Source organism: Methylophilus sp. 42 (assembly GCF_000384155.1).
In the GTDB taxonomy this organism is placed as follows: domain Bacteria; phylum Pseudomonadota; class Gammaproteobacteria; order Burkholderiales; family Methylophilaceae; genus Methylophilus.
This window is the reverse complement of sequence record NZ_KB913031.1, coordinates 461372-690508: the sequence shown is the minus strand read 5'-3', so window position 1 is coordinate 690508 and position 229137 is coordinate 461372. Positions and strand designations below refer to the sequence as shown.

The window sequence follows — 229137 nt, the reverse complement described above, 5'->3', positions numbered from 1 at the left end:
ATGTCTTCGTAAGTGGTTTTTTGTTGCAACTCCACGGTTAAATCGACCACAGACACATCGGCCGATGGAATCCGCATGGACATGCCAGTGAGTTTCTTATTGAGCGCCGGAATCACTTTACCCACCGCTTTGGCAGCCCCGGTGCTTGAAGGAATAATGTTTTCAAATACGCCGCGTCCGCCGCGCCAGTCTTTGTTGGAGGTACCATCCACCGTTTTCTGCGTAGCGGTCGCCGCATGGATGGTCGTCATCAAGCCACGCTTGACACCAAAATGGTCATGCAACACCTTGACGATAGGCGCCAGCCCATTGGTCGTACAAGAAGCCGCCGAGACGATATCTTCGCCATGATAATGATAGTGATTGACGCCGTAGACATACATGGGCGTATCGTCTTTGCCGGGGGCTGACTGCACCACAATGCGCGCGCCACCGGCAATATGTGCCGCGCAAGTTTCTTGGGTCAGGAAAACGCCAGTGCATTCGATCACCACATCGACCGCTTCTGCTCCCCAATCGATATCTGCCGGTTTGGTATGCGCGGTGAGGCGTATTTTCTTGCCATTAATGACCAGAAAGTCGCCCTCTAAATGTGCATCCTGTGCCAGCCTGCCGTGCACGGAGTCATATTTGAGCATATACAACATATGGTCGGGTTCTTCGATACCATTAATGGCCACGACCTCCATATCCTTGAACTCTGCCTGATTTAATGCGGCGCGCAGCACCATACGACCGATGCGACCAAAACCATTAATTCCCACCCTAATGCCCATTTTTGACTCCTTCGTCACTGGATAGGGGGAAATAAGCAATTTTGATGCTAATTTTCAACAATTAGCATTAGACAGGCGCGAAAGCCTTGAATAGAATAGAGTTGAATCTTTTGAATGTTGCAAGCAACTGGCCATCGGATATTTTGTGAACATCGCAGAACAATTACTGAGTGGTATCCTGGACACATTACCCCTGCAAATCGCAGTGATTGATGAGACCAGCAGCATTATTTACGTGAATCAGGCCTGGCGAAAATTCGGGCTACTCTACGGCCTGGACCTGGAAACTGACTGGTTTGGCATTGCTTACCTGGATCTATGTCGCGCCAATGAAGATACTAACCAGCCCTTGTTACTAGACGGTATCGAGCGCGTACTCAGCGGCTCAATCGAGCACTTCACGACTGACTATTTGTGTCACACGCCGACCCAGGAACCTACCTGGTTGACACTCAACCTGCAACCCATGCAAACCACGCTGGCGGACGGCAAGTTATTTTTACTGTCACTGACCAACATCACCCACCACAAGCAGACTGAAGACCGCATCTCAGCCCTCACCTTAACTGACCCGCTTACCGGGCTGGCCAATCGCCGTCGCCTGGAACAATTCATGCGTGACGAATGGTCGCGCGCCATCCGCCATCAGTCCAGCCTCAGTGTAATGATGGTCGATGCCGACCACTTCAAACAACTCAATGACAGCATGGGACATGGCGCGGGGGATGATTGCCTGCGCCAATTGGCGGGCATATTGAAACGTTACAGTAACCGCCCGGGGGACTTGGCCGCGCGTTACGGCGGGGAAGAGTTTGTCTTGGTGCTGGGGCAAACCACACAGCAGGAAGCCGCTAAAATTGCCGAGCGCATCCGGCAGAAAGTCATGGCGCTAGATATCCGCTTCGCCGGTCATCGCCTGATGACCGTGAGCATCGGCGTTGCCTCACTGGGCCTTCAGCAATCGCAGTCACACAAAGAGCAGCATGCGCGCAACCAGTGGCTTAACTTCAGCGAAGACGGCAACTTGCTCATTGAGCAGGCCGACAAGGCTTTATATGTGGCCAAAAAACAGGGCCGCAACCGCGTTGAAGTCTACGATAAACACCATAGACTGACGGTCCCGCTCTCCGTTTAACCAACAACGTAGCGCGCAGACCGTCACCAGGCTTGAAGATTAAGCTGCGCGTTCTTCGAGGATAGCCACCGCTGGCAAGGTTTTACCCTCCAGAAACTCCAGAAATGCGCCACCAGCCGTAGAAATATAAGACACTTTGTCATAAATATCATACTTCTGGATCGCAGCAATGGTGTCGCCACCACCCGCCAGCGTAAAGGCCTTGGTTTCGGCAATCGCCTTGGCAATCGTTTTGGTGCCTTCACCAAACTGGTCAAACTCAAATACACCCACCGGGCCGTTCCAAACCACGGTACCCGCTTTCATGATGATATCGACCAGTTCAGCCGCAGATTGCGCGCCAATATCAAAAATCATTTCGTCGGCAGCCACGTCGGTTGCTGGCTTTTTCACAGCGGGTTCATTGGCATCAAATTGCTTGCCCACCACTACATCTTTGGCAATCGGCACACAGGCGCCGCGCGCTTCCATTTTGCCCATCAGGCATTTCGCGGTTTCAATCAGGTCATTCTCGCATAACGATTTGCCCACTTCCTGGCCTGAGGCCTTAAGAAAGGTATTGGCGATACCGCCACCAACCACCAACTGATCTACCTTATCAGACAAGCTTTCGAGCACGGTCAACTTGGTCGAGACTTTGGAGCCGCCGACAATTGCCACCAGTGGACGTGCAGGCGCTAGCAAGGCTTTGCTCAACGCATCCAGTTCTTGTGTCAATAAAATACCGGCACAAGCCACTGGTGCAAACTTGGCGATACCATGCGTAGAAGCTTCGGCACGGTGTGCAGTGCCAAAGGCATCCATCACAAACACATCGCACAACGCGGCGTATTTCTTGGCCAGTTCATCGTTGTTTTTCTTTTCACCCACATTGAAGCGACAGTTTTCCAGCAAAATCAGCTGGCCATCTTGCGTGGTGAGACTGTCTTCAGGCGCGTTTGGCGCCAGCCAGTTTTTGACCAGGCGCACCGGCTGCCCCAATAACTTACTCATCACATCGGCTACCGGCTGCAATGAATTCTCTTCACTGTACACACCTTCTTCCGGGCGACCCAAATGCGAAGTCACCATCACTTTGGCGCCTGCCTTTAAGGCAAACTCAATGGTAGGCATGCTGGCCACAATTCTGGCATCACTGGTCACCACGCCGTCTTTTACCGGCACATTGAGGTCGGCACGGATAAACACACGCTTGCCACGCAAGTCGAGGTCGGTCATTTTGATGAATTTCATGAAGGTCTCCCTTGAGCGGTCGCCGCCGCTTGAATATAAACTGGTAAGGATAAAAATATCAGTGACAAAAGCAAACGGGGCATAAAGCCCCGTGCATGATTAAGCAATGTGTTGAACCAGGCGCAGCAGGTTACAGGTATAACCGTATTCGTTGTCGTACCAGCCAACGACCTTGACAAAAGTCGGGTCCAGCATAATACCTGCATCGGCATCAAACACGCTGGCGGCTGCACTGCTGCGGAAGTCACTGGAAACCACTTTTTCGTTGGTAAATTCCAGCACACCTTTTAACTCACCGTCGGCCGCTTTTTGCATGGCCGCGCAAATCGCTTCATAGGTTGTTTCGTTATTCAGTTCTACGGTCAAATCCACCACAGACACATCGGCTGAAGGGACGCGCATGGCCATACCGGTCAGTTTTTTGTTGAGGGAAGGAATCACTTTACCCACCGCCTTGGCAGCGCCAGTACTGGAAGGAATAATGTTTTCAAACACGCTGCGGCCACCGCGCCAATCTTTTTTGGAGGTGCCATCTACCGTCAATTGTGAGGCTGTCGCGGCATGAATAGTGGTCATCAAGCCACGTTTGATACCAAAGGTGTCATGCAATACTTTTGCCAATGGTGCCAGGCCATTGGTGGTACAAGACGCGGCAGAAATAATCGCCTGGCCTGCATATTCGTTATGGTTTACGCCAAACACAAACATAGGCGTGTCATCTTTACCTGGCGCTGATTGCACCACTTTTTTCGCACCGCCACTAATGTGCGGATGGCAGTTGTCCTGTGTCAGGAACGCGCCGGTAGATTCGATGATGATATCTGCACCACCAATACGCCAGTCAATCTTGCTAGGGTCACGTTCTGCGGTCAAATGAATGCGTTTGCCATTTACCACCAGTGCACCATTATCAGTTTCTACCTTGGCATTAAAACGGCCATGGACCGAGTCATACTTGAGCAAATACATCATGTATTCAACATCATATGAACTATTAATCGCTACCACTTCGATGTTGCTGAACTCTTGCTGCTCAATTGCCGCGCGTAACGCCATACGGCCAATTCGTCCAAACCCGTTAATGCCTACCTTGACTGACATATGCTCCCCAACATTGCTTAGAACTAAAACTCAGTATTTTAACCTAAACCACCTATACTGGACAGATTGTAAGTATTTGATTTGATACACGACAAAGCATAAAAATCATTCAAACACGGCTTCATGTCTGCATGAAGCATCCAACTGATAGAAAGAGAACCTGATGCAAGACACCATTATTCTCGCTGGCGGCTGTTTTTGGGGCATGCAAGACCTGTTCCGACGCCTGCCCGGCGTCATTTCCACACACGTTGGCTATACTGGCGGCGACATTGCCCATGCCACCTACCGCAATCATGGCAACCATGCAGAGGCCATAGAGGTGGAGTTTGATGCATCACTGATCAGCCTGCGGCAGTTACTGGCATTCTTTTTCCAGATTCACGACCCGACCACCTTGAACCGCCAGGGCAATGATTTGGGACCGTCTTACCGCTCGGCCATTTATTATGCCAATGCGGCACAAAAAGCCGAGGCAGAACAACTGATCGCCGACATGAATGCCACGCAGATCTGGCCCGGGAAGGTCGTCACAGAAGTCACACCTGCCAGCGACTTTTGGCTGGCCGAGCCTGAGCACCAGGATTATTTAGTCAAATATCCCACCGGCTATACCTGCCATGGTTTGCGGCCGGAGTGGATTTTGCCACAAGACCGCACAGCGGCCGTGTGGCTATAGATTATTCAGGGGTGACGGTGGGTGGCAACTTGTTTGCCGCGGCAGGCTTGCGTGGCTTGCCGCCGGGACGTCGGCCATAATGGTGCAAAAAGGTCGCCAGTTCGTTAAGCGCTAATTGATAAACCTCGCGCTTGAACTCAATCACATCTTCAAGTGGCACCCAGTATTCACTCCAGCGCCAGGCATCAAACTCGGGGTGCTCAGTCGCACGTAACGAAACATCAGAGTCGCGGCCGGTCAGGCGTAATAAAAACCAGATTTGTTTTTGACCTTTATAACTGCCGCGCCACTCACGTTTTATCCAGCTGGTCGGTACTTCATAGCGCAGCCAGTCACGGGTACGGCCCAGAATTTTGACGTGCTCAGGCTTGAGGCCTACCTCTTCCATCAGCTCACGATACATCGCTTGTTCCGGCGTTTCACCATATTTGATGCCGCCTTGCGGAAACTGCCACGCATGCTCTCTGATACGCTTGCCCCAAAACACCTGGTTATGTGCATTGCAAAGCACAATCCCAACGTTCGGACGGTATCCATCACGATCTAACATAAAAAACTGCCTTCAATATTTCCTGCAATTTTTTCACACTTTGCCCTTTAATGAAAGGACAACCATCATGCGCCTGCCATAAAACCATGCCTGCTTTACGCAAAAAAAAAGCTCACAGGCTGTGAGCTTTTTTACTTCAATCCTGAAATACTCAGGATTTCATACGGCGCGCAGCCAAACCACCCACGACCAACAGGCCAGCAAACATCATGGCAGACTTATCTGCTTCTGGCACTGGAATCACGGTCATGTTTACAAAAGTGTAATCAGACTGGTTATCACATTGTTTGCAATGTGAATCAGGATAGCCTTTGACTGCAGTGAACACAATGCTGTCTACAGAGCGGAAACCAAACGGATTATTCAACTGCCAGGCACCTGTACCGCCATCAACAGCACCACTACCAATGGACACGACTGAGCCTTCGCCAGTCCAGGCGGCAGTGTGTACACCAGTGGCTGTCAAATAATAAACGCCAGTGCCGCCATCAGCAAAACTGACCAGCATTTTTGCCACTTCTTTCACATCGTTATACTCTGGACCATCAAACAACAATGCCAGGTTAATAGAGGACACAATCACTTCTTTAGAGAATGTACCCGTCAATGTTTCACCGATATCAATTTCACCATCTGTTCTACCGCCGGCAATGCCAACACCGGTAATGCCAGCTTGCGATTTTTGCTTGAATGCACTGCTACCAGCAAAAGTCGCAGTGGTACCATCAGCAAATGTAGTGACATAGCTAGATTGCCCGTTCACGAAATTGGAACCTACCACGGTGCCCGTAGTCAAGGCAGAGGCAGATTGCGCGGTTGCCAGTAGCGACATCGACAGCAGCAACTTAAGGCCAGCATAAAATATTTTTTTCATTGTGACTTCCTTATAGATTAAACAATTTAGGATTAAAAAATTCTTTGCTATTTTAAGTCAGCGGACTGAATGTATAAAATAGTCCGTTAGGGTCAAAGGCGAATATTTTGTTTATTTTCATACATTTACAAATAAAATGCCAAATTCCCACAATGTATTTATGGTCATATAATTAATACGTCTGTCAACCCGATACACTCACAACCGTTTTATCTTTATGCACCTGCCAATGACACACACCTCTCACGCACCCAAACAACATCGGCTGCACCAACAGTGCAGTAGCCTGCTCTTGCTATTCGTGTGGAGCGCACTCAGTCACGCAGGTAATTTAGCCTACATCACCAACCAGGGCAGTGACACAGTATCGGTAGTCGACACGCAAAAAAAACAGGTCATACAGACGATAGACGTTGGTAAAGCGCCAGTGGGCGTGGCGATTGCGGCAAAGCAGCAGCGCGTTTACATCAGCAATGCCAATAGCCAAAGCGTCTCCATCATTAATAGCCATACCCAGCAAAAGGTGCAAGACATCCCGGTGCCAGTACAAGCCGTTGGCATCACACTCAGCCGAGATGAACGCACCTTATATGTGGCCGACTGGGGTGGCGAACAGGTGATTGCCATGGACACCGCGCATCCTGAAAAACAAAAAGCCTTCAAGGCGGGCAAGACACCTTCAGGCATGCTGGTCAGCGCAGACAACAAAAAATTGTTTATTGCCAACCGCGATAGCAACGACATTACCGTTGTCGACACCAATACGCTGAAAACGCTGGCGCAAATCCCGGTCGGCTTGCACCCGTTCGCTTTAACGCTCAGTCCTGATGGACGCACACTGTTCGTCGTCAATGTGGTCAGCAACACACTCACCTTGCTGAATGTGGATACCTATCAATCAAGCACAGTCAAAACCGGGCAACACCCTTATGGCGTGGCCATTAGCCCGGACAGTCGCTGGGCCTATGTCAGCAACAATCATGCAGAAAGCGTTTCGGTGATTGATTTAAACACAGGCAAAACCGTGAAAACGGTTACCGTCGGCGAGTTCCCGGAAGGGATTGAGTATGACAAAGCGACCAATCAAATCGTCGTTGCCAATTGGGGATCAGACACCGTTTCAATGATTGACGCTCAGACAAATACCGTCACGCACACCATTGCCAGCCCCAAACTATGCCGGTCATTTGGACAATTTATACTTCAGGCCAAATAAAATTTGTTTTTTTCACAGGATGCCCCATGAATTAGTCGCAAAGAAGCTTTTTTTTAGGTAAAGTCACGGGTTGTTTTTGAAACTCCAAGACTGCCTACTTTTATCAAGTACCGCTTACTTTTAGTTTTGAAAGTCTGTAAATATCAGGAGAAATGTAATGAAAAAAATTCTAGGCATTATTGCTGTTTCTTTATTGCCGCTGATCCCTCTGACTGCTGGCGCACACGGTGCGGCTGCGTTACGTTTTGAAAAAACCGTCACCATCAAAGCAGCACCGGCAAAAGTCTGGGCATTGTTCAAAGACTTTGGCAATGTACAAGCTTGGCACGCAGGCGTTGAATCAACCACCGTAGAGCAGAAAAAAGATGAAAACGGTGATGACGCCACTTATCGCACCGTTAAACTGAAAAACGGCGGCGTGATGTACGAAAAACTGCGCTCTGCCGACGACGCTGGCATGCGCTTGAAGTATGAATACGTGATTGAAAAAAGCACCTTGCAAGTGTCTAACTTTTACCCAAGCATCACTGTGACCGGCAGCGGCAACGAAGCAGTGGTAACGGTTAAAGGCAGCTACACACGTGCCGACTCTTCAAACATCCCAAAACCTGAACAAAATGACGACGCTGCAACCAAAGCAGTTAACGATTATTTTGATGCTGGTCTGGAAAGCCTGAAAAAGGTCGCCGAATCGGGAAAGTAATTAGCCAGGGTTCTGGTAAGCGCACGCAAGGCAACAGTAAACCCTGGTGGAAGTTCTGGTAAGTCTTACGTTGTAAACAACAGTTTTTGCAAATGCAGTGTTTGGTCAAAAGCTAAACACTGACACCAAATAAAGGGATTGTGTACCACACAATCCCTTTTTTGCATCTAAGCCCCCCCCCACTTTCCTCCTGACCAAAAACATCACTTGTATTGCCAAAGATTGGCGATAGCTGCCACTTTACGTCATCTTTTATTTTGCCCGCCTAGCCAAAAGATCTTGAATTCAATTCGAAAAAATAAAGCATAAAAACCCTTTAATTCATATTTTTCAATATGTTACAGACCAAAGTAAAGAGCTGGCACAGCTGTTGCTTTAGGGTTTAGCGAACACTGTTGGAAAAGCAGTGAATGAAACAGTAGATGTTCACTTTAAACTTGACTCAAAAGGAAAACATGATGAAAAAACACGTACAACAAGGTTTTACCCTGATTGAATTGATGATCGTTGTGGCCATTATCGGTATTTTGGCTTCTGTAGCGATTCCGGCTTATCAAGATTACACACGCGAAGCTGCAGACTCGGCATGTTTGGCCGAAGCAAGTGCATATGCAAAAAGTTCGCTGGCTGCCCTCACTGTTGGTCGCACAGTAAATGACCACAGACCATCAGCATGCAATGCGATTACGACGCCAACAGCTGCAACCACAACATTCACCCCTGTTCCAGCTAGAAATGCTGGTACAGGCAGAGTAATTACATGTGATATGTCTCAAGGTGCAACATGCACCAGAGCTGCGTCTTAACAAATCCAAAGAAATAAACGAAAGCCCGTAAATCGGTGCTTTCGTTTATTCAGACTCAGCAAGAATCGAGCGTAAGCTCAAAATATACCTTCAAAACAGTTCGCGTTTATTCTGGCTTATTTAAGCTAGCAATTCTTGCGCGTTAATTCCTAATCGCTGAGCAAAGTCGAACTTAAACTCTCAGCGTTTGCCAGCCCCCTAATATCGACATCACCATCTGTACTCCTGTAATGTTAATTGAGTAGAGGCTTAAGTAACGTTATAAAAACTTGCAGGCATAGCTAAGTTAATTCTTAAATATTAATTAAAATAAGCACTTTATTATTCGATTGAAAATTTAAGCCCAAGCCATGTTAAGTAACGTTGTTATTAATTCAGAAAGCCATAACAAGGCATGCATCATCTGGCTCCACGGCCTAGGCGCTGACGGCCATGACTTTGAGCCCGTGGTTCAAATGCTCAACCTGCCATATATCAAATTTATCCTGCCGCATGCGCCTTATCGTCCGGTGACATTGAACAACGGTTACGAGATGCGTGCCTGGTATGACATTTTTGGGTTGCAGTCAGAAAGCACTCAAGATGAAGTTGGCATCAACAATATGCAGGCGACAATTAATGCCATGATTGAAGCAGAGATTGCACGTGGCATCCCTTCGCAACGTATTTTACTGGCGGGGTTTTCACAGGGTGGCGCAATGGCTTTGCACACAGCAACGCGCTTCGATCAACCCCTAGCTGGCGTATTAGCGCTATCTACTTATTTGCCCTTAAAAAATCAGCTTAAAGAAAAACAGCATCTCGCCAACAAGCCGTTGCCGATCTGGATGGCACATGGACGACAAGACAGTGTCATTACACTGGCGACTGCGCAATCGTCGCGGCAAACGCTAGAGGCTGCGGGTTATGCGGTGGAATGGCACGAATACGACATGCCGCACAGTGTATGTGAAGAAGAAATCAACGATATTCGCCAATTTCTGCTGCGCGTTTTACCTGCCTGATCTATCCTTCGTACACATGAGAATAATCCCGCAAGCTTGGGGAGTTTTGTTAAAATAGCTGGCGTTTTCACAGGCTAATTTTCATGAGTGCTTCCAAAAAGTCACCGTCTACGGTGAATGATCAACAAACTTTTGCTGAGCGACTGGCAGCATTGGAGTCCATCGTTAAAAGTATGGAGTCTGGCGAACTGCCACTGGAAGCCGCATTAACGGCTTACACTGAGGGCATGCAATTATTGCAAGTGTGCCAGGAATCACTGCAGCAAGCCGAACAAACCGTGCTGATCTTGAACCAGCAGCAACAGCTGACTCCTTTTGAGGCCAATTAACGCGCCTGCTTTCTTTTGTCTTTAGTCATGACTCAGCCTCCATTTGTTTTTGATCATTGGGCCAGCGCACATCAGCAACGTGTTGAAGAGGTATTGTCACGCACGTTACCCAGTGAGAGCACGTTACCTGGCCGCCTGCATGAGGCCATGCGTTATGCGGTGCTGGGCGGGGGCAAGCGTGTGCGCGCCTTGTTAAGTTATGCTGCGGCAGAACTGGCTGGGGCGACACCCAACGCGGCAGATGCCGCCGCCGCCGCAGTGGAACTGATCCACGCCTTTTCTCTAGTGCATGATGATATGCCGTGCATGGACGATGACGACCTGCGCCGCGGCAAGCCCAGCTGCCACAAACAATATGACGATGCGACCGCCTTACTGGTGGGCGATGCGTTACAAAGCCAGGCCTTTGAATGCCTGGCCAGCACCAGTGCGCCGCAAGCTTTAAAACAAGTGCAGGTATTGGCAACAGCGACCGGTTCACGCGGCATGTGTGGCGGCCAAAGCATAGACTTGCAGAGCACAGGCAAATTGCTGTCACGTGAGGCATTGCAAACAATGCACCAGTACAAAACGGGCGCCCTGATTGAAGCGGCAGCATTACTGGGTGCTTATGCAGCGGACCACACGCATCAGCAACTCATCACGGCCTTAGAGCAATATAGTCAGCATATGGGGCTGGCATTCCAGGTGGTCGATGATATTCTCGACGCCACCGCAGATACACAGACACTGGGCAAAACCGCAGGCAAAGATGCTTTACAGGAAAAATCGACCTACGTCAGCCTGCTTGGTTTGGAAGAGGCGAAAGCGCTGGTAAACACCCTGTACGCGCAAACATTGCAGTTACTGGCGAGCTTCGGCCCGCAGGCAGACCCGCTACGCGGCATTGCCAAATTTATTTGTGAGCGCCCATTTTAATCATGACTTCGCTGCTGTCCCGCATTGACTCCCCTACCGACCTCCGCACGCTGGAGCGCTCGCAGCTCAAAGTGCTGGCGGCAGAACTACGCGCATTCCTGATTCAAAGCGTATCGCAAACGGGCGGCCATCTGGCCTCTAACCTGGGTGTGGTTGAACTCACCATCGCATTACATTACATCTACAACACGCCTGATGATCGCCTGGTGTGGGATGTCGGCCACCAAACCTACCCGCACAAAATTCTAACTGGCCGCCGCGAAGCCATGGCTAATTTGCGCAAAGCGGGAGGCATTGCCGGCTTCCCCAAGCGCGATGAGAGCGAATACGACACGTTTGGCACCGGCCATTCCAGCACCTCGATTTCAGCCGCGTTAGGCATGGCTGTTGCTGCCAAAGCACAAGGCTCGAATCGCCGCAGCGTGGCGATCATTGGCGATGGCGCCATGACGGCGGGCATGGCATTTGAAGCTTTGAATAATGCTGGCGACATGGATACCAATACTCTGGTAATCCTCAATGATAACGACATGAGCATCTCCAACAACGTCGGCGCGCTTAACAATTACCTTGCTCGCTTAATGTCCGGCAAACTGTATGACAGCGTGCGCCGCAGCGGCAAAAAAGTGCTGGATATCATGCCGCCGGTGAAGGAATTCGCGCGACGTGCCGAAGAACATGCCAAAGGCATGGTGACGCCAGGAACGCTATTTGAAGAATTCGGTTTCAACTATATTGGCCCGATTGACGGCCACGATATCGACACCCTGATCGATACGCTGGGTAATATCCGCCAGCTGCAAGGCCCCCAATTTTTGCATGTCGTGACACAAAAAGGCAAAGGCTACAGCCCGGCCGAAGCGAATCCGAACAAATACCATGGTGTGAGCAAGTTTGACCCGCAAAACGGGCATAGCCTAAGCCATAGTGAGCGACCAAGTTATACGCAAATATTCGGCGACTGGCTGGTCGACATGGCCGCAGCAGATGACAAACTGGTCGGCATCACGCCTGCCATGTGTGATGGTTCCGGCCTCAACCGCTTTGCTGACGCCTATCCACAACGCTATTTTGATGTGGGCATTGCCGAGCAGCATGCGCTGACATTTGCTGCGGGCATGGCCTGTGACGGCCTGAAGCCAGTGGTGGCGATTTACTCGACCTTTTTGCAACGCGCGTATGACCAATTGATTCATGATATCGCCTTGCAAGACCTGGACGTATTACTGGCAATTGACCGTGCTGGCCTGGTTGGCGCCGATGGCCCGACACATGCCGGCAGCTTTGATTTAAGCTTTTTACGCTGTATCCCCAATATCGTCATCATGGCGCCTAGCGATGAAAACGAGTGCCGCCAAATGCTGACGACTGGTTACCAGTATTCGGGCACCGCCGCCGTACGCTATCCACGCGGCAGTGGCATAGGCGCGAGTATTTCGCCAGCCTTAGAATCACTGCCTATCGGCAAAGCACACTTGGTGCGCCACGGTAAAAAAATCGCCATTCTGGCTTTTGGCAGCATGCTGCAACCAGTGCTACAAGCAGCAGAAGCTTTTGATGCCAGCGTAGTCAATATGCGTTTTATCAAACCGCTCGATGAAGCCATGGTGCTGGACATGGCGCGCACGCACGATTACCTGCTCACTGTGGAAGAAAATGCCGTGATGGGTGGCGCTGGCGCGGCCGTGATGGAATGTTTGCAAGCGCATGGCATAGCCAAACCGATACGCTGCCTCGGCTTGCCAGACCAATTCATCGAGCATGGCAGCCACGAAACTATGCTGGCCGAATGTGGTCTAGACAACAACGGTATCAAGTCTGCTATTGAGAAATTAATTTCCGAGTAGTAAACTCAACTATTAATTAACTGGCGGGAATGCCCGCGATGGAACCCTGATGAATCAACCCGTGATCCCCACAACGATCGAAGATGTACAGAATACGCCAGACGTGCGTAGACTGGATATCAACAAAGTCGGTATCAAATCTATTCGCCACCCGGTGATTGTCAAAGATAAATCTGGTGGTGAGCAACATACTGTGGCCCTGTTTGATATGTATGTGCATTTGCCACATAACTTCAAAGGCACGCATATGTCTCGCTTTGTCGAGATTTTGAACATGAATGAGCACGCCATTTCGATCGACTCATTCGAAACCATTTTGCGTCAAATGGTAGAACGACTGGAAGCTGAATCCGGTTATGTGGAAATGCGTTTCCCTTATTTCATCAACAAAGCCGCGCCGGTTTCCGGCGTCAAAAGCTTGCTGGATTATGATGTGACCTTTATTGGTGAGATCAAACAAGGTAATTTTGAAATCACCGTCAAAGTCATGGTGCCAGTCACCAGCCTGTGTCCATGCAGTAAAAAAATCTCCGACTATGGTGCACACAATCAGCGCTCGCATGTCACAGTGACGGCCCTCTTGAATGACTTTATGTGGCTGGAAGACCTGGTGACACTGATTGAAGATCAGGCCTCTTGCCAGCTGTATGGTTTGCTCAAACGCCCAGATGAAAAGTTTGTGACCGAGCGTGCTTATGACAATCCAAAATTCGTTGAAGATATGGTGCGCGACGTCGCGGCACAGCTTAATGATGAAAAACGCATTGTGAAATACGTGGTCGAATCAGAGAACTTTGAATCTATCCACAACCACAGCGCGTACGCTCTGATTGAGCGCGATAAACGCGTGAATTAATCGTCGCAGTAGAAATAAAAACAGCCCGCATGCGGGCTGTTTTACTTTGATCGGCTGTCATTGCATCAATGGCTAAACATGCCTTTACGGGCATAGGGTTGTGATAGATGCAAGCCAAGTGCCACAATAATGGCACCGAGTAGCGGAAACAAAGCCGCCAGTGTAAACGTCAGTTGTCCACCAAGGTACTGCAAGGCAAATCCTCCCAGCAAACCACCCAGCGCCCCGCCGATGCCATATGCCACACTGTTATAAATGGCCTGCCCTTTGGCCTGATGGCGGCCATTAAAATATTGCGTCACGACTTCTACCGATGCCGCGTGAAAACTGCCAAAAGTGAAGGCATGCATGGTTTGCGCCAGCAACAACAACCATAAGTTATCCGGCACCAGGCCCATCATGGTGAAACGCACCACACCGATGAGCAAGCTGGTCAGCAAAATGGTTTTGAGTTTAAAGTGTGTCATGATCCAAGGCATCTTGATAAAAATGCCAATTTCGCAAATTACACCCAGTCCCCATAACCAGCCTATCATGCCTTTGCTGTAGCCATGCTCAGCCAGATAGATAGAGTAAAAGTTGTACATCAGGCCATGCGCGGTCACCATCATGGCGCAACCCACCAGCAACGAAATCACGGCAGGCTGCTTCAATATTTGCCACACGGAGAAATCGTCATGCGCATGCGGCGGCACATGCGCTTCAGGCAACTTCCACGTCAGGCCGAACAAGGTGCATTGCACCAGTAAAATAAACCAGAGCAGGCTGCCAATACCAAACCAGTCAGTCAGATAGCCTAGCAACACCGAGGCAAAAATAAAGCCCCACGAGCCCCACAAGCGGATTTTGCTGTAATGGCCGTTAGTGCTGGCCAAATGCGCCAGTACCAGTGACTCTGACAATGGCAAGGTCGAGCTGGTAAACAAACTGAGGGCGATCATCACCACAAACATGGTGGTGAAATCATGTGCCCAGAAAATGGCGATAAATCCGAGCAAGCCAAGAAAGGCAGTAGTGCGTATCCAGCGCACACGCTGTCGCGTGTGATCCGCCAGCCAGCCCCACAAATTAGGCGCCACAATACGGCTCAGCTGGAACAAGGACATCAGAATGCCAATATCGGCCGGGGAAAAGGATTCTGCGGTCAGGTACAAGCCCCAGTAAGGGACAAACGCACCGACAAAGAAGTAATAGATAAAATAGAAACGCGAGAGATTAAAGTGTAAGGCGTGACTCATAACATACTCGCGCGTTGGTAAATATCGCCCAAGACTGTGCCTGGGCGTTGAAAGACATTACAGCGTCGGCACCTTGGAATGCACGTCTGCATTCTGACCACGGTTGCGCAAGGCATGATCCATCAGCACCAGCGCCAGCATAGCTTCCACGATAGGCGTCGCACGGATGCCGACACATGGGTCGTGGCGACCAGTAGTTTGCATCATCACCGCCTCACCTGCCTGGTTGATAGAATGACGCTGTTGCGGGATGCTGGACGTTGGCTTGAACGCGACATTGACGACAATGTCCTGACCACTGGAGATGCCACCCAAAATGCCACCGGCATGATTGGTAGCAAAGCCTTGCGGTGTCAGTTCATCGCTGTGCACGCTACCACGCTGGGCAACTGAAGCAAAACCAGCACCGATTTCTACACCTTTCACAGCGTTAATGCCCATCATGGCGTGTGCAATATCAGCATCCAGACGGTCAAATACAGGCTCGCCCAAGCCGACCGGCACTTTCTCGGCCACCACGGTAATCTGTGCACCCACTGAATCGCGCTCACTGCGGACCTGGTCCATATAGGCTTCCAGTTGCGGCAATATCTCGACATTGGGTGAAAAGAAGGCATTGCCTTCTTGCGCCAGTGCATCCCAGCTCACAAACGGAATCTTGATTTCGCCAATCTGGCTTAAGTAGCCACGAATCTCTACCCCGTATTGTTGCTTGAGCCATTTTTTGGCAATCGCACCAGCCGCCACGCGCACAGCAGTTTCACGCGCACTGGAGCGGCCACCACCACGGTAATCGCGGATGCCGTATTTTTGCGTGTAGGTATAATCCGCATGGCCGGGACGGAAGGTATCCATGATTTTGCTGTAATCTTGCGAACGCTGGTCAGTATTGCGGATCAACAAGCCAATTGGTGTGCCAGTCGTTTTACCTTCAAACACACCAGACAAAATTTCCACTTCGTCAGCTTCGGCGCGCTGGGTCACATGGCGCGACGTCCCCGGTTTGCGGCGGTCCAGGTCCACTTGCAAATCTGCCGCACTCAGCTCCAGCCCAGGTGGGCAACCATCGACAATGCCGCCAATGCCAGGGCCATGTGACTCGCCAAACGAGGTCAAGGTAAACAAGGTGCCGATGGTATTGCCAGACATGCGATTTTCCCACTGAATAATTTTCTTTATTTTAGCATAGACTGGCCAGCCACCTGTTCGCGGGTTGATTTCCAGCCGGTGAACGCTTATGCTGGAACGGCAATTTTACCTGGGATGACAATGGCAAAACGTAAACATACGCACCGCAAGCACAGACTGCTGGGCGCCGATAACCCGGCACTCATCGAGAATCCTGCAGGTCCGCCCTTACCTGCTGCCTGTATCCATAAAATTTGCTACAACGCGCAAGATATCCTGTCAGCCCAGCTCACCATGCAGGAGATCGTCAATTGGCAGCCACCCGCCGGGCATGTCGCCTGGATCAATGTGCATGGCGTACTTGATATTCCATTGTTACAAGCGGTCGCCCGCCGGTTCAAATTGCACCCGCTGGTACTGGATGATATTTTAAATACCGAGCAGCGGCCTAAACTCGACACCTATCCGGACTACCTGTTTCTGGAAACACGCCTGTTTTACTACGATGCAGAAAGCATGAGCGTCAGCTCCGAGCAAATCAGCATGGCTTTGGGACGTGAGTGGCTGCTCACTTTCCAGGAAAGACCTTCCGGCAGTTTTGAACCGGTGCGCGAACGCTTGCGCCAGGGCCAGGCATTATTGCGCCAGAGCGGCCCTGACTATTTATGCTACGCCCTGCTGGATAGCCTGATGGAACGTTACTTTCAGGTGCTGGAAGCCATTAATGAGGATGCCGAGCAACTTGAAAACCAATTACTGGATCGCCCCAGCCCAGAAGACTTGCAAAATATCCACCGTCTCAAACATGTCACGATACAGCTGCGGCGCGCGGTGTGGCCATTGCGTGAAGTACTGAATAGCCTGATTCGTAATGAACACGGATTTTTTAGTCCGCAAACGGTGCCTTATTTGCGTGACCTGTATGACCATACCGTGCATTTCACAGAATCACTGGAAGCGATTCGCGACACCTTAAGTGGCCTGATGGATATATACATGACCAGCCTCAGCCAGCGCGTGAATCTGGAGGTGCGTGCGCTGACCGTCGTCGCCATGCTGTTTATGCCTGCCACCCTGATTGCGGGAATTTTTGGCATGAACTTTAACGAAATGCCGTGGTTAAAAGACCCAGATGGCTTTTGGTGGGCAATATTGATGATGTTACTGATTGCGGTAGCGATGTTGCTGGTGTTCTGGCGACGGCAATGGCTGAGTAGCCGCCGGGATTCTTAGTCGCTTAAGCGGCCAGCAGCTCAGGGCGCGGCAATTGTTTGATCACATCCTGCAACTCGTAATACAACGCCATGTAATCTTGCGCGGCAGCACTATCGGCATCATACTCAAACACGTGTTGCCCCATGCGCGCACTCTCGGCCAATGCAGCATGCTCATGTATCTTGCTGATCAGCACCTCGCTGCCAAACAGGCGGCGCATTTCCTGCTCTACCTCAGTGGCCATCGCCTTGTGTTTATCGGCACGCGTGAGTAAATAGCGGCGCTGTACTTTGCGTTTTAATACCGGTTGTAAGGCATTCAGCGCCTTATCCATTTTGACGGCAGAATTGATAGACAGATAGTCAGTGGATACCGGCACCAGCACCAGGTCACTGGCAAACACCGCGCTCAGTGAAATCACGCCCACACACGGGCAACAATCCATGAACACTTCCAGCGCCGGTTGTGCGCCTTCGAGAACGCGCAAGCCTTGGCCCAGCCTGCCTAATGTCGCCGGGCCGCGACCAAACTGTGAATCGACCTTCATTAATTCAGAATTGGCCGGAATCAATTGCAGGCCATTACGTAAAGGCTGGCACAAGGTATCCAGCGGTGTCGCATCCTGATAAAACCTGAACAAGTGCTGCTGCAGATCGAGGCCAGTGTGCTTATACATCTCGGTGAGCCTGGCTTGCGGGTCCATATCCAGCAAGGCGACCTGACGCTTTTTACGATAACTGGCTGCGGCTAGATTAAGTGCAGTGGTGGTCGCACCCACTCCTGCTTTCTGATTAAAAATAGCAATTTTCAACATGATCAAGTTTGCTCGGCACGGTGTTAAACATCAAAATGTTGCAAGCGATGCATGTCATCATAAACGATGTTGACAGCAGAGACCACCCCGCTCGCGGCGAGCTTGTGCATGGAGAATGTGCAGGTAGAAAAAAAGAAACCCGCTAATGCGGGTTAAAAGGGGGTTTGGATCAGGAGGAAATCAATGCTAGTCGTTGAAGATCAACTAAACCAGCCATCAAACAAAACATTTTGTGTTTCGTTTAAAGATGAGTCCAGTATAGGGAGGAGTTATTGCAGTAATTTGACCAAGCTGTAACTGAATTGTAAAAGGCAAAATTCAATTGTTATTAAATTGTAACTTTAATAAAAACAACAACTTGCAGACACCGTTTAACGCAAAACGGTAAAAAAGAAGTGGCCGATAGTTTAGCAGGGTTTTACCCGCCAGACTATCGGCCACCCTGTGACAAATTGATTAACTGAAAAAGTCGCGCGCTTTATCTACCCAGCTTTTATTCTTGGGGCTGTGTTTGCCCGCATCAGCCTGGGTGCTGCTTTCAAATTCACGCAGCAGGTCTTTCTGTTTTTCTGTCAGACGCACCGGGGTTTCAACCACTACATGTACCATCAGGTCACCATGCTCACTGGAGCGCAATGGCTTGATACCTTTGCCGCGTAAACGGAACACGCTACCGGTTTGCGTTTCAGCCGGGATTTTCATCTTGGCTGCGCCATCCAGCGTCGGCACTTCAATTTCACCACCCAACGCTGCGGTGCTAAAACTGATCGGCATTTCGCAATGCAGGTTTGCGCCTTCGCGCTGGAAAATCGGATGTTCTTTGAGATGCACAACAACGTACAAATCACCGGTTGGTCCACCATTGACACCCGCCTCGCCTTCGCCACTGAGGCGGATACGATCGCCTTCATCGACACCGGCCGGGATTTTAACGTTCAAGGTTTTGTTTTGTTTCACACGGCCGCCGCCATGACAGGTTGGGCAAGGCTCTTTCACCATTTTGCCGGTGCCATGACATTTAGGGCAAGTTTGCTGCACAGAGAAGAAACCCTGCTGCATGCGCACCTGGCCATGACCATTACACGTGGTACACGTAACAGGTGACGTACCAGGACGCGCACCCGAGCCATGACAGGTTTCGCAGCTGGTTTGCACCGGGATACGAATCTTGGTTTCGGTGCCTTTGGCGGCATCTTCGAGTGAAATTTCCAGGTTGTAACGCAAGTCAGCGCCACGATACACGTTAGAACGCTGATTACGCGCACCGCCGAAAATATCACCAAAAATATCGCCGAATGCGTCACTGAAATTGCCGGAGTTAAAGCCTCCAAAACCACCACCCATACTAGGGTCAACCCCGGCGTGGCCATACTGGTCATAGGCGGCACGCTTCTGGTCGTCGCTCAGAACCTCATAAGCTTCTTTGGCTTCTTTAAAGCTTTCTTCGGCTTTCGGGTTATCCGGGTTGCGGTCAGGGTGAAACTTCATGGCCAGCTTCTTAAAGGCTTTTTTAATTTCCTCTTCGCTGGCGTCACGGTTTACACCTAACACTTCGTAATAATCTTTTTTTGCGGCTGCCATAGTTTTTCCGTTTAATGCGCTTGCGCCATAAAGACAAACACACCCGCGATCAGCGTAGTGTGTTTGCCGGCATCATTGAAAAAAGGACGAGCATTTTCATACCCGCCACTTTCAAGCTTAGTCTTTCTTCACTTCTTCAAACTCGGCATCCACCACATCGCCTTCAACCGTTTTTTCGCCTTCCGCTTGCTGTGCACTCTCGGTGTTAGCCTGTGCCTGTTGTTCAGCGTAGACTTTCTCACCCAGTTTTTGCGAAGCTTCCATCAAGGCATTGGTTTTGGCTTCGATCACTTCTTTATCATCGCCATCCTTGGCCACGGCTTCCAGCTCTTTAATCGCGTCCTCGATCTTGGCTTTTTCATCGGCTTCAATCTTGTCGCCATGTTCAGCCAGCGATTTTTTCACGCTGTGCAATACACTGTCAGCCTGGTTACGGGCATCGACCAGTTCACGCAGTTTTTTGTCTTCATCGGCATATTTAGCCGCATCTTCTTCCATGCGCTGAATTTCTTCTTCGGACAATCCAGAGTTGGCCTTGATAGTGATTTTGTTCTCTTTGCCAGTCGCTTTGTCTTTGGCAGACACATGCAGAATACCGTTGGCATCGATGTCAAACGTCACTTCAATTTGCGGCATGCCGCGTGGTGACGGTGGAATGTCACTCAGGTTAAACTGACCGAGGCTCTTATTGCCGGACGCCATTTCGCGCTCACCTTGCAGCACATGAATGGTCACGGCGTTCTGGTTGTCTTCAGCAGTTGAAAACACTTGAGACGCCTTGGTAGGAATCGTGGTGTTTTTCTTGATCAGCTTGGTCATCACGCTGCCCAGCGTTTCAATCCCCAGTGACAATGGAGACACGTCCAGCAACAACACGTCTTTAACGTCACCTTTCAATACGCCACCCTGAATCGCAGCACCGACGGCCACGGCTTCGTCCGGGTTCACGTCTTTACGTGGTTCCTTGCCAAAAATCTCTTTCACTTTTTCTTGCACTTTTGGCATACGGCTTTGACCGCCCACCAAAATCACGTCAGAAATATCAGAAGGAGACACGCCCGCATCTTTCAATGCGGTTTTGCACGGTGCAATGGTGCGCTCGATCAACTCTTCAACCAGGGACTCCAGTTTGGCACGGGTAATTTTCACCACCAAGTGCTTAGGGCCGCTGGCATCTGCCGTGATGTAAGGCAGGTTGACTTCAGTTTGCTGCGCGCCAGACAATTCGATCTTGGCTTTTTCAGCAGCCTCTTTCAGGCGCTGTTTGGCCAGCAAGTCGTTGCGCAGATCCAAACCGTTTTCTTTCTTGAACTCGTCGGCCAGAAAATCGATGATGCGGTTATCGAAGTCTTCACCACCCAAGAAGGTGTCACCGTTGGTAGACAACACTTCAAACTGGTGTTCGCCATCGATTTCAGTAATTTCGATAATCGAAATATCAAATGTACCGCCACCCAGGTCGTAGACAGCAATCTTGCGGTCGCCTTCCTGTTTGTCCATACCGAATGCCAAAGCCGCTGCGGTTGGTTCGTTGATGATACGTTTCACATCCAGGCCAGCAATACGGCCTGCATCCTTGGTCGCCTGACGCTGACTGTCGTTAAAGTAAGCCGGTACGGTAATCACGGCTTCAGTCACTTCTTCGCCCAGGTAATCTTCGGCGGTTTTTTTCATTTTGCGCAAGACTTCAGCAGAGATTTGCGGTGGCGCCTGTTTGTTGCCACGCACTTCTACCCATGCATCACCGTTGTCAGCTTTAGCAATGGTGTAAGGCATCAGGTCGATGTCTTTTTGCACTTCTTTTTCGTCAAAACGGCGGCCGATCAAACGCTTGACTGCAAACAGGGTATTTTTAGGGTTGGTCACTGCCTGGCGTTTTGCCGGGGCGCCGACCAGAATCTCGCCATCTTCCTGATAAGCAATAATAGAAGGCGTTGTACGTGCACCTTCCGCATTCTCAATCACGCGTGGCTTGCCACCTTCCATCACGGCGACGCAGGAGTTGGTTGTCCCCAAGTCGATACCGATAATTTTTGCCATATTATATGTTCCTTAAATTCGTTAATCTTTAATCTGCTGATGCAGTGAACATTGGGATGCTGTGAAAGATTTCAAGCCCCTGTTCTTTAAATGGTTTTTAGTTTTACTTGGCCTGAATCACCGTGACCAAGGCTGGACGCAATACACGCTCATTCAAGCTGTAGCCTTTTTGCAATACGCTCAACACGGTATTCGGCTCGCCTTCGGCAGGCACCATGCTGATGGCCTGATGCTTGTTCGGGTCAAACTTTTCGCCCAGCGGGTTAATTTCAGCAATATTGAATTTCTCGAACACGCTGAGCAGTTGCTTGGCTGTCAGCTCGACGCCGTTTTTATAACTGGCCACTTCTTCGCTTTCAACCGCCAAGGCTGCATCCAGGCTATCTTTCACTGCCAGCAGTTCACCACTGAATTTTTCCAGCGCAAACTTGCGTGCCTTATCAATATCATCCGCCGCACGGCGACGAATATTTTCACCTTCGGCTTTGACATACAGCACTTGCGCTTTGGCTTCTTCCAACGCGGCTTCCAGGGCCACAATGCGTGCTTCGTGTGCATCAGCCACGCTGGCTTGCACCTCTTCATGCACGGCGGATTCGTTTGCGGGCACCTCGGAAGGTGTATTTGGTTCTTGCATGGGGCTCCCCTTCTTATTCAACACTATTCACTGTGAGAGATGTCAATAGAAACATTTTTCTCTCAATATCTTTCCAAGGTTGGGGATGCCCCTACTGATTTCAAGGGTAAAGCGTGAATTTGTGTGTGATTTTTTAAATGTGACCAGGATCTAGCGCACCATGGCCGAGACTTCAGCAATCACCGTTGCCACAGCAGGCACTTGCCCTTTGCCACCCAAATTGACTGCAGTTGCCACACGCCCGCCCGCCACGCCGGTAAACGCAGGCTCGGTATCGGTATAGATAGCAACGATGGGGATATCCAGCGCGGCTGCCAGGTGTGATAAACCGGTATCCACCCCCACAGCGAAGCGCACTTGCGGCATCTGGCTGGCGAGTTGTTGCAGACTGAGCTTAGGCAGCACCAGCGCTTGTGGTACTTGGGCTTGCGAGACCAGCGCCGCAACTCTTTCAGCACGCGCTTTTTCGCTATCACTGGCCCAAGGCAACCACATATGCAAACCTTGCCTGGCATAGTGCTGTCCCAAAGCCACCCAGTGCTCTTCAGGCCATAACTTGCTATCACGGCTAGTCGCATGCAGCGCCAGAAAAGCCTCGGCTGGCGCGTGCTGACCCAAGCCTGCCAGCCCATATGCAGGTTTGTTTTGCGGCACGGCATAGCCGAGCGCCCGCGCTGCCAGCGTGCGCATACGCACGACAGCATGCTGGCGATAGCTAATGGCATACCGATACTGGTAAAACCGGCTGGCCAAGGGCTCACGAATGGAGTGTTTGTCGTAACCATGGCGCGGCCCACGGGCCCAAGTCGCCATCACGGCGCTTTTCACCAGCCCCTGTAAATCCAGCACCAGATCATAAGGCTGAGCAGCGACGGCCTGTTTCACCGCTGCAATTTCACGCCAGGTCTGGCGACGCCACCACTGTTTGCGCCAGCGACGCACGGCGACGGTAAACACTTGCGCTACACGTGGATGCAGGCGCGGAATATCGGCAAAGCTGGCCTCTACCAGCCAGTCAATATGCGCATCAGGAAAGTGTTGCAGTATATCCTCAACAACAGGCAGGGCGTGGATCACGTCGCCCATAGAGGTGGTTTTGACAATCAGGATGCGTTTCATGGCCGCTATTTTCGCATACAATGCCATCGCATGAAGTTTGCGTTTCTTATATTCAAATACTTTCCTTACGGCGGTGTGCAGCGCGATATGTTGCGCATTGCCAGAGACTGCGTCGCCCTCGGCCATGAAGTCACAATCTTCACCGGCGAATGGCGTGGCGATTTGCCGTCAGATATCACCGTCCACTTATTAAAAGCCAAGGGCTGGCTGAACCACCATAGACACCAGTCGTTAATCAGGCAAATGCAACACGCCGTGCAACAACACGGTTTTGACCGTGTAGTGGGCTTTAACCGCATGCCCGGCCTGGATGTCTATTTTGCCGCCGACCCCTGCTATGCCGAGCGCATGTACCACGAGCCCTGGTACAAAAAACTGTCTGGCCGCTATCGGTTTTTCTCGGCCATGGAAAATGCCGTGTTTGGCAAACAGGCTTCTACCCATATTTTGTTACTTAACCAGCATGACCAGGCTATGTTCCAGCGCTGGTATGGCACCGATAATGCGCGTTTTCACCTGATCCCACCCAATATTCCACTGCAGCGTTTCAGCAGCCTGGCGGGCCAGGATCACCGCACCTATGTACGCAACACGTTTAACCTGCCTGACGATGCGATTGTGTTGCTGACAGTCGGGTCGGCGTTTGTACGCAAAGGGGTAGACCGCGCGATTGATGCCTTGAGTAGCCTGCCAGATGCGCTGAAACAACGCTGCTGGTTATTGGCCGTCGGTGAATTTGAGTCCAGCAGCAATATGCAAGCTTACACTGCGCAACGCGGTGTGGCCGAACGCTGCATAGAAGCAGGCGGCCGGCCAGATATTCCAGCCCTGATGCTGGGTTGTGACTTGCTGATCCATGCTGCGCGCTCTGAGCTGGCCGGGATCGTGTTGATTGAAGCGATGACGGCAGGCCTGCCATTACTGGTGACCGAAGTCTGTGGTTATGCCAGCTATATCAAGGCAGCACAGGCGGGCAAGGTATTAGCTTCACCATTCAGCCAAGACAGCATGAACCACGCCCTGCGAGAGATGCTGGAAAACCTGACGACACAGCCCTGGGCAGCCAATGCCAAAGCCTTCGTGCAGCAAATGGCGGCCACACAAGTCAGCTACCCTGAAGCCAGGCTGATTGCAGCCACACCGTCTGGCGGCTCACGCGCTTAGGGCGTCGCAGACTTACCCGGCATAAACGGCACATTGCGTAACTTGTCTGCGGCCGCTTTGCTGGCTTCACTGCGTTGCAAGGCATAGGCTTTAGCCTGCTCTAACAACGCCGCAGACGGCAAATTAGGATCTTCCGGTAACGCTGATAGCTTTTCAAAGCTTTCTTCATAAGGCGTGGCGACCTGTGCGTCAATCTGCGCCGCCATGTCATCAAAGCTGACACTACCCTCACGGCCTTCCAGTATGATCTGCCGCCATTTCTGCTGCGCTTTCTGGTCCACCTGATTGAGCTTTTGCACCTGCTTTTGTATCGCGACTTCTTGTTGCCAGCGATATTTGGGCGTAGGCAAATGGGTCACCAAGACAAACAGCGCTACCACCCATGATACGGCCGCCAACCATTGCGTCAGTGTTAATTGTTTACTGGGAACGATGGTGACCGGTAGCAAAAGCGTTGCCATCACCATGCCAGTGACAAAGCCACCAATATGCGCCGAATTATCAATGCCTGGAATGATGTAGCCCATGGCAATGGTCAGGGCAGAAAACAGTAACGCACCCCAGAACAACCAACGGAATTCCTGTGCCTGCATTTGCTTTCTGCCAAACCAGACATACGCCAGCAGCGCGCCATAAATCCCGAAAATAGCCCCGGAAGCGCCACCCGATACAGCATCATTGCCTTGGATGACCAGCGACAGCAGGTTGCCACCGACGCCACTGACCAGGTAAATCACCACAAAACGGACGGCACCAAACATGCGCTCGACCAGTTTGCCGCCATCCCACAAGGCCAGCATATTCATGCCCAGATGCAAGGCGCCAAAGTGCAAAAACATGGCACTGGCCAAGCGCCACCATTGACCATCCGCCGTGGCAGGGGCAAAGTTGGCGCCCCAGGTCAGTTGTACGGTATTCGGAGAATGCCAGAAGCCAGCGCCGCCAAACAGCATAACGACGAACACCAGCACATTCAACATAATCAGCCATCGCGTCATCGGCGGGACTGGTGCGCGTAACTCAATACGGGTGAGCAATGACTGATCCATTTAGTGAAGTGACTCCTGAAAAGGGACTTCTAACAAAGGCGGTTGTTGCAACCCCTCTATCAGGGTTTGCAAGTTCTGCTGTGGTCGTGACATCTGCGGGTCTATGCTGTTCGCTACCCAGCCACAGAAATCAATATTTCGTTGTTTGAGCACTTGCGCCGTGAGTAAGGCATGGTTAATACAGCCCAGCCGCATGCCCACTACCAGCAATGCTGGTAGATTCAATGCCTGAATTAAATCGGCAATGGTTTGGCTGGCATTAAGCGGCACCAATAAACCACCCGCGCCTTCAACAATCACCACATCTGCCATAGTGGCCAGTTGTGTATAGGCCGTTTGAATGACGTTAAAATCGATCTCAACCCCCGCCTGGGCGGCGGCGATATGTGGGGCAATGGCTGGCTCGAAACAATAGGGATTAATCAACTCAGGCGGCGCGCTGACATTGGAGGCCGCCGTTAATTGCAATACATCGTCATTTTGCCAGCGGCCATCTCGCCACTCGCAACCGGAAGCCACCGGTTTCATGCCGATCACGGTCAGGCCTTGCGCCACCAGTTGCTGCATCAAGCACACGGTGACTGTCGTTTTACCTACACTGGTATCGGTGCCGGTGACAAAAAAATGGCGTGGCAAATTGCGCATGCTTAATCCGGATGCGCTGCTTTACGCGGCATAAACTGTACCGTGCTGGTGCCCGGCTCCGTGTAAGGCTGGCTGCCAGTCCAGGCATGGACAAATACCACTTCATAAGTGGCAGGCAATTTACCGTCGCGGCGGAACGCTTCATAGCCTTGCCGCAATTGCTGTAAAAATCCTTTTCCGCTCAAACCTTTGGCACGCCCTGCCGTGGCATTATGGGCACCGATGGCCTTGAGGTCACGCATCAAGGATTCCACCGTATCGTAGGTCAAGGTGTAATGCATCACATCCAGCACCGGTGCGCTAAAGCCAGCGCGTGTGAGCGCGTCGCCGATATCATGCATATCAATAAACCGGCTGACGTGGGTATGGTCAGCGCCTGAGGCGGCACGTAACTCTTTAAGCGTATCCGGCCCCAGCGTGGCGAACATCAGCAGACCGTTCGGGCGCAATACTCTGCGCCACTCTTGCAACGCTGCATCCAGATCATTACACCATTGCACCGCCAGGTTGGACCACACCATATCCACACTGGCGTTAGCCAAGGGCAGCGATTCAATATCGGCACAGACGAAACGTGGCTTGGCCCGCCAGAATTGATACCAGGGAAATAATGTGCGGCTACGCGCCAGCATGCCTTCGGCAATATCCAGCGCAATGCCCTGTGCTTTTTTAAACTGCCCGAGCAAGGCCTGCAAGCCATGGCCGGTACCACACCCGGCATCCAGGATGACTTCAGGCTCGAGTTTGACCACGTCCAGGCGGCTCAGCATTTCTTCACGCACCTGGCGCTGCAAAATAGCAGCCGCATCATACTGTTTGGCGGCACGGTGAAACGACTGCCGCATGCGCGACTTGTCGATCTGGTAAACGTCCTGCATTTAGCTACTCATTTGTGGTGATGTCAGGTCGTCAGCCATAAATGCTTCTACAGACTCGCAGAAAGCATCCGCATGCGACAGGAACGGTGCATGCGCGGCGCCGGCAATCACGCGTAACTGGGCGCGCTGCATATGCATGGCCAGCCAGTGGGCCGCTGAGAGAGGCGCCAAAGTATCACGGTCACCATGGATCAGTAAGGTCGGCTGGAACAAACGGCCAACTTCTTCACGCAAATCCGTTTGCAACAAAATATCCAGCGCCTGGTTCAGGTTGTCTTGCGTCGGCGTGGGTTTGGCCGCAAAAGCTGTGCGTAATTGGCGCACAGTGCTACGCGCGTCTTTGGCATGCATGCATTGCAAGGTCAGGAAGTTCAGCAAGGTGGCATTAAAATCCTGCTCGAAGCGCTCATTGAACTGTTCAAAATGTCTGGCCGCAATGCCGTTTGGCCAATCAGGCTTGCTGACAAAACAAGGATTCGTGCCCACCAGGATGAGTTTTTCAACACGGTCCGGCTGGTTAAGTGCAATCTGCTGGGCCACCAGGCCGCCCAGTGACCAGCCCAGGATGGTAGACACGCCCGGAATCTCTTCGGCCACCGCTTCAGCCAGGCTGTGCAAATGGTAAGGATAAACGGGGCGGCTTTGGCCCATGCCGGGCAGGTCAACCAGGAACAAACGGTAGTTGGCAGACAGGCGCTTGACCACGCGCTCCCAGACCGCACTATTCATACCCCAGCCATGTAACAAAACCAATGGCTTGCCCTGGCCCATGATTTCGATAAAACAACTCATGGCTGCGTCCCGGCCGGAATCTCACGCTCTGCGGCATGCAATGCAGCAATCAGTGCCCGCACATTCGCCTCACTATGCGCAGCCGACAATGAAATGCGTAAACGCGAGGTATGCGCAGGCACGGTTGGCGGACGAATGGCAGGCACCAGAATACCGCGCGCCTGTAAATATTGACTCAGTGCCAGCGCCTCGTGGGTATCACCCACCACCAGTGGCTGAATCGCCGTCTCCGACGGCAGCAGGTGCCAGCGTGAAAGTGACAGCTCACTTTTGAGCAAGGCAATCATGTCAAACAATTGCTTTCTGCGCGCATCCCCGTGTTCGATTTCCTTGACCGAAGCCAGCAATGCGGCTGACAGCGGCGGCGGTGCCGGGGTGGTATAGATATAGCTATTCGCATACTGGATCAGGTAATCGATGACAATTTTTTCACCGGCGACAAACGCACCAGCGACGCCAGCGGCCTTGCCCAGTGTGCCCATCATGATTAATCGTGGTGACTGCAACCCTAAATGTTTGAGCGAACCGCGGCCTTGTGGGCCCAGCACACCAAAACCATGCGCATCATCTACGTAGAGATAGGCATCGTAGCGCTCACAGAGTGCCAGGTAAGCAGCCAGTGGCGCAATATCGCCATCCATGCTGAACACCGCATCGGCGGTCACCAGCTTGTGGCGTGCTGTGCTGGCTTGCAGTAGTTTTTCCAGCGCAGCCACATCGTTGTGCGGAAAGCGGTGATGCGTGGCACGTGATAAAAACGCGCCGTCATTGAGGCAAGCATGGTTAAGCTTATCGGAAAACACCGCATCTTCACGGCCCATCAAGGCACTGACAACACCGATATTGGCCATATAGCCAGTCGAGAACAGCAAAGCGGCCGGTTGGCCGACAAACGCCGCCAGTGCCTGCTCCAACTGGTCATGATAACGGTGATGGCCGGTAATCAGGTTGGAAGCCCCGCTGCCCACACCCGCCTCTGCCGCGGCGTCTTGCAGCGCAGTCACCAGCGCAGCATCATTGGCCAGACCAAGGTAGTCATTGCTGCAAAACGACAGAAATGGCTGGCCATTGGCGGTAATATGCTCGGCCTGCGGCGAATCCAGCAAACGGCGCTGACGCATCAGGCCCAGTGTTTGCCGCTTATCCAGATCCGCGCGTAAAGACTCCAGCAAATCGCTCATTAGATCTTCTTCAGGCCAAGTTTGCTGAATAAAGCGTTATCCGACTCCACTTCCGGGTTACCTGTCGTGAGCAATTTTTCACCGTAGAAAATGCTGTTGGCACCCGCGTGGAAGCACAAAGTCTGTACGGCTTCACCCATGCTCTGGCGGCCTGCTGACAAGCGCACAAAACTGGTGGGCATGGTGATACGCGCAATCGCGATGGTACGTACAAACTCCAGCGGATCCAATGGATCTGTACCATGCAACGGTGTGCCTTCGACTTGGGTCAGCAAGTTAATTGGCACGCTTTCTGGTGGCTGTTCCATATTGGCTAATTGTGCGACCAGGCCTGCACGTTGCGCGCGGCTTTCGCCCATGCCGATGATGCCGCCACTACAGACATTGATATTCATGCTGCGCACGCGATCCAGCGTATCCAGGCGGTCCTGGTAAGTTCGGGTGGTAATCACATCACCATAAAACTCTGGCGCAGTATCCAGGTTGTGGTTGTAGTAGTCCAGCCCGGCCTCTTTTAACTGCTCGGCCTGGCCGTCTTTAAGCATGCCCAGGGTGGCGCAGGTTTGCAGGCCCATGGCTTTCACTTCAGAAATCATTTTTAACACCGGATCCAGGTCACGCTGTTTGGGGCCACGCCAGGCAGCACCCATGCAGAAGCGGCTGGCACCACTGTCTTTAGCGGCTTTGGCGGCAGCCAGCACGTCGTCCAGCTTCATCAATGGCTCATTTTCCACCTCGGTATGGTAACGCGCGGCTTGCGGGCAATAGCCGCAATCCTCAGAGCAACCACCGGTTTTAATCGATAGCAAAGTACTCACTTGCACCGCATTCGGGTCAAAGTGTTCTCTGTGTACCGTCTGGGCTCTGTGCAGCAAGTCATTGAATGGCAGTTCAAACAGTGCCATGATGTCTTCTACGCGCCAGCGCTCAACCGTCGGGTGGCACGCAGCCGAAGGTTTCAAGCCATCCAGGTTGATGATAGAGGTTTGTATTTCGCTGCCACAAGCGGCAGCAGAGGTTTGTTGTTCCATAAATACCACGCAATAAAATTGTATGAATAATCCGGGCGAATTATATGTTGTTTAAAATATGACGTGAAAAAATTTTACAATAGATTAAAATTTAATCACATCCAACTTTACCAGCAACTACAGCAATGGCTTGGTTCAAGCTTGCCCTGTGTACTGTGTGATGCACCAGCCACCGCAGATCGCGCTCGCAAGTCAGCACTTTGCAGTCACTGCTTTGACTTGCTGCCCTGGTATACCTCGCCACGCTGTCCGCAATGCGCACTCCCCACCTCATCAGGCGCACTGTGCGGCATCTGCCTGCAGCATGCGCCAGCCTTTGATCATACGCTGACGCCATTCCGGTACGCCTACCCGTTGAATCGCCTGCTGCATCAATTCAAATACCATCAACAATTGTCTTTGGGCAATGTGCTGGCAAACAGCCTGCTCACACAAGTGTCGATTTTCGCAGAGACCGCACAACCACAGGTGGTGATGGCCATGCCCATGCACATCAACCGCGTTAAACAGCGCGGATTTAATCATGCGCTGGAATTAGCCAAACAGGTGCATCATCACTGTGGCATCGTTTTAGATCTTGAAGGCTGTGTACGTGTGATTGATACGCCGACACAAGCAGGCATGGATATGAAAACCAGAACACGCAATTTGCGCGGCGCATTTGCCACGCACCGCTCTTGGCAAGGTCAGCATGTGATGATTGTGGATGATGTGATGACCACGGGTGCCAGCATGCACGCGGTGGCCAAAGTATTAAAGCAGGCTGGGGCAACGCAGGTGACGGCGCTGGTGCTGGCCCGCACCTTGAAAAACGAAGCGTGACTGATATTACTCGCTACGCACGACTGCAACGCCACCCAACTGGCGGATACGTTGCCCGACAAACTCTGACAAACGATCACTTAACGGCAAGTTATAAGCTTGTTGCAACTGCTGCAAGGCCTGTGCAGGCTGACCCGCCGCTTGCAAAGAAATAGCATAAGCCACAATCCACTGTGCATGCCCGGGCCGCAACACGTTGGCGCGATCAAAGTGCGGTAAAGCGGCGGCATGTTGCCCGGTCTGCTGATAGGCCATGGCCAGCATCCATTGCGACTCTGCATCCTGTATCAACAGGTTGGCAACCGGCTTCAGCGCTTGCAATACGGCTTCAGGCTGGGCGTGCGACAGCTGCCATTTGGCCAGTGACTTGGATAAGCCAATTTGCCCGGGAAACTGCTTGATTCCGGCTTGCAGTACAGCCACCGCTTCCGGCTCCTGCTTGGACTCGAACAAATAAGTTGCCAGCAACTGTCGCGCATCCTCTGACTGCGGATAAGTCGTTAACGCCTGGCGCAAGATGACCAGTGCTTCATTCAAACGCCCTTTTTGCTCTTGGTCTACAGCGCGTTGAATCAGCAAGTTCACTTCTTGCTCGGGACGTATCTGCTTGTTCACCACACCGCGAGGACCTGACTCTTCCTCACTATTTTTAGCGAGTTTGACGGCATTGCCTGGCTCAATGGCAGTCACTACAGGGTTGGCTGCCGTACCTTCAGCGGGGTTAATCGTAAACTCACCCTCCACTTGCGGCGGTATGGTTTTAGCGCTGACCGGTTTAGTCACCGCCGGCTTAAGGGATGGCTGTGCAATGTCTTTCACTGGCGCTTGCCACGCGCTAAATAATGCTTTGGTGAACTGCGGATGCGACCAGGCTGGACTGTCGGCAGTGGCAGGCGTGGCCGCTTCCGCCGTGCTGATCTCTGCCCCGGCGGCCGGCACCACAGGGATTGCTACCGTTGACGGCACTGGCTGTACAGCCACAGGCTTTGGATAAAAGCGCGCCACCAGCATTGGCCAATTGACCAGCAATGCGCCGACCAACGCCAAGAGCAACAGCCCCCATACCAGTTTACCGATCCAGGCCGTGGCAACTGATCCTGAATGGGATAACACTGGCTTGACCTGCCCAGCCCAGGCATTGCCAGCGCTGGCATCAAGCGTTGCCCCGCCTTGACGGGCCTCAACATTTTGCAATACCTGATTAATTAAGCTCAAGTGCTTCCCCAATAGTTAACTAACGACCCAGACCTGCCATGGCCGTATGCAATGTCACCCACCACTTAAAGCCATGCCCTAACCAGCGATGCTGCGCCTTGACGCTTGCCTGGGTATCCATAATGGCAGCCCTGACATCCTCTGCAGAGACGCCTTGCTGACCACGCCCAAATGCTGATAGCAAAGATTTATGCGCCAGAATATTCAGCAGCCTGGGAATACCATTGGCATAGCGGTAGAGCAAACGCAGGCTGGCAGGCGTAAACACCATGCCTCCCTGATACCCAGCAATATGCATACGATGATTCAGGTAAAACCCCAATTCTGACCACTGCAGGCCTTTGAGGTGATACTCGAAGCCAATACGCTGACGTAACTGGCGAATGGAGGGATGATTAATGCGCTCTTCCAACTCCGGCTGGCCAAAAATCACTACTTGTATCAATTTGCGCTTCTCGGTTTCGAGGTTGCTCAGCAGGCGCAAAGCTTCCAGTGTTTCCAGCGGCATGGCTTGTACTTCGTCCAGGCACACCACCACGTGGCGGCCTTCATCAGCAAATGTGAGTAGCTTGCGGTTAAGCGCATCAATCATGTCATGATGGGTAAAATCAGGCTTGAACGCCACGCCAAACTCAGTCGCCAGCGTCATCAGCAAGGCATGTGGATCAAGGTAAGGGTTGGGGATAAATGCCACCTTGCAACTGGGCGCCAACGCCTTGAGCAGGCGGCGGCACAACAAGGTTTTACCGGTGCCCACTTCGCCGGTAATTTTGACAAAGCCTTCGCCGGACTGAATCGCAATCAATAGCGTATTCAGCGCCTCTTGCAGGCTACGCGTTGCATAATAAAAACTGGTATCCGGGGTGATGGTAAACGGATATTCCTTCAACCCAAAATGCTGCAGGTACATGCCCGCTCCTAAAAACTGATATCACTCTTCAGTTTATCAACCCGGTCCTGACTATCAAGCATATCTTGCGCCCAGCTTTCGCCACTACGCACCACGGTCGATTTCAGCAAAATAACCAGTTCAGTTTTGGTGCTGGCGAGATCTTTCTGACGGAATAAGTTACCCAGGAACTTCACATCCCCCAGGCCAGGCACTTTGGTACGGGTATTGTCGACAGTTTCAGACATCAGGCCACCAATGGCAATCACGCTGCCATCTCTGGTACGCACAATGCTGTCTGTTTCGTTAATGTTAGACGACGCCGTTGGGATGGTATAAGTGCCGCCGTTGGCACTGGACAAGGTCACAGTACGGTTCACTTGTGTCACATCACTGATAAATGGATGCACGTGCAGAATAATATTGTCATCCCTATCAATCTGCGGTGTCACGTCCAGTGAAATACCAGAGAAGTATGGTTGCAGCTGAATATCTGGTGTCACAATCGCGCCACCTGTTGTTGTTGTCACATTGGTTTTCACGTTAGTGACATAAAAAGCGTCATTACCCACCTTGAGCACGGCTTTCTGGTTATTAATGGTCGCAATACGCGGACTGGAAAGCACTTCTACATTCCCTTGTGTTTCGAGGAAGTTCAGTAAAGCCGAAAAGCCTTTGCCCTGCACCGCCAGCGCGAACATTGAGCCACCAAGGGAAGTGACAGCGTTATTACTTAATGCACCAGGCTCAGTCGTCGTCACGGTGCCATTGGTTAAATCGCCAGTTTCACTCAATGAGGCATTGCCATTGATGTTACCAAAGGTCACATCGCGGCCACGGGTATGTCTGGCGGCTGCCCAGTTAATCCCTTGTTGCGAGTTTCTGTTTAACTGCACCTTGATGATTTTGGCTTCCAGAATCACCTGGCGGTCTACGGTCACCTGCATCAGGCTCAAAAACTTCTCAACCTGGCGGATTTCTTTAGGCATAGCTTTCACCATGATCAGGCCAGACTGCGCATTAATCACGACTTTACGGCCGTTTTCTTCACCAATCAGGCTGCTCAGGGAACCGGCAACTTCGTCCCAGAAGTCATTATTGGTACGCATACTCACATCGGAGGCATACACTTGCAGATTAGACGCGCCAGAAGTCCCACTGCCTGCTGCGGTGCCAGTACCCGTACCGCTACCTGTCCCTGATCCGGTCATGGCTGCCGCCTGACCAGCTACGCCTGCCGCGCCACCGGCACCAGAGCCACTGGCAGTACCAGAGGTCACGCGCGTTGCGGAAGTGCCTCTACGCGCACCCGTAATGTAATTCACCTGGAACACACGAGTCTGCAAGGTTTGCGGCTCGACAAAAATCTGCTTGCCACTCATTTTGTATTCATAGCCATACAAATCACGCAAGGCATTGAGTGCTTCAAATAAAGTCACGTCGCGCAAGTTGATTGAAATCTCGCCTTTAAGCTCCGGGCTCAATGCAATGCTGTAAGGGCTGCCAGACACAATGCCCATCAATACCTGAGCGGCAGGTGCTTTGTTCACTACCAGGTCAAACCTGGGTTCAACGCGTTTGGCTAATGCCTTGGGCGGCTCAATCTTGAGAGGTTCGAATAATTCATCTGTGACCTCTTTCGGCGGTGGCGTCACCTGCGCTTGAGCCTTGGCCGCTGATGTCGCCAATTCGTTCTGAATTTTAGGGTTAATTGATGTATTTGGAGGCGCAAACGGATTGCTGGTACATCCAGCCAACCCGGCACCTATCATCATCAAACCCAAGGTATTCACAAATGTTTTCATAGCAGTCTCTCTATTGATGTTCCCTTGCTTATCCCGTTAAGCGGGACCTGCAAGTGTTTGTCACTTTATTTCTCAATCTTTGTTCTTTTAATCTTTTTGGCCGTTTTCTTGATGCCTGCCGGTGGCTGCACTGGTTCCATAAAACTGGACAAGCCCATCCTGAGTACTTTCTTCTCGCCCAGCTTGCTGATAAACACAGCTTGCTGATTTTTTACCGACGACAATTTAAAGCCCTCGTAACTATTACCCACTTGTACCATCTGGCCATTCACCACAGCAAAACCATTTTTACCGTTGTCTTGCAAGGCAGTGAGCTCCCATGGTCGCTCTATCTGCGCCTGTGTATTCGGCAAATACGCCATGACTGAAGCTGGTGGTTTGGTTGGATCAACCATGCCATCAGCGGCAGCAACACTTGCCTGCACCAGACTCATCATTAAAACTATTGTCATCAACAAGCGCATGCTAAATCCCCAACCATGCATTTTCACCACTCAGGGTATACACCTGAACCGTCAATTCGCTGTCTGGATACTCAGCCTTGAGCTCAGCACTTTCCCAGGCCAGCTTTTGCCCAATGGCTTTTAAAGATTGTGCATAAGCCATCAATGCAAAATACTTACCTTTCAGGCGCACTTTCACGGCATGCTGATACACATGCGGCACATTCTTCCACACTTCTTCAGCATTGGCTGGTGCCGCACCACCTGACGCAGTGTCGGCTTGTGTCTGTAATTGTTTTCTCTGCTTCTCGATAAAGTCGACCACAGGCAGTGACTGCATTTCCACCACTTGCACATCGGCATGCTGTTGCAATAATTTTTTCAGCAATGCCACCATGTCTTGTGGCGGCACCATATAAGAAGACACCTTGACCAGATCAGCAGACTGACTGTTAATGTGCTGCGTGGCCTCATTAATATCATGTTGCAAGGCATTCGTGGCTGGTGGCGGCGCAGCCTGCGTGGCTATCGTCGTCATTTGCTCAGTCAAGGTCGTTGTATCGTTCTGGATCTTAATCACTTCCTGCTGCGTACTCGCCAGTTGCACACGCTGTGGCTCCAGCAAAAACGTATCCATCAGGCCCACCACGGCAAACAAGCCGGCGCCAAAAATCATCCAGCGCTCCCGTTGGGAAAGCGCCAGCCATTTGTTACTCACTGTCTGAAATTGCTCAAATCGCATCGGTCATTTCCCTGGCGTCGGCTGAGCTTGGGTGGTTTGACGCACAAAGTCATCCCAACTCACGCTGTTCTCGCGTTTTGCCTGGCTTTGCAAATCGCGTCCTTTTACTTCGAAGGCATATACCTGCAGCTTAGCTTCTTCCTCATGCGCGGCTTGGCTCGCGGTTGCTGGCGGCGCTACCGATGCCGGGGCGGCATTACTAGCCGCATCAGGTGCGCCTTTACCAGCAGGCATTGATTCAGGCACCGCAGCAGGGGGCGGTGCGGCAACAGCAGGCGCCGTTGCTGGCGATTGCGGCCGCTGTAACTCCACTTGCTTGAACTGGATGCCGGAGAATTGCGTGCCTTCAAAAATGCGTTGTGCAGACAGCAAATCCAGATACTGCGGAATAGCTTCAGACTGCAATGCCTGCCCGGTCAGTGAAATATGCTGAGTACCAGGCTCAATCCTGAAGCCAGTCAACCATAACCCTGCTTGTTGCTGTGCGGTAAAGGCACGCATGTAATCAACCAGGTGATTTGATGCATCAGAGATGGATTGCTGGAAAATCGCCAGAATCTGCGACTGCATATCAAAGCGGCCTTTGAGGGTTTTTAACTCGACTTCAAGTTTGCTGTTATCAATTGGCGTCACGCGCTGCGCAAACTGATCCACCTTCTTCTGCATGGTTTCATATTGCGTCACGGCTTGATTGCGCTGCGTTTGCAAGGCAGCATTTTCTGCTTCAAGGCCAGTAGACAGGTAAAACATCACGCCAGCTGCCAGCACATAAATGACGAAGACAAAAGGTAAATTGAACCAGTCTTTGGATTTAACCAGCCCACCTTCAAACAGGTTAATCTGCTGACTCATGCCGCCGTCTCCTGACGCAAGGCAGCGCCTAAAGCGGGTAACAGCATGGCTTGTTTTTCCAGGCTGGAGAAGTCCTGGTCGGCAGGCAACTCGACAATATCTTCCAGATTAAAGACATTCACCGGCACATAAAGACTGGAACTCAAGCCGCTGACCAGGTAGTCGCGATTCGCCACGGGGGCGACCACCAGGCGATTCAGGCTCAGGTAAGGGAACTGACGGTCGAAACTGTCCAGCGAACGCTGTAATTCCAGCACCAGTTTGTCAAAGTTACTCTTGAACAGCTCGCCGCGGTCATTCAGAAAATCACGATCGAGCTCAATCAGGCGCGCATGATACAACTCGCCTTTGGCCGTAAACGTCAGCAAACATCCGCGTGGCAAAATGCTGAGCGTCACCAGCGCACGGTCTTCGTGTTCGAGCAAATGGGCAATATTGCGTTGCACCAGCGCATGCACATCGACTGACTTCACGTTAAAGCCCGCCTCGGATAGTTGATTACCCACCGCAGAAACGATGGCTTTTTTAGCACAAATTGCCAACATCAATGGCTGGCGATTTGCGTAAGAAGGGTCTACCGGCACATCAATACCATCGACGACCGCTTGCTCGACCGAATAGTCCAGCAAACCTTTCAATTTCCAGCGCAACGCAGGTTTCACTTCGTTGTCCGGCATATTCGGTTTATCAATCTGCACAATATTGTATTGGTCAACATTAAGCACCAGGTTGCACGGCAAGGTCTTGAGGTCATTTTTGGTCACAAAGTGACGCAATGTGGACGTCGCATGCAGTGGTACCTGCTCAACCGCGGCAAATGACACCACCGGCTTGGCCCCTTCGGATGGCGGCGTCAAGGCGACAGTGCTGACATGCATATCGGTGTAACTGATACCCACTTGCTGCTTGTTCTTTTGTCGTTTAAACCATTCCATAGAGGCAAGTCTGACTTTCTAAATATTTTTTTATTTAAAATCAATGTATAACAACCACAACTTCAAGCTTTATCGGAGATTAGTATACACAAAAAATCCCACAGGTGAAGCCATCACCCACTGCGCCAAATAACTGATATTTCACGCGTTGCCTGAATACCACTTTGTTAACGCTTGATAGTGCATTTTAACAATAGCAACTTTAGTGCCTGAGCCTATGGTTTAAAGCCATGATAAAAAGAACAAAACCACCTGATTCGGTGGTTTTGTTATCGCTAGAAGTTTTCTCGCATGTAGATAATGGGCGCTTTGTAGATACCGAAGGTGGCACGACCAATAGGATCCGTGGCACCGAACCACGGAATTGAACCACTGGTCGCGGCTGATTGAGACGCGCTATTACATGTCATCTCGCCGCCACCAGCCGCCCTCAGATTTACCTCTAAGTCCACACTCCCAGTATTGGGAGTCGTTCCAGTAACTCCAGGCGCGCTTAAACGCATATAGAGCACACCTTTGTTCATAGAAGACGCACCAGTGAGTTGAGTCTCACAGGCATTCAAATTACCTCTGTAATTGGTCATGACAATACTTGAGAGCGGGATCGTTGTACAACTATCATTGATATTTCGTTTAAACCCAGTTCCATTCCAGTATTGTGCCTCAATGGGAACTGACAACGGCAGCAACTCTGATCCATGCGCAGAGGTCACAGCCAAGCGACCAAACCTAAATGCTGGATAAGTAGGATTAGAGGCTGAGAGAGTGAATACATCTACTCTGGTTGCACTACTTACCGTGACCCCACCATCAACACCGCTTGGCTGCGCAGAAATCCTAATCATCTCTGGCGGTACAGCACTCGCAGGGCGAGTGACTTTATGCCCTGCTTGCACATTTGCAATGCCAGCCCCCCAGGTGCCCGATGGGCTCACACTACTGGCAGCTATCGTCGCGCCACTCGTTATCGGTGTACCCGCATCAGTTTTCATCTGAAACGAATAATTATTCCAGTTGCTCAGGCCAAATACGGCATAGTTTCCAGTGTAATATTGAGTAGTAACATCAGCCGCATTTTTAGCCTCCAGAACGAATGGCGTGATCAAGCCAGGGTCTTGATCATAGTAGGTAAAAGTTCCGCAGCCATCTGTATAACTAGTACCCGCAGTCACTTTAAAATGATCTGGAATAAAACGGCCGATATAATTACTTACAGTTTTATTGCCGAACTTACAACCTAATTTCTTGGGTGTTCTAGTATCATCGGTATCTGCAAAAGAGTTCTCGCAATCACCATTGGCACTATCAACGGCCGCATAAGTATCATCGTAAATACCCTCTACTTTGAACCTGAAATGACCAACCTCAGAATAAGTAAAAGTTGACCCTGAACTAACGCCCAAATTCGCTGCACCAAAGGTACCATTCACTTGCCCGACAGAGGTCACACCTGCCGCATGGGTCTCCAACTTTCCGCTATCCACTTTTGGCGTCCCCGTATAAGTTAACTCATTGGTTGAAACCGTCACACTAAAAGCATCAGTTCCAGCTCTACGAACAGGGGCAGATGTATGGCTCGGTGACAGTTGTTGCGGACTCACACTAGTCACGGATAAAGATGTTGGACGTATCGCAAAGTTATCAGACGAACATCCCGTTTTAGCCAAGCCTGCATCAGTAACCTTGCATCGTAAGTTAGGGTGCGGCCTTAATATATCACTGGCACTGAAAGTAACCTTTTTACGGCCGCCATCAGAAGCTGCGAAAGTCAGAGCCTTGGTTGCAACGACGGTAGCACCGCATGCACCCGCATTATCACTCACCAACTGCACAGTTAAACCTGTGGTTGAGTTATATGCTGATTGATTGCCGTTTGCCAGCAACGCGACCACATCAATATCAAAATCAGCTCCGATTACCTTAGTATAAAGCGGATTGCGCAAGGAGCTATTGGTCGTGCGATTGTTATACGTCAGTGAGTTCTCCATACACTCAAACGTGTTTACGCAAGGCGTGTTGGTAAAGGTAAAACTACAGTTCTGTGAACTAGTGGTCGTGTTCCAGCACTTCACGCCACTCAGTGGCGTTTTAGTCAGCCCACTCACACCCAAGGTATAGGTGGCTGCGGCACTACCTTGCATCGTGACAGTTCCAATGGACTGATTTGACCCCAATGTGAACGGATCAGGCGTATCAGTCACTGTTGGTGTCGTTGGCGACACTGTCAGACTACCTTTTAATTCACCCGAACTCACCAGTTGATCGTCCGGACAAGGCACAGTGGAGGATAAGCATGCCAGCACTTTTACTTCGGTTGGGCAGAGTGTCGCAGTCCCTGCATGACGAATCTCGAAATGGTCGTAATTAGGCACAAAAGTGGAGCCAACGACAAAGTCGTAACTAAACGTGTAGATTCCAGGCGTAGTAAAATCAAACTCAATCGCAGCACCGGTATCTTGATAAGTCGTGGTGATGGAGTCAGCAAGGCTACCGCTTTTACTAATTGAACACGCGGGCGGGTTTGACGTTGCAGTACTCCAGAAATCACTCCAGTAGCCAACACAATGATGGTCAAACTTACCGTTACGTTCACGGAATGATTCAACCACATCCAAATTGGCAGGAAGTGAAGTACTGGAAGGGCATGTACCATTAGTTAAAGGGTAGGTACCCACTACTAGCTTGCCATTAGTATCGGTATACCGAACACCACACCCATTATCGTTACCCCCTAAATAGGTATCCACCGCATGATAATAGCGGATTGGATTACCAGTACTGACTGTTGCTGTTGCTGGGATGGTGACGGTCACTTCTGCAGTGATGTAGTCAAGGGGATACGTATACTTCCAGACAATACTCACCGTTGGACTACTTAAGATTGAAGAGGTGAGCGAAAGACTGGAGGTCGTCGATTGTGTCACGCCTTGCGAAGTGCTCCCTGGCTGCACTGATGAGATGCTAAAACTGTTGTAAATTGTTGCGGCACTATAGGCAAAATGGTTAGCGCCATATATTCGATTGTTATATCGAATATACACGCCATTATCTAATAATGAATTGTAGGGATAGGATCCACTTGGATAAGTACCTGGTTGATACAATTGCCCGGAACCAAGCCGTTTAATTTGCATTTGCGTTGAATCCGCAATAGTGACCTCTAACGCATTACTGGCGTTAGTACCTCCACCATTGTTAAGCACTCTCACAGTTGCGTGCACGCTCCCGGTAAAGGCAAATACCACAACATACAATAAATTGATTAATACATATTTAATCAATCTGTTCATAATCAATTCCTGTTAATTACACTCTTCTGCCACCGTGCCTGGAGGGGCGCCAGGATCTAGGTATAAGCATCGACTAAGTGTGACAGCGATTTGTCGCTCTATACGATCTTGTGCACCTATCCCGCCTATCGAGGCAGTGGAGGTGATGCTATACATGCCAATATCCTGTGTATTGCCTTTGTCTTTTGGTACGGTTCGGCTGCATGTTAACAACACAGTAAAATTATTAATTGTCAAAGTTGTTGGAGAAGCAATACAGGATTTCATGGCATTTGTACCCGGCCCCAACACCTGAAAAGCAGCCCATTCCACCCCTGCCCTCGCCGCCAAATAAGCATTGGCACCTTGCACATCCTGAATCGTGCCCATTTGCGCCAGCAACGACAACCGCATGGAATACCCCACCAGTGCTGCAAGAGTCACCAGTAAAAATATTGCCACAGGCAACATAAATCCCTTTGCGCGATAAGCAATGCTTTTCATGGCGAATTCACCACATTAATCAAGTTAACCAATCTGGCAACGCCGTCGTTTTTGGCGAGCGTCAATTGCGCGGTGACCACGCTGGAATGTTGCATCACGCCTTCCGTATAGGTAAAACTACACTCAGTCACATCCTCAGCAACAACATTGGCCGTCAGTCCATTAAAGTTAGCCACACGCCCGGCGGCGATAGGGATATTTGAATACATCACCAATCGGCGATTAGCAAGATCGCAGGCATAAATCACGGCGCCATTTACCACGTAAAATCGGCCGCCCGGTGACGCAAATGGGAAAAGTGCGCCAGTATATGTGACCGAACTTGCGTTAGCACTCACTGGCCGAATATTGGTGCCGTCATACACATCGGCCCCCGCTATGCCCATGTTATAAATCACCAGTTGGTCATTGGCATCCACATTCACCATCGGCCCTAATACATCCAGTGTGAGACTGCCCGCATCGAAGTCCTCCTGCTGATAACGGCCACCGGCTTTAATCGGCACAAACTGCACATAACTACCGGAGCCACCCGGCACCCACACGCTGTTAGGCAACGCATTACGAATATCGCGCGACATACGGCGCAAGGAAATATCGGCACGGTCGGCCATCTCGTAATAAGCTTCAGAATTCACATATGCCAGGACAGAGTTTTTAATAAAACTGACTGAGATACCGCCCAGAATGGCCATGACGACAATGACAATGACCAGCTCCACCAAGGTGAAACCAGACATAGAAAGACCCGGCTGCTTAAATGCGCGGCGCATAGCGAACCTTAAAACCCGTGAGGCGGATCACCGTATTGGCTGGCCCGTTCACTGTCACAACGATTTGCAACACAGCATCGGCTGGCAGCCCGGCAAACGCGCCAGCCCCCCCGGCTTGTGCGATAGCGACAGAAGCTGAATAAGCATTTAAACCTGCAATTGCGGTTGCATCCCCAATACGGCAAATACCCGTGCAGCCACCACCCGGCATGGTAAAACCGCCATAATCAGCCACATTATCAAAGGGGTTTGTCGCACCGTAACGACTCTCTCCGGCCGGAGAGGGGCCACCCAGGTTGGCTTGTGAAGTCGTGCAATCGGACGAGGTATTGGCCGTAGACGCATTCGGATCATCCGGATCGCAAAAGGTAAAAGGCATTTGCTGGATTTCTTGCATGAGTGATTCAGCAATCGCGATGGCTTGTTTGCGCGCAAGCGGGTCAGCTGAGTGCCCACTCATAAACGCCAGCGCGCCAATGACCCCGGCAATCGCAGTGGTCACAATGACAATAAACACGACCATTTCAACCAGCGAAAAACCACGATGGTTTTGTTTGCTGGTTGGTATGTGTTTATGGTCGTTGTGATTGCCTGTTTGAGTCATATACCTCATTTGGTTAAGCACCAAATGGTTTGTTAGTGAATATAGCCTGTGTTTGCTTCGACCGAAATGCCCACAGACTGTAAGGCATTTTTGCGATTAGTCACGGTATAGGTAGCCAACTCATCGGGGACCGCACGGCCCAAGCCATCAAACCCCAATCCTTTATTAGAAGATTGAACGACAACACTACGCGAAAAAGTGAGCACATACGCCCCTGCGGTCTCCGGGTTAATCACCACCTGCGCCGCGCCGCAATTAGGATCAAAACATAAACTGACCGTATTGGGCTCGACTGCATCGTTGTGTATCACAAACACTCTTTTGCGCTGAGCGATGGCCGTTTTCTGCGCATAACGCAGCGTAGAAGAAAGTAAACCCGCGTCACCGCGGGTTTCGAAGACATCACCACTTGCAAATCTAGGGGCGGCGACTGCTACCAGTATTCCAGTTAAAGCAATCACAACCACTAGCTCAACTAAAGTGAATCCCTGCGTAACATATCGCATCTTAACAATTAGTTACCGCCGCAATTTGCCGGGCTAAGGTTAGTGACCACACGTCCATCTGCCGCAGTATAAACAACGGTACACGCGGCAAAACCACCCACGGTATATGTCGCAGTACCATTATTGTAACCACCTACAAACTGCCCATCTAACTGTTGTAAGGCTGCAGTGATACCAGGCGCATCCGCAGTTGGCCATCCTGCAGCATTTACTGTGACGGCCTGACCATCCATTTGCACTTGTACTTGAGCAGCCTGACTTCCAGCTGCAATCCACGATGCACGTGCCAGATTGGCAGCTGATCGCAAAGAAGCCGCCAGGCCATTACCCGCTGCCACTCGCGCATTTGATTGCACGTTAACAAATCTAGGTAAAGCCGTTGCTGCCAAAATACCCAATACTGCAATTACCACTACCAATTCAACCAATGTAAAACCAGCTTGTTTTTTCATTACTCAGACTCCTAATCAAAAGTCCCTGCCCTTATCATCACAGCGGCAGGTTATAACTGCGTTAATTACCCATCAGCAAAATCTATGCCAGACAATTTTGGTCCATATTCATCACGCATCACAAACCATTTATATGCCAGAGCAAATGATTAACTACCCTTCAACATCACCGAACTCATATCCCATATCGGCAAGAACACACCCAGTGCTAACACCAACACCAAGGCACCCAAGAAGATAATCAAAATCGGTTCGATTTGCGCACCTAATGTCTTAACGTCATATTCCACGTCAGCTTGATACATATCGGCAACTTCTTGCATTAAATCATCGAGCGAGCCAGACTCTTCGCCCACGGCAATCATTTGTAACACCAGTGGATTAAACACGCCGGTTTGCGTGGCGGTTCTTAAAATGGTCTCACCGCGCTCAATGCCAGCAGACATACTGAGAATTTTGGCTCCGAGGTAATCATTCTCAACCGTCTGCGAGACCAGACGCAAAGCCGAAAGAATCGGCAAACCGCTACGTGTAGATAAAGCAAAGGTACGCGCAAATCTGGCCATGGTACCTTTGAAAATAATTTTTCCCGCAATCGGGATACGCATCTTGTGACGATCCCATTGAGCACGCCCGCTATCTGTACTTGTGTACGATTTGAACATCCAGACGATAGCCACAATCATGCCAATCAGCACAAACCAGTAATTACGCATAAAACTGGAAAACGCGATCAACATTTTGGTGACGAATGGTAAATCTGCATGCATGTTGGCGAATACTTTTTCAAACTGCGGAATCACCATCACGTTAATCACGACAATGGCAATCGCCATCGCGATGAGCACGAAGGTTGGATATTGCAACGCAGATTTGATTTGCCCGCGCATAAAGCGCTCAAATTCAATATGCTCGGCCAGCCGCAAAAAGATATTATCCAGATTACCCGTGCCTTCACCGACACGGATCATGCTGATATAAAAACTATCAAACACTTTAGGGTGTTCAGTCATAGCGACTGACAATTCGCGGCCAGAGTCCAAACTCACTCTTAGCTGGCCAACCACTTGCGCCAGCTTGGCATTACCAACCGAGCTTTGAATACCCGCTAAGGCACGCATAATTGGGATACCAGCCTTGAGTAAGGTATACATCTGCTTACTGAATAGCATGACATCCAGGCTGGTGACTTTTTCTTCAAACAAATTAAAGGCAACGGCACCAGCCGCTTTTTGCTTGATTTCAATCGGAGTAATTTTGGAGAGTATGAGCGCTGCACCCAATGCGTCGAGGTCAGCCGCTTCTTGTACTCCGCTGACCATCATGCCATCGTCGGTACGTCCTTTATATTCAAACATTGGCATAGGCGTGGCTTTTTAAAGGTTTATTCTTCAAACTGATTGTCGACACGCATGATTTCATCGAGCGTGGTTTTACCGTCTATCGCCAGTTGCAATGACTGGTCGCGCAGGGTTTTTCCCTTGAGTCGCTCGCGCGCCTTTTTAATGAATACATTGGTATCCGGCATATTGGCTGCCATTGCCAATTCATCAGTCATCTCTAAGAATTCGTATAAACCAACGCGCCCCAAATAACCGGTGCGGTTACAGTGCTGGCACCCTTTACCATGACGGAAATTCGTCACCACATCCGGTTGCTGTATGACCTGATTTAACCAGACCGACTCTGACTCAGTTGGTGTATGCTCGACGGCGCAATGTGGGCAAATGAGTCGCACCAACCGTTGCGCCAATACGCCTAACAGCGACATGGCGACCATAAAGCGCGGTACGCCCATATCGATCAAACGCACTGGGGCGGTGGAAGCATCGTTGGTATGCAATGTTGATAGCACCAAATGGCCGGTCATAGAAGCACGCAAACCGGTTTGGGCAGTTTCCTCGTCACGCATCTCACCCACCAGCACAATGTCCGGGTCCTGACGCAGAATAGCGCGCAACAACTTGGGGAAATCCAGCTCAATCTTTTCGTTGACCTGGGTTTGAATAATGCCCGGCAAACGATACTCCACCGGGTCTTCTACGGTAATCACCTTGGTCTCTGGTGTATTCAACTCACTCAGCGCAGAATACAGGGTAGTGGTTTTACCACTACCGGTCGGACCAGTGACCAGCACCATGCCGCTTGGACGGCCAATCATTTTACGGAAACGTGCCAGCAAGTCCGGCGGCATGCCTAATTTATCTAACTGGAAATGCCCGGTATTCTGGATCAGCAAACGCATCACCACGGTCTCGCCATACTGGGTAGGCATGGTAGAAATACGCATATCCACCGCGCGGCCTTTTACGGTAAAGCCAAAGCGGCCATCTTGCGGCAAGCGTTTCTCTGAGATATCCAGGCCAGCCATGATTTTGAGGCGCATCACCAGCGCAGTGGCAATCTTGCTATCCGATTGCGTCTGAAAGTGCATCACACCATCAATACGAAAACGGATCAGCAGTTTATTTTCTTGTGGCTCAATATGTACGTCAGACGCGCGCACCTGTACGGCATCTTCAAAAATAGTCTGCAACAGCTTAACAACAGGCGCGTCATCTATGCCCAGATCAACGCCCATCAGGCTGGCAAGATCAACATTGCTGGCGGCGAGGTCTTCTTGCAGCTCCAGCGCCAGTGAAGAGATTTGCTCGGTCTGGCGATAAGAGCGGTCAATGGTCTGCATAAGCAGACTTTCCTGCACGACGACAATATCAATGTCGCGTTTGAGCAGCCTGACCAACTCGTCATACGCATACACATCCGATGGGTCAACCATCGCGATCAGGAAGCTATTGGGACGCTCTTCGAGCAGGATGGCGCGGAAACGACGCGACTGAACTTCAGGGAGTTTTTGAACCTGCTTCACGTCCAGTTCGTACTGGCCCAGGTCCAAAAATGGGATATTCAACTGAGAAGCGACAGCCTCGGCAATTTGCCGCTCATTGGCGTAGCCTTTTTCAGCAATCACGCGCCCCAGGCGACGACCCGACTTGCGCTGTTCTTCCAGCGCCTGATCGAGCTGAGCTTGGGTCATGAAATTCTGTCTGACCAGAATTTCACCTAATCTAATTTTCTCGGGACGAGCCATGGCGTTGTAATTATTTATCTATATAGACTTTTCTTCGTCTATCATATCACCAACATTCTACCCTTACGTTTGTAAACAAGCTGCAAAAAATGTTTCATATCGTCCTTTTCGAACCCGAAATTCCGCCCAATACGGGAAATATCATACGCTTATGTGCCAATGCCGGCGCAAAACTGCACCTGGTCAAGCCCTTAGGCTTTGAGCTCTCTGACAAACACCTCAAGCGCGCAGGACTGGATTACCACGAATACGCCGAACTCACCGTCTACGAGAACTGGGCAGAGTGCCAGCAAGCATTACAGGACAAGCGCATGTTTGCACTCACCACCAAAGGCAGTACGCGACACACTGATTTACAGTTTAAAGATGAAGATGTCTTTGTATTTGGACCAGAATCGCGCGGCTTGCCAGAAGACATCCGCGCACAATTTGCGCCAGAACATCGCGTCAGGCTACCGATGCTGCCGCACAGCCGCAGCCTCAACCTGTCAAACTCAGCCGCCATTTTGCTGTATGAAGCCTGGCGTCAAACCGGGTTCCCCGGGGGCGTGTGAAAGTAATAGGCAAAAAAAGCCCCGATTAAGGGGTAAATCGGGGCAACAGGCCTCATCGTAAAGGCTTCCGCTCAGGGAGGAAAGAAGCGGAAAGATGATTCATCATCATCGTGCTGATATGAGTCTTCTGCGTTTTGAAAAGTTCCGATAATTTATCACCATAAATCTAATTGAGTGCGGATGGGCATGGGAACTTGATTGAAACCGTAGGGATAAGTAACTCTGTAGACTTCACGCGCTGACGGATTGATGTAGTACTTTTTCGCCTCTCGGCGAGCCACTTTCTGATGCTTGCCCCAAAAAAGTAACCAAAAGGAGGGCACCCAGCCATCACGGCCTTCGGCTCCCTTGCGTTGCTCAACAAAGTGGGCGTCCATCGAAACTCGCCCTAGCGGCTTGCACAAAACGCAAGCCACCGCGGAACTCGAACAACCGATGGCCGACTACCCCCACTTAGTCTCCGCTACTCAGCGTGATGGAATGGGATTGATCTCGCCAAACTCACATTGCATAAATGTAGACGGTTCAAAAACAGATTCTTTTTTCTTCAATTCACTAATGGTTGCAGTCGCATGGTGTTCGGGGTCCCCATCTGCCGCGCCGAGCAACGCAGGGTTGACGGGAGTCTTCGACCATCGGCTGTCTGAGCTCCGCAACAAGCCACGTCTTGTGTGGCTTGTCAGGGCGAGTTTCGATGGGCGCCCGGCAATCCGAGTAGCACAGGATAAAAGCGGAAGCTGGGGTGTCTTGTTCTTTGCCTTCTTTCTTATGGACAAGCATAAGAAAGAACGGTCGCCTAGAGGCGAAACAGATCGATCATAGAATAGTCTTCGCTTTGGGCAAGCAAAGAAAAGTAACTCGCCGAAAAGGCGAAAAGAAACTCCTAAACCTAAAGAACAATCCTTTCCTACAATCCCACACCCAGCCAACGCCGTAGCGACACAGCATCCGACCAAACAATCCATCAAATTCCCCTGCACATCATGCGATAATAATCACATGCAATCTGAAACCAATCTTCTCCAGGGTCTCAACGATAAACAACTGCAAGCGGTCACCCTGCCGCATCTTTCTGCGCTCATTCTGGCAGGTGCTGGCAGCGGTAAAACACGGGTGCTGACGACGCGTATCGCCTGGTTGATCCAAACTGGCCAAACCTCGCCCATGGGCCTGATGGCCGTGACCTTTACCAACAAGGCAGCTAAAGAAATGCTGACGCGTTTGACCAGCATGTTGCCGATCAACACGCGCGGCATGTGGGCAGGCACTTTTCACGGTTTATGTAACCGCATGTTGCGTGCGCACTACCGCGAAGCCAGATTGCCAAGCACCTTCCAGATTCTGGATACCGCAGACCAGCTGTCTGCCATCAAGCGCGTGATGAAAGCCATGAATGTGGATGATGAGAAATATCCACCCAAGCAAGTGATGGGCTATATCAATAGCTGCAAAGAGGAAGGCTTGCGCGCGGAGACGGTGGATGCCTATGACGGCCATAGCCAGAAGTTGCGCGAGATTTATGCTGCCTATGACCAGCAATGTAACCGTGAGGGTGTGGCTGACTTTGCCGAACTGCTTTTGCGTTGCTACGAACTACTGGAGCGTGAGCCGCATATCCGCGCTCATTACCAGCAGCGTTTTCAATACATCCTGGTCGATGAGTTCCAGGATACCAACCGCCTGCAATATTTATGGCTGAAATTACTGGGTGGCGCGCACAACAGCATTTTTGCTGTGGGCGATGACGACCAGAGTATTTATGCCTTCCGCGGTGCCCGTGTTGGCAATATGAGCGACTTCCAGCGCGACTTTAATGTGCAAAATATCGTCAAGCTGGAAGAAAACTACCGCTCGCACAGCAACATTCTCGATGCGGCGAATGCCATCATCACCAATAACCGCAACCGCTTGGGTAAAAACTTGTGGACGTCTGCGGGCAAGGGTGAGCCGATTCGCATTTATGAAGCCTATAACGACACCGACGAAGCGCAGTTTATTGTCGATGAAGTAAACATGCTGCAAAAAGAAGGTGTGCCACTGGGCGACATGGCCCTGCTCTATCGCAGCAATGCGCAGTCACGCATTCTTGAGCACACCTTGTTTTCAGCCAATATCCCTTACCGCGTCTATGGTGGCCTGCGCTTTTTCGAACGCGCCGAAATCAAGCACGCACTGGCTTATTTGCGCCTGATTGCCAATGCCAACGACGATACCGCCTTATTGCGCATCGTCAATTTTCCGCCACGCGGCATAGGTGCGCGCGGACTGGAGCAACTGCAAGAAGCCGCCCGCCAGAACGAATGCAGTTTATGGCAAGCCGCCACCAATAAAGTCGGCGAGGGCAAACTAGGCAGCAAGGGGCTGGATGGCTTTGTCGCCCTGATCAGGCAGATGGTGGACCATGGCTATGGCATCACATTGGGTGAGATGGCTGAAATGGTGATCAACCTGAGTGGCCTGATGGCGCACTACCAGAATGACAAGGAAGGCGAAGACCGCATCGAAAACTTGCAGGAACTGGTCACTGCCGCCGTGGCATTTAGCAATCAGTCCTTGGGCAATCACCATAATATGGATGAAGATGCCGACCAGCTGACGCAGTTTCTAAACCATGCCAGCCTGGAAGCCGGTGACCATCAGGCTGATGTCGGGCATGAAGCCTTGCAGCTGATGACGGTACACGCGGCAAAAGGCCTGGAGTTTCACAGCGTGTTTATCGGCGGTGTAGAGGAAGGCTTGTTCCCGCATGAGCAAGCTGCTTACGAAAATGGAGGCCTGGAAGAAGAACGCCGCCTGATGTATGTGGCCGTCACACGTGCACGCCAACGTCTCTACCTCACGTATGCCCAAAGCCGTATGCTGCATGGGCAAGTGCGTTACGGTATTGCCTCACGCTTTATCGATGAAATCCCCGCAGATCTGACCAAGCGCTTGAATAGCAAACCAGTCGCCAAACCTTATGCCGCAGGTGGGCAATACAATGCGCAGCCAGTGCAAGCAAGCAGCGCACAATCCAGCTACCCGTTTAAGATTGGCCAGAGCGTGCGTCATGGCAAATTTGGTGAGGGCGTGGTGGTGAGCTATGAAGGCAACGCCAATGACCTGGCAATTAAGGTGAATTTTGGCAGTGCTGGTCTGAAAACGCTGATGCTGGAATACGCCAAGCTGGAAAAGATTTAAGCAGCAACTTATCTCAAGCCACCATGCCGCTCTTCATTGGCATGGTGGCTGATATTAGCCATATCATCATTGTCATAAATATTTCATCAATATTCACGTCAAGAAACTACTGCCGGCAGTCGATACTGCTTGCATGATATACGCCCCTCCCCAGCTCGAAGTTGAAGCCATCCTGGCGCAGAGAAATCTGTTACCGCTGTTTCAGCCTATCGTTGATATTAAACACGCCCGTGTATTTGCGCATGAAGCACTGATCCGGGGCCCGGTGGAATCCAGGTTGCATTCGCCGATTGCGCTGTTTAATGCCGCCAGTTTATGTGGCCTGAATATCGAGATGGAATACGCGGCGCGTGAGGTCATCTTTAATGAGTACAGCCGCACCGATAGGTCTCATCCCTTGTTTGTGAACTTCAGCCCAGACTGCCTGCTATTAAACGAGGGACATTTGTCTTTTGGCCTGACACAGCTTGAGAAATGCGGTCTCAAACCTGGTGATATCGTGATTGAAATCACCGAGAGCTCTACCATCCGCGATTATGCCGAGCTCCGGGATGCGATCCTGCGCTTTAAAGCATTGGGGTTTAAAATAGCACTGGACGACCTGGGTGAAGGCACGTCCAGCTTGCGGTTGTGGTCTGAGCTGTCGCCGGAATATGTCAAGATCGACAAGCACTTTATCGCCAATATACACAACGACCCGATGAAGCTGGAGTTTGTGCGCGGCATCCAGAAAATAGCGGTTGAATCGAATACGCTGACCATTGCCGAAGGGATAGAAACCAAAGAAGAACTGGCGGTGATCAAAGACTTGAAAATAGACTTTGCCCAAGGCTATCTGTTTGGACGGCCGTTCCCCAAGTTTCAATATGCCCTCACTGAAGAGGTGCATAACCTGCTGAATAAAAACATTGTTCGCCTGTTTGCTGACCAGCAAAGCCATGCGTCAAAACAGGCCACCGTGGTCGGCTTAACCAGTTACCAAACTGCCGCCATGCCAGCAATGACCAATGAAGAGGTATACAACTGGTTTAACAGTGACACCACGCTCAACTCGATTCCGGTGATTAATCAGCAGGGAATACCGTTAGGGTTGATCAGCCGCTACGACACCATAGACCGCTTTGCACGCCGCTACCAAAAAGAACTACATGGCAAAAAGTCTTGTACGACCTTTATGGATACCCAGTGCCTGATGGTGCAAAAAAACATGACCATTCTGGCATTGAGCGAACTGATTCTGGCGGCAGATCCCAAATATCTGCTCAATGGATTCATGATTGTCGATGGCGAGCGCTATGTTGGCATGGGTAGCGGGCATGCCTTGCTACGCGAAGTGACCAATATGCAAATTCACGCCGCGCGCTACGCTAACCCGCTCACGTTACTGCCAGGCAATGTGCCCATCAATGCCCATATTGATAAATTGCTGGAGCGGCGTATCCCGTTTGTGGCCTGTTATTGTGATTTAGACCACTTCAAACCATTTAACGATGCTTATGGCTATCGCCGTGGCGATGAGGTCATTCAGTTTGTCGGCCGCTTATTGAGTAGCATGGTCAACAATGAACATGACTTTGTCGGCCATATTGGCGGCGATGACTTTGTGCTGATTTTTCAAAGCGAAGAGTGGGAAGCCGTTTGTCATGACATCCTGGAGACCATTGCCAAAGTGATGCCGGACTTTTATGACTTGAAAGACGTACAACTTGGCGGCATTCGCATAGAAGACCGTTTGGGTAACGAGCATTTTTACCCGTTTGGTAGTTTGTCCATCGGCGCTGTGCGGGCTTGCTCGGATTCATTTGCCAGCCATCACGAAGTGGCTGGCGCCATGAGCAATGCTAAAAAACAGGCCAAAAAGACCATAGGCAACAGCCTGTTTACTGAGCGGCGCAAGCTATCCGCAAGCGCTTAACCTATATGGTCAGGCTTCGACTTGTGGCGCAGCCCTGAACACATCCTTGTAGCTGATATACTGGAAAGCAAACATCAGGGCATTAATCACCAGCAAGGCTGCAAACACCAGCAGTGGCATCAACAGTTGCGCCAGCATCGGAATTAACGCACCCAGAATGCCGATCACCAGCCCCAACCCCAGCATCACCACCAGCATGCCAACGGTCATCACCAGCCAGGAAACACTCATCGGCACCGTGTATTGCAACATCCCGGCAATGCTGGATTTAATCGCCTTGAGCAAGGGGTAGCCATTCAGGGCAATCAGCATCGGTGAGAACCAGGTCGCAATAAACAAAGGTAACAGCAGTAGCAATACCTTGACGATAAAAGACAGCGTGTTCTCTAAAAACAGCGTCATTTGTGATTCTGTCATGCCCGCTTTGGTCGGCGCATGCGAAATCAGGGAAGCGAGGTCGCTACTGAGTAAATAGGTCGCCAGCACAGCGTACACCAGGCAGCTGGCACCCAACAGCACTAACGGTTTGAAGTGCAACTGCAATTGCTGCCAGACGGCTGGCGGTGACATGCTGCCCTGCAAATCTACCTGTCGATACAACAGCACGATCAAGGCCATACACACTGGCCAGATCACCACCGAGACCAAGCCCAAAAACCCGAGCAAAGGCAATGAGGGCAACACCATGAAAATCACGATATAGGCCAGTGAACACAACATCCAGACATGCGGCTGTGTGCGGAACAAGGCCAGGCTTTCTTTCACCCAGCGCACACCGCGCTGGCTCCCGGTTTCTGTCATACGTCTCCCTTTTTTATCTTTTCCAGTCAACACAGAATAAGTGACTGCGTGGACAAATTGCTGCGTTGCACGTTATCCCGCTCACTCACTTATCCCGCATTTCCTCAAGTCAACACTTTACGATTCAGCAGTACCCGCTCAAAATGCGCCGGGTCTTTGGCATGTGTGAGTTCGCCCGCGACCGGGTAATAAAAATCATACAGGCGCGATAACCAGAAACGCAAGGCGGCCCGGCGCAACAAGGCTGGCCAGTGGATTTTTTCGGCCACGGTGAATGGACGCTCGGACTGGTAAGCATTCATAAATGCCGCCAGTTTTTCATCCACAAAATTTCCGGCGGCATCAACACACCACTCGTTCGCAGCAATCGCCACATCGTAGGCAAGCACATCGTGGCAGGCATAGTAAAAATCAATAAAGCCACCCAGCACATCGCCATCAAACAACACATTGTCCCGGAACAAGTCACCATGGATCACGCCATGTGGCAAACGTGACAAATCCAGGCCATGCTGGAACTCTAATTCTTCTTGCAACAGGTGTTGCTGTACCGGTGCCAATTTAGGCATCACCTGCTGCGCGGTCATCACGCGCCAACCCTGCCCACGCTGATTGTGTGACTGCTCATGAAAATCCAGCCCGGCCACATGCATGCGCGCCAAGGTTCTCGCCACGGCCTCAATCTGTTTGACATTGGGCTGGCTGACATCGCTGCCTTTCAGGCAACTCACCATCAAGGCCGGTTTACTGTGAATACGGTGCAAGGCAGTATTATTCTGGTCCGTAATGGGCTTGGGGCAAGGAATGCCATGCCGGGACAAATGCGTCATCAAATGGACGAAATAAGGCAGTTCGTCAAAGTCATTCTTTTCAAACACGGTCAGCACAAAACGCGACTGACTGGTTTCAACGAAATAATTGGTATTGGTGATACCGGCAGCGATGCCACGCAAGGTGTGCAGCTCGCCAACATTAAAAGGCGCCAGCCACTGGCGCACTTCATCCAAACTCAGAGTGGTAAAAACAGACATGTTTATTTGCTAACCTGCCAGCAATGGCAGGCGATCAGAATTAGAATCGGAACAGAATCCATTTGGGAACGGACAGTGGACGGGTCGGGCCATCATGCACCCAGTCACCATTACGGTCTTCACGATGCAGGTAATAAGATTTGCCACTTGGCGGCGTCACTTTCACCATATACACCTCGCCGTTCAGGCTGTACTCCTCGACATCATTCTCGCCATCTTTGCGTTTATTGACGCTAGGCTGGTCAATCGGTTGCCCTTCAATCACCTTGGGTGGTGGTGGCACTTCTTCAAGCAGCTCGGCATCTTTGGGGGCTGCAGCCCACACCGGCATCACAATCGCAGCGATGCAGATACCTGCCAGCAATAAACGGGAAAAATCACGCATGGAAGACTCCTTAGTCATTAACGACTATTCTAGCAAAAACCCACGCGCTGGCGGTCACTGCATACATAATAAACTTTGCATCATACTGCCCGGCTAGCAATACCAGGGCAAACAATTACAGATAAAGCTGCATCTTGCGTTCGGCCGGGGTCAGTTCAAAGCCTGTGGTTTCATAATGCTTGAAAATCGCATCGACAATCTGTTGCGGCTCATCAATGATCTGAATCAGGTCCATATCCTCGGGCGACGCCATGCCTTCCGCCACCAGCGTATTGCGCAACCAGTCAACCAAACCGGCCCAGAACTGGCTGCCAACCAGGATAATCGGAATCTTGCGGCTCTTACCGGTTTGCACCAGCGTAATCGCTTCCATCACTTCATCCAGCGTACCAAAACCGCCCGGCATCACCACAAACGCGCTGGCATATTTGACAAACATGACCTTGCGCATAAAAAAGTATTTAAAGCTAATGCCGATGTCCTGATACGGATTGCCATGTTGTTCAAACGGCAACCTGATATTGAGGCCGACACTAGCACCACGGCCCGGGAACGCCCCTTTGTTGGCAGCTTCCATCACACCAGGGCCGCCACCGGAAATCACACTAAAACCGGAGTCTGACAGCAAACGCGCAATTTCTTCAGTGAGCAGGTAGTAAGGATGATCAGGCTTGGTACGTGCACTGCCAAAAATAGATACGGCAGGCATGATGGCTTTGAGGCTTTCGGTCGCGCCGACAAACTCGGCCATAATCTCAAATGCCCGCCAGGATTCATGGCTGACATCATCGCCATCCAACAATTCCGGCTCCACCATGCTCGGTAGTTTTTGACTGCTCATACATCTATCCTTCAAATCACAAACCAAATTAGTGTACATGAAGTCGCTTTGAAATGCGTAAAATACGCCATTGATTTGATTCACGAGAATGCACAATGAAAACCTTGCTTCTGGTAGACGGTTCCAGTTACCTTTATCGCGCCTTTCACGCCATGCCGGATTTGCGCAACTCGGCCAATGAGCCAGTCGGCGCGATTCAGGGCGTGCTCAACATGCTGCGCCGCCTGCATAAAGACTATCCATCAGATTACAGCGCCTGTGTGTTCGATGCCAAAGGCAAAACCTTCCGCGACGACTTGTACCCGGAATACAAAGCCAATCGTGCCAGCATGCCGGATGACCTGCGGGCGCAAATCGAACCGCTGTATGAAACCATACGCGCCATGGGCTGGCCGTTGATTATTGAAGAAGGCGTGGAAGCCGATGACGTCATAGGTGCGCTGGCCAAGCAGGCAGAAAAAGAAGGCATCAAAACCATTATTTCCACGGGTGATAAAGACATCACACAACTGGTCAACAACCACATCACGGTGGTCAATACCATGCGCGATGCCTTCCGCAAGACAGATGATGTGCTGGACATTGCCGGTGTTGAAAATAAGTTTGGCATCCCGCCTGACAGGATTATCGACTACCTGATCCTGGTCGGCGACACCGCAGACAACGTGCCCGGCGTGGAAAAGGTCGGCCCGAAAACCGCTGTCAAATGGCTGACCGAATACGGCACACTGGATAACATTATTGCCAATGCCGACAATATCAAAGGCGTGGTCGGCGAGAACCTGCGCAAGGCCCTACCCTGGCTACCTACGGCGCGCGAGTTGATTACCATCCGCTGCGATATCGGCTTATGTGAGAGTTTTGACGAACTGATTGCGCAAACGCCCGATAAAGAAAAACTGCTGGCATTGTTTGACCACTTTGAGTTTCGTAGTTGGAAGCGTGAACTGGACAAGCTGCCGGACGGTGCGACTGCGCCCGCGACTGAAAATTCGTCTACATCCACAGTAGAGTTAACGAGTGCAACCCCTGCCGTAACGTATACCCCTGACACACGTCGTCAGTACCAGACGATTCTAAATGATGCCGACCTGGATAGCTGGCTAGCTAAACTACAACAAGCTGAGCTAGTGTGTTTTGACACCGAAACCACCTCGCTGGATGCCATGCAGGCAAAAATTGTCGGCGTATCTTTTAGTGTGACTCCCGGCGAAGCCGCTTATGTGCCACTCACGCATGACTATTTTGATGCGCCAGAGCAGCTTTCTTTGCAGGCCACTTTGAACAAGCTGCAGCCAATTCTGGAAAATCCGGCCATTAGAAAAGTCGGCCAGAACCTCAAATATGACATGCATGTGCTTGCCAATCATGGCATCCAGCTGCAAGGTGTGGCGCATGACACGCTGCTGGAGTCTTATGTATTCGAGAGCCACAAAGGCCATGGCATGGATGAGCTCAGTGAGCGTCATCTTGATATTACGCCCATCAGCTACGAAAGCGTGGCGGGCAAAGGTGCCAAACAAGTCGGCTTTAGCCAGGTCACCGTCGAGCAGGCATCAGAATATGCCGCCGAGGACGCAGACATTACGCTGCAACTGCACCAGGCTTTATACCCACAAGTGACCGCCTCTGACAAACTCAATTTCATTTATGAAAAGATTGAATTACCCAGCATGCTGGTGCTGCAACGCATGGAGCGCAACGGCGTACTGATAGACAGCCATATGCTCAATCGACAGAGCAACGAGATTGGCCTGCGTTTGATGGAGGTTGAAAAACAGGCATTCGAACTGGCTGGACAACCGTTTAACCTCGGCAGTCCCAAGCAATTGCAAGAGATTTTGTTCGGCAAACTGGGCATCAAGCCGTTGAAAAAAACGCCTTCAGGGACGCCATCGACTGACGAAGACGTGTTGCAGGAACTGGCGCTGGACTACCCGTTGCCAAAAGTGATCCTGGAACACAGGAGCCTGGCCAAACTGAAGTCGACCTACACCGACAAACTGCCGAAAATGATTAATGCGCAAACCGGGCGCGTGCATACCAATTACAACCAGGCCGTTGCCATCACTGGCCGCCTGGCGAGCTCAGACCCCAACCTGCAGAACATCCCGGTGCGCACGGCCGAAGGCCGCCGTATCCGCGAAGCCTTTGTGGCGCCACCTGGCTCGCACATTGTCTCTGCTGACTATTCGCAAATTGAATTACGCATCATGGCGCATCTGTCACAAGATGCTGGCATGCTAAGCGCGTTTGCCAACAATGAAGACATTCACCGCGCCACTGCCGCAGAGATTTTTGGCGTGGAGCGCGCGGCAGTCGACAGCGAACAACGTCGCTACGCCAAGGTGATCAACTTCGGCCTGATTTACGGCATGAGCGCGTTTGGCCTGGCACAAAACCTCAATATCGAACGTAGCGCCGCAGCCAACTACATCGAGCGCTATTTCGCCCGCTATCCCGGCGTGCGGCAGTATATGAGCGATACACGCGAACTGGCCAAACAGCAAGGCTATGTGGAAACCATTTTTGGCCGTCGCCTGTGGGTGCCGGAGATCAACAGCGCTAACGTACAACGACGCAATGGCGCCGAGCGCGCCGCGATCAATGCCCCCATGCAAGGCACCGCCGCCGACTTGATCAAACTGGCCATGATCGCGGTCGACCAATGGCTAACAGCAGAAAAACTGCAAACCAAACTCATCATGCAGGTACACGATGAACTGGTACTGGAAGTGCCGGAGGCCGAACTTGAACTGGTGAAATCCACCTTGCCCAAACTGATGCAGCATGTCGCCACACTGGATGTGCCCTTACTGGCCGAAGTCGGTAGTGGCGGCAACTGGGAAAGCGCACATTAAATTTAATTATTCATACTAAAATAAAAACTGAGGAGCAGCAATTGAACAATTTAGTCAGAATTTTATTAGTCACAGTAATACTAATTTCTACTAAAGCAGTTGCTCAGGTTACAGTTTCACCTGTAATGGCCCTTGATCAACAAGTAAGTAATTTCGTTGTTAATGCTAAATCAATGCAAGTCATTCCGCTCCCCACTAGCGGCTCTCTACAGGACTCTTATCGCATAAAGATTGATGCTACGAATGCAGTTTACAAAGATATAACTGCCTACATTCTAGACCAAAGAAATTTGTTGATGTATCAGTCTGGCCAAGCATTCTCTGGGCTTGGTTATCAAAAAGCGATCGCACCTTTTATAATCCAAGGCTCAATTCCATTCACAGGCCCGAAATTTTTAATTCTAGATAATCGATATGCGTCAATCATTGCGAAAAAAGTCAATATTACGATTGAAGCAAAACTGCTACTAACTTCAAGTCAACAGCAAAAAACTCAGCAAAGCTTTGAAGCGCTTTATACGGGCTTAAAGAAAAAATTAATTTTTCCTGACTTTAATATACGCGTTGAGCCATGCGGACAAATCAATGCGTTCTCCGACTCATTTGGTAGTGGGGATATACACTACTGCACAGAAACAATTAGCAATCTTGCAAGGACAAATAACGAAGGAGCCTTTACGGCAATATTCCTCCATGAGGTTGGGCATTCACTTCTGGGGTTATGGGGCGTTCCTGGTAACAACAATGAAGACATTGCAGATGAATTTGCAACATATGTATTAATGTCTAGCGGCCCCAATGGATACGCCTTATTAAATCGCTCACTCGAGTTCTGGCAAGGTCGCGACTCTTTGGCTGAAATACAAAACATGCTGACATCCGGTGACAGACACTCACTTTCAGTGCAACGAATAAGAAACATTAAAGAAAATATGCAAAGAGGCGAAGCATTCATCAAACGATGGAATACTCTGATATATCCCCATGCAACTGAAGAAACGCTATATGCAATCATAAAGAATCCATCGTATGGCGATGACGTTGCTCTTGCAGAAAAAGTAATTAGCGAGAGAAAGTAACGGTAAGCGCATTTTAAAAACGTTCAGACACGTTGGCCGATTAACTGCTGGGGGGACTTTTGTTAATAAAACGACCAACACTAAACTTGCTGTACAATATGATTAATCGCACGATTAAGGATGCTAATAATGCAACAACTCACAGCAAATGATTTAAAAACCAAAGGCATTGCCGCGATTGAAGCTTCATTGGAAGGACAAACAGAAGTGGTTGTTTCTGTGCGCGGTAAGGATAAATATGTGGTGATGGATTTGGCGCAATATCACTATTTACGCGAGTGTGAATTGGAAGCTGCATTGGCTGAAAGCCGTGCCAACCTGGCTGAAGGTAAATTTGTGAAAGAGTCTGCTGAGGCACATTTAACTCGCTTGGACAATGTCAACCAGCCTTAACAGCGGCGACCTCTGTGACTTTCAATTTAGTTTTTACCGAGCAATACAATAAACGTGCCGCCCGTTTTTTAAAACGCCACCCAGAGTTGCGTGCGCAATACTTAAAGACATTACAGTTACTTGAGATGAATCCGCATCATCCGTCACTCAGGCTGCATCCCTTGAATGGTAAATTAACTGGCTTGCACTCTGTGTCTATCAATCTGTCTTATCGCATCACGTTAGAACTGATCATTCAGGATGCAGAAATCATTCCTGTTAATGTCGGTGACCATGATGCTGTCTATTGAAGCAGTGCACTAGCAAAGCGCACATTAATGCACGCCATATGTTAAGGTAATACATCCATCACACACAGGGGACTCGCGATGAAATCGTCGCTTATGATTGGTATTATTTTGATAGCACTTGGTACGGCCGGATTAGTGTTCAAAGGCTTTAGTTACGAGAGCAAAGAAACCGTGGCTAAAATCGGCTCGTTAGAAGCCAGTGCGGAAATCACTAAAGATGTCGAGATTTCGCAAGCACTCAGCATCATCGTCCTCGTGGCCGGTGTGGCAATGGTGCTGGTTGGCCTGAAAAAATAACGCTGGCCAATCACTCAAGTTTGCCAGTCTTTTCTGACAGACTTTTACTGCGCCCGCTGACAGATCACACCAGAAGTTCTGGTTAGCATACGATTTCATCACAACAACAAGGGAGATTCACATGCTTTGGACGATTGTAGTTGGCATTATTGCAGGTTGGTTGGCCGGTTTGATTATGAAGGGCGATGGTTTTGGCCTGATCTGGGATTTGATTTTGGGCATCGCCGGTGCAGTCGTTGGCGGCTGGCTGTTTGGCTTGCTTGGCCTCAGTGCCAGCGGCGGCATGGTGGGTAGTATTATCGTGGCCACCATCGGCGCAGTGTTCCTGATTTTCATTTCACGCTTGCTCAGGTCCGCCTAGACGCATCACGCAGTACCAGACTAAATGCTGGAAAAGACTACTTTTCCAGCATTGCCTTTTTTAGCCAGATACATGGCGGCATCTGCCTTTTCAAGCAAGGCCTCAATCTCTTCTTTTTTCCGTGGCCATGCAAATGCCACACCTATGCTGCAACCCACCGTGATTTCCTGCCCGGATTGAAAGCGGATCGGCTGTTGAATGGATTCGATCAGTTTCTCTGCAATCCTGGTGGCCAGGACGCGCGGATGGTCAGTAAATGTGAGCAGAATCACAAACTCGTCACCCCCAAACCGGCACACCATATCATCTTCACGTAATACTTTTGGGATACGTTGCGACACCGTAATCAAGACTTCATCCCCTGCCGCATGCCCCAGCGTATCATTGACTGACTTAAAGCCGTCTAAATCCAGAAACAGCAAGATCATGCCACGGCTGACGTTGTGTGCGTGGGCGCCACTGGCAATACCGCGCATCAGGCTCAGCAGGCCACGCCGGTTAAACAATCCGGTCAATGGATCTTCGGTCAGCAGTTTTTCCAGCGCATTTTGCTGCGTGTGAAACGCCGTCATATCCATCAGAAAGCTGATGCAAAAATTCGACTCATATTCCATGACCCGCGTCAGCGCAATCCTGAGCGGGATTTCATGGCCATCAGCATGAAATCCATGACGTTCCGCCACAATTTTTTCAGAAGTATCTTGCTGCCTGCGTTTTCTGGCATAGGCATTTAATTGTTTCCAGTCGGGAATCATTTTTGAGATATGTTTACCGATAATTAACTGTGCCTGGTAGCCAAACATGCCTTCAAACGCGCGATTGACCATTTTGATAAACCCTTTGGCATCGGTAATCACAATGGCATCAATCGCGTTTTGAAAGATGACCCGCATTTGGTGTTCCTTGAACTGCAAATCGCGGGCAAGCTGGCGCTGCCGGGCAAGCATATTTTGCGCAATAGCGGCGCCGATCAAGATCATCGTCCCCAAGGTCACCAGCGTCGACAAATACCAGCGATCTACCGTCGGCACGGGCCGGGCAAACTCGGCGATCCCCACGAATGATGCAGCCGCCATCCCGATGTAATGCATAATCGTAATGGCCGCGCCCATCACCAGCCCGCTGACGACATGACGCCAGGCACGCAACCGTTGCAATTGTTCACATTGCTGGCCAAACCATAATGCAAGCACCGCAAGCAACACGGCAGACACCACAGAAATCAGGACCCACCATGGTTTGAATGTCATAGTCGCGGCGGTACGTATGGCCAACATGCCGCTGTAGTGCATGATACCAATCCCCAGTCCAATAATCATGCCGCTTAACCATAAATGCTTGACGCCTTTTTCAGCGCGTGAGATCCAGCGCATGGCAGCCCAGGAAGCGACAAAAGCAGGCCAGATAGAGAGTAAAGTGATGAGCGGATCGTATTTAACGGTCACGCAAAGCTCGAAGCCAGCATACCGAGGAAGTGCATGCTCCAGACCGCCGCGCCTAATACCGTGGCACCGCTCAATAGCGCAATTTTCTGATCTCTTTTTAACTGGAATTGGGGGGCCAAGTCAGCCAGGTACATGGCCAATATAGAAGCTATTGCAGCAATGAAATAAGACAACACCACCATCCATCCCTCGTAACGGGACAGAATGAGAGAACCTGCTGGACTCACAACTTCAAACAAAAAGTTCGTCAATTGCTGGTATCCAATCACGCATGGTGACTTTATCAGGGTGTGGAGCGCGGATCGATTACCGTACCTGAGCGCTCACGGCTGGCGCTAATTGAATTTAGTGTGCATGCATCACAGTGACATAAATTTAAAAGCGCTCACTGGTATTATGATGACCTTGAAAAACACTTTCAAAACACATTTACGCAAATTAACCATGAATCAGTTCGGCATTTATATCATTGGCGATGAAATCCTGTCCGGCAAACGCCAGGATGCGCATCTTGGCAAAGTGATTTCGCTGTTGTCAGCCCGCGGTTTGCAATTGAGTTGGGCACATTTTATTGGTGATATACCCGACCAGATCACCAGTCACCTCAAAGCCAGTATGGCTCGCGGTGATGTCGTGTTCAGTTTTGGCGGTATTGGTGCCACGCCGGATGACCATACGCGACAATGTGCGGCCGCGGCCGCAGGCGTGGCGATTGAGCGCCATGCAGGCGCCGTTGCCAATATCGAGGCGCAGTATGGCGCAGGCGCTTACCCTAAACGGGTGCTGATGGCCGACTTTCCACAAGGCTGCGACTTGATTCCCAACCCAATTAATCGCGTGGCCGGATTCAGCCTGAATCAGCATTACTTTGTGCCGGGCTTTCCTGAAATGGCCCACCCCATGGTGGAATGGGTACTCGAGACGTATTACAGCGATCTGTTTCATACGGCAGACTACCTGGAACAAGCCATTGTGGTCACCGAGGCGGGGGAAAGTGACCTGATTGATTTAATGCACCAGATGTTAAGCCAGTATCCCATGCTGAAATTGTTCAGCCTGCCGCGCACCAATCAGCGCCGCACCACTGAGGTCGGCATGAAAGGGCAAAGTGCATTGGTCAAACAGGCCATGCAAGACCTGAAAGCTGGCGTGTCGGCGCTTGGCTACCCCTGGGTAGAGGTATAAATCGCGATGGATTGCCGCCCACAATGCGGTGCATGTTGTATTGCACCATCCATTACCAGTGCGATCCCCGGTATGCCTGATGGTAAACCGGCGGGGGTGGCCTGCATTCAACTGGACGAATTATTCCGGTGCAAACTGTTTGGTCAACCCGAGCGCCCGGATTTTTGTGGCGGCTTGCAACCCAGCCTGGAAATGTGCGGCGATGCCGAACAGCCGCGTGAATATGCCATACGCTGGCTGAGTGCACTAGAATTGGCGACCCAGCCAGAGACGCCTGGCCATTAGGGTTTACGGTAGGCCCAGCGCATCATGCCCAGCCCGACCAGGATCATGGGCACGCATAACCACTGCCCCATACTCAGGCCCAGAGACAGCAACCCTAGAAAGCTGTCCGGTTCACGGGTGAATTCGACAATAAAACGGAAGCTGCCATAACAGAGCAGGAACAAGGCAGAGATTGCGCCGATGGGGCGTTTTTTACCCGCGAACGTCCATAACACCAGGAACAACACAATGCCCTCCAGCGCAAATTCATACAACTGCGACGGATGGCGGGCCACCTGGTCCACCGCAGGAAACACCATGCCCCAATCGGCGTTGGTCGGACGCCCCCATAACTCGGCATTGATAAAATTACCCAGTCGCCCCGCGCCAAGGCCAATCGGCACTAAAGGCGCCACAAAATCCATCAGTTGCAACCAAATCACGCCACGTTTGCGCGCAAACAGCGCCATTGCCACCATTACGCCAATAAAGCCGCCGTGAAACGACATACCGCCCTGCCACAAGGCAAAAATCTCTAGCGGATGTTGCAGAAAATAAGCCGGTTGATAAAACAGCACATAGCCCAAACGACCACCAAACACCACACCCAGCGCAATATAAAACAGCATATCGTCCGGGTCGCGTTCCTGCCAGGGAGAGGCTGAATCCAGCTTGCGCAAGCGCTTGACCTGGTATTGCCCCAGCCACAAGCCGCCAAAAAAGCCGACCAGGTACATCAGGCCATACCAATGAATGCCGAAACTGCCAATTTGCAATGCGATGGGGTTAAAGCCCGGATGGGTAAACATGCCGTATCACCGTGAAAAAAACTGCATTATACCTGCTCGCCACGCCTACGCAGTGACGTCTTGCAGCGCGGCAGGCGATGTCATTCGCCACACCGCTAACAGGCTGATAAGCGCCATCAGCGACATATAGGCGCCCACCCAGGGTAAGCCTCCCTGCTGCACCAGGGATTGCGCAATCGCTGGCGCAAAAGACGCGCCTAAAATACCGCCCAACTGGTAACTCAGGCCGGCACCACTATAGCGCACGGCTACCGGGAACTGCTCGGGCAAAAATGCGCCCATGGGGGCGAACGTCACCCCCATCAAAAACAACGCTGAGAATAAAAACAGCAATATCCATAACCAATCGCCGCTCCCCAACAGTGGCGACAGCGCAAAGCCCAGCAACAGTGCCAGCACTTGCCCGCACATCAGCACCGGGCGCCTGCCAACACGGTCTGCCCACCAGGCCGCAAGCGGTGTCGCGAGTGCCATGCCGATGACGGCCACGCATAACAAACTCAAAAACACTGGCCGCGCGATATGCAGGGTCTGTGTGCCATAGCTCAGGCAAAACACCGTTGCCGTGTAAAACAGGTGATAACACACGCCCATGGCCAGCGCCCCCAATACAATGGCGCGCCCATGTTGCAGCAACAAGGCTTTCAACGGCCAGCGGTGTAAATGCTGTGCGGACTGCGCCTGTGCAAATACCGGCGTTTCAGCCAGTTTAAACCTGACATATAAGCCCACCATCACCAGCGCCGCGCTGATGATAAACGGCACACGCCAACCCCATTGTTCAAACTGGGCTTCGCTCAGGCCAAGACTCAGGGCTAGAAATGTCAACGTGGCCAGCAGAAAACCGATCGACGGCCCCAGTTGCGGAAACATTCCATACCAGCCCCGCTTGTTCGCAGGCGCGTACTCGGTGGCCAGCAAGGCCGCCCCCGCCCACTCGCCCCCCAGGCCGATACCTTGTGCGAACCTGAGCAAGCAAAGCACGACTGGCGCCCAGACGCCCCAGCTGGCATAGCCTGGTAGCAGACCAATCAAAAAGGTGGCGCTCCCCATTACCAGCAAAGAAGCGGCCAGTGTTGACTTACGGCCAATACGGTCACCAAAGTGACCAAATAATAATGCGCCTACCGGCCGCGCAATAAAAGCCAGGCCAAAGGTGAGCAGCGCATTCAGCGATTGTATGGCCGGATCACTGGCAGGAAAAAATACCTGCCCGATCACCAGCGCAGCGGCCATGGCATAAATATAAAAATCGTAAAACTCGATGGCGGTGCCGATAAAGCTGGCAAAGGCAATATGCTTTAATGAAGGTGTCGTCATGCCGGCATCTTAAGGCTGTCGCCAGGTTTTGCCTAGCCAATAAAAAACCGGGGTAACGATCTCTCGTTACCCCGGCTAGCTCACACATACTCAAAGAATGACTGTTTAGGACATTATTTTTTAGCCTCAGCCTCGGCAGTGACACTTTCAGGCTTCCAGCCACCGCCCAGAGCCTTGAACAGGTCCACCGACGCGGTCAGCGTATTCTGGCGGCTCTGCACCACAGCCTGCGTAGCCTCATTATGGTTACGCTGTGCATCCAGCACTTCCAGGTAGCTGGTATAGCCTGCCTCATAGCGGTTTTTCGCCACGCGCAGAATATTGCCAGTGGTTTTTTCCTTGGACTCGGCCAAGGCTTCTTGCTCACGGTATTGTTGCGCATTCACCAGTGCATCGCTAACTTCGGTAAACGCGGTTTGCAAGGTGTTCTGATAAGTTGCCAGCACTTGTTTTTGCTGCGCTGTCGCCTGATCCAGACGTGCATTCAAGCGGCCGCCGTTGAAAATCGGCATACTGATATCCAAACCAAGTGACCAGACACGTGCAGGCGATTTCAGCAAGTTATTCAGCGCGATACTTTCACCACCATAAGTGGTGGATAGCGAGATACTTGGGTAAAACGCCGCGCGTGCCACGGCAATATTGGCATTGGCTGACACCATGTCCTGCTCTGCCTGGCGCACGTCCGGCCGGGCTTCCATCAGTGCTGAAGGCAGACCGGTTGGTGCGACTGGAGGGGTTGGCATCGCCATCAGGTCACCCGCCGCGATTTTCAGACCAAGATCATTGGTCAGCAAACCAATCTGATGCTCACTCAAAGCGCGCAAGCGCTTCAATTCCAGCGTCTGCGTTTGCAGCGTGGTGACGACCAGCTCCGCCTGATGTGCGTCCAGAATGGTAGACACGCCACCTTCCACCCGACGTTTGGCCAGGTCCAGGCTGTCCTGTGCGGTTTTCAGGTTTTGCGTATTGACCAGCAATTGCGCATCCAAACTGCGTATCATCAGATAGTGATTGGCCACCAGGCTGGACAATGACCAAGTCACCGCCTCTTTGGCATAACGCGTTGCCAACAGCTGCGCACGCGCAGCTTCATTGGCACGGCGCAGTTTGCCCCACAGGTCCAGCTCATAACTGCCGTTCAAACCGACTTTGTAGGTTTTACGCGGGTTGTTGCCAAACACCGGGAACACACCGGACTCGGTGACACGGTTGCGTAAACCGGAACCTGTTGCGGTGACGGTAGGCAACAGGTTGGCGCCAATCTCACGCATTTGGGCATCGGCCTCTTCAATGCGTGCCACAGCCAGTTGCACGTTATTGTTTTTGGCCAGCGCAGCGTCTACCAACTGGTTTAACTGGCTGTCATTAAACAGTGTCCACCATTGCTGCAACGCCAGTTGCTGCTCGGTACTGAGTGCGTCAGCACCCGCAGCGCCATATTGAGCTGGCAACTGCGGTGCAGGACGCGAATACAAATCACCCAGCATCTGGCAACCGGTCATGGACAAGGTCAACAACCCCAGCAGCAATGATCGCTGTAACGGTTTTAATGCAATTTTCATTGTCGGTTTCATACCGATTCCTCTTCTACAATGTGCCCATGGTGACGAACCTTTTTCTCATTGGTCAACCAGGTAAAGAATAACGGGATAAAGATGGTGGCAATAAACGTTGCCAGCAACATACCGCCAAACACACCAGTACCCATAGACTGACGGGCTGCCGCACCTGCCCCGGTCGCGAATACCAGCGGGATAATCCCCAGCATAAACGCCATCGACGTCATCACGATCGGTCTGAAACGCAGACGGGCTGCTTCCAGTGCAGCTTCAGCCAACGGCATGCCTTCTTCCATTTTCTGTGACGCAAATTCCACAATCAGGATGGCGTTTTTCGCCGCCAGGCCGATCAGGGTAATCAAGCCAATCTGGAAGTAGATATCGTTGTTCATGCCACGTGTCAGCACGGCAATCAACGCACCTGTCATCGCAAATGGAATCGCCATAATCACTGCCAATGGCAATGCCCAGGTCTCAAACTGCGCGGCCAGGATCAGGAACACCATAATGGTCGCGAAGGCAAAGGCTACCAGCGCAGCGGAACCAGTACGATTTTCCTGGTAGGCTTGGCCAGTCCAGGCAATCTGGTAGCCATCCGGCAGGTTTTCCTTGGCAATTTTTTCCACCAGTTTGATCGCATCACCCGAGCTCACGCCAGGCGCACCGCTACCAAACACTTTGGCAGACAGCAGGCCGTTGTAGCGCTCAAGTTGCTCGGCACCAACAATATTGCTGACCTTCGCCAATGCCGACATAGGCACCATATTGCCGTCCGGATTTTCGGCCGTTGGCTGGCTACGTACATACACTTTGCCTAAGTCTTCCGGCTTCATGCGGTACTCAGCCTCCGCTTGCAACTGCACGCGGTAGGTACGGCCACTACGGTTAAAGTCGTTGACGTAGAGCGACCCCATGGTACTTTGCAAGGTGGCATAAATATCCGCAATTTTCACGTTTTGTGACAGCGCTTTGGCTTCATCGACCTCAATAAACAACTGAGGCACGGTCGGCCGGAAGAAGCTGTTAATACCGGTCAATTGCGGGCTCGCACGCATCGCATCCATAAAGTTATTCATGACCTGCGCCAACTTGATCGGATCGGTATCGCCATGGCTTTGTACATACACTTCAAAACCACCGGCAGAACCCAAGCCACGAATCGCAGGCGGGTTCACGGCAAAGCTCAAGCCATCTGGCTGGCTCATGCCGATGCCAATCAATTTACCCACCATTTGGTCAGCATTGGTGGTACGTTGATCCCAGTCTGTCATACGCACAAACATGGTCGCAGCATTGGTTTTGTTCGCGCCTGTCAGCAATTCAAAGCCGTTCACCGCAAACTCATGCGCCGTTGCCGGATCTTTAGCGATAGTCGCACGGATGTTTTCCGTGGTTTGTGACGTACGCTTCAAGGTTGCGCCATCGGGCATCACGACGATACTGATCACATAGCCCTGATCCTCTGGTGGTACAAACCCACCCGGTACTGCACGGAACAGGAAAATCATGACCACTACCATGGCACCGAACACTACGGCACCAATAATCTTGTGATGCAGGGTCAGGTTAACGGTACCGGTGTACAGGTTGGTCAAGCGGCTAAAGCCACGGTTAAATTTCCTGAAAAAGGCATTTTCATGGTGGCCATTTTTCAAAATCATGGCACACAGGGCTGGCGTCAGCGTCAACGCTACCACGCCTGAAATCACCACAGAAATGGCCACCGTGACCGCAAACTGGCGATACAACTCACCGGCGATACCACCCTGGAAAGCCACCGGCACGAACACCGCACACAACACCAGCACAATCGCCACCACCGCCGCTTGTACCTGAGCGATAGACTTGATTGCCGCATGTAAAGGATTGAGGTTTTCTTCCTTCATCAAGCGTTCGGTGTTTTCCAGCACCACAATCGCATCATCCACCACGATACCAATCGCCAGAATCATGGCAAACAGCGTCAGCAGGTTGATTGAGAATCCAAACAGATAGAGGCCGGCAAACGTACCAACAATCGAAATTGGCACGGCAATCATCGGAATCAAGGTCGCGCGCCAGCTCTGCAGGAACAGGAACACCACCAGCACCACCAGGATCAGCGCTTCACCAAAGGTATGAAACACTTCCTTGATGGTGGCTTTCACAAAGTCACTGGTGTCGTAAGGAATGTTGTAATCCATGCCTTCCGGGAACTTCAGCTTCAGTTCGTCCACTTTGGCCTTGATGGCTTCGGCAGTTTCCAGCGCATTGGCGCCGCTTTGCAAGAAGATAGGTAACGCTACACCAGGCTGCCCATTCAGTGCAGAAGCCACGTTATAGGTTTGTGCGCCCAACTCAATACGCGCCACATCCTTCAGGCGCAGGACGCCGTTAGGGCCTTGCGCACGGATAATGATATTACCAAACTCTTCAGGCTCAATTAAGCGCCCTTTAGCCGTTACCGTAAACGCCAACTGCTGATTAGGCGTGGCAGGCTCGGCACCAATTTTACCGGCAGCATACTGCGCGTTTTGTGCGCCGATGGCGGCAGAAATATCACTGGTAGACACACCCAGCTGCGCCATACGGTCAGGGCGCAACCAGACGCGCATGGAGTAATCCTGGCCACCAAAAATAGTGACATCGCCCACGCCTTTGATGCGCTTGAACTCATCCAGCACATTCAGCGTGGCGTAGTTACTCAAGAACAAACGGTCATGTTCTTTTTTCTTGGAGATCAGCATCACCACCAACAGAATATCGTTGGAGCGCTTTTGCACCACGACACCGGTTCTGCGTACATCTTCCGGCAAACGCGGCAAAGCAATGTTAACGCGGTTGCTGACGTTAAAAGTCGCCTGGTCAACATTGGTGCCAATATCAAACGTGGCGGTAATGGTTAAAGTACCGCTACTGTCAGAACTGGAGTTAAAGTACAGCAGGTTTTCCACCCCGCTTAACTGCTCTTCAATCGGTGCTGCCACGGTTTTAGACAGTGTTTCAGCACTGGCACCAGGATAGCTGGCCGTAATCAGCACAGTTGGCGGCGCAATTTGCGGATATTGCGCAATCGGCAATTTAAATGCCGCTGCCAACCCTGCCAACACGATGATGATAGACAGCACGCTGGCAAAAATCGGCCGTGTGATAAAAAATCGGGTCATATCGTTTTCCCTGAGACGGGCCTGAATATTGAACTCAGGCCCCAGATAACATGATTAAATCAAAAACAAACTAAGCATTTAGCAAATAAGGCTATGGCCAAATTAGCTTTTAGCTGGCGCGGCAGGTGCAGCATCTGCCGCATGCGGCGCCACAGGCGCACCCGGACGGACTTTGATCAGGTTATCAACAATCACCTGGTCACCGGCTTTCAAGCCATCAAGTACGATCCAGCGATCATTGAACCAGCCACCCGCCACGATAGGACGCACAGCCGCGACGGTTTTGCCTTCCTTGTCTTTTTCGGCCACAAAGATAAATTTACCTTGTTGACCAGTCAGCACCGCTGTTTGCGGAATCAGGAAGACACCATCGCGCTTGCCTGTGATCAAACGCACGCGGACAAACTGCCCTGGCAACAATGCACGGTCAGGGTTCTGGAACTCGGCCCGCAGTTGTTGCGTGCCTAATGCCGGATCGATTTGGCTGGCAGAAAAGTTAATTTTGCCTGATTGTGGATACTCGCTGTTGTCAGCCAGAATCAGTCTCACATCCTGCACACGGCCTGGGCTCAAATGGCCGCCCAACGCCAGCAAGTCAGACTCAGACAAACTGAAGCGCACCCAAATTGGCGACACTTGCACGATGGTACTGAGCAAACTGGTATTCGCATTCACCAGCGCACCTTCGGATAATACAAAACGACCCGCTATACCACTTTCAGGCGCTTTAACATGGGTGTATGACAGGTTTAACTCCGCTTCACGCAGTTGCGCCTGATATTGCAACAAGGTCGCAGAAGCGACAGTGTTATCAGAAGCCGCGTTATCATATTCACGCTGGCTGATGGATTTAGTTTCCAGCAAGCCTTTTAAACGCAGCGCTTCACGTGCAGTTTGTTCGATACGGGCTTTTTGCTGTGCAATCAGAGCCCTGGCTTGTTCAACTTGCAGTTGGAAAGGCACCGGGTCAATCAGGAACATATCCTGACCGGCTTTCACCGACTCCCCTTCTTGATACAAACGTTTCAAGACAATACCGCCCACACGTGGACGGACTTCAATTTGTTTGGCACCCTCGGTTTGCGCCACGACTTCGGTTTGCACCGGCACCGTTTCTGCCGTGACTGTTTGAGCAGTCACTGGCATGGCTGGCATACCGCCCGCCGCAGGGGTTTGTTCGTTGGATGATTTTCCGCAAGCACTCAGTACAACGCCCAAAGCAAGCACAAGCAGCGTACGACGAGGCTGGATAGTCTGTGAAATCAACATGTTATCCTCTAAAAATTTTTAAAATAGACTTGATTACATACAATCTTGGATGTATATTATATACAAACACGAATGTATGTAAATGGGTTTTGCAAAAAATTTGCCGTACAAGCTGCCAAAAACGAGTTAGCGGTCACAACTGGTAAAATACACAACCTACAAGAAACTTTAATGAATATGAAAGAGCGATAGAAACTTATGGTACGTAAAACCAAAGAGGATGCCGCAATCACCCGCCAGCGCATTATTGATGCTGCGCGAGAAATGTTCCTGCAAAAGGGCGTCAGTCGCACCAGCCTGGAACAAATTGCCACACACGCCAGCGTGACACGGGGCGCCGTCTACTGGCACTTTCAAAATAAAGCTGAACTGTTTCACGCGATGCGCGAAGAGGTCTATCTCCCTCTGATTGACCGCATGGACGATACCCTGCTCGGCAATAGCGAGGAAGCCAATAGTGACCCGCTGGGCCGTATCCGCAAATATATGGCAAGCACCATTCTCATTCTGGACGATGACCCAACCACACGCGCAACCTATGAAGTCATGATGACTAAGTGCGAATATGTCGATGAGTTTGCCGATGTATTGAAATCAATTTTAAGTAACTGTAGCGGACTGGTGCACAAAATGGAACAGGCTTATGCCAAAGCCCAGGAAATTGGCCAGGTCAGCATTCAGCTGACCGCCGCCGAACTTGCCATGGACTCGCATCTGTTTTTCTCCGGCCTGCTGCATATGTGGGTGAAAGACACCGAAGGCACTTTATTTCGTGACCACGCCTTGCAACTCATAGACACACATATCAAGCTGCGTAAAAAATAAGCAAAAATTCCCGTTTACGGATTCCCTGATCCACGATTTGCAGTTAAAATAGTCGGTCTTTTCACTGATTTATCAATCACATGCAAATCGGCCCACACATACTGAAAAACAATCTGGTTGTCGCACCCATGGCGGGCGTGACCGACAGGCCTTTCCGTATGCTGTGCAAAAAAATGGGCGCCGGATTGGCCGTGTCGGAGATGGTCACATCCAACTCCTTATTGTATGGCAGTGAAAAAACCAAACGCCGCGCCAACCACGAAGGCGAAGTCAGTCCGATTTCTGTACAGATTGCAGGGGCCGAACCAGCCATGATGGCCGAAGCCGCCAGACACAACGTCGACAATGGCGCACAAATCATCGACATCAACATGGGCTGTCCGGCCAAAAAAATCTGTAACGTGATGGCAGGTTCTGCCCTGCTGCGTGACGAGCCATTGGTCTCACAGATCCTCAGGGCGGTGGTCAATGCCGTTGATGTACCGGTGACCCTCAAAATCCGCACCGGCTGGGACAGACAAAACAAAAACGCGATCCAGATCGCCAGAATGGCCGAGGATCTTGGCGTGCAGGCACTGACTATTCATGGCCGCACCCGTAACGATCTTTATCATGGCGACGCAGAATACGATACGATTGCTGCCGTCAAACAGGCAATCAACATTCCATTGATTGCTAACGGTGACATCACCACGCCAGAAAAAGCCAAATTTGTGCTCGACTACACCAAAGCCGATGCGGTGATGATTGGCCGCGCCGCACAAGGCCGTCCATGGATTTTCCGCGAAACAGAGCATTTCCTGAACACCGGCGAACATATGCTGGCACCCACTGTAGATGAAATTCACCAGGTGATGCTGGAGCATTTGCATGACCTGTATGACTTCTACGGCGACCTCACCGGCATGCGCGTCGCCCGCAAGCATATTTCCTGGTATACCAAAGGCTTGTCAGGCTCGGCTGCTTTCCGCCACAACATGAATACGCTGCAAACCATAGAATTACAATTACAAGCTATTAACGACTTTTTTGCCGAACTCAAAGCGAAGAATGACCGACTGGTCTATGTCGACAACGAGGAGAACGGTGATGAGGAGTTGGCAGCATAATGCAAAACGACAGTAAATTGAGTCTCGCTGTGCGCGAGTCACTGGACGACTATTTCACGCATCTCGATGGGCAACCGCCACACGCGATCTACGACATGGTGCTGGGTTGTGTCGAAAAACCCATGCTGGAATACGTATTAAACAAGGTCGGTGGCAACCAGAGTAAAGCTGCAGACATGATGGGCATTAACCGCAATACCCTGAGAAAAAAAATGGCCGCCTACGGTCTGGAATAAACTACACCGGGCCTGATGACATTTCATCATCAGGCCTTTTCATTTTCTTTATCACGCAATTCCACTCAAATTCATTATGACGATTAAACGCGCGCTTATCAGTGTTTCCGATAAAACCGGTGTGCTTGAACTGGCACAATCCCTGCACCAGCTTGGTGTAGAAATTCTTTCTACTGGCGGCACCGCCAAACTGTTCCGTGACAACAATATCCCCGTGAAGGAAGTCAGTGACTTTACCGGCTTCCCGGAAATGCTGGATGGCCGCGTCAAAACCTTGCACCCGAAAGTACACGGCGGTCTACTGGGTCGTCGCGATTTACCTGAACATGTAGCGGCCATGCAGCAATATGGCATTGAAAACATCGACCTGCTGGCAGTGAACCTGTATCCGTTTGAAGCGACCGTTGCCAAAGCCAACTGCACATTAGAAGATGCGATTGAAAACATCGATATCGGCGGCCCGGCCATGGTGCGCTCCGCGGCTAAAAACTGGAATGACGTGGCGGTGTTGACCGATGCGGCGCAATACGCTGAAGTCGTCAATGAGCTGAAAGCCAATAACGGTACCGTCTCCAAAGCAACACGCTTTCAATTGTCTGTGGCTGCGTTTAACCGCATTGCACAATATGACGCAGCGATCAGTAACTATCTGTCCGCCATCGACTTTACTGAAACAGAATCCGCTGGCAAGCCAGTGTTGAGCCAGTTCCCTGGCCAGATGAACAGCAACTTTGTCAAAGTACAAGACCTGCGTTACGGTGAAAACAGCCACCAGCAAGCCGCGTTCTACCGCGACTTGTACCCGGCACCGGGTAGCCTGGCTACTGCGCAACAATTACAAGGTAAAGAGCTCAGTTATAACAATATCGCCGATGCCGATGCCGCCTGGGAAGCCGTAAAATCCTTCACTGGCCCGGCTTGCGTGATTGTGAAACATGCCAACCCTTGTGGCGTGGCGTTGGGCGTAAACGCACTGGAAGCCTATAGCAAGGCCTTCAAAACTGACCCGACCTCAGCCTTTGGCGGCATCATCGCTTTTAACAGCACACTGGATGGCGCAGCCGCCGAAGCCGTGTCTAAACAGTTTGTAGAAGTATTGATCGCGCCTGATTTTACGCCAGAAGCACTGGCCATTTTTACGGCCAAAGCCAATGTGCGCGTGTTGAAGATTGCTTTACCGCAAGGCGGCAATACAGCCTGGGAACAAGGCCGCAACGCGGTAGACTCCAAACGCGTAGGATCCGGCATTTTGCTGCAATCAGCAGACAATCACGATTTACAGCTGGCTGATATCAAAATCGTCACCAAGCTGCAACCGACCCCGGCACAACTGCAAGACCTGCTGTTTGCCTGGAATGTGGCCAAATATGTGAAATCCAACGCCATCGTTTTCTGTGGCAATGGCATGACCCTGGGCGTGGGCGCTGGCCAGATGAGCCGTGTCGACAGCACCAAAATCGCCGCCATCAAGGCACAAAATGCTGGTCTGAGCCTGCAAGGTTCTGTGGTCGCTTCTGATGCCTTCTTCCCGTTCCGTGACGGCGTGGATGTGCTGGCCGACGCCGGTGCCAGCTGCGTCATTCATCCAGGCGGCAGCATGCGCGACGAAGAAGTCATTGCCGCTGCTGACGAACGTGGCTTGGCCATGGTAGTGACTGGTATTCGCCACTTTAGACATTAATTCTATAGCCACAGAGGGCTCAGAGATCACAGAGAACTTCTTTAATCATGTTTTCCTCTGTGGTCTCTGTGTCCTCTGTGGCTCAAACTCAATTAGGTAATACAAAATGAAAATTTTAGTGATTGGTTCTGGCGGTCGTGAGCACGCACTGGCATGGAAAGTGACACAAAACAAAGAGGTCAGCCGTGTATATGTGGCGCCTGGTAACGCTGGCACGGCCACCAACCCGGATATGGTCAATGTGCCCATCACCAAAATTGACGAACTGGTGAAATTTGCCGAGGACGAGCAAATTGCGCTAACCATCGTTGGCCCGGAAGCACCATTATCACAAGGTGTGGTCGATGCTTTCCGCGCGGCGGATTTAAAAATCTTTGGCCCGACCAAAGCGGCAGCACAGCTGGAAAGCTCCAAAGACTTCGCCAAGGCGTTTATGGTGCGCCACAACATTCCAACCGCTAAATACCAGACCTTTAGCGATGCGACCCAGGCACATGCTTATATCGACGCCAACGGCGCACCGATTGTGATCAAGGCCGATGGCCTGGCTGCAGGTAAAGGCGTCGTGGTTGCCATGACACTGGAAGAAGCGCATACCGCGGTGGATGCCATGTTGTCAGACAACAAGCTCGGCGATGCAGGCGCTCGCGTCGTGATTGAAGAGTTTTTAACCGGCGAAGAAGCCAGCTTTATGGTCATGGTCGATGGTAAAAACATCTTGCCGCTGGCCACCAGCCAGGATCACAAGCGCCTGCTGGATGCCGACCAGGGGCCGAACACCGGCGGCATGGGCGCTTACTCGCCAGCGCCAGTGGTGACACCAGAGATTCACGCCAAAGCCATGCGCGAAATCATTGTGCCTACGGTAGAAGGCATGGCAAAAGACGGCATTCCCTATACCGGTTTCCTGTATGCCGGTTTGATGATCAGCCCCAGCGGTGAAGTCAAAACACTGGAATTCAATTGCCGCATGGGGGATCCGGAAACACAACCGATCATGATGCGACTGAAATCAGACCTGGTGGAACTGGCTGAACATGCCGTGGATGGCACACTGGACCAGGCCAAAGCCGAATGGGACTGGCGTTTTGCCTTAGGTGTCGTGATGGCGAGTGCACACTACCCTGACACACCAAGACTGGGCGACGAAATTACTGGTCTACCAAAAGACGTGCAAGACGGCCATGTGTTCCACGCTGGCACCACACTCAAAGATGGCAAGGTCGTCACCAGTGGTGGGCGCGTATTGTGTGTGACCGCATTGGGCGAAACCGTAAAATCTGCGCAGCAGCAAGCGTATAAAGTGCTGGAGCAAATCAAGTTCGACGGCGCGCAATACCGCAAAGACATTGGCTACCGCGCCATCAAGAACTAAGCACCATTAGAACTCACGACCATGACAGACCAGATCCAGCCTCAAGCCGTTTTTGATTTCCTGCAAGGCTTGCAAGCACGCATTGTAGAAGCCATAGAACTCGTTGATGGCAAAAACTTTTTGCAGGACAGTTGGCAACGGCCAGAAGGCGGTGGCGGCAACTCTTGCCTGCTAGAAGGCGGCAACGTTTTTGAACGCGCCGGTGTTGGTTTTTCACATGTGCTAGGCAATAAATTACCCCCAGCCGCCAGCGTCGCGCACCCGGAAGCGGCTGGCCGCCCATGGGAGGCCATGGGCGTTTCCCTGGTGTTCCATCCGCACAACCCCTATGTGCCGACAGTGCATATGAACGTACGCTTTTTTGTCGCCAAAGCGCAACAGGCTGGCGAACAGGATATCTGGTGGTTTGGCGGCGGCATGGACCTCACGCCTTACTATGGCTTCGAGGATGACTGCATCCACTTTCACCGCGTGAATAAAGAAGCGTTGGCACCGTTTGGCGCAGACTACTATGCCAAATTCAAAAAAGAATGCGATGCGTATTTTTATCTCAAACATCGCAAAGAACCGCGCGGCGTCGGCGGCGTATTTTTTGATGATTTCAGTGAGCTGGGATTTGACAGGAGTTTTGCCCTGCAACGTGCAATAGGCGATGCTTTTGTGAACGCCTACCTGCCGATTGTGCAACGCCGCAAAGATACGCCGTATGGTGAGCGCGAACGCGATTTCCAGGCCTATCGCCGTGGCCGTTATGTCGAATTTAACCTGATTTTTGACCGTGGCACCATTTTTGGCTTGCAATCGAATGGCCGTACTGAATCGATCCTGCTGTCTATGCCGCCGATTGTGAAGTGGCGCTACGACTGGAAGCCGGAAGCCAATAGCGCGGAAGCCAAATTGTATAGCGACTTTTTGATTGAGAAAGACTGGGTGTAAGCATGCAAGTTTCAATAGAAGCCAGACAACAAGCGCAAGCCCTGCTGGACTTTATTGATCACAGCCCCAGCCCCTGGCACGCTGTAGACACGGTAGCCAATCAACTCAAAGCGCATGGCTTTACACCGCTGCACGAGAGCGAATCCTGGCAATTTCAGGCAAGTGGAAAGTATTTTGTCATACGTGATGGCGGCTCCATCATTGCCTTTACGCTCGGCCAACAAGCGATTGCAGACAGCGGTCTCCGCATCGTTGGCGCGCATACTGACTCCCCCGGCTTGCGCCTCAAACCGCAGGCAGCTTATAGCACCGAAGGCGCGGCACAATTAGGGGTAGAGGTCTATGGCGGGCCTATTTTGGCCACGTTTACCGACCGTGATTTAAGCCTGGCCGGGCGCGTCGTGATACGTACCGCTGAAGGCCTGGACACCCGATTGGTCAGGCTGGACCAACCGCTCGCACGCCTGCCTAACCTGGCGATACACATGAACCGCGAAGTCAATGAAAAAGGCCTGGCGCTTAACAAACAAACCGGCCTGCCGTTGATCTTTGGCCATGCGGCAAATACTGCCGCAGCAAAACAATTACTGACTGAAACCCTCGCGGGCAAACTGGCCATACCAGCAGAGGCCATCGCCGGGTGGGACCTCGCACTCTATGATACCCAGCGCGGCAGTTTCTGGGGCATAGACCAAGAATTTATCGCCAATAGTCAACTGGATAACCTGGCCTCCTGCCACGCCGCACTTGAGGCGCTGATTAGCAACGAAACACCACAGTCCACGACGATTTGCGCCCTGTTCGACCACGAAGAGGTCGGCTCAGAAAGCGCCACCGGCGCCGGTGGCAGCTTTTTGCTGGATGTGATCAACCGTATTTGTTTATGCTCAGGCCTGACGCAAGAAGACCAGCTGCGCAGTTTTGCTAATAGTTTCTTCATCAGTGCCGATATGGCGCATGCGTTTCACCCGAATCATGCTGGCAGCTACGAGCCTTGTCATCATGTACACATCAATCAAGGGCCGGTGATCAAAACCAACGCCAACCAGCGCTACAGCACCAATGCCGTCACTGCCGCGCGCTTTATCCAGCTATGTGAGCAAGCACAGGTGCCGCACCAGCAATATGCACACCGCACTGACTTGGGTTGCGGCAGTACCATAGGCCCCATCATGGCGGCACAACTGGGCATTGCCACGGTAGATGTCGGTAACCCGATGTGGGCCATGCACAGCATCCGCGAAAGCGCAGGCGTGCTTGACCATCGCTATATGATTGCCACATTGCAGCAACATTACGCCAGCTAATTTCTCACCAGCATTGACGCTGGTACAACGATTGCTTTACCCTAGGCGGATAAGGGGAGAATCAATCAATGTTAGAACAATTATTGCGCAAAAAACCAATCCAACCACATGCGCACACCGGCCTGAAGAAATGTTTAACCGCCTTTGACCTGGCCTTACTAGGCATAGGCGGTGCCATCGGCACCGGCATCTTCGTACTCACCGGCATTGCCGCCGCCACGCAATCAGGACCTGCCGTTGTACTATCCTTCATTATTGCCGCCATCGCTGCGGGCTTTGCTGCCCTCTCTTATGCCGAGTTATCGTCGTCCATAGGTGGCTCTGGCAGCGCCTATGGCTATAGCTATGTGGCATTTGGTGAGTTTGCCGCCTGGATGATGGGCTGGATGCTGCTACTCGAATATGGCGTCGGTGCCGCCGCCGTAGCCAATGGCTGGTCGGGCTATTTTGTAAACACCTTGAGTAACCTCGGCTGGCAAATGCCAGAGCACCTTACCAAAGCGCCCATCCTTGGCGGCTCGATCAACCTGCCCGCCTTTGCCATTATCTGGATATTGACCTTGCTGCTCATGGTCGGCGTCAAGGAAAGTGCCCGCGCCAACAACATCATGGTGATTATCAAACTTTCCACCATTGCCATTTTCCTGGCCTTATCTGTCGGCCATATCAGCACCGCCAACTGGCAACCGTTTATGCCTTTCGGCTGGTTTGAAACGCTGGATAATGGTAAGAATATTGGCGTACTGGCAGGTGCTTCACTGGTATTTTTTGCTTACTTTGGCTTTGATGCGGTCTCTACTGCGGCGGAAGAATGCCAGCAACCGCAACGCGACCTGCCCATCGGCTTGATTGCATCGCTGACCTTTTGCACCATTATTTATATCATTGTGTCTGGCACGCTCACCGGCGTGATTCCCTACACCGAGCTCAACACGTCTTCTCCGGTGGCTTACGCGCTGACCAAGCTAGGTTATACCTGGTCCTCAACCCTGGTCGCCACTGGCGTATTGGCTGGCTTAATTACAGTATTGCTGGTGCTGCTCTATGGCCTGACCCGCATTTTATTTGCCATGAGCCGCGATGGTTTGATTTCACCCATTTTTTCAACGGTCAATCCTGAACGGCAAACCCCCAGCAAAATCATCCTGATGTGCGGTATCGTCGTCTCTATCGTCGCTGGCTTTATTCCACTGGGTGAATTGGCCGAAACCGTCAATATTGGCACCCTGGCCAGTTTTATCATGGTGTGTTTTGGCGTCATGCGCTTACGCAAAACCCACCCCGAACTTGCACGCCCGTTTAAGAATCCGTTTAACCCACTGATTCCGGTCGGCGGCATTATCTCGTGCGCGGCACTGATGTCCTTTTTACCGGCAGAGACCTGGCACCGCTTTATCTCCTGGGCCGTCATCGGCGTGATTTTTTACTTTGTTTACTCGCTGAGACATAGTAAGTTACGCGCATAACCATCGCCGCCAATAAAAAAGCCGACTAATCAGTCGGCTTTTTCGTATCACAGCAAGGCTGGAATTACAGAGACAACACCCAATCAACGATGGTTTTGATGTCTTCGTCTTTCACTTGTGGGCTGTTTGCAGGCATAGGGATATTACCCCAAACACCAGCACCACCTTTTTTCACTTTTTCAATCAGCTTGGCTTCAGCCGTTTTGTCGCCTTTGTATTTTGCTGCAACATCTTTGTATGCAGGGCCTAATACTTTGGCATCAACACTATGACATGCCAGGCAACCACTTTTTTGTGCCAGTGCTTTAGCTGCAGCGGCGTCAACAGCGTGTGCTGAACCTGCCATCAACAAAGTCGCTGCTGCGATTGCGGATAATAAAACTTTCATGCGATCTCCTTGAATATCCTCTAAACAAATAGAACCCCGTAATGCAATTCTCATGCATGTGGCATATTACCTGACCAGACAAAATCCACAATAGAAAAACCGTTAAAACCAACGGTGATTCACATAATTTCAACCGGTTTGGCGTTTTGCCAACAAGCTAAAAACGCACGTGCAACGCTACGGTTGACACGCGTCACAATAACGTTACAAGGTCTCGATCGAGTATTCAGCACTGAGGACATGTTTACGTCCCGGGTTAATCACCACCATGTTATCCATGGCGTTGGTCGTTTCCACACAAATGGTTTTACGCCACTCTTCGCCGACACCCATATCGCCCATAGCGCCGGCTTTTTCGGCACCTGGATTCCACACTACCGTGGTATCACTGCCAGATTTGGAGACATGGATAATACGGTTGAAGCCGCTGTCATGAATGGCACAATCAGAACTGTGATGCACATAGACACGGTCATACTCTTTACCGTCAAATGTCAGTGCATTGTGCTCCACGTTGCGCTCGTACTTGAGTAACTTATCCAGGTAGACCAGGTCTTGCATGCCAGTGATTTTAACGTTCGATAAATCGCTGACATTAAAGTAAGTGTGAAACGCTTCACTGATCACAAACGGATGTTCCGCCAGGTTGGTGGTGGCCAGGTCAATACGCAAACGGCGACCGATAGTGATCGTCAAGGTCAGTTCATAGGGGTAAGACAGTTGACGCTGGGCTTCTGGGGTTTGCTGCATTTCGAGAATAATGCGCGTGGCACCGGTAGGCGTCGCGTCAATATCCATTACGCGCCAGGGAATTACGCGCGCAAAGCCGTGCGGACACAGCGTGCTGTCAGTGGGGTGTGCGCCAAACCATGGCCAGCAGATAGGTGTACCACCACGAATGGAACGACCTTTAACATAGCGCGCATTGCTGGAGAGCCATAACACCGGGTTCGCCAGAAACTTGGGTTGCCACTGCATGACATGCGCGCCTTGCAAGGCAATCTTGCCGGTCGCCAGCGGGTTATCAATTTCCAAATACTGCAAACCATTTTCGTCCTGCCATTGGGTGACATGCGCGTGCAAAGTCATGCGCTTGGTCATTTCCATACTGTTGGCCAGGATACTACATTCGTCGCTCATTACTTCCCTCTCTCAATCTGCGCTACATCACGCACCGCACCTTTGGCAGCGCTGGTACTCATGGCGGCATAGGCGCGCAAAGCTGGCGAAACAACACGCTCACGATTCAATGGCTTCCAGGCATCCCGGCCTTTGGCATCCATCTGGCCGCGGCGATGTGCCATTTCCTCGTCACTAATCACCAGGTGTATCGTCCGGTTCGGGATATCGATCTCGATGGCATCGCCTTCTTGCACCAGGCCAATCGCACCACCTTCAGCCGCTTCCGGCGACGCATGACCGATACTCAAACCGGAGGTCCCGCCTGAAAAACGGCCATCCGTAAGCAAGGCACAAGCTTTGCCCAGGCCTTTGGATTTCAGGTACGAAGTGGGGTACAGCATCTCTTGCATGCCAGGCCCACCGCGTGGACCTTCATAACGAATCACCACCACATCACCGGCGACGATTTCATCATTCAAAATGCTTTCTACTGCGGCATCCTGACTCTCGAACACACGGGCGCGGCCGTTAAATTTAAGAATGCTGTCATCCACACCTGCCGTTTTGACAATACAGCCATCCAGTGCAATATTGCCGTAGAGCACGGCCAAACCACCATCTTGTGAGTAAGCATGCGCTTTGTTACGGATGCAACCATTTTCGCGGTCATCATCCAGCTCAGGCCATAACATACTCTGGCTAAAGGCAATCGTGGTCGCAACGCCACCAGGCGCGGCACGGAAAAACTTTTTCACTTCTTCATCTTGCGTGGTCACGATATCCCATTTGGCCAGCGCATCGCCCATACTAGGACTATGAACGGTTGGCACATCAGTATGGATGACACCGGCACGATTGAGTTCCGCTAAAATGCCCATCACACCACCGGCACGATGCACATCTTCCATATGATATTTGCTGGTTGCCGGGGCAACTTTAGACACGCAAGGCACCTGGCGTGAAATACGGTCTATGTCTTTCATGGTGAAATCCACACCCGCTTCATGCGCAGCGGCCAGCAAATGCAGCACAGTATTGGTTGAACCGCCCATGGCCACATCCAGGCTCATGGCATTTTCAAACGCCTGCATGGTCGCAATACTACGCGGCAATACGCTGTAATCATCTTGCTCGTAATGGCGCTTGGCCAGTTCTACAATCAGGCGGCCTGCCTGCAAAAACAACTGCTTACGCGCTGCATGCGTCGCCAGCGTAGAACCGTTACCTGGCAAACTTAAGCCCAGTGCCTCGGTCAGGCAGTTCATGGAGTTAGCGGTAAACATACCTGAACAGGAACCACAGGTAGGACAGGCAGAGCGCTCAATCTCAGCTACTTCAGCATCGCTGACATGGCTATCAGCCGCTTCTACCATGGCATCAACCAGGTCCAGCTTGCGCACATTGCCCTGCCAGTTCACTTTACCAGCTTCCATCGGGCCGCCAGACACGAACACTACCGGGATATTCAAGCGTAGTGCCGCCATCAGCATGCCGGGGGTGATTTTGTCACAGTTGGAAATACACACCAGCGCATCAGCACAGTGGGCGTTGACCATGTATTCCACGCTGTCAGCAATCAGGTCACGGCTAGGCAAGCTATACAGCATGCCGCTATGGCCCATGGCAATACCGTCATCCACGGCAATGGTATTAAATTCTTTGGCAACCCCGCCCGCCTTCTCGATCTCACGGGCGACCAGTTGGCCCATATCCTTTAAATGGACATGACCCGGCACAAATTGCGTGAACGAGTTGGCCACCGCAATAATCGGTTTGGAGAAGTCTTCATCTTTCATACCGGTGGCACGCCACAACGCGCGAGCACCAGCCATGTTACGACCTTGCGTGGTCGTGTGAGAACGGTATTTAGGCATGAGAAACACTAGGATTGTCGTTAAAATCTTATTTTAACTGAATCCGCAGCCGCATGCGCGCCTGAAACAGGTTTGTTACATTCAGGTGAACAAGCGATGCCTTATGCACTGCTAGCAGCAGCGCTTAATCCCGGTCCACTTTTGGTCTTGCCACTGCTTGAAGAATTCGGCGCGTGAAAGCGGCGCATGCGCTTCTGGCTGCCCGGCATGCGTGCCTGCATAATGGGCCAGATAACGCTCATAAGCATCATCCCCAGAGAGCTGGCGTACCCGCTGCCAGACTTGCTTTAACCAATACGTACGCATTTCGCCTCCTTAAACCAAGCGCGAGGCAACATAAGCCACCTCACTCGACGGCCTGACCGGCAGTCGAGCAAAATAGCGGCGACTCATCCTGGCCATATCCAGCACTACCACCCATAACATGGCGACAAAAAATAATGTTAACCAGGCATCCAGTTGCTGGTTAAAAATTAACTGTGGTGCCACAGCGGCTTTTTCTGGTGGCAAAACGCCACCAGCCAGTTTTTGCGACAAATCCTTTGCTGCCGCAAAAAAGCCAACGCGGATATCGCTACTGAAAACTTTTTCATAGGCCGCAGTCGTGGTAATCGCCAGTAGCCAGATCAATGGCAAGCCAGTGATCCAGGCCTTGCCAACCTTACTGGACTTAATCAGCACGCCGGTTGCCACAGAGAGCGCAATCGCCGCCAGCATCTGGTTGGCAATACCAAACAGGGGCCACAGAATATTGACGCCACCATTCGGGTCAATGACGCCGATATAAAGAAAGTAGCCCCAGCCAGCCACCACCAGCGCACTAGTGAGAATCACCGAAGGCGTGTAAGAGGTTTCACCTAGCTTGGGATGCAGATTGCCCAGCATATCCTGCAGCATAAAGCGGCCCACGCGCGTACCGGCATCCAGCGTGGTGAGGATAAATATGGCTTCAAACATAATGGCAAAGTGGTACCACAAGGCCAGCAGATGTTCGCCAAACACCGTGCCTAAAATACTGGCCATGCCCACGGCAAGGCTGGGGGCACCTCCGGTGCGGGCAAACAAGGTGCTTTCGCCCATCGCGCTGGCTAAATGTTGCATCTGCTCAACGGTTACCTGATAACCCCAGCCGCTGATGGTATTCACGGCATCCAGCGCTTCTTTACCAACCACACCGGCCGGACTGTTGATCGCGAAATAGACACCCGGCTCCAGCACAGTAGCGGCGATCATGGCCATAATCGCCACAAAGCTTTCCAGCAACATGGCGCCATAACCAATCATGCGGATATCTCCTTCACTGGTGATCAACTTGGGCGTGGTGCCGCTGGCAATCAAGGCATGAAAGCCTGAAATCGCGCCGCAAGCGATAGTGATAAACACGAACGGAAATAATTTACCGCCAAAGATCGGGCCGGTACCGTCAATAAAAGGCGTGATCGCAGGCATATGGATTTCTGGTCGCAACCATAAAATCGCAATGGCCAGCATAAACACCGTCCCCAGCTTCATATACGTAGATAAATAATCGCGCGGCGCCAACAATAGCCACACCGGCAACACCGCCGCGGCAAAGCCGTAGGCAATCACGCTAAACGCCAGCGGCAGACCTTCATGATCAAACATGGCCGCCAACACCGGGTGATGATCTATCCAGCCGCCAAAGACGACAGATGCCAGCAATAAAATCACGCCCAGCAAGGAGGCCTCAAGCACGCGGCCAGGACGCAAATAGCGCATATACACGCCGACCAGCATGGCAATCGGAATCGTGGCTGCCACGGTGGAGGTTCCCCATGGGCTGTGTTTCATAGCATTCACCACGACCAGGCCTAGCACGGCGATCAGGATAATCATGATTAAGAATGTGCCTATCATTGCCGCCGTACCGCCAATCGCCCCGATTTCATCACGCGCCATCTGCCCCAGGCTACGCCCATTGCGGCGGGTAGACAAAAACAGTGTGACCATATCCTGCACTGCGCCGCCCAGCACCGCGCCGATTAAAATCCACAATGTGCCCGGCAAGTAGCCGAATTGCGCCGCCAGGGTCGGCCCTACCAGCGGGCCCGGCCCAGCAATGGCGGCAAAATGGTGGCCAAATACCACCCAGCGGTTGGTCGGCACATAATCGCGTCCATTGTTCAAGCGTTCCGCTGGCGTCGCACGCGTGGCATCAATGGCCAGCACATTGGCCGCAATCCAGGCTGAATAAAAACGGTAACCGATCAAATACACGCACACCGCGGCCGTAATCAACCACAATGCATTTAATGACTCCCCTCGCGCCATAGCGACATGCGCCAGTGCAGCTGCCCCCAACAAGGCCACACTGGCCCAGCCTGCACGACTCCAAAAAGCTTTCATAATGATGGAATTCTTTCCTGTTTTTTTAATGATTTGCACTGTAACAAAAAGCCTCACTGTGCGCAAAAAGCACCATGAGTCACCAACACCTGTTGCGGTGGTGCAACGGCACTGCTGTGGTGCACAAAAGCACCTGTGCGCATCAGTATACCAGGGCTTAAAATCATTGAATTATTGTTTAAAATCATTGCATTAACAAAAACTCACCAACTGGCATGCAGATTGCTAAATTGAAGTAGCAAAATTTTTCCATGAGTATCAATGAGACCCGCCAGCCCCGACATGCCAGCCCCACCTTTCTCAAAGCCACGCATCATCCTGAGCATGGAAGACCAGAAGCTGGTCGACTCCGCCAAGGATATTTTGATGCACCAGCGCGACCTGAGCGAAGAACAAGCGTATTCTTTATTATCCGAAATGGCTGACAAACGCAAAACCGGCATGGCCGACATCTCACTGCAATTAATCAATATCACCAAACGATTGACGGTTTAGAGCTGCCCGCTCACCGCCCTTCTCACAAACCCCCAATAATTTTTTTGCGGGCTCTTGCAGGAAAAAAGAGTTTCGGTATAATGCGGCCTTCGTTGCAAGGCATGGGTGCTTAGCTCAGTTGGTAGAGCGTCGCCCTTACAAGGCGAATGTCAGCGGTTCGACCCCGTTAGCACCCACCACCACCTCCCTGCCTGCACATCTCAAATCAATCCCCGCTCGCTAAACGAAAACGTTTCCTGCCTGGCCACAATAATGTGATCAAGCACCTTGATATCCACCAGGTTTAAAGCGTCTTTCAAACTGATGGTCAATTGCTCATCAGCACGACTGGGTGCTGCATTACCCCCTGGGTGATTATGGCTCAATATCACTGCTGCCGCATTTAAGGCCAGTGCACGCTTCACGACCTCTCGCGGATAAACGCTGGTTTGCATCAAGCTGCCTTCAAACAAGGTTTCATAGGCAATCAGGCGATTCTGCGCATCCAGAAACATCAAGCCGAACACTTCGCGCTGCAGATGCGACAATTGCAACTGTAAATAGTCCTTGACCTGATTGGGCGAACGAAAACTATCTTTTTGCTGCAAGGCTTCACCCAGCGCACGCTTGCTCATCTCGAGCACCGCCTGCAACTGGCAATATTTGCTCGTGCCCATGCCCGGTACAGCCGTCATCTGCTGCACATCCGCAGAAAACACGCCATTCAGGCTTTGAAAATGCTGTAACAGATCACGCGCCAGATCCACAGCGGTTTTGCCAGTCATGCCGACACGCAAAAAAATGGCCAGCAACTCTGCGTCAGACAAAGCTGCGGCACCCGCACGCAATAATTTCTCACGCGGACGCTCTTGTTCGGGCCAATCAGTGATTGCCATCGTGCCTCCCGCTTACTTTGACCAGCCAATTTCACGCGCGGTGGGCCTGCCGATCACCACGGCGTCCAGATTTTTAGCCATGCGCGCGTTTTGTGGCGTTTGTGGCACTTTGCCCGCCATCACTTCGGCCATTGCCTGAGGATAGCGCGGTTGCGCATAAGGCTCGGCATAGCCTTGTGGGAACAAAGGCAGGCTGGTGTTCAAGTCATACTTATCTGAAGCGCTCAAGGTATGCAGTAATTCATGACTGATAATGATGGCATTGGTGGCATGCTGACTGTTTTCGGCAAACAGATTAACGCGGCCAATGCGGCCTTTGTGCAAAGCGGTGGAATGCAACAAATGGCGATGCTGTGACGGGTCGTGATACAACAGATACAGCTTGATATCGATGGGCACACCTACTTCAGGCTGATGCTGCCAGCTAAACCATCGAAACTTAAGGCTCCACAAAATAATATCCAATAATTGCCCATTGACCGCTGGTGGCGCGGGAGGGATATCGTGAATTTCAGGCCCTAAATAAACTGTCACAGGTCTACGCAAAGGCAATCGATACTTCAGGGCTTCACGCGAAAAGAACTGCACAATGATGTCAAAGTCCTGCGCACGTAAGCTGGCAATATAGGCATCCACCACGGGAGCACCATCAGCATTGACTGGGTATACCGTCACGTTCAAAGGCTTGCGCCATTGCAAGGTGAGATACTCTTGCCAAAGCTGCATCAATGCAGTTAGCACCACAACCACCCAGAACAAAATTCTGACTAACTTTATCATGCGCCCCACCCCACCGATGACCCAATGTTAACATTTTTAAAGAAAATGCTACATAGCCGAGAAATGGCAATTGCATGTGGTTTACAGTTAAAATGCAGCCATGATTCCAACGCACTCACATTCCCGCCATCTGCTGCTAGGCGTGACTGGCGGCATTGCCGCTTACAAGACGGCAGAACTGGTGCGCTTACTGGTCAAACAAGGCCATAGCGTACAAGTGGTGATGACTGAAGCAGCGACGCACTTTATGACGCCCACGACCTTGCAGGCATTGTCCGGCAACCCGGTGTTTGTCGACAGCTGGGATCAGCGCATTCCTAACGGCATGCCGCACATAGAGCTCAGCCGCAAAGCAGATGCTATTCTAGTAGCGCCTGCCAGTGCGGATTTTCTCGCCAAACTGACACATGGTTTTGCCAACGATTTACTTTCCACATTATGCCTTGCACGTGAGTGCCCACTCCTGGTGGCGCCAGCAATGAACAGGCAAATGTGGGAGAACCCTGCAACACAGCGTAACATCGTGCAATTACAACAAGACGGCATCACGACATTAGGCCCTGACAGCGGGGAACAGGCATGCGGTGAGGTTGGCCAAGGCCGGATGCTCGAGCCAGAAGACTTGCTGGAAGAGGTAAACAGCTTTTTTACGCCTAAATGGTTAGCTGGCAAAAAAATCATGATCACGGCCGGTGCCACGCTGGAAAAGCTGGACCCGGTGCGCGGCATCACCAACTTGAGTAGCGGAAAAATGGGCTATGCCCTGGCGCAGATCGCCATGCGCATGGGCGCAGAAGTCACATTGGTATATGGTCATGCGAGCGCCACGCGCCCGACAACCAGCCAGGCCTACTTTGCCAGTAGCGCGCAAGACATGTACCAAACCGTGATGCAACATATTGCCAGCCAGGACATATTTATAAGTGTCGCTGCCGTTGCCGACTACAGACCTGATGTTTCCTCTGAGCAGAAAATCAAAAAAAGTGAGGAAACACTTACGGTGAAACTCATAAAAAACAAAGACATTCTGGCAGACGTTGCTTCTTTACCCAACCCGCCCTATTGCGTTGGCTTTGCGGCAGAAACAGAACAAGTAGTCGATTATGCCAAGCAAAAAAGACTGGCAAAACGCATCCCCATGATAGTGGCCAATCACGCCAATACCGCCATGGGCAGCGACCAGAACGCAGTCACCGTCATCGACCAACACGGCGAATATGCACTGGGCACAGATGACAAAATTAACATTGCATTCAAACTCTTAACGCACCTTAAAAGCCAACTTGATCCAAGCTAATTAAATCGGTCATTCTCAGTATTTTCATGAAAATACTGAGACCTCCAAGCTTACACTCAGCTTACAATCGCGCAGTCTATTTTTAGCACTGAGAATTACAATGCGCGCACCTCGTTTTACGCCCTTATACATCGCCCTTTCTGCTGCCTTTGGCAATATGCCACAAGCCATGGCGGACGAAGAAAAAACCCTCACACTTTCGCCAGTCGTTGTCACAGCTACCCGTCAGGCACAAAACAGCTTCGACTTGCCTGTGGCCATTGATGTGGTTGAGCAAAAGAATATCAAAGACGGCCAGTTGCAAATGAACCTGTCCGAAAGCCTGATTCGCGTGCCTGGCATCACGGCACAAAACAGGACACAGCAAGCACAAGATCCACAAATCTCCAGCCGCGGCTTCGGTTCACGCTCATCTTTCGGTGTACGCGGCATCCGCGTCTATGTCGATGGCATTCCTCTCACCATGCCAGATGGCCAGGGCCAGCCTGGGGTTGTAGATCTGTCATCGATCAAAAGCATTGAAGTCATGCGCGGCCCGTTCTCATCTCTTTACGGCAACTCATCCGGGGGGGTGATCCAGATGTTTACAAGAGATGCACCAGCCACACCGACACTGGGCGCAACAACCATGTTCGGCAGTTACGATACCAAACGTGAAATCATGGAAGCAGCCGGTCAATATGAAGGCTTGGAGTATATGCTCAATGTCTCGAACTTTAGTTCAGATGGATACCGCGACCATAGCACCAGTGACAAGCAAATGGCGACGGCAAAATTCAAGATCAACATCACAGAAGACACCAAACTGACGACCTTGGTTAACTGGTTCCAACAAGATGCACAGGATCCTTTAGGATTACCACGCGTCGCCACAGCAAACGACCCATCTGCATTCAACAACCCCAAGGCCGTGCCTAACAGTGTATTACGCGCAGACACCAGAGTGAGCCGTAGCCATACCCAAGTTGGCTTTAACTTGGAACATGCATTTAATGAAAACAACTCGCTTAACTTTGTAAACTACGTGGGTACCCGAGAGAACCTGCAATACCTCTCGACCAGCGCAACGACTAGTGTAGGCCGTGCTAGCCAAATTTCACGTGAGTTCTGGGGCACAGACTTACGCTGGAATAATCATGGTGAAGTGTTCGGCAAGAAATATAACTTCCACATCGGTGCGAATTACGGGAAGTCAACCGACACCCGCTTGGATATCAATACAGATGGCGGCGTCAAAAGAAGTACTTCTGTTGCAAACAACGCAAACAATGCCTTAAATAGAGATGAAGACAACATCTCAACGAACTATGATCGCTATGTTCAAGGTATGTTATCTGCCACCGACACCATTGATATCCACGCGGGCTTGAGAAGAACTAAAGTGAATCTTGAAGTTAAAGACCGTTTTCTAACTGGAACTGGTAACAATGGCAACAATAGCGGCAATGTTTCCTACGAGAAAACCAACCCTGTTGCGGGCATTGTATGGAAAGTCTCTCCTACCTTTAACTTATATGCAAACTACGGCAAAGGCTTTGAGACACCCACATTTATTGAAGCCGCCTACGACGCAACCACGAATGGTGCGCCTAATCTTAATTTAAAGTCCAGCAAAAGCCAGAACTATGAGGTGGGTGCCAAGGCGTATTTGAATGATGACACCTTGGCAACAATCAGTGTGTTTAAAATTGATACTGATGATGAAATCGTGTTGCGCGAAACGAGTGCCGCCAATAGAAGCATCTACGGTAACGCCAAACAAACTAAACGCAAGGGCGTAGAGCTATCACTGAACAGCCAGTTTGATAACAACATTTCAACCTACCTGTCTTACAGCGTCCTGGATGCAGAGTTTGACTCTGACTTTAGTTACATCACCTCCTCCGGTGCCACCAGAACAGTGGAGTCCGGCAATAAAATTCCAGGCACCTATCGCAACCAACTTTATGGTGAAGTTGCCTGGAAATATGCGCCACTTGGTTTCTATAGTGCTTTGGAAGGCCGCTATAACAGTAAAGTGTATGTTGACGACCTCAACTCTGATAGCGCATCGTCATATACGATATTCAACGTGCGTGCAGGCTTTGAGCAAACACTCTCTCACTGGTCATTCAGGGAGTATATCCGCGTAGAAAATATGTTCGATCGTGAATACATCGGCGCAATCCGTGTCAATGATGCGAATTTACGCTTCTTCGAACCTGCCGCTGGCCGCAACTATTTGCTTGGCCTAAGCGCGCAATACAAGTTCTAATCTTTGCATTAATAAAAAAGCCAGCCTCCGCTGGCTTTTTTATTATGGCTGCTTATCGCGCGTAGTGATTTTCGGTCACATTTCGTGTTTAATAGCGCAATCTTTTTCTGGAGTATGCAGCATGTCGATTACCGTAGATCTCAAGATTCTTGACCCCCGCCTGCATCACATGATGCCTAACTACGCAACGCCTGGCTCAGCCGGCTTGGATTTACGTGCCTGTATTGAGCATACGCAAACCATACAGCCGGGCGAGACCATCATGATTCCGACAGGCATGGCGATTCATATCGACAATGCTTATTATGCCGCCATGATCTTGCCGCGCTCAGGTTTAGGCCATAAACATGGCATTGTGCTTGGCAATCTGGTTGGGTTGATTGATTCGGACTATCAGGGACAATTACTGGTTTCTTGCTGGAACCGCAGTAAAGAGCCATTTATCCTGAACCCGATGGAACGGGTAGCGCAGATGGTGATCGTGCCTGTTGTGCAGGCAGATTTTCATATCGTGGATGAATTCACCAGCAGCGAACGGGGTGAAGGTGGCTTTGGCAGCACGGGCAAGCACTAAATTATGAGAAAAATTACAATAAGCGCTTGATTTGTGCATACGATTCAATCTATAATCTCGCTCTTTCTGAAAAGATAAAAGTATTTGGAGACAACCATGGCACGTGTATGTCAGGTAACCGGTAAAAAACCAATGGTGGGCAACAATGTTTCTCACGCACAAAACAAAACAAGACGTCGTTTCTTGCCTAACTTGCAAAACCGTAAGTTTTGGGTTGAGAGCGAAAACCGCTGGGTAAGCCTGCGCATTACCAACGCTGCTTTGCGTACGATCGACAAAAATGGTATCGACGCTGTGTTGGCTGATTTGCGTGCTGCTGGCGAAAAAATCTAACTCGCGACATTTAGTCAGCAAAGGATATTATCATGCGTGAAAAAATCAAATTGGAATCCAGTGCTGGTACAGGTCATTTCTATACCACCACAAAAAACAAACGTACTATGCCAGAGAAAATGGAGATCAAGAAATTTGACCCAGTAGCTCGTAAGCATGTGCTGTACAAAGAAACTAAATTGAAATAATTTCAGTTTCCAGCATTAATAAAAAAGCCTGCAATCGCAGGCTTTTTTATTTTGGTCGCTATACCAACCTTCCCATTATTCTGAAGCCAGATTTAAAGCTGCCTGACCGGAAATAATACGCACATCCTGCTGTGGGTATGGGATCTGAATATTATTCGCTTTAAAGCGCTGCCAAATCTCGTAATAAACCTCACTCTGCAGCTTGGCGGTCGCCTCCTCGGGATTAAGCACCCCTACCGCCAACTGTAAATCAATGCCATTCTGGCCGAATGATTTAATAATCACCTCCACAGCAGCTTCATCCCTTAGTGTACGCTCATGCGACCGACCAATCTCTTGCAATAGCTTGATGGCCAAATCCAGATCACTTTCATAAGAGATTTGGACTAAAACAGGCACCTTCGCTTTATGGGCTGCAGAAGTATGATTAATCACCACATCTGTGATCATCGTTTCGTTAGGAATGATGAATTCAGTTCCATCCAGCTTGCGTAAAACAATATAACGCGACCGCAACTCTTTGACGATGCCATAGTAACCGCGAATCGTCACAATATCGCCCATATGCAGCGACTTATCCATGAGGATAATAAAACCACTCACATAATTGCTGGCGATCTTCTGCAAACCAAAGCCAAGCCCTACACCAAGCGCACCGCCAAACACAGACAGCATGGTGACATCCATGCCTACAGCCGCCATCGACATCAGCAAGGCAATGACAATGGCCACCATACGCACCAGCTTGACCATAATGACACGCCAGTTACTATTGATATTCTCTGAGGCCATCAGCCGCAGTTCTATCATGCGACTTAACCACAAGGCAACCAGCATGGTGATGACGATGGTCAGCCCGCCCTGGATCAGCAGCAACAGGTTTAACTTCTGCTTGCCAACACTAAACGTCACATCCTCCAGAATCTGCAAGGCAGGATCCAGGAAGCCGCTGATATGCAAAGCCACCACCACCCACACAACCCATGCGATGACCCGCTCAAACGAATGCAACCAGGCGCTCGGTGAGAACACATAGCGCAAGACATAAATCAGGCTACGAATAATCACCATCGCCAGCAGCATGCGCGCCGCAAGTCGCAACAAACCGACATGCATAAAGCCTTCAAGCGAATAGCGTGCAATGACCAGCAACAAAAAAGCCACAAACGGGAAAAACAGGCGCTCAATCCCGCCCAACAACATTTTATAAACAGTGTTTACTTTGCCGGCTGCAATTTGCTTGCGCAGGTGCCAATTGAGTAAACCGCTCACAGCCAGAATCACGCCAAATACAAACAACTGCCACAAAGCAGAGACCGTGCTCAGGTCCTGAACAATTTCTTTCCAGAGAATATTAATATCGTTATCCATCATAGATTTTTATAACAAAAAGATTGTGGCCAGGCCGAGGAAAATCATGAAACCACCACTATCGGTCAACGCAGTAATCAACACACTGGAGCCGACTGCCGGGTCCCTGCCCATCTTGTTCATGACCAATGGAATCATGACGCCGATAATGGCCGCCAACAACAAATTCAAGGCCATCGCCGCCATCATCACTAATCCCAATGCGGCATTGTGGTACAACCAGAACGCAATCAGACCGAGAACACCGCCCCATAGCAAGCCATTCATGAGTGCAACACCCATTTCCTTTTGCAGTAATGATTTCATGTGATAGCCGGAAATCTGGCCCAAGGCCAAACCGCGTACAATCATGGTGGTGGTTTGGTTACCTGAGTTGCCGCCAATACCGGCCACAATAGGCATCAGCGCAGCCAGTGCCACGATCTTTTCGATACTGCCTTCAAACAAGCCAATCACACGCGATGCCACTAATGCGGTCACCAGGTTAATCGCCAGCCAGGCCCACCGGTTTTGCACAGACTTCCAGATGGAGGCAAAAAAGTCTTCTTCTTCGCGCAAACCGGCCAAAGACAGCATGTCTGACTCAGCCTCTTCACGAATAATATCCATCACCGTATCCACCGTAATCCGCCCAACCAGCTTGCGGTTATTGTCAACCACCGGCGCCGTCACCAAGTCATAACGCTCAAACGCCATCGCTGCCTGATCGGCCATATCCTCGGGATGGAACACCACGGCATCTGTCGACATAATGTCGCCGACACGGGTCTCCGGATCATTCAAGATAATGCGCTTCAGGGGTAACACCCCTTGCAGGATGTCGTCGCGATTAATGACGAATAATTTATCCGTATGGTCTGGAAACTTCGGTAGCCTGCGCAGGTAGCGCAAGACGACTTCCAGCGTGATATCGTCACGAATCGTCACAATATCGAAGTCCATGATGGCACCAACCGTGTCATCAGGATAAGAAAGCGCAGATTGCAAACGCTCGCGATGTTGCGTATCCAGACTGTAAAGCAAGTCCTGCAACACGTCTTTTGGCAAGTCAGGTGCCAGGTCTGCCAGCTCGTCAGTGTCCAGTTGCTCGGCAGCTGCCAGCAACTCATCACTATCCATGTCCGCAATGAGGGTTTGACGAACAGCATCGGAGGCTTCAAGCAGAATTTCGCCATCACGATCGGCTTTCACCAGATCCCACACCATTAAACGGTCATCTAATGGTAGCGATTCGAGGATATAAGCCACGTCAGCCGGATGTAACTGATCCAGCTTATGCTGCAGAATATTCAGATTTTGCTTATGAACCAGGTTCTCGACCAGATCATGCTTAGGCATATCCTGCCGATGCACGACATGTTCGACCAGCTTGTGCTTATCCAGCAAGTGGATCACCTGCTGCAAAGTCTCGCTCAGGCTTTCCTTACCCTCGGTCACTTTCTCATCTTGTTCGCGAATTTCTGTCATGCATGATCCAATATTGAGCAGGCGTTATTTTTGCAGGTATCATTGTACAAAGCGTTGATGACACTACCTAGAGTTTTTATGCAAAAGCAGTTGATATTATTGGGCACCAAAGGCTGCCACCTTTGTGAGGATGCAGAGCAGCTATTGCAGGAGCTCAATCTACCTTACCAATACCTAGACATCATTGATGACGAAAGATTGCTGCAGCGCTATGAAATTAGCATTCCCGTGCTACTTTTCGCATCAACCGACAATACAAATGAGCTGTGCTGGCCCTTTAACACGGAAATGATTAGCCATTGGTTAATGCATAACGAATAGTGGGGAGTTTAGAAAATAAAAAAGCCAGCTTTCGCTGGCTTTTTTATTGATGCGTCTGTCTTATTCTGCTGCTGGTGCTTCTGCAACTTCTGGACGATCTACCAATTCAACGAATGCCATTGGCGCATTGTCACCTTGACGGAAACCACATTTCAGAATGCGCAGATAACCGCCATTACGTGCATTGTAACGTGGACCCAGTTCACCGAACAACTTACCTACGATGTCACGGTCACGCAGACGGCTGAACGCCAGACGACGGTTTGCCAATGTAGGTGTTTTACCCAAAGTGATCAATGGCTCTGCATATTTACGCAGTTCTTTTGCTTTAGGCAAAGTTGTTTTGATCACTTCGTGACGCAGCAAAGAGGTCACCATGTTGCGGAACATGGCTGCGCGGTGGCTGCTGGTTCTGTTCAATTTACGATTGCTATTACCGTGACGCATAGTAATTTCCTTAAGTATTTATCTGATCAGAAATTAAGCTTTTTCCAGACCAACAGGTGGCCAGTTTTCCAGCTTCATTCCCAGTGTCAGGCCTTTAGAGGCCAACACGTCTTTAATTTCGTTCAATGATTTTCTACCCAGGTTAGGCGCTTTCAGCAATTCGTTTTCTGTACGCTGAATCAAATCACCAATGTAGAAAATATTTTCTGCTTTGAGGCAGTTGGCAGAACGTACTGTCAGCTCCAGGTCATCAACCGGACGCAACAGGATTGGATCTACCTGAGGTGCAGCTTTCACTTCAACATCAGCAGAAGCACCTTCCAGATTTGCAAACACGGACAACTGACCAATCAGGATACGCGCAGCATCACGAATTGCCTGCTCAGGCTCGATAATGCCGTTAGTCTCAACATCCATAATCAGCTTGTCGAGGTCAGTACGCTGCTCAACACGTGCGCTCTCAACATGGTAGCTCACTTTGTTGATCGGGCTGAAAGAAGCATCCACCATCATAAAGCCTAATACGCGATCTTCATCATTGGCTTTTTGACGGGCTGGAACAGGCTGATAACCACGGCCCATTTCAACTTTCACTTCCAAGTTCAACTTACCACCTTTGGTGATGTTTGCCAGGATGTGGTTCGGGTTAACGATCTCAGCATCATGACCAACTTCAAAATCACCAGCTGTCACAATACCTTCACCAGTTTTGTTCAATACCAAAATGGTTTCGGTTTTGTTGTGCAGTTTTAAGGCAACACCTTTCAGGTTCAGCAAGATGTCAACAACGTCTTCCTGCACACCTTCAATAGTGGAGTACTCATGTACAACACCGTCGATTTTTACTTCAGTAATGGCAAAACCAGGGATGGAAGAAAGCAATACTCTTCTCAACGCATTACCCAAGGTATAGCCAAAGCCACGTTCCATTGGCTCTAAAGTCACACGTGCACGCAGTGGAGTAATCACTTCAACGTCCACAACACGTGGCTTCAAATAATCTGTAGGGTTATTTTGCATACAACTCCTTGAAGTAATTGGGTAGTAACAAGTAATCCTTAGCCTAAGCTAAGCGATTACTTAGAATACAATTCAACGATCAATGATTCATTGATGGTAGCAGGCAACTCATCACGCTGAGGTTTAGCCTTGAACTTACCAGACAATGCTTTGACGTCGACTTCCAACCACTCAGGGAAACCACGTTGTTCAGCCGCTTCAACCGCAGCTTTAATACGCAATTGTGTTTTTGATTTATCAGCCACAGTCACTACGTCACCAGCCTTCACTTGATATGAAGGGATGTTTACGCGTTTGCCGTTAACCAAAATGCTGTTATGACGCACTACTTGACGTGCTTCAGAACGTGAACCAGCCAGACCCATGCGGTATGCTACGTTGTCCAGACGGGACTCCAGCAATTGCAACAGGTTCTCACCAGTAATGCCTTTTTGACGATCAGCTTCAGCGTAATAAGTACGGAACTGACCTTCCAACACGCCGTAAATACGACGTACTTTTTGCTTCTCGCGCAATTGCACGCCGTAGTCAGACAGACGTGAGTTGCGGCGCTGACCATGCTGACCTGGTGCGAAGTTGCGCTTTTCAATTGCGCATTTGTCTGTAAAGCATTTTTCTGCTTTCAGAAACAGTTTTTCACCTTCACGACGGCATTGACGGCATTTAGGGTCTAAATTTCTAGCCAAAATAGTTCTCCAGTAATCGATTCGCTAATTTATCGAAGCGAAATGAATTAAATTCTGCGTTTTTTCGGTGGACGGCAGCCGTTATGCGGCACCGGTGTCACATCAGTAATGCTGGTGATTTTAAAACCGGCAGCATTCAACGCACGCACAGCGGATTCACGACCTGGACCTGGACCCTTGATACGCACTTCCAGATTTTTTACACCAGACTCTTGAGCAGCTTTACCAGCCACCTCAGAAGCTACCTGTGCAGCAAATGGAGTACTTTTACGTGAACCTTTAAAACCTTGACCACCGGAAGTAGCCCATGACAACGCATTGCCTTGACGATCGGTAATCGTAATAATCGTGTTGTTAAAAGAAGCGTGCACGTGAGCGATACCCTCGGCAATATTCTTTTTAACTTTTTTTCTAACGCGTACATTAGCTTTTGCCATGTTGTACTGTCCTTAATATCTACTGATGTTCAATAAAAGATTATTTAGATTGCTTGATGGCTTTAACCGGACCTTTGCGAGTACGCGCATTGGTTTTGGTACGCTGACCGCGCACTGGCAAGCCACGACGATGGCGAATACCACGGTAGCAACCCAGGTCCATCAAACGCTTGATGTTCATGGTTACTTCACGACGTAAATCACCTTCTACAGTGTATTTAGCCACTTCGTCACGCAATTTTTCAACTTCTGAGTCGCTCAGGTCTTTGACCTTTGCTGTTGTCAGTACACCAGCCGCAGCACAGATTTTCTGCGCAGTATCGCGACCAATACCGTAAATAGAGGTCAAAGCAATTTCTGCATGTTTGTGGTTTGGGATATTTACCCCGGCAATACGAGCCATACTTAAACTCCAATAATCAATCGTTTTTCACGATCAAACTTGTGCGTAGAAAAGAAAAGCCGCATATTATATCAGCCAATCAATGCTCTCACAAGCAAATGTTTTACCATTAACCTTGACGTTGTTTATGACGTGGGTCAGTACAAATAATACGAACAACGCCGCGACGTCTAACTACTTTACAGTTACGGCATAATGTTTTAACTGATGCGCGAACTCTCATCTTACTTTCCTTTATTTAATTCACTTACTTTGCGCGGAATGTAATTCGCGCACGGGTTAAATCATATGGGGTCATTTCTACCGTGACTTTGTCACCAGGTAAAATGCGTATGTAGTGCATGCGCATTTTGCCTGAAATGTAACCAAGCACTGTATGACCGTTTTCAAGTTTCACTTTAAAAGTTGCATTCGGCAAATTTTCCAGAATCTCGCCTTGCATCTCAATGCGATCCTCTCGTGCCATTGCTACTTGCCCGAACCTTTAAAATTGGCTTTTTTCAGCAATCCCTCATACTGTTGCGACATCAGGTGTGATTGCACCTGCGTCATAAAGTCCATCGTTACGACAACGATAATCAACAATGAAGTACCACCAAAATAGAACGGGGTATTAAACTTCAACACCAAAAACTCTGGCAACAAACAAACCAGCGTAATGTAGAGCGCACCAATCAATGTCAAACGACCCATGATGCGATCAATATATTTTGCCGTTTGATCACCAGGACGGATGCCTGGTACAAACGCGCCACTTTTCTTCAGGTTATCTGCCGTTTCTTTCGGATTGAAGACCAATGCCGTGTAGAAGAAAGCAAAAAACAAAATTGCGGCAGCAAACAACAAGATGTACAAAGGTTGGCCTGGAGAGAGTTTCGCACTCACATCCTTCAACCAGTACATATGTTCACTGCTACCAAACCAGCCAGCTAATGTGGCTGGGAACAAAATAATACTTGAAGCGAAAATCGGTGGAATCACACCTGACATATTCAGCTTCAGTGGCAAGTGCGTAGACTGACCACCATAAATACGGTTACCAACCTGGCGCTTGGCATAATTCACTGTAATCTTGCGTTGGCCACGTTCTACGAACACAACCAGCGCGGTTACCAGAAGCACTGCGACAAACAGGAACATTACCAAGGGAATGGAGAATGCACCGGTTTTTGCCAGATCTAAAGTACTGCCAATCGCATGCGGCAAGCCCGCAACGATACCGGCAAAAATAATGATTGAGATGCCATTACCGATACCACGCTCGGTAATCTGCTCACCCAACCACATCAAAAACATCGTGCCAGCAACCAACGTGGTCACGGCAGTAATACGGAATGCAAAGCCTGGGTCTAATACCAAACCAGCCTGACCTTCCAATGCGATGGCAATGCCTAAGGCTTGAAAGGTAGCCAATAACACCGTGCCGTAGCGGGTGTATTTGGTAATTTGACGACGACCAGCTTCGCCTTCTTTTTTCAGCTGCTCCAGCTGTGGTGAAACCACTGTCAGCAACTGCATGATAATTGAGGCAGAAATGTAAGGCATGATGCCGAGGGCAAACACGGTGAAGCGTGACAACGCACCACCGGAGAACATGTTAAACATGCCCAAAATGCCATCTTTCTGCGTATCAAACAACTGCTTTAACACAGTTGGATCAATGCCTGGCACTGGAATATGCGCACCTAAGCGGTAAACCACCAATGCGCCCAACAAGAACCACAAACGGCTTTTTAATTCGCCAAGTTTGCTTACGGAACTTAAGATATTATCCTGTGCCAAGCTGATACTCTTTTCTTACAACTGATTAGACTTCAAGTACTTTTCCGCCAGCAGATTCGATGGCAGCTTGAGCACCTTTAGTCAACAACAACCCTTGAACCTGTACTTTGGCAGTCACTTCACCAGACAGGTAAACCTTCACTGCTTTTGCAGATACAGGCACCAATTTGGCAGCTTTCAAAGACAAGATGTCGATCACTTCGGCATCAACCAAAGCCAATTCGCTAGTACGGATACGTGCGGTGTCAGCTTGTGTCAGTGAGTTAAAACCACGTTTTGGCAGACGACGTTGCAAAGGCATTTGACCACCTTCGAAACCGACTTTATGAAAACCGCCAGCACGGGATTTTTGACCTTTATGACCACGGCCACCAGTTTTACCTAAACCAGAGCCAATGCCACGACCTAAACGACGAGGTGCTTTTTTTGCGCCTGCAGCAGGCTTAATCGTGTTTAATTGCATGATTATTCAACCTTCAAAAGATAACTCACTGCATTGATCATGCCGCGAATTTCAGGAGTGTCCTGCACTTCTACAGTGTGGTGCATACGACGCAGACCCAGACCACGTACAGTGGCTTTGTGTGCTTCAATACGACCAATCAAACTTCTAACCAACGTTACTTTTAAAGTAGCGCTCTCTTTTTTTGCTTTAGCCATGATTAACCTCTGATTTCTTCTACGGTCTTACCACGTTTAGCGGCGATTTCAGCCGGCGTATTCATGGATGCCAAACCGTTCAAAGTTGCGCGAACCAGGTTGTAAGGATTGGTAGAACCAATACTTTTTGCAACCACGTTAGTCACACCCATTACTTCGAAGATAGCGCGCATTGCACCACCGGCAATAATACCGGTACCTTCAGAAGCTGGCTGAATCAGCACTTTGGCTGCACCGTGAACGCCAGTCACTGCGTGATGCAATGTACCGTTGTTCAGGTTCACTTTAACCATGTTACGACGGGCTTCGTCCATGGCTTTTTGTACAGCCACTGGCACTTCACGTGCTTTACCTTTACCCATACCAACGGCACCATCACCATCACCAACTACGGTCAACGCAGCGAAGCTCATGATACGACCGCCTTTAACCGTTTTACTTACACGGTTAACGGTAATCATTTTTTCGCGCAAACCATCGGTTTGCTGCTGTTCAATATCTTTAGCCATTCTTTATCTCACCCTTAGAATTTGAGACCGGTTTCACGGGCAGCTTCGGCCAAAGCCTTGATACGACCGTGATACTTGTAGCCTGAACGATCAAATGCAACAGTGGTAATACCAGCCTGCGCTGCTTTTTCAGCAATACGCTTACCAATCAGGGTTGCAGCTTCGATGTTGCCGCCATTTTTCAGTTGTTGACGCACTTCAGCCTCAACGGTGGATGCACTCGCCAATACGCGATCGCCAGTTTCAGCAATGATCTGTGCGTAGATATTGGTATTGGTGCGATGTACACTCAAACGTGTAACTTTTAACTCGGCGATTTTGGCACGGGTTTTACGTGCTCTGCGCAAGCGGTTATTTACGTTCTTCATTGAATTTACCTTTAATGTTGATTCACTGTTAAGGCCAGTGTCTAACCTTGCAGCATTACGCTGCAAGTGCCTTAGTTATTTTTTCTTGGTCTCTTTAATAGTGACCACTTCATCTGCATAACGAACACCTTTGCCTTTATATGGCTCAGGAGCACGGTAAGCACGAATCTGCGCAGCCACTTGACCAACCACTTGCTTGTTAGCGCCAGTCAAAATCACCTCTGTAGGAGTAGGTGTTTGCACAGTCACGCCTTCAGGCATTTTGTGGTTAATCGGGTGAGAGTAGCCTAACTCCAGGTTCAGGGTAGAACCTTGAGCATTTGCTTTGTAGCCAACACCAATCAGTGACAATTTACGGGTAAAGCCAGTAGAAACACCTTGCACCATATTGGCCAGCAAAGCGCGAGTCGTACCTGACATCGCTCTTGCATGTTGTGTTTCGCTGGTCGCTTTAACCAACAATTCTTCACCTTCACGGGAAACAGAAATTTCTGAAACCAATGCTTGGCTTAACTTACCCAGAGGACCGCTTACGGAGATCTCTGAAGGAGAAATTACAACTTCTACTTTCGCAGGAATCGCAATCGGGTTTTTAGCAACACGTGACATATTGATTCTCCTTAGGCCACGATGCACAAAACTTCACCACCGATACCGGCAGCTTGTGCTTTACGATCAGTCATCACGCCTCTAGAAGTGGAAACGATAGTCACACCTAAACCGTTCATCACTTTAGGCAGGTTCTGACTACCTTTATAAATACGCAAACCTGGCTTGGATACACGCTCAATCTTCTCAATTACTGGACGACCGGCATAGTATTTCAGGCTAATGTTCAAAACTGGCTTACCGTCATTGTTTTGAACGTTGAAATCATCGATGTAACCTTCATCTTTCAACACGTTTGCAATAGCGCCCTTCACTTTAGAAGCAGGCATTGAAACGGTTGTTTTATTCGTACGTTGCGCGTTACGAATACGGGTCAACATATCGGCAATCGGATCACTCATACTCATGTTCTACTCCTCCGTTACCAGCTGGCCTTGGTGACGCCTGGTACGTGACCAGCCATCATCAATTTACGCAACTCGTTACGTGCGATACCAAATTTACTAAACACACCACGTGGACGACCAGTCAAAGCACAACGGTTACGTGTGCGAACAGGACTGGAGTTGCGCGGCAGACTTTGCAACTTCAAACGAGCAGCCATGCGATCTTCGACGCTGGCAGACTGATCGTTGCTAGCAGCAACCAATTCAGCACGTTTAGCTGCATATTTTTTAACGGTTTCGCGACGCTTTTGCTCGCGCTCTGTCATACATACTTTTGCCATGACTTAACCTCTGAAAGGGAAACTGAACGCAGCCAAAAGAGCTTTCGCTTCTTCGTCTGTTTTCGCAGTTGTAGTAATCGTGATGTTCATCCCGCGCAGCGCATCGATTTTATCGTATTCGATTTCTGGGAAAATGATTTGCTCTTTCACGCCCATGTTGTAGTTACCACGGCCGTCAAAAGACTTGCCAGAGATACCACGGAAGTCACGAATACGAGGAATAGCCACAGTGATCAGGCGATCCAGGAATTCATACATGCGCTCACGACGCAGCGTTACCTTGCAACCAACAGGATAGTCGTCACGGATCTTAAATGCAGCGACAGATTTCTTAGCCTTGGTTACGATTGGTTTCTGACCTGCAATTTTCTGCATATCAGCAACAGCGTTTTCCATGACTTTTTTGTCAGCCACAGCCTCGCCCACACCCATGTTCAGGGTAATTTTCTCGATACGCGGAACCTGCATTGCAGATGTATAACCAAATTGTTCTGTCAATTTGGCAACCACGCTATCGTTATAATACTGTTTTAAACGTGCCATATATTATCCTATGCGTCGATAGACTCGCCGCTAGATTTGAATACACGAATCTTGCGACCATCTTCCAGTACCTTAAAACCAACACGATCAGCTTTTTGTGTTGCAGCATTGAAGATTGCCACATTGGAGCCGTCTACCGGCATTTCCTTGCTGATGATGCCACCAGTGATACCACGCATCGGGTTTGGGCGAGTGTGTTTTTTAACCACATTCAAACCTTCAACCACTACATGGCCTGTTGGCAAGACGCTTAAAACAGCACCTGTTTTACCTGCATCTTTACCTGTATTTAAAATGACCTGGTCACCTTTGCGAATTTTGCTCATTTGATTGTCTCCAAGCCAATTACAACACTTCAGGCGCCAGTGAAACAATCTTCATGAAGCGCTCACTACGCAATTCACGAGTCACAGGGCCAAAAATACGCGTACCAATAGGCTCCAGCTTGTTATTCAACAAGACTGCGGCATTGGCATCAAATTTAACTAACGAACCATCTGGACGGCGAACACCTTTAGCAGTGCGCACAACCACAGCGTTGTAGATTTCACCTTTTTTGACGCGACCACGCGGCGCAGCATCTTTAATGCTGACCTTGATGATGTCGCCAATGCTGGCATAACGACGCTTGGAACCACCCAAGACTTTGATACACTGAACGGAACGCGCACCAGTGTTGTCGGCTACTTCAAGCCGAGATTGCATTTGAATCATGAGAAATAATCTCCAACTTAATCCGTTATAACCACTACAGCCGCTTGCTTTCACAATTTCGGCCAATAGACCACGGTCAGTATTGGGGTGCCAGCTACATGCCAACTAAGGCGGGCACCGAAAAGTCCAACATTATACAACCAAAAAAACGCTTATGACAAGCGTTTTTCCGGTTTTATATTTGAAGCCTTATTTAGCTTCGATTTTGCTTACAATCCAAGATTTGCTCTTGGAGTATGGGCGTGTTTCTGTGATTGTCACAACATCGCCTTCGTTACATGCATTTGTTTCATCATGTGCATGGAACTTGTTCGATTTAACAACCACTTTACCAATCAGAGGGTGTTTCACTTTGCGCTCGACAAGCACAGTCACGGTTTTATCCATCTTGTTGCTTACCACGCGGCCAGTCAAACTGCGTACTACTTTCGCTTTTTCAGTCATCATGCCTGTTTCGCTTTCTCAGCCAATACAGAGTTCACGCGAGCGATATCTTTGCGCACTTTACCCAGCTGATCTACTTTGTTCAATTGTTGGGTGGCTACTTGCATGCGCAGAGAAAACTGCGCACGGCGCAACTCAACCAACTCGTTATTGAGCTCATCTGCTGACTTTGCTCTCAATTCAGAAGCTTTCATCGTTACTACTCCTTAACTGCCAATTTGACGGGTCATGAATGTAGTTTCGACTGGCAGCTTCGCAGCAGCCAATTTGAAAGCCTCACGTGCCAGCTCTTCGCTCACGCCATCCATTTCGTACAGCATTTTGCCTGGCTGAATCTGGGCGATGTAGTAGTCCACGCTACCTTTACCGTTACCCATACGTACTTCAGCAGGTTTCTTAGAGATCGGTTGATCCGGGAACACACGAATCCAAACGCGGCCACCACGTTTAATGTGACGAGTCATCACACGACGTGCAGCTTCAATCTGGCGTGCTGTCAAACGACCGCGACCGACCGCTTTCAAACCAAATTCACCAAAGCTCACCTTGTTACCAGTAGTCGCAATACCTTTATTGCGACCCTTTTGCATCTTACGGTATTTCTGTCTAGCTGGTTGCAGCATCTTTAGCCCTCGGCTTTCTTACTTTTTTCTCTGGCTCAGCATCAGCAACGGCAGCGTTAGCAGCGTTGTCACCGAAGATCTCGCCTTTGAATACCCAAACTTTAATTCCGATAATACCGTAGGTGGTTGAAGCCTCAGCCACACCGTAATCGATATCAGCACGCAGTGTATGCAAAGGCACACGGCCTTCACGATACCACTCGGTACGTGCGATTTCGATACCGTTCAAACGACCGGAACTCATGATCTTGATACCTTGTGCGCCCAAACGCATCGCGTTTTGCATGGCACGTTTCATGGCGCGGCGGAACATCACGCGCTTTTCCAATTGCTGTGCAATGGATTGTGCGATCAAAGTAGCGTCCAATTCTGGTTTACGCACTTCCTCAATGTTCAGGTGCACTGGCACGCCCATCAGGCCTTGCAGGCTAGAACGCAAAGATTCGATATCTTCGCCTTTCTTACCAATCACAACACCAGGACGTGCACTGTGGATCGTGATTTTTGCGTTCTTAGCAGGACGCTCAATCACGATACGGCTCACAGCAGCACTCGCCAGTTTCTTGTTCAAGAACTCGCGCACTTTGATGTCGCCTTGCAACATCGCAGGGAAGTTCTGGCTATTAGAGTACCAACGTGAGGCCCAGTTTTTCTGAACGCTCAAACGGAACCCAATTGGATGAATTTTCTGTCCCATATTATTCCTTTGAGTCACCGACTGTCACATGAATATGACAGGTTGGTTTCGTAATACGACCAGCGCGACCTTTTGCACGTGCACGGATACGCTTCATCACCAAGCCTTTATCCACATAGATTGAAGTCACCTTCAATGTGTCGATATCAGCACCATTGTTATGTTCGGCGTTAGCAATCGCAGACAAAACCACTTTTTTGATAATCTCGGCACCACGCTTAGGGGTGAATGCCAGGATATTCAGTGCTTGATCTACTTTTTTGCCACGGACCAGGTCAGCCACCAGACGCGCTTTTTGCGGAGAAAGGTGTACGCCTTTTAAAACTGCAGTAACTTGCATAATCAGCCCCTTACTTCTTCGCTTTTTTATCAGCCGCGTGACCCTTGAACGTACGTGTCAACGCAAATTCACCGAGTTTGTGACCAACCATGTTTTCAGAAATCAACACAGGCACATGTTGTCTACCGTTGTGCACTGCGATGGTTAAACCAATAAAGTTTGGCAAGACAGTCGAACGACGTGACCAGGTTTTAATTGGTTTTCTGTCGCGGTTCGCAGTGGCAGTTTCGACTTTCTTAGCCAAGTGAGCGTCCACAAATGGACCTTTTTTAATAGAACGTGCCATAGCGATTACCTTACATTTCTCGGACGACGACTTACACGCATGTTATCAGTACGCTTATTCTTACGAGTACGATAACCCTTAGTTTTCTGACCCCATGGTGACACAGGGTTCATACCAGCAGCGGTACGGCCTTCACCACCACCGTGCGGGTGATCAACCGGGTTCATCACCACACCGCGAACGGTAGGACGAACACCACGCCAGCGCATTGCACCAGCTTTACCGATAGAACGCAGTGAATGCTCTTCGTTACCTACTTCGCCCAATGTGGCTTTGCAGTCAACGTGCACACGGCGCACTTCACCTGAACGCAAACGCAACTGAGCGTAGGAGCCTTCACGTGCCAGCAACTGTACTGATGTACCTGCTGAACGGGCGATTTGCGCACCTTTGCCTGGTTGAATTTCGATGCAGTGAATCGTGCTACCCACTGGAATGTTGCGCAAAGGCAATGCATTACCAGCACGGATAGGCGCTTCAGAACCGCTGATCAACTGTGCACCGGCAGCAATGCCACGTGGTGCAATGATGTAACGACGCTCACCATCGGCGTAGCACAACAGTGCAATGTTCGCCGTACGGTTTGGATCGTACTCAATACGCTCTACAGTCGCAGGAATACCATCTTTATTGCGACGGAAGTCAACAATACGGTAATGCTGCTTATGACCACCACCTTGGTGACGGGTTGTAATGCGGCCGTTGTTGTTACGACCGGCGTTTTTACTTTGACTTTCCAACAGTGGCGCGTAAGGTTTGCCTTTGTGCAAATCTGGTGTAACGACTTTCAATACACCGCGACGACCGGGGGAAGTTGGTTTGACTTTAACTAATGCCATGTCTTCTCTCCTTATTCGCCAGCTGCAAAGTTAATTTCTTGACCTGGCTTCAAGCTCACATAAGCTTTTTTCCAGTCATTACGCTTACCAATACGACGGCCAGCACGCTTCACTTTACCTGCGACGTTAATCACAGATACAGAAGCCACTTCGACTTTGAACACCAGTTCAACAGCCGCTTTAATTTCTGGCTTAGTCGCGTCAGTGCGTACCTTGAAAGCAATTTGCTGATGTTTGTCAGCAATGAAAGTTGCTTTTTCAGTAATCTGAGGCGCCAAAATCACTTGCAATAAACGATCTTGTGTTTTAGTTGCTGCGGTAATCATGCCAAGATCTCCTCAAGTTTTTTCACAGCATTGGCTGTGACCAAAACGTTAGGGAAACGCACCAGACTTACTGGATCAGCATACTGCGCTTCAACCACCAATACGTTTGGCAGGTTACGGGAAGACAAGTACAAATTCTCATCAAAACCGTCAGTCAACAGCAATACACCGCCATCGATGCCCAGAGCATTGATTTTTTGTACGAATTGTTTAGTTTTTGGTGAGTCGATTGAAAAATCGTCCACTACCTTCAAACGGTCCTGACGTACCAACTCAGACAAAATAGTCTGCATACCAGCACGGTAAGCCTTACGGTTTACTTTGTGGCTGTAGTTTTCGTTAGGGCTGTTTGGGAATGCGCGACCGCCTCCACGCCAGATCGGGCTGGATGCCATACCGGCACGGGCGTTACCAGTACCTTTTTGCGCATATGGCTTGTGTGTCGTGTGAGCAACGGTTGCACGTGTTTTTTGTGCACGAGTCGCAGTACGAGCGTTTGCCAGATAAGCAACAACCACTTCATGCACCAGGGACTCGTTAAATTCACGACCGAAAGTAACGTCAGACGCATCAACGCCTTTTTTAGCTACCTTGCCGTTTTGATCGATTAATTTCAGTTCCATTATTTAGCCCCTTTCGCTTTGATGGCTGGACGTACAACAACATTGCCACCTTTAGAGCCAGGTACGGAACCTTTAATCAACAACAGGTTACGCTCTGCGTCTACACGAACGATTTCCAGGTTTTGGGTTGTGACTTTAGCATCACCCAAATGGCCAGGCATGCGCTTACCAGGGAATACTCGACCTGGATCCTGCGCCATACCGATAGAGCCTGGTACGTTGTGCGAACGTGAGTTACCGTGAGAAGCACGGTTGGAGGAGAAGTTATGACGCTTGATCGCACCGGCAAAACCTTTACCGATGGAAGTACCTGTCACATCAACCAACTGACCAACAGAGAAAATATCAACAGTGACATTTCCACCTACTTGGAAGTTAGCCAATACATCTTCAGCCACATTGAATTCTTTGATACCAGCACCGGCAGTTACGCCCGCTTTGGCAAAGTGACCAGTCAACGCTTTGTTGATACGGCTGGCACGACGCTCACCGTAAGCAACCTGCAGGCCTGTATAGCCATCCGTTGCGACTGTCTTAACTTGTGTCACGCGGTTAGGAATCACTTCCAGCACAGTTACAGGAATGCTTGCGCCTTCATCTGTAAAAATGCGGGTCATGCCCACTTTGCGACCAATAAGCCCTAAGCTCATGATCAGTTCCTTATAATAGTTAAAGTGGACGATTACAATTGACCGTCCACCGAAGAGCGCGGATTATACCGAACTATTCTAGATTTGACAATAACCTTTTCTTTTGAAAAGGTTATTGTAATGTCAGCTTTTAAATTAAAGCTTGATTTCTACATCCACGCCAGCTGGCAAATCCAGCTTCATCAATGCATCAACAGTTTTATCTGTTGGATCCACGATGTCCATCAAACGCTGATGGGTACGGATTTCAAACTGGTCACGGGAAGTTTTGTTCACGTGTGGTGAACGCAGAATGTCAAAGCGCTCGATACGTGTTGGCAATGGCACTGGACCTTTAACAACTGCACCAGTACGTTTAGCAGTATCTACGATTTCCAAAGCAGATTGGTCGATCAAACGATAGTCAAATGCTTTCAGACGGATACGAATTTTTTGAGCTGCCATGTTTTTTCCTTAAAAAGAGCAAAAAGCGGCAGGATAACCCTGCCGCTCATAAAGATAATTACTCGATGATTTTGGCAACGACGCCAGCACCAACGGTACGACCACCTTCACGGATAGCGAAGCGCAAGCCTTCTTCCATCGCGATTGGGGCAATCAGTGCAACTGAGATGGATACGTTGTCACCTGGCATTACCATTTCGGTACCTGCTGGCAATTCAACTGCACCAGTTACGTCAGTTGTACGGAAGTAGAACTGTGGACGGTAGCCGTTGAAGAATGGTGTATGACGACCACCTTCATCTTTACCCAACACGTAGATCTCTGCTGTGAACTTGGTGTGTGGCTTGATAGAACCTGATTTGGACAATACTTGACCACGCTCAACTTCTTCACGCTTAGTACCACGCAGCAATACGCCTACGTTGTCGCCTGCTTGACCTTGGTCCAGCAGTTTACGGAACATTTCAACACCAGTACATGTTGTTTTCAGTGTTGGCTTGATACCTACGATTTCGATTTCGTCGCCGACTTTAACAATACCACGCTCGATACGGCCGGTTACTACAGTACCACGACCAGAGATAGAGAATACGTCTTCTACTGGCATCAGGAATGCGCCGTCGATTGCGCGCTCTGGTGTTGGGATGTAGCTGTCTAACGCTTCAGCCAATTTGAAGATCGCTGGTTCGCCGATGTCTGATTGGTCGCCTTCCAGCGCCAATTTTGCTGAACCGTGGATGATTGGGGTGTCATCACCTGGGAAGTCATACTTGCTCAGCAAGTCACGCACTTCCATCTCAACCAGCTCCAACAACTCAGCATCATCAACCATGTCCGCTTTGTTCAGGAACACAACGATGTATGGAACACCAACTTGGCGGGCCAACAGGATGTGTTCACGTGTTTGTGGCATTGGGCCGTCAGCAGCTGAACATACCAGGATCGCGCCGTCCATCTGGGCAGCACCGGTAATCATGTTTTTAACGTAGTCAGCGTGACCTGGACAGTCAACGTGTGCGTAGTGACGTGAAGCTGTCTCATACTCAACGTGCGCTGTGTTAATCGTAATACCACGTGCTTTTTCTTCTGGTGCCGCGTCAATTTGGTCGTAAGCTTTTGCTTCGCCGCCAAATTTCTTCGTCAATACAGTGGTGATCGCCGCTGTCAATGTCGTCTTACCGTGGTCAACGTGACCAATCGTACCAACGTTCACGTGTGGCTTGGTACGTTCAAATTTGCCTTTTGCCATGATGTTTTTCCTTTAATTCAATACTTTTAAATTTAATACTTAAAAATCAATTATTTTTTGTTGATGATTGCATCAGCAACGTTTTTCGGTGCATCGGAGTAATGCTTGAATTCCATGCTGTAAGTTGCACGACCTTGTGACAAGGAACGCACGACAGTGGAGTAACCAAACATTTCAGACAGCGGCACTTCAGCTTTAATCGCTTTACCACCACCAGGCATGTCATCCATACCCTGAATAATGCCACGACGAGATGACAAGTCACCCATCACATCACCCATGTAGTCTTCAGGCGTTTCAACTTCCACAGCCATCATAGGCTCCAGCAAGACTGGATCTGCTTTACGCATACCGTCTTTAAAGCCGATAGAAGCTGCCATTTTGAAGGCGTTTTCGTTAGAGTCAACGTCATGGTATGAACCATCAAACAACGTTACTTTTACATCTACAACCGGGAAACCAGCCAAGATACCTGCCGGGATGGTTTCACGCAGACCTTTTTCAACCGCAGGAATAAATTCACGCGGCACGGTACCACCTTTAATTTGGTCAACGAACTCAAAGCCTTTACCAGCTTCGTTAGGTTCCATTTTGAGCCAAACGTGACCGTACTGACCCTTACCACCGGATTGCTTAACGAACTTGCCTTCAACTTCAACTGACTTACGGATCGCTTCACGGTATGCCACTTGTGGCGCACCTACGTTCGCTTCAACGTTGAACTCACGACGCATACGGTCAACCAGAATTTCCAGGTGCAATTCACCCATACCGGAAATAATTGTCTGGCCAGACTCTTCGTCAGAACGCACACGGAAAGAAGGATCTTCTTGTGCCAAACGGCCCAATGCCAAGCCCATTTTTTCTTGGTCGCTCTTCGTTTTTGGTTCAACAGCCACGTGAATCACTGGCTCAGGGAATACCATGCGCTCCAGGATGATAGGCTTGTCTGGGGAACACAAAGATTCACCCGTCGTGACGTCTTTCAAACCGATACAGGCGGCGATGTCACCAGCCAACACCTCTTCAACCTCTTCACGGTTGTTGGCGTGCATTTGTACGATACGGCCGATACGCTCTTTTTTGCCCTTCACAGAGTTGAGCACGGTATCACCTTTGTTCAACACGCCAGAGTAAACGCGGATAAATGTCAGCTGACCAACAAACGGGTCTGTCATCAATTTAAATGCCAAAGCTGAGAAGCCTTCCTTGTCGTCGGCTTTACGGCTAGCTGGCTTACCATCATCATCTTCACCAGTCACGTCATCAATGTCGATTGGAGATGGCAAGAAGTCAACAACCGCATCCAACATACGTTGAACGCCTTTGTTTTTAAATGCAGAACCGCACAGCATCGGCTGAATTTCACCGGCAATCGTACGTGTACGCAGACCTAATTTGATGTCTTTTTCTTCCAGATCACCATTTTCCAGGTACTTGTTCATCAGCTCTTCGCTGGCTTCTGCCGCAGACTCAACCATCTGCTCGCGCCATTTAGTGGCGGTCTCAACCAGATCAGCAGGAATATCACCGTAAGTGAATTTCATACCTTGAGAAGCCTCATCCCAGATGATGGCTTTCATTTTCATCAAGTCAACCACACCAGTAAAGGTGTCTTCGCGACCGATAGGCACTACCACTGGCACCGGGTTTGCACGCAGACGCGTTTTCATTTGCTCAACAACTTTGAAGAAGTCAGCACCTGAACGGTCCATTTTGTTCACAAAAGCCAGACGCGGCACTTTGTACTTGTTGGCTTGGCGCCAAACAGTTTCAGATTGTGGCTGCACGCCACCTACTGCACAGTACACCATGCAGGCACCATCCAGCACACGCATGGAGCGCTCTACCTCAATGGTAAAGTCCACGTGCCCTGGGGTGTCAATAATGTTGAATCGATACTCAGGCAAAGACAAGTCCATGCCTTTCCAGAAACAGGTTGTCGCCGCAGAAGTAATGGTAATACCACGCTCCTGCTCTTGCTCCATCCAGTCCATGGTCGCTGCACCGTCGTGCACTTCACCAATCTTATGGTTAACACCAGTGTAGAACAGAATACGTTCTGTCGTGGTTGTTTTACCTGCGTCAATATGCGCAGAAATACCAATATTACGGTAGCGTTCAATAGGGGTTTTACGTGCCACGATGCTTTACCTTTGCTATCAATTCAACTAATTATTAAAGAACGAGGTCGTTTAATTAAAAACGGAAGTGTGAGAAGGCTTTGTTTGCCTCTGCCATACGGTGAACTTCTTCACGTTTTTTCATTGCAGAACCACGGCCTTCAGAGGCTTCGATCAACTCGGCAGCCAAACGCAGGCCCATGGATTTTTCGCCACGCTTACGCGCTGCATCACGCAACCAACGCATTGCCAACGCACTACGACGGCTAGGACGCACTTCTACAGGCACCTGGTAGTTAGCACCACCAACACGGCGACTCTTCACTTCAACAACAGGACGCAGATTATTCAACGCTGTGGTGAATAATTCCAGCGGGTCCTTACCGCTCTTGCTGGCCACCTGATCAAAGGCACCGTAAATGATACGCTCAGCAACAGATTTCTTACCACCTGTCATCAGCACATTTACAAACTTGGACACTTCCTGGCTACCAAATTTTGGATCCGGCAAGATAATACGTTTGGGGACTTCTCTACGTCTTGGCATATGATTCTCTTTTCAATTAAATTTTTGCTAGCAATGACACTCGCAAGGCATTTCAGCCGCTATAAAAATGGACAATTTGTCCGGACAAGCCTAATAAATTAAGCTTTAGCTTCTTTAGGACGCTTAGCACCGTATTTGGAACGGGACTGTTTACGGTCTTTCACACCAGCCGTATCCAAGCTACCGCGCACCATGTGGTAACGCACACCTGGCAAGTCTTTTACACGACCGCCGCGCAACAGCACAACAGAGTGCTCCTGCAGGTTATGGCCTTCACCGCCGATGTAGCTAATCACTTCGTAACCGTTGGTCAGGCGCACTTTAGCAACCTTACGCAACGCGGAGTTTGGTTTTTTTGGCGTTGTTGTATATACACGCGTACATACACCACGCTTTTGAGGACAAGCTTCCAGCGCTGGAACCTTGCTCTTGGTAACCACTTTAACGCGTGGCTTACGTATTAACTGATTAATGGTTGGCATTGCCTTAACCTCTTCACCTTTAAAAAACCACCATTTGAGCAGGAAGACTCAAGTTTGGCGGCATATCAACAATAACGCCCTATTGAGACAATAAGGCTATTCTGAGAAACCCGGCATTTTAATAAATGAGTCAAGGGGTGTCAAGCATTATTCATACTTGACACCCCTTGCACACAGAGACAACAGTGATCGAATTATTCGTTCGGTTGGTCGTCTGCTGCGGTTTCCTCAACAACTTCTTCTGTTGCAAACATCGCTTCGGCTGCCAACAATGCTTCAGATGGCTCTGCTGCATTTGGTGTCAGTGAAGCCACGGCTGCACGTTTGCGGGACTCGTGATAAGCCAGACCGGTACCGGCTGGAATCAGGCGACCCACAATGACGTTTTCTTTCAAGCCACGCAAATCGTCGCGTTTGCCCAAAATAGCCGCCTCGGTCAACACGCGTGTCGTTTCCTGGAACGATGCCGCAGAGATAAACGAATCGGTAGACAGCGATGCTTTGGTAATACCCAACAACACGTACTCGAACGTTGCCGGACGTTTGTCATCGGCCACGACGCGTTCGTTTTCTGTCAACAGATCAGCACGCTCTACTTGCTCACCCGGGATGAAGCCAGTGTCGCCTGCATCTTGCACTTTAACGCGACGCAACATCTGGCGCACAATCACTTCAATGTGCTTGTCGTTAATCTTCACGCCTTGCAAGCGGTAAACGTCTTGCACTTCGTCGATGATGTAACGTGCCAATGCTTCACGACCTTGCAGGCGCAAGATATCTTGCGGATCTGCCGGACCGTCGACAATGGTTTCACCTTTGGTCACTACCTGGCCATCATGCGCGGTCACGTGCTTGTCCTTGGCAATCAGGAACTCGCTGGTAATACCGTCGAGGTCAGTGATGACCAGACGTTGTTTACCTTTGGTGTCCTTACCGAACGAAACCGTACCAGTCACTTCAGCCAGCATACCGGCGTCTTTTGGTGAACGGGCTTCGAACAGCTCAGCCACGCGTGGCAGACCCCCGGTAATATCACGGGTTTTGGAAGATTCTTGCGGGATACGTGCCAGCACTTCACCCACACCGACTTCCTGACCGTCTTTCACCGTAATGATACAACCCAGCTGGAAGGTTACGTTAACTGGCGTATCCGTGCCGGTCACTTTCACTTCCACGCCATTTGCATCCAGCAATTTAACCTGTGGACGCAAACCTTTGGTTTGACCAGCACGCTGTTTAGGATCAATCACCACCAATGATGACAAACCTGTCACTTCATCGATTTGTTTCGCAACAGTGATACCTTCTTCCACGTTTTCAAATTTAATTTGACCCGCGTATTCGGTAATAATCGGACGGGTATGCGGATCCCAGGTAGCTAATGCCTGACCTGCTTTCACCGTTTTGCCGTCGGTCACTGTCAATGTCGCACCATAAGGCACTTTATGACGTTCACGCTCACGACCATTATCATCGGCAATAATGACTTCACCATTACGGGAAATCACAATTTGCTCGCCACGTGAGTTAGTCACGTAACGCATGGTAGAAGTAAAGCTTAAGATACCGTTAGATTTACTTTCAACCTGTGAAACAGACGCTGCACGTGATACCGCACCCCCGATGTGGAACGTACGCATGGTCAACTGTGTACCAGGTTCACCAATTGATTGCGCCGCAATCACGCCCACGGCCTCACCCATGCTAATGAGCTTGCCGCGACCCAGGTCACGACCGTAACACTTGGCACAAATACCGTAACGGGTATCGCACGTCAGTGCAGTACGCACTTTCACTTCATCGATACCCAGGGCATCAATTTTTTCCACTTCGTCTTCACCAAGCAGTGTGCCTGCCGGGAAAATGACTTCTTGCGTTTCAGGATGAATCACATCCAGCGCAGAGGTACGGCCGAGGATACGGTCATGCAATGGCTCAACCACTTCACCGCCTTTAACCAGCGCCTTAGTGACCAGACCTTCAACTGTACCGCAATCGTGCTCAGTCACGACCAAGTCTTGTGTTACATCGACCAGACGACGTGTCAGGTAACCGGAGTTCGCTGTTTTCAGCGCCGTATCGGCCAGACCCTTACGTGCACCGTGGGTAGAAATAAAGTACTGCAACACGTTCAGACCATCACGGAAGTTCGCCTTAATTGGCGTTTCAATAATAGAACCATCCGGTTTCGCCATCAGGCCACGCATACCAGCCAGCTGACGTACCTGCGCCGCAGAACCACGGGCACCAGAGTCGGCCATCATGTAAATCGCGTTAAACGATTCCTGACGTACAGCTTTACCGTCTTTAAGAACAGTATTGCCATCAGCGTCTTTGACGTCTTCTTCGCGCAACTGCTTCATCATGGCGTCAGCCACTTTGTCACCAGCACGACCCCAGATGTCGACTACCTTGTTGTAACGCTCACCCTGTGTCACCAGACCGGAGACGTACTGGTCTTCGATCTCTTTCACTTCAGCATCTGCCGCAGCGATCAATTGCTCTTTCTCTGGCGGCACCAACATATCGTTAATGCTGATAGAGATACCGGCTTTGGTCGCGTAGGAGTAACCGGTGTACATCAGTTTGTCAGCGAAAATCACTGTTTCACGGATGCCCACTTTACGGAAGCTGGCGTTGATCAGGCGTGAAATTTCTTTTTTCTTCAGCGCTTTGTCGATGTAGCTGTATGGCAAGCCTGGTGGCAGGATTTCAGACAGCAGGGCACGGCCAACCGTGGTGTTATAACGGTTGATTTTTTCTACTTTTTGACCAGCAACATCCAGCTCAAATTCACGGATACGCACAGTAACTTTGGCGTGCAAGTCGATCAAGCCTTGATCGTATACACGTTGTACTTCTTTAATGTCACTGAAGATCATGCCTTCACCGCGTGCAGCCACTTTCTCGCGGGTCATGTAGTACAGACCCAACACGATATCCTGTGACGGCACAATGATTGGTTCGCCGTTGGCTGGAGACAGCACGTTGTTAGAAGCCAGCATCAAAGTGCGTGCTTCCATTTGTGCTTCCAGGCTCAATGGAACGTGTACCGCCATTTGGTCACCGTCAAAGTCGGCGTTAAAGGCTGAACACACCAATGGGTGTAACTGGATCGCTTTACCTTCGATCAATACTGGTTCAAATGCCTGGATACCCAAACGGTGCAGCGTAGGCGCACGGTTCAACAACACCGGATGCTCACGGATCACGTCTTCCAGGATATCCCAGACTTCTGGTCCTTCTTCTTCCACTTTTTTCTTGGCGGCTTTGATCGTCGTTGCCAGGCCTAACACTTCCAGTTTGTGGAAAATGAATGGCTTGAACAGTTCCAGCGCCATTTTCTTCGGCAGACCGCACTGATGCAGTTTCAATGTTGGGCCAACCACAATCACGGAACGACCGGAGTAGTCCACGCGCTTACCCAGCAAGTTCTGACGGAAACGACCGCCCTTACCTTTAATCATGTCAGCCAGTGACTTCAGCGGACGCTTGTTAGCGCCAGTCATCACTTTACCGCGACGACCGTTGTCCAGCAGTGAGTCTACCGCTTCTTGCAACATACGTTTTTCGTTACGTACGATGATTTCCGGTGCTTTCAACTCTAACAAACGCTTCAAACGGTTGTTACGGTTGATCACGCGGCGATACAGATCGTTCAGGTCAGACGTCGCAAAACGACCGCCATCCAGTGGCACCAATGGGCGCAACTCTGGTGGCAATACTGGCAAGATTTCCAGGATCATCCACTCTGGCTTAATACCAGATTTCTGGAACGCTTCAAGCACTTTCAAGCGCTTGGCGATCTTCTTGATCTTGGCTTCTGAGCTGGTCGCAGACAATTCGCTACGCAACTTCTCGATTTCGCGCTCAATGTCCATGGTGCGCAATAACTCGCGCACAGCTTCAGCACCCATCACGGCATTGAATTCGTCACCGTACTCTTCCACCTTGGCCAGGTAGTCATCTTCAGTCAGCAACTGACCACGCGTCAGCGGTGTCATGCCTGGATCGATCACGATAAATGCTTCAAAGTACAACACGCGCTCGATGTCACGCAGGGCGATATCCAGCACCATACCCAAGCGGCTAGGCAAGGATTTCAGGAACCAGATATGTGCCACTGGTGAAGCCAGTTCAATGTGGCCCATACGCTCACGACGCACTTTGCTCAAGGTGACTTCAACGCCACACTTCTCACAAATCACACCGCGGTGCTTCAAACGCTTGTATTTACCGCACAAGCACTCGTAATCCTTGATCGGGCCAAAGATTTTGGAGCAGAACAAACCGTCCCGCTCAGGTTTAAAGGTACGGTAGTTAATGGTTTCTGGCTTTTTCACTTCGCCATAGGACCATGAACGGATTTTTTCAGGTGAAGCCAGCGCGATCTTGATCGCGTCGAACTCTTCTTCTTGCGTAACCTGTTTAAATAAATCTAATAACGCTTTCATAGAGACTCTCCTTAATGGCGGGCTTAGTTACGGTCTAAATCAATATCAATGGCCAGTGAACGGATTTCTTTCACTAACACGTTGAATGATTCAGGCATACCCGCATCAATTTTGTGCTCACCTTTGACGATGTTTTCGTACACTTTGGTACGACCATTCACGTCATCTGATTTCACTGTCAACATCTCTTGCAAGGTGTATGACGCACCATAGGCTTCCAGTGCCCAAACTTCCATCTCACCGAAGCGCTGACCACCGAACTGGGCTTTACCACCCAACGGTTGTTGTGTCACCAGGCTGTAAGGACCGGTAGAACGTGCGTGCATCTTGTCGTCGACCAAGTGGTGCAGTTTCAGTACGTGCATGTAACCAACAGTCACAGGACGCTCAAAAGCATCACCGGTACGGCCGTCAAACAGTTTGACCTGTGTTTTACCTGCATGGAACTGCAACTTCTTGGTGTGCTCGTCTTCATCCGGGAACGCCAGATCCAGCATGGCACGAATATCAGACTCAGCGGCACCGTCAAACACTGGCGTTGCGAATGGCACACCATGTTTCAAGTTACTTGCCAGGTCAATCACCTCTACGTCTGTCAGGCCGGCAATGTCTTCTTTTCTGCCAGTGCTGCTGTTGTAGATCTTGTCCAGGAAGCCACGGATTTCAGCCACTTTCGCTTCGGCTTGCAACATGTCGCCCAGGCGTTTACCCAGACCTTTAGCTGCCCAACCCAAGTGCGTTTCCAGAATCTGACCGATGTTCATCCGTGAAGGCACGCCCAGTGGGTTCAACACGATGTCTAACGGTGTACCGTCGGCCATGTGCGGCATATCTTCAACCGGGCAGATCTTGGAGATCACACCCTTGTTACCGTGACGACCCGCCATTTTGTCACCAGGTTGAATACGGCGTTTCACCGCCAGATATACTTTCACCATTTTCTGTACGCCTGGTGGCAATTCGTCACCTTGCGTCAGTTTACGTTTCTTCTCTTCGAACTTGTTGTCAAACTCAACACGCGCCTGGCTCAAACTGTCTTTCAGTTGTTCCAGTTGACGTGCAGCGTCTTCGTCGCTCAAACGAATATCAAACCAGTCATAACGGCCAACGCTTTCCAGGTATTCCTGGGTCAGCGTGTCACCTTTTTTCAGCTTGTTCGGACCACCGGTCGCCGCTTTACCAGCCAGCAAACGGCTGATACGGCCAAAGGTATCGTCTTCTACAATACGCATCTGGTCGCCCAGATCTTTTTTGTAGTGAGACAACTGGTCGTCAATAATTTGCTGTGCACGTGTATCACGGTCAATGCCTTCACGCGTGAAGACTTGTACGTCAATCACAGTACCGGTCATGCCTGATGGTACGCGCAGTGAAGTGTCTTTTACGTCAGACGCTTTTTCACCAAAAATCGCACGCAGCAATTTTTCTTCTGGCGTTAAAGTGGTTTCACCTTTTGGCGTCACTTTACCTACCAGTACGTCACCCGCTTCTACTTCAGCACCGATGTAGATAATACCGGAATCATCCAGACGACCCAGCATACGCTCGGACAGGTTGGAAATATCACGGGTAATCTCTTCAGGTCCCAGTTTGGTGTCACGTGCAACTACTGACAATTCTTCAATGTGGATAGACGTGTAACGGTCATCAGCCACTACGCGCTCGGAGATCAAAATCGAGTCTTCGTAGTTATAACCGTTCCATGGCATAAAGCCCACCAGCATGTTCTGACCCAAGGCCAACTCACCCATATCGGTAGAGGCACCATCCGCCACCACGTCGCCGCGGGAGATGATGTCACCGACTTTGACCAGCGGACGCTGGTTGATGTTGGTGTTCTGGTTAGAACGTGTGTATTTGGTCAGGTTGTAGATGTCCACACCGACTTCGCCTGCCAATGCTTCAGCATCATGCACGCGGACCACGATACGGCCTGAGTCCACATAGTCAACCACACCACCACGGCGGGCAGTAACGACAGTACCGGAGTCAACCGCCACCGTACGCTCAATGCCTGTACCCACCACGGCTTTTTCAGCACGCAGACAGGGCACCGCTTGACGTTGCATGTTGGCACCCATCAATGCACGGTTCGCGTCATCGTGTTCCAGGAACGGAATCAACGAAGCCGCCACAGACACGATCTGGCCTGGGGCCACGTCCATGTACTGTACACGACCAGGTTGTGTCATGGTGAATTCGTTGTGGAAACGGGCTGACACCAGATCCTCTTTGAAGCCACCTTCTTTAGACACTTCGGTGTTGGCCTGTGCAATCACATACTGGCTCTCTTCAATTGCAGACAGGTAATCAATCTTGCCTGATACCTTGTTGTCTTCAACCAAACGGTAAGGGGTTTCCAGGAAACCGTACTCATTGGTGCGTGCGTACAGCGCCAATGAGTTGATCAAACCAATGTTTGGACCTTCCGGTGTTTCAATTGGACAGACACGACCGTAGTGCGTGGTATGTACGTCACGTACCTCAAAGCCGGCACGTTCACGGGTCAAACCGCCTGGGCCCAGGGCAGAGATACGACGCTTGTGCGTAATCTCGGACAATGGGTTAGTTTGGTCCATAAACTGTGACAACTGGCTGGAGCCAAAGAATTCACGGATCGCACTGGAGACTGGTTTCGCGTTGATCAAATCGTGCGGCATCAGATTCTCAGACTCAGCCTGGGACAGACGCTCTTTTACTGCACGTTCAACACGCACCAGACCGGCACGGAACTGGTTCTCTGCCAATTCACCGACGGAACGGATACGACGGTTACCCAGGTGATCGATATCGTCGATTTCGCCGCGACCATTGCGCAACTCGATCAACACGCCAATCACAGCCAGGATGTCTTCATTTGACAATACATTAGCACCGGTATCGCCTTGTGGGCCGACATTTTCATAGAAACGGCGGATCCAGGTAGCAGAACGGTCTTCCAGCTTGCTTGGGTAAGCACGGCGGTTAAACTTCATGCGGCCAACCACAGACAGGTCGTAACGATCTTCAGTGAAGAACAAGCCTTTAAACAAAGCTTCTACTGCTTCTTCGGTTGGCGGTTCGCCTGGGCGCATCATGCGGTAAATCGCCACACGTGCACTGTACTGGTCAGGAATTTCATCACTACGCAAAGTTTGCGAAATGAAGTTACCGTGATCCAGATCATTGGTGTAAATCGTGTCGATTTCAGTAATCTTGGCAGCGACCAGTTTTTCCAGCAATGAAGGGGTGATTTCATCGTTGGCATTGGCAATCAGCTCACCAGTGTCGGTATCAATAATGTTTTTGGCAACGGCACGACCCATCATAAAGTCGGTCGGCACAGCCATCGTGGTCACGCCCGCTTTTTCGATATCGCGGATGTGTTTCACTGTAATGCGCTTGTCTTTCGCGACCAGCACGGTACCATCTTTGTCAGTGATATCGAACTTGGCCACTTCACCACGCAGGCGGTCAGCCACCAGTGTAAATTCCACGCCTTTCGGGCCAATGTGGAAAGTATCTGTATCGTGGAAAGTTTCCAGGATTTGTTCCGGGTTATAACCCAATGCCTTCAGCAAGATAGTGACTGGCATCTTGCGACGACGGTCAACGCGGAAGTACAGGTAATCTTTTGGATCGAATTCGAAATCCAGCCAAGAACCACGGTAAGGAATGATACGTGCTGAAAACAGCAACTTGCCGGAGCTGTGGGTTTTACCACGGTCATGCTCAAAGAACACACCTGGGCTGCGGTGCAATTGCGACACAATCACACGCTCAGTACCGTTAATCACGAAAGAACCGTTTTCGGTCATGAGCGGCAATTCGCCCATATACACTTCTTGCTCTTTCACTTCTTTCACGGTTGGTTTGGACGCTTCGCGGTCCATGATGGTCAAACGCACTTTGACGCGCAAAGGCACGGCATAGGTGAGACCACGTTGTTGACACTCTTTGACATCAAATGGCTCTGCGCCTAATTGATAGCTCACATAATCCAGACGTGCATTCTCGGAATGGCTGACGATAGGAAAAATAGAGCGGAAAGTCGACTCCAGACCTTCGTTTTTACGTTGGTCGAGCGGAACGTTTTCCTGCAGGAATGATTTGTAGGATTCCAACTGCATGGCTAGCAGATAAGGTACCTCTTGAACACTGTCGCGCTTAGCAAAGCTTTTGCGGATGCGTTTCTTTTCGGTAAAGGAATAGCTCATAGCGTCTCCTGAAATTTTTGAGGGTAGAAGACAAAACACTTTTCATCCACTGCAATGTTTTGACATCTAACTTCGATTAAAAATCAACCACTTAGTTTTCACTATATGTGGCCACAACACCGGATTTACAACATTTATTCTGGCAAGTCAGTGGTTTGACAATCTGCATACGCCAGAAATGGCGAAGGCCGACGGTCTCCCGTCAGCCCAGCCAGATTCACAATTGTGAATTATTTCATCTCAGCAGTAGCGCCCGCTTCGATCAATTTCTTCACAGCAGCTTCAGCGTCAGCTTTGCTTACGCCTTCTTTAACTGCTTTAGGTGCGCCATCAACTACGTCTTTAGCTTCTTTCAAGCCCAGACCTGTCAATTCACGCACTGCTTTAATTACGCTAACTTTGTTATCGCCAGCGCCATTCAAGATCACGTTGAATTCAGTTTGCTCAGCAGCAGCTGCAGCTGGAGCAGCAGCACCGCCACCAGCAACTGCAACAGCAGCAGCAGAAACACCAAACTTCTCTTCGATTTCTTTAATGAATTCTGTCAGTTCTAATACAGTCTTGCTACCAATTGCATCCAAGATGTCAGCATTTGAAATTGCCATGATAAATTTCCTAAATAAATTTGATTAAAATTAAGCCGCTTGCTTTTCTTTTTCGTCGCGTACTGCTGCAACGGCACGAGCAAACTTGGTTGGGATTTCGTTGAGCATGCCAGCCAGTTTGGACAGCAACTCATCGCGGCTCAATGTCGCGGCCAATGCTTGCACGCCGGCAGCATCTAAACGCTCATTAGGCATCGCGCCTGCTTTCAGTGTGAACAGCTCATTGCTTTTGGCAAAGTTGTTCATCACTTTAGCAGCAGCCACTGGGTCAGTAGAAATACCGTAAACCAGTGGACCAACCATGTCGTCAGCCAATGCTGCAAAAGGCGTACCTTCTACTGCACGACGAACCAGGGTGTTTTTCAACACACGCAGATACACACCTGCTTCACGTGCATCAGCACGCAGTTTCGTCATATTGGCTACGCCAATACCACGATACTCAGCAAGTACGATTGCTTGTGCGTTAGCCACTTGAGCGGCCACCTCGGCAACGACTTCTTTTTTCTCTGTAAGATTAAGACTCAAGGTCTGTTCTCCTTCCGTTAATGAAAGCCAGGTCAAATAACCTGGCCACTCACGGCGTCCTTGTGCAGGGCATGGAAATATCCTGTGCTGGGGATCGCCATCTGCGTTGGTTTCAAATTGCTGTAAACAGAGGATTGCTCGCCCATTTACATTCAACTATCCATTAAGTTAACCACCAACGGTCTTTGATGCTCTTGAGTGCTTGCGCTGATAGCGCAGCAGACACTCAAGCCCAAAGTTCTTGCCCGGACGTCGTCGTCCGGGACTTTAAATTACGCTACAACTGATGCTTGATCGACACGTACGCCAGGACCCATGGTGCTGGAAACGGACAATTTTTTCAGGTAAACACCTTTTGAGCTGGTTGGCTTGGCTTTGTTCAATGCATCAACCAAAGCAGACAAGTTACCTTGCAATTGCTCAGTTGTGAAAGAAGCACGGCCGATCGTGCAATGCACGATACCACCCTTGTCAGTACGATATTGTACTTGACCGGCTTTAGCATTTTTAACAGCAGTCGCTGCGTCTGGTGTCACGGTACCCACTTTTGGGTTTGGCATCAAACCACGTGGACCCAATACTTGACCCAAGGCACCAACGATACGCATCGCATCAGGCGTTGCAATCGCAACGTCAAAGTCCAGCATGCCGCCTTTAACTTGTTCAGCCAGGTCTTCGAAACCAACGATGTCAGCACCAGCCGCTTTAGCCGCTTCAGCTTGCACGCCTTGTGCAAATACAGCCACGCGCACAGTTTTACCAGTACCGTTAGGCAATACGATCGCACCGCGAACCAGCTGGTCAGATTTACGTGGGTCAATACCCAGGTTAATCACAGCATCAACAGACTCGTTAAATTTAGCTGAAGCGCCTTCTTTAACTAGGTTCAGGGCATCAGCCACTGGATATAATTTGTTGCGGTCGATTTTCGCACGCAATGCATCAATTCTTTTAGCCATGTTATACACCCTCCACTTCGATACCCATGCTGCGTGCGCTACCAGCGATGGTGCGTACAGCGGCATCCAAGTCAGCTGCCGTCAGGTCAGGCTGTTTTGTTTTAGCAATTTCTTCAGCTTGTGCACGCGTAATCTTGCCAACTTTGTCGGTATGAGGACGAGCAGACCCTTTTTCCAGCTTGGCCGCTTTTTTGATCAGCACGGTTGCCGGAGGGGTTTTCATCACAAAAGTGAAGCTCTTGTCTGCAAATGCAGTGATCACTACTGGAATTGGCAAGCCTGGCTCTACGCCTTGCGTTGCAGCGTTAAACGCTTTACAGAATTCCATGATGTTCAGACCACGTTGACCCAGTGCTGGACCGACTGGTGGGCTTGGGTTGGCTTTACCTGCAGGGATCTGCAGCTTGATGTAGCCAATGACTTTCTTTGCCATGTTTGACTCCTAAAATGGGTAATATCGCCTTGAGCAGGCTCCCCGTTAAAAATATCGACCACCCACCAAAGGCAGTCGAAAACTGCACAACTAGACTTCTTTTTCTACCTGTGCAAAATCCAGTTCAACTGGTGTCGCACGACCAAAAATAACCACGGAAACACGCAGTTTGTTTTTGTCGTAATTGATTTCTTCGACGCTACCAGAGAAATCCTTGAATGGGCCATCGACCACACGGACGCTTTCGCCTTTTTCAAAGGTCATTTTCTGCGTTGGATTCGACTTGCTGTCATCCATACGACGCAGAATAATTTCTACTTCTTTGTCTTTAATCGGGGTTGGACGTTGCGCCGTACCACCGATGAATGAGGTCACTCTTGGTGTACTTCTTACCAAGTGCCAGCTCTCATCAGTCATTTCCATCTGTACCAGCACATAGCCAGGATACAGGCGACGCTCAGAAATAGTCTTCTGACCATTCTTTAGCTCAACCACCTCTTCAACGGGCACCAGAATGTCACCGAACTGATCTTGCAAATTAGATCTGATGATGCGCTCTTCCAAACCGGCTTTCACGGATTTTTCCATGCCGGAGAAAGCTTGAACTGCATACCAACGCATAGACATTAAGCTCCTTTACCCATAATCCATTGCACCATGTAGGCGAAGCTGATATCGACCAATGCCAGGAATGCTGCCATGATCACAACCAGCACAACAACCGCCAATGTGGTTTGCAACGTTTCCTGACGCGTTGGCCAGACAACACGCTTGGCCTCAGCAACAGACTCATTAAAAAAGCCTAGCGCCTGCTTGCCTTGCGGCGCAGTCCACGCCACTGCTACAGACGCGACAATACCTGCCAATACGGCAAGTATCCTAATAACCATTGCTTTATCTTCAAAAAGATAAAAACCGGCGATCCCTAAAGCTAGTAACAACAGGGATAAAGCCAGTTTGATTTTATCGATCATATACTTAACTTTATGATTAACACCTCAGATTATTCTGGGTGTTTGGCAGGCCAAGAGGGTCTCGAACCCCCAACCCTCGGTTTTGGAGACCGATACTCTACCAATTGAGCTATTGGCCTGTACTCTTTAAAGCGAAAGCTGCACGGGTTGTAGCGCAGCTTTCACATACATCAACTATTACTCGATGATTTTGGCAACGACGCCAGCACCAACGGTACGACCACCTTCACGGATAGCGAAGCGCAAGCCTTCTTCCATCGCGATTGGGGCAATCAGTGCAACTGAGATGGATACGTTGTCACCTGGCATTACCATTTCGGTACCTGCTGGCAATTCAACTGCACCAGTTACGTCAGTTGTACGGAAGTAGAACTGTGGACGGTAGCCGTTGAAGAATGGTGTATGACGACCACCTTCATCTTTACCCAACACGTAGATCTCTGCTGTGAACTTGGTGTGTGGCTTGATAGAACCTGATTTGGACAATACTTGACCACGCTCAACTTCTTCACGCTTAGTACCACGCAGCAATACGCCTACGTTGTCGCCTGCTTGACCTTGGTCCAGCAGTTTACGGAACATTTCAACACCAGTACATGTTGTTTTCAGTGTTGGCTTGATACCTACGATTTCGATTTCGTCGCCGACTTTAACAATACCACGCTCGATACGGCCGGTTACTACAGTACCACGACCAGAGATAGAGAATACGTCTTCTACTGGCATCAGGAATGCGCCGTCGATTGCGCGCTCTGGTGTTGGGATGTAGCTGTCTAACGCTTCAGCCAATTTGAAGATCGCTGGTTCGCCGATGTCTGATTGGTCGCCTTCCAGCGCCAATTTTGCTGAACCGTGGATGATTGGGGTGTCATCACCTGGGAAGTCATACTTGCTCAGCAAGTCACGCACTTCCATCTCAACCAGCTCCAACAACTCAGCATCATCAACCATGTCCGCTTTGTTCAGGAACACAACGATGTATGGAACACCAACTTGGCGGGCCAACAGGATGTGTTCACGTGTTTGTGGCATTGGGCCGTCAGCAGCTGAACATACCAGGATCGCGCCGTCCATCTGGGCAGCACCGGTAATCATATTTTTAACGTAGTCAGCGTGACCTGGACAGTCAACGTGTGCGTAGTGACGTGAAGCTGTCTCGTACTCAACGTGCGCTGTGTTAATCGTAATACCACGTGCTTTTTCTTCTGGTGCCGCGTCAATTTGGTCGTAAGCTTTTGCTTCGCCGCCAAATTTCTTCGTCAATACAGTGGTGATCGCCGCTGTCAATGTCGTCTTACCGTGGTCAACGTGACCAATCGTACCAACGTTCACGTGTGGCTTGGTACGTTCAAATTTGCCTTTTGCCATGATGTTTTTCCTTTATTAGTACTAAATAAAGCCAATAATTGTTTTCACAAATTATGCGACGCGGATGACAGCACCCTTGCACGCGACTACTTACCAAGCCCCGTAGATTTACAGAGCAAATCTGGTGCCCATGGCGGGAATCGGACCCGCGACCTCTCCCTTACCAAGGGAGTGCTCTACCACTGAGCCACATGGGCGTTTTGCCTATTGTTATTGTTGGAGCGGGCGACGAGGTTCGAACTCGCGACATCTTGCTTGGAAGGCAAGTGCTCTACCAACTGAGCTACACCCGCACTATGCAGAACACCCAAGGAGGGTTCTCACCGACCCGCTTTACAGCAATACCTACAGGCAATCATTTTTTGGTGGAGAGGGCTGGATTCGAACCAGCGTACTCAGAGAGAACGGATTTACAGTCCGTCGCCTTTAACCACTCGGCCACCTCTCCAAAAAATCGACCGCGATTATCGCGGTTAATGCCGCTAACGTCAATGTCAGCCAACATAAATTTGGTGCCGGGTATCGGAATCGAACTGATGACCTTCGCATTACAAGTGCGCTGCTCTACCAACTGAGCTAACCCGGCATTTCAGGAAGGCGCAACTATATCACTTTTTTTAGGAAGTGATCTAGTGCTTTTTTAAGAATTTTTTATTTTTCGCTGAAAAAATGCAACGTCGTTTCTGCATATAGACAAATCGCGCCACAGACGATGGCAAACAGGCCCTTTTCTACTTAACTACCTTGAGGTGAGATTTTTTAGCAGCAGGCACTTCCGGCACCTCATCTACTGGCATCGCAGCACGGGTTCCCGGCTCCGGGGCCTGACCATCCACTACTTCAAAAAACATGCCCTGGCCATTCTCGCGCGCGAACACGCCCCCTACCCGGCTAATTGGCACATATATATGCTGTGCAACCCCACTGAAACGGGCGGAAAACACTACTGCATCGTTATCAATATGCAGATCCTTCACCGCCGTGTAATTCATGTTGAGCACAATCTCGCCATTTTTTACATAGGCCATAGGTACCCGCGTATGCGCATCGACTTTCACCAACAGATGTGGCGTCAATCCATTATCAACGCACCACTCATGTATGGCACGTATCAGGTAAGCGGTGGTAGGGATCAGGGTGCTCATGCGAATTTCCTTAAAAAAACAGCGCGAAGGGTATTCGCGCTGCTTGGGGGACTGGCTGACGTTATTTACGCATTGCCTTTTCAGAAGGCGTCATGGCTTCCGCGTACATCGGGCGGGAGAACAGGCGCTCTGCGTATTTCAGCAATGGCGAAGCCTGATTTGGCAACTCAATGCCGTAATGGCCCAAGCGCCATAACAATGGCGTGATGGCAACGTCAAGCATGGAGTACTCATCCCCCATCAGGTAACTTTGCTTGCCAAAAATTGGCACCAATTGCGTCAGGTTATCACGCACCACTTTACGTGCCTTGTCTGCCGTCTCTTCATTACTGGATTCAATATCCTTGATATGGCTGAACAAGTCTTTTTCAAAGTTGTACAGGAACAGTCGCGCACGCGCACGCATCACAGGATCCGCAGGCATTAACTGCGGATGTGGAAAGCGCTCATCAATATACTCATTGATGATATTGGCTTCCGACAACACGAGGTCGCGCTCAACCAACACCGGCACTTCGCCATATGGATTCAAAATGGCCAAATCTTCGGTTTTGTTGGTCAGGTCAACATCAATGACTTCAAAATCCATGCCTTTTTCGAACAATACGATACGGCAACGGTGACTGTAAGGATCGACAGTACCCGAATACAATCTCATCATAATTTATTTTCCCTATAAAAAAAGACACCAAGGCCTCACGCCTTGGTGTCGGACTTGGTTTGCAATTAGCGAATATCTTTCCAGTATTCGGTTTTGATTTTCTTCACCAAGACGAACAATACAGACAGGAACAGCAACACCAGCACGCCAATCCAGTAGCGGGATTGTTTGGCTGGCTCAGCCATAAATGCCAGGAAGTTGGTCAAATCACCCGCAAACTGGTCGTACTCCTCAGGACTCAGCTTGCCTGCTTTTTCCAGCTTCAGCGTGTGTGTTTCATGATCCAGCACTTGCACACCCTGCAACTCATACAACACGTGCGGCATTGCCACTTTGTCAAACACCTGGTTATTCCAGCCGGTTGGACGTGTGTCATCCTTGTAGAAGCTACGCAGATAGGCATACACCCAGTCCGCGCCTCTCGCGCGCACTTCAACGCTCAAGTCAGGCGGTGCAGCACCGAACCATTTCTTGGCATCTTTAGGATTCATGCTGACGCGCATGGTCTCACCAACCTTTTCACCGGCAAACAGCAAGTTTTCCTTGATCTGTTTGTCGGTGAGGCCGATATCCTGCAAACGGTTGTAGCGCATGTAATTGGCACTATGGCAATTCAAGCAGTAATTGACAAAAATCTTGGCGCCGCGCTGCAATGACGCTTTATCCGTCATCTTGATTGGTGCCTTGACATCAATGTGCACTTCATTGGCCAATGCCACGCCAGAAACCAGCAGTGTCAGGCTAGCAAAAGCCTGCAAAAACATTTTCTTCATCATTAGTATGTCACCCTTTCTGGCACAGGCTTGGTTTGATCTTTTTTGGTGTACCAAGGCATTAATACAAAATATGCAAAGTAAATCGCCATACAAATGCGGGCAACCACAGTCGCACGGTCTGCGCCCCCCAGCCATGGCCCGAACTGACCCCAGACATCGCCCGGAACCGTACCCAGATAGCCCAGAATGACAAAGCTGATAACAAAGGCGGTCAACCAGCGCTTGTACAATTTGCCACGGTAGCGAATCGACTTCACCGGGCTTCTGTCCAACCAGGGCAGGAAGGCAAATGCAACAACTGACAAGCCCATCGCCACTACTCCGGGGAATTGCGAAATACCGATTGGCGGCACGGCGCGCAAGATGGAGTAATAAGGCGTGAAGTACCATACCGGTGCAATGTGTGCCGGCGTTTTCAGCGGATCAGCCGGCACAAAGTTGTTGGCTTCAAGGAAGTAACCACCCATCTCCGGCATAAAGAACACGATGGCAAAGAACACCATCAGGAACGCGACCACACCTACCAGGTCTTTTACCGAGTAGTAAGGATGGAAAGGAATGCCATCCAGTGGAATACCGGTTGCCTTATCTTTATGCTTTTTGATTTCAACGCCATCAGGGTTATTAGAGCCAACCTCGTGCAAAGCGACGATATGCACAGCGACCAGGCCCAACAGCACTAACGGCAAGGCAATCACGTGGAAAGCAAAGAAGCGGTTCAAGGTTGCATCAGACACCAGATAGTCACCACGCAACCACTCGGACAAGTCAGGACCGATGAATGGCACGGTAGAGAACAGGTTCACAATCACCTGCGCACCCCAGTAGGACATTTGACCCCATGGCAGCAGGTAGCCGAAGAACGCCTCACCCATCAACACCAGGAAAATACCCACACCAAACAACCAGATCAGTTCACGTGGCGTTCTGTATGAGCCGTAAATAATGCCACGGAACATGTGCAGGTAAACCACCACAAAGAACATGGAAGCGCCGGTAGAGTGCATATAGCGAATAATGTTGCCACCGAACACATCGCGCATGATGTATTCCACTGAAGCAAATGCCAATTCAGCATCCGGCTTGTAGTTCATGGTCAAAAAGATACCGGTAACGATTTGCAGTACCAGCACCAATAAAGCCAAAGAACCAAAAAAATACCAGAAGTTGAAATTTTTTGGCGCGTAATACTCGGTCAGATGTCCCTTGATAGTACTGGTCAGCGGGAAACGGGCATCTACCCAATCCAGCACGCCAGCGGCAATCGTTTTATTATTATTTGCCATGATATTTAAGCCTCCGCCTTTTTATCTTCACCAATCAGCAATGTGGTGTCTGTCAGGTACTGGTGTGGTGGGATCAACAGATTTTTGGGTGCTGGTGAACCTTTGAACACACGACCGGACAAGTCGAATTTAGAGCCGTGACATGGACAGACAAAACCACCTGGCCACTCCGCCGTCTCTACAAAGTTATCGTTTGGCGAGCAACCCAAATGCGTGCATGTACCCAACATCACAGCGTATTCAGGCTTAATTGAACGATCTTTGTTTTTACAGTATTCAGGCTGTTGTGGTACTTCCAGGTTAGGATCAGACAACTGATCGTCATGCTTAACCAGTTTGGCCAGCATTTCTGGTGTACGGCGCACAATCCATACTGGCTGACCGCGCCACTCGGCCGTCATTTTCTCACCTGGCTTCAGCTTGCTGATATCCACCTCCACAGGTGCACCGGCCGCTTTGGCGCGCTCACTCGGCAACATGCTGCCGACAAACGGCACCGCAACAGCAGCAACACCCACAGCGCCTGTAGCCGCCGTGGCTTTCACCAAGAAGTCGCGTTTTTGCAAATCCACCTCAGATGGCTGGCAAAACGACAAACAGTTGTTGTCAATTTTGTTTTCTGACATTGGCTTCCTTAATCTACCCTTTTGGGGCAACAGTGTGATCAAAACTTGAGTCGCGATTATACATTTTTCGCAGAAACAAGCCAAATTTAATTCAATAAGTCATTGATATTAATCAACTAAACCGGGTTATCCAGCTCAACATAAATGTGCTCAATGCCATACTTTTCGGCGATCCATTGCCCCAGGGCCTGCACGCCATAGCGCTCAGTGGCGTGATGGCCAGCACTAATGTAAGCCGTATCAGTTTCGCACACGGTGTGCCAGGTTTGCTCCGAGACCTCACCACTGATAAACACGTCCACGCCGGCATTCACCACCTGCTGGATATAGGATTGCGCCGCCCCCGTACACCAGGCCACTGTTCGCACCTGTTTTTGCGGATCGCCCAGCAACTGCGCCTGTCGCCCCAGGCAAGTGCTCACATACTCACCCAGCTGCACGAGCGTCATGGCTTGTGGCAACTCAGCCACTGGCAACATGTTTTTATCATCAAGATAACGTGTGATTGACCACTCGAACACCTTGCCCAGTTGCACGTTATTACCTACCTCAGCATGCGCATCCAGCGGCAAATGATAGGCCAACAGACTCAGATCATGTGTCAGCAGGCGTTTTAAGCGCTGACGCTTCAGGCCTGTCACCTCCGCAGCCTCACCACGCCAAAAGTATCCATGGTGTACCAGAATCGCATCGGCATCTGCCGCAATCGCCGCCTCAATCAAGGCCTGGCTAGCCGTCACGCCACTGACAATACGCCTGACTTGCGGTCGACCTTCTACCTGTAAACCATTTGGGCAATAATCTTGAAATTTGCCAACTTGTAAAAAATTGGCTAACTCAGTGACAAGAAGATTCAATTCCATCTCTGACTCTCATATATACTAGGCATTTGTTAAGACATTCACTTACTTTTGCAATTATGCGACATCTCTGGTCTATCTTCTCACAAGCCGTCACCGTTTGTCTGGGCATTTTGTTTGTCTTGAAGTTATTTTATCCCGGCGTATTAACACAACCCAGCCAACCAGCAGTCACCAAACAAGCCGCCAGCAACACTACCGCTGCCATTGCAAAAAACGGCTACCGTACAGCGGTCAGTAAAGCCATGCCCTCGGTGGTCAATATATTCACCACCGCGCGTATTAGCCAGGATCCTCACCATGCCTTAAAAAATGACCCGCTGTTCCGTCACTTTTTCGGTGACGAAATGGAAGAAGAGGACGAGCAGCCAGAAAACAGCCTGGGTAGCGGCGTGATTGTCAGCGCTGACGGCCTGATCCTGACCAACAACCACGTCATCAGCTCGGCCGACCAGATTGAAGTAGCCCTAAGTGATGGCAGCAAATCGTCCGCTACCGTGGTTGGCACCGACCCGGACACAGACCTGGCGGTGCTAAAAATTGACCGCAAAAATCTGCCAGCGATTACCTTTAGCAATAGCGACCAAATGAAAGTCGGCGATGTCGTGCTGGCCATTGGCAACCCGTTCGGCGTCGGCCAGACCGTGACCCAAGGCATTATCAGCGCACTGGGCCGCAACCATTTGGGTATTAATACCTTTGAAAACTTTATCCAGACGGACGCCTCGATTAACCCGGGCAACTCTGGCGGCGCGCTCATAGACGTCAACGGCAGCCTGATTGGCATCAACAGTGCGATTTATTCGCGCAACGGCGGCAGCATGGGCATCGGCTTTGCCATTCCGGTCAGTATTGCCAAACAGGTCATGGAACAAATCAGCTCCAGCGGCACGGTCACACGTGGCTGGATCGGGATTGAAGCCCAAGACATCACCCCTGAGCTGGCAGAGTCATTTAACCTGAAAACGGCTAACGGCTCACTGATTGCAGGCGTGTTGCTGGATAGCCCGGCTGATCGTGCCGGATTGCGTCCTGGCGATATTCTGGTGGGTATTGATGATAAGCCTGTGGCAGACAGTCAGTCCATGCTGAATATTATTGCCATGCTCAAGCCACGCGAAAAAGCCACCTTATCCATCATACGCGCCGGCAAGAAAGTGAATATTGCATTGGTCGTAGGTAAGCGCCCACTACCGAGTAAAATCCCGCAATAGCTTAGTTGATAGCAGAGTCGCTGGCGGCTGGTTGCGGTAGCCAGCGCACTACCAGCAGACCAATTTCATAGAGCAACCACAACGGGATGGCCAACATACACTGGGAAACGATATCTGGCGGCGTGAAAATCGCCCCCAGTACAAAAGCACCCACGATGACATAAGAGCGTGATTCTTTGAGTTGTGCCAGCGTGACCCAGCCCATGAGCGCCATCAACACTACAGCAATCGGCACCTCAAACGCAAACCCAAAGGCCAGGAACAGGCCAATCACAAAATCAAGATATTCGGCAATGTCCGTCATCACCGTCACACCAGCCGGTGCACTACCCACTAAAAAGCTAAACACAACAGGAAACACCACAAAATAGGCAAAGGCCATACCGATAAAAAACAAAGCCACTGCCGATGCCAACAAGGGGCGGATCAATCGTTTTTCATGTGCATATAAACCAGGCGCAACAAAAGCCCAGCATTGATAAATCATCCATGGCAACGCGATCAGGAATGCCGTCAGCATGGTAACTTTCATCGGCACAAAAAACGGCGTGGTGACTGCGGTCGCGATCATTTGTGCGCCTTGTGGCAATTTGGCCAGCAACGGTGCGGCCAGCAAGCTATACAGTCGATCGGCAAAAGGGAACAAGGCAGCAAACACCACCAGCCATCCTACAATCGCTCGCAACAAACGATGGCGCAATTCGATCAGGTGGGAGATAAAACTTTCGGTCGGCGTCATGATAGAAGGGAAATCCGGAACGGCTTAAGCAAGCGGTTTGTGTTCAGACACTGGCGCTGTATCGTCATTTTTCTTGGCGGCATTGCGCGGACGGCGCGGTTTCTTCTGATCTTCCGCAGCGACAGCAAACAACTCCGCCTGCGGATCGGCATCCAGCAATTTATGCTCTGCCGCTGGTTGAGCGACTTCGGTAATTGTTTCCTCAGCATTCGCAACAGGCTTACGCTGACGCGGCTTGCGTGGTTTTTTGACCGTGACAACATCGACATCCACCACGGTCGCCTCAACTGCTTCGCTCACCGGCGTTTTATTCGCTGCCGCTTCCGCCATCACCGGCGGCAGAATGCTTTGCTCAATCTCATCATAGCCTTGCCGCAAGCCGGACTGCACTTCTTGCTGCAGCGTTTGCAGTTCAGCAAAACGCGTTTCGCGATTCACTTCGTCCTTCACTTGCGTGACAAAGCGCTGCAAACGACCAAAAAAAGCGCCCGCAGTGCGGGCGACTTTTGGCAACTTCTCCGGCCCGATAACTACCAGGGCAACCAAAGCAATGACCAGCAATTCTGAGAATGAAATATCAAACACAATGCGTCAGCACTTATTTGTTTTTGTCAGACAACTCTTCAGGCTTGGACTCCGCCTTGCCTTCATTGACGGCTTTTTTAAATTCATTCACCGCACCGCCGACATCACCGCCAATATTACGCAGCTTCTTGGTGCCAAATACCAACACCACAATCAGCAATACAATCAGCCAATGCCACAAACTAAATGAACCCATGGTAATCTCCTTTATCTTGTCTGGTGGTACTAAGCAACTGCGCCGCCGCCAAACACGTGCAGATGAATATGAAACACTTCCTGACCGCCTTCACGACCCACATTCATCACCGTTTTATAACCAACCAGGCCTTGTTCAGCCGCCAGTTTGGCCGCTAACAACATCATCTTGCCCAACAACGCCTGATGCTCGGCTGTACAGTCTTTCAGTGTTTCGATGTGTGCTTTGGGCACAATCAGGAAATGCGTTTTTGCCAAGGGACGAATATCGTGGAACACAATGACATCTTCGTCCTCATAAATTGTTTTAGATCGAATATTGCCAGCAGCGATTTTGCAAAAAATACAATCTGCACTCATTCTGTTCTGCTCGCTTTCTCTGCAATGCCAGATAAGCCTTCACGGCGCGCCAGCTCATCGAGCACGTCCTGCGCACTGAGTCCGGCATGACTCAACATCACCAAGGTATGAAACCACAAATCGGCAGTTTCATAAATAATTTCTTCAGCTTTACCGCCCTTGGCCGCAATCACGGTTTCAGTCGCTTCTTCGCCTATTTTTTTCAGGATGCTGTCCATGCCTTTGGCATAGAGTTTAGCAACGTAAGAAGAAGATGGGTCGGCCGTTTTACGCTGCTCCATCAATTCAGACAGTCGGTTTAAGACATCACTCATGGTAAATCGCTTTCGGATCTTTGATCACCGGCTCTACCGTGACCCAGGCATCATCTTGCAACTGCTGAAAAAAGCAATTGTGTCGACCAGTATGACAAGCAATCCCGCCCAGTTGTTCGACAGTAATCAAGACGACGTCGTCGTCGCAATCAAGGCGGATATCATGCACGATTTGCGTATGGCCGGACTCTTCACCCTTATGCCACAATTTATTGCGCGAACGGGAGAAATACACCGCATGCCCGGTATCGCGCGTCAGCTGTAAAGCTTCGCGATTCATCCAGGCAAACATCAGAATTTTGCCTGTATCTTTTTCCTGGGCAATCACAGGCACCAGGCCGTCAGCCGTCCAGGCGACTTGATCCAGCCAGCTCATCGCACTTCCAGTCCGTGTTCACGCATATAGTCTTTGGCCTGTTGTACTGTGAATTCACCATAGTGAAAAATACTTGCTGCCAACACCGCATCGGCGCCACCCATCGTCACGCCATCCACCAGGTGCTGCAAATTACCAACGCCGCCAGAGGCAATCAATGGGACATCGACGGCATCACTAATCGCCTTGTTGAGCGGGTTATTGAAGCCAATTTTAGTGCCATCGCGATCCATGCTGGTCACCAGCAATTCACCCGCGCCCAGGCTGACCATTTTTTGCGCCCACTTTACGGCATCCAAGCCAGTGGGGTTGCGGCCACCATGCGTGAACACTTCCCACTCAAACGGCTGGTTATCTACTTTTTTGGCATCAATCGCCACCACGATACATTGCGAACCAAAGCGGCTGGCCGCATCTTCAACCACTTGTGGATTGAGCACCGCCGTTGTATTGATACTGACCTTATCTGCACCGGCATTAAGCAAGCGGCGCACATCCTCCACCTTACGCACGCCACCACCAACGGTGAGTGGGATAAATATCTGTTCGGCGACACGTTCTATAATGTGCAAAATCAGGTCGCGGTTATCAGAGCTGGCAGTAATATCCAGAAAAGTCAGCTCATCAGCGCCTTGATCGTTGTAGCGTTGCGCGATTTCGACCGGATCACCGGCATCGCGCAACTCCAGGAAATTCACCCCTTTGACCACACGGCCATCAGTGACATCCAGGCAAGGAATAATGCGTTTGGCACAGCCCATTATTGACCGCTCAGCTGATCAGCCAACTGTTGTGCTGCCGCGAAGTCGAGCGTGCCTTCATAAATGGCTCGGCCAGTGATCGTACCGATAATGCCCTCATCCTGCACCGCACACAGTTTGCGCACGTCATCCAGATTGGTGACACCGCCACTGGCGATGACAGGAATGGTTAATGCCTGCGCCAGCGCAACTGTAGCTTCAATATTGACGCCCGTCAGCATGCCATCGCGGCCAATGTCTGTATAGACAATGCTTTCCACGCCGTAGTCTTCAAACTTTTTCGCCAGGTCAATCACGTCGTGACCAGTCAATTTGGACCAGCCATCGACAGCGACTTTGCCATCCTTGGCATCCAGGCCGACCATAATCTGGCCAGGGAAGGCGTAGCAGGCTTCGTGCAAGAAACCTGGATTTTTAACCGCAGCCGTGCCGATGATGACATAACCGATACCGTCATCCAGGTAACGCTCAATAGTGTCGAGGTCACGAATGCCACCACCCAACTGGATAGGGATATCCCCACCCACAGCGGCGACAATAGACTTGATCGCATCTTCGTTGACGGGTTTTCCGGCAAACGCACCGTTCAAATCTACCAGGTGCAAACGTTTACCGCCTTTATCTACCCAATGCCGTGCCATAGCGCCCGGGTCTTCGGAAAATACTGTGGACTCTTCCATCAGGCCCTGCTTCAAACGGACGCAGTGGCCATCTTTCAAATCAATTGCTGGAATAATTAACATGTTGTTTTCAATAGATAAATAACGAGTAGTGACTAAAACGACTGAAAATCCGTTTAGGGTTTCCAGTTTACAAAATTACGCAAAAGTTGCAAGCCTGCATTGGCGCTCTTTTCCGGGTGAAACTGTACGGCAAACACATTATCACGCGCAATCGCGCCCGTATAATCGAACGGATAAGCTGTCGTGGCAGCGGTTAACGTAGCCTCTTCTGGTGCGACATAATAACTATGCACATAATAAAAGCGCGCCTGATCCGGGATCTCGGACCACAGAGCATGGGCCTGTGTTTGATGCACCTGACTCCAGCCCATATGCGGCACTTTCAGTTTAGCACCTTGCTCATCATGCATTTTGTCTGCAGGAAAGCGCTTCACTTCACCGCGGTAGACACCCAAACCAGGCACATCACCCTCTTCCGAATGCTCAAACAGCATCTGTAAACCGATGCAAATACCTAAAAACGGTTTTTGTTGTGTCGCATCGATCACCGCCTGGCGTAAATGGCGTGCATCGAGCTCACGGATACAATCCGGCATCGCACCTTGTCCAGGAAACACCACGCGCTCCGCCTGTGCAATCTGCTCAGGATCGCTGGTGACGGCGACAGAAATGGAAGGGGCCACCGCTTTAAAAGCGTTGGCCACCGATCTTAAATTACCCATGCCATAATCAACAATGGCAACTTGCAAGCGACTCATGGTTAGCAATCAGGCGTTATAACGCACCCTTGGTAGATGGCATCAATCCTGCCATACGTGGATCTGGGGTCGCGGCGATACGCAGCGCACGACCAAAGGCTTTGAATATGGTCTCTGCCTGATGATGGGCATTATGACCCTTGAGGTTATCAATATGCAGTGTCACCAGTGCATGATTGACAAAGCCCTGGAAGAATTCATGAATCAGGTCCACATCAAACTCGCCGATCATGGCGCGCGTGAAGGTGCAATCAAACGCCAAACCCGGGCGGCCAGACAGATCCAGCGCCACACGGCTCAAGGCCTCGTCCAGTGGCACATAACTATGACCGTAACGGGTCAAGCCTTTTTTATCACCCAATGCTTTGGTAAACGCCTGACCGAGCGTGATGCCAATGTCTTCAACCGTGTGATGTGCATCGATATGCAAGTCACCGTTGGCATGAATCTTTAAATCAATCATGCCGTGACGGGCAATTTGATCCAGCATGTGGTCTAAAAAGCCCAAACCGCTGTGCAAGTCTGATTGGCCGGTGCCATCGAGGTTAATCGAGACGGTAATTTGTGTTTCTAGCGTATTACGCGTGACTTCAGCTTGACGTGACATATAAGAGAGGAAAGGTGATCACAGAGAGTTTGCAAATATTGCGTTCATTTTACAGCAAGTCCTGCCACACTGGCAAAAAGCTGTCATGAAAAACAAAAAAGCAGCCCAGATGGGCTGCTTTTTCAAATCAGAAAGCGATCCGTAAGGATAGCAGTCGATTATTTAGCTTCTTCAGTGGCTGGTGCAGCTTCTGCAGCAGGCGCCGCGTCAGCTGGAGCAGCTTCTTCGGCAGCCGGGGCTTCAGCAGCAGGTGCAGCGTCAGCTGGAGCAACTTCTTCAGCAGCTGGTGCTTCAGCAGCAGGAGCAGCTTCTTCAGATTTTTTGCCCAACAAAGAGAATACCAATACAGCAGCAACTGCAGCAATGATCCATGGCAGCAATTTGTTACCGCCTTTAGTGGCAGTACCAGCACCGTGAGCGATCTTGGTGATTTCAGTTGCAGCGGCTGCTGGGTCAGCAGCACCGTAGATAGCCGCACCGGCAACTACGATATCAGCACCAGCATCAACTACTTGTTTAGTGGTTGCAGCTTTAACACCGCCAGCAACAGACACTTTAGCACCTGTTTTCAGACCGGATACCAGACCCAGGTCAGCAAATGGTGTTTGACCAGCCGCTTGTTGGTCCAAACCAGTGTGAACACCAATAATGTGTGCACCCAATTTAACCACTTCCAGCGTACGGGCTTTTTTATCTTTAACGTTGATCAGGTCGATTTGCGCTTCTTTGCCATACTTGTTGGCAGCGTCGATTACGCCTTTGATCGTACCGATATCTGCAGTACCCAAAACGGTACAAATATCAGCACCAGCTTTGTAGAATGGCTCAGCTTCGTAAAAGCCAGCATCCATGGTTTTCAGGTCAACCAGAATTTTGTTATTAGGGAATTTTGAACGCAATGCTTTCAACAATTCGATACCGTTGTGTTTGATACAAGGGGTACCAATTTCCAGAATATCAACGTGTGGAGCAACTTTAGCTGCCAAAGCGATCGTTGCGTCGAAATCCAATGAGTCCAATGCCATCTGGGTTTGTGCCATTTTTCTTCCTCCGAGTTTGCTCTATTTTAAATCCAATGAATCAATGCGCAGCAATTATGCAAACGCAACCCTCACTGCACATTATGTACAATAGCGTGCATCATAACCGTATTTTCAAAAAAATGACAATATTGCGACGATTTTTTTTAAGTCACGATACAACCATTTGCAGCCCATTAGCAGGCAGATTACGGCAGATACTTTGATTTTAACGACATCAAGCCTGCACGATAGATTGCAATGCCTGCATCAAGGCCTGATTTTGAGATGTGTTGCCTATGGTAATGCGCAAAAAGTCAGTGATACGTGCCGGTTTTTTAAAGTGGCGCACAATCACCGCCTGTTCACGTAAGCTCGCGGCCAATTGCTCTCCCGCGTATTTTGGATGGCGCGCAAAAATAAAGTTGGCGCCAGATGGCAACACTTCGAACCCCAAGCCTTGCAAATCCAGCACCAGTTGATCACGCGCAGCGATCACTTGCTGGCGGGTTTGCTGAAAATAGGCTTCGTCTTGCAAGGCGGCAATGGCGCCCGCTTCCGCAAAGCGGTCTATCGGATAGGAGTTGAAACTGTCTTTTACACGAATCAAAGCCTCAATCAACGCCGCATGCCCTACGGCATAACCCACCCGTAAGCCCGCCAGAGAACGCGATTTTGAATAAGTATGCGTGACCAGTACATTGGAATATTGATTCACCAAAGAAACGGCTGACTCGGTTCCGAAGTCAACATAGGCTTCATCAATCACGACTACGGATTGCGTATTGGCTTTTAATAAATGTTCAATCTCGCTCAGCGCCACTGGGATTCCGGTCGGCGCATTGGGGTTAGGGAAGATAATGCCGCCGTTGGGGCGCAAGTAATCGTCAATCGCAATCTCAAACCGTGCGTTCAATGGCACTGTTTCAAAGTCAATGCCGTAAAGACCGCAATAAACCGGATAGAAACTATAAGTGATATCCGGGTAAAGCAGTGGCTGATCGTGCTTGAGCAAGGCCTGAAACACATGCGCCAGTACTTCGTCCGAGCCATTACCCACAAACACCTGATTGGCTTGCAAACCATGATATTCGGCAATCGCTGCTTTCAGGCGGCTGGAATCCGGATCCGGGTACAAACGCAAACTGTCAGCTGCCTCCGCCTGCAGCGCTGCAATCACTTTTGGGCTAGGCCCATAAGGGTTCTCATTGGTATTCAGCTTGACCAGGTTTTGCAGTTTTGGCTGCTCACCCGGCACATAAGGGGTCAGACTGTGTACCAGCTTACTCCAATATTGACTCATGACATTACTCTTAAATTCAACCAGTTATTTCAAGCGATATTCAGCACTACGGGCGTGCGCCTGCAACCCTTCGCCATACGCGAGAGTGGCGGCAATCTTGCCCAGTGTTTGCGCCCCGGCGGATGACACCATAATCAGGCTGGAACGCTTCTGGAAGTCATACACCCCCAATGGCGAACTGAAACGCGCGGTACGTGAGGTTGGCAATACATGGTTGGGCCCGGCACAATAATCGCCCAGCGCTTCACAGGTATCTCGACCCATAAAAATCGCCCCGGCGTGTTTGATGTGTTTGCTGAATGCCAAGGCATCATCCATAGACAACTCCAGGTGTTCAGGGGCAATGAAGTTACAAATCTCAGCCGCTTCGGCCAAATCTTTCACCTGAATCAAGGCGCCGCGGTTTTGTAATGAAGTGCGGATAATATCCTGACGTGGCATTTCGCCAACCTGGCGCTCAATACTCGCCTGCACCTGGTCAAGAAACTCAGCACTTGGTGACAGCAAAATCGCTTGCGCCAATTCATCATGCTCGGCCTGGCTGAACAAGTCCATTGCTGTCCAGTCTGGATTGCTCTGGCCATCACTGATGACCAGAATTTCTGACGGGCCAGCCACCATATCAATGCCAACCACGCCAAACACCCGGCGCTTGGCTGCGGCCACATAAGCATTGCCTGGTCCGACAATTTTATCCACTTGCGGCACGGTCTGCGTGCCGTAAGCCAAGGCGCCTACCGCTTGCGCACCACCGACACAGAACACACGATCGACACCACACACTGCCGCCGCAGCCAGCACCAGCGGATTTTTCTCACCATTTGGCGTAGGCACCACCATCACCAATTCTTGCACGCCAGCCACTTTGGCAGGAATCGCATTCATGAGTACCGACGAAGGATAAGCCGCTTTCCCCCCTGGCACATAGAGGCCAACGCGGTCCAGCGCGGTCACTTGCTGACCCAGCAAAGTACCGTCGGCTTCAGTGTACTGCCAGGACTGCATGACTTGTTTTTCGTGGTAGCTGCGCACGCGGTCAGCGGCCGCCTGCAAAGCCTCACGTTGCACTGCTGGCAAGCCATTTAAGGCTGCATGCAATTCCGCTTGCGGGATTTCCAACGCCGCCAGACTGGTGGCGTTGGTTTTATCAAAACGATTGGTGTATTCGAGTACCGCTGCATCGCCACGTGCTTTCACATCCTTGAGGATGTTGGCAACCACCTGGTCGATATTGTCATCCTGCGCGGTTTCAAAAGCTAACAGCGCTTTTAATTCAGCATCAAAACCTGCGTCCTGCGTATTTAAACGTTTAATCTTCATAGATCTCTGTCAGTTAATCTTTTCGAATAGCGGCTAATTTTTTTGAATAGCACCGGCAAAACTGTCAATAATCGGTTGCAACAACGGACGATTGACCTTGTAAGAAGCCTGATTGACGACCAGGCGCGAGCTGATCGCACCGACCTCTTCCACCGCTTTCAGCTTGTTGGCACGCAAGGTGCCGCCCGTGCTGACCAGGTCGACAATCGCATCCGCCAAACCCACCAACGGGCCCAGTTCCATGGAACCATACAGCTTAATTAAATCCACATGCATGCCTTTGGCGGCAAAATGCTCGCGTGCCGTTTTGACATATTTGGTAACCACTTTCAGGCGCGCGCCCTGGCGGATACTGGCTTCGTAATCGAAATCCTCACGCACCGCCACCATCATTTTGCAACGCGCGATATTGAGGTCCAGCGGCTGGTACAAACCTTCGCCGCCATGTTCATCCAGCACATCCTTGCCAGCGATGCCCAAATCCGCTGCCCCATATTGCACATAAGTCGGTACATCGGTTGCACGTACAATAATCAGACGCACATCTGCGCGATTGGTTGGCAAAATCAGCTTGCGCGAAGATTCGGGATCTTCCAGCGCCTGTATGCCAGCGGCTGCTAACAGCGGCGTGGTTTCCTCAAAAATGCGCCCTTTGCTGAGTGCAATAGTAATCATGATTAGTTCGATCTGCGCACTTTGGCGCCCAGTTGATTCAGTTTCTCTTCCAGCTTCTCGTAACCGCGGTCCAGATGATAAATGCGGTCAATCACCGTTTCGCCATCTGCGACCAAACCGGCTAACACCAGTCCAGCAGACGCACGCAAATCAGTCGCCATCACATTGGCCCCTTCCAGCGCGGACACGCCTTGCACCATGGCAGTATTACCCTGCACATCAATATTGGCGCCCATGCGCTGCAGTTCTTGCACATGCATAAAGCGGTTTTCGAAAATGGTTTCGATCACCGTACACACACCCTCTGCTACTGTATTCATGGCCATAAATTGCGCCTGCATATCGGTGGGGAAAGCCGGGTGCGGTGCCGTACGCACATTGACCGCTTTCAATTTGCCAGTACTTTTGACCGTGATGCTATGACTGTCATGACTGATATTCGCCCCGGCTTCACGCAGCTTTTCAATTACTGCTTCCAGCAAATCAGCGCGGGCATTTTTCAAAGTCACTTCGCCACCTGTCATCGCAGCAGCCACCATATAGGTGCCTGCTTCAATACGGTCACACACCACATGGTGCTGCGCACCGGTCAGGCGCTCAACGCCCTCAATCGTAATGGTATCGGTACCCGCACCAGTAATCTTGGCGCCCATTTTATTCAGGCATTCTGCCAGGTCAACGACCTCAGGCTCCTTGGCAGCGTTCTCCAGCACGGTAGTGCCTTGCGCCAGCGCAGCCGCCATCATCAGGTTCTCGGTGCCGGTGACAGTGACCATATCCATATAGTACTTGGCGCCTTGCAAACGGCGGTTTGGCAAGTGCAAGGTGCTGGCCTGGATATAACCATGCGTAATATGCATGGCTGCGCCCATGGCTTGCAGACCCTTGATATGCAAATCTACCGGCCGCGAGCCGATCGCACAGCCACCTGGCAGAGAAACACGCGCCGTGCCGAAACGAGCCAGCAACGGGCCCAGTACCAGAATGGAGGCGCGCATGGTTTTCACCATTTCATAGGTCGCTTCAAACGAAGCCACGTCGCTGGCATCCAGCGTGACCTGATCGCCTTCTTTGCTTACTTTCACACCCATGGTGTCCAGCAACTCGAGTGTCGACGCGACGTCGCGCAACTCAGGCACACCGGTTAAGGTAAAAGGGGTTTCTGCCAGCAGACCGGCACATAAAATCGGCAACGCGGCATTTTTGGCGCCAGAAATCACCACTTCGCCATGCAGCGGCACGCCGCCTTCAATAATCAGTTTGTCCAAAATTACGCTTTCGACAACAGGGTTTGCAGTTCACCGCTTTGATACATACTGCGCATAATATCGGCACCACCAATAAATTCGCCATCAACATAGAGCTGCGGAATCGTTGGCCAGTTAGCGTATTGCTTGATCCCTTCGCGGATATCCATGTCTTGCAACACGTCAATCGCCACATACTCGGCGCCACAGGCGCTCAAGATTTGCGCAGCCACGCTGGAAAAACCACATTGTGGGAATTTCGGGCTACCTTTCATATACAACACTACTTTGTTATTGCTTACCGTGTCTTTAATTTGTGCTTGTGCATCCATGTTGACTGACTCCAAATATTTATTAAAACGCTAGGCTTGCTGTTGCTGCCATTGCGTCGGGGTATAGGTTTGCATAGACAGCGCGTGAATCTCGACACGCATGCGGTCACCCAATGCGGCGTAGACCAATTGATGCTGCTGGACCATGCGCTTGCCTTCAAATGCCGGGCTGACGATCACCGCATCAAAATGGGTGCCGTCATCGCCATTCACTTTCAGGTAATCGCATTCCAGTCCGCTGCGGATGTATGCTTCAAGTTGCGCTGCTGTTAACACAAAACCTCACTTATTCAACAAAATACAGCGGGACGAGGCAGGAAGCTGTTTCCTGCACTTATCCGCTAACTGCGTAATTTATAACCGGATTTTAACATCTTTAGGCATAGCCACGCCAATGCCAGCAAGAAGCTGCCAACAACCGCGAGACTGAGCCAGGGAGAGACATCGCCATGACCAAAGAAGCCGTAACGGAAGCCATCGATCATGTAGAAAAACGGATTCAATTGCGACACAGCTTGCCAGAACGGCGGCAAGGAGTGAATCGAGTAAAACACGCCGGACAAAAAGGTCAGCGGCATAATGACAAAGTTCTGGAAAGCCGCCATCTGGTCAAACTTGTCCGCCCAGATGCCGGCGATAATGCCAAACGTACCAAGCAAGGCACTACCCAGTAAGGCAAACGCGATAATCCAGCCCGGATACACGGTGGGCACGCTGACAAAGCACAAGGCCACCAGATAAATGCTCAAACCAACCAGCAAACCACGGATCATCGACGCCGCCAGGAATGCAGCAAAGAATTCAAGTGTATTAATCGGCGTCAGCAGTAAAAAGACAATATTACCCATCACCTTGGACTGGATCAGGCTGGATGAACTGTTGGCAAAGGCATTTTGCAACAATGACATCATCATCAGGCCTGGCACCAGAAAAGCGGTATAGCTCACCTGGTCGTAGACTTTGACGTGCGACTCCAGCACATGCGAAAAAATCAGCAGGTATAACAATGCGGTCAGGATGGGCGAAGCGACGGTTTGGAACGCCACACGCCAAAAGCGTAACAGCTCTTTTTTAAACAGCGTATAAACACCACGCCAGCGCGGGCTGACTTTGTCATCCAGCCAGAAGAAAGGATTTAGCCATTTCATGCTGATGCCCCTTTCTGGTTACCGACCAGATTCAAGAACACGTCTTCCAAATCCGCCTCCTGCAATTGCATATCCTGAATGGCCACATTGGCTTCACGCAAGACGCTTAAGACCATTTCAACCTGTGACAACTCGGATAATGCCAGTACCACTTCATCCCCATTCTGTTGCTTGAGCAAAGATTGCAGTTGCGTTGGCAACGGGCCAGTCAGGCGCAAAGAAAGCTGTTTGGCGGCATGACTCTTCAGCAATGCACGCGTGGTATCCAGCGCGACAATCTTGCCATGCTTCATCATGGCCACGCGCTCACACAAGGCTTCGGCCTCTTCCAGATAATGCGTGGTCAAAATAATGGTATGCCCTTGCTGATTGAGCTTTTGAATAAACGCCCACAGCATTTGCCGCAACTCGACATCCACGCCGGCCGTGGGCTCATCAAGCACAATCACTGGCGGCTTATGTGCCAAAGCTTGTGCGATCAACGCCCGGCGTTTCATGCCACCAGACAATTTACGCATATTGGTATGTGCTTTATCCGTCAGGCCAAGGCCTTCAATCACTTCGTCGACCCAGGCGTCATTTTCAGGGCCATGGCCAAAATAGCCGGCCTGGAAGCGCAACATTTCGCGCACATTAAAAAACGGGTCAAACACCAGTTCTTGCGGCACCACACCCAAGGCGCTACGCGCACGCTGATAGTCAGTTTGCACATCATGGCCCATGATGCGGATACTGCCACTAGTAGGCTGCAACAAACCCGCCAGCAGGTTAATCAAAGTCGACTTGCCCGCGCCATTCGGGCCCAGCAAAGCAAAAAACTCGCCTTGCTCAATGCGCAAATCGACCCCTCGTAGCGCTTCGAACTCGCCAAAGCGCTTGGTAATGCCTGAAATTTCTATGGCTGCAGCCACGTATGACCTTTCGCTATCCCACAAAAAACGAAACCCCACCTCGTCAGAGCTGGGGCTGTTAGACTGGATTTTCAACTAACTCAACAAGAATCCGTCGACACCGTAAAGTTGCATCAAACTTCGCAGATTTTCCGGTACCCCAATCACTGACATTGCCCCAGGTTCGGTATGCTGATGATTAAGCTGCCGCTGAATTTCCAGAATCAGGCTGACGGCGACCGTATCGACCTCATCTACCTTTGTAAAATCCAGGGTTAATGGTGACTCAAGATGCAAGGTTTGCAAATGATTCAGGGTTTCGCTGACATTCGTAATCAGCAAGTTACCACTGAACTGCAAAGTGTTTTCCTGTTGCGTAATTTGAGCCACAAAATTCTCCAAAGATGCCTGAATGCAATCTAGGTAATTACTTACCGCTTGCCGCCTTGTTTTTGTCGGCCAGCTTTTTCGTCAAACTGTCCAGACCATTCTGGCGGATTTCCTGTGCAAACTGGCTACGGTAATTGGTAACCAGGCTCACACCTTCAATCACGATATCAAATACCTTCCAGTCATCTGCTTTTTTACCCAGGCTGTAATCCACACTAATTGGATCGCCACCAGATTGCTGGATCGCGGTTTTCACCGTTGCCGTGTCAGCACCGGCTTCCATACGGAAAGGCTTGTATTCAATGGTTTGATTTTTATACTTGGACAAAGCGGTAGCGTATGTACGCAACAACAAAGTCTTGAACTCTGCCTGGAAAGCGGTTTTTTGCTCAGGGGTCGCATTGGTCCAGTTTTTACCCAGCACCAGGCGAGACACTTTTTCAAAGTCAAAGTTAGGCAGGATTTTTTCTTCTGCCAAGGCAAAAATCTTTTGCTGGTTACCGGCCTGGATGTCTTTGTCATTTCTAATGACTTCAATCACATCATCCGCCGTCTTTTTCACCAATTGATCCGGCGTTATGCCAGCCATTGCCACACCGCTTACCAGCCACATGGCAACTGCCATCCACCACTTTTTCATTGTGTTCCCTTTACCAATTGATTAAGTTACTTACCAATTTTGTCCAATGGACTTGCATCTAACGCATCACCTGTCGATTCGGTTGATGTAGATGCTGTTGTACTCGGTTTGTCATCGCTTTCGGTTGCCTTGCTGTAAAGAAACTGGCTAATCAGTTTTTCCAACACCACGGCATCCTGTGTTTGAGAAATCTTGTCACCGTTTTTCAGGCTAACCTCGTCACCACCGGCTTCCAGACCAATATATTGCTCACCCAGCAAACCGGCTGTATAGATATTGGCAAACGTATCTTTAGGAAAGTTGTAGCGCGTGTCGATGTTCAGACTCACGACAGCTTCATAAGTTTTAGGGTCAAACACAATTTCACTCACGCGACCAACCACTACGCCAGCACTTTTCACGGGTGCGCGTGGTTTGAGACCACCAATATTCTCAAAGTTCGCTGTCACCAGATAAGTTTGGCCGATACTGCTGGTCGTCAGATTGCCTACTTTCATTGCCAGGCCAAGTAACGCTGCAAAACCGAGCGCAACAAAAATGCCTACCCACAAATCAATTGTTGTTCTTTCCATTGTTTATTCCCCGCGAGTCACCGTGCGTTCCAATTGCTAAACAGCAATCATGAACGACGTTAAGATAAAATCCAGCCCCAACACGGCCAGTGATGAAGTCACGACTGTTCTGGTCGTTGCACGGCTCACACCTTCCGCTGTTGGCGGTGCGTCATAGCCTTCAAACAAGGCAATCATGGTACATGCCACCCCAAACACCACACTTTTGAATACGCCATTCAAAATATCGAATTCCCAATCGACGTTGGCCTGCATTTGCGACCAGAATGCGCCTGCATCGACACCGATTAATGGCACAGCCACCAGGTAGCCACCCAAAATACCGACCATGGAAAATAAAGTTGCCAGCACCGGCATGGCAATCACGCCAGCCCAGAAACGTGGCGCAATCACGCGCGCAATCGGGCTCACCGCCATCATCTCCATGGCAGACAATTGCTCGGTCGCCTTCATCAAACCAATCTCTGCGGTAATCGCAGTGCCCGCACGGCCAGCGAACAACAGCGCAGTCACTACCGGACCGAGCTCGCGCACCAGTGCCAAGGCGACCAGCACACCAATGGCTTCTGAAGAACCATACTTTTGCAAAGTATGGTAACCCTGCAATGCCAGTACCATGCCAACAAAAAAGGCCGAAACAAGGATAATAATTAGCGACAATACGCCGGTGAAATACACCTCACGGATGGTCAATCTAAAGCGGCGAAAGCTTTCACCGGAAGAAATCAGGGTCAGCCAGAACAAACGGCCGCCAGCACCCAGCCGCCAGATTTTATTGATACAGCCTGCGCCCAGCTTACTGAACAGGCGCTTCAATTTATGCAATACCATTAACGCGCACCTCTCAACAAACTGGCGTGATATTCAGGCGCCGCATAATGGAATGGCACCGGGCCATCTTTTTCACCATGCACAAACTGGTGCACAAACGGTAACTCGGAATTGCGCAGATCGTCTGGCGTGCCTTCAGCAGCAACCACACCATCTGCAACAAAATAAACATAATCAGCAAACTGGAAAGTTTCTTCCACATCGTGCGTCACGATAATTGAAGTAGCACCCAAAGCATCATTCAGGCTGCGGATCAAATCACAAATCACCGCCATCGAAATCGGGTCTAAACCGGCAAACGGTTCGTCATACATAATAATGCTGGGATCAAGCGCAATCGCGCGGGCCAGCGCAACACGCCGTGCCATGCCGCCAGAAAGCTCAGTTGGCATCAAGGCATGTGCACCACGCAAACCGACCGCGTTCAACTTGAGCAACACCAGATCGCGAATCATGCTTTCAGGTAAATTGGTATGCTCGCGCATCGGGAAAGCCACATTTTCAAACACGGATAAATCCGTGAACAAGGCACCGTGTTGAAACAGCATGCCCATTTTGCGGCGTAAGCGGTAAATGCCCTCACGGTTTTGTTGGTGCACAATCTCACCGCCAACCTGCACCTGGCCTTTGGTTGGCTTGAGTTGACCGCCAATCAGGCGCAGCAAAGTGGTCTTGCCACTGCCGCTACCGCCCATAATGGCAACCACCTTGCCTTTAGGAAAGGTCATATTGATGCCTTTATGCAACAATCGGCCTTTATACCCGAAGGACAGGTCTTGGATTTCTACAATTGCGTTTGCCATAGGAAGTGGGTGGTGTAAAACGGCTACCATTCTAAAACAGAATGTGTCTCAAACGTTGAATGTATCCGACATAAAACAAAAAGCCTGAAAATCCAGGCCTTTTGTTACAAATTTATGTTGTATTCTACACTAAAAACTCATGCAGACTAAATAAGCCGTACCGGCAGCCGGCGCGGCCACACCCGTACCTGGCGTGCCATTCACCACGATGCGCATCACGCCGCTATTACCCACGCCATCATCCATCATGGTATCCAGTTGTAGCGCGTATCGCCCAAGAATGGCATCAGAACACATGGCGTGCGCAGTATTAAAGGTACCGTTAGTGACGGCCGCCAAATCGGCAACGCTGGTCACCCCCAGCTGCCCGCCTTCACTATTGCGGGGGGCATATTGCGTACTGGCGGTATCCGTCGTGCCAGTGGCCAATCCCGCCAATCGTAAGTGCTGCCATAGCAAAAATGATTCATCCGTGTTGGTGCTTGAATTCCAGTTGCCTTGAATCAAGCCGTTCTGCACTTGCCCATTGGTACTTGCATTCGTACCAGTGACATGGGTATCTGCCGCATGATCATCACCGGGCAAGGTACGGAACCTGTCCTGATATCCATAAAAGTAAGTGGGTATGTTTCTGAAATCACTGGCCAGACTTTTCACCTTGGCATTGGCAATCAATTCCTGCCCTCGCATGACACCCGCGAGTAACAACCCTGCAATCACCAGCACAATGGCCAATTCAATCAAGCTAAATCCTAATTGCTTTTTCATTTTGAATCCTCCTGATACCGAATCATTGTAAGAAGTATTACCTTGCCGGCATCAGCATCCATTCGATGCCGACCAGCCAATATTAACATTAATTAATTATTGTTAATATTGGATAATGGGAGAATTCAGGAAAAATAAAAGAAAACGGGCAGATACATACGCATCTGCCCGCGGATAAAGCAGCACTTAACAGTTAAAGCGTGCCGTAGGAATGCAGGCCGCTGAGGAACATATTCACACCAAGGAAGGCAAAGGTTGTCACCAGCAAACCGACCAGCGCCCACCAGGCCAACACGGTGCCACGCAAGCCCTTCATTAAGCGCAAGTGCAGCCAGGCGGCGTAATTCAGCCAGACAATCAGCGCCCAGGTTTCTTTCGGATCCCAGGACCAGTAACCACCCCAGGCTTCAGCTGCCCACATCGCACCCAGAATGGTGGCAATGGTAAAGAAAGCGAAACCAACGGCAATTGCCTTGTACATCAAATCATCCAGCACATGCAATGCTGGCAGGCGGCTGGCCAGCACACCATGCTTTACCAGCAGATAAGCACCGGCCACCATGGCCGCTAGCGAGAATGCGCCGTAACCAATAAAGTTAGCCGGCACGTGTATCTTCATCCAGTAACTTTGCAAAGCAGGCACCAAGGGTTGAATCTCGTTAGCATGGCGGTCAAAGGTATACCAGAGGATAAAACCCACCGCAGCGTTAATCACCACCAGCACAAATCCGCCCAACTGGCGCGTATTGAACAGTTTTTCGTAATGCAAATACAGCAAAGAGGTGATCAGGCAAAACAGGATAAATACTTCATACAAATTACTGATCGGGATATGGCCAACATCCGGCGCAATCAGGTAAGACTCATACCAGCGCACCATCAGGCCAACGAAACCAAACAAGGTCGCTGCCCAGGTAAGTGCGGAAGCGACTTTTGCCGTAAACGCCGACCTCTGGAACAATGCCAGCCAGTAGGTCAGCATGGCCAGTACAAACAACACGTTCATCCACATGACAGCAGACTGGCTGGCAAGCAGGAATTTGAGCAGGAATTGCTGGCTACCATTCGCCAGGTCGCCCTGATAGCTATAGACCCCGACTAAACTCAATACCGCAACCCCCAGTACCAGCCGCGCAATCGCCGACCAGCGCCAGCCCAGGTAACTGAACAAGGCCACCGCGCCAAACAAAAAGCTGACTTCATACACATCCATAAAGCCGGCATACCGCTGGTAAGAGAAAATGCCACCCGCCAGCAGCAGCACGGCGTAAACCCAATCGAACTTACTTAATGATTGCCAAAACGATGTTGGCTTTACTAATAATGATGTACTCATCGCATTCCCCTCTTCATTCCGTCAGGCAGCCGCTTGCAGCAGCGCAGTCAATTGCTGTTGCACACGTGCAAAATCCTGGTCCAGATCCATATTTTTACGGTTAGACGACATTGCCAGCAATACCTCTTGCTGTGCAGGTTTGATCAATAACCATAGACGACGTTCCTTAATATAGAACATGGAAAAAATACCCAGCACCAGCATCACCGAACCAGAATACACCCAGTTTTGACCAGGAGAGCGCGTTAACTGAAAGCCGCTGGCCTGTTTAAGTGTGTAATTCTTGAGCTGGAAATAATAGGGCGTGCCATAAAAGAACAAGTCATTCATGGCATTCAAGCTATCCTGTATAAACATCACCGTCTCCTGGGTTTCAGGTGCCGGTGGCAACTGGCGCTGGGCACGACTCATTTGATAGCCTTGCAATGCAGCCCGGTTGAGTAGTTTCAAATACGTTTGTGCTGCCTGCTCACGCTGGTCTTTCGGCACTGCGCTTTCAATAATACGCGACAACTCACTGTACCCGCCTTGCTTGAACGTCACCAGCAAATGTTGCAGGCTTTGCTCAAACTGCGCCTTTAATGCGGCATTGTCACCCGGCATCTGCTTAGCCACCTGGCTAGCAATCTCACGTATCGCCTGCTCGTTACGCAGCGTCTGACGCAAGTGCATAAAGCCGCTGATCTCCAATTCAGCATCCGCCGGAATGCGCAGGTACTTGAATTCATCCTGTACCGTCTCGCGCATACCAGAGACAAAATAAGCCCGGCCATCCAGTTGCAATGGCTGCATATAACTCATGTACTCGCGTGCCTGGCCGCTGGCATTACGCAACTTCAAGGTGGTATTGGGGCCAACATTATGTGGTTTGCCTTTACCATCTGCCGACAAGTTCAAAATATTAAACTGGCGGAACTCGTTAAACTCCACCGTCATTTTTTGTGCGCCGTCGCCTAATGAGCCTTTTTGCGACACCACCCCATCAACATCAAACCCGTCCTGGTTGCTGGCGGCCAAATCCCATAATTTGAATTTGAGCTCCGAGCCACCATCCTGGAAGTCAGACTGATAAATGGCGATGCCTTTATAAGTATAAGGATGATTGACGCGTATCGTGGTTTCGATAGGTTTACTCAACTCAGGATCGGTGATGACGATATCGCTCTCAAACGACTTCGGCATGCCGGTCGCATAATGCTCAATGCGGAAATCTTTCAGCGCCACAGTAAATGGCAGGTCTTGCACCAGGTAGCCGTCACGCACACGCACAAACGCCACATTGTCATGCTCGCCTTCCGGCAGCGTCATATTGGCCCGGAATGACAGGTTATTGACGCCCAAACGGCTTTCTGCCGGCACTTTGCGCGAAGAAATATCACGCGTTTCGATTTTCTTCCAGCCGAGCAGCTCTTGTATCTTGAATGGCAAATTACCATCCAGCAAACCGCCAAAACAGATCACGACAATCGCCGCATGGGTAAAAATATAGCCCAGGCGCTGGTGCGTGCCTAACTTGGCAGCAATCAATATATCGCCATTATCTTGCTGGCGTGTTTTAAAGCGATAACGCTCTATGCTTAAAAACTCACTTAATTGCGTTTGTAATGCCGCAGTTGGCTGCGTTGTCGCCAAACTGGCCTGATGACCAAACAAACGCAGCGATTTTTCAGTGGCGTGCTCTTTATATACTTGCCACTCTTTGACCATCAGTGGTGCATTACGGATGACACACAAGGTGGTCGATACCACTAGAAATAGCAGAATGAGTAAAAACCAGGCCGCATGATAGACATCCAGCAAACCCAGCATTTCAAACAATTCAAACCAGAACTGGCCAAATTTGACGATGTAATTGGTATAAGGCTCGTTTTGCTTGAGCACGGTACCAATAATCGAGGCCACACCCAACAGCGTCAACAGGCTCACAGCAAAGCGCATTGAGCTCAATAGCTCATACACACGCTGCGATAAGGAAATGGGAGCTTTCAAAACGATCTCTTTAAAATTGACTAGTTAAGGTTGGGCACGAGATGATCGCCATACAACGCAAGACGCGCAGTTGTGGACGACATCCACCGTAAAAGGTTGCATAGCCCTACAGTAAAAATAGCCCTACAGTAAAAAAGGTGGCCGCAGCCACCTTTTTTCAATCAGCAACGACTAGCGCAGACCTTGAATGTAATCTGCAACTGCTTGCATCTCGGCATCACTCATTTTTGCCGCGATGGTCATCATCATTGGCGCATTCGCGCGCTCACCGGTACGGAAAGTTCTCAGCTGTTGCAAAGTGTAGTCTGTGTGTTGCCCTGCCAAGCGTGGAAACTGTTTTGGCAAACCAGCACCCGTCGCACCATGACAGGCCGCACAGGCAGGCACTTGGGTCGCCGCAATACCACCGCGGTAGATTTTCTCGCCTAAAGAACCCTTGCCATTGCTTTTTGATTTAGCCAACTTAATGCTTTGGCTGGAGAAATATTTCGCCAGGCCTTCCATGTCTTCCTGGCTCAACGCCCCTGCCATACCGGCCATCACCGGGTTAGCACGCGTGCCATCTTTAAAGTTGCTCAACTGCTTGAGCAAATATTCTGGATGCTGGCCCGCCAATTTCGGATTGGTGGTAATCACGCTGTTACCGTCGGCACCATGACAGGCCGCACACACGTTTTGCACAATTTTTTCTGGCCCATTCACCACTGGCGCGGCTTCTGCTGAAGCAGCTTCCTCAGCAAATACTGGCTGCACGCCCATGGCTAACAGCACAAACAATCCTGCTTTAAAACTCTTTAACATCATTCTATGCCCCAACATTTTTATTCTGCGCCATTTTATCAAACAAACCTTGTTCGTGATAGCATGCACAGCTGAATAGTCCATAAAACCTTGAGGCAACTCAACTCCATCATGCCAGTTTTTCAAAACGCCCGCTTTCACCTGTCGGCACATCATCTGCGTGACCTTCCGCCTGCCAGTGGCATCGAAGTCGCTTTTGCCGGACGCTCCAATGCGGGCAAATCCAGCGCATTAAACACCCTGGCCAACCATAACCGGCTGGCCTTTGTCAGTAAGCAACCCGGCCGCACGCAACTGATTAACTTCTTTACGCTGGGCGACGACAAACACCTGGTCGATTTACCTGGTTACGGCTATGCCAAAGTGCCCGAGGCCATGCGCATGCATTGGCAAAATGTATTGTCACGCTACCTCAGTGAACGCCAAAGCCTGGCCGGACTGGTATTGGTGATGGATAGCCGCCATCCGCTTACACCGCTAGACAGGCAAATGCTGGACTGGTTTTGCCCTTCCGGCAAACCGGTGCATGTCCTGCTGACCAAGAGTGACAAGTTATCACGCAGCGAATCCAGCATCCTGATCGGCAAAGTGCGCAAAGAATTGCAAGAAGGCTGGGGCGAAAAAATCACCGTGCAACTCTTCTCCAGCCTGAAGAAGCAAGGTGTCGATGAGGCAGAAAAAGTACTTGGCGAATGGTTTTTCGGCAACGATGCCGACGCGCAGGATGAACCAGCTGCCAGCGAATAAAAAAAGCAGACATCAGTCTGCTTTTTTTATTCTACGCATCAGCCATTAATCCCGCTTAAACACCAGATCCCACACGCCGTGGCCTAACTTCAGACCGCGATTCTCGAACTTGGTTAACGGGCGGTAAGACGGTTTTTCAGCATAATCTACGGCCGTATTTTGCAGTTGTGCTTCACCTTGCAACACTTCCAACACCCACTCGGCATACTCCTGCCAATCAGTCGCCACATGAATGTAAGCGCCCGCTTTCAATTTGGAGCATAACAACTGCACAAACTCCGCTTGAATCAAGCGGCGCTTATGGTGACGCTTCTTGTGCCACGGATCCGGGAAGAAAATATGCACACCATCCAGCGAGGCGTCCGCCAGCATATTCTGCAGCACCTCAACAGCATCATGCTGAATAATACGGATATTGCTGATATCACCTTCTTGCATCAACTTGAGCAGACTACCGACACCAGGCGTATGCACCTCTACTGCCAGGAAATCACAGTCGGGCAAGGTTTGTGCAATCTTTGCCGTAGCATCGCCCATCCCAAAACCGATTTCGAGAATTTTCTTGCTCTCAGTGCGGCCAAAAGCCTGACTCACATCCAGCGCTTGATCGGTATATTCAATCCCGAATGTCGGCCAAGCCGTCTGCAAGGCCCGCTCCTGGCCTTTGGTCAAACGCCCCTGGCGTAAGACAAAACTACGGATGCGACGCTGGTAAGGCACTTCGGAAGATTCTGGGGTTGGGTCGATTTCGGTCATGGGGCGCATTATACTTTAAGTGCTTTTATTTACCGTACATAGCGTATTAATTTGAAGTACCCTTTTCGCCTCTCGGCGAGTCACTTTCTGATGCTTGCCCCTCAGAAAGTAACCAAAGAGGAGGGCACCCAGCCATCACGGCCTAAAGGCTCCCTTGCGTTGCTCAACAAAATAAGCGGTCACGAAACTCAACCTGGCAGCTCACACAAAACGTGAGCTGCTGCGGGATTCGAACAGTCGCTCCCTCTACTCTTACTTTGTCTCCGCTACTCAGCGTGATGGAATGGGATTTATCTCGCCAAACTCACAGCGTAACAATTTGAACGGTTTCAAAAACAGATTGGTTTGTTAAAAGCACTAATGGTGGCGTTCATTAGGTGTTCGGGGTCCCCATCTGCCGCGCCGAGCAACGCAGGGTTGACGGGAGTCTTCGGCCATCGGCTGTCTGAGCTCCGCAACAAGCCACGTCTTGTGTGGCTTGTCAGGGCGAGTTTCGATGGACGCCCGGCAATCCGAGTAGCGCAGGATACAAGCGGAAGTTGGGGTGCACTTTCTTTTGGTTACTTGTTCTTTGTGCAAGCAAAGAAAAGTAACTCGCTGTAAAAGCGAAACACAACGTCACATCAAAGACCTAAAGAATTACCTTCTACACCAAATCAAAAAAACAACCATTACAACTGATGCCGCTTATCCCCCTGCAAAAATCCCATCAACGGCAATGCCAGTCCTTTACTCAGCGCCAAGACTTTAAACAACTCCCCCATCTCCGCCGGAGATAGCAGTTTTTGCACTGCCGCCACCATAGGCAAATAGCGCGCACTTTCTTCCGGTGGCACCTGTTGCAGCAACTGCAAAATACCACAGTTGATTAAGAACTGCGCCTGGTTGGTATATCCCGCACAATCCAGCCCATGCACCACCGCGGCTTCTGCCATCGCAGTGAAATCCACATGGGCAGTGATATCCTGCAGGCCAGGATAGATCAATGGATTATCATGCGCATAATGCTGGTAATGACACATCAATGTCCCCTGCGCACGTTGCGGATGGTAGTACTCACTTGCAGCAAACCCGTAGTCAGGCATCAATACCAGGCCACGCACCAACATGGTGGCAAGACTGGCAATCAAACCTTGCGCGGCCGGGCACACTTCGGTGATATACCCGTCAGGTAAGTGGTGCGCATCAATTGCCGCCACCAGTGACAGGTCTTGCAGCAGTTGTGTTTGCCACACTAATTGCTGATCAAACCCAACACCACGCTCCAGCCACTGCCCGGCTCGCCATTCAACCACATGCACAGGAATGGCATCTAAGACCTCATTACCAACCACAACGCCGGTCAAGGCCTCTGGTAACGCATCCAGCCACTGCAGGCGAGAATATAAGGCTGCTGGCAATACACTTTGCAGGTATTCTTGCTGCCGCTGTCGCAAGTTAGCGCTTACCTCAAGAATAAAATAATGCTGCGGCAGCTGTTCCAGCTCTGCCAGCCGCAGCAGTAAGCCTGCCGCCAATTTACCCGTACCAGCCCCTAGTTCCAGCACATTGCCCGCAGTCGTCTGTAGCACCTGCGCGACCTGGTTGGCCAAGGCCTGTGCAAATAAGGGGGAAATTTCCGGTGCAGTGACAAAATCGCCACCAAGCCCGAACTTATTGGCATCGCCGCTGTAATAGCCTAGGTGGGGCGTATAAAGTGCCATCTGCATATAGTCGGCAAATGAAATCCAGCCACCTTGCTGCTGCACCCGCTGCTGAATGTATGCAAGTAGTGTGTCGCTGTGTTGTTGCGCCGCGGCATCCAGTGCCGGTAATCGAGAAGAATTCGGTTGAGCAGTCATTCAGCCATTATAATGTGACCAGTCCAGAATAAAGAGACCAACGTGAATTCCCCTTCCGCTTCTAAAGTCGTGCTGATTACTGGTGGTGCCAAACGTGTCGGCGCCGCCATCACCCGCGAGCTACACCGTCAAGGCGCCAATATTCTGTTGCATTACCACACCAGTGCAGACGAAGCGCTTGCCTTGCAAACAGAGCTCAATCAGGCGCGGCCTGACAGCGTGGTAATCGCACAAGCAAATTTGCTCGATATGCCCGCATTATCGCAACTGATCACCTCTGCCTTGCAACGCTTTGGCCGACTTGATGCGCTAATCAACAATGCTTCCAGTTATTACCCGACCAAACTCGGCCAGATAGATACCGCACAATGGGAAGAGCTGATGGGCAGTAACCTGAAAGCACCGCTGTTTTTAAGCCAGGCGGCGGCGGATGCTTTGCGTGCCAGTCAGGGCTGCATCGTCAATATTACCGACATGCATATTGAGCGCCCGAAAAAGCACTATATTGTTTACAGTGCGGCCAAGGCTGGGCTGGTCAGCCTGACCAAATCGCTGGCGCAGGAGCTCGGCCCCGAGGTCAGGGTAAACGCCGTTGCCCCAGGCCCGGTGTTATGGCCAGATGATAACCAGGAATTTGATGAGGTCTACCGCCAGCAAGTCATTAACCAAACCTTGCTCAAACGCACAGGCGAACCATCCGACATTGCCAAAGCAGTCAAATTCTTGATTTATGATGCGCCATTTATTACCGGCCACGTGCTGGCAGTCGATGGCGGACGCAATTTGAGTTTATAGTGGCCAAGAAAGCCCAGTCACAAACCATCACCATACACGCGCAGGCTCCGCACAAACCCGCTTTGGGTGCAGCGTGTAACGGCTGTGGCGTCTGTTGTGCCGCCGAGCCCTGCCCGGTCAGCCTGGCATTGCTGTGGCCACATGAGGCACCATGCCGGGCGCTGATTTGGAGTGACCAGACCCAGCGTTATTTATGTGGCATGGTCAGTGAACCGGCGCGCTTTTTATGGTGGCTGCCAGAAAACATGAATGCATCGGCCAGCCGTTTATTCAAGCGCTGGATCGCGGCAGGAACAGCTTGCGATGCTGATGTTTCTTTATCCGAATAAAATCAACCAGAATAATCAAAGACTTAGCGTGACTTTGCCTCGCTTTCCGCTATAATGCGCGCCTATGAAGACCAAACATTATCCAGACGACGTTAGCCAAAACTTCCTCAAACTGCGCAATCAGTTGATTAGCGCGACTGGGAAAGCTATTGGCGATTACAACATGATTGAAGAAGGTGACACCGTGCTGGTGTGCATGAGCGGCGGCAAGGATAGCCACGCCATGTTAATGATTTTGCTGGCCTTGCAGGAGCGCGCACCGATCAACTTCAAATTGATTGCGATGAACCTGGACCAGAAACAACCAGGCTTCCCGGCAGACATCTTGCCTGCCTACCTGGAAAAACTGGGCGTGGAGTACCGCATTGTAGAAGCGGATACTTACTCCATTGTGAAAGAAAAAATCCCCGAAGGCAAAACCACCTGCAGCCTGTGCTCACGCCTGCGCCGCGGCATTATTTATACGACCGCACAGCAATTGGGTGCCAATAAAATTGCCCTGGGCCACCACCGCGACGACATCGTGCAAACCTTGTTCCTCAATATGTTCTACGGCGCCAAAATGAAGGCCATGCCACCTAAACTGGCCACCAACCGCGGTGAGTTTATGGTGATCCGCCCATTGGCTTATTGTGCCGAAAAAGACATTGCCAGCTATGCGCGCGGCATGCAGTTCCCGATTATTCCGTGTGATTTGTGTGGCAGCCAGGAAAACCTGCAACGCCAGAAAATCAAGGATATGCTCAATAACTGGGAACGCGAACAACCGGGGCGCATCAATAACATCTTCCGTGCGATTGGCAATGTCGAGCCTTCACACCTGGCTGACTTTGACTTGTATGACTTCAAGCATCTGAGCCAGGCCAAGGAAGAAGACGAAGACCCGATGTTTGACCACGAAAAATTTGCCAGCAACGACATGGCATTGTCGATTGCCACTCAGGATGACAAACGCATCGAGTTTGCACGCAAACCATTCCCGATGACAGTCACCACTGAGGAATAACACAACGTTTTGATGCGGAAAGACCTTAATTGATGACTTTCCGCACCGATATATTGTCTAGTAGTTAAAACGCTTGCTATTATCTAGCCAACTCTTACACAGACTGCTCAATGTCAAAACTGCTGATCGTTGAATCTCCCTCCAAGGCCAAAACCCTCAAAAAATATTTGGGCGGTGATTTTGAGGTCCTGGCTTCTTACGGGCATGTGCGCGACCTGATCCCTAAAAATGGCGCCGTGGACCCGACGCAGCAGTTCGCCATGAAGTACGACATCATCGACCGCAACAGCAAACACGTCGATGCCATTGCCAAAGCCGTAAAAAATGCCGACAGCATTTATCTGGCAACCGACCCGGACCGCGAAGGTGAAGCCATCTCGTGGCATATTGCCGAGATTCTGGCAGAAAAAAAGCTGATCAAAAACAAGCTGGTAAAACGCGTAGAGTTCAATGAAATTACGCAAACCGCGGTGAAACACGCCATTGACCATCCGCGTGATATTTCCATGGATCTGGTCAACGCGCAGCAAGCGCGGCGCGCGCTGGACTACCTGGTCGGCTTTAACTTATCACCGTTGCTGTGGAAGAAAATCCGTCGTGGTTTGTCCGCGGGCCGCGTACAAAGCCCGGCACTGCGCCTGATTGTAGAACGCGAGCTGGAAATTGAAGCCTTTACCAGCCAGGAATACTGGAGCATCCATATGGGCGCGCTCAAGCATGCCCATGGCTTTGATGCCAGACTGGTACAACTCAATGGCCAGAAAGTAGAACAATTCACCGTCACCAACCATGATCAGCAAGCGGACATTGTGGGCAAGTTATTGCTGGCCTCGGCTGGCAAAACCACGGTCACGCGGGTGGAGAAAAAACAACGCAGCCGCAGCCCGGCCGCACCGTTCACCACGTCTACCCTGCAACAGGAAGCCGTGCGCAAGCTGGGCTTTACTACCAGCCGCGCCATGCGCGTCGCGCAGCAATTATACGAGGGCATGGACGTTGGTAGCGGCACGGTCGGTTTGATTACCTATATGCGTACCGACTCATTCAGCCTGGCAGCCGAAGCCGTGATGCAAATCCGCGATTACGTGAAAAAGCACTTTGACGCAGACTACCTGCCCAAGTCACCTATCATGTACAAAACCAAAGCCAAGAATGCGCAAGAGGCGCACGAGGCGATTCGCCCGACCGATATTACACGTACCCCTGCCAGCGTGCGCCAATACTTGAACGACGAACAGTTCAAATTGTATGAAATGATCTGGAAGCGTACCCTGGCCTGCCAAATGACACAGGCCAAATATGATGCTGTGAGCGTGGATTTGGCGGTCGGCACAGATGCCAACCTCTTCCGCGCCACGGGCCAAACGCTGGTCTTCCCTGGCTTTATTGCCGTCTATATGGAAGGCAAGGACGATGATAAAGAGGACGAAGATGCTGAAGCCAAGTTGCCGCATCTGGAAACTGGCGAGGTGTTGACTGTTGAGAGAATTTTCGGCGAACAACATTTTACCGAGCCGCCACCGCGCTATTCAGAAGCCAGCCTGGTCAAAGCACTCGAAGAGTATGGCATTGGCCGCCCTTCGACTTACGCCAGCATTATCTCAACGCTGCAAGACCGCGAATATGTGGTGCTGGATAAAAAACGTTTTACGCCGACGGATGTAGGCCGCGTGGTGAATAAATTCCTCACCGAGCATTTCACCCAGTATGTCGACTACGACTTTACCGCCAAGCTGGAAAATGAGCTGGACGAAATTGCCGAAGGTAACCTGGACTGGGTGCCCGTCATGGACAAGTTCTGGCAGGGCTTTAACCAGCAGATTCAGGTCAAAGCTGATGTGGAGCGCCCAGGTAACGAACTGATCGATGAGATGTGCCCTAAATGTGGCCGTCAGTTACAGAAACAGCTCAGCCGCTACGGTAGCTTTATTGGCTGTACCGGCTATAACGCCACACCCAAGTGCGATTACAAACGCAATCTGGATGGCGAAGCCAATATGGCCAGCGAGCCAGTGGTGATCGGGCAGGATGTCGATACGCAAAAAGACATTTACCTGATGAATGGCCCGTATGGCCCTTATTTACAAGTGGGTCAGCCGGTAGAAGGCGACAAGAAAAAACCTAAACGCGTCAGCATCCCCAAAGAAATTCCGCTGAGCCAGGTCAATATCGACACCGCACATATGTTGCTGAGTTTGCCACGCGACCTGGGCCAACATCCAGAAACAGGTAAAAAAATTGTCGCCAATATTGGCCGCTTTGGGCCGTATGTGAACCACGATAGCAAGTTTAAATCGATCCCCAAAACCGAGAGTGTGTTTAGCATAGACCTCGAAGGTGCCGTGAAACTGCTGGCCGCCGCGAATGGGCCGACGCCACTGGCAGACCTGGGTGAACACCCATCAGGTGAAGGTCGTATTGAGGTGTTTTCTGGTCGCTTTGGCCCTTATGTGCAACACAACGGTATCCGCGCCACGCTGCCTAAGAGCGTCACACCAGAAGAGCTCACGGTAGAACAGGCCCTGGAATTGCTGGTAGAAAAAGCCGCCAAAAACGGGGGCAAAACCGGCAAAAAACCAGCAGCTAAAAAACCAGCGGCGAAGAAAGCCGCAGCGCCCAAAACGGCTGCGGCAAAAACAGCTACTACAAAAACCACAGTGAAGAAAACCGCCACTAAGAAAGCCAGCACCACCAAAGCGGCCACCAGCAAGCGGACTAAAAAACCGGCAGAAGAATAAACGACGCAGACTAAAAAAGGAGCCATCGGCTCCTTTTTTTACGTCACCAAGCATGTACCTAATCCCGCACTCAATGGTTGGTCCATAAATGATCAATGTTGCCCACGCCCCAGGTGGTGGCAGAGTCGTTGCCGATAATCTCATCCATGCCTTTTGACAAATCAAGCTCTATTACCGGGATATGTATTTTCGACTTCGTTGAGAAGAATGCTTTGACGACCGGCTTGAGCAAGCTATCGGGCGTTTGCTTGACCACCACGGCCAAACGACCAGACTTCAACATGACCACGGTACCGATCGGATAAATACCCAGACTTTTGACAAAGGCTTTAAACACTTCGGTGTCAAAGTGACCACTCCAGCTCGCCATGCGTTTAAGGGCCATGCCCGGCTCCCAGGCCGGTTTATAGGCGCGGGTCGAAGTCACTGCGTCATAAACATCACAGATCGCCCCCATCTTGGCAAAAATCGTCATCTGATCACCACTTAAATGCTCAGGATAGCCAGAGCCATCCATTTTTTCATGGTGATGCAAACACACGTCCAGCGTCACAGCATCGGATATATTGGCTTTTACCAGCATGTCATGCCCTAACTGGGGATGTTGGCGAATGACATCAAATTCGTTATCGGTGAGCGAGCCCGGTTTATTCAAAATCTGCAACGGAATCCCGGCTTTGCCCATATCGTGCATCAAGCCAGCCAACCCGGCTTGCTTCACTTCGGTTTCGGACAATTTAAGCTCTTTACCGAGCGCAGTCATCAGTGCACAGACAGCCACCGAATGCATATAGGTGTAATCATCGACTGTTTTTAAACGCACCAGGCTAATCAGCGCATGCACATTGCGCGTGACTGAGGCCGAGATTTCTTCCACCAGCGGCATCACGGCTTCGGCCTCGATGGCCTTGCCCATGCGCAAATCTTTAAACATGGACTCAATCGCTCGACGCGAAGAAGCAATAATCTTGGCGGCCTGCTCACGCTCAGCTTCCAGTGTGGTCGACTTTAACTTTTCGGCACTGGTATTCTCGGCCACAACGGGCCCATCCAGCTTCAGCATCGCCATTTCTTTATCCGTGAGCTGGCGCTCAACAACATCAGGCTCGGGCAGCACATCCAATCCCTGGCTGATATCAATCACCACCTGCTGCAAATGGCTTGCTCTTAACTTTTGCAAATCAACAGGATCATTCAGCACAAATTTGCTACGCCAAAACGGATGGTCCATCCACGGGCCTTTCAGCTCTTGGATATACATCCCCAAACGCACTTCTTTGATCGCTATTGTTTTTAACATATTGCCCTGATGACCCTACATAATGTTTACATCTTATAATTGATTATCGGAAAAAAAATGAAAAAAAAGAGGGCTAAAAGCCCTCTTCAAAATTACATTTATACGAATATTAAATCATGTTTGACGCGTCATCACAGCCCCGCAGCGGCACGCAATGCAGCCGCTTTATCCGTGGCTTCCCAACTGAACTCTGGCTCATCACGGCCAAAGTGGCCATAGGCCGCAGTTTTGGTGTAAATCGGGCGCAGCAGATCCAGCATTTTAACAATGCCTTTTGGACGCAAATCAAAATGTTCACGCACCAGTTGGGTCAGGCGCTCATCTGAAATTTTGCCTGTGCCATAGGTTTCAACCATGATAGACGTTGGCTGAGCCACGCCAATCGCGTAGCTGACCTGCACCAGGCATTTGTCAGCCAAACCGGCCGCAACAATATTTTTCGCCACGTAACGGCCCGCATATGCCGCCGAACGGTCGACCTTGGAAGGATCCTTGCCTGAGAATGCACCACCACCGTGTGGCGCTGCGCCACCGTAGGTATCCACAATAATCTTGCGCCCAGTCAGGCCGCAATCGCCTTGCGGCCCCCCGATGACAAAGCGACCAGTCGGGTTCACCAGGTACTTAATCTCGCCCTTAATCAACTCGGCAGGCAAGGTTGGCTTGATGATTTCTTCAATCACCGCTTCGCGAATGGCCTCCAGAGACATCTCTGGCGCATGTTGCGTAGAAACCAGCACGGTATCAATCTTGAACGGTTTACCATCCACATACTGAATGGTCACTTGCGACTTGGCATCCGGGCGCAACCATGGCAAACGGCCATCTTTACGCAATTGTGATTGACGCTCCATCACGCGATGGCTGAGCCAGATCGGCAATGGCATCAATTGTGGTGTTTCATTCACGGCATAGCCAAACATCAGGCCCTGGTCACCAGCGCCCTGATCCAGCGGATCATCATTGGCGTTATCTACACCCTGGGCAATGTCTGGCGATTGTTTATCGTAAGCGACCAACACGGCACAACCTTTGTAGTCGATGCCGTAATCGGTGTTGTCGTAGCCAATGCGCTTAATCGCATCACGCGCCACTTTAATATAGTCGACATTGGCCGTTGTCGTAATTTCACCGGCCAATACAACCAGCCCAGTGTTCGCCAGGGTTTCAGCAGCGACGCGGGCTGTCGGGTCTTGGGCCAGAATGGCATCAAGAATACTGTCAGACACCTGATCAGCTAACTTGTCGGGATGGCCTTCGGAAACCGATTCCGAAGTAAAAAGATATTCACTCATGTTTGACGCCTTGAAAAGTAATGGAGTTAATAAACGGCACTGACTAAAGGCTGAAGCCAGCACCCAAATTGGGAACGAAGATTTTACCTGAGTTTATTTCTGGCAAGGAATAAATCTTCGCCCTGAGGATGTCTTCAACGGCATGATGGAGTATCATCTTGAGCTATGAAATTACGATTTACCAAAATGCAGGGCGCTGGCAATGATTTTGTTGTGATTGATGCCACGCAGACTCCTGTGCATCTCTCGCATGGCCAAATCCAGCACATCGCCAACCGCTTTTTCGGCGTCGGTTGCGACCAGTTACTCATGGTCGAATCAACCGACACGGCTGGGGTAGATTTCCGTTACCGCATTTTTAACGCCGATGGCGGCGAAGTGGAACAATGTGGCAATGGTGCCCGTTGTTTTGTGCGCTTCGTGGTCGAAAAAGGCCTGACCCACAAGCGAGAGATCAAGGTGGAAACCGCCAGTGGCGTGATTACGCTGATGCTGCAAGACGATGGCCAAGTGACGGTCAATATGGGCGCGCCACGCTTCATCCCGGCACAGGTTCCGTTCGAGGCGGATGCACAAGCGAGCACTTACGAACTGCCACTGGCACACGATACCGTGACCATCAGTGCAGTCTCCATGGGCAACCCACACGCCGTCATGCTGGTCGAAAACGTGCACACCGCCGAAGTCGCCAGTCTGGGCCCGCAAATAGAATCGCACCCGCGCTTTCCGCAACGCGTAAATGCCGGGTTTATGCAGGTGCTTAACGCCCACGAAATCAACCTGCGCGTCTATGAGCGTGGCAGCGGCGAAACGCTGGCCTGTGGCACCGGTGCCTGTGCGGCGGCGGTTAGCGGCATTCAGCTCGGCACCTTGCAAAGCCCGGTAAAAGTACATACCCGTGGCGGCATTTTAACGATTCAATGGGCGGGCGATGGCGCACCGGTCATGATGACAGGACCGGCAGAGATTGTCTTTGACGGCGAAATAGAGATTTAGAGAGACCAGAATAGCAGCATGGAAGACAGTATTAACGAAAACGATATCAAGCATTACCTCAAGGCGCATCCAGACTTTTTTGAAAGTCATGCGCACTTGCTGGCGGAGCTGTTTTTGCCTAGCCCACATGGCAAAGGTACAATCTCACTGGCTGAGCGTCAGCAAATCGCCCAGCGCGATAAAATTCGCGTGCTGGAATCACGTTTTACCGAGCTGATTCTCACCGCCGAGGAAAATGAGGCCACCGCAAACAAAGTGCATGAGCTGTCCCTGGGCTTATTGTTTGCCAAAGATGTTGCCGCATTACATACTCACCTGGTCGCGTTTCTTGCCTCACACTTTCAATTGCCCAATGCACAGCTCAAACTATGGGTCAACGAAAGCCATGCCGCAGATGATTTGTTTATAGATGCAGAAGACTCGCTGAAAAACTGGGCCAAAGACTTGAGCCAACCCTATTGTGGTACCTTGCCAACCATGGATATCGCCGGCTGGTTTACAGAATCACCAGCCTCACTGGCAGTAATTCCCATGCGCTATCAGGAAGTCACTTTTGGCCTGATGGCAATCCCCAGCGAACAACGCAGCCGCTTTTATGCCGGCATGGGCACCTTATTCCTCAACCGGATCGGCGAGCTGGTCAGCGCATCTCTGGCCAGATATATTATATGAAAGCCCCCGCTGAGGTTTCCGCCAAGAGGTATCTTCTTGCGGCAATTGTCAGCGTAGACCCGCTCACTAGAGGTAGTGTCCATGCATGAGTTACTGGACGACTACCTCGACTTTCTGCACTTTGAGCGAGGACTCAGCGAGCATACGCGCAACAACTATCAGCGCGATATTGAGCGACTGTTAACCCAACACGCAGACAATCTTCAGACTCTCACCCCACAAGACATTCGTCGCCAAATAGCCAGCCTCAATAGCCAAGGCATGCATGGCCGCAGCATCGCCCGCATCTTGTCCAGTTGGCGTGGTTTTTATCGCTATTTGGTATTACACAAACATTTTCCGGCCAACCCTGTCATCGGTTTGCGTGCGCCCAAAGCACCTAAAACTTTACCGCATGCGCTATCCATAGAGCAAACCATCAAGCTGGTCGATATTGAAGGCGACGAAGCGATTACCGTGCGTGACCGTGCCATGCTGGAGCTATTTTATTCCTCAGGCCTGCGCCTGAGCGAATTGGTTGACCTGAACTTAGACAGGCTGGACTTGCCAGAAGGCCTGATCACAGTCACAGGTAAAGGCAACAAAACCCGCATGGTGCCTTTAGGCAGCAAAGCCGTCACAGCGCTCAAAGCGTGGCTAGCGATCCGGCCGCTTTGGCTCACCAAACGACCGACAGAAATGGCCGTATTCGTCAGTCAGCAAGGTCGCCGCATTCACGCACGCACCGTGCAAATCCGCATCAATCACTGGGTCACTAAACAAGGGCTGCATAACCATGTGCACCCGCACATGTTGCGCCACAGTTTTGCCAGTCACGTTTTGCAAAGCAGTGGCGATTTGCGTGCCGTGCAAGAAATGCTGGGGCATGCCAACATCAGCACCACACAAGTTTACACCCACCTCGACTTTCAACATTTGAGTAAAATTTATGACGCCGCCCACCCGCGTGCGCGCAAAAAATAGCGGTTTTCTACCGAATGATCACACAGCCAAGGTTTTGCAAGATGGCAAAATATGGCAAAATAACCCTACTAAATTGGTAAACCTTTGCCAGTCACGTGACTCTAATGTCACATCGTCTTAGCTTACAAAAGCAGGCTTACATTTCAACAAACCTAAAAAAGGAACATCCATGGAACACGCCTTACCAGCATTGCCATTTGCAAAAAATGCATTGGCCCCACACATGTCAGAAGAAACCTTTGACTACCACTACAGCAAGCACCACCAAGCATATGTGACCAACCTCAACAACCTGATCAAAGGCACTGAGTTTGAAAACGCCGCTTTGGAAGACATCATTAAAAAATCTTCTGCTGGCATCTACAACAACTCTGCCCAAGTCTGGAACCACACATTCTTCTGGAACTGCCTGTCTCCAAACGGTGGCGGTGAACCAAGCGGTGCATTGGCGACTGCCATTAACGCCAAATGGGGTTCATATGAAGAGTTCAAGAAAGCCTTCCAGACTTCAGCCGTTGGTAACTTTGGCTCTGGCTGGACATGGTTGGTGAAAAAAGCGGACGGCTCTGTTGACATCGTCAACATGGGTGCTGCTGGCACCCCGCTGACCACTGGCGACACAGCACTGCTGACCATCGACGTATGGGAACACGCTTACTACATCGACCACCGCAATGCGCGTCCAAAATTTGTCGAAACATTCCTCAATCACCTGGTGAACTGGGAATTTGCAGCAAAGAATTTTGCTGCTTAAGCAGGATGCATTGTTGAGCCATCAACAATCGTTCACCTGTAAAAACCTCAAGCCCCGCTTGAGGTTTTTTGCTTTTCGGCACCTGCCTGTTTAACCCGATATGCCCGAAGGAAGATCAATGGCCACACTGGAAGAGACTTTTGAAAATAAACTGTTTGAACTGATCCCGCAAACCAGAAACCTCGGTATCAAGATCACAAACATAGCCGAGAACACACTCACCGTGCGTGGTTCGTATACATTAAATAAAAATCACCTGGATATTGTATTTGGTGGCAGCATTGCCGCCATTTCGATTACGACCGCCTGGTCATTGCTGCAACACAAAATACAGCAAGCCGGACTGACGGGCAGCCTGGTGATCAAGCAGCAGGAAATCAAGTTCTTGCTGCCAGTACATAGCGATTTCGAGTGTGTTGCCACTTTGCAATCGGTGGAGGACTGGCCGTTATTTCTAGAGCATTATCACCAGCGCGGGCGAGCAAAACTGATCATCAATGCGCACATTGTGTGCGAATCCAGAATCACGTCAACGTTTCAGGGGGTGTTTGTTTTATACCAGCCGAGCTGAGATCGCGCCAAGTTTAACTCGCCTGTAAAACAGCTTGATGCTTGGCAGACAGTGGCGGCTGGACAACCCAGGCTTCAAACGCATCCAATGCCAAAGGCCTGGTGAAATAATAGCCCTGGAAAATTTCACAACCCAGGTCCTTAAGCACATTGAGTTGTGCTTCGGTTTCGACGCCTTCGGCCAGTATCTCCAATTTGAGGCTTTGCGCCAGCGAAATGATGGCATTAACGATGCTTTCATGGTCGTGGCCGTTGAGCATATCGCGCACAAAGGACTGGTCAATTTTCAATTGGTCAAACGGCAAGCGTTTCAGGTAAGACAGCGAAGAATACCCCGTGCCAAAATCATCCAGAGAGAAGCAGACACCGATTTGCTTGAGGGCAGCCATTTTAGCAATGATGTCCTCGACATTATCCACCAGCATGCTTTCTGTCAGCTCCAGTTTGAGATTGCCGGGGTCTATGCCTGTTTCAGTGAGCATATGCTGCACCTCTGTCACAAAGTCTGGCTGCAAATATTGCTTGGGGCTGACATTGACCGACAGCACCAGGTGACGTAATTGTGGATGGCCGGCCCAACGCTGCAACATGCCACAGGCTTCCTGCAACACCCAGCGGCCTAGCTCTACAATCTGGCCGGTATTTTCTGCCAGGCTGATAAATTGCCCGGGCATAATGACACCGTGGTCAGGGTGTTCCCAGCGCACCAGCGCTTCAGCACCGACGATATCGTGTTTCTGATTGTATTGCGGCTGAAAATGCAGAATGAATTCCTGCTTCTCAATCGCTGTGTGCAAATCGGCCTCCAGCGCGGCGCGTTGACGCAACTCGGTTTCCATTTGGGTATCAAAAAACTGATAGCCATTGCGTCCGGCTTCTTTGGCTTTATACATGGCCATGTCTGCACGACGCAGCAATTCGTCCGTTTGGCTCATGTGTTCCGGGTCAAACAGCACCACACCGATACTGGGCGTGGTGTAATGTTGATAATGCTTGAGGTTAAACGGTTTTTTAAAGGCGGCCACAATCTTTTCGCACACACGCCTGGCCTGCTTCTCTGCCTGCAAGGCATCATGATGCAAACTATCCAGTACAACTACAAATTCATCTCCGCCCAGGCGACTCACCGTATCCAGGCGTCGTACCGACTGCCTGATGCGCTTGGCCACTTCGACCAGCAAGGCATCACCCACATCATGGCCGTGCGTATCATTGAGCGTTTTAAAGTTGTCGATATCGATAAACAACAAAGCGCCGCCCGTTTCCTTGCGCATGGCTTTACGCACATGCGAAGCCAGTTTTTCCTGTAACAGCATGCGGTTGGGCAAGCCGGTCATGGTGTCGTAATAAGCCAGCTGGCGGATTTGCGCATCGGCCTGTTTGCGCTCGGTAATATCCCTGAGCACCGCCACCCAATGCGTGACCAGCCCTCCTTTATCCAGTAACGGCAGCGCATCCATTTCAAGTGAAATACCGACACCGTCCTGATTCACGGTCACCACCTCGGTTTTGACCGGGCGCATGTGCTGAAAGGCGTCTTTGATCCGCTCCAGTTCACGCCCTGGCGTCGCCTCCTGAAACAACTCAAAGGGGGAAATGCCGCTTAGCAAATCCACTGAGCGGCCGGTAATGCGGATAAATGCCTCATTTAAAAAAACGATTTTTTGCTGCATGGGCGCATGCAGCGGCGATTCGGTAATCATCACAATGTCATTGAGCCTGGAGACACCATTTCGCAATAAATGTAGCTGTTCGTCTGACTGCTCACGTTCAATCGCCAGCCCGAGGATTTGAGCGTAGCTGTCGATAAAGTCCAGCTCAGCCACTGGTGGGCTATGTCGCTGCTGGCGATACATGGCCAACACGCCCAGCACACGGCGGCTGCGCGACAAAATAGGCATGGTCCAGCAGGCGCGCAACCCATGGGTAATCGCCAGTTCGCAGCATTGCTGCCATAACGGGTGTGTGCTGATGTCTTCGGCAATTACGCGACCTTCTGTGAGCGCGGCAACCCCACAAGCCTCCAGCGCTATGCCATCAATGGCTTTTGCATAAGCGGCAGGCAGCCTGGCAGAGGCGGCGTGGCGCAAATGCTGGCCTTCTTTGTCCAGTAGCAACATCGCACAACTGACATCCGGGAAGTGCTGTTCGATTAACAATACAGCGGCGTGCAAAATGTCTGGCAACGCCACATCGGCCAGCATCATGGCCTGAATTCTGTCCTGCCCCTGTTTGATGGCCGCGAGTTGTTTGTGCGCAGTGATGTCTTGCAATGAGCCTTGTAGTTTGACAACTTTGCCCTCGCTATCGCGGACCGGCCGCCCCATGGCGCGTACCCAGAAGCGACGACCATTGGCAGTGATCTTTTCCATCTCCAGGTCATAAGGCACGCCTTCATCGATACATTGCCGAATCGCGCTACACATCAATGCCTGATATTCAGGCACAAACATGCTCACACCCTCCTCTACCGTCGGCGAATAGCCTGGCGGCATTTCATGCAAAATTGCCACTTCGTCTGACCAATGAATCAGGTTGGTTTTAAGGTCTATCACCCAACCACCGATTTTCGCCACACTACCAGCCACCTTGAGCAGGTACTCGGCCTGGGTACGGCGATCAATTTCATTTTGCAGTGCCTGGGTACGCAGAACCACCTGTCGCCTGATCTGCAAGTTCCACAGGAAGGTAGCCCCCAAGATGAGCAACAGGATTGAAACACCGCGCACCAGCCAAGTGATATAAGGCCGTTTCACCAGCATATCGCCCTGGTAGATAAAACCGTTCAGGTTATAGTGCTTGGGCACCAAGTCCAGCTCTGCCAGTGTTTGCGCGATGGCATACCAGCGCTCTTCATTCATATGCCCCCACGGCACCACATCAGTGAGCACGTATGGCACCATCGAACTGGCTTCCTGCAGCAGCGTTTGTTTAGTGACGCCGCGCTTGGCCACGCCTGGCATATCGGCAATCAGGTCAGCCACTTCCTCCTGGTGGCTCAATGCATACAGCCAGCCCTTTTTGGTCGCCCGCAAAAAAGCCTCTACGCGCTCGGGATGCTTGGCTAATTCACGCTCACTGGTAAATAACACATCGCCGTAAAAATCAACGCCATATGGCTGGTTGCTGATGATGCTGGGCGTATATCCCATTTGCTGCAATTGCCCGGGCTCGTCCATGGCATAAGCAGACACCACATCCACCTTACCCTCAATCAAATCCTGCAGGCGCCAGCTATGCGGCACGATCGTCATCTGCTTGATATCCAGATGCTGCTTTAACAACATGGCTTTGAACTGATAGACCCCCTGCCCGTCGGTCGACATCATGATACGCTTGCCAATCAGGTCTTCAGGGGTTTGAATATTGCTTTCCTTCAGGCTGAGCAATACTCCAGGGGAATGTTGAAAGATCGCTGCCAATGCGACCACCGGTTTGCCGGAAATACGTGACACCAGGATCTCGGCATCACCTATGCTGTAATCGGCTTGCCCGGATAACACTTGCTGCAAGGGCGGCAGGTCTTTGCTGCCTTCAATGAATTTGACGTTTAACCCTTCGTCACGATAATAGCCTTGCTGCTGGGCAGCGTAGTAGCCTGCAAACTGGAACTGGTGGCGCCATTTGAGTTGTAATGTAATATTCTCAGCAGCGACGGATACCAGCGCGCAGGCAAGGGCAACGCATGTGACCAGCCATCTGAGTAAACATAAGATTGAATCGCGCTTCATTGGTATCGTCAACACATCACTGCAATTGGGGTTGAGGCGTTAGGCTCATCATAAAAATCCAGCCTAATTTATACCGTATATGCTGCCAATTACATCAAACAAACAGACAGCCATTTATACTGGTATCAATGTAATTGGATGCATGATCCCCAATGCGATGGCCGCAGGCGCGCAACCCGCGACATCCCAAAACCGTTTAATGACGCGGCGGCTTCAACCGGGTAGCCAATAGCAACATCAGCACAGAAACAGCAACCAGCAATTGATAACCGCCAACAAAGTGCCCACTTCTATCGTGCATCAGGCCCATAATAAATGGCCCGGTAGCGGCGATGAGATAGCCGATGGTCAACACAAAGGCATTCCAGCGATTAGCCGCATCTGGTGTATGGGTATGATCCAGAGGCAAAGTCATCGCCAGTGTAAATGCACCACCCAGGCCAAATGCGGTGACCGGCACCCATAGCCAAGGTGATGCCCCAGGCGTCGCCATGCCTGCCAAGCCAACTGTAGACAACAGGGCGCAGCCTGTAAGCCAGCCACGCCTGTCAAGTTGGCGGCTATACATGCCAACCACCGGGCTAGCCAGCATGAAGCAGAAGGTGAAGCTGGCCAGCACCGCCCCTGCCTCTGCGGCAGGCATGCCAGTCTCCTGGTACATAGCTGCCGTCCAGGTGAGGATGGAGTAAAACAGGAAATTAACGCAGGCAAAAAACAACGCTATCATCCAGGCAACAGGGGTGCGCAAAGGCAAGCGGGGGGCGACGGCCTCCATAGCTAATGGCTCACTTACCTGCCGCGTTGTGAGTGATTTACGGATCACAAGCCACCAGGCAACGATGGCAATGGCAGCAAATGCCGCCCAAACCCCGGTTGCCAGGCGCCAGCCTGCAAACTGCAATATCCAGCCAGTCAGCCCGGCCGACAAGGTACTGCCCAATGACAAAGCAGTAGCATAAATGCCCATGATTAACGCTGCTCGATTGGCAAAGCTGGCTTTAGCTATGCCTGCAAACATAGCGCCTGCCACAGCAATACCAGCACCCACCCCGACCGTGGTACTCAATAGCAAGACACTGCCACAAGAGTAAGCGCGCACTAACATTGAAATACTCAGCACACTCAAAGCCACCATTAACACTTTATTGACGCCAAACCGGCGCACCAGCCACGGTGTAGGTAAAGCCAACGCCCCCATTAATAGATCAGGAATCGCCGTCATCATCGAGGCCACGGCGTGACTCAATTGAAATGCTTCTATGATGGCAGGCAAGGCAGGCCCCATGGAAACAATTCCCGGCCGCAAGCCTATCGCCACTAGCACAATCGCCACAACCAGCCACCACTCACTTCTGGAGAAACCTGCGCGACTCCCTTTGCTGCTGTTCATTTTTTGCTCCCGATATCAAACCATGCAAGCGTCACTGTAACGGGGAGCGCGTGATTGAAAAATACGCCATTTGTCTGATATATAGCAGATCACGCAATCAACATAGTCATCAGCCACGGTGTGGTGATTGACGGCATGGTTAAAAGAGTCGTGTAAAATGCGTGTGACCCTCAGGCGCATACAGCGCCTTTCGCCAAATCATTTGTGGAGAACTTTGTTGAAACTGGCTACCTGGAACGTCAACTCGCTGACTGTACGCTTGCCACATGTGCTGGACTGGCTGGCCGCCAATCAGCCGGACGTATTGTGCCTGCAGGAAACCAAGCAGGAGGACAGCAAGTTTCCTTATGCCGCCTTGCAAGAAGCCGGGTTTAATGCGGTCCATAATGGTCAGAAAACCTACAATGGCGTGGCGATTATCAGCCCGCATCCACTCAACGATGTGCACCTTGACCTGCCAAATTTTGCCGATGAGCAAAAGCGCATTATTGCTGCCACGATACAAGGTGTGCGTGTGATTTGCGCGTATGTGGTCAATGGCCAGGCGCTAGATTCAGATAAATATCAATACAAGCTCAACTGGCTGGCCGCCTTGCAGAACTGGGTCACGGACGAGTTAAAGCAACACGAAAAACTCGCTTTGTTGGGGGATTACAATATTGCACCGGATGATAGAGATTGCCATGACCCGGTTGCCTGGGAAGGGCAAGTGCTGGTGAGCCAGCCCGAACGGGACGCGTTTCAGCAGTTATTAGCGCTGGGATTACACGATAGCTTTCGCCTGTTTAACGACGAAGCCGGGCAATTTAGCTGGTGGGATTACCGGATGGCCGCCTTCCGCCGCAACATGGGCATGCGCATAGACCATATTCTGGTCAGTGATGCCTTACAAGCCCTGTGCCAGAGCTGTGTGATAGACAAGGCACCGCGTAAACTGGAGCGCCCCAGCGATCATACACCGGTCATGTTGACACTGACCAACGCATAAGTTAAATCGTGGGCATCACAAACTTGATGCCCTGTAATACTTCCAGAATACGTGACTTGAGGCGTTTGTTCATTTCAGCCTCCATTTCCTGCAGTTGTGTCGCCACCGCCGTTGCGACCAGTGCAGCTACTTTCTCCTGCAAAACTGGCTCTGATGCAGCAAGCTCAGCTTGCATACCCTGTTTAAACTCAGCCATTTGGGCTGCATTCAACTCGGTAAATGCCTCTTGCAGCGACTGCTTGTAGTCTGCGACCAGCGTGGCGGCAGCCGATGCCTGGCTATCAGACAAGGTTTGTTTATTCGTTTCTTGCAATTGTTGCAAATGCTCGACCAGGCCCTGTTCGAGTTGTTCACGCAAGGATTGCAGGCGGCTCTCCATTTGCGCCTGCTGCGCATCTACCAGCGGGGACAGCGTCTCACCCAGCCATTGCTGACTGGCTTTATCCACCGTGTCACGCACGGTTTGTTCGGTGGCCGCCAGTAATTGCTGCTGGGTTTGCCCTAACTGCGACAGCTTTTCCTCGACCGCTTGCAATTGTTGTTGGAGATTGCTTTCCAGTGTGGCCTGAAACGATTGCTCACTCGACTGTATCTGCGTTTGCTGCGTTTCAGTCAATCGCGTCACTTGCTCTTCAAATGCCTGCAACTGCTGCTTGCTGACATTCCCCATCGCCTCACGGAAGGCCTGCTCTATCGCCTGAATGCTATCACCGACCTGCGACTGTGCCTTCGCCAGCACCTCTTGTTGCAGTGTGTTAGCATAATCGGCAAGAGACTGCTGCCCGGCGGCAAAGGTATCAGGGCTCTTCTCGGCCAGTTGTGCCGTCACCAGTTGAGTGATTTCCGGCAACAACGCCTGTTTAAGCTGCGCAACCAATTCATCCATCTCGATAGCCGGTGCCGCCGTTTTCTGAACGACTTTGGTTAATACCGGAATTTCTGAAATATCCACACCATCCCCTTTGCAAGGCTTGTTATTGCGTTTGCTTATTCATGTGCTGAATCTCGTAACCACGGTCACGATAAAATGCCCAACGTTGCCGCCCGGCAATCTTGTCAGCCTCTTCGCTACTGATCAACTCGAACACATGCCGAAAACGACTGAAAAATTTAGGCAGATCTGCCTGGCAATTGAACAGTAAATCATCCTGACGAATCTGCTCCGGCTGCCAGGCCAATTGCACCGGCGTCAGCGCGGCATTCTCGGCATCAGCCAATGCATTTGGCAAAAAGCTGTCCGCTCCTTGCTGCCACAGTTGATCACCCAGCCTTTGTGCCTGTTCACGGTCTGGCACATAAATGGTCACACGACGCTGCCGTGACAATGCCTGACTCACCAGATGCTGTATCAACGCTGGCGGGTCAGTGACATCAGTGTAAAAACGGATTTTGGTCATGACGCGCTTATTTGGCGGCTTGTTCCAGCAAATAAGTCACTAGCAATGGCACTGGACGGCCCGTGCCCCCTTTTTCCTTGCCAGATTTCCAGGCAGTGCCTGCGATATCCAGGTGCGCCCAGTCATATTTCTTGGCAAAGCGTGACAAGAAGCAAGCGGCAGTAATACTACCCCCAGCACGACCACCAATGTTGGCGATATCGGCAAAATTGCTGTCCAGCTGACCTTGGTAATCGTCCCACAATGGCATTTGCCAGGCGCGGTCATTTGCTTGCTCGCCAGCAGCCAGCAAGGCTTTGGCTAAGGCGTCATTATTGGCAAACAGGCCGCTAACATGATGCCCTAACGCAATGACGCAGGCGCCAGTCAAGGTGGCAATATCAATCACTGCCGCTGGCTCAAAACGCTCGGCGTAAGTCAGCGCGTCACACAAAATCAAACGGCCTTCTGCATCGGTATTCAGCACTTCAATGGTCTGGCCAGACATACTGGTCAACACATCGCCTGGCTTAGTCGCGCGGCCACTCGGCATGTTTTCACAAGTCGGAATCAAGCCCACCACATTCAGTGGCAACTTCAACTCACCCAAGGCTTTAAATACACCCAGCACAGAAGCGGCACCGCACATGTCATACTTCATTTCATCCATGTCAGCACCCGGCTTCAGTGAAATGCCACCGGTATCAAACGTAATGCCTTTGCCTACCAGCACTACTGGTTTTTGCGATTTCTTGCCATGCAGATGCTGCAACACAATAAAGCGTGGCGGCTCTTCGCTGCCTCGGGTCACGCCCAGGAAAGAACCCATATTGAGCTTTTCAATCGCAGCCTGATCCAGTACTTCTATCTTAAAGCCATATTCTTTGGCCAGTTTCTCAGCCTGCTTGCCCAGATAGCTCGGTGTGCAGATATTCGGCGGCAAATTGCCCAGGTCTTTGGCCAATGCCACGCCTTGTCCCAAACTATGCCCCTGGCTGACACCGGCTTCGACGGACGCCTGATCAGCTTTTTCCGCCAGTACGATCACTTGTTTAAGCGGATGCGGCTCAACAGACTTCTCTTTCACCGCATTTACTTTATAAGTGGCATCCAACACAACCTCGGCCAAGGCGGAAGCCTTTTGCTGCACGGTTATTTTTTTGATACTCAGGCTGGCAAAGTCTGTCGCCACACACTCCACGCCAGCAGGCAATGCTTTCACTGCTGCACGGAAGCTGTTACGTAAGCCTTTCAGGCTCGCATCGTCCGCCTTACCTAAACCAACCAGCATGACTCTCGGCGCCTCCACACCAGAAAGCTGGCGTAACAACAGGGTGCTACCGGTTTTACCTTCCATATCGCCAGATTTCAGCGCAGCCGAAATGGCTTTTTCGCTCATCGTATCCAGCGCTTTAGCCAAATCCGTCAGTTTCCGGCCTTCATAAATGCCGACCAGCAAACAATCCGTACGCAATTTTTCCGGGGCAGCGCTTTTTATGCTAAATTCCATCTTTATCCTTTGTGATTCCATGCAATTTGCCTGAGTGATGGTTGTATTATCTAGTGTTTTATGCTGATTTCAAAGCGGTGCATTTAAATTGAAAATATTCAAACGTGCATTGTCTGCAGAGCTGATGTCCTCAGCGTCTGCCATTTTCCTGATTATCCTGGGCATTGTCGTGGCGCAACGCGCCGGTAACATCGTGCGCCAAGTATCTAAAGGCATTTTGCCCAATGATGCCATTGGTACTATCCTGACCTTTAGCCTGGTGCAGTTCATGCCCATGATGTTGTCTCTCGCCATTTTTCTGGCAGTGCTACTTACCCTGACCCGCTGGCATCGTGATTCAGAGATGGTGATCTGGATGAACGCCGGGCTGAGTTTGCGCCAATGGGTACTGCCGATCTTGCGTTTCATTACACCGATTGTGCTGATCATCAGCTTGTTCAGCCTGATCATCATGCCTTGGGCGAATGAAAAAGCCGACAATTATCGCGCTCAGCTAAAAAAACGTGATGAGCTGTCCTCTATCAGTCCGGGCACCTTCAAAGAATCGAATAATGGCGAGCGTATCTACTTTATCGAAAGCTTCGATAAGCTGGGCTATGAGGTCAAAAACATATTTGTGCAATCCAAACAAAATGGCAAGACCGGCATTATCACAGCCAACAGTGGCAACCGCTATAAAGCCCCCAATGGTGATAATTTTTTGCGCATGGAACACGGCAGGCGTTATGAAATCACGCCCAATACTCTAGAGGTGATGACCACCGAATTTGAGCGCTACGACATCCGTGTGGAAATCAAGGAAGCAGCGCCCGCATCCAGTACCGCACAGACCAGAACAACACAATCATTGATCTTTGGTGCCACGGCCGCAGATCATGCTGAATTGCACTGGCGGCTGGCTATCCCGATTTCAACCATTGTCATGGTATTGCTGGCAATCCCACTCAGTTTTGTTGACCCGCGCGCCGGGCGCTCGCTAAATATCATGTTTGCCATCCTGATATTCATTATCTACAACAATATGCTGAGTATCTTCCAGGCCTGGATTACCCAGGGCAAGATATCAATTCTGGTGGGACTATGGCCAGTCCACCTTATATTCGCCCTGCTCGGCTGGTATCTCTACCACCGCCGCAAATATCTCAAGCCATTGATTCCTGACTGGTTTAGACGCCGGGCCAAGCGCATAAAAACATGACGCTGACTATCCTCAATCGTTACTTCTGGAAAGAAATCAGCTTCAACATCATGCTGGTGTTGCTGGGTTTGCTCGCCATGTTCTCTTTCTTTGACCTGCTGCAAGAGCTGGATAGCCTTGGACGTGGTCACTACGGCATTAACAGCATGTTGATTTATGTCGGCCTGAGCATCCCAGGGCACATTTATGAAGTCGCGCCCGTGGCTGTGCTCTTAGGGATAGTCTATACCCTGGGTGCCATGGCCTCGAGTTCAGAACTGATCGTGATGCGTACCAGTGGCATTTCTTTGCAAATGATTGCCAAAATGCTCTTAAGCATTGGGCTGGTATTTGCACTCATCACTTTTTTGATTGGTGAAATCATCGCGCCAATCAGCGAAAAAATGGCACAACGCATCCGTATCCAGGCCACAGACTCGGTGGTGGCGCAGGACTTCCAGTCCGGTTTATGGATTAAGGATGGCAGCAGTTTTGTCAATGTTGCCACTGTCATGCCTGACACCAGCCTGGTGGATATTCGTATTTATGATTTTGACGCACAATTCCGCTTGCGTAATATTAGCCACGCCGACAAAGGCTACTTTGAAGATGATCACTGGGTGCTGTCGAATGTGACACAAACCAAAATGCACACCAGCAAGTCGGCACAAAACAATTCCGTCACCTCGCAGTTTTTCAAGCAGACGAAATGGGAGTCGCTGATCCGGCCAGAGTTACTCAATGTACTGCTCGTGCTGCCAGAGAAAATGTCGGCCTGGAACCTGTACAGCTTTATCCAATACCTGCATCAAAACGGGCAACGTAGCACCCGCTACCAGGTCGCACTCTGGTCCAAACTGGTATATCCATTGGCCTGCCTGGTCATGGTCGTGCTGGCACTGCCATTTGGCTTTTTGCAGCAGCGGGCTGGTGGCATCAGCGCCAAAATCTTTGCCGGCATATTCCTGGGGGTGGTCTATCAAATCATGAACCGCGTGTTTGTGCATCTTGGCGTGCTCAACGACTGGTCACCACTGGTCAGCGCCATCAGTCCCACGCTCCTCTTTTTAGCGGCTGGGCTCGGCATGCTTTACTACGTTGAGCGACGATAATACCAAGGCCTAAACCGGCGGCAATACCATAATGCGAGAGCCTAACAGACGGTCATGCAAAAACTGTTGTTCGCGGTCCAGCAATGCCCACCACAAGGTCAACCCGGCAGGTAATAGCAACACGCCGGCCAACACATAACGCATCACCGCTTGCTGCACATCGAGCAACTGCCCGTGCTGATCAACCACCTTTAACCTCCAAGTCTGACTGGCCAGAGTTTGTCCGGTTACCACCCAGCAACGCACAAAATAAGCCCCCATCACCAACCACAGCAAGGCCTGTAAGCCCAGCCTTTTCCAGCCATGACTGGCGTCTCCCAGCAACATGACATAGGCGGCTGTCAGTGCCAGCGCTAACGCCAACAGCAATAGTGCTTCATATACCACCGCCAGATACCGTTTAATTAAATGCTTCATTGTTTTAAGTCCACATAACAAAAACCCCGCAATTGCGGGGTTAGGCAGAAAAAAACAGGATTACTTTTGATCCCAGCTGTCTTCCCACATACAGTGTCTGATTTTATGACGGTTAGCAATCAGTTCATCAATGCTAGGCTCGTCGTTCAAAGCACGTTTCAATGCCAGCTTGATCGCTTCGTAGTTGTTTTTGTAGAGGTCAGCCTTGTCCAGGTTCGCTTCTTTGGCACAGCCTGGATCCACCCACAGCAATGCCACGATGCACAGATCATTCACCAGCTCTTTAGGGATAATACCCTCGATCACGGCATCCGTAATGCCATCAGCTACACCAGCTTGCACCACACCACCGAACAACTCAATGTTCAATGCGTCTTTCAAAGTTACTTTTGGCACCATCATGGTCGCTGGACGCACCATCTGGTTGATATCACGCACAGCGAACATGGCAGTGTGACCTTTGGTCTGCGCCATCATGTTGGCAAATGCAGCGCCCACTGGGCCATCGACAGAACCGATCAAGATTTCCGGCATGGCGGCGGTAACGTCTTTGCCTTCAGAAAACACGGTCGCTTCACCGGCTTTAAATACGATTTTTGACATGAGAATTCCTTTTATGTCTGCAAGTTGGAGAAAAACTTAAGCCGTAATTATACCAGTTCAAGTTGCATATCTATATGCAATATATCGGCATCACTGTAAGGCTCACTGCATACCTCAAAGCCCACTTGCTGATAAAAACCAACGGCATGCATTTGCGCCGACAGCCGCGCATGACTGACTTCCAACTGCTGGCAAACCTGTATGGCCTGCAGCAACAAGGCCTCCCCTACACCTTTTCCACGCCACGCTGCGAGCACGGCCATGCGGCCAATATGCCCGTCAGGCAAGACTCTGGCACATGCCAAGGATTGATCACCCTGGCATGCCAGCAAATGAATCGCAGTTGCATCAGCGGCATCCCATTCCAAGTCCACCGGCACGTGTTGCTCATCGATGAATACCATCTGCCGGATATGTCGGCATTGCGCCCACAAGGGATGATGCATATCCAGTCGATGGATACTGAGCTGAATACGTTGCACGGCCATCGCCACTCCGGATCAAATATCGCAATTGTACCTGTATTGCAATTGTAGTTAGCCGCAGGCATCATACGTCCTTTATTAAAAACAGGATTTGAGGAAAAGCTATGTGTCGTTTTCAAACCGCAGCGGCCAGAATTTTGCTGGGGCTGGTATTTTTTGGGGTGGTGATTTTAAAGTTGATGGCTATTCTGAATACGCCTGATGGCTACCTGCAATATCAGATGACCCTGGGCCAGTTTGGGTTGCCAGCGGTGTTTGCTCCCTTGCTGATCCTAATTCAATTTGTGTTTGGCCTGTTATTGATCATCGGCTTTAAGACCCGTTTGTCAGCGCGTGTACTGGGCGTGCTGGCCGCGTTCATGGCCGTGATTCTGGCCCAGGCTTCACTGGACGCATTCTTCGCCTACATGGGCATTGCCGGTGGCATGTGGCTGCTGAGCATTTACCCTGAAACGGCTTACAGCCTGGATAACCGTAACAAATAATCTGCCACATAGATAGCAAAAAAGCCGGGCAATTGCACCGGCTTTTTGTTTGCTTGCAAATCAGGCTAGCCTTTGATCTTAATCCCCAGCTGCTTGAGTTTACGATATAAATGTGTACGCTCCAGGCCGGATATTTCAGATAAACGGCTCATATTATTTTTCACCAGACGCATGTGGTACTGAAAGTAAAAACGCTCGAACTCATCACGTGCTTCACGCAAGGGCTGATCAAGATTGAGCGGCATATGCTGCTCGGCGGACTCGGTAGCCTGACCCTGAAAATTGGCCAGCACACGCTGCACATCGGTTTGTGTGATGGTATCGGCCAGGCTGGTCATCAACAGGTTCTGCACCACAGACTCAAGCTCATCCAGGTCACCCGGCCAGTCAGCATTGCGCAAGGCATTCAGGGCCGCGACATCAAACGATTTATAGTCAATCTTGCTGGCTTCCATCATCAAGGTCGCCATGGCACTCACCAGGTCAGGGATATCTTCCTTATGTTCATCCAGACATGGCACTTTTACCGCAGCACCGGCCAGGGTTTGCAATAAAGACTGCTCCAGCATGGCTTTTTCAATCAGTTGCGGCAAGCCATGCTCACTGGCACAAATCACGCGTACGCCATATTTCTCAGACTTGTTAATCAGTAAGCTCAGGCCTTTTTGTTCAGTTTTGCCCAGCCTGGTGACTTCATCGACAAACACCACACCTTCGCGTGCCTGCTCCAGGATTTCCATCGGCGCAGTGACTAACTTCTCATACTCGGTGAGCGCTACCCACGGCGTGTTGTGCGGGCGCAGGAACTTGGCACATAAAGGCACACTACCGCCTTTTTTACCAATCAGGAACAAGGTATTTTTATGCCGTGCCAGTTGCTCAAGACGCTGCTTGAGCTCCTGAATCACCGCGCTTTTGCCAAAGCTGGACAGGTTAATTTCAGTGTGCGCGAGATGCTCGGTGTGTTTAATGGCTGCGCCCACGGTTTTGAGCAGCTTTTGCAACGCGATGGGTTTTTCAAGAAAATCAAATGCCCCGAGGCGCGTCGCCTCAACGGCCGTATCAATGGTGCCATGGCCGGACATCATAATGACCGGCATGGTCAGCAATCCGGCATTGGCCCATTCCTTAAGCAGGCTAATACCGTCGCAATCTGGCATCCAGATGTCCAGCAAGACCAGATCCGGGCGTAGCTTGAGACGTTCGTCCCTCGCAATCTGTGCGTTCTCTGCCAAGCGCACGATATGCCCTTCATCTCGCAAGATGTCGCTCAACAACTCCCTGATGCCTATTTCGTCATCGACCACCAAAATATTACGTGAAGCCATGGTACTTCCTTACACGATGCGCTCAACGCGCCGACGCTGTTGTTGTTTATCTACCGGCAAGCTGATGGTGACGCTGGCGCCCCCTTGTGGCAGATTGTCTATGCGAATCTGTCCACGCTGCTCTTCTATCATTTTTTTCACAATGGCTAATCCTAATCCTGTCCCGTGGGACTTGGTGGTGACATAGGGCTCGAACACCCTGGCCATCACATCGGTCGGAAAACCACTGCCGTTATCGGTCACGGTTAATTTTATACGCTCGCCATCATAATCGGTCAAGATAACAATGTGCGGTTCACTCACTTGAGTCAGGGCATCCTGTGCATTTTGCAGCAGGTTATGCAAAATTTGCCGCATCATGGTCGCATCGGCATGTATCTCTGGCAGTTGCTCATGCAACGTCAATACCAACTTGACTGCCGAAGCGTTATACAGGCGGCTGACATCACGAATTAAAGCATTTAAATCCAGTTTAACCAACTGCACTGCCGGCGTTCTGGCGTACTCACTAAACTCGTTGACCATGTTCTTCATGGCCTGCACCTGGTTGACGATGGTATCGGTCGACTTAAACAGCATTTCTGCATCTTTGCTATCCAGTTTGTCTTGCAATTTAAGCTGCAAACGCTCGGCCGAGAGTTGTATCGGTGTCAGCGGGTTTTTGATCTCGTGCGCCAACCGCCTGGCCACTTCAGCCCAGGCCGCATCACGTTGCGCTTGCGCCATGGCGGTCACATCATCAAACACCACCACCAGGCCGTGCCCGGCTCCTTCTGGCAACCGGGTCACGCGCAACATGAGGATCTGCGTACCATGCACACCTTCAATGTCAATCTGGCTGGTCAGGTGCCGCTCATGATGGTCAAACTGCAAGGTATCCTCATAGTGCTGCATTACCAACTCGGTGAACGGGCTAAGATAGCTGTTTTCAGCAGCCACTTCGGTAAAAATCTTGTTTTTAAACCCAACCAGTGAAATACCCAGGATATTGGTTGCCGCCAGGTTATACACGCGCAGTTCTGCCCGCTCATTAATGGTCATCACGCCTGAGCTCAAATGCGACAGAATCGCCTCCAGATAGGCGCGAGCGGACTCTACGTGCTGGCGGCTTTGCTCGGAGGCATTTTTCGCCTCCTGCAACTGCCGCGTCATACTGTTAAACGACTTCACTAGCACACTGAGTTCGTCTTTACCAAACGAAGGCAGTTGTTGTGAGTAATCACCGCTGGCAATCAGGCGCGTCCCCTCGGCCAGTACGGTGAGCGGTTGCGCCATGCGTCGGCTCAACGCAAAGGCAATCGTTAACGCACCTAGCATGGACAACAGCAGAATCATGGTCAACGTCAGCATGAAAATATCTTTCAAAGACTGACGGCTATAAGACAGGGTTTGGTACTCGCGATAGACGTCCTGCACTGACTCTGCAGTGTTCGAGAGTGCTTTGGGAACAGGTTGCATCAATTGCAAAATGCGCAGTTCGCCAGTAATGCCCAAGGGCTCCACCGGCGTCAGCACCCGCATATACAGGCCTTTGCCGGGGATGGGCTCGATTTTTCCGTAGACGCCACTCCGGGCCTGGCGTAACTGCGGCACCGAAGGCAGCTCAGGCAAGAAGCTGCTGGGATCAGAACTGCTCACGGCCAGAATGGCACCTTGTGCACTGAGTAAAGCGGCATCCTGGATGCCTGCTTTCTCCCGCAAATCATTGATCTGGCTGTAATGGGAGCGCGCGGGCTGCAACGATAGAGACACCGCCATGCTTTGCGCTTTCTCTTTCACATCCCCCAACATGATATCCAGTGCCCGCTGGCCCAAATTCAGGCCGCCATCCAGTGCAGACTCCACCTTAACGTTAAACCAGGACTCAATCGAACGTGAAAGAAAGTTTACCGATACCAGGTAGACGATCATGCCGGGGATGAGCGCCATGAGCGCAAAAGTGACCAACAACCTGAAGTTGAGTTTGCTGCCGACCTGTTTGGTTTTGGTAGTGCGGTAAAGATGGCGTAGCTGGTAAGCAATCACACCCAGCAGCAACAAGGCCAGGCCGGCATTGATATAGAGTAACACCAGGTAGTAATCACCGCTGATAGCGGTATTGGCACTGGCCAGCGACAGCAGATAAAGCAGGGCTGCTGCCAGCGCAATCGACAAAATCAGGACATAACGCATAACGTTAGCGCAGTGTTTCCTTCACCCACCAGCTAAACGTGGGGGTTACCAGCTCCCAGTCACTTTCGCCCAGGGCATCCAGTTGCAATGCTTTAGGCAGTTTGCTGGTATCCAGGTGCATCTTGAGCGCGGCCTGGTAGGGCTGATTCTTTTCAAGCGTGGCATGCGGCACGAGGCGCCAGTCATGGATCAGGCCCAGCTCACGCCTGGCCTCACCCAGGCTATCAAACACTTTTTGCTGTTGCGGATAGTTGAGCAGGTATTGTTTGGTGAGCGCATGATAATTCAGCGTCACGGAGCGGCGCTCAGTGACTACTTCGTCATCAAACCAGTATTTGAGGGGTTTGATAATCTGGAACTCATATAAAAAAGTCAGTGCGACGCCTTTACTCAGCGCTTCTTCTAGCGCACGGCCAAACTGGATATCAATGTCCGCATCCAGTGTCCACACTTCATCCCGCAACACCAGCTCTGCACTACGGATATGCGCGTGATTGCCACCAGCGACCGCCACCCAGGCGGTCAGGCTCAGCAACAGCGCGATCCATAACCAGCGACTAATGTTTTTGCAGGAGTGCATAAAACAATCCGTCATGCTCAGCGGTGGGCAATAACTGACCACCAACCTGGTGCTGACAAGGTAATGTCGACACATCAAAGGCGACCGGCAACCTTGTCGCATCGGTGTGTGTGGTTAAAAATTGCTGAATTTGCATTTCGTTTTCTTGTTGGAATATCGAGCACGTCACATAGAGCAATTTACCGCCTTTTGCCAGCATTTGCCACAAATTCGATAAAATTTCCTGTTGCGTACGGGCAAATGTTGCCAGGTCCTGAGGTCGGCGCAACCACTTCATATCGACATGGCGGCGCACAATGCCAGAGGCACTACAAGGCACATCCGCCAGAATACGGTCAAACAACTGGCCATCAAACCAGCCTGACTGAGCAGCATCGCCTGTCACCACCTTGGCTTGCAAGCCCAATCGCTGCAAGTTCTCGTGCACGCGACGTAAACGTTCAGCTTCGACATCCAGTGACAATAACTCAACGTCACTCGTTTCCAGCACGTGGCAAGTCTTGCCACCGGGCGCACTACAGGCATCCAGTACGCGCATGCCAGGTTGCAAATCCAGCAAAGGCGCGGCCCATTGCGCACCTGCATCCTGCACACTGACCCAACCCTCTTCAAAAAACGGCAGCTTGCTCACCGGCAAGGGCTGCTGTAGCTGAATAGCGGTGCCACCCAAATGGTGAGAGGCTATCCCCGCTGTTTGCAACAACTGCATATAAGTCGCAGGGTCGGTCTTGCGCACATTCACACGCAAAGTCATGGGTGGATGGCTATTACCGACGTCGAGTATCGTTTGCCAATCCTGCGGATATTGCTGTTTCAGGGTATCTATCCACCATTGCGGATAGTTAAATTGCACCTCTTCACGCCTGGCAATGTGAGATTGCAAATCAGCACGCTGGCGCAAAAAATTACGCAGCACAGCATTGACCAGACCTTTGGCCCAACGCTGCCCGGTTTTACCGGCCGCCTCTACCGCCTGGTTGACCACGGTAAAGTCATCATCTGTACTATGTAATAGCTGTGACAATGCCACCAGCAACAACGCGTTAACACGCTCATCCGTCACTGGTTTGGGCGTCAGTGCTTTGAGATACGCTGCAGATTCTGCATAGAAACGCAACGTCAGATAACTGTAATCCTGCGCAGCGGCCTGTTGTTGCGGCGTCGCCAATTTGACCTTACGCAATGCCTTGGGCATGGAAACAGTCAGGTTATGTCCGGCCAACACTTCGGCCACCGCATATGCGGCAATGAGCTGAGCAACTTGCAACGATAATCTCTGGGCAAAAAAAGCTATTCTACTTGATGCGCCCCGATTGCACAGTGAAAAACACGCGCAATAAAAAGGCTTTCATCAGAAAGCCTTTTTTAAGTAAAAACATCAGCAGCTAATACTGGTTCGCCAATGCCAGCAGACGGCGGATACGCTCTTCCGTTTGTGGGTGGGTACTAAACAAACCAGCCAGATCTGCACCGGATAACGGGTTGATAATCATCATCTGCCCGGTTTCAGGATGCTGCTCAGCTGTCATATTCGGGATCTGGTGCGCATAGTTATGGATTTTTTCCAGCGCAGCTGCCAGGGCTTTCGGATCACGGCTGATATCCGCCCCCATGCGATCCGCTTCGTATTCACGTGAGCGTGAAATCGCCATTTGAATCAGCGAGGCTGCCAATGGTGCCAATACCATGATCAAAATACCGATCAGCGGATTAGGCCGGTCTTCGCCCTCACGATGGCCGCCACCAAACATCAGGCCAAATTGCGCAATCGATGAAATTGCCCCGGCCACTGTGGCTGAAATGGTCGAAATCAAGGTATCACGGTTTTTCACGTGCGCCAGCTCATGCGCCATCACACCGCGCAACTCGCGCTCACTTAAAATCTGCATAATGCCAGTGGTCGCTGCCACCGCTGCATTTTCCGGATTACGACCGGTGGCAAAGGCGTTAGGCTGGCTTTCATTAATCACAAACACGCGCGGCATAGGCAACTCAGCACGTTCCGCCAGTTCTTTCACCATATTGAAATAATTGCGGAATTGGCCATTGCCAAAATTATTGTCAGCATTGATCTCCACCGCACCGTACATTTTCAGCACGGCCTGGTCACTGAACCAATAGGCATAAAAGTTCATGCCACCGGCCAGCAATAAAGCCAGCAGCATCCCGCCCTGACCACCCAAAGCCCCGCCCACGGCTACAAACAGGGCCGTAATGGCCGCCATCAGCACAAAGGTTTTGGTCCAGTTACCTAACATACTTACTCCTTGAATACATTTAATACCACTCCCCTAATATGCGGGGATAACAGGCGTTTTTCAATGCCCGGTGTTAAAACACCGCTTAGAAAAACCGGTCACCGACCTGCACATGCTGCCCCTGCACAAACTGCTGCGCCGTTTGTCGCTTGCCACCCGGCATTTGCAACTCATGGATCTCTAATGCGCCATCACCACAAGCCAAGCGCAATGGCTGTGTTTCCAGCACTACGCCTGGCTGGCCGTTGCCGGCTGCCACTTGAGCAAACCACAGTTTGCAGACTTGTTCGTTAAACTTGGCCGTGGCGACCGGGAACGGGTTAAACGCCCGTACCTGTCGTGAGAGCTGTTGGGCAGGCTGATTCCAGTCGATGGCTGATTCGGATTTCTCCAGCTTGTGGGCATATGTCACCAGGGATTCATCCTGCACTTCAGCGGCTAATTGACCAGTGCTTTGCAGTGTATGCATGGCTTCAACCATCAAACGTGCACCTTCGCGGCTGATGGCATCATGCAGGCTTTGGGTCGTATCCGTCTCGGTAATAGCGACGGCCCACTTGCTAATCATATTGCCAGCATCCAGCTTGGGCACTACCTCCATAATCGTCACGCCAGTCTCGGCATCGCCAGCCAGAATGGCTCTATGGATAGGCGCCGCGCCGCGCCAGCGTGGCAGCAGTGAGCCATGGATGTTGTAACAGCCACGTTGAGGGATATTCAGTACCGCAGTGGGAATAATCAGACCATAAGCAGCCACAATCATGACATCGGCATTGACCGCCGCAACCTCCGCCTGCACGTCAGCAGGCTTCAGACTCTCTGGTTGAAACACGCGCAAGCCATGTTGCAAGGCCAGCTGTTTGACCGGGCTAGCTTTCAATTGCATGCCCCGCCCGGCTGGACGGTCTGGTTGTGTGAGCACCATGACGATATCATGACCGGCATCCATTAACCCCTGCAAAGCAGGCACGGCAAACTCCGGGGTTCCGGCGTAAATAATTCGCATGCAAATCCCTAATTAATAACTATTACGTTCGATTTCGCGCGCGTGCTTGACCATTTTGCTGCGGATGCGGTTACGTTTGAGTGTTGACAGATACTCCACAAACACCTTGCCCTTGAGGTGATCCATCTCATGCTGGATACAGACACTGAGCAGGCCATCGGCATCCAAGCGGTATGTCTTGCCTTGCACATCCTGTGCTTCTACCGTGATGAACTCGGCGCGTGTGACATTCTCATACACGCCGGGCACAGACAAGCAGCCTTCTTCATAATCCTGGCTGCCAGACTGGGCAATGATTTTCGGATTAATCAGCACCAGCAAATCATCTTTGTCTTTGCTTAAATCAATCACAATCAATTGAATGTGTTGATCAACCTGTGTCGCAGCCAAACCTATGCCGGGCGCATCATACATCGTCTCGGCCATATCGCTTACCAGTTGCTGCAACGCGGCATCAAACACTTGCACCGGCTTGGCCACGGTGTGCAAGCGCGGGTCAGGATATTGCAAAATCGGAAGTAGTGCCATGCTCTACAAATCTTTCCATTCAATAGTTTGTGGAAAAACGGGGTAAAACGCCCGCTTTTTCACCTTGATAAGAACTTTAAACCCATGCTAGATTGGTCGACATTGCGCAGATGCTGCGCACCGTTGGTGCTGCCCATCCTTTTGTGCTGCATATTACAGAGACGCCACATGACCAAAATTGTTCAAATTATAACCTTGCTTGCGCTGGCTTGTAGCAGCTTGTTGGTGCGTGCTGAAGAAATTCCTTTGCGCCCGCAACATCCCGATCGCCATGTCGTGGCCAAAGGCGACACCCTGTGGGACATTTCAGCCAAGTTCCTCAAGAACCCCTGGCAATGGCCACAAATCTGGCAACTTAACCGTGAACACATCAAAAACCCGCACTGGATTTACCCCGGCGACGTGATTGTACTCGACACCAGCAGCGGCAAACCGGTGTTAAAACTGGTACGTGAATCAGTGACACTGGAACCCGGTGTCATCGTCACCCCCATTAAAGGCGATGCGATTCCAGCGATCCAGCCGAACACCATCCTGCCATTCCTGACCAAACCCATGCTGATCTCGCCAGAGGAGCTGAAAGCCGCGCCGCGAATTATTGCTGCGCAGGAAGAGCGTGAAATCCTGAGTCCTGGCACCCATATTTATGTGCAGGGCTTACCGGAATCGGCCAGATCGGTGTGGGCGATTTACCGCGAGGGGGAGCCGGTCAAGAATCCTGAAAATGGTGAAATCCTCGGCAATGAGGCACACTATCTGGGCGAAGCAAAATTACTGCGTTCAGGCCAGCCAGCTACGTTAACGGTGACTCAGGCCAAAGAGGAAATTGCCGTCAAAGACAAACTGATTGCGATGGAAGATGAACTCAATCCGGCCTATATTCCCCATGCACCAGACATGCCGATTCAAGGCCAGATTGCGCGCGTGAGTGAAGGTATTAACGAAACCGGTTATGGCCGCGTCGTCGTGCTTAACCGCGGTGAAGAGCAAGGCGTAGAGCGCGGTCATGTGCTATCCGTGCTACGTAAAGGCGCCAGCATGGTGGACCCGGAATCAGATCCGAAAAAACCTGTGACTATCCAGCTGCCTGATGAGCCGGTCGGCCTGGTCATGGTGTTCAAAACCTTCCCAAAACTGTCTTATGCCTTGGTGATGCAAGCCTCTCAACCGATTCATGCCGAAGATGTGGTCAGCACCCCATGATACACAAGCGCTACAGTGACGATCACAACTGAACACACCGCCCCCTGGATTGCGCTCAGCCTGGTAAACGGGCTGGGCAGCGTCACTTACTGCCAGTTACTGCTTAGTTTCAAAACGCCTGAAGCCATTCTGGCAGCGCCTTATTCAGCACTGCGCGACCTGGTCAGCAAAGAGGTCGCCGATGGTATCCAGCGAGCGATGGATGATCCGCACATTGCGCACACGCTGGCCTGGCTGGATCAAACCGATAACCACCTGATCACCCTGGGCGATCCTTATTATCCGCAACGGCTGCTGGACACAGACCAGCCACCGCCGGTTTTATATGCCAAAGGCAACCTGCAAACCCTTAAAAGACCGGGCCTCGCCATTGTTGGTAGCCGCCATGCCACACCGCAAGGTGAAGCGACTGCCGAGAATTTTGCCGAAAGCTTATGCCGCGCCGGATTCGCCGTAGTCAGCGGACTGGCACTGGGGATTGATGGTGCCGCCCATCGCGGCGCACTGAAAGCAGATGGTGCGACCATTGCCGTGGTCGGCACCGGGCTAGACATTGTTTACCCGGCCAGACACAAGGCGCTGGCGCATCAGATCGTGCAATATGGGCTGATCCTCTCTGAATACCCGCTGGGCACGCCATCGCTCACGCATAACTTCCCACGGCGTAACCGCATTATCAGCGGCTTATCTGAAGGTTGCCTGGTGGTAGAGGCCAATATTGACAGTGGTTCGTTGATTACGGCCAAACAAGCCATCGAGCAAGGGCGTGAAGTATTCGCCATTCCAGGCTCAATTCACTCGCCGGTGGCCAAAGGGTGCCACGCCCTGATCAAGCAAGGCGCCAAACTGGTCGAATCGACCGACGACATATTGAGTGAATTACGCCATATCCGCCTGCCAAACACGGCTTTGGCGATTAGCCCGAATGGGCCATCGCCCGAGTGGACTAATTTACCTGCCGAAGCAAGCCCAGTATTGGTTTGCATGGGATTCGACCCCCTGTTTGCAGAGCAGATCTCAGCCCGCTCAGGCTTGACGCCAGAACAAGTTTCCACCATGCTAACACTACTTGAATTAGAAGGTGTGGTCAGCCATCTCGCCAGCGGTCAGTTCCAGCGACTCGCCTAAAGACGGACTCAGGCTCACCCCAACAGCGCTGTCTATGCAACAGCGTGTTTGAGGAGACTATATACATGTTGGAAGTATTGATATTTATTTATCAAAATTACTGGGATAAACATGATGCGCTTGAGTTGAAAGAAACCGACGAAACCATCATGGCTTACGAGTTATCCCAGGCAGGATTTAACCATCAGGACATTTTACACGCGGTAGACTGGGTCAAAGACCTGCGCCGCTCGGTACAGCAACCACTGTATCTGCACGACCCGGCGGCCATTCGTATTTTTTGCGAGATGGAGCGCAGCAAAATCAATGACGAAAGCTTAAACTTTCTGACGCTGCTACAACGCAGTGACATCATCACGGCCTACGAACGCGACTTGATTGTGGACCGTGCCATGGTGTTACCGCAGGAAACACTGAGCATGGAAGATATCCGCTGGATCACCATGATGGTGTTGTGGGATGAAACACGTAAACAGGACTACCTGTTTGTAGAAGACGCCTTGTTTAACCCACAAGGTCTTTCACTACAGTAACCCTGAGCACGTAAAAAAGCGCGACCGAACAGGCCGCGCTTTTTTGTTTTCTGCCAGCTACAGTTGGCGAATAATCTGACCAATAATAGCGGCCTGGTTCAGCGTATAAAAATGCATTTTATCCACGCCAGACGCAATCAGCCTGGCACAAATATCCGTCACCACATCCGCGCCAAACGCCCGCAACGACGCCAGGTCGTCGCCATAAGCCTCTAAACGCAGGCGCAACCAGCGCGGGATCTCGGCACCGCACACATTAGAAAAACGTGCCAGCTGCGTGTAATTATAGATAGGCATGATGCCGGGAATAATCGGCGCCGTCACACCCATTTTTTGCGCGGCCTCGACAAAGCGGAAATACGCATCCACATTATAAAAATACTGTGTGATGGCTGAGTCCGCACCTGCATCAATTTTACGCTTGAAGTTTTCCAGGTCTTTTTGCGCAGACCCTGCTTCGGGGTGAAATTCAGGATACGCCGCCACTTCGAGGTGAAACCAGTCACCGGTTTCGGCGCGGATAAAGCTCACCAACTCATTGGCGTACTTAAAATCCCCTGCGCTCACCTCACCTGAAGGAATATCACCGCGCAAGGTGACCAAACGCTTGATGCCTTTGGCTTGATAAGCTTGCAGCAACTCGCGGATTTCTTCTTTACTCGAAGAAATACAGGAAATATGCGGTGCTGCACCATGGCCTGCGGCCTGGATTTCGAGCACGCTATCCATGGTACGGTCACGCGTCGAGCCACCGGCACCAAAGGTCACTGAGAAAAACTCAGGTGAAAATGCGGCCAACTCATCGCGCACATTGCGCAGATTCGCCATACCTTCCGCTGTTTTAGGCGGAAAGAACTCAAAACTGTAAGAGGTTTTATGATTCACTTGTTTAATCTTTTATTTATGATGCACGATTGGCTTAGTCTTTTTCATTTAGCACAATCGCGCTCAATATCCATGCAATCACGCTATACACCAGCGCACCAATCACGCCTGTCAGCACACTATTGACCGAGAAGCCTTGCAATAAATGGCCGACAAACCAGAACAGCAAGCCATTAATCACCAATAAAAACAGCCCCAGCGTCAGCAAGGTGATCGGCAACGTTAGAATGACCAATATCGGTTTCACCAGCACATTGGCAAAACCAATCACCACCGCCGCCAGCAAAGCAGCCGTAAAGTTCGCGACATGAATGCCCGGTACCAGATACGCGACTGCCATCAGTGCCAACGCATTTAACACCCACACGACCAACAGTTTCAACATGCTGACTCCCCCTGATTAACATGGGGAGAGTGTACACCCAAACCCGCGCCAGTACATCTGACGCAGACTCGGGTGAATCGGCCGATACTCTAGTGCAACTTAGTAACGATAATGGTCTGGCTTGTATGGGCCACTTTTGCTCACACCGATATAGGCCGCTTGCGCGTCTGTCAGTGTGGTCAATTGCGCGTTGAGTTTTTTCAACTGCAAGATAGCCACTTTTTCATCCAGGTGCTTGGGCAAGGTGTACACGCCAACCGGATACTTCCCTGTTTGCGTAAACAACTCAATTTGCGCAATGGTCTGGTTAGCAAAGCTGGAACTCATTACATAGCTCGGATGGCCAGTACCACAACCCAGGTTCACCAGGCGACCTTTGGCCAACAGGATGATGCGTTTACCATCCGGGAAAATCACGTGATCCACTTGTGGTTTGATCTCTTCCCACTGGTATTTTTCAATACCGGCAACGTCGATTTCGTTGTCGAAGTGGCCAATGTTACAGACGATGGCCTGATCTTTCATTTTGGCCATATGGTCGTGGGTAATCACATGGTAGTTACCGGTCGCGGTGACGAAAATATCCGCATGTTCTGCGGCGTAATCCATGGTCACTACGCGGTAGCCTTCCATCGCCGCTTGCAGCGCGCAAATCGGGTCAATTTCAGTCACCCATACTTGTGCAGACAAGGCACGCATGGCTTGTGCCGAACCTTTACCCACATCACCGTATCCAGCTACTACGGCAATTTTGCCGGCGATCATGACATCAGTCGCGCGCTTGATACCGTCAACCAATGATTCACGGCAACCATACAGGTTGTCAAACTTGGACTTGGTCACAGAATCGTTAACGTTAATCGCCGGAAACGCCAGTTTGCCCTCTTTATGCATTTGATACAGTCTATGCACGCCGGTGGTGGTTTCTTCGGTCACGCCTTTGATAGCGGCCAAACGCACTGAATACCAGTTTGGGTCTGTTTTCAACTTGGCTTTAATCGCATTAAACAGGCAAATTTCTTCTTCAGACGTTGGATTCGCCACCACAGACAAGTCTTTCTCGGCACGGCTACCCAAATGCAGCAACAAGGTTGCATCGCCGCCATCATCCAGAATCATGTTGGAGTAGCCACCATCCGCCCATTCAAAAATGCGGTGGGTGTAATCCCAATACTCTTCCAGTGTTTCGCCCTTGACGGCAAATACGGCAGTGCCAGTCGCAGCAATCGCCGCAGCGGCGTGGTCTTGTGTAGAGAAAATATTACAGGACGCCCAGCGCACATCGGCGCCCAGGTCTTTCAGCGTTTCAATCAACACTGCGGTCTGGATGGTCATATGCAAAGAGCCGGTAATACGTGCGCCCTTCAGTGGTTGTTGAGCCGCGTATTCTTCGCGAATCGCCATCAAGCCCGGCATTTCAGTTTCGGCAATCGCAATTTCCTTGCGACCCCAGGCAGCCAGCGACATATCAGCAACGATGTAATCTTTGATGTCAGCTACAGTATTCATGTTTCAAATCCTTAAAAAGATGAAAACTGAGCAGGGAAAGTTCTAAGAACCGGTGGAAACGTTTGTTCACCTTTTTTCCGTGCTCGCACAGTGAAAAGTGAACGCCGTTGAGATGCTTTGCAGCAAATGCTCTGAGCCTGGGAGTCAGATGACTCTCGCAGCGTTCCTCAGAAGTTGCGAATTATACGCCAACCCAGGCATTTTACAAAAAAGCGGCGGCGGCCAAGCGCGAAACAGCGGGCTAAATCACACGCAAATAAACCGTCTGCAGGCATCAAAACGTCATCTCTCAAACTGACCCGATTACACCTTTCTGCTCTGCAAAATCAGTGTCATACACCTGTGCCATGATGTCATCACGGCAATAAGCAGACAACCAGACTAGGAAAGGTGGCTCGTATGACAATGTATCAAGTGATGGACGAAGAGAACCATTGCATCGCAACCTTTCATCATTTTCAGGAAGCGATTTATACCGCACAAGATTTCACCCTGTGGGATGATGAACATTACTACCATGTGGAAGAACTGGACATGGCAGTAGCATAAGCGATTGCAAACCCGATTTAAATAAAGAAAGCGCCCGATTGGGCGCTTTCTTGTTTGTGTCTGATGTTGCCTGATCTTAAGGCAAACTTTTCATTGCCACCGTCAACGCTTCAGCCGCTTCTGCATCCAGTTGTTTTAACGTATCGACACTGGCCATCGCTTCACCATGTTTGCCACTCGCTTCAGCAATCATGCCCAGGTAATAAAAAGCCTGGCTATGTTGATCATTCATGCTCACCACACGATGCAGATGCTGTTCCGCCAGCGTCAAGTCTTTGGTTTCATACTCTGCCGCAGCCAGGTAAAACCAGGCTTCCGTATTGCTTGGCTCCTTTGTCGTCCATTGTTCGGCAATCACTTTCAAACCTGCCCAGTCTTTATGCAGGTATGGAAACACCACCTTCATAAAATATGGCCATTCAGCAGAGGGCTTACCCCAGAAAGGCAATTCACTTTTCACCACAATCGGGCCTGCCGGTTTGCTGATCAGGGCTTTCACCCAGTCCACCGACATGTAGTAGTAATAAGCGTCTTTACCAGGGCTCTTCAGGGTAATCAAGCCGACCAATGCACCGCTGTCATCAAACAGGCCGCCACCGCTGGCACCTTGCCTAAAGCTGCTGGTGGCACGCACAATGACCGAGTCATCCATGGTAAACAAGCCTTTGACCACACCGCTGGTGCTGACTGGCGCAGCGACAAAACTGGGATAACCGATGGTGAATACCGGTTGTTCATATTTGAGTTCACGGCTGGATTTCATGGTCACTGGTGACAATGGCAAATCTTCCATTTGCAACATGCACACATCATGTTCCCAATCAGGTTTCACGCCGACCGCGTGATAGGCTGCTCCGCCGCTGACCACGCTGATACTGCTGGCATTGGCGACCACATGGCAGTTAGTCACAACCTGGTTTTCAGCCACGACCACACCAGAACCCAAGCCATATTGACCGTTTTTCAAGCCGACTTGCACACGCAACACGCGACTATTTAAATCGTGCACCAGCGCTTCTGCTGGCTCTGCCATGAGTGATGCGCTCATGCATCCTAACAATAATCCGATCAGTAACTTCGTCATGTCGTGCTCCAATCTGTGACAGCAGGTGGGTGGTGTTACCCGGTTGCCGGTGATACGTTGGAAAGCCTGTTAAGCTTGTTTTAGCAAGACGTATTCCAACCCACATACACGCTGGTTTTAGCACACAGAGACTGCACTCAGGCAAAGCACATAACTAAAAAATTACATTAATAATCAAATATTTATAATAAAAATTACTTTTACTCGCACCCCAAAAACAAGATTCAATAAGCACGGCTATGAGCAGACGGCAATATGCCATTGCACCAAAGAAGTGCGCCATAAGAATGCACGCACAATAAACTGGCATTTTGAATAAAAATCGGAAGAAAACAGCTAAAGAGAAGTCGTACTTGGCACTGACTACGCGCTACGGATAGAGCCAAAAATTAGTGGTTGGCGATAAAGACGCGGTTGCGGCCTTGCTGCTTGGCTGCATACAGGGCAGCATCCGCCATTTTCATCAAATGTGCCAAGCCCTGCTGTTCGCTGAGTTGCGAGGTAGACACCAACCCGAATGACGCCGTGTAGTGAATTTGCTCGCCATGATCACTCATGACGCTGTGGTCTATTTCGGAGCGCAAACGCTCAATCACGCGCGCGGCCTCGTGCAGATCCGTCATCGGCATTAAGATGCCGAACTCCTCACCACCCAATCGACCGACCATATCACTGGTGCGCAAGGCACTGACGCAACGCAGACAAAAATTCTGCAAGATCAGGTCACCGGCGTGATGCCCATATTGATCGTTGATTTTCTTAAAGTGATCAATATCAACCATGGCAAACGCAAACGCCGAGCCATAACGCTGACTGCGCCGCACTTCGGACTCGAGCTCGTGAATAAAATGCCGGCGATTGGCAATACCAGTTAAAAAGTCGGTAAAAGCAAACTTGTCTGCTTCAATATGCAGCTGGTAGATACGCCAGGCAACGAAAACACCAACGACCAGAAACAAGCTGAGCAGTAGTGCGGCATAAGTTAAGCCGTGTGTCGTGTGCTTTTCCAGCCGCTGCTGGCTTTCATTCACATATTGGGTAGCACGTTGATTGGCATTTTTAAGCACCGCCTCATTCAGGCTTGCCACCTCGTTAAAGCGTTCGGTCCACTGCGTTTCTATCAGGCGATTGGCATCCGCATAGCGTGTAGCCTCCAGTGCGTGCAAAATCTGGTCACGCACCTGATTCAGCAATGCCAGTTTCTGTTTGAGTTGTGTCACTTGCTGCTGGTCGCCAGAATAACTGCGGGCAATGATTGCAATTTTTTGCTGCGCCAGCTGCTCGCGCGCCGCAATAAAATCCACTGTGGTTGCCAGTTGCTTACGATCAGCCTCAATCAAAGTGGCATACAGCAAACTGCTGCGAATCTGGTAGAGATCGGCCTCTAATGCGAGTGCCGCGTTGGCCACAGCAAACGGCTGTTCATAGAGCTTGCGTGTGGTTTGGTGCATCTCACGCATGCTGGAAAAATAAATCCACACAAACAGCAATACGCCGACAAAAGCAATCAGGAACCCGGCGACCAGAATATACAACACGGCATTTTTTCGCTGTCTGTTCATAAACTATTCTATGTGAATAATGCGCCTGGAATTAGGTGGTCGCCCTGATCAAGCCAGCCATTACTTTGCCAGCAATGCCGAAATATACGCCCACTCCTTGGGATCGACAGGTGTAATCGACAAGCGGTTCCCTTTTTGCAAAGTACGCATATTGGCCAGTTCTGGCGCTTCGCGCATTTCCTTCAAACTCAGCAACCGCGTTTTACGTACCAGTTTGACATCCACATTCACCCAGCGCGGATTTTCCGGCGTGGATTTTGGATCAAAGTATTTATGGCCTTCAACAAACTGGAACTTATCCGGGTAAGCCAACTGGCTGACTTCACAGAGGCCGACAATGCCGGGCGTCTCGCAATTGGAATGGTAAAACAGCACGCCATCCCCCAACTTCATCTGGTCACGCATAAAATTACGCGCCTGATAATTGCGTACCCCATACCAATCCACCGTCTGGTTCGGGAACCCTGCCAAATCATCAATAGAAACGTCCGAGGGCTCGGATTTCATCAACCAGTAACGCGCCATGCCTGAAAACCTTCTTATGTCCAACAAATGTCAGTATCATAAACCAAGTTACAGTACAGCTGACAATCATGGCAAAAAACGTTCTTGGCACCCTACTCATTCCCTGCAGCATGCGCCCAATCACCGGCTTTGTGCGTGATGGTTGTTGCGGATTCCATCCCGAAGACCTCGGCAGGCATACCGTATGTGCAGAAATGACCGATGAATTTCTGGCATTCTCACAGGCACAAGGTAATGATTTATCGACGCCCATGCCAGAGTATGGGTTTCCCGGCCTGAAAGCAGGCGATCGCTGGTGTTTGTGTGCAAGGCGCTGGTTAGACGCCAGTGAAGCTGGCTATGCGCCGCCGGTGATTCTGGAGTCCTGCGATGAAAGTTGCCTGGAAGTGGTCAGTTTGGCCGACCTGATGTATCACGCGTTGCGATAAGCAGGTCAGCCAAACATGTGTTTGCCGCCAGGCGGTTAAATAGCTGGGCGCTGGCTGCGACGCGCAAACACCAACATCAAGCCAGCGAAAAGCAATCCAGCTTGCGCAGGCTCTGGTACAGGCGTAATCGCAGATAACATACGCTGCCCCAGATACTCGTGGACGACGGTTGTCATATGCAAATCATCCCAAAAAAGATACTTATCAGGATCAGCACAAACAGCGGCGCCGTCATAACAAGCATCCGTTAAATTCGTGAACCCGTTACTCACAGCCAAAGCCATGCCGTTTTCCAACTCAGTTTTGGTATCAAAATAAGTCACACGGGCAGAGCTCGGCAGACCTAATGCTGAAAGTCCCGCGACCAGATAATCGTTATAGTCCCTGGTGTAATCCTCCAAAAACTGAACCACCCCAGCAGAGGCTCCATTAAAACGCGGTGCGTCCACCACAGCAGGCAAGCCCAGCACGAGAAAATCGGTCGCGCCTTTGCTATGCAACAATGCCACCATATCAACCATGTTTTGCGCAGAATCGTGCGCCGAGAAGGTTTCAATGCCGTTACCGCCACCATCCAGCACGTACAAATGTCCTGCATCAACCGATGGCAAGCTACCCAGGTAGCTCGTCATAAACGTGAGCATATCCTCTGTGGTTGCACCGCCAACCGCAAAATTCTGGAAACTGGCTGGTGCATTCAATCCGAGCCCGGTGGCCAGATACTCAACCGCTGTTGGGCCGTTGGTAAAACGGTAATTGCTATACGGCGCATCCGTCAGGCCCGCTCCAAACAGCTTGTAATAGCTGACCACTGCCGTATCTTCATTGCCACCATCAAAAAGACTATCGCCAATCGCAGTGATGCCGGTATAAGCAAACACCTGCGGGGAAAACAATACCAATGCAAAAAACCAGAAAAATAGCTTGCGCATGACTTCCTCCCTGAATCTAATTGTTAATTTATATGAAACAACTAGATTCTTGACCAATCAAATAAAGATTGCAATAGAAATATTTCATGCAGCAACTATCTGCAAGCATCACCATGGGGAGAGCGTTGTATAAGCAATGTGAAAGGGGTGGGGAATGATGTGCTAAGGGGTTACCTGAGCCGTGCATCCTGAACCAAGAAAGTTCAGGTGGTAACAGCCTAAGGTACATTAGGTTCGCACGCCAAGGGGGTTTTAAAAAACCACCCAACTTAGTGCGATCTCACAGCACCTGATGAGCCGAAACCTATAACAAAGACTAGTTCAAGGAATTTTAGACTCAGGCAACGCCTTAGCACACCGTTTTTATGATACGCCATTTCAAAAAAATGACGATGAAAATTTTGTGAAATGAAGCGGATTACAACAATTTGTGCTGGCCGGATAATACATCATCTATTTGCTGCTGCATGGTAGAAATACGTTTTTTTACGTCTCCCACATCCACACCGCCGCTACGCGTATTCAACAACTCATGCGTAATATTGAGTGCCGCCATAATAGCAATCCGCTCAACGCTGACCATTTTGCCAACATCACGAATTTCGCGCATTTTACCATCCAGGTAACCCACGGCCTGCAGCAAACTGTCGCGCTCTTCATCAGTACAGGTCACGCTCATCGCGCGGCCCATGATTTCGATATCAATCGGATTACTTGCCATGATTAACGACCTTCCTCAGGCAATGCCGACAATAATCGCTCTAACTGAACGCTGGCTTGCGTCATATTCAGCTTCAACGATTGAGACTCCTGATGCAGCCGTGTGACCTCCTGACGCAACTCCACATTTTCGTCACGCAGCTGTCCGCACAAAGCAATCAGCTTCGTCACACGCTCTTCAAGACTTTTTAAATCGGCATCCATCAGCCCATTATCTTTTAAAAAAATGAGTGTGGTCAATAGCTAAGCGCATTTTTTCAAAGTAAATTAACAATTTGAGCACACCTGCCGAATACAGGTCGACTGGCAAAAAAGCACGCTTTAGACTAGAATGACGCCCAGTTGTCAGGTGCCTTTGCTGTATTTCTACAGGCTAAGGTGAAACTGGGAAACAGGTGCGTGAACCTACATTCACAACTCCTGTGCTGCCCCCGCAACGGTAAGCAAGTGCGGGTCTATCCATATGCCACTGAGTTCAAACTCGGGAAGGCGATAGATCAAAACTTGCAAGCCCGGAGACCGGCCTCGCAACCAAACGTATGGAAATACCGCGGGGTGACGGTGACTCTCAAAATTGGCATTCGGAATGAATGCCTCTATCTGCTTTTAGTCAACGCACATCTCAGGTTTCCACTCTTAAATATTCTGCATACGGGGTCGTATGCATTATCGGAAACAGATATGAATAAAAAAATCATTTTAGGTCTCATCGCCCTTTCTCCTGCCATAACCCTGGCTCAAGAAGTTTTTTCAGAAAATACATCTAATCACGCCGCACTCGCGCTGGACGAGGTTAGCGTGACCGCAGCCAGGATCCCGGTTTCAACCAAAACAGCGACTGGTGATATCACTGTCGTGACCCGCGAAGAAATCGACAGAATGAAAGGCAGCTCACTGCCCGACCTGCTGAGATTACAACCAGGCCTGCAAATTGCAACTAATGGCGGCATGGGGACGGCCAGCAGTCTTTTTGTACGCGGTACAAATGCAGAACAAGTCGTTGTACTTGTAGATGGTTTGCGTATCAACTCAGCCACCTTAGGCACCACCGCTTTTGAGAACTTACCATTGGCTTTAATAGACAGAATCGAGATTCTGCGTGGCCCAGCTTCAAGCCTATATGGCGCAGATGCCATTGGTGGTGTCATTCAAATTTTCACACGTCGCGCCAAAACAGACAAAACCCTCTTTTACGGTAGTGTAGGCGCAGGCAGTTACGACACTTATACAGGAAGTGCAGGATTTGACAGTCGCTATCAGGCACTGCAATTCGGCGCCCAAATGAGTAGTTATGACACCCGGGGAATTTCTGCTAAAAAACATCCAACAGCCACTATTGACCGCGATCGTGACGGTTACCGCAACTTGAGTGGTTCAGCTTATGCAGACCTTGAGTTCGCCCAAGGCCATAGCCTCGGCTTACGTTTTATGGAGTCTGACGGACTCAACCATTTTGATAATGCCTACAGCAACTACTCCACGACCAATCAGCAAGCCTATGGCGCAACACTAAAAAACCAACTGACTGAGCACTGGCATAGCACTTTAAAATATGGAATTGGCCGTGAACGCTCATACAGCGTAAACAGTGCAAGCAGCCGTAGCAAATTCGACTCAGAGCAGACGCAAATCACCTGGCAGCATGATTACACACTGTCGTTTGGCACACTGACCTTTGCCTACGACAGACTGGAACAAGATGTCCTTACATTTTCCAATGGCAACCCAAGCATAGACAAAACGCGTAACGATGACAGCTTCATGCTGGGGTTTGTTGGCAATCACGAAGCCCATAGTATTCAGCTTTCCGCCCGGGAAGACCACAACACGCAATATGGTAACTACGTGACAGGCGGTGTTGGTTATGGCTACGCAATCACTCCCGAATGGCAGGTGACCGCACAATATGGTTCAGCGTTCAGGGCGCCAACGTTTAACCAACTATATTTCCCTAGCTTTGGCGACCCTGCACTGAAACCAGAAAAGTCGGATAACGTTGAAGCTAGTCTGCGTTATCAAACCGCAACGATTCAAGCCAAGCTGACAGTGTTTGAAAACCATATTAGGGATCTTATCCAGAATGCAGGCCCTGCGACATCTGGCTGTAGCTTTGCAGGGTTCTGCCCAACCAATGCAGGCAAGGTAGAAATCCAGGGGGTCACGGCTGAAAGCAGCATCATGCTCAACCCTCAGTGGCACCTGACAGGAAACGTGACCATCCAGTCCCCACGTAACGACGATACAGACAATTTACTTGTAAGAAGAAGTCAGCGCTATGGCAATCTGCAACTGCAATACAAGTCTGGTGACTGGGATGTTGGCACTGAAGTTTCAGCTGCCTCGCAACGATACAACGATCCAGATAACAACTTCAAGCTGGGCGGTTACGCGTTGATCAATGCATCACTAGGTTATCAATTGAGTAATCACTGGAAACTATTGGCACGTGCCAACAACATTTTGGATAAAGATTACGCATTGGCAACAACCAAAAGCGCATTCTCACCCAACGCACCTGACTACAACACCATGGGCGCCAACGTGTTTATTAGCCTGAATTACGATATGAAGTAACTCTGTGAAGGGTGGATTTTGCCCAAGCCTTATGGAATTGGGCTAAAATTCACCCCTTGTGATTAATCTTATTTTTTGGAGTCGTTGGCATGCCAAGTAAAATTTCAACTCAATCGCTGGCAATTGCATTTGTCATTGCACTGATGGTCATCGTGACACGCGGTCATCACTTTGCTTCGATCGACTTTTTGCCTAGCGCTTCTTACGCTGCGTTTTTTATTGCTGGTTATTACCTGCGTTCAACCATCGTATTTGTGGCGCTGCTGGCGCTGTGTGCTGGCCTGGATATGGCGGCAGTTACCTGGGGCGGCGTCAGCAATTTTTGCGTCACACCTGCTTACGGGTTCTTATTACCGGCTTACGGTACCATGTGGCTGGCAGGCCGCTGGACAGCCAGCAATACCACCTGGGCACTGAGCAGCTTATTCAAGCTGACAGGCGTGGTGGTAGTGGCTTCAGCTGTTGCTGAATTGTTCTCCAGCGGTGGCTTCTACTTCTTTGGTGGTCGTTACCCAGATCCAACCCTGGTTGAATTTGTGCCACGCCTGGTCAAATACTTCCCCAAACAGCTGGAAGCGATTGCGTTCTGGGTGGTGGTGGCACTGATTGCACACGTGGTGTTTGGCCTGGCCAAGCGCTCTGTCCGCGAAAACGCTTAAGTTTACGCACCATCATGGAAACCAACGACCGCGACAGCCGCCACAAGGCGCGCATGATCCGCAAAAAAGCGGTCATTGATGAAAAAATCGAGCAGGCCGATCAGGAAAAAGGCCTGCTTCTCATCCTCACCGGCAACGGCAAAGGCAAAAGCTCTTCCGCCTTTGGCATGGTTGCCAGGTCACTGGGCCACGGCATGCGTGTCGGCGTCGCCCAATTTATCAAAGGTCGCTCAGATACCGGTGAAGAAGCCTTTTTCAGCCAGCATCCTGCTGTCACCTGGCATGTACTGGGCGAAGGATTCACCTGGAACACCCAAGACCGCCAGCGCGACACTGAAACCGCGATGCGCGGCTGGCAGATTGTGGCGCAGATGCTGCAAGACCCAGCGATCAATCTCGTTGTGCTGGATGAACTCACTTACACCTTCAAATACAGTTACCTGGATGAACAAATGGTGCTGGATGCCATCGCCAAACGCCCACCCATGCAGCATGTGGTGATCACTGGTCGCGGTGCGTCTGAAGCCCTGAGAAATGCTGCCGATACGGTATCGGAACTCATGGACGTCAAGCATGCCTGGCGCGCAGGCATCAAAGCCCAGGCCGGGATAGACCTGTAATGCAATCCCCAGCAGCAAGCTGCCATGCCATGCTGATGGCGGCCCCGGCGTCGGGGCAAGGCAAGACACTGACCACGGCCGCATTGGCGCGCATTTACCGCAATCGTGGCCTGTGCGTGCAAGCATTCAAATGTGGCCCGGATTTTATCGATGGCATGATACTCGAAGCCGCCACCGGCAAACCGGTGTACAACCTCGATCTCGGCATGTGTGGTGAAGCGGATGCGCAGCGTTTGCTGTATCAGGCGGCACAAGACAATGACGTGATTTTGCTCGAAGGCGTGATGGGCTTGTATGATGGTAAACCCTCATGCGCCGATATTGCCGAGCGCTTTGGTATCCCGGTCGCACTGGTGCTCAATGCCAAAGCTATGGCACAAACCGCTGCCGCGATCGCCTATGGACTATACAGCTTCCGGCCTGCGCTGCAGCGCGCGGGCGTCATTGCCAACCAGGTCGGCAGCGACGGCCATGCCAAGATGATTAAAGAAGCATTGCCAGCGGATATCCCCTGGCTGGGCGCCATGAAATACGACGCGCAACTGAGTTTGCCAGAGCGTCATCTGGGCTTGCACCTGGCACAGGAAATCACGGATATTGACCAGCGCATAGAAGCCGCTGCGCAACTACTGGGACAAGATATGCCATTGCCTCCGGCAGTGCATTTTGCGGCACCAGAACAGCAAGCTATCACGCCATTGCTAAAAGGAAAAACGATTGCCGTGGCCAAAGATGCGGCTTTCTGTTTCACCTACCAGGCCAACCTTGATTTACTGCAAGCGCTGGGGGCCAATATCAGGTTTTTTTCGCCATTGCACGATGCTCAATTGCCTGTGGCAGATGCCTACTGGCTACCTGGCGGTTACCCGGAATTGCATCTGGAACAACTGCAACACAACCACAGCATGCGCGAAAGCTTGCATGCAACCGCCGCGGCAGGAAAACCCATCCTGGCAGAATGTGGTGGCATGCTCGCACTGGGCGAACGCTTGAATGATCAACCCGTGTTTGGTTTACTGCCGGGTCACAGCGAAATTCAACCCAAACTGCAAGGCCTCGGCACACAACACGCAACGTTTCCGGTGGCGAGCGATGGCGAAGCAACCATAGGCGCACACACTTTTCACTACGGCAAGTTTGAAACGGACTTGCCGGTGATTGCGCAAGGCGAAGGCAAATACGGTGCGGGTGAAGCGGTCTACCGCCACCAAAGCATCACAGCCAGCTTTTTGCATTTTTACTTCCCATCCAATCCGTCCCTGGCGGCACAGTTTTTCCTGTCATGAGTTTCGCCTATCCGGATGCCGACAAAGCGGCCATTTATAAAGTGATTGCCGAGCGGCGCGATATGCGGCATTTTTTGCCAACGCCGATCACGCCCGAGTTATTGCAAAAACTGTTGCAAGCCGCCCATCACGCGCCCAGTGTGGGCCTGATGCAGCCGTGGCGCTTTATCCGCATCAGTGATACCACATTACGCAAGGCCATTCACGCACTGGTCGACGAGGAACGCAAGCAGACAGCGCAAGCCATCGGCGAGGTTGAAAACACGGCGCGCATGGCCGAGTTTATGCGGCTTAAAGTCGAAGGCATTCTGGACTGTGGCGAACTACTGGTAGCCACTTTGTGTGACCAGCGGGAAAAATATATTTTTGGCCGCCGTACGCTGCCGGAGATGGACCTGGCCTCAGTCAGTTGCGCCATTCAAAACCTGTGGCTGGCCGCGCGTGCCGAAGGCATAGGCATGGGCTGGGTCAGCCTGTTTGACCCGCAAAAACTGGCACGATTGCTGGGCATGCCTGCGGACGCCAAACCGGTGGCGATTTTGTGCCTGGGTTATGTGAACGCCTTTTACAAATCCCCCATGCTGGTGGAAGAAGGCTGGGCCACAGAAAAACCACTCAGCGATATGCTGATGGAAAATGGCTGGCAACCACAAGGCAACACTCAGCCATGAAGCGCTGGCCGCAACGTATTGTCTGCCTGACCACGGAAACAGTGGAAGTCCTTTATTTGCTGGGTGAACAAGACCGCATTGTCGGTATTTCCGGCTTTACCACGCGCCCGGCCATTGCCCGCAAAGAGAAGCCAAAAATCAGCGCTTTCACCAGCGCTAATATCGAGAAAATTCTGGCACTGCAACCTGACCTGGTACTGTGCTTCTCCAACCTGCAGGCTGACATTGCTGCTGCGCTGATTAAAGCCGGTTGCCAGGTGCATGTGTTTAACCAGCGCAGCCTGGATGAGACTCTGCAAATGATATTGACCGTCGGCGATTTAGTCGGCGCAAGTGACAAAGCGAAGCAACTGGTAGAAAGTTATCAGGCGCAACTGGACGCGGCACGCCGACAAGCGTCCAGTTGGCCACGCAAACCCAAAGTATACTTTGAAGAATGGGACGAGCCCATGATGTGCAGCATCCGCTGGGCGGCTGAGCTGATTGAGGCGGCGGGCGGCGAGGATTGCTTTCCCGAACTCAGCCAGTTCCATAGTGCCAAAGACCGGCAGGTAAACGCAGAACAAGTACTGGCCAGACAGCCGGACATTATCATCGGCTCCTGGTGTGGCAAAAAATTCCAGCCGGAAAAAGTAAAAGCACGACCAGGCTGGCAAGCCATCCCGGCCATCCAGCATGGTCATCTGTACGAAATCAAGTCGGTCGATATCTTGCAGCCCGGGCCTGCGCTGTTTACCGAGGGCCTGGCGCAACTGCAAACCATCATTCAACGCTGGCAACAGCAAGGGAGTCACGCATGACTACACACCTGATTTTAGGCGGAGCACGCAGCGGTAAAAGCGCGTATGCCGAGCGCCTGGCCTCGGCACTTGAGTGTCCGGTGACCTATATTGCCACCGCGCAAGTCTATGACGACGAATTTGCAAAACGCGTGGAACATCATAAAACCCGCCGTCCACCGTATTGGGGATTAGTCGAAGCGCCATTCAACCTCGGGCAGACACTGCTGGATAACGATGCGCCAGAGACTTGCCTGATTGTGGATTGCCTGACTTTATGGCTGGCACAGTGCATTTGCCCGGATTGCGATAAACCAGAGCGGCTGGACTGGCAGGCAGAAAAGCAAGCCTTGCTGAACGCCTTGCCGCAACTGCAAGCCCACGTATTTTTAGTGAGCAACGAGGTCGGCATGGGTATTGTGCCGCTGGGAGAAATCAACCGCCAGTTCCAGGATGAGCAGGGCCGCTTGAACCAGCATGTAGCGGCCATCGCAAATCAAGTCAGCTTCATTGCCGCAGGCTTGCCGTTAAAGCTTAAATAACAAGAAAGCACCCGTATGAAAAAGTTTCTCCTAGCCCTGATCGTTTTAGTGACCACTTTGGCGGCCGAGGCACATGTGCCGTTTTTAAAACCCAACCAGTTCAACGTCACACATCATCGCCTGACGATTGAATCTGCGTTTACCGAGTTTCCGTTCCAGGCTGACTTTGCCATGGACTCGCCGAACTTTACCATCACCTCACCACAAGGCGTGACGGCAGCGATCAAACCCATCGCCAAAACCAAGGCGGCCGTGTATCTGGAACCGGAATTAAAAGAAGAAGGCACCTATCGTATCAGCACGGGGCAAAGGGTCGGCCCAATATACAAGGCGGTGGAAACTGCCGATAAAAAGCTTTATTTTGCTGCCGATATGAAGCGTGTGACGGGCAAACCTACCACCATGAATTATTACAGTTATGCCGACACCTATATTTTCAAAGGTCAGCAAAAATATGTAGCCAAGCCGTTTAATAAAGGCCTGGAAATCATCCCGCTGGCGTCACCCAATGGTTTGTTACTCGGTGGAGAGTTGAATTTCCGTGTGCTGGAAAATGGTAAGCCAGTGCCTAATGCGCGTATTATTGTGGTGACGGATAACGAGCACTTTATCAAGCACAGGATTGAAGATCTATACGATCTCGACAATGTGAGAGCCTCTAACATTCACGCCAACGAACAAGGTGAGTTTAGCTTCCACCCACAAAAAGCGGGGCTGAATTTCCTGTTTGTCACTGTGCATCACCAGCTCAATGAACAATTATGGGAAAGCCAGAATGCCTCTTTGACGCTGGAAGTGAATTTACCGCTGGACATTCAAGGCAAGCCTTAGGCACTCGCTGACTTAGAAAGGAATTCTGTATGGCAAGCTCGACATTTGAACTCAAAGGCGAATATATCGCGCTATGTGATTTGCTTAAACTGGAAGGCGTGGCCGACAGTGGCGGCCAGGGCAAGTCTATGGTCGCCGAAGGGTTGATCAAGGTAGATGGTGCCATTGAGCGCAGAAAAACCGCCAAAATCCGCGCCGGGCAAGTGGTTCAGGCGTTTGAGCAAACCATCAAGGTGGTTGCGGGTTAACCTGGCGTAAAGCCTTGGGGCAAGTAAGGCGCAAGCGCTAGCCAGTTGAAGTGCTGCTGTACACTATCTGCCAGTTTTTCCAGGCTCTGCTCGCGCAATTGCGTGTAATCGTAAGCCACTTGTTCAGCCACCCCCGCCCATTGCAACCAGGCGGCGCAGGCTTGTGGATGGTCAAACAAACCGTGAATATAACTGCCTGCGACCTGGCCATCTGTTGACCGTGCGCCTTCTGCCATACCGTCGATCAGGTGTGCAGGATGCTGCAAGGCCGGGCCGCGGCTCACCCCCATATGAATCTCATAGCCTTGTACCATCGCCTCGGCAAAAGCTAATTTGCCAGAAACTTGCTTGAGTTGCTTGTGGGTTTCCAACGTTGTTTCCATGGCCAGCCAGCCCAGGCCAGCGCTACTGCCCGCCTCGCCTTCAATCGCCAATGGATCATGTAAAGCCTGGCCCAGCATCTGGAAGCCACCGCAAATGCCCAGCACTTTGCCGCCATAACGTAAATGCCGCGCAATGACGGCTTCCCAGCCATGCTCACGCAACGCAGCCAGATCGCCGCGTACATTCTTGCTACCAGGCAGGATAATTAAATCAGCCGCGGGCACAGGCTCATTCAAACGCACAAACTTGAGGTCTACTTGCGGGTGCAGGCGCAAGGCATCAAAGTCGGTATGGTTAGCGATATGCGGCAATATGGGCACAACAATCGTCAACTGAACATCTGCTTTTTTAGTATTGCTTTTTGCAACCGCATCTTCAGCTTCCAGATGCAAGTCATGCATATAAGGCAACACGCCTATCACCGGCTTCCCGGTGCGTTCTTCCAGCCAATCCAGCCCCGGTTGCAGCAAGGCGATATCGCCGCGGAATTTATTAATGACAAACCCAATCACCCTGGCCTGCTCACTCTCAGACAATAGCGCCAATGTGCCGACCAGGTGTGCAAATACGCCGCCTTTATCAATATCTGCCACCAGGATCACCGGGCAATCGACCGCTTCGGCAAAGCCCATATTGGCAATATCGTTGGCGCGCAGGTTAATCTCGGCCGGGCTACCCGCCCCCTCCACCACGATGCAGCCATACTGCTGCTGCAAGCGCTGGTAAGATTGCAATACCGCCTGCATCGCGGTTTTCTTGTAGTCGTGGTAAGTACTCGCCTCCTGGTTGCCCACCACCTGGCCGTGAATAATCACCTGGCAACCGGTATCCGAATTGGGCTTGAGCAACACTGGATTCATATCGGTATGTGGCGGCAGTCCGCAGGCCATCGCCTGCACCGCCTGCGCGCGGCCGATCTCGCCGCCATCTTCAGTCACCGCGGCGTTGAGCGCCATGTTTTGCGGTTTGAATGGCACCACCGCCACCCCGCTGCGGTACAATACACGGCACAATCCAGCCACCAGCGTACTTTTACCGGCATCCGATGTGGTGCCCTGAACCATCAATGTTTTCACTGCCTGTTTATCCATGCCCCGATTATCTCACACTCGCCCTGCTTGCCTGTGGCGCTGTGCTGCTTGATTTCTGGCTCGGCGAACCCCGGCGCTGGCACCCGTTAGTCGGATTCGGCTGGCTCGCCACCCAAGTTGAAAAACGATTGAACCCTTTAGCAAGACAAGCACAACGCAGCCAATATCTCAGCGGCGTGTTGGGCCTCTGCCTGGCCGTATTGTCAATTGTCCTGAGCAGCGTTCTGCTCATGCAACTTTCATTCTGGCTGGCATTATCACTACACCTTTACCTACTGTATTTCGCCATCGGCCACCGCAGCCTACGCCAGCATGGCCTGGCCGTTTATCACGCTTTACAGGCGGGCCAGTTTCAACAGGCACAGCGCGCCACCTCATATATGGTCAGCCGCGATGTAGAAGCAATAGAACCCGTCAGCGCCACCATTGAATCCGTGCTGGAAAACGGCAACGACAGTGTGTTTGGCGCGCTGTTCTGGTTTTTTGTCGCAGGTGGCCCCGGCGCACTGGCTTACCGTCTGGTGAACACACTGGATGCCATGTGGGGCTACCGCACACCCCGTTATTTCTATTTTGGCTGGGCCGCCGCACGTCTGGATGATGTACTCAACTATATTCCGGCCCGTCTGACGGCAATGACTTACGCTTTGCTTGGCCATACAACACTCGCATGGCAGTCCTGGAGCGCGCAGGCGCCGTTATGGGATAGTCCGAACGCGGGCCCAGTCATGTCCGCAGGCGCGGGCGCGCTGAATGTGCAATTGGGCGGACGCGCTCGCTATCATGGTGAATGGCATGACCGCCCACGACTGGGCACGCTCACAACACCGATTGCTGAAGATATTCCCAGGGCGTTGCAATTGGTATGTCATGGCATGCTGAGCTGGCTGATGGTGGCTGTATTGATTGGAGCGTTCGCCTATGCTTGAGCACGGCGGTAATTTGCAGCAAGCCGCGCAGCAATACGGCCGGCCACTCACGGACTGGCTGGATGTATCGACCGGCATCAATCCGCAACACTACCCGATTCCGGCATTGGCCCCCGCGCTGTTTCAACGCTTGCCACCAGCCACCGACACACTGCATGCGGCCGCGCGCAAGTATTATGGTTGCCAGCATGTGTTAGCCTGCGCAGGCTCACAGGCCGCGTTGCAACTATTGCCGACCTTGCGCGCGCCTTGCCGCGTCGCCATGCCGCACACCATGTATCAGGAGCATGCACATGCCTGGCAACGCGCGGGGCACCAGGTACAGTTTTTTGAGCAAACACCTGATAGCGACACGCTAAACCAGTCCGACGTATTGCTGGTGTGCAACCCTAACAACCCGACCGGACATGTATATCCCCCTGACACATTATTAGGCTGGCATGCGCAACTGGCAGCCCGTGGCGGCTGGTTGGTGGTAGACGAGGCATTTATGGATAGCACACCGCAGCACAGCCTCGCCAGCCATACCGGGCAGACAGGTTTATGGGTATTGCGTTCACTGGGCAAGTTTTTTGGACTGGCAGGCCTGAGGGTGGGCTTCTTACTGGGAGAACCCACAGCTCTGGCACAAGTGGAATCATTACTCGGCCCTTGGACCATCACCGGCCCCAGCCAAATGATTGCCAGCCAGGCGCTGGCTGACCATGACTGGCAACAGCTGATGCGCGGGCATCTGCCGGCACAGTCCAGGCAATTAGCACAAGTACTAAACCAGCATGAGCTCAAGCCTGCAGGCGGTACCGATTTATTTCAGTATGTACTGCATCCTGCCAGCCGCGAGTTACAGCAAGCATTAGCGAAAGAAGGCATCTGGACGCGTTATTTTGAATCGCCGTCAGCCTTGCGTTTTGGCTTGCCGCCAGCTAACGAGTGGTCTCGGCTGGCACAAGCCCTACGCCATGTCACTCAACAGTTAAGCGATTCACAACCTTGACCAATTCAGCGATCTCGCGGCCATGCACATCATCACCCGCACTTAACCCCTGCAACACCCCGACTTGATTCTCCGGCGACTGGTTCTGGCTCAACTTCCATTTACCAGTGAGTTCGGTAACCTCAATCTCAATACCAACTACCGCCTGCATGAGCTTGTCGATAAATCCGGCCGGCGCATCCTCAAGATGCCACGGTTGTTCAAACGCCGCTTCCTGTTGTGCCGTCAGCGCAGTCAAATGGGCGCGTAACCAGTTGGCATCTTCTATCACCCGCAGCTTGCCACGCGCATGCACCACCACATAATTCCAGGTCGGCACCACCATGCCGGTTTGGGCTTTGGTGGGGTACCACGCAGGGGTGACATAAGCATGCGGGCCATGAAAAATCGCCATGACCTCGTTGAGGCCATGCGTTTCTTGCCAGAGCGGGTTCGCGCGGGCCACATGACCACTCAAGGTGCCGTTATCATCTAAATACAGCGGTAGATGATTCACCTCTAAACCACTGGCCGCAGTCGTCACCAGCGTGGCAAACGGATACGTCCGGATCAAATCTAGCAGCGCCTCTTCACCAGGGGCAGAAAAGTGTTTTGGGGTATACATACTTAATTAAATTAAAAGCGCTTCGGGCAAATATGGCCTGACATGACTGGCCGCGCTTGCTAAATAGTGTTCCTTTTCGCCCACGGGCGCGACATCATGCAAAGCTTTTTGTGCTGCTTCCAGCCCGGCCTGACGGGCAATCAGCCAAAATGCCAGATATTGTGAGGCCAGGCAACCACCTGCGGTGGCAATATTGCCCCGCGCAAAAAAGGGTTGATCCAGAGTATCGACGCCTAATGCCTGCACCCAGGGTTTAGTCACCAGATCTGTACACGCGGGCAGGCCATTGAGCAAACCGAGCTTGGCCAATATCAACGCACCTGAACACTGCGCACCTATCAATTGCCGATCAGGGTCCAAATGCAAAGATGCCAGCATAGCGCTCTCAGCAATGGCCCGCGTATGGATACCACTACCAATAATCACGGCATCGGCAGCAGAGGCCTCGGCCAAGGAAATATGCGACTCCAAGGCGACTCCATTCATGGATGTCACCCTGGCCGTGGGGCTGGCGATTGAAACACGCCAGCCTGGCTGTTGCACGCGGTTTAATATACCCAGGGCAATCATAGAGTCCAGCTCATTAAAACCGTCAAACGTCAGGATAGCGATATGCATAATATTCTTTCTAGCGCACAGGCAGTAACTGCCCCCGGATCATCACCATAGGTTCCATGACCATAGACTGATGCGACTCAGTACTTGATTCACACGCAGCCCCGACACGCAGGTTGGTCACGCAGACAGATTTGGGCGCTGCGTTGTCATGATCCACCTGGCGAGAAGCTTGACCATAAGAGACATAAGGCAGCACTACCATTATCACGGGCACTGCCAGCAACACCATCACAATGAAACGCATCTTCAGACCTTATTCGATGAAAGTTTAATCACATCTTATCGCTGCATGCATGTACACTACATGTACAATTTAACGATCAATATTAGACACTGTACAGGTCCAAATACCATGCCAGTCACCCAGTCACTGATCACGATTAATCCACAAGACCCGGTGCCACTGGTCGAGCAAGTTGTCAGTGGTGTGAAACAACTGATTGAGCAACGCGTACTGCGTACAGGTACACGCTTACCCTCTATCCGCGACTTTGCCGTGCAACACCACATCAGTCGCTTTACTGTCGTCGATGCTTATGATCGCCTGGTGGCGCTGGGTTATCTGCTGTCACGACGTGGTTCAGGCTTCTATGTCGCCCCCCTCAACAAACCCGAAGAAACCGTTTCAAGCACCTCTTACCTGGACAGGGCCGACGATGTGCTATGGCTGCTGCACAACACATTTAGAGACGTACCGGATGCGGTCAGGCCTGGCTGTGGCTGGCTGCCTAAGGATTGGCTGGATGAAAAGGTCATTCAAAAAAGCCTGAATGAATTATCACGGAAATCGGGGTATTTTTTAACCGGGTATGGTGATGTGAGTGGCTACTTACCGCTGCGGCAACAGCTGGCAAAAAAGAACCTGGCAGATATTGGTATCCATGCAGACGCCCAGCAAATCCTCATGACCAACGGCGCTTCGCATGGCCTGGATTTAGTTGCGCGGCTGTTTATCAAACCAGGCGATGTGGTACTGGTGGACGATCCTGGCTATTACACCTTGTTTGGTTTTTTGAAATCCATGGGCGCGCGCATTATGGGCGTGCCGCGGCTATTGAATGGGCCGGATGTCAGCGCCTTGCAACAACTATTGCAAGAACACCGCCCCAAGTTATTTTTCACCAATACGGTATTGCATAACCCGACCGGCACTAGTACCAGCCTGGCCGTTGCGCACCAGATACTGCAACTGGCTGAAAAATACGGTTTATATATTGTGGAAGATGATATTTATGGCGACTTCCATCCGCAAAATGCCACGCGCCTGGCCGCGCTGGACCAGCTCAACCGCGTCATCTATGTCAGTAGTTACTCCAAAACCATTTCGGCCAGCTTGCGCGTGGGCTTTATTGCCTGCCAGGCCGACCTGGCCAACCGGCTACTCGACCTCAAATTGCTGACCGGCCTCACCAGCTCAGAGATCAACCAGCGTGTGATGTACCAGATTCTGGTCGAAGGCAGGTACCGCAAACATATGGAAAAGGTACGCAGCCAGCTAGAGGTAAAAAGAGCACAGGTGATACGCGCACTGGAAGAATGTGGCTTAAGCATCCATGCCGAACCGGCCGGAGGCATGTTTGTCTGGGCCAAACTGGCTAACGACAACAACGCCGCTGAAGTTGCCAGCGAGGCATCGAAGCAGAACATCATGCTGGCACCCGGCAACCTGTTCAGGCCCTACCAAGAGCCTTCGTCGTGGTTACGCTTTAACGTGGCGCATTGTGAGGATGACAAGGTGTTTGAACTATTAAGAAAGCGCTATTGAGAAAACGCCGGTGAAAAAATACTAGTGCCTTAGCGATTTACAAACTCAATTTTGGGAATCGCACCCGACAGATCCAAGCGTGTCAGGCTGGCATAATCCACATGAAAGCGAAACAGGCCTTTGAGTTGCATATTGAGCACATGCGCGATCAGGGCGCGTATCATGCCGCCGTGCGTGACCACTAACACGTGCTGGCCTGCATGGCGCGCATGCACCTCCTGCAAAAAGTCTACGCCGCGCTGCTGCAAACCGGCAAAGGTTTCGCCATTGGGTGGCGCCAACTCGGCATAGTTCTGCGCCCACACGTCAAACAATTCGCGCGGAATATCGTTCCACGACTGCATCTCCCAATCGCCAAAATGCAGCTCTTTCAGGCGCTCATCGTGCATGATGCCATCGAAACCCAGTGCATGCGCCAGTTTGCTACAACGCTGTAGCGGACTGGCATAGACGGCATCAATCTGCTCATGAATGAGTTTTTGTTTCAGTTGCGACAGCTCACTGGCAAAGTTAACCGAGACATCAATATCGCTCTGCCCATAGCAAATGCCCTCGGCGATTTGCAAACTGGTATGGCGCACTAAAGTCAGTTTCATGCCAGATGCTCCCAGGCCAGCAAGCCCAAATAAAAGGCCACTTCAGTCAATTGTTGGGTGGCACCCAATGTATCGCCAGTATAGCCCTGCAAATGCCGCAGGATCAGGCGACGCCACCACCACCAGACGGTCAGTACAGGTAATCCGGTGATCAGCAAAAACCGCATCGCACTCAACGCAGAATGATTCATGCCCAGCATCAGGCAAAAGCCCAGCCAGCACAACAGGCCAAATGCACTGGCACACCAGATATCCTGTCGCGTCAGCGTCGTCGCCAGCGGTTTGGATTTACCGGCAAAGCGCACATAACTGGCGGTGGCCATGATGGCAACTGCGGCCAGGCGGCTGAGCGCATGCGCAGCAATCAGGGCAAACGGTAAGATCGCCGGGGTAAGCGCAGATAAGGCCTGGAACTTGAACAGCAACATGCCGACCAGCGCAATGGCACCATAACTGCCGAGGCGCGAGTCCTGCATGATCTCCAGCTTGCGCGCGCGATCCATACCGCCACCGAGGCCATCGGCACTATCTGCCAGGCCATCCTCATGAAAAGCGCCAGTCAGATAAATAGTCATCGCCATGCTAGATAACACCGCCAAGGCTGGCGGCAACACCCAGCTCGCCAGCCACCAAGTGATAGCGGCCAGCAGGCCAATCAATACACCAACCAGCGGGAAATACCTGGCGGCGTGATTAAGATCAGACTCCTGAAAATCTGCCACTGCAGGCACGGGCAGCCGTGTAAAAAAACCGACGGCCAGCACAAAATAGCGCCATTGCAGCTTCACTGTATCTGTCCACTGACACCAGCACTTTCAAAGCTGGCCATTTCATTGAGGAAAGCCACGGCAGACTGCAGCAAGGGATAAGCCAGTACGGCACCAGTCCCCTCACCCAAACGTAGCGAAAGATGCAACAAGGGCTGTGCATTGAGATGTGACAACATCATGCTATGCCCGCTTTCATCAGAGCAGTGCGCAAACACACAATAATCCACCACTTGCGGATAAAGCTTGGCAGCCACCAACAAGGCAGAGGTGGCAATAAAACCATCAATCAGCAACGTCGTTCTGGCCTCGGCGGCAGCCAGCAGCGCGCCCACCATCATGGCAATTTCAAAACCACCAAACGCCGCCAATGCCTGCAACGGTTCATCGGCCGAAACATGGTGCATCTGCAAGGCAGAGGTGAGGACAGAGAGCTTGTGCTGCAAACCTTTGTCGCTCAAGCCAGTGCCGCGGCCGACACACTGATGCATAGGCAAGCCGCACAGTACGCTCATCAGGCAACTGGCACTAGATGTATTCCCTATGCCCATCTCACCCAACGCCAGCACCTTACAGCCCTGCGCAATCGCATCACGCGCAATTTGCGCACCACGCGTAATCGCTTGTGCACATTGGTCTGCCGTCATGGCAGGCTGATGCCGGAAATTTTCTGTGCCCATGCCCAATTTTGCATCGATCAGCAGCGGGTGCGGCTGGAACACGGCATTAACGCCACTATCTACCACGTGCAAATCAAAGCTGTGCTGACGTGCGAACACATTAATCGCCGCGCCGCCATTGAGAAAATTGAGCACCATTTGCGCAGTGACCGCCTGCGGATAAGGGCTTACCCCTTCTTCCACAATACCGTGATCACCCGCAAACACCAACATGGTCGGCTGCTGCAACACCGGTTGTTCGGTCTGCTGTATTAAGCCCAACTGCATGGCCAGGGTTTCCAGACGCCCCAATGCGCCCAGTGGTTTGGTTTTTTGATTAATGTGATTCACCAGTGCAGCTTGCAAGGGTGCGTTCTGAGTAGGCTCAATATGAAATGTCTGCATAGTTTATTATTTTACCGAGCAAAAACGAAAGCGTAGCAGAATTATGCAATGCCTGGCCCGAATTTGCCCAGCGCAAAAAAAGCCCCGCAATTGCGGGGCAAGGCTCGAAGGATCACACGCAAAAATCAACTAATCTTCACCGGCACATAAATTTTGCTGTCACCTCGCATCACCAGCAACGCCACGTTCTTCACGTTTTGCGACAACTTGTCATGCAACTGGCTCACGTTTTTAACCTGGTCACCATTCACCGCCAGGATCACATCGCCTGGCTGTATGCCTGCCAACGCCGCAGGGCCTTTAGCAACCTCTTCAACCAGCAACCCTTGCTTGAGCTGCGTTTGTGCCAACTCTTGCGAGGTCAGCGGGCGCACGCTGACGCCCAGTTTAGATTGCTGACTATCTGGCACTGTCGCCGGGCCGGCTTGCGCCGCTTGCATTTCATCGATACGCACAGACAATTTCTTCAATTGCTTGTTGCGCCAGACCTCCATACCGACCGTGCTGCCCGGCTTCACATTCGCTACCATGGGTGGCAAATCGCTGGAGCGGTCTATGCTTTGACCATTGAATTTGACGATCACATCGCCAGGTTCCAGGCCTGCTTTATCAGCCGGACCATTTTTCTCAATATTGCTCACCAGCGCACCACTCGGTGACGGCAAACCAAACGAACTGGCCAGATCCTGGTTAATCGATTGCACACCAATGCCTAAGCGACCACGGCTGACTTTGCCTTTTTCCAGCAATTGCTGCTCAATCCCCATGGCAACATCAATCGGTATAGCGAATGACAAGCCCTGATAGCCGCCACTGCGACTGTAAATTTGCGAGTTGATACCAATCACTTCGCCATTGAGGTTAAACAGTGGCCCACCTGAGTTGCCCGGGTTAATCGCCACATCGGTTTGCAGGAAAGGTACATAGCCCTCGTCTGGCAGTGCGCGCGACTTGGCCGAAATAATGCCCGCCGTCACCGTGTTATCAAAACCGAATGGCGAACCGATCGCCACTACCCAGTCACCGACATTGCTGTTTTTGGTGCTGCCGATATGCACGGTTGGCAAGTCCTTGGCCTCAATTTTCAGTACGGCAACATCGGTTAATTTATCCACGCCAATCACCTTGGCCTGAAATTCACGCTTGTCAGACAGTTTTACCGTCACCACATCCGCTTTGTCGACCACATGCGCATTAGTCAGGATCACGCCATCAGACTTGACGATAAAGCCTGAACCCAGGCCGTTCATAGGCGTTTCGGTTTGTGGCAGGTTGGGTTGAAAACGACGGAACAATTCAAACATCGGGTCGTTAGGATCCACACCCGGAATACCAGCGGTTTTCACCGTACCGGTGACGCTGATATTGACTACAGCCGCTCCCTGGCTAGAAGCAATGCTGGCAAAGTTAGGCAACGTAATATAGGCGCTTGGCGCCGTCATGGTTTTTGCCGATACCGGTGCCGTGGCCTGCGCATGATTCACCAGCGTATTTCCTTTGATAAAGTAGCCTGCGCCGAACAAAGCGGCCACCGCCAATGGTACGGTCACCCAATGCGTGAGTCTTGATTGTAAAAACGATTGCATCACAACGTCCTTTCTTGCTTTTTTAATATTGGCGCTTCACTGAAAGTGCCTCTGCGCAGTATGAGCGGTAAAAGCGCTTTGAAGTTTCACTGTTTTTGTATCCTCATGTATCGGGCTGACAAAAGTCCCTGGCACTGACGACCATGGGGTAGAAACAGGAAAATGTATTGATCGTGATACACTGCACTTTTTGCTTTTTTGACCGTGCAATGGCAGATTTACCGTCTTTCTTAAGGCCTTACTGGCCACGCCGCATGACTGGCACGCTACGCGATTATGCGCGGGCGGCCATGGGTGCCGGATTAGGGATTTTGTGTACCGGGCTGATTGCCCTGAATGTAGTGCCAGGAGACTGGCATAGCGCAGTGTTTTTAATTGCACCCATGGGCGCCTCCGCCGTCATCCTGTTTTGCTTGCCATCCAGCCCGCTGGCACAACCATGGGCCATCCTGGCAGGCAATACCGTGTCGGCGTTGGCAGGGGTATTTTTCACGCAATTATTACCGCAACAACTGGTGTTCGCCGCGGCACTGGCAATGCTCAGTGCGATCGCGCTCATGTTTGCGCTGCGCTGCCTGCACCCGCCCAGTGGCGCGGTCGCCCTGACTGCCGTGTTAGGTGGTGAGGCCATTCACAACCTGGGCTACAGTTTTATCTGGTGGCCGGTACTGGCGAACAGTATCTTGCTGGTACTCACCGCCTGGCTTTACCATACATTGACTGGCTATCGTTATCCCGCCGCGCATCACGAGCACGCGCCAAATTCACCCACGCATATGCACTACCAGTTTGGCTTCAGGCAGGAAGACTTGCAGACCGCGCTGGGACAATTCCATGAAGTGCTGGACATTCACCCGGAGCAACTGCAAAGCCTGCTGGAACAAACCGAGCTGATCGCCTACAAGCGCAAACTGGAAGCCATTGAATGTCGGGAAATCATGCGCCCGGTCTCGACGACCCTTGAGTTTGGCGATGCGCTGGAAACAGCCTGGCAATTGATACTCAAACAACCTGAGCCCGCGATTCCGGTGGTCAACAAAGCACAACTGGTGATAGGCCTGTTGAGCGTATCCGACTTTATGCGCCACGCCAAGGCAGAAAGCTATCGCGAAGTGGCGCCTGCGCTCAAACGCCTGATCCGCTGGTCGCCCACCACACACAGCGACAAACCAGAAGTGGTCGGCCAGATCATGACCACCCCGGCCATTACCATCACCGAACATATGCACCTCATGCATACCATCCCGCTGATGACCAGCCATCATTTGCAATTACTGCCAGTGGTCGATGCGTCTAACAAGCTGGTCGGCATCCTAACGCAAACCGATGTGATTCGCGCCCTTTATCGCTAGGCCTTTGATGACTGCGGCTGCGCAGGTTTTTCGCGCTGCTGAAACGGCACAATCACTTCGCGGGATGCCAGCACAATTTCGCGCAAAAAGCACAGCAGGCCCAAAATCAGCGAAGCCATCGAAATAATAAACGACACCATCACCAGGTGCGGTAGTCGCAAACCCGTCTCGACTGAAATAAACATACTGGCAATCGACACACAAATACACAAAGCAGCAAAAGTGGCCAGACCAATCGCCCGCCGCAACCATTTGGTACGGCGCACAATAATCCGCAATTCATCTTTAAAGCGCTCACGTTTTTCTTCCGGCGTATCGGTCAAATAACGGGCACGGTCTATCGAGCGACCCAAGCGCCCAATCAGCACGCCCAAAATCGAGCCGATACCGGTCAATAAAAATACTGGCGCCACCGCATCACGGATGGCCTCAGAGACGCTGTGAATTTCAATCATGGTATTAATCATAGAAGAGATGCCACTAAAATCAGAAAATTAGGCACCAATACCCGCACTGTTTTGGTTATTGACGCACTAGAAAAAGGCATGGAGAAGTTAATTTCTTGAAAAAGAGGTGATTTAAAGGCCAGTTCAATACTTGATAAGCGATTTTTACGCCATCTTCACGACATTTATGGCCTTAATATTGTAATAAAAGCATTTTTCTTGCCATTGTTTTTCAATTTGAACCACCCAAACGGGAACCATTTTTGCTGTATCTGCCCTGGCAACAATAAAATATGTATAGGGAAAGAGGCAACAAGATGCACCCGCAACCGTTAACCGAGGATTTGGCTAACCACTTCAAGAAGGTCAATGACTTTCGTTCAAACATCTACCAACTGCAGCACGCCTGGGATAGCCTGGCACTGATGGCACAACTGTCCGGCACCGGCTCCGAAATGGAAGAAACCCGCAGTGCGTTTAATACCATTTCTAACGATGTGTTACGGCATTTATCGCAGGAAACCCTGCACAAAACAGCTGCGCAACTGTCTTCAAAAGCATTTGAGATTATCAATTTACTGGTACGTAACCTGTTTGAGCGTACGGCAGACATCGGATTTTTCGCTACCGATAATGAGGTGCGTGACTATCTGGAGAAACAGGCTGCGGATATCCTGGAAGACGCCGACCAGGCAAGTATCGAGTTTCGCTTTCAGGAATACCAGAAGAAATACACCGTCTACGACAATATTGTGCTGTTTGATGAAGAAGGCCAGTTACTGCATCAACTGGATGACACGCAGACCACCCTGTTCCACTACCACCCGATTGTGGCCCTGGCGCGGCAATCAACAGCGCCGTATGTAGAGCGTTTTTATGAAACAGATATCGGCGGCAAGCTGCATAAATCACTGGTCTATGCGCACGCCGTACGCAGCCAAGACGGCCACCGCACGCTGGGGGTGCTGTGCCTGTGCTTTAAATTCGTCAACGAGCTGGACACCATCTTTCACAACCTGATTTCGCATAATGACTGGACCATAGGCGTATTGCTGGATGAAGAGCGCAACGTGATTGCCTCCAGCGATCCGTACCAGATTCCGCTGGGCATTTCGCTATGTGTGGATACCGACACGGACTGGTTTATGACGCGCTTTAGCGGGCGCGAATACCTGTGCGTGACCAAACAGTCAGAAGGCTACCAGGGTTATCTGGGGCCAGGCTGGCTGGGCCAGGCCATGATCCCGATAGAGCATGCGTTCAACCAGAGCATTCGCGACATGGTCAATAATATTGATGCGGATATCTTGCGTAAAGTCATGCGTAGCCCGCTGATTTTTTCTGAAAGCCTGCTGAATATCCCCAAGCAGGCCGCCAATATCCAGAGCAAACTGAATCAATCTGTCTGGAACGGTAATATCCGGCAAAGCAATGATGTGAATACCCAGCAGAAAAACTTTTCCAGAAGCCTGCTTTCCGAGATCAGCCATACCGGCCATAAAACGCAGCAGATCATTGAAAACATGGTGTCTGAGCTCTATCAGACCGTGGTGTCGGTGATGCTGGAAAACTCCAGTTTTTATGCGCAGCTGGCGGTAGAAATCATGGACCGCAACCTGTATGAACGTGCCAATGATGTACGTTGGTGGGCGCTCACACACGTTTTTAGGGAGCTGTTAGCACAAACTAGCCTGGCGGATGAAGACAAGCGCAAAGTCACCGACGTGCTGCGCTATATCAATAGCCTATACACCGTATATGACAACCTGATTGTGTTTGATCGCAAGGGTGAGGTCATGGCCGTGTCGAATTCACAATACCAGCAACTAATTGGCACCCAGCTGGCAGATGAATGGGTAGGTCGAACGCGCAGTTGCGCCTCTACACAAGACTACGTGGTCTCCCCGTTTGAACCCACCCCTCTCTACAATAACAAACACACTTACATTTATGCCGCGCCTATACGGCATCTGGATGGTAGCAGTATCGTCGGTGGCATTGCCATCGTATTCGACAGCGCACCGCAATTCCAGGCCATGCTGCGCGACGTAATTCCACGAGACAAGGCAGATACGCCGGTCAATGGCAGCTTCACCTTGTTTGTGAACGAACAACTCAATGTCATTTCAAGCACGCATAAAGACTTTGCCATGGGCGAAGTTTTTGAACTGATGCCCGCCATTAGTAAGCTTAAAGAGGGCGAGCAGCTATTTGATATTGCGATTTACCAGAATACCTATTATGCCGTTGGCGCGCGCGCAGCCTATGGCTACCGTGAATTCAAGAGCGAGCAAGATAGCTACCGCAACAAGGTGGTTGCGCTGATTTTCACGCCTCTGGGCAAGGAGGATGAAATCAATCAGCGTATCTACGCCGAGGCGCAAGTCATCCACAACAAATTTAACCCCAACCTGTTTGCGCAGTCCGGGCAGGACTGCCAGGAATATGCCACCTTCTACGTTGGTGACTCATGGATGGGCATAGAAGCACGCTTTGTGCGCGAGGCGATTGATGAAGACCAGCTGCGCACCTTGCCTGAATCTGCACCGTTTATTGCAGGCATGCACGCCTACCGTGGAGAGGTGATTCCGGTGATTGACCTGGCACGCATGCTGGGACATCCGCACTATTTCACGGATTACCGGCAAATCATCGTCATTGAAGACAAAACCGCCTCGCTCAGATTTGGCCTGTTTGTCTCTGCCCTGGGCGAAATCCCTTATCTGGCACCAACGCAGATTCAGCCGATGAATACCTTTTTCCGGGGTGCCAGCCACAACCCGGGCATTGCCATTGCCAATATCGCCCAAAACAGCATGCTGACCCTGATCACCGCACAAAGCCTGTGGGACAAAGTGCTTTCCGTGCGTTCACAATCCGCTGAACAGGTGTATGCCTGATGAATAGTCAGACGACCCTTTTTGGAATCATGCAAAACGACATCATGGAATCCTTACTCACCGCGCAGCAACAGCGATTGCTGGATACGCTGCTGGACAATCTGGATGGCATGATTTACCGCTGCCTGTACGACAGCAACTGGACCATGATTTACGTGAGCAAGGGGTGCGAAACCCTGACCGGCTATCCGGCACCAGACTTGCTGCTCAACAAAACCACTTCTTACGAAATCATCACCCATCCAGATGACAGGGAAAAAGCACGCACCACGATTGATGCAGCCATTCAAAAAGGCGAGCGTTTTGAGCTGGAGTACCGCATCATACGCGCCAATGGCGACATCACCTGGGTGACCGAACGCGGCAGTGCCGTATTTGATAACGATGGTAAGCCGGTGGCGCTGGAAGGCATCATCCAGGACATCAGTTGCCGCAAACGCATTGAGCACGAACTATTCAGCACTGAGCAAAAATACCGCTCCATGTTTGAAAACTCAACGCTGGGCATGTTCCAGACGACAGAGTCCGGCACCTACCTTAATGCCAACCCTGCGCTGGCCAAACTCTACGGCTATGCTTCTCCACAAGCACTGATCAGCGACCTCAACAATATCAGCACCCAGCTTTATGTGGCCGAACACAGACGTGGCGAATTTACCGAAGCCATCCGCGCACAAGGCCGGGTCCATAACTTTGAATCCGAGGTTTACCGGCTGAATGGTGAAGCGATCTGGATCTCAGAGAATGCCCATGCTGTGTGTGACCCACAAGGCCAGATCCTTTATTACGAAGGCACGGTAGAAGACATTACCGACCGTAAAAACCATGAGCTGCAAATCCGCCAGTTGGCCGTTACCGATAACCTGACTGGCTTGCTCAATCGCCATGCCTTCAGTGGCAAACTGGCCAGCCTGATTGCCGAGGCCGATAAGATACAAAACAAGATTGCCATTGCGTTTATCGACCTCGATCACTTCAAACTGATTAACGATACCCTGGGTCACCGCGCCGGCGACAAACTGCTGGAAAATGTCGCGCAAAGGCTGATCCAGAGCACACGGCCCACAGATGCCATTGTGCGCTTTGGCGGTGACGAATTTGTCATGCTCTACCCTGGTTTGCGCGTAGCTGAGGATGCCGAGCCATTGCTGGCACGGGTGATGGAGGCTATTTCGCAACCGATTGCCATTGGCGACTATGTATTCAACATGACTTGCAGCGTCGGCGTCAGCATTTATCCCGACCATGCCAAAGAGATAGACGCCCTGCTCAGTTGCGCCGACTCGGCCCTTTACAGCGCCAAAA

General features: G+C 50.8%; 241 protein-coding genes, 6 tRNA genes and 2 riboswitches (2 of these 249 only partly in view). Of the genes, 75 read left to right on the top strand and 172 right to left on the bottom strand.

Going from position 1 to position 229137, the window contains the following annotated elements; translation table 11 throughout:
• On the bottom strand, window positions 1-776 hold the 5' portion of the coding sequence (gene gap, locus MET42_RS0103345; protein WP_019881358.1) for a type I glyceraldehyde-3-phosphate dehydrogenase. 286 nt of this gene lie to the left of the window's left edge; only the first 776 of its 1062 coding nucleotides appear in the window; it begins with the start codon at window positions 774-776; its stop codon lies off the left edge, out of view.
• Window positions 777-921: 145 nt separating this feature from the next.
• Here gap (MET42_RS0103345) and MET42_RS0103340 point away from each other — a divergent pair, with 145 nt between their 5' ends.
• Window positions 922-1911 (top strand): sensor domain-containing diguanylate cyclase, encoded by a 990-nt coding sequence (locus MET42_RS0103340; protein WP_019881357.1) that lies wholly within the window; start codon window positions 922-924, stop codon window positions 1909-1911.
• 39 nt (window positions 1912-1950) lie between these two features.
• Here the strand turns inward: MET42_RS0103340 and MET42_RS0103335 are convergent, their stop codons facing one another.
• Together MET42_RS0103335 and gap (MET42_RS0103330) are read right to left on the bottom strand one after the other, a co-directional pair.
• Complete coding sequence (locus MET42_RS0103335; RefSeq protein WP_019881356.1) at window positions 1951-3144, bottom strand: phosphoglycerate kinase; 1194 nt, start codon at window positions 3142-3144, stop codon at window positions 1951-1953.
• Window positions 3145-3243: 99 nt separating this feature from the next.
• Window positions 3244-4245, bottom strand: a complete 1002-nt coding sequence (gene gap, locus MET42_RS0103330) for a type I glyceraldehyde-3-phosphate dehydrogenase (protein WP_019881355.1) — start codon at window positions 4243-4245, stop codon at window positions 3244-3246.
• 163 nt (window positions 4246-4408) lie between these two features.
• On the opposite strand from gap (MET42_RS0103330), the gene msrA reads away from it, so the two are divergent.
• Window positions 4409-4924: a peptide-methionine (S)-S-oxide reductase MsrA gene (gene msrA, locus MET42_RS0103325; RefSeq protein ID WP_019881354.1), complete on the top strand. Its 516-nt coding sequence runs from the start codon at window positions 4409-4411 to the stop codon at window positions 4922-4924.
• 1 nt (window position 4925) lies between these two features.
• On the opposite strand, the gene MET42_RS0103320 is transcribed toward msrA, so the two are convergent.
• The gene (locus tag MET42_RS0103320) at window positions 4926-5474 is read right to left on the bottom strand and encodes an RNA pyrophosphohydrolase (RefSeq protein WP_019881353.1); all 549 of its coding nucleotides are present in this window, start codon (window positions 5472-5474) and stop codon (window positions 4926-4928) included.
• Between the two features lie 151 nt (window positions 5475-5625).
• Window positions 5626-6348 (bottom strand): hypothetical protein, encoded by a 723-nt coding sequence (locus MET42_RS0103315; protein ID WP_019881352.1) that lies wholly within the window; start codon window positions 6346-6348, stop codon window positions 5626-5628.
• A 229-nt stretch (window positions 6349-6577) separates the two neighbouring features.
• Here MET42_RS0103315 and MET42_RS0103310 point away from each other — a divergent pair, with 229 nt between their 5' ends.
• The 8 genes from MET42_RS0103310 to folE2 all read left to right on the top strand — a co-directional run bounded on the left by MET42_RS0103310 (window position 6578) and on the right by folE2 (window position 14027).
• Complete coding sequence (locus MET42_RS0103310; RefSeq protein WP_019881351.1) at window positions 6578-7564, top strand: beta-propeller fold lactonase family protein; 987 nt, start codon at window positions 6578-6580, stop codon at window positions 7562-7564.
• A gap of 157 nt (window positions 7565-7721) precedes the next feature.
• Window positions 7722-8267, top strand: coding sequence for an SRPBCC family protein (locus tag MET42_RS0103305; protein WP_019881350.1), 546 nt, complete (start codon window positions 7722-7724; stop codon window positions 8265-8267).
• A gap of 422 nt (window positions 8268-8689) precedes the next feature.
• On the top strand, window positions 8690-9073 hold the full coding sequence (locus MET42_RS15015; RefSeq protein ID WP_369751511.1) for a prepilin-type N-terminal cleavage/methylation domain-containing protein: 384 nt from the start codon (window positions 8690-8692) through the stop codon (window positions 9071-9073).
• Window positions 9074-9423: 350 nt separating this feature from the next.
• Window positions 9424-10077: an alpha/beta hydrolase gene (locus MET42_RS0103295; RefSeq protein WP_019881347.1), complete on the top strand. Its 654-nt coding sequence runs from the start codon at window positions 9424-9426 to the stop codon at window positions 10075-10077.
• An 83-nt stretch (window positions 10078-10160) separates the two neighbouring features.
• Window positions 10161-10406, top strand: a complete 246-nt coding sequence (gene xseB / locus MET42_RS0103290) for an exodeoxyribonuclease VII small subunit (protein ID WP_019881346.1) — start codon at window positions 10161-10163, stop codon at window positions 10404-10406.
• A 27-nt stretch (window positions 10407-10433) separates the two neighbouring features.
• Window positions 10434-11324 carry a polyprenyl synthetase family protein gene (locus MET42_RS0103285; RefSeq protein ID WP_019881345.1) on the top strand — a complete coding sequence of 297 codons (891 nt, stop codon included), beginning with the start codon at window positions 10434-10436 and terminating at the stop codon, window positions 11322-11324.
• Window positions 11325-11326: 2 nt separating this feature from the next.
• A complete protein-coding gene (dxs, locus tag MET42_RS0103280; RefSeq protein WP_019881344.1) occupies window positions 11327-13171 on the top strand; it encodes a 1-deoxy-D-xylulose-5-phosphate synthase in 1845 nt (614 codons plus the stop codon).
• A 49-nt stretch (window positions 13172-13220) separates the two neighbouring features.
• Window positions 13221-14027: a GTP cyclohydrolase FolE2 gene (folE2, locus tag MET42_RS0103275; protein WP_019881342.1), complete on the top strand. Its 807-nt coding sequence runs from the start codon at window positions 13221-13223 to the stop codon at window positions 14025-14027.
• A gap of 65 nt (window positions 14028-14092) precedes the next feature.
• On the opposite strand, the gene MET42_RS0103270 is transcribed toward folE2, so the two are convergent.
• Together MET42_RS0103270 and aroC are read right to left on the bottom strand one after the other, a co-directional pair.
• A complete protein-coding gene (locus tag MET42_RS0103270) occupies window positions 14093-15265 on the bottom strand; it encodes an MFS transporter (protein ID WP_019881341.1) in 1173 nt (390 codons plus the stop codon).
• A 57-nt stretch (window positions 15266-15322) separates the two neighbouring features.
• The gene (aroC, locus tag MET42_RS0103265) at window positions 15323-16414 is read right to left on the bottom strand and encodes a chorismate synthase (protein ID WP_019881340.1); all 1092 of its coding nucleotides are present in this window, start codon (window positions 16412-16414) and stop codon (window positions 15323-15325) included.
• Window positions 16415-16534: 120 nt separating this feature from the next.
• On the opposite strand from aroC, the gene corA reads away from it, so the two are divergent.
• The gene (gene corA, locus MET42_RS0103260; RefSeq protein WP_019881339.1) at window positions 16535-17626 is read left to right on the top strand and encodes a magnesium/cobalt transporter CorA; all 1092 of its coding nucleotides are present in this window, start codon (window positions 16535-16537) and stop codon (window positions 17624-17626) included.
• Between the two features lie 4 nt (window positions 17627-17630).
• Here corA and MET42_RS0103255 read toward each other — a convergent pair whose 3' ends face one another.
• The 5 genes from MET42_RS0103255 to waaC form a co-directional block, all read right to left on the bottom strand.
• Window positions 17631-18422 (bottom strand): ParA family protein, encoded by a 792-nt coding sequence (locus MET42_RS0103255; RefSeq protein ID WP_019881336.1) that lies wholly within the window; start codon window positions 18420-18422, stop codon window positions 17631-17633.
• Between the two features lie 456 nt (window positions 18423-18878).
• On the bottom strand, window positions 18879-20003 hold the full coding sequence (dnaJ, locus tag MET42_RS0103250; protein ID WP_019881335.1) for a molecular chaperone DnaJ: 1125 nt from the start codon (window positions 20001-20003) through the stop codon (window positions 18879-18881).
• A gap of 117 nt (window positions 20004-20120) precedes the next feature.
• Window positions 20121-22043 (bottom strand): molecular chaperone DnaK, encoded by a 1923-nt coding sequence (dnaK, locus tag MET42_RS0103245; protein WP_019881334.1) that lies wholly within the window; start codon window positions 22041-22043, stop codon window positions 20121-20123.
• Between the two features lie 103 nt (window positions 22044-22146).
• Window positions 22147-22680, bottom strand: coding sequence for a nucleotide exchange factor GrpE (grpE, locus tag MET42_RS0103240; RefSeq protein WP_019881333.1), 534 nt, complete (start codon window positions 22678-22680; stop codon window positions 22147-22149).
• Window positions 22681-22830: 150 nt separating this feature from the next.
• Window positions 22831-23826, bottom strand: a complete 996-nt coding sequence (waaC, locus tag MET42_RS0103235; protein WP_019881332.1) for a lipopolysaccharide heptosyltransferase I — start codon at window positions 23824-23826, stop codon at window positions 22831-22833.
• A 3-nt stretch (window positions 23827-23829) separates the two neighbouring features.
• Here waaC and MET42_RS0103230 point away from each other — a divergent pair, with 3 nt between their 5' ends.
• The gene (locus MET42_RS0103230) at window positions 23830-24963 is read left to right on the top strand and encodes a glycosyltransferase family 4 protein (protein ID WP_019881331.1); all 1134 of its coding nucleotides are present in this window, start codon (window positions 23830-23832) and stop codon (window positions 24961-24963) included.
• Here MET42_RS0103230 and MET42_RS0103225 read toward each other — a convergent pair.
• From MET42_RS0103225 to bioB, 6 genes are read right to left on the bottom strand one after another with little or no spacing between them, the layout of a single operon-like run.
• Window positions 24960-26012 (bottom strand): rhomboid family intramembrane serine protease, encoded by a 1053-nt coding sequence (locus MET42_RS0103225; RefSeq protein WP_019881330.1) that lies wholly within the window; start codon window positions 26010-26012, stop codon window positions 24960-24962. The genes MET42_RS0103230 and MET42_RS0103225 overlap by 4 nt on opposite strands.
• The gene (gene bioD, locus MET42_RS0103220) at window positions 26013-26657 is read right to left on the bottom strand and encodes a dethiobiotin synthase (RefSeq protein ID WP_019881329.1); all 645 of its coding nucleotides are present in this window, start codon (window positions 26655-26657) and stop codon (window positions 26013-26015) included.
• A gap of 2 nt (window positions 26658-26659) precedes the next feature.
• A complete protein-coding gene (gene bioC, locus MET42_RS0103215; RefSeq protein ID WP_019881328.1) occupies window positions 26660-27535 on the bottom strand; it encodes a malonyl-ACP O-methyltransferase BioC in 876 nt (291 codons plus the stop codon).
• On the bottom strand, window positions 27536-28327 hold the full coding sequence (gene bioH, locus MET42_RS0103210; protein WP_019881327.1) for a pimeloyl-ACP methyl ester esterase BioH: 792 nt from the start codon (window positions 28325-28327) through the stop codon (window positions 27536-27538). It lies immediately after the preceding gene.
• Entirely contained in the window at window positions 28324-29508 is a 1185-nt protein-coding gene (gene bioF, locus MET42_RS0103205; protein ID WP_019881326.1) for an 8-amino-7-oxononanoate synthase, read from the bottom strand. The genes bioH and bioF overlap by 4 nt, the downstream gene beginning before the upstream one ends.
• Window positions 29508-30539 carry a biotin synthase BioB gene (bioB, locus tag MET42_RS0103200; protein WP_019881323.1) on the bottom strand — a complete coding sequence of 344 codons (1032 nt, stop codon included), beginning with the start codon at window positions 30537-30539 and terminating at the stop codon, window positions 29508-29510. Before bioB ends, bioF begins: the two co-directional genes overlap by 1 nt.
• 141 nt (window positions 30540-30680) lie before the next feature.
• On the opposite strand from bioB, the gene MET42_RS0103195 reads away from it, so the two are divergent.
• Window positions 30681-31361, top strand: coding sequence for a ComF family protein (locus MET42_RS0103195; protein WP_232411260.1), 681 nt, complete (start codon window positions 30681-30683; stop codon window positions 31359-31361).
• 6 nt (window positions 31362-31367) lie between these two features.
• On the opposite strand, the gene MET42_RS0103190 is transcribed toward MET42_RS0103195, so the two are convergent.
• From MET42_RS0103190 to MET42_RS0103120, 15 genes are all read right to left on the bottom strand, one after another.
• Window positions 31368-32576 (bottom strand): M48 family metallopeptidase, encoded by a 1209-nt coding sequence (locus tag MET42_RS0103190; RefSeq protein ID WP_019881320.1) that lies wholly within the window; start codon window positions 32574-32576, stop codon window positions 31368-31370.
• A gap of 19 nt (window positions 32577-32595) precedes the next feature.
• On the bottom strand, window positions 32596-33486 hold the full coding sequence (locus MET42_RS0103185; RefSeq protein ID WP_019881319.1) for an ExeA family protein: 891 nt from the start codon (window positions 33484-33486) through the stop codon (window positions 32596-32598).
• Between the two features lie 8 nt (window positions 33487-33494).
• Window positions 33495-35270, bottom strand: a complete 1776-nt coding sequence (gene mshL, locus MET42_RS0103180) for a pilus (MSHA type) biogenesis protein MshL (RefSeq protein WP_019881318.1) — start codon at window positions 35268-35270, stop codon at window positions 33495-33497.
• Window positions 35271-35335: 65 nt separating this feature from the next.
• Window positions 35336-35722, bottom strand: coding sequence for a hypothetical protein (locus MET42_RS0103175; RefSeq protein WP_029512306.1), 387 nt, complete (start codon window positions 35720-35722; stop codon window positions 35336-35338).
• Window positions 35723-35735: 13 nt separating this feature from the next.
• Window positions 35736-36455, bottom strand: a complete 720-nt coding sequence (gspM, locus tag MET42_RS0103170) for a type II secretion system protein GspM (protein ID WP_019881316.1) — start codon at window positions 36453-36455, stop codon at window positions 35736-35738.
• 3 nt (window positions 36456-36458) lie between these two features.
• Window positions 36459-37307 (bottom strand): PilN domain-containing protein, encoded by an 849-nt coding sequence (locus tag MET42_RS0103165; protein WP_019881313.1) that lies wholly within the window; start codon window positions 37305-37307, stop codon window positions 36459-36461.
• A complete protein-coding gene (locus tag MET42_RS0103160; protein WP_019881312.1) occupies window positions 37304-38242 on the bottom strand; it encodes a hypothetical protein in 939 nt (312 codons plus the stop codon). Before MET42_RS0103160 ends, MET42_RS0103165 begins: the two co-directional genes overlap by 4 nt.
• 275 nt (window positions 38243-38517) lie before the next feature.
• Window positions 38518-41532, bottom strand: coding sequence for a DUF6701 domain-containing protein (locus MET42_RS14895; protein ID WP_232411257.1), 3015 nt, complete (start codon window positions 41530-41532; stop codon window positions 38518-38520).
• A gap of 12 nt (window positions 41533-41544) precedes the next feature.
• Window positions 41545-42015, bottom strand: coding sequence for a hypothetical protein (locus tag MET42_RS0103150; RefSeq protein WP_019881310.1), 471 nt, complete (start codon window positions 42013-42015; stop codon window positions 41545-41547).
• Window positions 42012-42755, bottom strand: coding sequence for a prepilin-type N-terminal cleavage/methylation domain-containing protein (locus MET42_RS0103145; protein ID WP_019881309.1), 744 nt, complete (start codon window positions 42753-42755; stop codon window positions 42012-42014). The genes MET42_RS0103150 and MET42_RS0103145 overlap by 4 nt, the downstream gene beginning before the upstream one ends.
• A gap of 16 nt (window positions 42756-42771) precedes the next feature.
• A complete protein-coding gene (locus MET42_RS0103140) occupies window positions 42772-43392 on the bottom strand; it encodes a type II secretion system protein (protein WP_019881308.1) in 621 nt (206 codons plus the stop codon).
• Between the two features lie 32 nt (window positions 43393-43424).
• Complete coding sequence (locus tag MET42_RS0103135) at window positions 43425-43898, bottom strand: prepilin-type N-terminal cleavage/methylation domain-containing protein (RefSeq protein ID WP_019881307.1); 474 nt, start codon at window positions 43896-43898, stop codon at window positions 43425-43427.
• 8 nt (window positions 43899-43906) lie between these two features.
• Window positions 43907-44350: a Tfp pilus assembly protein FimT/FimU gene (locus tag MET42_RS15010; protein WP_019881306.1), complete on the bottom strand. Its 444-nt coding sequence runs from the start codon at window positions 44348-44350 to the stop codon at window positions 43907-43909.
• A gap of 149 nt (window positions 44351-44499) precedes the next feature.
• Window positions 44500-45714, bottom strand: a complete 1215-nt coding sequence (locus tag MET42_RS0103125; RefSeq protein WP_019881305.1) for a type II secretion system F family protein — start codon at window positions 45712-45714, stop codon at window positions 44500-44502.
• Window positions 45715-45734: 20 nt separating this feature from the next.
• Window positions 45735-47387, bottom strand: coding sequence for a GspE/PulE family protein (locus MET42_RS0103120; RefSeq protein ID WP_019881304.1), 1653 nt, complete (start codon window positions 47385-47387; stop codon window positions 45735-45737).
• Window positions 47388-47530: 143 nt separating this feature from the next.
• Here MET42_RS0103120 and trmL point away from each other — a divergent pair, with 143 nt between their 5' ends.
• Window positions 47531-47995, top strand: coding sequence for a tRNA (uridine(34)/cytosine(34)/5-carboxymethylaminomethyluridine(34)-2'-O)-methyltransferase TrmL (trmL, locus tag MET42_RS0103115; protein WP_019881303.1), 465 nt, complete (start codon window positions 47531-47533; stop codon window positions 47993-47995).
• A 155-nt stretch (window positions 47996-48150) separates the two neighbouring features.
• On the opposite strand, the gene MET42_RS0103110 is transcribed toward trmL, so the two are convergent.
• Window positions 48151-48372, bottom strand: coding sequence for a hypothetical protein (locus MET42_RS0103110; RefSeq protein WP_019881302.1), 222 nt, complete (start codon window positions 48370-48372; stop codon window positions 48151-48153).
• A gap of 622 nt (window positions 48373-48994) precedes the next feature.
• Between MET42_RS0103110 and uvrD the strand changes: the two genes are divergently transcribed.
• Together uvrD and MET42_RS0103100 are read left to right on the top strand one after the other, a co-directional pair.
• Window positions 48995-51175 carry a DNA helicase II gene (uvrD, locus tag MET42_RS0103105; RefSeq protein WP_019881300.1) on the top strand — a complete coding sequence of 727 codons (2181 nt, stop codon included), beginning with the start codon at window positions 48995-48997 and terminating at the stop codon, window positions 51173-51175.
• A gap of 133 nt (window positions 51176-51308) precedes the next feature.
• The gene (locus tag MET42_RS0103100) at window positions 51309-53090 is read left to right on the top strand and encodes a GGDEF domain-containing protein (RefSeq protein WP_019881299.1); all 1782 of its coding nucleotides are present in this window, start codon (window positions 51309-51311) and stop codon (window positions 53088-53090) included.
• Window positions 53091-53099: 9 nt separating this feature from the next.
• Here MET42_RS0103100 and MET42_RS0103095 read toward each other — a convergent pair whose 3' ends face one another.
• The 4 genes from MET42_RS0103095 to MET42_RS0103080 form a co-directional block, all read right to left on the bottom strand.
• Window positions 53100-53891, bottom strand: a complete 792-nt coding sequence (locus MET42_RS0103095) for a BPSS1780 family membrane protein (protein ID WP_019881298.1) — start codon at window positions 53889-53891, stop codon at window positions 53100-53102.
• Window positions 53892-53995: 104 nt separating this feature from the next.
• A complete protein-coding gene (locus MET42_RS0103090; protein ID WP_019881297.1) occupies window positions 53996-54922 on the bottom strand; it encodes a homoserine kinase in 927 nt (308 codons plus the stop codon).
• 40 nt (window positions 54923-54962) lie between these two features.
• The gene (locus MET42_RS0103085) at window positions 54963-55307 is read right to left on the bottom strand and encodes a DUF2782 domain-containing protein (RefSeq protein ID WP_019881296.1); all 345 of its coding nucleotides are present in this window, start codon (window positions 55305-55307) and stop codon (window positions 54963-54965) included.
• Window positions 55308-55422: 115 nt separating this feature from the next.
• Window positions 55423-56148, bottom strand: a complete 726-nt coding sequence (locus tag MET42_RS0103080) for a TIGR00730 family Rossman fold protein (RefSeq protein WP_019881295.1) — start codon at window positions 56146-56148, stop codon at window positions 55423-55425.
• A gap of 95 nt (window positions 56149-56243) precedes the next feature.
• Between MET42_RS0103080 and polA the strand changes: the two genes are divergently transcribed.
• The 6 genes from polA to MET42_RS0103050 all read left to right on the top strand — a co-directional run bounded on the left by polA (window position 56244) and on the right by MET42_RS0103050 (window position 61429).
• Window positions 56244-59009 carry a DNA polymerase I gene (gene polA / locus MET42_RS0103075; RefSeq protein ID WP_019881294.1) on the top strand — a complete coding sequence of 922 codons (2766 nt, stop codon included), beginning with the start codon at window positions 56244-56246 and terminating at the stop codon, window positions 59007-59009.
• A gap of 41 nt (window positions 59010-59050) precedes the next feature.
• On the top strand, window positions 59051-60088 hold the full coding sequence (locus MET42_RS0103070) for a DUF4344 domain-containing metallopeptidase (protein WP_232411252.1): 1038 nt from the start codon (window positions 59051-59053) through the stop codon (window positions 60086-60088).
• 129 nt (window positions 60089-60217) lie between these two features.
• Window positions 60218-60481, top strand: a complete 264-nt coding sequence (locus MET42_RS0103065) for a hypothetical protein (RefSeq protein WP_019881292.1) — start codon at window positions 60218-60220, stop codon at window positions 60479-60481.
• Between the two features lie 14 nt (window positions 60482-60495).
• Window positions 60496-60771, top strand: coding sequence for a plasmid stabilization protein (locus tag MET42_RS0103060; RefSeq protein ID WP_019881291.1), 276 nt, complete (start codon window positions 60496-60498; stop codon window positions 60769-60771).
• Window positions 60772-60849: 78 nt separating this feature from the next.
• A complete protein-coding gene (locus MET42_RS0103055; protein ID WP_019915208.1) occupies window positions 60850-61068 on the top strand; it encodes a hypothetical protein in 219 nt (72 codons plus the stop codon).
• 121 nt (window positions 61069-61189) lie between these two features.
• Window positions 61190-61429, top strand: coding sequence for a GlsB/YeaQ/YmgE family stress response membrane protein (locus MET42_RS0103050; protein ID WP_019881289.1), 240 nt, complete (start codon window positions 61190-61192; stop codon window positions 61427-61429).
• A 20-nt stretch (window positions 61430-61449) separates the two neighbouring features.
• On the opposite strand, the gene MET42_RS0103045 is transcribed toward MET42_RS0103050, so the two are convergent.
• Together MET42_RS0103045 and MET42_RS0103040 are read right to left on the bottom strand one after the other, a co-directional pair.
• Window positions 61450-62874, bottom strand: coding sequence for a diguanylate cyclase (locus MET42_RS0103045; protein WP_019881287.1), 1425 nt, complete (start codon window positions 62872-62874; stop codon window positions 61450-61452).
• Window positions 62871-63125, bottom strand: a complete 255-nt coding sequence (locus MET42_RS0103040; protein WP_232411251.1) for an MHYT domain-containing protein — start codon at window positions 63123-63125, stop codon at window positions 62871-62873. The genes MET42_RS0103045 and MET42_RS0103040 overlap by 4 nt, the downstream gene beginning before the upstream one ends.
• 193 nt (window positions 63126-63318) lie before the next feature.
• Here MET42_RS0103040 and MET42_RS0103035 point away from each other — a divergent pair, with 193 nt between their 5' ends.
• On the top strand, window positions 63319-64059 hold the full coding sequence (locus MET42_RS0103035) for a molybdopterin-binding protein (RefSeq protein ID WP_029512304.1): 741 nt from the start codon (window positions 63319-63321) through the stop codon (window positions 64057-64059).
• A gap of 6 nt (window positions 64060-64065) precedes the next feature.
• On the top strand, window positions 64066-64344 hold the full coding sequence (locus tag MET42_RS0103030) for a YkgJ family cysteine cluster protein (RefSeq protein WP_081624275.1): 279 nt from the start codon (window positions 64066-64068) through the stop codon (window positions 64342-64344).
• Here the strand turns inward: MET42_RS0103030 and lgt are convergent.
• The 5 genes from lgt to MET42_RS0103005 form a co-directional block, all read right to left on the bottom strand.
• Complete coding sequence (lgt, locus tag MET42_RS0103025; RefSeq protein ID WP_019881282.1) at window positions 64341-65132, bottom strand: prolipoprotein diacylglyceryl transferase; 792 nt, start codon at window positions 65130-65132, stop codon at window positions 64341-64343. The genes MET42_RS0103030 and lgt overlap by 4 nt on opposite strands.
• A 45-nt stretch (window positions 65133-65177) precedes the next feature.
• A complete protein-coding gene (locus MET42_RS0103020; RefSeq protein WP_019881281.1) occupies window positions 65178-66452 on the bottom strand; it encodes an MFS transporter in 1275 nt (424 codons plus the stop codon).
• 113 nt (window positions 66453-66565) lie between these two features.
• Window positions 66566-68017 (bottom strand): efflux transporter outer membrane subunit, encoded by a 1452-nt coding sequence (locus MET42_RS0103015; protein ID WP_019881280.1) that lies wholly within the window; start codon window positions 68015-68017, stop codon window positions 66566-66568.
• A gap of 8 nt (window positions 68018-68025) precedes the next feature.
• Complete coding sequence (locus tag MET42_RS0103010; RefSeq protein ID WP_019881279.1) at window positions 68026-71160, bottom strand: efflux RND transporter permease subunit; 3135 nt, start codon at window positions 71158-71160, stop codon at window positions 68026-68028.
• Window positions 71161-71262: 102 nt separating this feature from the next.
• On the bottom strand, window positions 71263-72429 hold the full coding sequence (locus MET42_RS0103005; protein WP_019881277.1) for an efflux RND transporter periplasmic adaptor subunit: 1167 nt from the start codon (window positions 72427-72429) through the stop codon (window positions 71263-71265).
• Window positions 72430-72627: 198 nt separating this feature from the next.
• Here MET42_RS0103005 and MET42_RS0103000 point away from each other — a divergent pair, with 198 nt between their 5' ends.
• The 8 genes from MET42_RS0103000 (at window position 72628) to MET42_RS0102965 (ending at window position 81364) form a co-directional block, all read left to right on the top strand.
• Window positions 72628-73254 carry a TetR family transcriptional regulator gene (locus tag MET42_RS0103000; protein WP_019881275.1) on the top strand — a complete coding sequence of 209 codons (627 nt, stop codon included), beginning with the start codon at window positions 72628-72630 and terminating at the stop codon, window positions 73252-73254.
• 80 nt (window positions 73255-73334) lie between these two features.
• Window positions 73335-74363, top strand: a complete 1029-nt coding sequence (dusB, locus tag MET42_RS0102995) for a tRNA dihydrouridine synthase DusB (protein ID WP_019881274.1) — start codon at window positions 73335-73337, stop codon at window positions 74361-74363.
• A complete protein-coding gene (locus MET42_RS0102990; protein WP_019881273.1) occupies window positions 74363-74599 on the top strand; it encodes a helix-turn-helix domain-containing protein in 237 nt (78 codons plus the stop codon). The genes dusB and MET42_RS0102990 overlap by 1 nt, the downstream gene beginning before the upstream one ends.
• Window positions 74600-74675: 76 nt before the next feature.
• Window positions 74676-76280 carry a bifunctional phosphoribosylaminoimidazolecarboxamide formyltransferase/IMP cyclohydrolase gene (gene purH / locus MET42_RS0102985; protein WP_019881271.1) on the top strand — a complete coding sequence of 535 codons (1605 nt, stop codon included), beginning with the start codon at window positions 74676-74678 and terminating at the stop codon, window positions 76278-76280.
• 106 nt (window positions 76281-76386) lie between these two features.
• Window positions 76387-77655, top strand: a complete 1269-nt coding sequence (gene purD, locus MET42_RS0102980; protein ID WP_019881270.1) for a phosphoribosylamine--glycine ligase — start codon at window positions 76387-76389, stop codon at window positions 77653-77655.
• A 21-nt stretch (window positions 77656-77676) separates the two neighbouring features.
• Window positions 77677-78591, top strand: coding sequence for an oxygen-dependent coproporphyrinogen oxidase (hemF, locus tag MET42_RS0102975; RefSeq protein WP_019881268.1), 915 nt, complete (start codon window positions 77677-77679; stop codon window positions 78589-78591).
• 2 nt (window positions 78592-78593) lie between these two features.
• The gene (locus tag MET42_RS0102970) at window positions 78594-79898 is read left to right on the top strand and encodes a M18 family aminopeptidase (protein WP_019881267.1); all 1305 of its coding nucleotides are present in this window, start codon (window positions 78594-78596) and stop codon (window positions 79896-79898) included.
• Window positions 79899-79966: 68 nt separating this feature from the next.
• Window positions 79967-81364: an amino acid permease gene (locus tag MET42_RS0102965; RefSeq protein ID WP_019881266.1), complete on the top strand. Its 1398-nt coding sequence runs from the start codon at window positions 79967-79969 to the stop codon at window positions 81362-81364.
• A gap of 64 nt (window positions 81365-81428) precedes the next feature.
• Here the strand turns inward: MET42_RS0102965 and MET42_RS0102960 are convergent, their stop codons facing one another.
• The 5 genes from MET42_RS0102960 to MET42_RS0102940 all read right to left on the bottom strand — a co-directional run bounded on the left by MET42_RS0102960 (window position 81429) and on the right by MET42_RS0102940 (window position 87115).
• Window positions 81429-81752: a c-type cytochrome gene (locus MET42_RS0102960; RefSeq protein ID WP_019881265.1), complete on the bottom strand. Its 324-nt coding sequence runs from the start codon at window positions 81750-81752 to the stop codon at window positions 81429-81431.
• A gap of 204 nt (window positions 81753-81956) precedes the next feature.
• Window positions 81957-82892, bottom strand: a complete 936-nt coding sequence (locus MET42_RS0102955) for a D-hexose-6-phosphate mutarotase (protein ID WP_019881264.1) — start codon at window positions 82890-82892, stop codon at window positions 81957-81959.
• The gene (ilvD, locus tag MET42_RS0102950) at window positions 82892-84748 is read right to left on the bottom strand and encodes a dihydroxy-acid dehydratase (protein WP_024929381.1); all 1857 of its coding nucleotides are present in this window, start codon (window positions 84746-84748) and stop codon (window positions 82892-82894) included. Before ilvD ends, MET42_RS0102955 begins: the two co-directional genes overlap by 1 nt.
• Before the next feature lie 111 nt (window positions 84749-84859).
• Window positions 84860-85054, bottom strand: a complete 195-nt coding sequence (locus tag MET42_RS0102945) for a YbdD/YjiX family protein (protein ID WP_019881262.1) — start codon at window positions 85052-85054, stop codon at window positions 84860-84862.
• A gap of 9 nt (window positions 85055-85063) precedes the next feature.
• Complete coding sequence (locus MET42_RS0102940) at window positions 85064-87115, bottom strand: carbon starvation CstA family protein (RefSeq protein ID WP_019881261.1); 2052 nt, start codon at window positions 87113-87115, stop codon at window positions 85064-85066.
• Window positions 87116-87376: 261 nt separating this feature from the next.
• Between MET42_RS0102940 and MET42_RS0102930 the strand changes: the two genes are divergently transcribed.
• Window positions 87377-87610, top strand: a complete 234-nt coding sequence (locus MET42_RS0102930; protein WP_232411249.1) for an ANTAR domain-containing protein — start codon at window positions 87377-87379, stop codon at window positions 87608-87610.
• 103 nt (window positions 87611-87713) lie between these two features.
• Window positions 87714-87789: transfer RNA gene (locus MET42_RS0102925), tRNA-Val, on the top strand.
• A 21-nt stretch (window positions 87790-87810) separates the two neighbouring features.
• Here the strand turns inward: MET42_RS0102925 and radC are convergent.
• Window positions 87811-88485 (bottom strand): DNA repair protein RadC, encoded by a 675-nt coding sequence (radC, locus tag MET42_RS0102920; protein WP_019881256.1) that lies wholly within the window; start codon window positions 88483-88485, stop codon window positions 87811-87813.
• A 12-nt stretch (window positions 88486-88497) separates the two neighbouring features.
• Complete coding sequence (locus MET42_RS0102915; RefSeq protein ID WP_019881255.1) at window positions 88498-89265, bottom strand: hypothetical protein; 768 nt, start codon at window positions 89263-89265, stop codon at window positions 88498-88500.
• A gap of 100 nt (window positions 89266-89365) precedes the next feature.
• Between MET42_RS0102915 and coaBC the strand changes: the two genes are divergently transcribed.
• The 5 genes from coaBC to rpmG all read left to right on the top strand — a co-directional run bounded on the left by coaBC (window position 89366) and on the right by rpmG (window position 93911).
• Window positions 89366-90562 (top strand): bifunctional phosphopantothenoylcysteine decarboxylase/phosphopantothenate--cysteine ligase CoaBC, encoded by a 1197-nt coding sequence (gene coaBC, locus MET42_RS0102910; RefSeq protein WP_019881254.1) that lies wholly within the window; start codon window positions 89366-89368, stop codon window positions 90560-90562.
• Window positions 90563-90662: 100 nt separating this feature from the next.
• A complete protein-coding gene (locus tag MET42_RS0102905; RefSeq protein WP_019881253.1) occupies window positions 90663-92816 on the top strand; it encodes a TonB-dependent receptor in 2154 nt (717 codons plus the stop codon).
• Between the two features lie 121 nt (window positions 92817-92937).
• Entirely contained in the window at window positions 92938-93390 is a 453-nt protein-coding gene (gene dut, locus MET42_RS0102900; protein ID WP_019881252.1) for a dUTP diphosphatase, read from the top strand.
• Window positions 93391-93486: 96 nt separating this feature from the next.
• Window positions 93487-93723 carry a 50S ribosomal protein L28 gene (rpmB, locus tag MET42_RS0102895; protein ID WP_018986249.1) on the top strand — a complete coding sequence of 79 codons (237 nt, stop codon included), beginning with the start codon at window positions 93487-93489 and terminating at the stop codon, window positions 93721-93723.
• Window positions 93724-93755: 32 nt separating this feature from the next.
• On the top strand, window positions 93756-93911 hold the full coding sequence (gene rpmG, locus MET42_RS0102890; RefSeq protein WP_011478679.1) for a 50S ribosomal protein L33: 156 nt from the start codon (window positions 93756-93758) through the stop codon (window positions 93909-93911).
• 75 nt (window positions 93912-93986) lie between these two features.
• On the opposite strand, the gene MET42_RS0102885 is transcribed toward rpmG, so the two are convergent.
• Window positions 93987-95285, bottom strand: a complete 1299-nt coding sequence (locus MET42_RS0102885; protein WP_019881251.1) for a mechanosensitive ion channel family protein — start codon at window positions 95283-95285, stop codon at window positions 93987-93989.
• Window positions 95286-95291: 6 nt separating this feature from the next.
• Entirely contained in the window at window positions 95292-96749 is a 1458-nt protein-coding gene (gene mgtE / locus MET42_RS0102880) for a magnesium transporter (RefSeq protein ID WP_019881250.1), read from the bottom strand.
• 78 nt (window positions 96750-96827) lie between these two features.
• Here mgtE and MET42_RS0102875 point away from each other — a divergent pair, with 78 nt between their 5' ends.
• Complete coding sequence (locus MET42_RS0102875; protein WP_019881248.1) at window positions 96828-97070, top strand: glutaredoxin family protein; 243 nt, start codon at window positions 96828-96830, stop codon at window positions 97068-97070.
• 60 nt (window positions 97071-97130) lie between these two features.
• Here MET42_RS0102875 and rplQ read toward each other — a convergent pair whose 3' ends face one another.
• From rplQ to MET42_RS0102615, 53 genes are all read right to left on the bottom strand, one after another.
• Window positions 97131-97517 carry a 50S ribosomal protein L17 gene (gene rplQ, locus MET42_RS0102870; RefSeq protein ID WP_019881247.1) on the bottom strand — a complete coding sequence of 129 codons (387 nt, stop codon included), beginning with the start codon at window positions 97515-97517 and terminating at the stop codon, window positions 97131-97133.
• A 33-nt stretch (window positions 97518-97550) separates the two neighbouring features.
• A complete protein-coding gene (rpoA, locus tag MET42_RS0102865) occupies window positions 97551-98537 on the bottom strand; it encodes a DNA-directed RNA polymerase subunit alpha (protein WP_019881244.1) in 987 nt (328 codons plus the stop codon).
• 56 nt (window positions 98538-98593) lie between these two features.
• Window positions 98594-99223 carry a 30S ribosomal protein S4 gene (gene rpsD, locus MET42_RS0102860; protein WP_019881243.1) on the bottom strand — a complete coding sequence of 210 codons (630 nt, stop codon included), beginning with the start codon at window positions 99221-99223 and terminating at the stop codon, window positions 98594-98596.
• 47 nt (window positions 99224-99270) lie between these two features.
• Complete coding sequence (gene rpsK / locus MET42_RS0102855) at window positions 99271-99660, bottom strand: 30S ribosomal protein S11 (protein ID WP_018986256.1); 390 nt, start codon at window positions 99658-99660, stop codon at window positions 99271-99273.
• Between the two features lie 40 nt (window positions 99661-99700).
• Entirely contained in the window at window positions 99701-100063 is a 363-nt protein-coding gene (rpsM, locus tag MET42_RS0102850; protein WP_019881242.1) for a 30S ribosomal protein S13, read from the bottom strand.
• Window positions 100064-100172: 109 nt separating this feature from the next.
• Complete coding sequence (rpmJ, locus tag MET42_RS14545; protein ID WP_081620790.1) at window positions 100173-100286, bottom strand: 50S ribosomal protein L36; 114 nt, start codon at window positions 100284-100286, stop codon at window positions 100173-100175.
• Between the two features lie 24 nt (window positions 100287-100310).
• Window positions 100311-100529 carry a translation initiation factor IF-1 gene (gene infA, locus MET42_RS0102845; protein WP_019881241.1) on the bottom strand — a complete coding sequence of 73 codons (219 nt, stop codon included), beginning with the start codon at window positions 100527-100529 and terminating at the stop codon, window positions 100311-100313.
• A 2-nt stretch (window positions 100530-100531) separates the two neighbouring features.
• A complete protein-coding gene (gene secY / locus MET42_RS0102840) occupies window positions 100532-101845 on the bottom strand; it encodes a preprotein translocase subunit SecY (RefSeq protein WP_019881240.1) in 1314 nt (437 codons plus the stop codon).
• A 25-nt stretch (window positions 101846-101870) separates the two neighbouring features.
• Complete coding sequence (gene rplO, locus MET42_RS0102835) at window positions 101871-102308, bottom strand: 50S ribosomal protein L15 (protein WP_019881238.1); 438 nt, start codon at window positions 102306-102308, stop codon at window positions 101871-101873.
• 2 nt (window positions 102309-102310) lie between these two features.
• Window positions 102311-102505, bottom strand: coding sequence for a 50S ribosomal protein L30 (rpmD, locus tag MET42_RS0102830; protein ID WP_019881237.1), 195 nt, complete (start codon window positions 102503-102505; stop codon window positions 102311-102313).
• 2 nt (window positions 102506-102507) lie between these two features.
• Window positions 102508-103014 (bottom strand): 30S ribosomal protein S5, encoded by a 507-nt coding sequence (gene rpsE, locus MET42_RS0102825; protein WP_019881236.1) that lies wholly within the window; start codon window positions 103012-103014, stop codon window positions 102508-102510.
• Window positions 103015-103028: 14 nt separating this feature from the next.
• A complete protein-coding gene (rplR, locus tag MET42_RS0102820; RefSeq protein WP_019881235.1) occupies window positions 103029-103382 on the bottom strand; it encodes a 50S ribosomal protein L18 in 354 nt (117 codons plus the stop codon).
• 75 nt (window positions 103383-103457) lie between these two features.
• Entirely contained in the window at window positions 103458-103991 is a 534-nt protein-coding gene (rplF, locus tag MET42_RS0102815; RefSeq protein ID WP_019881234.1) for a 50S ribosomal protein L6, read from the bottom strand.
• 11 nt (window positions 103992-104002) lie between these two features.
• Window positions 104003-104398, bottom strand: a complete 396-nt coding sequence (gene rpsH, locus MET42_RS0102810) for a 30S ribosomal protein S8 (protein ID WP_019881233.1) — start codon at window positions 104396-104398, stop codon at window positions 104003-104005.
• Window positions 104399-104412: 14 nt separating this feature from the next.
• Window positions 104413-104718, bottom strand: coding sequence for a 30S ribosomal protein S14 (gene rpsN, locus MET42_RS0102805; RefSeq protein ID WP_024929371.1), 306 nt, complete (start codon window positions 104716-104718; stop codon window positions 104413-104415).
• Window positions 104719-104721: 3 nt separating this feature from the next.
• A complete protein-coding gene (rplE, locus tag MET42_RS0102800) occupies window positions 104722-105261 on the bottom strand; it encodes a 50S ribosomal protein L5 (RefSeq protein ID WP_019881231.1) in 540 nt (179 codons plus the stop codon).
• Window positions 105262-105269: 8 nt separating this feature from the next.
• On the bottom strand, window positions 105270-105587 hold the full coding sequence (gene rplX, locus MET42_RS0102795) for a 50S ribosomal protein L24 (RefSeq protein ID WP_019881230.1): 318 nt from the start codon (window positions 105585-105587) through the stop codon (window positions 105270-105272).
• Between the two features lie 19 nt (window positions 105588-105606).
• Window positions 105607-105975, bottom strand: coding sequence for a 50S ribosomal protein L14 (rplN, locus tag MET42_RS0102790; protein ID WP_019881229.1), 369 nt, complete (start codon window positions 105973-105975; stop codon window positions 105607-105609).
• Between the two features lie 189 nt (window positions 105976-106164).
• The gene (rpsQ, locus tag MET42_RS0102785) at window positions 106165-106422 is read right to left on the bottom strand and encodes a 30S ribosomal protein S17 (RefSeq protein ID WP_019881227.1); all 258 of its coding nucleotides are present in this window, start codon (window positions 106420-106422) and stop codon (window positions 106165-106167) included.
• Entirely contained in the window at window positions 106419-106613 is a 195-nt protein-coding gene (gene rpmC, locus MET42_RS0102780; RefSeq protein WP_019881226.1) for a 50S ribosomal protein L29, read from the bottom strand. The genes rpsQ and rpmC overlap by 4 nt, the downstream gene beginning before the upstream one ends.
• 12 nt (window positions 106614-106625) lie before the next feature.
• Complete coding sequence (gene rplP / locus MET42_RS0102775; RefSeq protein WP_019881225.1) at window positions 106626-107042, bottom strand: 50S ribosomal protein L16; 417 nt, start codon at window positions 107040-107042, stop codon at window positions 106626-106628.
• The gene (gene rpsC / locus MET42_RS0102770; protein WP_019881224.1) at window positions 107026-107739 is read right to left on the bottom strand and encodes a 30S ribosomal protein S3; all 714 of its coding nucleotides are present in this window, start codon (window positions 107737-107739) and stop codon (window positions 107026-107028) included. Before rpsC ends, rplP begins: the two co-directional genes overlap by 17 nt.
• Before the next feature lies 1 nt (window position 107740).
• A complete protein-coding gene (gene rplV / locus MET42_RS0102765; RefSeq protein ID WP_018986274.1) occupies window positions 107741-108079 on the bottom strand; it encodes a 50S ribosomal protein L22 in 339 nt (112 codons plus the stop codon).
• Between the two features lie 10 nt (window positions 108080-108089).
• Window positions 108090-108365, bottom strand: a complete 276-nt coding sequence (gene rpsS, locus MET42_RS0102760) for a 30S ribosomal protein S19 (protein ID WP_019881223.1) — start codon at window positions 108363-108365, stop codon at window positions 108090-108092.
• Window positions 108366-108370: 5 nt separating this feature from the next.
• Window positions 108371-109204 (bottom strand): 50S ribosomal protein L2, encoded by an 834-nt coding sequence (rplB, locus tag MET42_RS0102755; protein ID WP_019881222.1) that lies wholly within the window; start codon window positions 109202-109204, stop codon window positions 108371-108373.
• Window positions 109205-109215: 11 nt separating this feature from the next.
• On the bottom strand, window positions 109216-109530 hold the full coding sequence (gene rplW, locus MET42_RS0102750; protein ID WP_019881221.1) for a 50S ribosomal protein L23: 315 nt from the start codon (window positions 109528-109530) through the stop codon (window positions 109216-109218).
• Complete coding sequence (rplD, locus tag MET42_RS0102745; RefSeq protein WP_019881220.1) at window positions 109527-110153, bottom strand: 50S ribosomal protein L4; 627 nt, start codon at window positions 110151-110153, stop codon at window positions 109527-109529. The genes rplW and rplD overlap by 4 nt, the downstream gene beginning before the upstream one ends.
• Window positions 110153-110803: a 50S ribosomal protein L3 gene (rplC, locus tag MET42_RS0102740; protein ID WP_019881219.1), complete on the bottom strand. Its 651-nt coding sequence runs from the start codon at window positions 110801-110803 to the stop codon at window positions 110153-110155. Before rplC ends, rplD begins: the two co-directional genes overlap by 1 nt.
• Window positions 110804-110938: 135 nt before the next feature.
• Window positions 110939-111247, bottom strand: a complete 309-nt coding sequence (rpsJ, locus tag MET42_RS0102735) for a 30S ribosomal protein S10 (protein WP_018986280.1) — start codon at window positions 111245-111247, stop codon at window positions 110939-110941.
• A 58-nt stretch (window positions 111248-111305) separates the two neighbouring features.
• Window positions 111306-112496, bottom strand: a complete 1191-nt coding sequence (gene tuf / locus MET42_RS0102730) for an elongation factor Tu (RefSeq protein ID WP_019881207.1) — start codon at window positions 112494-112496, stop codon at window positions 111306-111308.
• Between the two features lie 50 nt (window positions 112497-112546).
• Window positions 112547-114640 carry an elongation factor G gene (gene fusA, locus MET42_RS0102725; RefSeq protein WP_019881218.1) on the bottom strand — a complete coding sequence of 698 codons (2094 nt, stop codon included), beginning with the start codon at window positions 114638-114640 and terminating at the stop codon, window positions 112547-112549.
• 55 nt (window positions 114641-114695) lie between these two features.
• Window positions 114696-115166, bottom strand: coding sequence for a 30S ribosomal protein S7 (gene rpsG, locus MET42_RS0102720; RefSeq protein ID WP_019881216.1), 471 nt, complete (start codon window positions 115164-115166; stop codon window positions 114696-114698).
• Window positions 115167-115264: 98 nt separating this feature from the next.
• Window positions 115265-115648 (bottom strand): 30S ribosomal protein S12, encoded by a 384-nt coding sequence (gene rpsL, locus MET42_RS0102715; protein WP_019881215.1) that lies wholly within the window; start codon window positions 115646-115648, stop codon window positions 115265-115267.
• 194 nt (window positions 115649-115842) lie between these two features.
• Window positions 115843-120102, bottom strand: coding sequence for a DNA-directed RNA polymerase subunit beta' (gene rpoC / locus MET42_RS0102710; protein ID WP_019881214.1), 4260 nt, complete (start codon window positions 120100-120102; stop codon window positions 115843-115845).
• Window positions 120103-120125: 23 nt separating this feature from the next.
• On the bottom strand, window positions 120126-124298 hold the full coding sequence (rpoB, locus tag MET42_RS0102705; RefSeq protein ID WP_019881213.1) for a DNA-directed RNA polymerase subunit beta: 4173 nt from the start codon (window positions 124296-124298) through the stop codon (window positions 120126-120128).
• Window positions 124299-124528: 230 nt separating this feature from the next.
• Entirely contained in the window at window positions 124529-124903 is a 375-nt protein-coding gene (gene rplL, locus MET42_RS0102700) for a 50S ribosomal protein L7/L12 (RefSeq protein WP_019881212.1), read from the bottom strand.
• Between the two features lie 30 nt (window positions 124904-124933).
• Entirely contained in the window at window positions 124934-125431 is a 498-nt protein-coding gene (gene rplJ / locus MET42_RS0102695; RefSeq protein WP_019881211.1) for a 50S ribosomal protein L10, read from the bottom strand.
• Between the two features lie 272 nt (window positions 125432-125703).
• Window positions 125704-126390 (bottom strand): 50S ribosomal protein L1, encoded by a 687-nt coding sequence (gene rplA / locus MET42_RS0102690; RefSeq protein ID WP_019881210.1) that lies wholly within the window; start codon window positions 126388-126390, stop codon window positions 125704-125706.
• Between the two features lies 1 nt (window position 126391).
• A complete protein-coding gene (gene rplK, locus MET42_RS0102685; RefSeq protein ID WP_018987686.1) occupies window positions 126392-126823 on the bottom strand; it encodes a 50S ribosomal protein L11 in 432 nt (143 codons plus the stop codon).
• Between the two features lie 90 nt (window positions 126824-126913).
• Window positions 126914-127450, bottom strand: coding sequence for a transcription termination/antitermination protein NusG (gene nusG, locus MET42_RS0102680; protein ID WP_019881209.1), 537 nt, complete (start codon window positions 127448-127450; stop codon window positions 126914-126916).
• Window positions 127450-127797, bottom strand: coding sequence for a preprotein translocase subunit SecE (secE, locus tag MET42_RS0102675; RefSeq protein WP_019881208.1), 348 nt, complete (start codon window positions 127795-127797; stop codon window positions 127450-127452). The genes nusG and secE overlap by 1 nt, the downstream gene beginning before the upstream one ends.
• Before the next feature lie 43 nt (window positions 127798-127840).
• A tRNA-Trp gene (locus tag MET42_RS0102670) sits at window positions 127841-127916 on the bottom strand.
• Window positions 127917-127974: 58 nt separating this feature from the next.
• Complete coding sequence (tuf, locus tag MET42_RS0102665; protein ID WP_019881207.1) at window positions 127975-129165, bottom strand: elongation factor Tu; 1191 nt, start codon at window positions 129163-129165, stop codon at window positions 127975-127977.
• 122 nt (window positions 129166-129287) lie between these two features.
• A tRNA-Thr gene (locus tag MET42_RS0102660) sits at window positions 129288-129362 on the bottom strand.
• 20 nt (window positions 129363-129382) lie between these two features.
• Window positions 129383-129458, bottom strand: a tRNA-Gly gene (locus tag MET42_RS0102655).
• Between the two features lie 70 nt (window positions 129459-129528).
• A tRNA-Tyr gene (locus tag MET42_RS0102650) sits at window positions 129529-129613 on the bottom strand.
• Between the two features lie 62 nt (window positions 129614-129675).
• Window positions 129676-129751 (bottom strand) — tRNA-Thr (locus MET42_RS0102645).
• 145 nt (window positions 129752-129896) lie between these two features.
• Window positions 129897-130310 (bottom strand): ClpXP protease specificity-enhancing factor, encoded by a 414-nt coding sequence (locus tag MET42_RS0102640; RefSeq protein ID WP_019881206.1) that lies wholly within the window; start codon window positions 130308-130310, stop codon window positions 129897-129899.
• A 61-nt stretch (window positions 130311-130371) separates the two neighbouring features.
• The gene (locus MET42_RS0102635; protein ID WP_019881204.1) at window positions 130372-130971 is read right to left on the bottom strand and encodes a glutathione S-transferase N-terminal domain-containing protein; all 600 of its coding nucleotides are present in this window, start codon (window positions 130969-130971) and stop codon (window positions 130372-130374) included.
• Between the two features lie 65 nt (window positions 130972-131036).
• The gene (locus tag MET42_RS0102630; protein ID WP_232411247.1) at window positions 131037-131747 is read right to left on the bottom strand and encodes a cytochrome c1; all 711 of its coding nucleotides are present in this window, start codon (window positions 131745-131747) and stop codon (window positions 131037-131039) included.
• Window positions 131747-133033 carry a cytochrome bc complex cytochrome b subunit gene (locus tag MET42_RS0102625; RefSeq protein ID WP_019881201.1) on the bottom strand — a complete coding sequence of 429 codons (1287 nt, stop codon included), beginning with the start codon at window positions 133031-133033 and terminating at the stop codon, window positions 131747-131749. The genes MET42_RS0102630 and MET42_RS0102625 overlap by 1 nt, the downstream gene beginning before the upstream one ends.
• Before the next feature lie 5 nt (window positions 133034-133038).
• Window positions 133039-133659 (bottom strand): ubiquinol-cytochrome c reductase iron-sulfur subunit, encoded by a 621-nt coding sequence (petA, locus tag MET42_RS0102620; protein WP_019881200.1) that lies wholly within the window; start codon window positions 133657-133659, stop codon window positions 133039-133041.
• 116 nt (window positions 133660-133775) lie between these two features.
• Window positions 133776-134522, bottom strand: a complete 747-nt coding sequence (locus MET42_RS0102615; RefSeq protein ID WP_019881199.1) for a Nif3-like dinuclear metal center hexameric protein — start codon at window positions 134520-134522, stop codon at window positions 133776-133778.
• 56 nt (window positions 134523-134578) lie between these two features.
• Between MET42_RS0102615 and MET42_RS0102610 the strand changes: the two genes are divergently transcribed.
• A complete protein-coding gene (locus MET42_RS0102610; protein ID WP_019881198.1) occupies window positions 134579-135733 on the top strand; it encodes a S1C family serine protease in 1155 nt (384 codons plus the stop codon).
• Window position 135734: 1 nt separating this feature from the next.
• Here the strand turns inward: MET42_RS0102610 and tatC are convergent, their stop codons facing one another.
• The 28 genes from tatC to MET42_RS0102470 all read right to left on the bottom strand — a co-directional run bounded on the left by tatC (window position 135735) and on the right by MET42_RS0102470 (window position 157178).
• Entirely contained in the window at window positions 135735-136472 is a 738-nt protein-coding gene (gene tatC / locus MET42_RS0102605) for a twin-arginine translocase subunit TatC (RefSeq protein ID WP_019881197.1), read from the bottom strand.
• Window positions 136473-136496: 24 nt separating this feature from the next.
• The gene (tatB, locus tag MET42_RS0102600) at window positions 136497-137057 is read right to left on the bottom strand and encodes a Sec-independent protein translocase protein TatB (RefSeq protein ID WP_019881195.1); all 561 of its coding nucleotides are present in this window, start codon (window positions 137055-137057) and stop codon (window positions 136497-136499) included.
• Between the two features lie 13 nt (window positions 137058-137070).
• On the bottom strand, window positions 137071-137253 hold the full coding sequence (gene tatA / locus MET42_RS0102595) for a Sec-independent protein translocase subunit TatA (RefSeq protein WP_019881194.1): 183 nt from the start codon (window positions 137251-137253) through the stop codon (window positions 137071-137073).
• A gap of 29 nt (window positions 137254-137282) precedes the next feature.
• Complete coding sequence (locus tag MET42_RS0102590; RefSeq protein WP_019881193.1) at window positions 137283-137612, bottom strand: histidine triad nucleotide-binding protein; 330 nt, start codon at window positions 137610-137612, stop codon at window positions 137283-137285.
• Window positions 137609-137926: a phosphoribosyl-ATP diphosphatase gene (locus MET42_RS0102585; protein ID WP_019881192.1), complete on the bottom strand. Its 318-nt coding sequence runs from the start codon at window positions 137924-137926 to the stop codon at window positions 137609-137611. Before MET42_RS0102585 ends, MET42_RS0102590 begins: the two co-directional genes overlap by 4 nt.
• A complete protein-coding gene (hisI, locus tag MET42_RS0102580) occupies window positions 137919-138302 on the bottom strand; it encodes a phosphoribosyl-AMP cyclohydrolase (RefSeq protein ID WP_019881191.1) in 384 nt (127 codons plus the stop codon). The genes MET42_RS0102585 and hisI overlap by 8 nt, the downstream gene beginning before the upstream one ends.
• Window positions 138299-139063: an imidazole glycerol phosphate synthase subunit HisF gene (hisF, locus tag MET42_RS0102575; RefSeq protein WP_019881189.1), complete on the bottom strand. Its 765-nt coding sequence runs from the start codon at window positions 139061-139063 to the stop codon at window positions 138299-138301. Before hisF ends, hisI begins: the two co-directional genes overlap by 4 nt.
• Entirely contained in the window at window positions 139063-139806 is a 744-nt protein-coding gene (gene hisA / locus MET42_RS0102570; RefSeq protein ID WP_019881188.1) for a 1-(5-phosphoribosyl)-5-[(5-phosphoribosylamino)methylideneamino]imidazole-4-carboxamide isomerase, read from the bottom strand. The genes hisF and hisA overlap by 1 nt, the downstream gene beginning before the upstream one ends.
• 53 nt (window positions 139807-139859) lie before the next feature.
• Window positions 139860-140504: an imidazole glycerol phosphate synthase subunit HisH gene (gene hisH / locus MET42_RS0102565; protein WP_019881187.1), complete on the bottom strand. Its 645-nt coding sequence runs from the start codon at window positions 140502-140504 to the stop codon at window positions 139860-139862.
• A gap of 16 nt (window positions 140505-140520) precedes the next feature.
• A complete protein-coding gene (hisB, locus tag MET42_RS0102560) occupies window positions 140521-141111 on the bottom strand; it encodes an imidazoleglycerol-phosphate dehydratase HisB (protein WP_019881186.1) in 591 nt (196 codons plus the stop codon).
• 158 nt (window positions 141112-141269) lie between these two features.
• Window positions 141270-142151: a 3-hexulose-6-phosphate synthase gene (gene hxlA / locus MET42_RS0102555; RefSeq protein ID WP_019881185.1), complete on the bottom strand. Its 882-nt coding sequence runs from the start codon at window positions 142149-142151 to the stop codon at window positions 141270-141272.
• A 217-nt stretch (window positions 142152-142368) separates the two neighbouring features.
• Window positions 142369-143433: a histidinol-phosphate transaminase gene (gene hisC, locus MET42_RS0102550; protein WP_019881184.1), complete on the bottom strand. Its 1065-nt coding sequence runs from the start codon at window positions 143431-143433 to the stop codon at window positions 142369-142371.
• A gap of 24 nt (window positions 143434-143457) precedes the next feature.
• Entirely contained in the window at window positions 143458-144753 is a 1296-nt protein-coding gene (gene hisD / locus MET42_RS0102545; protein ID WP_019881183.1) for a histidinol dehydrogenase, read from the bottom strand.
• Window positions 144754-144786: 33 nt separating this feature from the next.
• Window positions 144787-145428, bottom strand: a complete 642-nt coding sequence (hisG, locus tag MET42_RS0102540) for an ATP phosphoribosyltransferase (protein WP_019881182.1) — start codon at window positions 145426-145428, stop codon at window positions 144787-144789.
• Window positions 145429-145430: 2 nt separating this feature from the next.
• Complete coding sequence (murA, locus tag MET42_RS0102535) at window positions 145431-146696, bottom strand: UDP-N-acetylglucosamine 1-carboxyvinyltransferase (RefSeq protein ID WP_019881181.1); 1266 nt, start codon at window positions 146694-146696, stop codon at window positions 145431-145433.
• 2 nt (window positions 146697-146698) lie between these two features.
• Entirely contained in the window at window positions 146699-147007 is a 309-nt protein-coding gene (gene grxD, locus MET42_RS0102530) for a Grx4 family monothiol glutaredoxin (protein ID WP_019881180.1), read from the bottom strand.
• A 30-nt stretch (window positions 147008-147037) separates the two neighbouring features.
• Window positions 147038-147283: a BolA family protein gene (locus MET42_RS0102525; RefSeq protein ID WP_019881179.1), complete on the bottom strand. Its 246-nt coding sequence runs from the start codon at window positions 147281-147283 to the stop codon at window positions 147038-147040.
• Between the two features lie 65 nt (window positions 147284-147348).
• Window positions 147349-148155, bottom strand: a complete 807-nt coding sequence (locus tag MET42_RS0102520; RefSeq protein WP_019881175.1) for an ABC transporter permease — start codon at window positions 148153-148155, stop codon at window positions 147349-147351.
• Window positions 148152-149066: an ABC transporter ATP-binding protein gene (locus MET42_RS0102515; RefSeq protein WP_029512301.1), complete on the bottom strand. Its 915-nt coding sequence runs from the start codon at window positions 149064-149066 to the stop codon at window positions 148152-148154. Before MET42_RS0102515 ends, MET42_RS0102520 begins: the two co-directional genes overlap by 4 nt.
• Window positions 149067-149141: 75 nt before the next feature.
• Window positions 149142-149435: a lipid asymmetry maintenance protein MlaB gene (locus tag MET42_RS0102510; RefSeq protein WP_232411244.1), complete on the bottom strand. Its 294-nt coding sequence runs from the start codon at window positions 149433-149435 to the stop codon at window positions 149142-149144.
• Window positions 149436-149472: 37 nt separating this feature from the next.
• The gene (locus MET42_RS0102505; protein ID WP_019881172.1) at window positions 149473-150075 is read right to left on the bottom strand and encodes a phospholipid-binding protein MlaC; all 603 of its coding nucleotides are present in this window, start codon (window positions 150073-150075) and stop codon (window positions 149473-149475) included.
• Between the two features lie 26 nt (window positions 150076-150101).
• Window positions 150102-150647 (bottom strand): outer membrane lipid asymmetry maintenance protein MlaD, encoded by a 546-nt coding sequence (gene mlaD / locus MET42_RS0102500; protein ID WP_019881171.1) that lies wholly within the window; start codon window positions 150645-150647, stop codon window positions 150102-150104.
• Between the two features lie 36 nt (window positions 150648-150683).
• Entirely contained in the window at window positions 150684-151478 is a 795-nt protein-coding gene (gene mlaE / locus MET42_RS0102495; RefSeq protein WP_019881170.1) for a lipid asymmetry maintenance ABC transporter permease subunit MlaE, read from the bottom strand.
• The gene (locus tag MET42_RS0102490; protein ID WP_019881169.1) at window positions 151478-152281 is read right to left on the bottom strand and encodes an ABC transporter ATP-binding protein; all 804 of its coding nucleotides are present in this window, start codon (window positions 152279-152281) and stop codon (window positions 151478-151480) included. The genes mlaE and MET42_RS0102490 overlap by 1 nt, the downstream gene beginning before the upstream one ends.
• Window positions 152282-152410: 129 nt before the next feature.
• A complete protein-coding gene (locus tag MET42_RS0102485; RefSeq protein WP_019881168.1) occupies window positions 152411-153049 on the bottom strand; it encodes a type II secretion system protein in 639 nt (212 codons plus the stop codon).
• A gap of 193 nt (window positions 153050-153242) precedes the next feature.
• Window positions 153243-154385 carry a c-type cytochrome biogenesis protein CcsB gene (gene ccsB, locus MET42_RS0102480; protein WP_019881167.1) on the bottom strand — a complete coding sequence of 381 codons (1143 nt, stop codon included), beginning with the start codon at window positions 154383-154385 and terminating at the stop codon, window positions 153243-153245.
• Between the two features lie 21 nt (window positions 154386-154406).
• On the bottom strand, window positions 154407-156323 hold the full coding sequence (locus MET42_RS0102475; protein WP_019881166.1) for a cytochrome c biogenesis protein ResB: 1917 nt from the start codon (window positions 156321-156323) through the stop codon (window positions 154407-154409).
• A gap of 222 nt (window positions 156324-156545) precedes the next feature.
• Window positions 156546-157178 carry a cytochrome c gene (locus tag MET42_RS0102470; RefSeq protein ID WP_019881165.1) on the bottom strand — a complete coding sequence of 211 codons (633 nt, stop codon included), beginning with the start codon at window positions 157176-157178 and terminating at the stop codon, window positions 156546-156548.
• A 108-nt stretch (window positions 157179-157286) separates the two neighbouring features.
• On the opposite strand from MET42_RS0102470, the gene yihA reads away from it, so the two are divergent.
• Window positions 157287-157922, top strand: a complete 636-nt coding sequence (yihA, locus tag MET42_RS0102465; protein ID WP_019881164.1) for a ribosome biogenesis GTP-binding protein YihA/YsxC — start codon at window positions 157287-157289, stop codon at window positions 157920-157922.
• 45 nt (window positions 157923-157967) lie between these two features.
• On the opposite strand, the gene trmB is transcribed toward yihA, so the two are convergent.
• Together trmB and MET42_RS0102455 are read right to left on the bottom strand one after the other, a co-directional pair.
• Window positions 157968-158678 (bottom strand): tRNA (guanosine(46)-N7)-methyltransferase TrmB, encoded by a 711-nt coding sequence (gene trmB / locus MET42_RS0102460; protein WP_019881163.1) that lies wholly within the window; start codon window positions 158676-158678, stop codon window positions 157968-157970.
• A gap of 671 nt (window positions 158679-159349) precedes the next feature.
• Complete coding sequence (locus MET42_RS0102455) at window positions 159350-160519, bottom strand: class I SAM-dependent methyltransferase (RefSeq protein ID WP_019881162.1); 1170 nt, start codon at window positions 160517-160519, stop codon at window positions 159350-159352.
• A gap of 42 nt (window positions 160520-160561) precedes the next feature.
• Here MET42_RS0102455 and MET42_RS0102450 point away from each other — a divergent pair, with 42 nt between their 5' ends.
• From MET42_RS0102450 to topA, 4 genes are all read left to right on the top strand, one after another.
• Window positions 160562-161314 carry a pteridine reductase gene (locus tag MET42_RS0102450; RefSeq protein ID WP_029512299.1) on the top strand — a complete coding sequence of 251 codons (753 nt, stop codon included), beginning with the start codon at window positions 160562-160564 and terminating at the stop codon, window positions 161312-161314.
• Window positions 161314-161643 (top strand): hypothetical protein, encoded by a 330-nt coding sequence (locus MET42_RS0102445; protein WP_019881160.1) that lies wholly within the window; start codon window positions 161314-161316, stop codon window positions 161641-161643. Before MET42_RS0102450 ends, MET42_RS0102445 begins: the two co-directional genes overlap by 1 nt.
• A 64-nt stretch (window positions 161644-161707) precedes the next feature.
• On the top strand, window positions 161708-162649 hold the full coding sequence (gene ttcA / locus MET42_RS0102440; protein ID WP_019881159.1) for a tRNA 2-thiocytidine(32) synthetase TtcA: 942 nt from the start codon (window positions 161708-161710) through the stop codon (window positions 162647-162649).
• A 110-nt stretch (window positions 162650-162759) separates the two neighbouring features.
• Window positions 162760-165387: a type I DNA topoisomerase gene (topA, locus tag MET42_RS0102435; protein WP_019881158.1), complete on the top strand. Its 2628-nt coding sequence runs from the start codon at window positions 162760-162762 to the stop codon at window positions 165385-165387.
• Window positions 165388-165457: 70 nt separating this feature from the next.
• On the opposite strand, the gene MET42_RS0102430 is transcribed toward topA, so the two are convergent.
• Both MET42_RS0102430 and metK read right to left on the bottom strand, forming a co-directional pair.
• Complete coding sequence (locus MET42_RS0102430) at window positions 165458-166687, bottom strand: HD-GYP domain-containing protein (protein ID WP_019881157.1); 1230 nt, start codon at window positions 166685-166687, stop codon at window positions 165458-165460.
• Window positions 166688-166818: 131 nt separating this feature from the next.
• Window positions 166819-167982 carry a methionine adenosyltransferase gene (gene metK / locus MET42_RS0102425; protein WP_019881156.1) on the bottom strand — a complete coding sequence of 388 codons (1164 nt, stop codon included), beginning with the start codon at window positions 167980-167982 and terminating at the stop codon, window positions 166819-166821.
• 165 nt (window positions 167983-168147) lie between these two features.
• On the opposite strand from metK, the gene dapF reads away from it, so the two are divergent.
• The 5 genes from dapF (at window position 168148) to MET42_RS0102400 (ending at window position 171938) form a co-directional block, all read left to right on the top strand.
• Window positions 168148-168978, top strand: a complete 831-nt coding sequence (gene dapF, locus MET42_RS0102420) for a diaminopimelate epimerase (RefSeq protein ID WP_019881154.1) — start codon at window positions 168148-168150, stop codon at window positions 168976-168978.
• 18 nt (window positions 168979-168996) lie between these two features.
• Window positions 168997-169650, top strand: coding sequence for a DUF484 family protein (locus MET42_RS0102415; RefSeq protein ID WP_019881152.1), 654 nt, complete (start codon window positions 168997-168999; stop codon window positions 169648-169650).
• Between the two features lie 81 nt (window positions 169651-169731).
• Window positions 169732-170613, top strand: coding sequence for a tyrosine recombinase XerC (gene xerC, locus MET42_RS0102410; RefSeq protein ID WP_019881151.1), 882 nt, complete (start codon window positions 169732-169734; stop codon window positions 170611-170613).
• Between the two features lie 169 nt (window positions 170614-170782).
• On the top strand, window positions 170783-171367 hold the full coding sequence (locus tag MET42_RS0102405; protein WP_019881150.1) for a superoxide dismutase: 585 nt from the start codon (window positions 170783-170785) through the stop codon (window positions 171365-171367).
• 118 nt (window positions 171368-171485) lie between these two features.
• Window positions 171486-171938, top strand: a complete 453-nt coding sequence (locus tag MET42_RS0102400) for a YiiD C-terminal domain-containing protein (RefSeq protein WP_019881149.1) — start codon at window positions 171486-171488, stop codon at window positions 171936-171938.
• A 13-nt stretch (window positions 171939-171951) separates the two neighbouring features.
• On the opposite strand, the gene MET42_RS0102395 is transcribed toward MET42_RS0102400, so the two are convergent.
• Together MET42_RS0102395 and MET42_RS0102390 are read right to left on the bottom strand one after the other, a co-directional pair.
• Complete coding sequence (locus MET42_RS0102395; RefSeq protein WP_019881148.1) at window positions 171952-175668, bottom strand: EAL domain-containing protein; 3717 nt, start codon at window positions 175666-175668, stop codon at window positions 171952-171954.
• A 196-nt stretch (window positions 175669-175864) separates the two neighbouring features.
• Window positions 175865-177058: a CynX/NimT family MFS transporter gene (locus MET42_RS0102390; RefSeq protein ID WP_232411242.1), complete on the bottom strand. Its 1194-nt coding sequence runs from the start codon at window positions 177056-177058 to the stop codon at window positions 175865-175867.
• 217 nt (window positions 177059-177275) lie between these two features.
• Here MET42_RS0102390 and xth point away from each other — a divergent pair, with 217 nt between their 5' ends.
• Window positions 177276-178046, top strand: coding sequence for an exodeoxyribonuclease III (xth, locus tag MET42_RS0102385; protein ID WP_029512298.1), 771 nt, complete (start codon window positions 177276-177278; stop codon window positions 178044-178046).
• A gap of 1 nt (window position 178047) precedes the next feature.
• Here xth and MET42_RS0102380 read toward each other — a convergent pair whose 3' ends face one another.
• Genes MET42_RS0102380 through MET42_RS0102370 form a run of 3 tightly spaced genes read right to left on the bottom strand, consistent with a single transcriptional unit; the run spans window position 178048 to window position 180932 of the window.
• Entirely contained in the window at window positions 178048-178998 is a 951-nt protein-coding gene (locus tag MET42_RS0102380) for a hypothetical protein (RefSeq protein ID WP_019881144.1), read from the bottom strand.
• Between the two features lie 22 nt (window positions 178999-179020).
• A complete protein-coding gene (locus MET42_RS0102375; protein ID WP_019881143.1) occupies window positions 179021-179443 on the bottom strand; it encodes a DNA polymerase III subunit chi in 423 nt (140 codons plus the stop codon).
• A 7-nt stretch (window positions 179444-179450) separates the two neighbouring features.
• Window positions 179451-180932, bottom strand: coding sequence for a leucyl aminopeptidase (locus MET42_RS0102370; protein WP_019881142.1), 1482 nt, complete (start codon window positions 180930-180932; stop codon window positions 179451-179453).
• 88 nt (window positions 180933-181020) lie between these two features.
• On the opposite strand from MET42_RS0102370, the gene lptF reads away from it, so the two are divergent.
• On the top strand, window positions 181021-182130 hold the full coding sequence (gene lptF, locus MET42_RS0102365; protein WP_019881141.1) for an LPS export ABC transporter permease LptF: 1110 nt from the start codon (window positions 181021-181023) through the stop codon (window positions 182128-182130).
• Window positions 182127-183221, top strand: a complete 1095-nt coding sequence (lptG, locus tag MET42_RS0102360) for an LPS export ABC transporter permease LptG (protein WP_019881140.1) — start codon at window positions 182127-182129, stop codon at window positions 183219-183221. Before lptF ends, lptG begins: the two co-directional genes overlap by 4 nt.
• Window positions 183222-183230: 9 nt before the next feature.
• On the opposite strand, the gene MET42_RS0102355 is transcribed toward lptG, so the two are convergent.
• The 3 genes from MET42_RS0102355 to MET42_RS0102345 are packed head-to-tail and all read right to left on the bottom strand — an operon-like array spanning window position 183231 to window position 184729.
• Window positions 183231-183638 carry an RDD family protein gene (locus MET42_RS0102355; protein ID WP_019881139.1) on the bottom strand — a complete coding sequence of 136 codons (408 nt, stop codon included), beginning with the start codon at window positions 183636-183638 and terminating at the stop codon, window positions 183231-183233.
• Window positions 183639-183698: 60 nt separating this feature from the next.
• Window positions 183699-184241, bottom strand: a complete 543-nt coding sequence (gene fae, locus MET42_RS0102350) for a formaldehyde-activating enzyme (RefSeq protein ID WP_019881138.1) — start codon at window positions 184239-184241, stop codon at window positions 183699-183701.
• Window positions 184242-184288: 47 nt separating this feature from the next.
• Window positions 184289-184729 carry a GNAT family N-acetyltransferase gene (locus tag MET42_RS0102345; RefSeq protein ID WP_019881137.1) on the bottom strand — a complete coding sequence of 147 codons (441 nt, stop codon included), beginning with the start codon at window positions 184727-184729 and terminating at the stop codon, window positions 184289-184291.
• Between the two features lie 101 nt (window positions 184730-184830).
• Between MET42_RS0102345 and MET42_RS0102340 the strand changes: the two genes are divergently transcribed.
• Entirely contained in the window at window positions 184831-185211 is a 381-nt protein-coding gene (locus MET42_RS0102340) for a DoxX family protein (protein ID WP_019881136.1), read from the top strand.
• A 65-nt stretch (window positions 185212-185276) separates the two neighbouring features.
• On the opposite strand, the gene MET42_RS0102335 is transcribed toward MET42_RS0102340, so the two are convergent.
• The 7 genes from MET42_RS0102335 to def form a co-directional block, all read right to left on the bottom strand.
• Window positions 185277-186539: a sigma-54 dependent transcriptional regulator gene (locus MET42_RS0102335; protein WP_019881135.1), complete on the bottom strand. Its 1263-nt coding sequence runs from the start codon at window positions 186537-186539 to the stop codon at window positions 185277-185279.
• A gap of 9 nt (window positions 186540-186548) precedes the next feature.
• The gene (locus MET42_RS0102330; RefSeq protein WP_019881134.1) at window positions 186549-188711 is read right to left on the bottom strand and encodes an ATP-binding protein; all 2163 of its coding nucleotides are present in this window, start codon (window positions 188709-188711) and stop codon (window positions 186549-186551) included.
• Window positions 188712-188715: 4 nt separating this feature from the next.
• Window positions 188716-189291, bottom strand: a complete 576-nt coding sequence (locus MET42_RS0102325; protein WP_019881132.1) for a DUF4390 domain-containing protein — start codon at window positions 189289-189291, stop codon at window positions 188716-188718.
• Window positions 189269-190558: a 16S rRNA (cytosine(967)-C(5))-methyltransferase RsmB gene (gene rsmB, locus MET42_RS0102320; RefSeq protein WP_019881131.1), complete on the bottom strand. Its 1290-nt coding sequence runs from the start codon at window positions 190556-190558 to the stop codon at window positions 189269-189271. The genes MET42_RS0102325 and rsmB overlap by 23 nt, the downstream gene beginning before the upstream one ends.
• Before the next feature lie 118 nt (window positions 190559-190676).
• Window positions 190677-191549 carry a zinc metalloprotease HtpX gene (gene htpX, locus MET42_RS0102310; protein ID WP_019881130.1) on the bottom strand — a complete coding sequence of 291 codons (873 nt, stop codon included), beginning with the start codon at window positions 191547-191549 and terminating at the stop codon, window positions 190677-190679.
• 85 nt (window positions 191550-191634) lie between these two features.
• Window positions 191635-192555 carry a methionyl-tRNA formyltransferase gene (gene fmt, locus MET42_RS0102305; RefSeq protein WP_019881128.1) on the bottom strand — a complete coding sequence of 307 codons (921 nt, stop codon included), beginning with the start codon at window positions 192553-192555 and terminating at the stop codon, window positions 191635-191637.
• A gap of 12 nt (window positions 192556-192567) precedes the next feature.
• Window positions 192568-193083 (bottom strand): peptide deformylase, encoded by a 516-nt coding sequence (gene def, locus MET42_RS0102300; RefSeq protein ID WP_019881127.1) that lies wholly within the window; start codon window positions 193081-193083, stop codon window positions 192568-192570.
• A 168-nt stretch (window positions 193084-193251) separates the two neighbouring features.
• Here def and MET42_RS0102295 point away from each other — a divergent pair, with 168 nt between their 5' ends.
• The 3 genes from MET42_RS0102295 to MET42_RS0102285 all read left to right on the top strand — a co-directional run bounded on the left by MET42_RS0102295 (window position 193252) and on the right by MET42_RS0102285 (window position 195947).
• Complete coding sequence (locus MET42_RS0102295; RefSeq protein ID WP_019881126.1) at window positions 193252-194286, top strand: LysM peptidoglycan-binding domain-containing protein; 1035 nt, start codon at window positions 193252-193254, stop codon at window positions 194284-194286.
• A 15-nt stretch (window positions 194287-194301) separates the two neighbouring features.
• Window positions 194302-195414: a DNA-processing protein DprA gene (gene dprA, locus MET42_RS0102290; RefSeq protein WP_019881125.1), complete on the top strand. Its 1113-nt coding sequence runs from the start codon at window positions 194302-194304 to the stop codon at window positions 195412-195414.
• A gap of 65 nt (window positions 195415-195479) precedes the next feature.
• Entirely contained in the window at window positions 195480-195947 is a 468-nt protein-coding gene (locus tag MET42_RS0102285) for a DUF494 family protein (RefSeq protein ID WP_019881124.1), read from the top strand.
• 57 nt (window positions 195948-196004) lie between these two features.
• On the opposite strand, the gene metF is transcribed toward MET42_RS0102285, so the two are convergent.
• From metF to ahcY, 3 genes are all read right to left on the bottom strand, one after another.
• On the bottom strand, window positions 196005-196832 hold the full coding sequence (metF, locus tag MET42_RS0102280; protein ID WP_019881123.1) for a methylenetetrahydrofolate reductase [NAD(P)H]: 828 nt from the start codon (window positions 196830-196832) through the stop codon (window positions 196005-196007).
• Window positions 196833-196866: 34 nt separating this feature from the next.
• Window positions 196867-197217 (bottom strand): phage holin family protein, encoded by a 351-nt coding sequence (locus MET42_RS0102275; RefSeq protein WP_019881122.1) that lies wholly within the window; start codon window positions 197215-197217, stop codon window positions 196867-196869.
• 99 nt (window positions 197218-197316) lie between these two features.
• The gene (gene ahcY / locus MET42_RS0102270; protein ID WP_019881118.1) at window positions 197317-198726 is read right to left on the bottom strand and encodes an adenosylhomocysteinase; all 1410 of its coding nucleotides are present in this window, start codon (window positions 198724-198726) and stop codon (window positions 197317-197319) included.
• Between the two features lie 92 nt (window positions 198727-198818).
• Window positions 198819-198901, bottom strand: a riboswitch (S-adenosyl-L-homocysteine riboswitch).
• A 224-nt stretch (window positions 198902-199125) separates the two neighbouring features.
• Between ahcY and MET42_RS14745 the strand changes: the two genes are divergently transcribed.
• Window positions 199126-199275: a hypothetical protein gene (locus MET42_RS14745; RefSeq protein ID WP_154650038.1), complete on the top strand. Its 150-nt coding sequence runs from the start codon at window positions 199126-199128 to the stop codon at window positions 199273-199275.
• Between the two features lie 76 nt (window positions 199276-199351).
• Here MET42_RS14745 and MET42_RS0102260 read toward each other — a convergent pair whose 3' ends face one another.
• From MET42_RS0102260 to MET42_RS0102250, 3 genes are all read right to left on the bottom strand, one after another.
• Window positions 199352-200359: a serine protease gene (locus tag MET42_RS0102260; protein ID WP_232411240.1), complete on the bottom strand. Its 1008-nt coding sequence runs from the start codon at window positions 200357-200359 to the stop codon at window positions 199352-199354.
• Between the two features lie 389 nt (window positions 200360-200748).
• Entirely contained in the window at window positions 200749-201921 is a 1173-nt protein-coding gene (locus MET42_RS0102255) for a diguanylate cyclase (protein ID WP_019881114.1), read from the bottom strand.
• Between the two features lie 60 nt (window positions 201922-201981).
• Window positions 201982-202446: an EVE domain-containing protein gene (locus MET42_RS0102250; protein ID WP_019881112.1), complete on the bottom strand. Its 465-nt coding sequence runs from the start codon at window positions 202444-202446 to the stop codon at window positions 201982-201984.
• Window positions 202447-202514: 68 nt separating this feature from the next.
• On the opposite strand from MET42_RS0102250, the gene MET42_RS0102245 reads away from it, so the two are divergent.
• Entirely contained in the window at window positions 202515-202874 is a 360-nt protein-coding gene (locus MET42_RS0102245; protein ID WP_024930418.1) for a DUF2237 family protein, read from the top strand.
• A 35-nt stretch (window positions 202875-202909) separates the two neighbouring features.
• On the opposite strand, the gene MET42_RS0102240 is transcribed toward MET42_RS0102245, so the two are convergent.
• The 3 genes from MET42_RS0102240 to MET42_RS0102230 form a co-directional block, all read right to left on the bottom strand.
• Window positions 202910-203806: an SGNH/GDSL hydrolase family protein gene (locus MET42_RS0102240; RefSeq protein ID WP_019881110.1), complete on the bottom strand. Its 897-nt coding sequence runs from the start codon at window positions 203804-203806 to the stop codon at window positions 202910-202912.
• A gap of 418 nt (window positions 203807-204224) precedes the next feature.
• The gene (locus MET42_RS0102235) at window positions 204225-204527 is read right to left on the bottom strand and encodes a cell division protein ZapA (RefSeq protein WP_019881109.1); all 303 of its coding nucleotides are present in this window, start codon (window positions 204525-204527) and stop codon (window positions 204225-204227) included.
• A gap of 2 nt (window positions 204528-204529) precedes the next feature.
• Window positions 204530-204766 (bottom strand): hypothetical protein, encoded by a 237-nt coding sequence (locus MET42_RS0102230; RefSeq protein ID WP_019881108.1) that lies wholly within the window; start codon window positions 204764-204766, stop codon window positions 204530-204532.
• Between the two features lie 90 nt (window positions 204767-204856).
• Window positions 204857-205069: riboswitch (cobalamin riboswitch) on the top strand.
• A gap of 138 nt (window positions 205070-205207) precedes the next feature.
• Here MET42_RS0102230 and MET42_RS0102225 point away from each other — a divergent pair.
• The 9 genes from MET42_RS0102225 (at window position 205208) to MET42_RS0102185 (ending at window position 212736) form a co-directional block, all read left to right on the top strand.
• A complete protein-coding gene (locus MET42_RS0102225; protein WP_019881107.1) occupies window positions 205208-207100 on the top strand; it encodes a TonB-dependent receptor domain-containing protein in 1893 nt (630 codons plus the stop codon).
• An 89-nt stretch (window positions 207101-207189) separates the two neighbouring features.
• Window positions 207190-207759, top strand: coding sequence for a hypothetical protein (locus MET42_RS0102220; protein WP_019881106.1), 570 nt, complete (start codon window positions 207190-207192; stop codon window positions 207757-207759).
• Window positions 207760-207773: 14 nt separating this feature from the next.
• Window positions 207774-208379: a cob(I)yrinic acid a,c-diamide adenosyltransferase gene (gene cobO, locus MET42_RS0102215; RefSeq protein ID WP_019881104.1), complete on the top strand. Its 606-nt coding sequence runs from the start codon at window positions 207774-207776 to the stop codon at window positions 208377-208379.
• Window positions 208379-209665: a cobyrinate a,c-diamide synthase gene (locus MET42_RS0102210; RefSeq protein WP_019881103.1), complete on the top strand. Its 1287-nt coding sequence runs from the start codon at window positions 208379-208381 to the stop codon at window positions 209663-209665. Before cobO ends, MET42_RS0102210 begins: the two co-directional genes overlap by 1 nt.
• A complete protein-coding gene (gene bluB / locus MET42_RS0102205; protein WP_019881101.1) occupies window positions 209662-210336 on the top strand; it encodes a 5,6-dimethylbenzimidazole synthase in 675 nt (224 codons plus the stop codon). Before MET42_RS0102210 ends, bluB begins: the two co-directional genes overlap by 4 nt.
• The gene (locus MET42_RS0102200) at window positions 210333-211136 is read left to right on the top strand and encodes a cobalamin-binding protein (protein WP_019881099.1); all 804 of its coding nucleotides are present in this window, start codon (window positions 210333-210335) and stop codon (window positions 211134-211136) included. The genes bluB and MET42_RS0102200 overlap by 4 nt, the downstream gene beginning before the upstream one ends.
• Entirely contained in the window at window positions 211133-211657 is a 525-nt protein-coding gene (gene cobU, locus MET42_RS0102195; protein WP_019881097.1) for a bifunctional adenosylcobinamide kinase/adenosylcobinamide-phosphate guanylyltransferase, read from the top strand. The genes MET42_RS0102200 and cobU overlap by 4 nt, the downstream gene beginning before the upstream one ends.
• 15 nt (window positions 211658-211672) lie before the next feature.
• Window positions 211673-212488, top strand: coding sequence for a DUF4198 domain-containing protein (locus tag MET42_RS0102190; RefSeq protein WP_019881095.1), 816 nt, complete (start codon window positions 211673-211675; stop codon window positions 212486-212488).
• Window positions 212489-212517: 29 nt separating this feature from the next.
• Window positions 212518-212736 (top strand): RNA-binding S4 domain-containing protein, encoded by a 219-nt coding sequence (locus MET42_RS0102185; RefSeq protein WP_019881093.1) that lies wholly within the window; start codon window positions 212518-212520, stop codon window positions 212734-212736.
• Here MET42_RS0102185 and MET42_RS0102180 read toward each other — a convergent pair.
• The gene (locus MET42_RS0102180) at window positions 212733-214184 is read right to left on the bottom strand and encodes a cobyric acid synthase (RefSeq protein WP_019915202.1); all 1452 of its coding nucleotides are present in this window, start codon (window positions 214182-214184) and stop codon (window positions 212733-212735) included. The two genes, MET42_RS0102185 and MET42_RS0102180, sit on opposite strands and share 4 nt — an antisense overlap.
• A gap of 2 nt (window positions 214185-214186) precedes the next feature.
• On the opposite strand from MET42_RS0102180, the gene cbiB reads away from it, so the two are divergent.
• Both cbiB and cobD read left to right on the top strand, forming a co-directional pair.
• Window positions 214187-215140 (top strand): adenosylcobinamide-phosphate synthase CbiB, encoded by a 954-nt coding sequence (gene cbiB / locus MET42_RS0102175; protein ID WP_019881091.1) that lies wholly within the window; start codon window positions 214187-214189, stop codon window positions 215138-215140.
• On the top strand, window positions 215133-216134 hold the full coding sequence (gene cobD / locus MET42_RS0102170; RefSeq protein ID WP_019881090.1) for a threonine-phosphate decarboxylase CobD: 1002 nt from the start codon (window positions 215133-215135) through the stop codon (window positions 216132-216134). Before cbiB ends, cobD begins: the two co-directional genes overlap by 8 nt.
• On the opposite strand, the gene MET42_RS0102165 is transcribed toward cobD, so the two are convergent.
• From MET42_RS0102165 to MET42_RS0102155, 3 genes are read right to left on the bottom strand one after another with little or no spacing between them, the layout of a single operon-like run.
• Entirely contained in the window at window positions 216103-216738 is a 636-nt protein-coding gene (locus MET42_RS0102165) for an FMN-binding negative transcriptional regulator (RefSeq protein WP_019881089.1), read from the bottom strand. The two genes, cobD and MET42_RS0102165, sit on opposite strands and share 32 nt — an antisense overlap.
• A 6-nt stretch (window positions 216739-216744) precedes the next feature.
• Window positions 216745-217356 (bottom strand): DJ-1/PfpI family protein, encoded by a 612-nt coding sequence (locus MET42_RS0102160; protein ID WP_019881088.1) that lies wholly within the window; start codon window positions 217354-217356, stop codon window positions 216745-216747.
• A gap of 10 nt (window positions 217357-217366) precedes the next feature.
• Window positions 217367-217600, bottom strand: a complete 234-nt coding sequence (locus MET42_RS0102155; RefSeq protein WP_019881087.1) for a hypothetical protein — start codon at window positions 217598-217600, stop codon at window positions 217367-217369.
• A 108-nt stretch (window positions 217601-217708) separates the two neighbouring features.
• On the opposite strand from MET42_RS0102155, the gene MET42_RS0102150 reads away from it, so the two are divergent.
• Entirely contained in the window at window positions 217709-219121 is a 1413-nt protein-coding gene (locus tag MET42_RS0102150) for a PLP-dependent aminotransferase family protein (RefSeq protein WP_232411238.1), read from the top strand.
• A gap of 29 nt (window positions 219122-219150) precedes the next feature.
• Here the strand turns inward: MET42_RS0102150 and cobC are convergent, their stop codons facing one another.
• The 4 genes from cobC to MET42_RS0102130 form a co-directional block, all read right to left on the bottom strand.
• Window positions 219151-219717 carry an alpha-ribazole phosphatase gene (gene cobC / locus MET42_RS0102145; RefSeq protein WP_019881085.1) on the bottom strand — a complete coding sequence of 189 codons (567 nt, stop codon included), beginning with the start codon at window positions 219715-219717 and terminating at the stop codon, window positions 219151-219153.
• Window positions 219714-220505, bottom strand: a complete 792-nt coding sequence (locus MET42_RS0102140; protein WP_019881084.1) for an adenosylcobinamide-GDP ribazoletransferase — start codon at window positions 220503-220505, stop codon at window positions 219714-219716. Before MET42_RS0102140 ends, cobC begins: the two co-directional genes overlap by 4 nt.
• Window positions 220502-221548 carry a nicotinate-nucleotide--dimethylbenzimidazole phosphoribosyltransferase gene (cobT, locus tag MET42_RS0102135; RefSeq protein WP_029512295.1) on the bottom strand — a complete coding sequence of 349 codons (1047 nt, stop codon included), beginning with the start codon at window positions 221546-221548 and terminating at the stop codon, window positions 220502-220504. The genes MET42_RS0102140 and cobT overlap by 4 nt, the downstream gene beginning before the upstream one ends.
• 125 nt (window positions 221549-221673) lie before the next feature.
• On the bottom strand, window positions 221674-223134 hold the full coding sequence (locus MET42_RS0102130) for a DegQ family serine endoprotease (protein ID WP_019881082.1): 1461 nt from the start codon (window positions 223132-223134) through the stop codon (window positions 221674-221676).
• A gap of 209 nt (window positions 223135-223343) precedes the next feature.
• Between MET42_RS0102130 and MET42_RS0102125 the strand changes: the two genes are divergently transcribed.
• Window positions 223344-224486, top strand: coding sequence for an HPP family protein (locus MET42_RS0102125; protein ID WP_029512294.1), 1143 nt, complete (start codon window positions 223344-223346; stop codon window positions 224484-224486).
• On the opposite strand, the gene MET42_RS0102120 is transcribed toward MET42_RS0102125, so the two are convergent.
• Complete coding sequence (locus tag MET42_RS0102120; protein ID WP_019881080.1) at window positions 224483-224941, bottom strand: DUF2721 domain-containing protein; 459 nt, start codon at window positions 224939-224941, stop codon at window positions 224483-224485. The genes MET42_RS0102125 and MET42_RS0102120 overlap by 4 nt on opposite strands.
• Window positions 224942-225249: 308 nt before the next feature.
• Here MET42_RS0102120 and MET42_RS0102115 point away from each other — a divergent pair, with 308 nt between their 5' ends.
• Together MET42_RS0102115 and MET42_RS0102110 are read left to right on the top strand one after the other, a co-directional pair.
• A complete protein-coding gene (locus MET42_RS0102115; RefSeq protein ID WP_019881078.1) occupies window positions 225250-227832 on the top strand; it encodes a chemotaxis protein CheW in 2583 nt (860 codons plus the stop codon).
• A 29-nt stretch (window positions 227833-227861) separates the two neighbouring features.
• A protein-coding gene (locus MET42_RS0102110; RefSeq protein WP_019881077.1) for a bifunctional diguanylate cyclase/phosphodiesterase crosses the window boundary here: on the top strand, window positions 227862-229137 show its 5' portion. 860 nt of this gene lie beyond the right edge of the window; only the first 1276 of its 2136 coding nucleotides appear in the window; the start codon lies at window positions 227862-227864; its stop codon lies beyond the right edge, outside the window.

What these genes read in the sequence shown, in the direction of transcription:
- MET42_RS0103335 (WP_019881356.1), bottom strand. Translation starts at nt 3,144, where the DNA reads ATGAAATTCATCAAAATGACCGACCTCGACTTGCGTGGCAAGCGTGTG.
- gap (WP_019881355.1), bottom strand. Translation starts at nt 4,245, where the DNA reads ATGTCAGTCAAGGTAGGCATTAACGGGTTTGGACGAATTGGCCGTATG.
- msrA (WP_019881354.1), top strand. Translation starts at nt 4,409, where the DNA reads ATGCAAGACACCATTATTCTCGCTGGCGGCTGTTTTTGGGGCATGCAA.
- MET42_RS0103320 (WP_019881353.1), bottom strand. Translation starts at nt 5,474, where the DNA reads ATGTTAGATCGTGATGGATACCGTCCGAACGTTGGGATTGTGCTTTGC.
- MET42_RS0103315 (WP_019881352.1), bottom strand. Translation starts at nt 6,348, where the DNA reads ATGAAAAAAATATTTTATGCTGGCCTTAAGTTGCTGCTGTCGATGTCG.
- MET42_RS0103310 (WP_019881351.1), top strand. Translation starts at nt 6,578, where the DNA reads ATGACACACACCTCTCACGCACCCAAACAACATCGGCTGCACCAACAG.
- MET42_RS0103305 (WP_019881350.1), top strand. Translation starts at nt 7,722, where the DNA reads ATGAAAAAAATTCTAGGCATTATTGCTGTTTCTTTATTGCCGCTGATC.
- MET42_RS15015 (WP_369751511.1), top strand. Translation starts at nt 8,690, where the DNA reads ATGTTCACTTTAAACTTGACTCAAAAGGAAAACATGATGAAAAAACAC.
- MET42_RS0103295 (WP_019881347.1), top strand. Translation starts at nt 9,424, where the DNA reads ATGTTAAGTAACGTTGTTATTAATTCAGAAAGCCATAACAAGGCATGC.
- xseB (WP_019881346.1), top strand. Translation starts at nt 10,161, where the DNA reads ATGAGTGCTTCCAAAAAGTCACCGTCTACGGTGAATGATCAACAAACT.
- MET42_RS0103285 (WP_019881345.1), top strand. Translation starts at nt 10,434, where the DNA reads ATGACTCAGCCTCCATTTGTTTTTGATCATTGGGCCAGCGCACATCAG.
- dxs (WP_019881344.1), top strand. Translation starts at nt 11,327, where the DNA reads ATGACTTCGCTGCTGTCCCGCATTGACTCCCCTACCGACCTCCGCACG.
- folE2 (WP_019881342.1), top strand. Translation starts at nt 13,221, where the DNA reads ATGAATCAACCCGTGATCCCCACAACGATCGAAGATGTACAGAATACG.
- MET42_RS0103270 (WP_019881341.1), bottom strand. Translation starts at nt 15,265, where the DNA reads ATGAGTCACGCCTTACACTTTAATCTCTCGCGTTTCTATTTTATCTAT.
- aroC (WP_019881340.1), bottom strand. Translation starts at nt 16,414, where the DNA reads ATGTCTGGCAATACCATCGGCACCTTGTTTACCTTGACCTCGTTTGGC.
- corA (WP_019881339.1), top strand. Translation starts at nt 16,535, where the DNA reads ATGGCAAAACGTAAACATACGCACCGCAAGCACAGACTGCTGGGCGCC.
- MET42_RS0103255 (WP_019881336.1), bottom strand. Translation starts at nt 18,422, where the DNA reads ATGTTGAAAATTGCTATTTTTAATCAGAAAGCAGGAGTGGGTGCGACC.
- dnaJ (WP_019881335.1), bottom strand. Translation starts at nt 20,003, where the DNA reads ATGGCAGCCGCAAAAAAAGATTATTACGAAGTGTTAGGTGTAAACCGT.
- dnaK (WP_019881334.1), bottom strand. Translation starts at nt 22,043, where the DNA reads ATGGCAAAAATTATCGGTATCGACTTGGGGACAACCAACTCCTGCGTC.
- grpE (WP_019881333.1), bottom strand. Translation starts at nt 22,680, where the DNA reads ATGCAAGAACCAAATACACCTTCCGAGGTGCCCGCAAACGAATCCGCC.
- waaC (WP_019881332.1), bottom strand. Translation starts at nt 23,826, where the DNA reads ATGGCATTGTATGCGAAAATAGCGGCCATGAAACGCATCCTGATTGTC.
- MET42_RS0103230 (WP_019881331.1), top strand. Translation starts at nt 23,830, where the DNA reads ATGAAGTTTGCGTTTCTTATATTCAAATACTTTCCTTACGGCGGTGTG.
- MET42_RS0103225 (WP_019881330.1), bottom strand. Translation starts at nt 26,012, where the DNA reads ATGGATCAGTCATTGCTCACCCGTATTGAGTTACGCGCACCAGTCCCG.
- bioD (WP_019881329.1), bottom strand. Translation starts at nt 26,657, where the DNA reads ATGCGCAATTTGCCACGCCATTTTTTTGTCACCGGCACCGATACCAGT.
- bioC (WP_019881328.1), bottom strand. Translation starts at nt 27,535, where the DNA reads ATGCAGGACGTTTACCAGATCGACAAGTCGCGCATGCGGCAGTCGTTT.
- bioH (WP_019881327.1), bottom strand. Translation starts at nt 28,327, where the DNA reads ATGAGTTGTTTTATCGAAATCATGGGCCAGGGCAAGCCATTGGTTTTG.
- bioF (WP_019881326.1), bottom strand. Translation starts at nt 29,508, where the DNA reads ATGAGCGATTTGCTGGAGTCTTTACGCGCGGATCTGGATAAGCGGCAA.
- bioB (WP_019881323.1), bottom strand. Translation starts at nt 30,539, where the DNA reads ATGGAACAACAAACCTCTGCTGCCGCTTGTGGCAGCGAAATACAAACC.
- MET42_RS0103185 (WP_019881319.1), bottom strand. Translation starts at nt 33,486, where the DNA reads ATGTACCTGCAGCATTTTGGGTTGAAGGAATATCCGTTTACCATCACC.
- mshL (WP_019881318.1), bottom strand. Translation starts at nt 35,270, where the DNA reads ATGAAAACATTTGTGAATACCTTGGGTTTGATGATGATAGGTGCCGGG.
- MET42_RS0103175 (WP_029512306.1), bottom strand. Translation starts at nt 35,722, where the DNA reads ATGACAATAGTTTTAATGATGAGTCTGGTGCAGGCAAGTGTTGCTGCC.
- gspM (WP_019881316.1), bottom strand. Translation starts at nt 36,455, where the DNA reads ATGCGATTTGAGCAATTTCAGACAGTGAGTAACAAATGGCTGGCGCTT.
- MET42_RS0103165 (WP_019881313.1), bottom strand. Translation starts at nt 37,307, where the DNA reads ATGAGTCAGCAGATTAACCTGTTTGAAGGTGGGCTGGTTAAATCCAAA.
- MET42_RS0103160 (WP_019881312.1), bottom strand. Translation starts at nt 38,242, where the DNA reads ATGGAATGGTTTAAACGACAAAAGAACAAGCAGCAAGTGGGTATCAGT.
- MET42_RS14895 (WP_232411257.1), bottom strand. Translation starts at nt 41,532, where the DNA reads ATGAACAGATTGATTAAATATGTATTAATCAATTTATTGTATGTTGTG.
- MET42_RS0103150 (WP_019881310.1), bottom strand. Translation starts at nt 42,015, where the DNA reads ATGAAAAGCATTGCTTATCGCGCAAAGGGATTTATGTTGCCTGTGGCA.
- MET42_RS0103145 (WP_019881309.1), bottom strand. Translation starts at nt 42,755, where the DNA reads ATGTCTGGTTTCACCTTGGTGGAGCTGGTCATTGTCATTGTCGTCATG.
- MET42_RS0103140 (WP_019881308.1), bottom strand. Translation starts at nt 43,392, where the DNA reads ATGACTCAAACAGGCAATCACAACGACCATAAACACATACCAACCAGC.
- MET42_RS0103135 (WP_019881307.1), bottom strand. Translation starts at nt 43,898, where the DNA reads ATGCGATATGTTACGCAGGGATTCACTTTAGTTGAGCTAGTGGTTGTG.
- MET42_RS15010 (WP_019881306.1), bottom strand. Translation starts at nt 44,350, where the DNA reads ATGAAAAAACAAGCTGGTTTTACATTGGTTGAATTGGTAGTGGTAATT.
- MET42_RS0103125 (WP_019881305.1), bottom strand. Translation starts at nt 45,714, where the DNA reads ATGCCAATGTTTGAATATAAAGGACGTACCGACGATGGCATGATGGTC.
- MET42_RS0103120 (WP_019881304.1), bottom strand. Translation starts at nt 47,387, where the DNA reads ATGACCCAAGCTCAGCTCGATCAGGCGCTGGAAGAACAGCGCAAGTCG.
- trmL (WP_019881303.1), top strand. Translation starts at nt 47,531, where the DNA reads ATGTTTCATATCGTCCTTTTCGAACCCGAAATTCCGCCCAATACGGGA.
- MET42_RS0103110 (WP_019881302.1), bottom strand. Translation starts at nt 48,372, where the DNA reads ATGGACGCCCACTTTGTTGAGCAACGCAAGGGAGCCGAAGGCCGTGAT.
- uvrD (WP_019881300.1), top strand. Translation starts at nt 48,995, where the DNA reads ATGCAATCTGAAACCAATCTTCTCCAGGGTCTCAACGATAAACAACTG.
- MET42_RS0103100 (WP_019881299.1), top strand. Translation starts at nt 51,309, where the DNA reads ATGATATACGCCCCTCCCCAGCTCGAAGTTGAAGCCATCCTGGCGCAG.
- MET42_RS0103095 (WP_019881298.1), bottom strand. Translation starts at nt 53,891, where the DNA reads ATGACAGAAACCGGGAGCCAGCGCGGTGTGCGCTGGGTGAAAGAAAGC.
- MET42_RS0103090 (WP_019881297.1), bottom strand. Translation starts at nt 54,922, where the DNA reads ATGTCTGTTTTTACCACTCTGAGTTTGGATGAAGTGCGCCAGTGGCTG.
- MET42_RS0103085 (WP_019881296.1), bottom strand. Translation starts at nt 55,307, where the DNA reads ATGCGTGATTTTTCCCGTTTATTGCTGGCAGGTATCTGCATCGCTGCG.
- MET42_RS0103080 (WP_019881295.1), bottom strand. Translation starts at nt 56,148, where the DNA reads ATGAGCAGTCAAAAACTACCGAGCATGGTGGAGCCGGAATTGTTGGAT.
- polA (WP_019881294.1), top strand. Translation starts at nt 56,244, where the DNA reads ATGAAAACCTTGCTTCTGGTAGACGGTTCCAGTTACCTTTATCGCGCC.
- MET42_RS0103065 (WP_019881292.1), top strand. Translation starts at nt 60,218, where the DNA reads ATGCAACAACTCACAGCAAATGATTTAAAAACCAAAGGCATTGCCGCG.
- MET42_RS0103055 (WP_019915208.1), top strand. Translation starts at nt 60,850, where the DNA reads ATGAAATCGTCGCTTATGATTGGTATTATTTTGATAGCACTTGGTACG.
- MET42_RS0103050 (WP_019881289.1), top strand. Translation starts at nt 61,190, where the DNA reads ATGCTTTGGACGATTGTAGTTGGCATTATTGCAGGTTGGTTGGCCGGT.
- MET42_RS0103035 (WP_029512304.1), top strand. Translation starts at nt 63,319, where the DNA reads ATGAATCAGTTCGGCATTTATATCATTGGCGATGAAATCCTGTCCGGC.
- MET42_RS0103030 (WP_081624275.1), top strand. Translation starts at nt 64,066, where the DNA reads ATGGATTGCCGCCCACAATGCGGTGCATGTTGTATTGCACCATCCATT.
- lgt (WP_019881282.1), bottom strand. Translation starts at nt 65,132, where the DNA reads ATGTTTACCCATCCGGGCTTTAACCCCATCGCATTGCAAATTGGCAGT.
- MET42_RS0103020 (WP_019881281.1), bottom strand. Translation starts at nt 66,452, where the DNA reads ATGACGACACCTTCATTAAAGCATATTGCCTTTGCCAGCTTTATCGGC.
- MET42_RS0103015 (WP_019881280.1), bottom strand. Translation starts at nt 68,017, where the DNA reads ATGAAAATTGCATTAAAACCGTTACAGCGATCATTGCTGCTGGGGTTG.
- MET42_RS0103010 (WP_019881279.1), bottom strand. Translation starts at nt 71,160, where the DNA reads ATGACCCGATTTTTTATCACACGGCCGATTTTTGCCAGCGTGCTGTCT.
- MET42_RS0103005 (WP_019881277.1), bottom strand. Translation starts at nt 72,429, where the DNA reads ATGTTGATTTCACAGACTATCCAGCCTCGTCGTACGCTGCTTGTGCTT.
- MET42_RS0103000 (WP_019881275.1), top strand. Translation starts at nt 72,628, where the DNA reads ATGGTACGTAAAACCAAAGAGGATGCCGCAATCACCCGCCAGCGCATT.
- dusB (WP_019881274.1), top strand. Translation starts at nt 73,335, where the DNA reads ATGCAAATCGGCCCACACATACTGAAAAACAATCTGGTTGTCGCACCC.
- MET42_RS0102990 (WP_019881273.1), top strand. Translation starts at nt 74,363, where the DNA reads ATGCAAAACGACAGTAAATTGAGTCTCGCTGTGCGCGAGTCACTGGAC.
- purH (WP_019881271.1), top strand. Translation starts at nt 74,676, where the DNA reads ATGACGATTAAACGCGCGCTTATCAGTGTTTCCGATAAAACCGGTGTG.
- purD (WP_019881270.1), top strand. Translation starts at nt 76,387, where the DNA reads ATGAAAATTTTAGTGATTGGTTCTGGCGGTCGTGAGCACGCACTGGCA.
- hemF (WP_019881268.1), top strand. Translation starts at nt 77,677, where the DNA reads ATGACAGACCAGATCCAGCCTCAAGCCGTTTTTGATTTCCTGCAAGGC.
- MET42_RS0102970 (WP_019881267.1), top strand. Translation starts at nt 78,594, where the DNA reads ATGCAAGTTTCAATAGAAGCCAGACAACAAGCGCAAGCCCTGCTGGAC.
- MET42_RS0102965 (WP_019881266.1), top strand. Translation starts at nt 79,967, where the DNA reads ATGTTAGAACAATTATTGCGCAAAAAACCAATCCAACCACATGCGCAC.
- MET42_RS0102960 (WP_019881265.1), bottom strand. Translation starts at nt 81,752, where the DNA reads ATGAAAGTTTTATTATCCGCAATCGCAGCAGCGACTTTGTTGATGGCA.
- MET42_RS0102955 (WP_019881264.1), bottom strand. Translation starts at nt 82,892, where the DNA reads ATGAGCGACGAATGTAGTATCCTGGCCAACAGTATGGAAATGACCAAG.
- ilvD (WP_024929381.1), bottom strand. Translation starts at nt 84,748, where the DNA reads ATGCCTAAATACCGTTCTCACACGACCACGCAAGGTCGTAACATGGCT.
- MET42_RS0102945 (WP_019881262.1), bottom strand. Translation starts at nt 85,054, where the DNA reads ATGCGTACGTATTGGTTAAAGCAAGTCTGGCAGCGGGTACGCCAGCTC.
- MET42_RS0102940 (WP_019881261.1), bottom strand. Translation starts at nt 87,115, where the DNA reads ATGAAAGCTTTTTGGAGTCGTGCAGGCTGGGCCAGTGTGGCCTTGTTG.
- MET42_RS0102930 (WP_232411249.1), top strand. Translation starts at nt 87,377, where the DNA reads ATGAGACCCGCCAGCCCCGACATGCCAGCCCCACCTTTCTCAAAGCCA.
- radC (WP_019881256.1), bottom strand. Translation starts at nt 88,485, where the DNA reads ATGGCAATCACTGATTGGCCCGAACAAGAGCGTCCGCGTGAGAAATTA.
- MET42_RS0102915 (WP_019881255.1), bottom strand. Translation starts at nt 89,265, where the DNA reads ATGATAAAGTTAGTCAGAATTTTGTTCTGGGTGGTTGTGGTGCTAACT.
- coaBC (WP_019881254.1), top strand. Translation starts at nt 89,366, where the DNA reads ATGATTCCAACGCACTCACATTCCCGCCATCTGCTGCTAGGCGTGACT.
- MET42_RS0102905 (WP_019881253.1), top strand. Translation starts at nt 90,663, where the DNA reads ATGCGCGCACCTCGTTTTACGCCCTTATACATCGCCCTTTCTGCTGCC.
- dut (WP_019881252.1), top strand. Translation starts at nt 92,938, where the DNA reads ATGTCGATTACCGTAGATCTCAAGATTCTTGACCCCCGCCTGCATCAC.
- rpmB (WP_018986249.1), top strand. Translation starts at nt 93,487, where the DNA reads ATGGCACGTGTATGTCAGGTAACCGGTAAAAAACCAATGGTGGGCAAC.
- rpmG (WP_011478679.1), top strand. Translation starts at nt 93,756, where the DNA reads ATGCGTGAAAAAATCAAATTGGAATCCAGTGCTGGTACAGGTCATTTC.
- MET42_RS0102885 (WP_019881251.1), bottom strand. Translation starts at nt 95,285, where the DNA reads ATGATGGATAACGATATTAATATTCTCTGGAAAGAAATTGTTCAGGAC.
- mgtE (WP_019881250.1), bottom strand. Translation starts at nt 96,749, where the DNA reads ATGACAGAAATTCGCGAACAAGATGAGAAAGTGACCGAGGGTAAGGAA.
- MET42_RS0102875 (WP_019881248.1), top strand. Translation starts at nt 96,828, where the DNA reads ATGCAAAAGCAGTTGATATTATTGGGCACCAAAGGCTGCCACCTTTGT.
- rplQ (WP_019881247.1), bottom strand. Translation starts at nt 97,517, where the DNA reads ATGCGTCACGGTAATAGCAATCGTAAATTGAACAGAACCAGCAGCCAC.
- rpoA (WP_019881244.1), bottom strand. Translation starts at nt 98,537, where the DNA reads ATGCAAAATAACCCTACAGATTATTTGAAGCCACGTGTTGTGGACGTT.
- rpsK (WP_018986256.1), bottom strand. Translation starts at nt 99,660, where the DNA reads ATGGCAAAAGCTAATGTACGCGTTAGAAAAAAAGTTAAAAAGAATATT.
- rpsM (WP_019881242.1), bottom strand. Translation starts at nt 100,063, where the DNA reads ATGGCTCGTATTGCCGGGGTAAATATCCCAAACCACAAACATGCAGAA.
- rpmJ (WP_081620790.1), bottom strand. Translation starts at nt 100,286, where the DNA reads ATGAGAGTTCGCGCATCAGTTAAAACATTATGCCGTAACTGTAAAGTA.
- infA (WP_019881241.1), bottom strand. Translation starts at nt 100,529, where the DNA reads ATGGCACGAGAGGATCGCATTGAGATGCAAGGCGAGATTCTGGAAAAT.
- rplO (WP_019881238.1), bottom strand. Translation starts at nt 102,308, where the DNA reads ATGCAATTAAACACGATTAAGCCTGCTGCAGGCGCAAAAAAAGCACCT.
- rpmD (WP_019881237.1), bottom strand. Translation starts at nt 102,505, where the DNA reads ATGGCTAAAGCAAAAAAAGAGAGCGCTACTTTAAAAGTAACGTTGGTT.
- rpsE (WP_019881236.1), bottom strand. Translation starts at nt 103,014, where the DNA reads ATGGCTAAAGATATTGAACAGCAGCAAACCGATGGTTTGCGCGAAAAA.
- rplR (WP_019881235.1), bottom strand. Translation starts at nt 103,382, where the DNA reads ATGAAGAACGTAAATAACCGCTTGCGCAGAGCACGTAAAACCCGTGCC.
- rplF (WP_019881234.1), bottom strand. Translation starts at nt 103,991, where the DNA reads ATGTCACGTGTTGCTAAAAACCCGATTGCGATTCCTGCGAAAGTAGAA.
- rpsH (WP_019881233.1), bottom strand. Translation starts at nt 104,398, where the DNA reads ATGAGTATGAGTGATCCGATTGCCGATATGTTGACCCGTATTCGTAAC.
- rpsN (WP_024929371.1), bottom strand. Translation starts at nt 104,718, where the DNA reads ATGGCAAAAGTATGTATGACAGAGCGCGAGCAAAAGCGTCGCGAAACC.
- rplE (WP_019881231.1), bottom strand. Translation starts at nt 105,261, where the DNA reads ATGGCACGTTTAAAACAGTATTATAACGATAGCGTGGTTGCCAAATTG.
- rplX (WP_019881230.1), bottom strand. Translation starts at nt 105,587, where the DNA reads ATGAGCAAAATTCGCAAAGGTGACCAGGTCATTTTAAATACAGGTAAA.
- rplN (WP_019881229.1), bottom strand. Translation starts at nt 105,975, where the DNA reads ATGATTCAAATGCAATCTCGGCTTGAAGTAGCCGACAACACTGGTGCG.
- rpsQ (WP_019881227.1), bottom strand. Translation starts at nt 106,422, where the DNA reads ATGATGACTGAAAAAGCGAAAGTAGTACGCAGTTTGACTGGCCGCGTG.
- rpmC (WP_019881226.1), bottom strand. Translation starts at nt 106,613, where the DNA reads ATGAAAGCTTCTGAATTGAGAGCAAAGTCAGCAGATGAGCTCAATAAC.
- rplP (WP_019881225.1), bottom strand. Translation starts at nt 107,042, where the DNA reads ATGCTGCAACCAGCTAGACAGAAATACCGTAAGATGCAAAAGGGTCGC.
- rpsC (WP_019881224.1), bottom strand. Translation starts at nt 107,739, where the DNA reads ATGGGACAGAAAATTCATCCAATTGGGTTCCGTTTGAGCGTTCAGAAA.
- rplV (WP_018986274.1), bottom strand. Translation starts at nt 108,079, where the DNA reads ATGCAAGTTACTGCAGTTTTAAAAGGCGTACACCTTTCTCCGCAAAAA.
- rpsS (WP_019881223.1), bottom strand. Translation starts at nt 108,365, where the DNA reads ATGGCACGTTCTATTAAAAAAGGTCCATTTGTGGACGCTCACTTGGCT.
- rplB (WP_019881222.1), bottom strand. Translation starts at nt 109,204, where the DNA reads ATGGCATTAGTTAAAGTCAAACCAACTTCCCCCGGTCGTCGCGGTGTA.
- rplW (WP_019881221.1), bottom strand. Translation starts at nt 109,530, where the DNA reads ATGATTACCGCAGCAACTAAAACACAAGATCGTTTATTGCAAGTGATT.
- rplD (WP_019881220.1), bottom strand. Translation starts at nt 110,153, where the DNA reads ATGGAACTGAAATTAATCGATCAAAACGGCAAGGTAGCTAAAAAAGGC.
- rplC (WP_019881219.1), bottom strand. Translation starts at nt 110,803, where the DNA reads ATGAGCTTAGGGCTTATTGGTCGCAAAGTGGGCATGACCCGCATTTTT.
- rpsJ (WP_018986280.1), bottom strand. Translation starts at nt 111,247, where the DNA reads ATGGCAGCTCAAAAAATTCGTATCCGTCTGAAAGCATTTGACTATCGT.
- tuf (WP_019881207.1), bottom strand. Translation starts at nt 112,496, where the DNA reads ATGGCAAAAGGCAAATTTGAACGTACCAAGCCACACGTGAACGTTGGT.
- rpsG (WP_019881216.1), bottom strand. Translation starts at nt 115,166, where the DNA reads ATGCCAAGACGTAGAGAAGTCCCCAAACGTATTATCTTGCCGGATCCA.
- rpsL (WP_019881215.1), bottom strand. Translation starts at nt 115,648, where the DNA reads ATGCCAACCATTAATCAGTTAATACGTAAGCCACGCGTTAAAGTGGTT.
- rpoC (WP_019881214.1), bottom strand. Translation starts at nt 120,102, where the DNA reads ATGAAAGCGTTATTAGATTTATTTAAACAGGTTACGCAAGAAGAAGAG.
- rpoB (WP_019881213.1), bottom strand. Translation starts at nt 124,298, where the DNA reads ATGAGCTATTCCTTTACCGAAAAGAAACGCATCCGCAAAAGCTTTGCT.
- rplL (WP_019881212.1), bottom strand. Translation starts at nt 124,903, where the DNA reads ATGGCAATTTCAAATGCTGACATCTTGGATGCAATTGGTAGCAAGACT.
- rplA (WP_019881210.1), bottom strand. Translation starts at nt 126,390, where the DNA reads ATGGCTAAAAGAATTGATGCATTGCGTGCGAAAATCGACCGCAACAAA.
- rplK (WP_018987686.1), bottom strand. Translation starts at nt 126,823, where the DNA reads ATGGCAAAGAAAGTCATTGGCTACATCAAGCTGCAGATCCCTGCAGGT.
- nusG (WP_019881209.1), bottom strand. Translation starts at nt 127,450, where the DNA reads ATGTCTATGCGTTGGTATGCAGTTCAAGCTTTCTCCGGCATGGAAAAA.
- secE (WP_019881208.1), bottom strand. Translation starts at nt 127,797, where the DNA reads ATGATCGATAAAATCAAACTGGCTTTATCCCTGTTGTTACTAGCTTTA.
- tuf (WP_019881207.1), bottom strand. Translation starts at nt 129,165, where the DNA reads ATGGCAAAAGGCAAATTTGAACGTACCAAGCCACACGTGAACGTTGGT.
- MET42_RS0102640 (WP_019881206.1), bottom strand. Translation starts at nt 130,310, where the DNA reads ATGAGCACCCTGATCCCTACCACCGCTTACCTGATACGTGCCATACAT.
- MET42_RS0102635 (WP_019881204.1), bottom strand. Translation starts at nt 130,971, where the DNA reads ATGATGAGATTGTATTCGGGTACTGTCGATCCTTACAGTCACCGTTGC.
- MET42_RS0102630 (WP_232411247.1), bottom strand. Translation starts at nt 131,747, where the DNA reads ATGATGAAGAAAATGTTTTTGCAGGCTTTTGCTAGCCTGACACTGCTG.
- MET42_RS0102625 (WP_019881201.1), bottom strand. Translation starts at nt 133,033, where the DNA reads ATGGCAAATAATAATAAAACGATTGCCGCTGGCGTGCTGGATTGGGTA.
- petA (WP_019881200.1), bottom strand. Translation starts at nt 133,659, where the DNA reads ATGTCAGAAAACAAAATTGACAACAACTGTTTGTCGTTTTGCCAGCCA.
- MET42_RS0102615 (WP_019881199.1), bottom strand. Translation starts at nt 134,522, where the DNA reads ATGGAATTGAATCTTCTTGTCACTGAGTTAGCCAATTTTTTACAAGTT.
- MET42_RS0102610 (WP_019881198.1), top strand. Translation starts at nt 134,579, where the DNA reads ATGCGACATCTCTGGTCTATCTTCTCACAAGCCGTCACCGTTTGTCTG.
- tatC (WP_019881197.1), bottom strand. Translation starts at nt 136,472, where the DNA reads ATGACGCCGACCGAAAGTTTTATCTCCCACCTGATCGAATTGCGCCAT.
- tatA (WP_019881194.1), bottom strand. Translation starts at nt 137,253, where the DNA reads ATGGGTTCATTTAGTTTGTGGCATTGGCTGATTGTATTGCTGATTGTG.
- MET42_RS0102590 (WP_019881193.1), bottom strand. Translation starts at nt 137,612, where the DNA reads ATGAGTGCAGATTGTATTTTTTGCAAAATCGCTGCTGGCAATATTCGA.
- MET42_RS0102585 (WP_019881192.1), bottom strand. Translation starts at nt 137,926, where the DNA reads ATGAGTGATGTCTTAAACCGACTGTCTGAATTGATGGAGCAGCGTAAA.
- hisI (WP_019881191.1), bottom strand. Translation starts at nt 138,302, where the DNA reads ATGAGCTGGCTGGATCAAGTCGCCTGGACGGCTGACGGCCTGGTGCCT.
- hisF (WP_019881189.1), bottom strand. Translation starts at nt 139,063, where the DNA reads ATGGGCTGTGCCAAACGCATTATTCCTTGCCTGGATGTCACTGATGGC.
- hisA (WP_019881188.1), bottom strand. Translation starts at nt 139,806, where the DNA reads ATGTTAATTATTCCAGCAATTGATTTGAAAGATGGCCACTGCGTCCGT.
- hisH (WP_019881187.1), bottom strand. Translation starts at nt 140,504, where the DNA reads ATGAGTCGCTTGCAAGTTGCCATTGTTGATTATGGCATGGGTAATTTA.
- hisB (WP_019881186.1), bottom strand. Translation starts at nt 141,111, where the DNA reads ATGTCACGTCAAGCTGAAGTCACGCGTAATACGCTAGAAACACAAATT.
- hxlA (WP_019881185.1), bottom strand. Translation starts at nt 142,151, where the DNA reads ATGGCACAAACCCAGATGGCATTGGACTCATTGGATTTCGACGCAACG.
- hisC (WP_019881184.1), bottom strand. Translation starts at nt 143,433, where the DNA reads ATGAGTCAATATTGGAGTAAGCTGGTACACAGTCTGACCCCTTATGTG.
- hisD (WP_019881183.1), bottom strand. Translation starts at nt 144,753, where the DNA reads ATGAAGATTAAACGTTTAAATACGCAGGACGCAGGTTTTGATGCTGAA.
- hisG (WP_019881182.1), bottom strand. Translation starts at nt 145,428, where the DNA reads ATGATTACTATTGCACTCAGCAAAGGGCGCATTTTTGAGGAAACCACG.
- grxD (WP_019881180.1), bottom strand. Translation starts at nt 147,007, where the DNA reads ATGGATGCACAAGCACAAATTAAAGACACGGTAAGCAATAACAAAGTA.
- MET42_RS0102520 (WP_019881175.1), bottom strand. Translation starts at nt 148,155, where the DNA reads ATGAAATGGCTAAATCCTTTCTTCTGGCTGGATGACAAAGTCAGCCCG.
- MET42_RS0102505 (WP_019881172.1), bottom strand. Translation starts at nt 150,075, where the DNA reads ATGAAAAAGTGGTGGATGGCAGTTGCCATGTGGCTGGTAAGCGGTGTG.
- mlaD (WP_019881171.1), bottom strand. Translation starts at nt 150,647, where the DNA reads ATGGAAAGAACAACAATTGATTTGTGGGTAGGCATTTTTGTTGCGCTC.
- mlaE (WP_019881170.1), bottom strand. Translation starts at nt 151,478, where the DNA reads ATGGTATTGCATAAATTGAAGCGCCTGTTCAGTAAGCTGGGCGCAGGC.
- MET42_RS0102490 (WP_019881169.1), bottom strand. Translation starts at nt 152,281, where the DNA reads ATGGCAAACGCAATTGTAGAAATCCAAGACCTGTCCTTCGGGTATAAA.
- MET42_RS0102485 (WP_019881168.1), bottom strand. Translation starts at nt 153,049, where the DNA reads ATGAAAAAGCAATTAGGATTTAGCTTGATTGAATTGGCCATTGTGCTG.
- ccsB (WP_019881167.1), bottom strand. Translation starts at nt 154,385, where the DNA reads ATGAGTACATCATTATTAGTAAAGCCAACATCGTTTTGGCAATCATTA.
- MET42_RS0102475 (WP_019881166.1), bottom strand. Translation starts at nt 156,323, where the DNA reads ATGCGCTTTGCTGTGAGCCTGTTGACGCTGTTGGGTGTGGCCTCGATT.
- MET42_RS0102470 (WP_019881165.1), bottom strand. Translation starts at nt 157,178, where the DNA reads ATGATGTTAAAGAGTTTTAAAGCAGGATTGTTTGTGCTGTTAGCCATG.
- yihA (WP_019881164.1), top strand. Translation starts at nt 157,287, where the DNA reads ATGCCAGTTTTTCAAAACGCCCGCTTTCACCTGTCGGCACATCATCTG.
- trmB (WP_019881163.1), bottom strand. Translation starts at nt 158,678, where the DNA reads ATGACCGAAATCGACCCAACCCCAGAATCTTCCGAAGTGCCTTACCAG.
- MET42_RS0102455 (WP_019881162.1), bottom strand. Translation starts at nt 160,519, where the DNA reads ATGACTGCTCAACCGAATTCTTCTCGATTACCGGCACTGGATGCCGCG.
- ttcA (WP_019881159.1), top strand. Translation starts at nt 161,708, where the DNA reads ATGAAGACCAAACATTATCCAGACGACGTTAGCCAAAACTTCCTCAAA.
- topA (WP_019881158.1), top strand. Translation starts at nt 162,760, where the DNA reads ATGTCAAAACTGCTGATCGTTGAATCTCCCTCCAAGGCCAAAACCCTC.
- MET42_RS0102430 (WP_019881157.1), bottom strand. Translation starts at nt 166,687, where the DNA reads ATGTTAAAAACAATAGCGATCAAAGAAGTGCGTTTGGGGATGTATATC.
- metK (WP_019881156.1), bottom strand. Translation starts at nt 167,982, where the DNA reads ATGAGTGAATATCTTTTTACTTCGGAATCGGTTTCCGAAGGCCATCCC.
- dapF (WP_019881154.1), top strand. Translation starts at nt 168,148, where the DNA reads ATGAAATTACGATTTACCAAAATGCAGGGCGCTGGCAATGATTTTGTT.
- MET42_RS0102415 (WP_019881152.1), top strand. Translation starts at nt 168,997, where the DNA reads ATGGAAGACAGTATTAACGAAAACGATATCAAGCATTACCTCAAGGCG.
- xerC (WP_019881151.1), top strand. Translation starts at nt 169,732, where the DNA reads ATGCATGAGTTACTGGACGACTACCTCGACTTTCTGCACTTTGAGCGA.
- MET42_RS0102405 (WP_019881150.1), top strand. Translation starts at nt 170,783, where the DNA reads ATGGAACACGCCTTACCAGCATTGCCATTTGCAAAAAATGCATTGGCC.
- MET42_RS0102400 (WP_019881149.1), top strand. Translation starts at nt 171,486, where the DNA reads ATGGCCACACTGGAAGAGACTTTTGAAAATAAACTGTTTGAACTGATC.
- MET42_RS0102395 (WP_019881148.1), bottom strand. Translation starts at nt 175,668, where the DNA reads ATGAAGCGCGATTCAATCTTATGTTTACTCAGATGGCTGGTCACATGC.
- MET42_RS0102390 (WP_232411242.1), bottom strand. Translation starts at nt 177,058, where the DNA reads ATGAACAGCAGCAAAGGGAGTCGCGCAGGTTTCTCCAGAAGTGAGTGG.
- MET42_RS0102375 (WP_019881143.1), bottom strand. Translation starts at nt 179,443, where the DNA reads ATGACCAAAATCCGTTTTTACACTGATGTCACTGACCCGCCAGCGTTG.
- MET42_RS0102370 (WP_019881142.1), bottom strand. Translation starts at nt 180,932, where the DNA reads ATGGAATTTAGCATAAAAAGCGCTGCCCCGGAAAAATTGCGTACGGAT.
- lptG (WP_019881140.1), top strand. Translation starts at nt 182,127, where the DNA reads ATGACGCTGACTATCCTCAATCGTTACTTCTGGAAAGAAATCAGCTTC.
- MET42_RS0102355 (WP_019881139.1), bottom strand. Translation starts at nt 183,638, where the DNA reads ATGAAGCATTTAATTAAACGGTATCTGGCGGTGGTATATGAAGCACTA.
- fae (WP_019881138.1), bottom strand. Translation starts at nt 184,241, where the DNA reads ATGTCAAAAATCGTATTTAAAGCCGGTGAAGCGACCGTGTTTTCTGAA.
- MET42_RS0102345 (WP_019881137.1), bottom strand. Translation starts at nt 184,729, where the DNA reads ATGGCCGTGCAACGTATTCAGCTCAGTATCCATCGACTGGATATGCAT.
- MET42_RS0102340 (WP_019881136.1), top strand. Translation starts at nt 184,831, where the DNA reads ATGTGTCGTTTTCAAACCGCAGCGGCCAGAATTTTGCTGGGGCTGGTA.
- MET42_RS0102335 (WP_019881135.1), bottom strand. Translation starts at nt 186,539, where the DNA reads ATGGCTTCACGTAATATTTTGGTGGTCGATGACGAAATAGGCATCAGG.
- MET42_RS0102330 (WP_019881134.1), bottom strand. Translation starts at nt 188,711, where the DNA reads ATGCGTTATGTCCTGATTTTGTCGATTGCGCTGGCAGCAGCCCTGCTT.
- MET42_RS0102325 (WP_019881132.1), bottom strand. Translation starts at nt 189,291, where the DNA reads ATGCACTCCTGCAAAAACATTAGTCGCTGGTTATGGATCGCGCTGTTG.
- htpX (WP_019881130.1), bottom strand. Translation starts at nt 191,549, where the DNA reads ATGTTAGGTAACTGGACCAAAACCTTTGTGCTGATGGCGGCCATTACG.
- fmt (WP_019881128.1), bottom strand. Translation starts at nt 192,555, where the DNA reads ATGCGAATTATTTACGCCGGAACCCCGGAGTTTGCCGTGCCTGCTTTG.
- def (WP_019881127.1), bottom strand. Translation starts at nt 193,083, where the DNA reads ATGGCACTACTTCCGATTTTGCAATATCCTGACCCGCGCTTGCACACC.
- MET42_RS0102295 (WP_019881126.1), top strand. Translation starts at nt 193,252, where the DNA reads ATGACCAAAATTGTTCAAATTATAACCTTGCTTGCGCTGGCTTGTAGC.
- MET42_RS0102285 (WP_019881124.1), top strand. Translation starts at nt 195,480, where the DNA reads ATGTTGGAAGTATTGATATTTATTTATCAAAATTACTGGGATAAACAT.
- MET42_RS0102275 (WP_019881122.1), bottom strand. Translation starts at nt 197,217, where the DNA reads ATGTTGAAACTGTTGGTCGTGTGGGTGTTAAATGCGTTGGCACTGATG.
- ahcY (WP_019881118.1), bottom strand. Translation starts at nt 198,726, where the DNA reads ATGAATACTGTAGCTGACATCAAAGATTACATCGTTGCTGATATGTCG.
- MET42_RS14745 (WP_154650038.1), top strand. Translation starts at nt 199,126, where the DNA reads ATGACAATGTATCAAGTGATGGACGAAGAGAACCATTGCATCGCAACC.
- MET42_RS0102260 (WP_232411240.1), bottom strand. Translation starts at nt 200,359, where the DNA reads ATGACGAAGTTACTGATCGGATTATTGTTAGGATGCATGAGCGCATCA.
- MET42_RS0102255 (WP_019881114.1), bottom strand. Translation starts at nt 201,921, where the DNA reads ATGAACAGACAGCGAAAAAATGCCGTGTTGTATATTCTGGTCGCCGGG.
- MET42_RS0102250 (WP_019881112.1), bottom strand. Translation starts at nt 202,446, where the DNA reads ATGGCGCGTTACTGGTTGATGAAATCCGAGCCCTCGGACGTTTCTATT.
- MET42_RS0102245 (WP_024930418.1), top strand. Translation starts at nt 202,515, where the DNA reads ATGGCAAAAAACGTTCTTGGCACCCTACTCATTCCCTGCAGCATGCGC.
- MET42_RS0102240 (WP_019881110.1), bottom strand. Translation starts at nt 203,806, where the DNA reads ATGCGCAAGCTATTTTTCTGGTTTTTTGCATTGGTATTGTTTTCCCCG.
- MET42_RS0102235 (WP_019881109.1), bottom strand. Translation starts at nt 204,527, where the DNA reads ATGGCAAGTAATCCGATTGATATCGAAATCATGGGCCGCGCGATGAGC.
- MET42_RS0102225 (WP_019881107.1), top strand. Translation starts at nt 205,208, where the DNA reads ATGAATAAAAAAATCATTTTAGGTCTCATCGCCCTTTCTCCTGCCATA.
- MET42_RS0102220 (WP_019881106.1), top strand. Translation starts at nt 207,190, where the DNA reads ATGCCAAGTAAAATTTCAACTCAATCGCTGGCAATTGCATTTGTCATT.
- cobO (WP_019881104.1), top strand. Translation starts at nt 207,774, where the DNA reads ATGGAAACCAACGACCGCGACAGCCGCCACAAGGCGCGCATGATCCGC.
- MET42_RS0102210 (WP_019881103.1), top strand. Translation starts at nt 208,379, where the DNA reads ATGCAATCCCCAGCAGCAAGCTGCCATGCCATGCTGATGGCGGCCCCG.
- bluB (WP_019881101.1), top strand. Translation starts at nt 209,662, where the DNA reads ATGAGTTTCGCCTATCCGGATGCCGACAAAGCGGCCATTTATAAAGTG.
- MET42_RS0102200 (WP_019881099.1), top strand. Translation starts at nt 210,333, where the DNA reads ATGAAGCGCTGGCCGCAACGTATTGTCTGCCTGACCACGGAAACAGTG.
- cobU (WP_019881097.1), top strand. Translation starts at nt 211,133, where the DNA reads ATGACTACACACCTGATTTTAGGCGGAGCACGCAGCGGTAAAAGCGCG.
- MET42_RS0102190 (WP_019881095.1), top strand. Translation starts at nt 211,673, where the DNA reads ATGAAAAAGTTTCTCCTAGCCCTGATCGTTTTAGTGACCACTTTGGCG.
- MET42_RS0102185 (WP_019881093.1), top strand. Translation starts at nt 212,518, where the DNA reads ATGGCAAGCTCGACATTTGAACTCAAAGGCGAATATATCGCGCTATGT.
- MET42_RS0102180 (WP_019915202.1), bottom strand. Translation starts at nt 214,184, where the DNA reads ATGGTTCAGGGCACCACATCGGATGCCGGTAAAAGTACGCTGGTGGCT.
- cbiB (WP_019881091.1), top strand. Translation starts at nt 214,187, where the DNA reads ATGTTTTCACTGCCTGTTTATCCATGCCCCGATTATCTCACACTCGCC.
- cobD (WP_019881090.1), top strand. Translation starts at nt 215,133, where the DNA reads ATGCTTGAGCACGGCGGTAATTTGCAGCAAGCCGCGCAGCAATACGGC.
- MET42_RS0102165 (WP_019881089.1), bottom strand. Translation starts at nt 216,738, where the DNA reads ATGTATACCCCAAAACACTTTTCTGCCCCTGGTGAAGAGGCGCTGCTA.
- MET42_RS0102160 (WP_019881088.1), bottom strand. Translation starts at nt 217,356, where the DNA reads ATGCATATCGCTATCCTGACGTTTGACGGTTTTAATGAGCTGGACTCT.
- MET42_RS0102155 (WP_019881087.1), bottom strand. Translation starts at nt 217,600, where the DNA reads ATGCGTTTCATTGTGATGGTGTTGCTGGCAGTGCCCGTGATAATGGTA.
- MET42_RS0102150 (WP_232411238.1), top strand. Translation starts at nt 217,709, where the DNA reads ATGCCAGTCACCCAGTCACTGATCACGATTAATCCACAAGACCCGGTG.
- cobC (WP_019881085.1), bottom strand. Translation starts at nt 219,717, where the DNA reads ATGAAACTGACTTTAGTGCGCCATACCAGTTTGCAAATCGCCGAGGGC.
- cobT (WP_029512295.1), bottom strand. Translation starts at nt 221,548, where the DNA reads ATGCAGACATTTCATATTGAGCCTACTCAGAACGCACCCTTGCAAGCT.
- MET42_RS0102130 (WP_019881082.1), bottom strand. Translation starts at nt 223,134, where the DNA reads ATGCAATCGTTTTTACAATCAAGACTCACGCATTGGGTGACCGTACCA.
- MET42_RS0102125 (WP_029512294.1), top strand. Translation starts at nt 223,344, where the DNA reads ATGGCAGATTTACCGTCTTTCTTAAGGCCTTACTGGCCACGCCGCATG.
- MET42_RS0102120 (WP_019881080.1), bottom strand. Translation starts at nt 224,941, where the DNA reads ATGATTGAAATTCACAGCGTCTCTGAGGCCATCCGTGATGCGGTGGCG.
- MET42_RS0102115 (WP_019881078.1), top strand. Translation starts at nt 225,250, where the DNA reads ATGCACCCGCAACCGTTAACCGAGGATTTGGCTAACCACTTCAAGAAG.